Annotated in this window: 225 protein-coding genes and 1 tRNA gene (2 of these 226 cut by a window edge); 119 read left to right on the top strand and 107 right to left on the bottom strand. The window is 58.4% G+C overall.

Annotation, left to right across the window (positions count from 1 at the left end):
* From GOW98_RS01375 to GOW98_RS01365, 3 genes are all read left to right on the top strand, one after another.
* On the top strand, window positions 1–852 hold the 3' end of the coding sequence (locus GOW98_RS01375) for an ABCB family ABC transporter ATP-binding protein/permease (RefSeq protein WP_254437867.1). 939 nt of this gene lie to the left of the window's left edge; the window shows 852 of its 1791 coding nt (coding positions 940–1791); its start codon lies beyond the left edge, outside the window; its stop codon occupies window positions 850–852.
* 54 nt (window positions 853–906) lie between these two features.
* On the top strand, window positions 907–1311 hold the full coding sequence (locus tag GOW98_RS01370; RefSeq protein WP_170329264.1) for a DUF2147 domain-containing protein: 405 nt from the start codon (window positions 907–909) through the stop codon (window positions 1309–1311).
* A 144-nt stretch (window positions 1312–1455) separates the two neighbouring features.
* Entirely contained in the window at window positions 1456–1779 is a 324-nt protein-coding gene (locus tag GOW98_RS01365; RefSeq protein ID WP_170329263.1) for a hypothetical protein, read from the top strand.
* 45 nt (window positions 1780–1824) lie between these two features.
* On the opposite strand, the gene GOW98_RS01360 is transcribed toward GOW98_RS01365, so the two are convergent.
* Both GOW98_RS01360 and GOW98_RS01355 read right to left on the bottom strand, forming a co-directional pair.
* Window positions 1825–5610, bottom strand: coding sequence for an efflux RND transporter permease subunit (locus GOW98_RS01360; protein ID WP_170329262.1), 3786 nt, complete (start codon window positions 5608–5610; stop codon window positions 1825–1827).
* Complete coding sequence (locus GOW98_RS01355; RefSeq protein ID WP_170329261.1) at window positions 5607–6839, bottom strand: efflux RND transporter periplasmic adaptor subunit; 1233 nt, start codon at window positions 6837–6839, stop codon at window positions 5607–5609. Before GOW98_RS01355 ends, GOW98_RS01360 begins: the two co-directional genes overlap by 4 nt.
* 224 nt (window positions 6840–7063) lie before the next feature.
* Between GOW98_RS01355 and GOW98_RS01350 the strand changes: the two genes are divergently transcribed.
* The 5 genes from GOW98_RS01350 (at window position 7064) to GOW98_RS01330 (ending at window position 12573) form a co-directional block, all read left to right on the top strand.
* Entirely contained in the window at window positions 7064–7735 is a 672-nt protein-coding gene (locus GOW98_RS01350) for a hypothetical protein (protein ID WP_170329260.1), read from the top strand.
* Between the two features lie 39 nt (window positions 7736–7774).
* The gene (locus GOW98_RS01345) at window positions 7775–9097 is read left to right on the top strand and encodes an outer membrane protein assembly factor BamB family protein (RefSeq protein WP_170329259.1); all 1323 of its coding nucleotides are present in this window, start codon (window positions 7775–7777) and stop codon (window positions 9095–9097) included.
* Between the two features lie 48 nt (window positions 9098–9145).
* Complete coding sequence (gene der / locus GOW98_RS01340; protein WP_170329258.1) at window positions 9146–10609, top strand: ribosome biogenesis GTPase Der; 1464 nt, start codon at window positions 9146–9148, stop codon at window positions 10607–10609.
* A gap of 165 nt (window positions 10610–10774) precedes the next feature.
* Window positions 10775–11761 (top strand): fatty acid desaturase, encoded by a 987-nt coding sequence (locus GOW98_RS01335; protein ID WP_170329257.1) that lies wholly within the window; start codon window positions 10775–10777, stop codon window positions 11759–11761.
* A 92-nt stretch (window positions 11762–11853) separates the two neighbouring features.
* A complete protein-coding gene (locus tag GOW98_RS01330) occupies window positions 11854–12573 on the top strand; it encodes a helix-hairpin-helix domain-containing protein (protein ID WP_170329256.1) in 720 nt (239 codons plus the stop codon).
* A gap of 56 nt (window positions 12574–12629) precedes the next feature.
* Here the strand turns inward: GOW98_RS01330 and serS are convergent, their stop codons facing one another.
* On the bottom strand, window positions 12630–13922 hold the full coding sequence (gene serS / locus GOW98_RS01325) for a serine--tRNA ligase (RefSeq protein ID WP_170329255.1): 1293 nt from the start codon (window positions 13920–13922) through the stop codon (window positions 12630–12632).
* Between the two features lie 72 nt (window positions 13923–13994).
* Window positions 13995–15656 carry a mechanosensitive ion channel family protein gene (locus tag GOW98_RS01320; RefSeq protein WP_170329254.1) on the bottom strand — a complete coding sequence of 554 codons (1662 nt, stop codon included), beginning with the start codon at window positions 15654–15656 and terminating at the stop codon, window positions 13995–13997.
* Between the two features lie 223 nt (window positions 15657–15879).
* Between GOW98_RS01320 and yajC the strand changes: the two genes are divergently transcribed.
* The 10 genes from yajC (at window position 15880) to GOW98_RS01270 (ending at window position 22787) form a co-directional block, all read left to right on the top strand.
* A complete protein-coding gene (yajC, locus tag GOW98_RS01315) occupies window positions 15880–16167 on the top strand; it encodes a preprotein translocase subunit YajC (RefSeq protein ID WP_170329253.1) in 288 nt (95 codons plus the stop codon).
* Between the two features lie 33 nt (window positions 16168–16200).
* Window positions 16201–17862 carry a protein translocase subunit SecD gene (secD, locus tag GOW98_RS01310; protein WP_170329252.1) on the top strand — a complete coding sequence of 554 codons (1662 nt, stop codon included), beginning with the start codon at window positions 16201–16203 and terminating at the stop codon, window positions 17860–17862.
* A gap of 1 nt (window position 17863) precedes the next feature.
* The gene (secF, locus tag GOW98_RS01305; protein ID WP_170329251.1) at window positions 17864–18832 is read left to right on the top strand and encodes a protein translocase subunit SecF; all 969 of its coding nucleotides are present in this window, start codon (window positions 17864–17866) and stop codon (window positions 18830–18832) included.
* Window positions 18813–19571: a sulfite exporter TauE/SafE family protein gene (locus GOW98_RS01300; RefSeq protein ID WP_217359242.1), complete on the top strand. Its 759-nt coding sequence runs from the start codon at window positions 18813–18815 to the stop codon at window positions 19569–19571. The genes secF and GOW98_RS01300 overlap by 20 nt, the downstream gene beginning before the upstream one ends.
* Window positions 19572–19580: 9 nt before the next feature.
* A complete protein-coding gene (locus GOW98_RS01295; RefSeq protein WP_170329250.1) occupies window positions 19581–19934 on the top strand; it encodes an Mth938-like domain-containing protein in 354 nt (117 codons plus the stop codon).
* A 66-nt stretch (window positions 19935–20000) separates the two neighbouring features.
* Entirely contained in the window at window positions 20001–20615 is a 615-nt protein-coding gene (gene ccmA, locus GOW98_RS01290; RefSeq protein ID WP_170329249.1) for a heme ABC exporter ATP-binding protein CcmA, read from the top strand.
* Window positions 20612–21268, top strand: a complete 657-nt coding sequence (ccmB, locus tag GOW98_RS01285) for a heme exporter protein CcmB (RefSeq protein ID WP_170329248.1) — start codon at window positions 20612–20614, stop codon at window positions 21266–21268. Before ccmA ends, ccmB begins: the two co-directional genes overlap by 4 nt.
* 61 nt (window positions 21269–21329) lie before the next feature.
* A complete protein-coding gene (locus GOW98_RS01280; protein WP_170329247.1) occupies window positions 21330–22103 on the top strand; it encodes a heme ABC transporter permease in 774 nt (257 codons plus the stop codon).
* Window positions 22100–22258 (top strand): heme exporter protein CcmD, encoded by a 159-nt coding sequence (gene ccmD / locus GOW98_RS01275; RefSeq protein ID WP_170329246.1) that lies wholly within the window; start codon window positions 22100–22102, stop codon window positions 22256–22258. Before GOW98_RS01280 ends, ccmD begins: the two co-directional genes overlap by 4 nt.
* On the top strand, window positions 22251–22787 hold the full coding sequence (locus tag GOW98_RS01270; protein WP_170329245.1) for a DsbE family thiol:disulfide interchange protein: 537 nt from the start codon (window positions 22251–22253) through the stop codon (window positions 22785–22787). The genes ccmD and GOW98_RS01270 overlap by 8 nt, the downstream gene beginning before the upstream one ends.
* A gap of 115 nt (window positions 22788–22902) precedes the next feature.
* Here GOW98_RS01270 and acnA read toward each other — a convergent pair whose 3' ends face one another.
* Window positions 22903–25593, bottom strand: coding sequence for an aconitate hydratase AcnA (acnA, locus tag GOW98_RS01265; RefSeq protein WP_170329244.1), 2691 nt, complete (start codon window positions 25591–25593; stop codon window positions 22903–22905).
* A gap of 239 nt (window positions 25594–25832) precedes the next feature.
* Between acnA and GOW98_RS01260 the strand changes: the two genes are divergently transcribed.
* Complete coding sequence (locus tag GOW98_RS01260; RefSeq protein WP_170329243.1) at window positions 25833–26534, top strand: DUF1223 domain-containing protein; 702 nt, start codon at window positions 25833–25835, stop codon at window positions 26532–26534.
* Here GOW98_RS01260 and GOW98_RS01255 read toward each other — a convergent pair whose 3' ends face one another.
* The 4 genes from GOW98_RS01255 to purB form a co-directional block, all read right to left on the bottom strand.
* Window positions 26535–27458 carry a lysophospholipid acyltransferase family protein gene (locus GOW98_RS01255; protein ID WP_170329242.1) on the bottom strand — a complete coding sequence of 308 codons (924 nt, stop codon included), beginning with the start codon at window positions 27456–27458 and terminating at the stop codon, window positions 26535–26537.
* A 92-nt stretch (window positions 27459–27550) separates the two neighbouring features.
* The gene (locus GOW98_RS01250) at window positions 27551–28639 is read right to left on the bottom strand and encodes a flagellar motor switch protein FliG (protein ID WP_170329241.1); all 1089 of its coding nucleotides are present in this window, start codon (window positions 28637–28639) and stop codon (window positions 27551–27553) included.
* Between the two features lie 68 nt (window positions 28640–28707).
* Window positions 28708–29253, bottom strand: a complete 546-nt coding sequence (locus GOW98_RS01245) for a tetratricopeptide repeat protein (protein ID WP_170329240.1) — start codon at window positions 29251–29253, stop codon at window positions 28708–28710.
* A gap of 378 nt (window positions 29254–29631) precedes the next feature.
* Complete coding sequence (gene purB, locus GOW98_RS01240) at window positions 29632–30936, bottom strand: adenylosuccinate lyase (protein WP_170329239.1); 1305 nt, start codon at window positions 30934–30936, stop codon at window positions 29632–29634.
* Window positions 30937–31171: 235 nt separating this feature from the next.
* Here purB and GOW98_RS01235 point away from each other — a divergent pair, with 235 nt between their 5' ends.
* The 3 genes from GOW98_RS01235 (at window position 31172) to GOW98_RS01225 (ending at window position 32959) form a co-directional block, all read left to right on the top strand.
* The gene (locus GOW98_RS01235; RefSeq protein ID WP_170329238.1) at window positions 31172–31594 is read left to right on the top strand and encodes a DUF6314 family protein; all 423 of its coding nucleotides are present in this window, start codon (window positions 31172–31174) and stop codon (window positions 31592–31594) included.
* Between the two features lie 76 nt (window positions 31595–31670).
* Window positions 31671–32258, top strand: coding sequence for a biotin transporter BioY (locus GOW98_RS01230; RefSeq protein WP_437436844.1), 588 nt, complete (start codon window positions 31671–31673; stop codon window positions 32256–32258).
* 140 nt (window positions 32259–32398) lie between these two features.
* Window positions 32399–32959, top strand: a complete 561-nt coding sequence (locus tag GOW98_RS01225) for a hypothetical protein (protein ID WP_170329236.1) — start codon at window positions 32399–32401, stop codon at window positions 32957–32959.
* A gap of 413 nt (window positions 32960–33372) precedes the next feature.
* Here GOW98_RS01225 and GOW98_RS01220 read toward each other — a convergent pair whose 3' ends face one another.
* Window positions 33373–34182 (bottom strand): glycosyl transferase, encoded by an 810-nt coding sequence (locus tag GOW98_RS01220; RefSeq protein ID WP_170329235.1) that lies wholly within the window; start codon window positions 34180–34182, stop codon window positions 33373–33375.
* Window positions 34183–34232: 50 nt separating this feature from the next.
* Window positions 34233–35450, bottom strand: coding sequence for a bifunctional alpha/beta hydrolase/OsmC family protein (locus GOW98_RS01215; protein WP_170329234.1), 1218 nt, complete (start codon window positions 35448–35450; stop codon window positions 34233–34235).
* A 235-nt stretch (window positions 35451–35685) separates the two neighbouring features.
* On the opposite strand from GOW98_RS01215, the gene GOW98_RS01210 reads away from it, so the two are divergent.
* The gene (locus GOW98_RS01210) at window positions 35686–35874 is read left to right on the top strand and encodes a hypothetical protein (protein WP_170329233.1); all 189 of its coding nucleotides are present in this window, start codon (window positions 35686–35688) and stop codon (window positions 35872–35874) included.
* Window positions 35875–35878: 4 nt separating this feature from the next.
* Here the strand turns inward: GOW98_RS01210 and dddP are convergent, their stop codons facing one another.
* Window positions 35879–37222: a dimethylsulfonioproprionate lyase DddP gene (gene dddP, locus GOW98_RS01205; protein ID WP_170329232.1), complete on the bottom strand. Its 1344-nt coding sequence runs from the start codon at window positions 37220–37222 to the stop codon at window positions 35879–35881.
* Between the two features lie 123 nt (window positions 37223–37345).
* On the opposite strand from dddP, the gene GOW98_RS01200 reads away from it, so the two are divergent.
* On the top strand, window positions 37346–38086 hold the full coding sequence (locus tag GOW98_RS01200) for a heme-dependent oxidative N-demethylase family protein (protein ID WP_170329231.1): 741 nt from the start codon (window positions 37346–37348) through the stop codon (window positions 38084–38086).
* Between the two features lie 36 nt (window positions 38087–38122).
* Here the strand turns inward: GOW98_RS01200 and GOW98_RS01195 are convergent, their stop codons facing one another.
* From GOW98_RS01195 to GOW98_RS01175, 5 genes are all read right to left on the bottom strand, one after another.
* Window positions 38123–39037, bottom strand: a complete 915-nt coding sequence (locus GOW98_RS01195; protein ID WP_367646782.1) for a hypothetical protein — start codon at window positions 39035–39037, stop codon at window positions 38123–38125.
* Between the two features lie 199 nt (window positions 39038–39236).
* The gene (locus tag GOW98_RS01190; protein ID WP_170329229.1) at window positions 39237–40025 is read right to left on the bottom strand and encodes a lytic murein transglycosylase; all 789 of its coding nucleotides are present in this window, start codon (window positions 40023–40025) and stop codon (window positions 39237–39239) included.
* A gap of 64 nt (window positions 40026–40089) precedes the next feature.
* Window positions 40090–40734 carry an MSMEG_1061 family FMN-dependent PPOX-type flavoprotein gene (locus GOW98_RS01185; protein WP_170329228.1) on the bottom strand — a complete coding sequence of 215 codons (645 nt, stop codon included), beginning with the start codon at window positions 40732–40734 and terminating at the stop codon, window positions 40090–40092.
* A 102-nt stretch (window positions 40735–40836) separates the two neighbouring features.
* Complete coding sequence (glnA, locus tag GOW98_RS01180) at window positions 40837–42243, bottom strand: type I glutamate--ammonia ligase (protein ID WP_170329227.1); 1407 nt, start codon at window positions 42241–42243, stop codon at window positions 40837–40839.
* 30 nt (window positions 42244–42273) lie between these two features.
* The gene (locus tag GOW98_RS01175) at window positions 42274–42612 is read right to left on the bottom strand and encodes a P-II family nitrogen regulator (RefSeq protein ID WP_170325301.1); all 339 of its coding nucleotides are present in this window, start codon (window positions 42610–42612) and stop codon (window positions 42274–42276) included.
* Between the two features lie 169 nt (window positions 42613–42781).
* Here GOW98_RS01175 and GOW98_RS01170 point away from each other — a divergent pair, with 169 nt between their 5' ends.
* From GOW98_RS01170 to tig, 3 genes are all read left to right on the top strand, one after another.
* Window positions 42782–44326: an NAD(P)H-hydrate dehydratase gene (locus GOW98_RS01170; RefSeq protein WP_170329226.1), complete on the top strand. Its 1545-nt coding sequence runs from the start codon at window positions 42782–42784 to the stop codon at window positions 44324–44326.
* Between the two features lie 303 nt (window positions 44327–44629).
* The gene (locus GOW98_RS01165; RefSeq protein WP_170329225.1) at window positions 44630–45754 is read left to right on the top strand and encodes a porin; all 1125 of its coding nucleotides are present in this window, start codon (window positions 44630–44632) and stop codon (window positions 45752–45754) included.
* A 182-nt stretch (window positions 45755–45936) separates the two neighbouring features.
* Window positions 45937–47268: a trigger factor gene (gene tig, locus GOW98_RS01160; RefSeq protein ID WP_170329446.1), complete on the top strand. Its 1332-nt coding sequence runs from the start codon at window positions 45937–45939 to the stop codon at window positions 47266–47268.
* 97 nt (window positions 47269–47365) lie between these two features.
* On the opposite strand, the gene GOW98_RS01155 is transcribed toward tig, so the two are convergent.
* The 6 genes from GOW98_RS01155 to rpsF all read right to left on the bottom strand — a co-directional run bounded on the left by GOW98_RS01155 (window position 47366) and on the right by rpsF (window position 51121).
* Complete coding sequence (locus tag GOW98_RS01155) at window positions 47366–48214, bottom strand: acyl-homoserine-lactone synthase (RefSeq protein ID WP_170329224.1); 849 nt, start codon at window positions 48212–48214, stop codon at window positions 47366–47368.
* 97 nt (window positions 48215–48311) lie between these two features.
* Window positions 48312–49013: a helix-turn-helix transcriptional regulator gene (locus GOW98_RS01150; RefSeq protein ID WP_170329223.1), complete on the bottom strand. Its 702-nt coding sequence runs from the start codon at window positions 49011–49013 to the stop codon at window positions 48312–48314.
* A gap of 237 nt (window positions 49014–49250) precedes the next feature.
* Window positions 49251–49727 carry a lytic transglycosylase domain-containing protein gene (locus tag GOW98_RS01145; RefSeq protein ID WP_170329222.1) on the bottom strand — a complete coding sequence of 159 codons (477 nt, stop codon included), beginning with the start codon at window positions 49725–49727 and terminating at the stop codon, window positions 49251–49253.
* A 152-nt stretch (window positions 49728–49879) separates the two neighbouring features.
* The gene (rplI, locus tag GOW98_RS01140) at window positions 49880–50500 is read right to left on the bottom strand and encodes a 50S ribosomal protein L9 (protein WP_170329221.1); all 621 of its coding nucleotides are present in this window, start codon (window positions 50498–50500) and stop codon (window positions 49880–49882) included.
* A 12-nt stretch (window positions 50501–50512) separates the two neighbouring features.
* Complete coding sequence (gene rpsR, locus GOW98_RS01135; protein WP_005608650.1) at window positions 50513–50740, bottom strand: 30S ribosomal protein S18; 228 nt, start codon at window positions 50738–50740, stop codon at window positions 50513–50515.
* A gap of 27 nt (window positions 50741–50767) precedes the next feature.
* Window positions 50768–51121 carry a 30S ribosomal protein S6 gene (gene rpsF / locus GOW98_RS01130; RefSeq protein WP_170325294.1) on the bottom strand — a complete coding sequence of 118 codons (354 nt, stop codon included), beginning with the start codon at window positions 51119–51121 and terminating at the stop codon, window positions 50768–50770.
* Between the two features lie 283 nt (window positions 51122–51404).
* Here rpsF and GOW98_RS01125 point away from each other — a divergent pair, with 283 nt between their 5' ends.
* Both GOW98_RS01125 and GOW98_RS01120 read left to right on the top strand, forming a co-directional pair.
* Window positions 51405–51923, top strand: a complete 519-nt coding sequence (locus tag GOW98_RS01125) for a hypothetical protein (protein ID WP_170329220.1) — start codon at window positions 51405–51407, stop codon at window positions 51921–51923.
* 126 nt (window positions 51924–52049) lie between these two features.
* On the top strand, window positions 52050–52622 hold the full coding sequence (locus GOW98_RS01120) for a YceI family protein (protein ID WP_170329219.1): 573 nt from the start codon (window positions 52050–52052) through the stop codon (window positions 52620–52622).
* A 54-nt stretch (window positions 52623–52676) separates the two neighbouring features.
* Here the strand turns inward: GOW98_RS01120 and GOW98_RS01115 are convergent, their stop codons facing one another.
* A complete protein-coding gene (locus tag GOW98_RS01115; RefSeq protein WP_170329218.1) occupies window positions 52677–53903 on the bottom strand; it encodes a cytochrome b/b6 domain-containing protein in 1227 nt (408 codons plus the stop codon).
* Between the two features lie 170 nt (window positions 53904–54073).
* Here GOW98_RS01115 and fabD point away from each other — a divergent pair, with 170 nt between their 5' ends.
* From fabD to mltG, 7 genes are all read left to right on the top strand, one after another.
* Window positions 54074–55012 carry an ACP S-malonyltransferase gene (gene fabD, locus GOW98_RS01110; RefSeq protein ID WP_170329217.1) on the top strand — a complete coding sequence of 313 codons (939 nt, stop codon included), beginning with the start codon at window positions 54074–54076 and terminating at the stop codon, window positions 55010–55012.
* 41 nt (window positions 55013–55053) lie between these two features.
* Window positions 55054–55791, top strand: coding sequence for a 3-oxoacyl-[acyl-carrier-protein] reductase (gene fabG / locus GOW98_RS01105; RefSeq protein WP_170329216.1), 738 nt, complete (start codon window positions 55054–55056; stop codon window positions 55789–55791).
* 209 nt (window positions 55792–56000) lie between these two features.
* Window positions 56001–56234, top strand: a complete 234-nt coding sequence (locus tag GOW98_RS01095) for an acyl carrier protein (protein ID WP_008756330.1) — start codon at window positions 56001–56003, stop codon at window positions 56232–56234.
* Window positions 56235–56376: 142 nt separating this feature from the next.
* The gene (locus GOW98_RS01090; protein WP_170329214.1) at window positions 56377–56916 is read left to right on the top strand and encodes a GNAT family N-acetyltransferase; all 540 of its coding nucleotides are present in this window, start codon (window positions 56377–56379) and stop codon (window positions 56914–56916) included.
* 120 nt (window positions 56917–57036) lie between these two features.
* Window positions 57037–57780, top strand: coding sequence for a HisA/HisF-related TIM barrel protein (locus tag GOW98_RS01085; protein WP_170329213.1), 744 nt, complete (start codon window positions 57037–57039; stop codon window positions 57778–57780).
* Window positions 57781–57985: 205 nt separating this feature from the next.
* Entirely contained in the window at window positions 57986–59251 is a 1266-nt protein-coding gene (fabF, locus tag GOW98_RS01080; RefSeq protein ID WP_170329212.1) for a beta-ketoacyl-ACP synthase II, read from the top strand.
* The gene (mltG, locus tag GOW98_RS01075) at window positions 59252–60412 is read left to right on the top strand and encodes an endolytic transglycosylase MltG (protein ID WP_170329211.1); all 1161 of its coding nucleotides are present in this window, start codon (window positions 59252–59254) and stop codon (window positions 60410–60412) included.
* 37 nt (window positions 60413–60449) lie between these two features.
* Here mltG and GOW98_RS01070 read toward each other — a convergent pair whose 3' ends face one another.
* The gene (locus GOW98_RS01070) at window positions 60450–61706 is read right to left on the bottom strand and encodes a DEAD/DEAH box helicase (RefSeq protein WP_170329210.1); all 1257 of its coding nucleotides are present in this window, start codon (window positions 61704–61706) and stop codon (window positions 60450–60452) included.
* Between the two features lie 995 nt (window positions 61707–62701).
* Between GOW98_RS01070 and GOW98_RS01065 the strand changes: the two genes are divergently transcribed.
* Both GOW98_RS01065 and GOW98_RS01060 read left to right on the top strand, forming a co-directional pair.
* Window positions 62702–65164 carry a baseplate megatron protein TIM-barrel domain-containing protein gene (locus GOW98_RS01065; protein WP_170329445.1) on the top strand — a complete coding sequence of 821 codons (2463 nt, stop codon included), beginning with the start codon at window positions 62702–62704 and terminating at the stop codon, window positions 65162–65164.
* 8 nt (window positions 65165–65172) lie between these two features.
* Window positions 65173–65469: a DUF7742 family protein gene (locus GOW98_RS01060; protein WP_170329209.1), complete on the top strand. Its 297-nt coding sequence runs from the start codon at window positions 65173–65175 to the stop codon at window positions 65467–65469.
* On the opposite strand, the gene GOW98_RS01055 is transcribed toward GOW98_RS01060, so the two are convergent.
* Window positions 65450–65788, bottom strand: a complete 339-nt coding sequence (locus GOW98_RS01055; RefSeq protein WP_170329208.1) for a TraR/DksA family transcriptional regulator — start codon at window positions 65786–65788, stop codon at window positions 65450–65452. The genes GOW98_RS01060 and GOW98_RS01055 overlap by 20 nt on opposite strands.
* A gap of 84 nt (window positions 65789–65872) precedes the next feature.
* Here GOW98_RS01055 and cysE point away from each other — a divergent pair, with 84 nt between their 5' ends.
* Window positions 65873–66682: a serine O-acetyltransferase gene (gene cysE / locus GOW98_RS01050; RefSeq protein WP_170329207.1), complete on the top strand. Its 810-nt coding sequence runs from the start codon at window positions 65873–65875 to the stop codon at window positions 66680–66682.
* 65 nt (window positions 66683–66747) lie between these two features.
* On the opposite strand, the gene GOW98_RS01045 is transcribed toward cysE, so the two are convergent.
* The 7 genes from GOW98_RS01045 to GOW98_RS01015 all read right to left on the bottom strand — a co-directional run bounded on the left by GOW98_RS01045 (window position 66748) and on the right by GOW98_RS01015 (window position 73131).
* Window positions 66748–68046 carry a pyruvate dehydrogenase complex dihydrolipoamide acetyltransferase gene (locus GOW98_RS01045; RefSeq protein ID WP_170329206.1) on the bottom strand — a complete coding sequence of 433 codons (1299 nt, stop codon included), beginning with the start codon at window positions 68044–68046 and terminating at the stop codon, window positions 66748–66750.
* Window positions 68047–68060: 14 nt separating this feature from the next.
* Complete coding sequence (locus GOW98_RS01040) at window positions 68061–68546, bottom strand: hypothetical protein (RefSeq protein ID WP_170329205.1); 486 nt, start codon at window positions 68544–68546, stop codon at window positions 68061–68063.
* A 3-nt stretch (window positions 68547–68549) separates the two neighbouring features.
* The gene (locus tag GOW98_RS01035; protein WP_170329204.1) at window positions 68550–69920 is read right to left on the bottom strand and encodes a pyruvate dehydrogenase complex E1 component subunit beta; all 1371 of its coding nucleotides are present in this window, start codon (window positions 69918–69920) and stop codon (window positions 68550–68552) included.
* Between the two features lie 15 nt (window positions 69921–69935).
* Window positions 69936–70925: a pyruvate dehydrogenase (acetyl-transferring) E1 component subunit alpha gene (pdhA, locus tag GOW98_RS01030; RefSeq protein ID WP_170325277.1), complete on the bottom strand. Its 990-nt coding sequence runs from the start codon at window positions 70923–70925 to the stop codon at window positions 69936–69938.
* 173 nt (window positions 70926–71098) lie between these two features.
* Window positions 71099–71398 (bottom strand): FtsB family cell division protein, encoded by a 300-nt coding sequence (locus tag GOW98_RS01025; RefSeq protein WP_170329203.1) that lies wholly within the window; start codon window positions 71396–71398, stop codon window positions 71099–71101.
* Between the two features lie 131 nt (window positions 71399–71529).
* Window positions 71530–71874 carry a lysozyme inhibitor LprI family protein gene (locus tag GOW98_RS01020; protein ID WP_170329202.1) on the bottom strand — a complete coding sequence of 115 codons (345 nt, stop codon included), beginning with the start codon at window positions 71872–71874 and terminating at the stop codon, window positions 71530–71532.
* 66 nt (window positions 71875–71940) lie between these two features.
* Entirely contained in the window at window positions 71941–73131 is a 1191-nt protein-coding gene (locus GOW98_RS01015) for a phosphoglycerate kinase (RefSeq protein WP_170329444.1), read from the bottom strand.
* Between the two features lie 134 nt (window positions 73132–73265).
* Between GOW98_RS01015 and GOW98_RS01010 the strand changes: the two genes are divergently transcribed.
* Both GOW98_RS01010 and GOW98_RS01005 read left to right on the top strand, forming a co-directional pair.
* The gene (locus GOW98_RS01010; protein ID WP_170329201.1) at window positions 73266–73772 is read left to right on the top strand and encodes a peptidylprolyl isomerase; all 507 of its coding nucleotides are present in this window, start codon (window positions 73266–73268) and stop codon (window positions 73770–73772) included.
* Window positions 73765–74313, top strand: a complete 549-nt coding sequence (locus GOW98_RS01005; protein ID WP_170329200.1) for a peptidylprolyl isomerase — start codon at window positions 73765–73767, stop codon at window positions 74311–74313. Before GOW98_RS01010 ends, GOW98_RS01005 begins: the two co-directional genes overlap by 8 nt.
* Window positions 74314–74357: 44 nt before the next feature.
* On the opposite strand, the gene aqpZ is transcribed toward GOW98_RS01005, so the two are convergent.
* From aqpZ to GOW98_RS00975, 6 genes are all read right to left on the bottom strand, one after another.
* The gene (aqpZ, locus tag GOW98_RS01000; RefSeq protein WP_170329199.1) at window positions 74358–75044 is read right to left on the bottom strand and encodes an aquaporin Z; all 687 of its coding nucleotides are present in this window, start codon (window positions 75042–75044) and stop codon (window positions 74358–74360) included.
* Window positions 75045–75166: 122 nt separating this feature from the next.
* Window positions 75167–75976 carry a zinc-dependent peptidase gene (locus GOW98_RS00995; RefSeq protein ID WP_170329198.1) on the bottom strand — a complete coding sequence of 270 codons (810 nt, stop codon included), beginning with the start codon at window positions 75974–75976 and terminating at the stop codon, window positions 75167–75169.
* Between the two features lie 97 nt (window positions 75977–76073).
* Window positions 76074–76574, bottom strand: a complete 501-nt coding sequence (locus GOW98_RS00990) for a bactofilin family protein (RefSeq protein ID WP_170329197.1) — start codon at window positions 76572–76574, stop codon at window positions 76074–76076.
* Window positions 76564–77889: a DUF5930 domain-containing protein gene (locus GOW98_RS00985; RefSeq protein ID WP_170329196.1), complete on the bottom strand. Its 1326-nt coding sequence runs from the start codon at window positions 77887–77889 to the stop codon at window positions 76564–76566. Before GOW98_RS00985 ends, GOW98_RS00990 begins: the two co-directional genes overlap by 11 nt.
* Window positions 77890–78068: 179 nt before the next feature.
* Window positions 78069–78884, bottom strand: coding sequence for a ferritin-like domain-containing protein (locus GOW98_RS00980; RefSeq protein ID WP_170329443.1), 816 nt, complete (start codon window positions 78882–78884; stop codon window positions 78069–78071).
* An 85-nt stretch (window positions 78885–78969) separates the two neighbouring features.
* A complete protein-coding gene (locus GOW98_RS00975) occupies window positions 78970–79431 on the bottom strand; it encodes a peroxiredoxin (RefSeq protein WP_170329194.1) in 462 nt (153 codons plus the stop codon).
* A gap of 68 nt (window positions 79432–79499) precedes the next feature.
* Between GOW98_RS00975 and GOW98_RS00970 the strand changes: the two genes are divergently transcribed.
* From GOW98_RS00970 to GOW98_RS00955, 4 genes are all read left to right on the top strand, one after another.
* Window positions 79500–82883, top strand: coding sequence for a YhdP family protein (locus GOW98_RS00970; protein ID WP_367646780.1), 3384 nt, complete (start codon window positions 79500–79502; stop codon window positions 82881–82883).
* Between the two features lie 31 nt (window positions 82884–82914).
* On the top strand, window positions 82915–83961 hold the full coding sequence (gene queA, locus GOW98_RS00965; protein WP_170329190.1) for a tRNA preQ1(34) S-adenosylmethionine ribosyltransferase-isomerase QueA: 1047 nt from the start codon (window positions 82915–82917) through the stop codon (window positions 83959–83961).
* A gap of 114 nt (window positions 83962–84075) precedes the next feature.
* Window positions 84076–85362, top strand: coding sequence for an MFS transporter (locus tag GOW98_RS00960; protein WP_170329188.1), 1287 nt, complete (start codon window positions 84076–84078; stop codon window positions 85360–85362).
* 94 nt (window positions 85363–85456) lie between these two features.
* Window positions 85457–86035, top strand: coding sequence for a DUF924 family protein (locus GOW98_RS00955; protein WP_170329186.1), 579 nt, complete (start codon window positions 85457–85459; stop codon window positions 86033–86035).
* Here the strand turns inward: GOW98_RS00955 and GOW98_RS00950 are convergent.
* Complete coding sequence (locus GOW98_RS00950) at window positions 86032–86466, bottom strand: hypothetical protein (protein WP_170329184.1); 435 nt, start codon at window positions 86464–86466, stop codon at window positions 86032–86034. The genes GOW98_RS00955 and GOW98_RS00950 overlap by 4 nt on opposite strands.
* A 215-nt stretch (window positions 86467–86681) precedes the next feature.
* On the opposite strand from GOW98_RS00950, the gene lpdA reads away from it, so the two are divergent.
* Window positions 86682–88076 (top strand): dihydrolipoyl dehydrogenase, encoded by a 1395-nt coding sequence (gene lpdA, locus GOW98_RS00945; RefSeq protein ID WP_170329182.1) that lies wholly within the window; start codon window positions 86682–86684, stop codon window positions 88074–88076.
* 56 nt (window positions 88077–88132) lie between these two features.
* Here lpdA and GOW98_RS00940 read toward each other — a convergent pair whose 3' ends face one another.
* Window positions 88133–89518, bottom strand: a complete 1386-nt coding sequence (locus GOW98_RS00940) for a M20/M25/M40 family metallo-hydrolase (RefSeq protein WP_170329179.1) — start codon at window positions 89516–89518, stop codon at window positions 88133–88135.
* A gap of 321 nt (window positions 89519–89839) precedes the next feature.
* Between GOW98_RS00940 and hemA the strand changes: the two genes are divergently transcribed.
* From hemA to ispG, 3 genes are all read left to right on the top strand, one after another.
* Window positions 89840–91063 (top strand): 5-aminolevulinate synthase, encoded by a 1224-nt coding sequence (gene hemA, locus GOW98_RS00935; protein ID WP_170329177.1) that lies wholly within the window; start codon window positions 89840–89842, stop codon window positions 91061–91063.
* A gap of 128 nt (window positions 91064–91191) precedes the next feature.
* Entirely contained in the window at window positions 91192–92403 is a 1212-nt protein-coding gene (locus GOW98_RS00930) for a helix-turn-helix domain-containing protein (RefSeq protein ID WP_170329175.1), read from the top strand.
* A gap of 71 nt (window positions 92404–92474) precedes the next feature.
* Window positions 92475–93596, top strand: coding sequence for a flavodoxin-dependent (E)-4-hydroxy-3-methylbut-2-enyl-diphosphate synthase (ispG, locus tag GOW98_RS00925; protein WP_170329170.1), 1122 nt, complete (start codon window positions 92475–92477; stop codon window positions 93594–93596).
* A gap of 14 nt (window positions 93597–93610) precedes the next feature.
* Here ispG and GOW98_RS00920 read toward each other — a convergent pair whose 3' ends face one another.
* The 3 genes from GOW98_RS00920 to GOW98_RS00910 form a co-directional block, all read right to left on the bottom strand.
* Window positions 93611–94186: a ubiquinol cytochrome C oxidoreductase gene (locus tag GOW98_RS00920; RefSeq protein ID WP_170329167.1), complete on the bottom strand. Its 576-nt coding sequence runs from the start codon at window positions 94184–94186 to the stop codon at window positions 93611–93613.
* Between the two features lie 218 nt (window positions 94187–94404).
* Window positions 94405–95163, bottom strand: coding sequence for a DsbA family protein (locus GOW98_RS00915; RefSeq protein ID WP_170329163.1), 759 nt, complete (start codon window positions 95161–95163; stop codon window positions 94405–94407).
* Window positions 95160–96542, bottom strand: coding sequence for a M48 family metalloprotease (locus tag GOW98_RS00910; RefSeq protein ID WP_170329159.1), 1383 nt, complete (start codon window positions 96540–96542; stop codon window positions 95160–95162). The genes GOW98_RS00915 and GOW98_RS00910 overlap by 4 nt, the downstream gene beginning before the upstream one ends.
* Here GOW98_RS00910 and GOW98_RS00905 point away from each other — a divergent pair.
* From GOW98_RS00905 to GOW98_RS00895, 3 genes are all read left to right on the top strand, one after another.
* Window positions 96541–97704, top strand: a complete 1164-nt coding sequence (locus GOW98_RS00905; protein ID WP_170329154.1) for a pyridoxal phosphate-dependent aminotransferase — start codon at window positions 96541–96543, stop codon at window positions 97702–97704. The two genes, GOW98_RS00910 and GOW98_RS00905, sit on opposite strands and share 2 nt — an antisense overlap.
* Window positions 97705–97770: 66 nt before the next feature.
* Window positions 97771–98991 carry an N-acetylmuramoyl-L-alanine amidase gene (locus tag GOW98_RS00900; protein ID WP_170329150.1) on the top strand — a complete coding sequence of 407 codons (1221 nt, stop codon included), beginning with the start codon at window positions 97771–97773 and terminating at the stop codon, window positions 98989–98991.
* Window positions 98992–99086: 95 nt separating this feature from the next.
* Complete coding sequence (locus GOW98_RS00895; RefSeq protein WP_170329147.1) at window positions 99087–101573, top strand: penicillin-binding protein 1A; 2487 nt, start codon at window positions 99087–99089, stop codon at window positions 101571–101573.
* On the opposite strand, the gene GOW98_RS00890 is transcribed toward GOW98_RS00895, so the two are convergent.
* Window positions 101567–102400, bottom strand: coding sequence for an aminoglycoside phosphotransferase family protein (locus tag GOW98_RS00890; RefSeq protein ID WP_170329142.1), 834 nt, complete (start codon window positions 102398–102400; stop codon window positions 101567–101569). The genes GOW98_RS00895 and GOW98_RS00890 overlap by 7 nt on opposite strands.
* Before the next feature lie 77 nt (window positions 102401–102477).
* On the opposite strand from GOW98_RS00890, the gene prfB reads away from it, so the two are divergent.
* The 3 genes from prfB to GOW98_RS00875 all read left to right on the top strand — a co-directional run bounded on the left by prfB (window position 102478) and on the right by GOW98_RS00875 (window position 105984).
* A complete protein-coding gene (prfB, locus tag GOW98_RS00885; RefSeq protein WP_170329138.1) occupies window positions 102478–103602 on the top strand; it encodes a peptide chain release factor 2 in 1125 nt (374 codons plus the stop codon).
* A gap of 173 nt (window positions 103603–103775) precedes the next feature.
* Complete coding sequence (locus GOW98_RS00880; protein ID WP_170329136.1) at window positions 103776–105170, top strand: amidase; 1395 nt, start codon at window positions 103776–103778, stop codon at window positions 105168–105170.
* Window positions 105171–105201: 31 nt separating this feature from the next.
* Window positions 105202–105984 (top strand): DUF2189 domain-containing protein, encoded by a 783-nt coding sequence (locus GOW98_RS00875; protein WP_170329134.1) that lies wholly within the window; start codon window positions 105202–105204, stop codon window positions 105982–105984.
* Window position 105985: 1 nt separating this feature from the next.
* On the opposite strand, the gene GOW98_RS00870 is transcribed toward GOW98_RS00875, so the two are convergent.
* The 4 genes from GOW98_RS00870 to GOW98_RS00855 all read right to left on the bottom strand — a co-directional run bounded on the left by GOW98_RS00870 (window position 105986) and on the right by GOW98_RS00855 (window position 110659).
* Complete coding sequence (locus tag GOW98_RS00870) at window positions 105986–106738, bottom strand: helix-turn-helix domain-containing protein (protein ID WP_254437866.1); 753 nt, start codon at window positions 106736–106738, stop codon at window positions 105986–105988.
* A gap of 291 nt (window positions 106739–107029) precedes the next feature.
* Window positions 107030–107590, bottom strand: coding sequence for an acetolactate synthase small subunit (ilvN, locus tag GOW98_RS00865; protein ID WP_170329132.1), 561 nt, complete (start codon window positions 107588–107590; stop codon window positions 107030–107032).
* Window positions 107590–108849, bottom strand: coding sequence for a glycosyltransferase family 87 protein (locus GOW98_RS00860; protein ID WP_170329129.1), 1260 nt, complete (start codon window positions 108847–108849; stop codon window positions 107590–107592). The genes ilvN and GOW98_RS00860 overlap by 1 nt, the downstream gene beginning before the upstream one ends.
* A 58-nt stretch (window positions 108850–108907) precedes the next feature.
* On the bottom strand, window positions 108908–110659 hold the full coding sequence (locus GOW98_RS00855) for an acetolactate synthase 3 large subunit (protein WP_170329127.1): 1752 nt from the start codon (window positions 110657–110659) through the stop codon (window positions 108908–108910).
* A gap of 423 nt (window positions 110660–111082) precedes the next feature.
* On the opposite strand from GOW98_RS00855, the gene GOW98_RS00850 reads away from it, so the two are divergent.
* Together GOW98_RS00850 and GOW98_RS00845 are read left to right on the top strand one after the other, a co-directional pair.
* Window positions 111083–111928 (top strand): HalD/BesD family halogenase, encoded by an 846-nt coding sequence (locus tag GOW98_RS00850; RefSeq protein ID WP_170329124.1) that lies wholly within the window; start codon window positions 111083–111085, stop codon window positions 111926–111928.
* Window positions 111929–111973: 45 nt separating this feature from the next.
* Window positions 111974–112357 carry a bleomycin resistance protein gene (locus GOW98_RS00845; protein ID WP_170329122.1) on the top strand — a complete coding sequence of 128 codons (384 nt, stop codon included), beginning with the start codon at window positions 111974–111976 and terminating at the stop codon, window positions 112355–112357.
* Between the two features lie 81 nt (window positions 112358–112438).
* Here the strand turns inward: GOW98_RS00845 and GOW98_RS00840 are convergent, their stop codons facing one another.
* Complete coding sequence (locus GOW98_RS00840) at window positions 112439–113077, bottom strand: response regulator transcription factor (protein WP_170329119.1); 639 nt, start codon at window positions 113075–113077, stop codon at window positions 112439–112441.
* Complete coding sequence (locus GOW98_RS00835) at window positions 113074–114507, bottom strand: cache domain-containing protein (protein ID WP_170329117.1); 1434 nt, start codon at window positions 114505–114507, stop codon at window positions 113074–113076. Before GOW98_RS00835 ends, GOW98_RS00840 begins: the two co-directional genes overlap by 4 nt.
* Before the next feature lie 248 nt (window positions 114508–114755).
* Between GOW98_RS00835 and GOW98_RS00830 the strand changes: the two genes are divergently transcribed.
* The 3 genes from GOW98_RS00830 (at window position 114756) to GOW98_RS00820 (ending at window position 119258) form a co-directional block, all read left to right on the top strand.
* Window positions 114756–115838, top strand: a complete 1083-nt coding sequence (locus tag GOW98_RS00830; RefSeq protein WP_170329115.1) for a TRAP transporter substrate-binding protein — start codon at window positions 114756–114758, stop codon at window positions 115836–115838.
* Between the two features lie 121 nt (window positions 115839–115959).
* Entirely contained in the window at window positions 115960–116886 is a 927-nt protein-coding gene (locus GOW98_RS00825; protein WP_170329113.1) for a TRAP transporter small permease subunit, read from the top strand.
* Between the two features lie 17 nt (window positions 116887–116903).
* Window positions 116904–119258, top strand: a complete 2355-nt coding sequence (locus GOW98_RS00820) for a TRAP transporter large permease (RefSeq protein WP_170329110.1) — start codon at window positions 116904–116906, stop codon at window positions 119256–119258.
* 133 nt (window positions 119259–119391) lie between these two features.
* On the opposite strand, the gene GOW98_RS00815 is transcribed toward GOW98_RS00820, so the two are convergent.
* The 4 genes from GOW98_RS00815 to GOW98_RS00800 form a co-directional block, all read right to left on the bottom strand.
* On the bottom strand, window positions 119392–119781 hold the full coding sequence (locus tag GOW98_RS00815; RefSeq protein WP_170329108.1) for a VOC family protein: 390 nt from the start codon (window positions 119779–119781) through the stop codon (window positions 119392–119394).
* Between the two features lie 5 nt (window positions 119782–119786).
* A complete protein-coding gene (locus GOW98_RS00810; protein WP_170329105.1) occupies window positions 119787–120611 on the bottom strand; it encodes an arginyltransferase in 825 nt (274 codons plus the stop codon).
* Window positions 120612–120686: 75 nt separating this feature from the next.
* Window positions 120687–121118: an RDD family protein gene (locus GOW98_RS00805; RefSeq protein ID WP_170329102.1), complete on the bottom strand. Its 432-nt coding sequence runs from the start codon at window positions 121116–121118 to the stop codon at window positions 120687–120689.
* A gap of 66 nt (window positions 121119–121184) precedes the next feature.
* On the bottom strand, window positions 121185–121607 hold the full coding sequence (locus GOW98_RS00800) for a DUF2852 domain-containing protein (RefSeq protein WP_170329100.1): 423 nt from the start codon (window positions 121605–121607) through the stop codon (window positions 121185–121187).
* 761 nt (window positions 121608–122368) lie between these two features.
* On the opposite strand from GOW98_RS00800, the gene GOW98_RS00795 reads away from it, so the two are divergent.
* From GOW98_RS00795 to GOW98_RS00770, 6 genes are all read left to right on the top strand, one after another.
* A complete protein-coding gene (locus GOW98_RS00795; RefSeq protein WP_217359239.1) occupies window positions 122369–123493 on the top strand; it encodes a hypothetical protein in 1125 nt (374 codons plus the stop codon).
* Window positions 123494–124630: 1137 nt separating this feature from the next.
* Window positions 124631–125020: a nuclear transport factor 2 family protein gene (locus tag GOW98_RS00790; protein ID WP_170329095.1), complete on the top strand. Its 390-nt coding sequence runs from the start codon at window positions 124631–124633 to the stop codon at window positions 125018–125020.
* Window positions 125017–127806 (top strand): glutamine-synthetase adenylyltransferase, encoded by a 2790-nt coding sequence (locus tag GOW98_RS00785; protein ID WP_170329092.1) that lies wholly within the window; start codon window positions 125017–125019, stop codon window positions 127804–127806. Before GOW98_RS00790 ends, GOW98_RS00785 begins: the two co-directional genes overlap by 4 nt.
* On the top strand, window positions 127793–128065 hold the full coding sequence (locus tag GOW98_RS00780; RefSeq protein WP_170329090.1) for a hypothetical protein: 273 nt from the start codon (window positions 127793–127795) through the stop codon (window positions 128063–128065). The genes GOW98_RS00785 and GOW98_RS00780 overlap by 14 nt, the downstream gene beginning before the upstream one ends.
* A 38-nt stretch (window positions 128066–128103) precedes the next feature.
* Window positions 128104–129306: an RSP_2647 family RNA methyltransferase gene (locus tag GOW98_RS00775; protein WP_170329088.1), complete on the top strand. Its 1203-nt coding sequence runs from the start codon at window positions 128104–128106 to the stop codon at window positions 129304–129306.
* Window positions 129303–129845, top strand: coding sequence for an RSP_2648 family PIN domain-containing protein (locus GOW98_RS00770; protein ID WP_170329086.1), 543 nt, complete (start codon window positions 129303–129305; stop codon window positions 129843–129845). The genes GOW98_RS00775 and GOW98_RS00770 overlap by 4 nt, the downstream gene beginning before the upstream one ends.
* A gap of 67 nt (window positions 129846–129912) precedes the next feature.
* On the opposite strand, the gene GOW98_RS00765 is transcribed toward GOW98_RS00770, so the two are convergent.
* The 7 genes from GOW98_RS00765 to GOW98_RS00735 form a co-directional block, all read right to left on the bottom strand.
* Window positions 129913–130602, bottom strand: a complete 690-nt coding sequence (locus GOW98_RS00765) for a M48 family metallopeptidase (RefSeq protein ID WP_170329084.1) — start codon at window positions 130600–130602, stop codon at window positions 129913–129915.
* A gap of 93 nt (window positions 130603–130695) precedes the next feature.
* Window positions 130696–132543: a hypothetical protein gene (locus GOW98_RS00760; protein ID WP_170329081.1), complete on the bottom strand. Its 1848-nt coding sequence runs from the start codon at window positions 132541–132543 to the stop codon at window positions 130696–130698.
* A 175-nt stretch (window positions 132544–132718) separates the two neighbouring features.
* Window positions 132719–133903 (bottom strand): vWA domain-containing protein, encoded by a 1185-nt coding sequence (locus tag GOW98_RS00755; protein WP_170329079.1) that lies wholly within the window; start codon window positions 133901–133903, stop codon window positions 132719–132721.
* A gap of 3 nt (window positions 133904–133906) precedes the next feature.
* A complete protein-coding gene (locus GOW98_RS00750) occupies window positions 133907–134077 on the bottom strand; it encodes a hypothetical protein (RefSeq protein WP_170329078.1) in 171 nt (56 codons plus the stop codon).
* 3 nt (window positions 134078–134080) lie between these two features.
* Entirely contained in the window at window positions 134081–135448 is a 1368-nt protein-coding gene (locus GOW98_RS00745; RefSeq protein ID WP_170329076.1) for a DUF2927 domain-containing protein, read from the bottom strand.
* Entirely contained in the window at window positions 135445–135894 is a 450-nt protein-coding gene (locus GOW98_RS00740; RefSeq protein ID WP_367646778.1) for a GNAT family N-acetyltransferase, read from the bottom strand. The genes GOW98_RS00745 and GOW98_RS00740 overlap by 4 nt, the downstream gene beginning before the upstream one ends.
* A 116-nt stretch (window positions 135895–136010) precedes the next feature.
* The gene (locus GOW98_RS00735; protein WP_170329074.1) at window positions 136011–136856 is read right to left on the bottom strand and encodes an AAA family ATPase; all 846 of its coding nucleotides are present in this window, start codon (window positions 136854–136856) and stop codon (window positions 136011–136013) included.
* A 370-nt stretch (window positions 136857–137226) separates the two neighbouring features.
* Between GOW98_RS00735 and dksA the strand changes: the two genes are divergently transcribed.
* Together dksA and GOW98_RS00725 are read left to right on the top strand one after the other, a co-directional pair.
* Window positions 137227–137649 (top strand): RNA polymerase-binding protein DksA, encoded by a 423-nt coding sequence (dksA, locus tag GOW98_RS00730; protein WP_170329440.1) that lies wholly within the window; start codon window positions 137227–137229, stop codon window positions 137647–137649.
* A 71-nt stretch (window positions 137650–137720) separates the two neighbouring features.
* Complete coding sequence (locus tag GOW98_RS00725; protein ID WP_170329071.1) at window positions 137721–138872, top strand: FAD-dependent oxidoreductase; 1152 nt, start codon at window positions 137721–137723, stop codon at window positions 138870–138872.
* Between the two features lie 4 nt (window positions 138873–138876).
* Here GOW98_RS00725 and xth read toward each other — a convergent pair whose 3' ends face one another.
* Both xth and GOW98_RS00715 read right to left on the bottom strand, forming a co-directional pair.
* Window positions 138877–139656, bottom strand: a complete 780-nt coding sequence (xth, locus tag GOW98_RS00720; protein ID WP_170329069.1) for an exodeoxyribonuclease III — start codon at window positions 139654–139656, stop codon at window positions 138877–138879.
* Between the two features lie 281 nt (window positions 139657–139937).
* Window positions 139938–140261, bottom strand: a complete 324-nt coding sequence (locus GOW98_RS00715) for a HesB/IscA family protein (protein ID WP_170325221.1) — start codon at window positions 140259–140261, stop codon at window positions 139938–139940.
* A gap of 76 nt (window positions 140262–140337) precedes the next feature.
* Here GOW98_RS00715 and GOW98_RS00710 point away from each other — a divergent pair, with 76 nt between their 5' ends.
* Window positions 140338–141480 (top strand): deoxyguanosinetriphosphate triphosphohydrolase, encoded by a 1143-nt coding sequence (locus tag GOW98_RS00710; RefSeq protein WP_170329067.1) that lies wholly within the window; start codon window positions 140338–140340, stop codon window positions 141478–141480.
* On the opposite strand, the gene GOW98_RS00705 is transcribed toward GOW98_RS00710, so the two are convergent.
* Window positions 141481–142032 carry a hypothetical protein gene (locus GOW98_RS00705; protein ID WP_170329065.1) on the bottom strand — a complete coding sequence of 184 codons (552 nt, stop codon included), beginning with the start codon at window positions 142030–142032 and terminating at the stop codon, window positions 141481–141483.
* Between the two features lie 133 nt (window positions 142033–142165).
* On the opposite strand from GOW98_RS00705, the gene argS reads away from it, so the two are divergent.
* The 6 genes from argS to GOW98_RS00675 all read left to right on the top strand — a co-directional run bounded on the left by argS (window position 142166) and on the right by GOW98_RS00675 (window position 147786).
* Entirely contained in the window at window positions 142166–143911 is a 1746-nt protein-coding gene (argS, locus tag GOW98_RS00700; protein WP_170329063.1) for an arginine--tRNA ligase, read from the top strand.
* 39 nt (window positions 143912–143950) lie between these two features.
* Entirely contained in the window at window positions 143951–145063 is a 1113-nt protein-coding gene (locus tag GOW98_RS00695; protein WP_254437865.1) for an SPOR domain-containing protein, read from the top strand.
* The gene (gene nagZ, locus GOW98_RS00690; protein WP_170329060.1) at window positions 145060–146067 is read left to right on the top strand and encodes a beta-N-acetylhexosaminidase; all 1008 of its coding nucleotides are present in this window, start codon (window positions 145060–145062) and stop codon (window positions 146065–146067) included. The genes GOW98_RS00695 and nagZ overlap by 4 nt, the downstream gene beginning before the upstream one ends.
* Window positions 146057–146851: a segregation and condensation protein A gene (locus GOW98_RS00685; RefSeq protein ID WP_170325216.1), complete on the top strand. Its 795-nt coding sequence runs from the start codon at window positions 146057–146059 to the stop codon at window positions 146849–146851. Before nagZ ends, GOW98_RS00685 begins: the two co-directional genes overlap by 11 nt.
* Window positions 146852–146915: 64 nt before the next feature.
* Entirely contained in the window at window positions 146916–147500 is a 585-nt protein-coding gene (scpB, locus tag GOW98_RS00680; RefSeq protein WP_437436847.1) for an SMC-Scp complex subunit ScpB, read from the top strand.
* A 64-nt stretch (window positions 147501–147564) separates the two neighbouring features.
* Window positions 147565–147786 carry a hypothetical protein gene (locus GOW98_RS00675; protein WP_170329056.1) on the top strand — a complete coding sequence of 74 codons (222 nt, stop codon included), beginning with the start codon at window positions 147565–147567 and terminating at the stop codon, window positions 147784–147786.
* Here GOW98_RS00675 and GOW98_RS00670 read toward each other — a convergent pair.
* From GOW98_RS00670 to GOW98_RS00635, 8 genes are all read right to left on the bottom strand, one after another.
* Complete coding sequence (locus GOW98_RS00670; protein WP_170329054.1) at window positions 147783–148862, bottom strand: 2'-deoxycytidine 5'-triphosphate deaminase; 1080 nt, start codon at window positions 148860–148862, stop codon at window positions 147783–147785. The two genes, GOW98_RS00675 and GOW98_RS00670, sit on opposite strands and share 4 nt — an antisense overlap.
* Before the next feature lie 61 nt (window positions 148863–148923).
* Window positions 148924–149000 (bottom strand) — tRNA-Pro (locus GOW98_RS00665).
* 62 nt (window positions 149001–149062) lie between these two features.
* Entirely contained in the window at window positions 149063–149671 is a 609-nt protein-coding gene (locus tag GOW98_RS00660; protein WP_170329050.1) for a MerR family transcriptional regulator, read from the bottom strand.
* An 18-nt stretch (window positions 149672–149689) separates the two neighbouring features.
* Window positions 149690–149992 carry an integration host factor subunit alpha gene (gene ihfA / locus GOW98_RS00655; RefSeq protein ID WP_008755922.1) on the bottom strand — a complete coding sequence of 101 codons (303 nt, stop codon included), beginning with the start codon at window positions 149990–149992 and terminating at the stop codon, window positions 149690–149692.
* A 96-nt stretch (window positions 149993–150088) separates the two neighbouring features.
* Entirely contained in the window at window positions 150089–151060 is a 972-nt protein-coding gene (locus tag GOW98_RS00650; RefSeq protein WP_170329048.1) for a beta-ketoacyl-ACP synthase III, read from the bottom strand.
* Window positions 151061–151081: 21 nt separating this feature from the next.
* On the bottom strand, window positions 151082–152170 hold the full coding sequence (plsX, locus tag GOW98_RS00645) for a phosphate acyltransferase PlsX (RefSeq protein WP_170329046.1): 1089 nt from the start codon (window positions 152168–152170) through the stop codon (window positions 151082–151084).
* Between the two features lie 23 nt (window positions 152171–152193).
* Complete coding sequence (rpmF, locus tag GOW98_RS00640) at window positions 152194–152400, bottom strand: 50S ribosomal protein L32 (protein ID WP_008756996.1); 207 nt, start codon at window positions 152398–152400, stop codon at window positions 152194–152196.
* Window positions 152401–152606: 206 nt separating this feature from the next.
* On the bottom strand, window positions 152607–153143 hold the full coding sequence (locus tag GOW98_RS00635; RefSeq protein WP_170329044.1) for a YceD family protein: 537 nt from the start codon (window positions 153141–153143) through the stop codon (window positions 152607–152609).
* Between the two features lie 85 nt (window positions 153144–153228).
* On the opposite strand from GOW98_RS00635, the gene GOW98_RS00630 reads away from it, so the two are divergent.
* The 3 genes from GOW98_RS00630 to GOW98_RS00620 all read left to right on the top strand — a co-directional run bounded on the left by GOW98_RS00630 (window position 153229) and on the right by GOW98_RS00620 (window position 156387).
* Window positions 153229–153708: an outer membrane protein assembly factor BamE gene (locus tag GOW98_RS00630; RefSeq protein WP_170329041.1), complete on the top strand. Its 480-nt coding sequence runs from the start codon at window positions 153229–153231 to the stop codon at window positions 153706–153708.
* Window positions 153709–153802: 94 nt separating this feature from the next.
* Window positions 153803–154537, top strand: coding sequence for a GNAT family N-acetyltransferase (locus tag GOW98_RS00625; RefSeq protein ID WP_170329039.1), 735 nt, complete (start codon window positions 153803–153805; stop codon window positions 154535–154537).
* Window positions 154538–154578: 41 nt separating this feature from the next.
* Window positions 154579–156387, top strand: a complete 1809-nt coding sequence (locus tag GOW98_RS00620; RefSeq protein ID WP_254437864.1) for an ABC-F family ATP-binding cassette domain-containing protein — start codon at window positions 154579–154581, stop codon at window positions 156385–156387.
* On the opposite strand, the gene GOW98_RS00615 is transcribed toward GOW98_RS00620, so the two are convergent.
* Together GOW98_RS00615 and GOW98_RS00610 are read right to left on the bottom strand one after the other, a co-directional pair.
* Window positions 156384–156929: a sugar O-acetyltransferase gene (locus GOW98_RS00615; protein ID WP_170329037.1), complete on the bottom strand. Its 546-nt coding sequence runs from the start codon at window positions 156927–156929 to the stop codon at window positions 156384–156386. The two genes, GOW98_RS00620 and GOW98_RS00615, sit on opposite strands and share 4 nt — an antisense overlap.
* A 9-nt stretch (window positions 156930–156938) precedes the next feature.
* Window positions 156939–157694 carry a 3-hydroxyacyl-CoA dehydrogenase gene (locus GOW98_RS00610; RefSeq protein WP_170329034.1) on the bottom strand — a complete coding sequence of 252 codons (756 nt, stop codon included), beginning with the start codon at window positions 157692–157694 and terminating at the stop codon, window positions 156939–156941.
* A gap of 470 nt (window positions 157695–158164) precedes the next feature.
* Here GOW98_RS00610 and GOW98_RS00605 point away from each other — a divergent pair, with 470 nt between their 5' ends.
* A complete protein-coding gene (locus GOW98_RS00605; RefSeq protein WP_170329032.1) occupies window positions 158165–158635 on the top strand; it encodes a hypothetical protein in 471 nt (156 codons plus the stop codon).
* Window positions 158636–158721: 86 nt separating this feature from the next.
* Here the strand turns inward: GOW98_RS00605 and tyrS are convergent, their stop codons facing one another.
* Together tyrS and GOW98_RS00595 are read right to left on the bottom strand one after the other, a co-directional pair.
* Window positions 158722–159975, bottom strand: coding sequence for a tyrosine--tRNA ligase (gene tyrS / locus GOW98_RS00600; protein WP_170329030.1), 1254 nt, complete (start codon window positions 159973–159975; stop codon window positions 158722–158724).
* 91 nt (window positions 159976–160066) lie between these two features.
* Window positions 160067–161332 carry an MFS transporter gene (locus tag GOW98_RS00595; RefSeq protein WP_170329027.1) on the bottom strand — a complete coding sequence of 422 codons (1266 nt, stop codon included), beginning with the start codon at window positions 161330–161332 and terminating at the stop codon, window positions 160067–160069.
* A gap of 259 nt (window positions 161333–161591) precedes the next feature.
* Here GOW98_RS00595 and GOW98_RS00590 point away from each other — a divergent pair, with 259 nt between their 5' ends.
* On the top strand, window positions 161592–162668 hold the full coding sequence (locus GOW98_RS00590) for an anhydro-N-acetylmuramic acid kinase (protein WP_217359267.1): 1077 nt from the start codon (window positions 161592–161594) through the stop codon (window positions 162666–162668).
* Here the strand turns inward: GOW98_RS00590 and GOW98_RS00585 are convergent.
* Both GOW98_RS00585 and GOW98_RS00580 read right to left on the bottom strand, forming a co-directional pair.
* Complete coding sequence (locus GOW98_RS00585) at window positions 162634–163524, bottom strand: fatty acid desaturase (RefSeq protein WP_170329023.1); 891 nt, start codon at window positions 163522–163524, stop codon at window positions 162634–162636. The genes GOW98_RS00590 and GOW98_RS00585 overlap by 35 nt on opposite strands.
* A 3-nt stretch (window positions 163525–163527) precedes the next feature.
* Window positions 163528–163947, bottom strand: coding sequence for a cupin domain-containing protein (locus tag GOW98_RS00580; RefSeq protein ID WP_170329021.1), 420 nt, complete (start codon window positions 163945–163947; stop codon window positions 163528–163530).
* An 87-nt stretch (window positions 163948–164034) separates the two neighbouring features.
* On the opposite strand from GOW98_RS00580, the gene GOW98_RS00575 reads away from it, so the two are divergent.
* The 8 genes from GOW98_RS00575 (at window position 164035) to GOW98_RS00540 (ending at window position 171350) form a co-directional block, all read left to right on the top strand.
* The gene (locus tag GOW98_RS00575; RefSeq protein WP_170329019.1) at window positions 164035–165453 is read left to right on the top strand and encodes a protein adenylyltransferase SelO; all 1419 of its coding nucleotides are present in this window, start codon (window positions 164035–164037) and stop codon (window positions 165451–165453) included.
* Between the two features lie 79 nt (window positions 165454–165532).
* Window positions 165533–166372, top strand: a complete 840-nt coding sequence (locus tag GOW98_RS00570; protein ID WP_254437863.1) for an isocitrate lyase/PEP mutase family protein — start codon at window positions 165533–165535, stop codon at window positions 166370–166372.
* 196 nt (window positions 166373–166568) lie between these two features.
* Window positions 166569–166931: a cupin domain-containing protein gene (locus GOW98_RS00565; protein WP_170329015.1), complete on the top strand. Its 363-nt coding sequence runs from the start codon at window positions 166569–166571 to the stop codon at window positions 166929–166931.
* A gap of 48 nt (window positions 166932–166979) precedes the next feature.
* The gene (locus GOW98_RS00560; protein ID WP_170329012.1) at window positions 166980–167702 is read left to right on the top strand and encodes an endonuclease/exonuclease/phosphatase family protein; all 723 of its coding nucleotides are present in this window, start codon (window positions 166980–166982) and stop codon (window positions 167700–167702) included.
* Window positions 167703–167757: 55 nt separating this feature from the next.
* Window positions 167758–168171, top strand: a complete 414-nt coding sequence (locus GOW98_RS00555; RefSeq protein ID WP_170325197.1) for a Fur family transcriptional regulator — start codon at window positions 167758–167760, stop codon at window positions 168169–168171.
* Between the two features lie 137 nt (window positions 168172–168308).
* Window positions 168309–169190: a DMT family transporter gene (locus tag GOW98_RS00550; RefSeq protein ID WP_170329011.1), complete on the top strand. Its 882-nt coding sequence runs from the start codon at window positions 168309–168311 to the stop codon at window positions 169188–169190.
* 145 nt (window positions 169191–169335) lie between these two features.
* Window positions 169336–170613: a phosphopyruvate hydratase gene (eno, locus tag GOW98_RS00545; RefSeq protein ID WP_170329009.1), complete on the top strand. Its 1278-nt coding sequence runs from the start codon at window positions 169336–169338 to the stop codon at window positions 170611–170613.
* Between the two features lie 59 nt (window positions 170614–170672).
* Window positions 170673–171350 (top strand): haloacid dehalogenase type II, encoded by a 678-nt coding sequence (locus GOW98_RS00540; RefSeq protein WP_170329007.1) that lies wholly within the window; start codon window positions 170673–170675, stop codon window positions 171348–171350.
* A gap of 389 nt (window positions 171351–171739) precedes the next feature.
* Here the strand turns inward: GOW98_RS00540 and GOW98_RS00535 are convergent, their stop codons facing one another.
* The 3 genes from GOW98_RS00535 to mazG all read right to left on the bottom strand — a co-directional run bounded on the left by GOW98_RS00535 (window position 171740) and on the right by mazG (window position 174048).
* A complete protein-coding gene (locus tag GOW98_RS00535) occupies window positions 171740–172189 on the bottom strand; it encodes a GNAT family N-acetyltransferase (protein ID WP_170329004.1) in 450 nt (149 codons plus the stop codon).
* A complete protein-coding gene (locus tag GOW98_RS00530) occupies window positions 172186–173127 on the bottom strand; it encodes a nucleoside hydrolase (RefSeq protein WP_170329002.1) in 942 nt (313 codons plus the stop codon). The genes GOW98_RS00535 and GOW98_RS00530 overlap by 4 nt, the downstream gene beginning before the upstream one ends.
* 63 nt (window positions 173128–173190) lie before the next feature.
* Window positions 173191–174048: a nucleoside triphosphate pyrophosphohydrolase gene (gene mazG, locus GOW98_RS00525; RefSeq protein WP_170329437.1), complete on the bottom strand. Its 858-nt coding sequence runs from the start codon at window positions 174046–174048 to the stop codon at window positions 173191–173193.
* A gap of 66 nt (window positions 174049–174114) precedes the next feature.
* Here mazG and GOW98_RS00520 point away from each other — a divergent pair, with 66 nt between their 5' ends.
* The 4 genes from GOW98_RS00520 (at window position 174115) to GOW98_RS00505 (ending at window position 177739) form a co-directional block, all read left to right on the top strand.
* Window positions 174115–175278, top strand: a complete 1164-nt coding sequence (locus tag GOW98_RS00520; protein ID WP_170328999.1) for a M20 aminoacylase family protein — start codon at window positions 174115–174117, stop codon at window positions 175276–175278.
* Between the two features lie 12 nt (window positions 175279–175290).
* Window positions 175291–176256 carry an agmatinase gene (speB, locus tag GOW98_RS00515; protein WP_170328996.1) on the top strand — a complete coding sequence of 322 codons (966 nt, stop codon included), beginning with the start codon at window positions 175291–175293 and terminating at the stop codon, window positions 176254–176256.
* Window positions 176257–176320: 64 nt separating this feature from the next.
* Entirely contained in the window at window positions 176321–177268 is a 948-nt protein-coding gene (speB, locus tag GOW98_RS00510; RefSeq protein WP_170328994.1) for an agmatinase, read from the top strand.
* A 63-nt stretch (window positions 177269–177331) separates the two neighbouring features.
* Window positions 177332–177739, top strand: a complete 408-nt coding sequence (locus GOW98_RS00505) for a DUF1499 domain-containing protein (RefSeq protein ID WP_170328992.1) — start codon at window positions 177332–177334, stop codon at window positions 177737–177739.
* Here the strand turns inward: GOW98_RS00505 and GOW98_RS00500 are convergent.
* Window positions 177680–177967, bottom strand: a complete 288-nt coding sequence (locus GOW98_RS00500) for a hypothetical protein (RefSeq protein WP_170328990.1) — start codon at window positions 177965–177967, stop codon at window positions 177680–177682. The two genes, GOW98_RS00505 and GOW98_RS00500, sit on opposite strands and share 60 nt — an antisense overlap.
* 63 nt (window positions 177968–178030) lie before the next feature.
* Between GOW98_RS00500 and prfA the strand changes: the two genes are divergently transcribed.
* The 3 genes from prfA (at window position 178031) to GOW98_RS00485 (ending at window position 180747) form a co-directional block, all read left to right on the top strand.
* Window positions 178031–179086: a peptide chain release factor 1 gene (prfA, locus tag GOW98_RS00495; RefSeq protein ID WP_170328988.1), complete on the top strand. Its 1056-nt coding sequence runs from the start codon at window positions 178031–178033 to the stop codon at window positions 179084–179086.
* Window positions 179083–179925 (top strand): peptide chain release factor N(5)-glutamine methyltransferase, encoded by an 843-nt coding sequence (prmC, locus tag GOW98_RS00490; protein WP_170328986.1) that lies wholly within the window; start codon window positions 179083–179085, stop codon window positions 179923–179925. The genes prfA and prmC overlap by 4 nt, the downstream gene beginning before the upstream one ends.
* A gap of 243 nt (window positions 179926–180168) precedes the next feature.
* On the top strand, window positions 180169–180747 hold the full coding sequence (locus GOW98_RS00485) for a DUF4167 domain-containing protein (RefSeq protein WP_170328984.1): 579 nt from the start codon (window positions 180169–180171) through the stop codon (window positions 180745–180747).
* A gap of 52 nt (window positions 180748–180799) precedes the next feature.
* Here GOW98_RS00485 and rsmA read toward each other — a convergent pair whose 3' ends face one another.
* The 5 genes from rsmA to lptG all read right to left on the bottom strand — a co-directional run bounded on the left by rsmA (window position 180800) and on the right by lptG (window position 187195).
* Complete coding sequence (rsmA, locus tag GOW98_RS00480) at window positions 180800–181642, bottom strand: 16S rRNA (adenine(1518)-N(6)/adenine(1519)-N(6))-dimethyltransferase RsmA (protein WP_170328981.1); 843 nt, start codon at window positions 181640–181642, stop codon at window positions 180800–180802.
* A gap of 84 nt (window positions 181643–181726) precedes the next feature.
* Window positions 181727–182692, bottom strand: coding sequence for a 4-hydroxythreonine-4-phosphate dehydrogenase PdxA (gene pdxA, locus GOW98_RS00475; RefSeq protein ID WP_170328979.1), 966 nt, complete (start codon window positions 182690–182692; stop codon window positions 181727–181729).
* The gene (locus GOW98_RS00470) at window positions 182689–183942 is read right to left on the bottom strand and encodes a peptidylprolyl isomerase (RefSeq protein ID WP_170328977.1); all 1254 of its coding nucleotides are present in this window, start codon (window positions 183940–183942) and stop codon (window positions 182689–182691) included. The genes pdxA and GOW98_RS00470 overlap by 4 nt, the downstream gene beginning before the upstream one ends.
* Window positions 183933–186095 (bottom strand): LPS-assembly protein LptD, encoded by a 2163-nt coding sequence (locus GOW98_RS00465; RefSeq protein WP_170328975.1) that lies wholly within the window; start codon window positions 186093–186095, stop codon window positions 183933–183935. Before GOW98_RS00465 ends, GOW98_RS00470 begins: the two co-directional genes overlap by 10 nt.
* Window positions 186095–187195: an LPS export ABC transporter permease LptG gene (gene lptG, locus GOW98_RS00460; RefSeq protein ID WP_170328973.1), complete on the bottom strand. Its 1101-nt coding sequence runs from the start codon at window positions 187193–187195 to the stop codon at window positions 186095–186097. The genes GOW98_RS00465 and lptG overlap by 1 nt, the downstream gene beginning before the upstream one ends.
* Before the next feature lie 240 nt (window positions 187196–187435).
* Between lptG and GOW98_RS00455 the strand changes: the two genes are divergently transcribed.
* From GOW98_RS00455 to GOW98_RS00445, 3 genes are read left to right on the top strand one after another with little or no spacing between them, the layout of a single operon-like run.
* A complete protein-coding gene (locus GOW98_RS00455) occupies window positions 187436–188902 on the top strand; it encodes a leucyl aminopeptidase (protein ID WP_170328970.1) in 1467 nt (488 codons plus the stop codon).
* A gap of 4 nt (window positions 188903–188906) precedes the next feature.
* Window positions 188907–189365 (top strand): DNA polymerase III subunit chi, encoded by a 459-nt coding sequence (locus GOW98_RS00450; RefSeq protein ID WP_170328967.1) that lies wholly within the window; start codon window positions 188907–188909, stop codon window positions 189363–189365.
* A gap of 37 nt (window positions 189366–189402) precedes the next feature.
* Window positions 189403–190449: an aldo/keto reductase gene (locus GOW98_RS00445; protein ID WP_170328965.1), complete on the top strand. Its 1047-nt coding sequence runs from the start codon at window positions 189403–189405 to the stop codon at window positions 190447–190449.
* 69 nt (window positions 190450–190518) lie between these two features.
* Here GOW98_RS00445 and GOW98_RS00440 read toward each other — a convergent pair whose 3' ends face one another.
* Entirely contained in the window at window positions 190519–191505 is a 987-nt protein-coding gene (locus GOW98_RS00440) for a GlxA family transcriptional regulator (RefSeq protein WP_170328963.1), read from the bottom strand.
* A 131-nt stretch (window positions 191506–191636) separates the two neighbouring features.
* Between GOW98_RS00440 and GOW98_RS00435 the strand changes: the two genes are divergently transcribed.
* The 3 genes from GOW98_RS00435 (at window position 191637) to GOW98_RS00425 (ending at window position 194891) form a co-directional block, all read left to right on the top strand.
* Complete coding sequence (locus GOW98_RS00435) at window positions 191637–192554, top strand: 3-keto-5-aminohexanoate cleavage protein (RefSeq protein ID WP_170328961.1); 918 nt, start codon at window positions 191637–191639, stop codon at window positions 192552–192554.
* 115 nt (window positions 192555–192669) lie between these two features.
* A complete protein-coding gene (locus GOW98_RS00430) occupies window positions 192670–194133 on the top strand; it encodes a carnitine 3-dehydrogenase (RefSeq protein ID WP_170328959.1) in 1464 nt (487 codons plus the stop codon).
* On the top strand, window positions 194130–194891 hold the full coding sequence (locus GOW98_RS00425; protein WP_170328957.1) for an SDR family oxidoreductase: 762 nt from the start codon (window positions 194130–194132) through the stop codon (window positions 194889–194891). The genes GOW98_RS00430 and GOW98_RS00425 overlap by 4 nt, the downstream gene beginning before the upstream one ends.
* A 6-nt stretch (window positions 194892–194897) precedes the next feature.
* Here GOW98_RS00425 and GOW98_RS00420 read toward each other — a convergent pair whose 3' ends face one another.
* Window positions 194898–195080 carry a hypothetical protein gene (locus GOW98_RS00420; protein WP_170325170.1) on the bottom strand — a complete coding sequence of 61 codons (183 nt, stop codon included), beginning with the start codon at window positions 195078–195080 and terminating at the stop codon, window positions 194898–194900.
* Window positions 195081–195163: 83 nt separating this feature from the next.
* Window positions 195164–196039: a helix-turn-helix domain-containing protein gene (locus GOW98_RS00415; RefSeq protein ID WP_170328954.1), complete on the bottom strand. Its 876-nt coding sequence runs from the start codon at window positions 196037–196039 to the stop codon at window positions 195164–195166.
* Between the two features lie 107 nt (window positions 196040–196146).
* Between GOW98_RS00415 and GOW98_RS00410 the strand changes: the two genes are divergently transcribed.
* Genes GOW98_RS00410 through GOW98_RS00400 form a run of 3 tightly spaced genes read left to right on the top strand, consistent with a single transcriptional unit; the run spans window position 196147 to window position 198139 of the window.
* Window positions 196147–196350 carry a DUF2061 domain-containing protein gene (locus GOW98_RS00410; protein WP_170328952.1) on the top strand — a complete coding sequence of 68 codons (204 nt, stop codon included), beginning with the start codon at window positions 196147–196149 and terminating at the stop codon, window positions 196348–196350.
* Window positions 196343–197215, top strand: a complete 873-nt coding sequence (locus tag GOW98_RS00405; RefSeq protein ID WP_170328950.1) for a fatty acid desaturase — start codon at window positions 196343–196345, stop codon at window positions 197213–197215. Before GOW98_RS00410 ends, GOW98_RS00405 begins: the two co-directional genes overlap by 8 nt.
* Window positions 197216–197236: 21 nt before the next feature.
* Complete coding sequence (locus GOW98_RS00400) at window positions 197237–198139, top strand: EamA family transporter (protein ID WP_170328948.1); 903 nt, start codon at window positions 197237–197239, stop codon at window positions 198137–198139.
* A 97-nt stretch (window positions 198140–198236) separates the two neighbouring features.
* On the opposite strand, the gene GOW98_RS00395 is transcribed toward GOW98_RS00400, so the two are convergent.
* The 3 genes from GOW98_RS00395 to GOW98_RS00385 form a co-directional block, all read right to left on the bottom strand.
* Window positions 198237–199595 (bottom strand): DEAD/DEAH box helicase, encoded by a 1359-nt coding sequence (locus GOW98_RS00395; RefSeq protein ID WP_170328946.1) that lies wholly within the window; start codon window positions 199593–199595, stop codon window positions 198237–198239.
* A gap of 186 nt (window positions 199596–199781) precedes the next feature.
* Window positions 199782–200720 (bottom strand): glycosyltransferase family 2 protein, encoded by a 939-nt coding sequence (locus GOW98_RS00390; RefSeq protein WP_170328944.1) that lies wholly within the window; start codon window positions 200718–200720, stop codon window positions 199782–199784.
* An 18-nt stretch (window positions 200721–200738) separates the two neighbouring features.
* Window positions 200739–202343 (bottom strand): peptide chain release factor 3, encoded by a 1605-nt coding sequence (locus tag GOW98_RS00385; RefSeq protein ID WP_170328942.1) that lies wholly within the window; start codon window positions 202341–202343, stop codon window positions 200739–200741.
* Window positions 202344–202452: 109 nt separating this feature from the next.
* Between GOW98_RS00385 and GOW98_RS00380 the strand changes: the two genes are divergently transcribed.
* The 8 genes from GOW98_RS00380 to GOW98_RS00345 all read left to right on the top strand — a co-directional run bounded on the left by GOW98_RS00380 (window position 202453) and on the right by GOW98_RS00345 (window position 209880).
* Entirely contained in the window at window positions 202453–202815 is a 363-nt protein-coding gene (locus tag GOW98_RS00380) for a nuclear transport factor 2 family protein (protein ID WP_170328940.1), read from the top strand.
* Between the two features lie 74 nt (window positions 202816–202889).
* Complete coding sequence (locus GOW98_RS00375; protein WP_170328938.1) at window positions 202890–203669, top strand: SDR family oxidoreductase; 780 nt, start codon at window positions 202890–202892, stop codon at window positions 203667–203669.
* Between the two features lie 2 nt (window positions 203670–203671).
* Window positions 203672–204784: a hypothetical protein gene (locus GOW98_RS00370; RefSeq protein WP_170328936.1), complete on the top strand. Its 1113-nt coding sequence runs from the start codon at window positions 203672–203674 to the stop codon at window positions 204782–204784.
* A gap of 103 nt (window positions 204785–204887) precedes the next feature.
* Window positions 204888–205934 carry a methyltransferase domain-containing protein gene (locus tag GOW98_RS00365; RefSeq protein ID WP_170328934.1) on the top strand — a complete coding sequence of 349 codons (1047 nt, stop codon included), beginning with the start codon at window positions 204888–204890 and terminating at the stop codon, window positions 205932–205934.
* Between the two features lie 46 nt (window positions 205935–205980).
* The gene (locus GOW98_RS00360) at window positions 205981–207102 is read left to right on the top strand and encodes an ABC transporter ATP-binding protein (RefSeq protein ID WP_170328932.1); all 1122 of its coding nucleotides are present in this window, start codon (window positions 205981–205983) and stop codon (window positions 207100–207102) included.
* Window positions 207103–207223: 121 nt separating this feature from the next.
* Window positions 207224–208006 carry a 5'/3'-nucleotidase SurE gene (gene surE / locus GOW98_RS00355; RefSeq protein ID WP_170328930.1) on the top strand — a complete coding sequence of 261 codons (783 nt, stop codon included), beginning with the start codon at window positions 207224–207226 and terminating at the stop codon, window positions 208004–208006.
* Complete coding sequence (locus GOW98_RS00350) at window positions 208003–208653, top strand: protein-L-isoaspartate(D-aspartate) O-methyltransferase (protein ID WP_170328928.1); 651 nt, start codon at window positions 208003–208005, stop codon at window positions 208651–208653. Before surE ends, GOW98_RS00350 begins: the two co-directional genes overlap by 4 nt.
* A gap of 63 nt (window positions 208654–208716) precedes the next feature.
* The gene (locus GOW98_RS00345; protein ID WP_170328926.1) at window positions 208717–209880 is read left to right on the top strand and encodes a peptidoglycan DD-metalloendopeptidase family protein; all 1164 of its coding nucleotides are present in this window, start codon (window positions 208717–208719) and stop codon (window positions 209878–209880) included.
* Between the two features lie 61 nt (window positions 209881–209941).
* On the opposite strand, the gene GOW98_RS00340 is transcribed toward GOW98_RS00345, so the two are convergent.
* Window positions 209942–210613 carry a helix-turn-helix transcriptional regulator gene (locus GOW98_RS00340; protein WP_170328923.1) on the bottom strand — a complete coding sequence of 224 codons (672 nt, stop codon included), beginning with the start codon at window positions 210611–210613 and terminating at the stop codon, window positions 209942–209944.
* A 21-nt stretch (window positions 210614–210634) separates the two neighbouring features.
* A complete protein-coding gene (locus GOW98_RS00335) occupies window positions 210635–210940 on the bottom strand; it encodes a hypothetical protein (protein ID WP_170328921.1) in 306 nt (101 codons plus the stop codon).
* Between the two features lie 219 nt (window positions 210941–211159).
* Here GOW98_RS00335 and GOW98_RS00330 point away from each other — a divergent pair, with 219 nt between their 5' ends.
* From GOW98_RS00330 to GOW98_RS00315, 4 genes are all read left to right on the top strand, one after another.
* Window positions 211160–211375 carry a twin-arginine translocase TatA/TatE family subunit gene (locus tag GOW98_RS00330; RefSeq protein ID WP_170328918.1) on the top strand — a complete coding sequence of 72 codons (216 nt, stop codon included), beginning with the start codon at window positions 211160–211162 and terminating at the stop codon, window positions 211373–211375.
* Window positions 211376–211381: 6 nt separating this feature from the next.
* The gene (gene tatB, locus GOW98_RS00325; RefSeq protein WP_170328916.1) at window positions 211382–211840 is read left to right on the top strand and encodes a Sec-independent protein translocase protein TatB; all 459 of its coding nucleotides are present in this window, start codon (window positions 211382–211384) and stop codon (window positions 211838–211840) included.
* A complete protein-coding gene (tatC, locus tag GOW98_RS00320) occupies window positions 211837–212712 on the top strand; it encodes a twin-arginine translocase subunit TatC (protein WP_170328913.1) in 876 nt (291 codons plus the stop codon). Before tatB ends, tatC begins: the two co-directional genes overlap by 4 nt.
* A gap of 118 nt (window positions 212713–212830) precedes the next feature.
* Window positions 212831–213673, top strand: coding sequence for an ATP-binding protein (locus tag GOW98_RS00315; protein ID WP_170328911.1), 843 nt, complete (start codon window positions 212831–212833; stop codon window positions 213671–213673).
* 58 nt (window positions 213674–213731) lie between these two features.
* Here GOW98_RS00315 and GOW98_RS00310 read toward each other — a convergent pair whose 3' ends face one another.
* From GOW98_RS00310 to GOW98_RS00280, 7 genes are all read right to left on the bottom strand, one after another.
* A complete protein-coding gene (locus tag GOW98_RS00310) occupies window positions 213732–214376 on the bottom strand; it encodes an SDR family NAD(P)-dependent oxidoreductase (RefSeq protein WP_170328908.1) in 645 nt (214 codons plus the stop codon).
* 41 nt (window positions 214377–214417) lie between these two features.
* Entirely contained in the window at window positions 214418–214666 is a 249-nt protein-coding gene (locus GOW98_RS00305) for a hypothetical protein (protein WP_170328905.1), read from the bottom strand.
* 267 nt (window positions 214667–214933) lie between these two features.
* Window positions 214934–216457 (bottom strand): amidophosphoribosyltransferase, encoded by a 1524-nt coding sequence (purF, locus tag GOW98_RS00300; RefSeq protein WP_170328902.1) that lies wholly within the window; start codon window positions 216455–216457, stop codon window positions 214934–214936.
* Between the two features lie 625 nt (window positions 216458–217082).
* A complete protein-coding gene (locus tag GOW98_RS00295; RefSeq protein ID WP_170328900.1) occupies window positions 217083–217703 on the bottom strand; it encodes a CvpA family protein in 621 nt (206 codons plus the stop codon).
* Window positions 217704–217744: 41 nt separating this feature from the next.
* Window positions 217745–219106: a DNA repair protein RadA gene (gene radA / locus GOW98_RS00290; RefSeq protein ID WP_170328897.1), complete on the bottom strand. Its 1362-nt coding sequence runs from the start codon at window positions 219104–219106 to the stop codon at window positions 217745–217747.
* A 122-nt stretch (window positions 219107–219228) separates the two neighbouring features.
* Window positions 219229–219876 carry a DNA repair protein gene (locus tag GOW98_RS00285; RefSeq protein WP_254437862.1) on the bottom strand — a complete coding sequence of 216 codons (648 nt, stop codon included), beginning with the start codon at window positions 219874–219876 and terminating at the stop codon, window positions 219229–219231.
* 286 nt (window positions 219877–220162) lie between these two features.
* Complete coding sequence (locus GOW98_RS00280; protein ID WP_170328893.1) at window positions 220163–220615, bottom strand: paraquat-inducible protein A; 453 nt, start codon at window positions 220613–220615, stop codon at window positions 220163–220165.
* Window positions 220616–220720: 105 nt separating this feature from the next.
* On the opposite strand from GOW98_RS00280, the gene GOW98_RS00275 reads away from it, so the two are divergent.
* Together GOW98_RS00275 and GOW98_RS26160 are read left to right on the top strand one after the other, a co-directional pair.
* Window positions 220721–220990, top strand: a complete 270-nt coding sequence (locus GOW98_RS00275; RefSeq protein WP_170328795.1) for a thioesterase family protein — start codon at window positions 220721–220723, stop codon at window positions 220988–220990.
* Window positions 220897–221142 carry an acyl-CoA thioesterase gene (locus GOW98_RS26160; RefSeq protein WP_170328891.1) on the top strand — a complete coding sequence of 82 codons (246 nt, stop codon included), beginning with the start codon at window positions 220897–220899 and terminating at the stop codon, window positions 221140–221142. Before GOW98_RS00275 ends, GOW98_RS26160 begins: the two co-directional genes overlap by 94 nt.
* Window positions 221143–221144: 2 nt before the next feature.
* Here the strand turns inward: GOW98_RS26160 and GOW98_RS00265 are convergent, their stop codons facing one another.
* The 3 genes from GOW98_RS00265 to alr are packed head-to-tail and all read right to left on the bottom strand — an operon-like array spanning window position 221145 to window position 223701.
* Window positions 221145–221891 carry an ABC transporter ATP-binding protein gene (locus tag GOW98_RS00265; RefSeq protein ID WP_170328889.1) on the bottom strand — a complete coding sequence of 249 codons (747 nt, stop codon included), beginning with the start codon at window positions 221889–221891 and terminating at the stop codon, window positions 221145–221147.
* On the bottom strand, window positions 221888–222670 hold the full coding sequence (locus GOW98_RS00260; RefSeq protein WP_170328887.1) for an MlaE family ABC transporter permease: 783 nt from the start codon (window positions 222668–222670) through the stop codon (window positions 221888–221890). Before GOW98_RS00260 ends, GOW98_RS00265 begins: the two co-directional genes overlap by 4 nt.
* Window positions 222667–223701 carry an alanine racemase gene (gene alr, locus GOW98_RS00255; protein WP_170328885.1) on the bottom strand — a complete coding sequence of 345 codons (1035 nt, stop codon included), beginning with the start codon at window positions 223699–223701 and terminating at the stop codon, window positions 222667–222669. Before alr ends, GOW98_RS00260 begins: the two co-directional genes overlap by 4 nt.
* 217 nt (window positions 223702–223918) lie before the next feature.
* Between alr and GOW98_RS00250 the strand changes: the two genes are divergently transcribed.
* Window positions 223919–224458: a GNAT family N-acetyltransferase gene (locus GOW98_RS00250; RefSeq protein WP_170328883.1), complete on the top strand. Its 540-nt coding sequence runs from the start codon at window positions 223919–223921 to the stop codon at window positions 224456–224458.
* 1 nt (window position 224459) lies between these two features.
* Here the strand turns inward: GOW98_RS00250 and GOW98_RS00245 are convergent, their stop codons facing one another.
* Window positions 224460–225578 carry the 3' portion of a replicative DNA helicase gene (locus GOW98_RS00245; RefSeq protein WP_170328881.1) on the bottom strand. Its footprint extends 372 nt past the window's final position, so the window shows 1119 of its 1491 coding nt (coding positions 373–1491); the start codon falls outside the window, past its right edge; its stop codon occupies window positions 224460–224462.

The following is a 225578-nucleotide window of genomic DNA, read 5'->3' as shown; positions in this document are numbered from 1 at the left end:
GTGTACCGGGAAATCCGCCAGTCACTGGTCGATATGGGGCAGATGTTCGATCTGCTGGAGCAACCCGCCGAGGTCACCGACAAACCCGATGCGCCGGACCTTGTCGTCAATGGCGGAGAGGTCACGCTGGAGAATGTCCAATTCGGCTATGACGCGGATCGGGAAATCCTGAAAGGCGTGTCGCTGACCGTGCCGGCGGGTCAGACCGTGGCAATTGTCGGTGCGACAGGCTCGGGCAAGTCCACTATCGGGCGGCTGCTGTTCCGGTTTTATGACGTGACCGGTGGCGCGCTGAAAATCGACGGGCAGGACGTGCGCGACGTGTCGCAGACCAGCCTGCATTCAGCCATCGGAGTGGTGCCGCAGGACACGGTGCTGTTCAACGACACAATCCGCTATAACATCGCCTATGGCCGCGACGGCGCCTCTCAACAAGAGGTTGAGGCCGCCGCCAAAGCCGCCCAGATCCACGACTTCATCGTCACGCTGCCCGAAGGCTATGACACCAAGGTAGGTGAGCGGGGGCTGAAACTGTCCGGCGGTGAAAAGCAGCGGGTCGGAATCGCCCGCACGCTGCTCAAGAATCCTCCGATCCTGTTGCTGGACGAGGCGACCTCGGCTCTGGATACCGACACCGAGCAGGACATCAAGGACGCGCTGGCGCGGGCCGGGGAAGGGCGCACCGTGCTGACCATCGCGCACCGGCTCAGCACCATTGCCGAGGCCGACCGCATCGTCGTGCTGGAACAGGGAGAAATCCTTGAGCAGGGCACCCATGACGAGCTTCTGCAACGAGAAGGCCGCTATGCGCAGTTGTGGAGCCGCCAACAATCGGACGCGCAGGCCGCCTGACTTACGTTGCGCGGGAATGTGCTATGATAGCCGGGTATAGGAGGAGGTGGCGTGATGCGAAAACTCATTCGACTTGCAATTGTTGCAGCCGCGCTCGCCCTGTTGACCCCAGCCTTTGCGGCCGCTGATCCCATTGTCGGCGTTTGGAAAACCGAACCGGACCGAAAAAACCTGATCTCGCATATCAAGATATCGGCCTGCGGAGACAAGTTCTGCGGCCAGATCCAGTCGGCCTATGATGAGTCAGGAAAAGAGGTGCAGACCCCGAATATCGGCAAAAAGCTGTTCTGGGACGTGGCGAGCGAAGGGGGTGGCAAATACGGCGGCGGGGATTTCTGGATACCCATGGTCAATGTGGACGTCGCGCCACAGATCACGCTGAACGGAGATACCCTGAGTGTAAGCGGCTGTGACCACGCGATATGCGGGCACCAGACTTGGACTCGTTTGTCCAAGTAAAAGTAAGGAAGCGGTTGCCGGATTGTGAATTCCGTCAGTGACCAGCCTGATCGTGGACGATTTTCGTTTGCCCAACGGCATCTTCCGGCTATCACAAGTGGCACCAACCGTTTCGTGTTGGAAAACACATCAGGGAAACACCAAATGAAGAAATTGTTTGCTGCGCCGCTCGTTCTGGCGTCGCTTTTCGCGTCGACCGCATCTGCCGAGGATCTTGTATTTCTGCTGGCCAATGAAAGTAGCGTCGATCTGGTCGAATTCAATGTCTCCCCAAGCGCGTCGGACAATTGGGAATCGAACTTGCTCGGCGGTGATTATATTGCACCGGGATACGAGGCGGATGTTTTGATCGCTGACGGTTTGGACACCTGTGTTTATGATATTCGTGGCGGATTTTCTGATGGATCCTCTGCCGAAGAATTTGGCTTGGATCTATGCGATCTGGGCGAGTACGTTTTCACCGACTAAGTCGGTTTTAAGCGGAAAATGGCGAGCCTTCGGGCTCGCCATTCTTTATTCAGCGGCTTTCAGCGGTGCCCCCGGCGGATGTTTCGGCTTTTTGGCATTCGCGGATGCAGCTTCAGTTTCGTCGTCCCAGACAACCTCGGTCGCCTGTGCCTGACGTGCCGCCTTGCCGATTGCCATGTCCTTCGCAATCTGGCTGGAACGGCCTGCAGTGGCGCGCGCCAGAACCTTGCCCAGCCACACCGCGTATGTTGAGACCCACACGCGCAGAGCCAGGAGCGAAGGTGTCACGATCAGTGTCAGGACCGTCGCAATACCCAGCCCGAACACAACAGCCGTGGCCAGTTGCTTCCACCACAGAGCCGTCGGGCTGTTGATCGAGTAGCCGCCATTGATGAAGTCCAGCGAAAGCCCAAACATCATCGGTGTCAGACCGGCCATTGTCGTCAGGGTGGTTAGCAGAACCGGGCGAATACGCGCTTCGGCGGTGCGAACGATCGCTTCGATCCGGGGCATGTAGCGGCTGTATTCCTGATAGGTGTCGATCAGAACGATGTTGTTGTTCACCACGATTCCTGCCAGCGCCACGATGCCCGTCCCGGTCATGATGATCGAGAAGGGCTGCTGCATGACGATCATTCCGATCAAAACCCCGGTGGTCGACAAAACCACCGCCAGCAGCACCAGAACTGAGTTATACAGCGAGTTGAACTGCGCCAGCAGGATCACAAACATCAGCCCCAGTGCGCCCATGAACGCGTTCATCAGGAAGGCCCCGGATTCCTCCTGATCTTCCTGATCACCGGTCCATTCCCAGCTGATTGCGTTCGAAAACGGCCCGGTATCCAACCATTCGGTTAGCACTGCAATTCGCTCATTTGGATTGACCAACGCAAACCGCGCGTCGCCGCTGTCGATAGCAGTGCGCAGGTCATCGATGCCGTCAGACCCGGTCAGTTGGAACAATTCGTAAGCCCTGCCGTCCGGGCTGGTGACAGTTGCTCCGCTGGGTTCGGCGTCTTCTTCTATAGTACGCACGACAGCCAGACGTTGTTCAGTTCCGTCCGTACCATCGACAACGACCTTGGACAGGCCCGGTTCGACATCCGCCTTCACGTCGTAATACCGCTGTTGGTCGATACGGTTGATCTCGGCCAGTTTGGCAACCGGCTGGCGAGTGACGAAGTTAGACAGGGGTACGAGGCCGTCGGGAGTTCGTACTTTCAAAGAGTCCAGCGTTGACAGCACCCTGTCTTCCTCGGGCAGGCGGACGCGGATTTCGACCTCTTCATCGGTGTTGTCCGGTCGCATCTCACCCAAAAGAATACCGCGCGTGACCAATTGCACCATCGCGCCGACGGTCGCAACGTCAGCTCCAAAGCGACCTGCTTTGGCGACATCCACGTCGATCTGCCAGTCAATACCGGGCAGGGGCATGGTGTCTTCGATCTTGATCAGACCGGGGGTCTCGTCGAACACAGCCCGCGCGGATTCGGCGGCGGCGGTCAATTCTTCCCAACCGTCACCCTTGATACGCAAGTGTACAGGCTTGGCCGATGCCGGCCCCTGTTCCAATGGCAGGATTTCCACGATGAAACCGGGGAGCTTGGCAAGTTCTGCGTTCAATTCATCCAGAACGAAGTCACCATCATACTCGGGATTGATTATCTGCCGTTCGAACAGGCCAAAGAAAATGGGCTCAGAAACGTTCGGTCGGTCTTCCCAAGGGGTAATTTCGAATTGCACACGTCCCACAGTGTCGGCTGGTGCCTCGGCACCACCGTTATTTTGGTTCAGCCCCCCTTCTCCGGCAAAGGCAAACACATTGGTAACAGCCGGATGCGCGCTGATCACCTCTTCGGCGGCCAAAACCATCGCGTCTTTTTCCTGCAGCGACAGGTTGCCCCGTGCCCGGACATAGGCCGTGGCCTGCTCCGGTTCGGTTTCGACGAAAAATTCGACGCCACGGTTGTTGTTCATGAAATATGTCATGACACTCATGACACACAGTGCAACGACAGCAATCGAAACCACAGGCATAATCGGATTGCCAACCAGGAACTTGACCAAGTAGCCGAATGGAGTGTGCTCGCGCGCGGTATGGACGCGTTCTTCGCGGTGGCGTTCGATCTTGGCTGCGCTCAGGGTCACCGATCCGGAAAAGCCGCCGAAAACGAACAGCGCAGCCCCTAGGGCGACCGACCAAAAGCCCCCACCCGAAGTCAGATATGTCGGGTTGATCAGCTGCATCGCGCCCAGAAAGATCATGTACAGTGACGGCGGAACCAGCACGGCACGCACCCACCAAGGGGCGACGCTCCGCAACCAGTTTGAGGCATGATCGAAGGTTCGGCTGAGGCGACCCGAAACGCCACCCACGACGGGCAAGTAGATCAGGGCCACGATTAGTGACGAAGACAGTACGAAGATAAGCGTGATCGGCAGCATCTTCATGAACTCGCCCGGCACACCGGGCCAGAACAGCATCGGGAGGAAGGCGCACAACGTTGTCGCGGTGGACGAGACGATAGGCCAGAACATCCGCTGCGCTGCCTCGACATAGGCGTGCATCGGACCGATGCCCTCTTTGATGCGCTTGTCGGCGTATTCCACCACGACGATTGCACCATCAACCAGCATCCCCACTGCCAGAATCAACCCGAACATCACCATGTTTGAGATGCTGACCCCCATGATCGCCAGGAACGCAAAGCTCAGAAGGAATGAGGTCGGGATGGCAAAGCCCACCAGCAGCGCCGCACGCGTTCCCAGCGCCGCCAGAACCACGATCATCACCAGCGCAATGGCGGTCAGGACCGAGCCCTCAAGCTGGCGTACCATCGAATCGACGATGCGGCTCTGATCGTTTGAGGTGCCGACATCGACGGCCGCCTGCAGTTCGGCGGGCCATTTTTCCTGAGCGGAGGCGAGAGTTTCCTTCACTTGCGCCACGGTGTCGATCAGGTTGAAACCTTTGCGCTTGACCACCTGCAAGGCCACTGTGGATTCGTTGTCGAACCGGGCGGTGCCTTCGCGATCCTCGAAAGTATAGTTAATCTGGGCCAGCTCACCCATGGTCACGACGCGGTCGCCGTTAACCTTGACCGGCAGGCTGTAGACATCCTCGGCGGTTTTGAATGAGGACGGGATTTTGACCGAGAATGCACCCTGTGCGGTTTCAACCTCACCCGCTGCGATCAACTGGTTATTGTTTTGTACAACGTTGATCAGTTCATCGGCCGAGACATTGTAGGCCTCAAGCCGGAGAGGATCGATGATGACCTCAAGCAACTCGTCGCGATTGCCTGCGATTCCGGCCTCAAGCACCGAATCCAGCGCTTCCAGGTCATCCTGCAAGTCTTTGGCAATGCGCGCCATTGTGCGTTCGGGAACAGCACCGGTCAGGTTGACAATGACAATAGGGAACTCGGAAAAATTGATTTCGTACAGCGAATACTGCTCAGCGTCTTCTGGGAAATCGGCCTGCGCGCTGTTCATTGCGTCGCGCACATCCGCCATGACCGCTGTCTTGTCCCAGCCGAACTCAAACTCTAGCGCGATGCCGGCATAACCTTCGGCGGCAGTGGCGGTCATTTCCTTTAGGCCGTCCAGATCCGCCAGTTCGGTTTCCATCGGCTTGATCAGCAGATTCTCGGAGTCTTCGGCGGAAATGCCCGGGAATTGAACCGAAACGAAGAGAGCCGGGATTTCAATATCTGGCTCACCTTCTTTTGGCAGGCCGACATAAGCAAACCCACCGGCAATTAGCGAGATCGCGATGAAGGCCAAAACCATTCGGGCCCTGTCGGCGGCCCATCCTACCAATCCCGTCATTGCGCAGCTTCCCGATATGTGGGCTTGACCATGACGCCCTGAGTCACAAATTCCTGCCCCACAACGATGACGTCTGTCGTTTCAGGTAGCCCGTCGATCCAGACGCCCTCGGCGGTGTCACGCAACAATCGAATGGGCATGAAGTCGACAATGTTACCAGCGCCAACGGTGCGGACGCCAACCTGACCTTCGTTGTTTAGCGTCAGGGCTGATTGCGGCAACAGATGTGCCTTTGCGCCTTCTGCTGCGATGCGAATATCGGCGGTTTGACCGTCGCGAATAGTCAGATCTTGGTTCGGAACAGTGATCTCGACTTCAAAGGTACGTGTCGTCTCATCAGCTGATCGGCTCAGGAACGTGACGCGGCCGGCAACCTCAAGGCCTGTAACAAGCCGCGCTGAAGCTTCCGAGCCAACAATGACTTTGTTCACATCGACCTCTGGAACGAAACCGACCAGCTTGATCGGATCCAGTTGAATGACAGTGGCACACAGCGAGCCGGGCTGCATCAGGCTGCCTAGTTCCGCGGTATCGCTTTCCAGAAGCCCTTTGAACGGGGCTTCGATGGTCTGGCGGTCGATCTCTCGCTGGGCGGCCTTAACTTCGGCAATGGCAGCCTCAATCCCCGCTCGCGTGGCTTCCAGACCCGCTTCGGCGGTTTTCACACCGGCCTCGGCCGAGCGCATTGCGGCCTCGCTGGAAATCCGGCGCGTTTCCGATCCGAACCCGGTTTCTGACAGTTTCTGCGCGGCCGTCAGATTGATCTGCGCCTCGGCAACCAGGGCATGAGCCTCCTCCAGGCGGGCTTCGGCCTCGGGGATACGGCTTTCTGCTTCAAGTCGCGCAGCTTCGGCCTCGGCTAGGCTGGCGGGGCGGGTGCCGGGGTCCAATTCGCACAGCAGGTCGCCTGCTTCGACAAATGTGCCCTTGCGCTTGGGTTCCGAAACGACGGTTGAGGTCGTCTCGGCCAAAACCTCGACCTGACGATTGGCCTTGGTTTGCCCGCGCAACAACACGGCACTGTCGATTTCCCGGGCGGTTGACCTTAGGGCAACCACGCCGATGGCTTTCTGATCTAACGTCGAGCCATCTGTGGTTTCCGTATTTGCCGCCGAGTCCTCTTCAGAGTTGCCGCGCCCGGCGAAAGCAAATAGCGCGTCCCGTTCAAAGACCAGAAAGAACAGTGCAGCAATCACCAAAAGCGCATTCGCGAATGAAATCAAACGCATAAAGAGACTCTCCTAGAATTCCTCGCCGATTGTCCTTCGGCGTGTATGTCTGAAAATGGGGTCAGACACATATCATTTCTACACTAAACTGGATAGTTCGGATCACTTTTTTGCGCAAGGACAGCGTGTCGCGGTGAAAATGCGCGAAATCCGGCCCTTGGCTTGGCAAAGAGGGCGGGGTATGACATGGCGCCATACAACAGGTTACAGCCCGGGGAGCAGGGATGAGCGACACCGACAGTTTCATTGATGAGGTGACCGAAGAGGTCCGCCGCGACCGTCTGTTCCTGCTGCTGCGCCGCTGGGGCTGGGTAGGGGTTCTGGCCGTGATCCTGATCGTAGGCGGTGCCGCCTTTAATGAGATCCGCAAGGCTCGTACCACCAGCGCTGCGGAAAAACTGGGCGATGAGATTCTGAGCGCGCTGACACAAAATGACTCGGCTGAACGCGCGGCCAGCTTGGCAAGCATCGACGCGGCCACGCCCGGTGGCGATGCCGTTCTGAACATGCTGCTGTCCTCGTCGCAGATTGAGGCCGGATCCCGCGAAGACGCCGTGAACAGCCTGAACGCCGTTGCAGTGCAGGGCGAGCTGCCAGAGATTTATCGCGCCATTGCCGCCTTCAAGGCGCTGCTGCTGCAAAGCGACACCCTGCCGGTCGCCGACCGCCGTCAGCAATTCGAAGCACTGGCTGCACCGGGCGCACCCCTGCGGTTGTTGGCCGAAGAACAGCTGGCTCTGATCGACATTTCCGAGGGCAACACCGACGCAGCGATCGAGCGGCTGCAGGCGATGCGTCAGGACGCAGAGATCGGCGTGGATCTTCAGCAGCGTGCTGCACAGTTGATTGTCGCGCTTGGCGGCGAACCGGAACCGTTGGTGGCCCGGCAGGGCTGACCCGGCGGCGGATAAAATGACAGGCGAGTTCGGAGTAGTATGGTGACAAGTCTTTTCTCCCGCGTTGGATTGTCGGTTGCGGCGCTATCGCTGACAGCGCTTGCCGCCTGTGAAGAGCCCGAAGTTATCCTGCCCGGTCCCCGCGAGGATATCCGTCCGACCGCCAACAACGAAGCCATTGAAACCCGTGGCTCGAAACCCATTAGCGTGCCAGCACAGAAGGCGAACGCCAACTGGTCTCAGAGCGCCGGAACGCCAGCCTATCGCACTAACAACGCTGCGCTGCGCGCAACGCCACAGCGCATCTGGTCCACCTCTATCGGTGACGGAGATTCGCGGAAGCGGCGCATTACCGCCGAACCCGTTGTTGCTGGTGGTCTGATCTACACGCTTGATGCCGGTGCAACCGTTTCCGCAGTTACACCGCAGGGGCAGGTGGCCTGGAGTACGAACCTTATCCCGCCCAGTGACGGTGACTCGGACGCGACTGGGGGAGGGTTGGCCTATGCCAATGGTGTTCTCTATGTTTCGTCGGGCTTTGGCCGCCTGACGGCGCTGGATGCCAAGTCAGGTGGGATCAAATGGCAAAAACGCCTGAATGCTACGGGCAGCGGGGCGCCTCTGGTCAATGACGGCATCCTGTATCTGGTCGCGGGTGACGAGACCGGTTGGGCTGTGAACACCAAGGATGGCCGTATCGCCTGGCAAATTCAGGGTACTCCCAGTGTAGGGAACGTACTCGGCGCGCCGGCTCCGGTCATCGCGTCTGATTTTTCGGTTTTCGCCTTTGGTTCGGGTGACATTGCCGCGACTTTCCGCAAGGGCGGAATCAGGCGCTGGAACGCGTCGGTCGCGGGTGGACGCCGTGGGCGTGCCGCAGCGCAAATCGTAGACGTGACCGGCGGACCCATGGTTGTTGGTGACGCGATTTATATCGGCAACCACTCGGGGCGAACTGTGGCGTTTGACTCTGGTTCGGGTGAGCGGATCTGGACTGCAAACGAAGGTGCGGTTGATACGGTCTGGCCTGCGGGCAACAGCCTGTTTCTGATCAGCGACCGCAGTCAACTGGTCCGGTTGGACCGTGCCGATGGATCGATCGTCTGGGCGCAAGACCTGCCGGGTTTCGTCAAGGATAAGCCAAGACGTCGCGGCCCGATCATTGCCCATTACGGTCCGATCCTTGCTGGCGGGCGCATTGTTGTCGCGTCAAATGACGGTTACCTGCGGTTCTTCAACCCCGTGGACGGTACGTTGCTAAACAGGGTCGAGGTGCCCGGTGGTGCCACAACGGCCCCCGTCGTGGCGGGTCAGACGCTGTACGTCGTATCGTCCAAAGGTGATCTACACGCTTTCCGTTGACGACAAGATGCGTTAAAGGGCGCGTCTGAGTCTTGAAAGTTGAGTATCATGTCGCTGACCCTCGCCATCGTGGGGCGCCCGAATGTGGGCAAATCCACCCTGTTCAACCGCCTTGTGGGCAAACGTCTGGCTCTGGTCGACGACCAGCCCGGCGTAACGCGTGACCTGCGCGAAGGCGAAGGGCGTCTGGGCGATCTGCGTTTTACCGTCATCGACACGGCAGGTCTTGAGGATGCGACCGATGACAGCCTGCAGGGCCGGATGCGCCGTCTGACCGAGCGCGCGGTGGACATGGCTGACGTCTGCCTTTTCATGATCGACGCGCGTGTGGGTCTGACCCCCACCGATGAGATGTTCGCTGAGATTCTGCGTAAACGCTCAAAGCATGTGATCCTCGCGGCCAACAAAGCCGAGGGCAACGCGGCGGATGCCGGTGTGCTTGAGGCCTATAACCTAGGCCTTGGCGAACCCGTGCGTCTGTCGGGCGAGCACGGCGAGGGGATGACCGACCTCTACACGCAGCTGATGCCTCTGGCGGACGCTGCGGAGGAAAAGGCCGAGGAAAACGCACCTGAAACCGATATCGAACTGGATGAGGATGGCGAGGGTGAAACCCCTCTGATCACTGCAGCCAAACCGTTACAGGTGGCTGTCGTTGGGCGTCCGAATGCCGGAAAATCCACTCTGATTAATAAGATCATCGGTGAAGATCGCTTGCTGACCGGCCCCGAGGCCGGAATCACCCGTGATGCCATCAGCCTGCGGATCGACTGGGCTGATCCGGATGGCGACAGCACGCCGATGCGGATTTTCGACACGGCGGGGATGCGCAAGAAAGCCAAAGTGCAGGAGAAGCTGGAAAAGCTCTCGGTCTCTGATGGCTTGCGAGCGGTGAAATTCGCCGAGGTTGTGGTGGTTCTGTTGGACGCCGCGATTCCGTTCGAGCAGCAGGACCTGCGTATTGCCGATCTGGCCGAACGCGAAGGCCGTGCCGTTGTCGTGGCCGTGAATAAGTGGGACATCGAAGAGGATAAGCAGGAAAAGCTGCGCGATCTGAAAGAGTCGTTCGAGCGTCTGCTACCGCAACTGCGTGGTGCGCCTCTGATTACCGTGTCTGCCAAAACCGGTCGCGGGCTGGAGCGTCTGCGTGCGGCTATCCTGCGTGCCCACGACGTCTGGAACCGCCGCATCCCCACCGCAGCGCTGAACCGCTGGCTGACCGCGATGCTGGAACAGCACCCGCCGCCAGCCCCGCAGGGCCGTCGGATCAAGCTGCGTTATATGACACAGGCCAAGACCCGTCCGCCGGGATTCGTTGTCATGTGCTCGCATCCCGACAAGATGCCGGACAGCTATACGCGCTATCTGGTCAACGGATTGCGCGAAGATTTCGACATGCCAGGAACGCCAATCCGCCTGACATTGCGAGGGCAGGGCGACAAGAACCCCTATAAGGGGCGGCGTAAGAAAAACGCGGGCGCGTTGGCCAAGCATCTCAAAGGTCGCGCGTAACCGCGCCAATTTTCAGCATTTTTAGCAGAAGGGCGTGACAGCCCGGTTGCCGCAGGCTAGCATTCGCCTGTGCGCATACGTTTTTTGTGTGCACTGCTTGAATACGAGGAAGATACAGATAGTTTCGATGTGATATTAACTTGGCCAATCGTGGGGACAGGCTGAATGAATTTGCGGGAATACACGCGGCAATATGCGGTTCAGGACAATCGCCTTGCTGCGCTGAGCTATTTTGGAACGTTTGCCGTTTATTTCGCATCGCTGACACTTGCGATTATCTACGTTGACCGCTGGTATATAATGATCCCTGCGGGGATCGTTTTCGCCTTTTCCGCCGTGCGCCTTTACGTGCTGCAACACGACTGCGGCCATCATTCTCTGTTTGAAACGCGAGAGCAGAATGAATGGGCCGGGCATGGTCTCTCACCGTTCACGTTTGCCCCATTTGAGGTGATGAAGCAAAACCACAACCTGCACCACGCGGGAATCGGGAATTTGGAACACCGTGAAACCGGTGAGATTCACACGATGACCCTGCGGGAGTGGAACGCCGCGGATTGGAAAACCCGCCTGTTCTACCGCCTTTACCGCAACCCGTTCATCCTGGTTCCGGTTGGTGCTTTGTTTACATACTTCATCCGCTACCGCTGGCCTAAGAATACAGTTCGGTTCGGCGTCAAGGGTGTGCTGCTGCACAACCTGTCCATTGTAGTGTTCCTGGGCCTGCTTTACCTGATCGCGTGCACGACGGGCATTCTGGTCTGGCTGGTTTTCTCTCTGCTGGGCGGGATGCTGGGCGTGTTCCTCGTCTACCTGCAACACAACTTCGAGGACACCTATTGGGACCGCCGCCCCGACCTGGATCCGCAAATGGCGGCGCTGCAGGGTTCGTCAGCATTGGACTTCGGATGGTGGTTCGACAACGCGGTGGCCTGCATTACTCTGCACGACATTCACCATTTCAACGCGCGCATTCCGTCTTATCGGTTGCGGGCGTGTCATTATAACCTGCCGCCCGAATACACGCCGCGCCGGATCAATTTCCCCGAGGCCGTGGCGGCGCTGAATCTGAAACTTTGGGACGAGGATGCCAAGCGCCTTGTGCCATTTCCGAAAAAGGACACAACCGGTACGCTGGCGCACAGCAGTTGACAGCTTGAGGCGGCTTTGGCCGTTCATTGGCTTGCTGATTTGTATATACAGTGTATATAAGGTTGCACGCAGGGAGAAAGAAAGGACAAAGAATGACCGCAGTGACAGCAGTTAAGGGTGTGGGTGAGGCGATGGCGCAAGCGCTCAGCGCCAATGGTTTCAAGACCGCCGAAGCCATAGCCAAGGCCAGCCCCGCTGACCTTACTAAAGTGCCCCGAATTGGGACGGCGCGGGCCCCGCTTCTGATTGCTGCTGCGAAAGAAGCGATCGCTGCCAAACCAGCTGCCGCCAAAACTCCGGCCAGAAAGCCAGCAGCGACCAAACCAGCTGTTGCCAAAACTGCAGCCAGAAAACCTGCGGCTGCCAAAACTACCGCCAGAAAACCCGCGACGGCAAAGCAAGCCACTGCGAAAACAACTACCCGCTCTCCAGCGCGCAAACCGGCCACGCGCCGTGCTGCGCCGCGCAAAACTGTAGCAGCTGCAGCCGCTGAAAAACGTGCAGAAGAGGCCGCGCGCAAAGCTGCAGAAGAAGCTGCACGTAAGGCCGCCGCAGAGAAAGCTGCTGCCGAGGCCGCCGAAGCGAAAGCCCGCAAGAAGGCCAAGGCAAAAGCCAAAGCTGAAAAGGCAGCCAAAAAGCTGCAAGAGATGGAGGCCGTGTTCTCGAAGGCCAAGGACAAGGTGAAAGCCAAGTCCAAAAAGGACAAAAAGTCCAAGAAGGACGACAAGAAAAAAGATCAGAAGAAAAAAGACGACAAGAAGAAAGACAAAAGCAAGGACAAGAAGAAGCATAAGAAAAAGGCGAAGAAGTAAGCCCTCTCCGCCTTTTGGATTGTCGAACCGGTGCCGTTTGCGGCGCCGGTTTTTTTTTAGGCCAGCGTGCCGTCCAACTGCAGGTTCAGCTTGCCGCCCAGATAGGGAGCGAGCACCTCGGGCAGTGTGACGGTACCGTCGGCGTTCTGGCCATTTTCCAGCACGGCAATCAGGCAACGCCCGACGGCCAGACCCGACCCGTTCAGAGTGTGAACGTATTCCGGCTTGCCGCCACCTTCGGGCCGGAACCGCGCGTTCATGCGACGCGCCTGGAAGTCGCCACAGGTCGAAACCGAGCTGATCTCGCGATAGGTGTCCTGACCGGGCAACCACGCCTCAATGTCGTAAGTCCGGCGTGCGCCAAAGCCCATATCGCCGGTGCATAGGATCACAGTGCGATAGGGGATACCCAGCTTTTCCAGAATGCCTTCGGCACAGCGCAACATACGCTTCTGTTCATCGTCCGATTTGTCCGGATGCGTGACGGATACCATCTCGACCTTTTCGAACTGGTGCTGGCGCAACATCCCGCGGGTGTCTTTGCCCGCGCTTCCAGCCTCGGACCGGAAGCAGAGCGAATGCGCAGTATAGCGACGGGGCAGATAGCTTTCCTCGATCATCGTGTCGTTGACGATATTGGTCAGCGAAACCTCGGAGGTCGGGATCAGCCACCAGCCTTCGCGGGTCTGGTAGCTGTCTTCGCCGAATTTCGGCAGCTGCCCGGTGCCCTGCATCATCTCGGACAGAACCAGAACCGGGCCGTTGACCTCGGTCAGTTCGTTCTCGTTGATATGCGTGTCCAGCATGAACTGAGCGAGCGCGCGGTGAATACGCGCGACGCCGCCGGATAGCAGAACAAAACGCGAGCCCGAGAGTTTTGCGGCAGTCTCAAAATCCATGCCGTTTTGAACGGCTTCGATCTCGAAATGCTCTTTGGGTGCGAAGTCCAATTCCCGCGGGGTGCCCCAACGGTTGACCTCGACATTGTCTTTTTCATCCGTACCTGCGGGAACATCCTCGGCGGGCAAGTTGGCGATGCGGATCAACTGATCTGCCAGCAGAGCGTCCAGATCCTTGGCTTCGGTCTGCATCCGGGCGACCTCGGCCTTTTTCTCGGCCACCAGCGCGCGCAGACGCTCGAACTCGGTCTCATCGCCGCGCGCTTTGGCGGCGCCGACTTCTTTGCTGGCTTTGTTCTGTTCGGCCTGCGCGGTCTCGGCGGCAAGAATTTTGGCCCGGCGGCTTTCGTCTAGCCTCAGCACATCTGACGACACCGGCGCGTCCCCGCGGCGCGCAAGGGCGGCGTCGAAGGCGGCTGGGTTTTCGCGAATGGCGCGGATGTCGTGCATGGTTCAGATCCTTAAATGCGTGAATCACTGAAAGCGCTTATGCACCATCTGAAAGGCAGGGTGTAGCACCGGTTACGCTTTATCAGCGTCCTCGTGTGTTTCATGCGCCAGATGACCATCCCATTCTTCGACCGGGATTTTCGGCTCGGGCGGATCGGCCATGTAAGAGGGCGTCATGATCTGCACGCCGTTCTCGTTGAATACGGCCACGATGTTGCGATGCAGGTCCGACCGAATTTTCGGGATGATACTGCCCCGCGTGGTGTACCCGTTGATCTGATAGCTGATCGCGTAGTCCGCCAAGGCGGTCCACAGAACAAAGGGTTCCGGCTTGTTCTTGATCCCCTTGGTCCGATGAGCAGCCTCGATCAGCATGGCTTCGACCTTTTCCGGGGGCTCCTCATAGCCGATGCCAACGGTGGTGTGCAGCAGCAGCCCGCTGCCATCCGTTTTCTTCGAGAAATTAACCACATCCGAGTTCATAAGCTGGGCATTCGGAATCGAAATCAGTTCGTTCTTGATGGATTTCAGGTGCGTTTCCATCAGTTTGATCTGAACCACATCGCCAATGTGATCGCCGATCTGAATACGGTCCCCGATCGAGGTTGAGCGGCGGTAGATCACGAACAGACCGGCTAACATGTTCGATACGACCGAGTTCGCGCCAAGCGAGAGCATGGCGCCAACCAGAATGGTCAGTCCCTGAAACGCTGCAGAATCCGAGCCGGGAATGTAGGGCACTGCAAAGACCAGTGCGATCAGGATGACAAACACGCGCGCGATGTTGAACGTTGGATTGACCCAGTGTTTTTCGAAGTCGCCCATATCGAACGAGCCTGCCTCGACCGCATCAAAAAACACCCGCATGCCCCTGATGATATACAGGGTGACCCACGAGATCAGGCCCAGCATGATGAGATTAGGGATATAGCTGAGGATGCCCTTGAAAATCAGCAGGACTGGTTCCGTCAGGTAGGTCAGCAGAAGTTGTGCGAAATAGCGGGTTTCAGCGAACGCCAGAAGGACGAAGGACAGGTAGTAGTAGAAGCCTAGAAAGAAGATAACCAACAGGGCAAAGTTCAGGCCATACCGAACCAGCGCGGCAATCGCCTCGGCCTGTACGCTTTTGGCAGTGGCGGTTTCCACATCCCTTAGGTGGCGTTTGACGAACTTTAGCGTGCGTCGTCTGATTCTTCGGTGCAGCCATAGGATGACGACGACGAATGCGACAAAACCAAGTGTCCAGGCCGATGCTTCGATGGCGCCTGAGACCCGCGCCTGTTCGGTTCGGTTGGATCGGTAAGCAATGATCGCTTCCTCAATGGCCTGGCCATGAAGAAAGCTGAGAACATCCAGCTCAATCTGTTCAAGTTCGGCATCGGCGACTGTCACGACCGATACCCAGACCCCATCGACCAGAATGCGCGTGCCGAGGTCAATATCCTCGTATGTGATGGAAACTTCCAGGCTGTCAGAAGCCTCGGCCACCTCGATTATCGCTTCCTGAACCGTTTCAGCGCGTTCAGAGGCAGGCAGGGCGCTGGAACCCCTTAAGAAAAACAACGAGTCGCCGTCGACAATAACCGGCGCTTTGAACGTTTCGGACTGTTCTTCATCAGCTGTGTCGACGGGTGGAGTTTCCTGAGCCGAAGCAGCAACAGGTGAAAGAACGATCACCAAGGTCGCGATCAGCATACGTGTAAGCATGCCAACGGTTTGTATTAGTTGAGTCATTCGCCCTCCCGTTGTTCAACTATATCCGAGAAGGACGATGTTCCTAGAGGGAACTATGTTGGTGAGATAATTCTCGGACAAATTGTTGCGTTGCGCGGTAAAAACGGGTTTTCCAAAGAAAAACTTCTTGCGCCACCTGTCCTTGCAAACAGGCATTTCAAAGAATAGGTTCTCGCCAAATTTGCGGAGCCCTTCCGCAAGCCCAAACCAAAAGGAATATCCCATGGAAGGTGGCGCAATCGCCCAGTTTCTCCCGCTGATCCTGATCTTCGCGATCATGTATTTCCTGCTGATCCGTCCGCAGCAGAAAAAGATGAAGGAACATCAGGCTATGGTCGAGGCCGTGCGCCGGGGCGATCAGGTGGTCACTCAGGGTGGTCTGATTGGCAAGGTGTCAAAGGTCAAGGAAGGCGACAACGAGATCGAAGTCGAGATCGCCGAGAACGTCAAGGTTCGTGTGGTCAAGTCGACCATCGCTCAGGTTCTGAACAAGACCGAACCGGCGAAGTAACTTCGCGCGACAATCCCTTGAAAAGGCAGGGTAATGCTGCAAATTAATACCTGGAAGCGGGTTCTGATCTGGCTGGTTTGTGTGACCGGCTTGCTCATGGCCCTGCCGAATGCGTTTTACACGCGCGTTGAGCAATCTAACGATGCCAAGACTGCGATTGAGCTTGGCATCGACACCCCCGAAATGCAGGCGCAGGCGGCGCAGTGGCCCAACTGGCTGCCGTCGTCGCTGGTCAATCTTGGCCTCGACCTGCGTGGTGGGGCGCATCTGCTGGCCGAAGTGAAGGTCGAAGATGTGTACGAATCCCGGATGGAGGCGATGTGGCCCGAGATCCGCGACGCCTTGCGGGATGAACGCGCAACCGTGGGCACGATCCGTAAACAGGAATCGGCCCCGGATGAGATTCGCGTTCGCATCAGCCAGCCCGAGGGTATGCCTCGCGCGTTGGAGGTTGTGCGCGGTCTGGCCCGTCAGGTTCAGACGCTGACCGGCGTTGGCGCCACTGATATCGAAGCCCGCGCCGAGGGCGATACTATCGTCGTGCAGCTGTCAGAGGCCGAGAAGCTGGCCTCGGATGACCGAACAGTGCGCCAAGCGCTGGAGATCATCCGCCGCCGGATCGACGAGGTCGGTACCCGTGAACCCACCATTCAGCGGCAGGGCGCGGACCGTATCCTTATTCAAGTGCCGGGTATCGGCAGTGCAGGTGAGTTGAAAGATATCATCGGAACCACGGCGCAATTGACCTTTAACCCCGTGGTCGGGCGCGGCAGCGACCCGGATGCGGTGCCGGGTATCGGTCAAGAGGTCGTCCCTTCCATTGATGAGGATGGCGTCTACTACATAATCGAGTCCGCTCCGGTTGTGACTGGAGAGGAACTGGTAGACGCGCAACCTTCATTCGATCAGAACGGCCGACCAGCGGTCAGTTTCCGGTTCAACACGTCTGGTGCACGCAAGTTCGGTGACTACACCCGAGACAATATCGGCGCACCCTTTGCTATTGTGCTGGATGACGAGGTGATCTCGGCCCCCGTGATCCAAAGCCATATTCCGGGTGGGTCGGGTATCATCACCGGCAACTTCACCGTTGAGGAAAGCACCAATCTGGCCGTGCTGTTACGCGCCGGCGCTCTGCCCGCCGGGTTGGAGTTCTTGGAAGAACGCACTATTGGCCCCGAACTGGGGCAGGACAGCATCGACGCAGGTAAAACCGCCACTATTGTGGCTTTTGTCGCGGTGCTGAGCTTCATGGCACTCAGCTATGGTTTGTTCGGAATTTTCGCCAATATCGCGCTGATCATCAACGTCGGGCTGATCTTTGGCCTGCTGTCGTTGATTGGGGCCACGCTGACCCTGCCGGGTATTGCGGGCATCGTTCTGACTGTGGGTATGGCGGTCGACGCCAACGTGCTGATCTTTGAACGTATCCGTGAAGAACTGAAATCCGCCAGAGGCCCGGCGCGTGCCATCGAATTGGGTTATGAAAAGGCGCTGTCGGCCATTGTCGACGCCAACGTGACCACCTTCATCACCGCCGTGATCCTGTTTGCTATGGGCAGCGGCCCGGTGCGCGGTTTTGCGATTACCCTGGGTCTTGGTATCCTGACCTCGGCCTTCACCGCGATCTTCGTCACGCGCCTGTTTGTCGTGATGTGGTTCGAACGCCGCCGTCCGAAAACGATCGAGGTTTGACATGAGACTGAAACTCGTACCCCAGAACACCTCGTTTGATTTTTTCAGCCGTTGGAAGGTCTGGCTGGGCATCTCGGCCCTGATGATGGTTGTGGCCTTCACGTCCTTCATGCTGCAGGGGTTGAACTTTGGCATCGACTTCCGCGGCGGCACCACGATCCGGACACAGTCCACACAAGAGATCGACATCGGCGCCTATCGGGACGCCATCGCGCCGTTGGAACTTGGCGATGTGACGATCACCGAGATTTTCGATCCGACCTTTGGCGAGGACGAAAACGTCGCCATGATCCGCATTCAGGCGCAGGCCGATGCAGAGGCGGTTTCCGCCGCCACTGTCACCGCGGTGGAAGATGCTTTGAAGGTTTCCGTGCCGGATATCGAATTTGTCTCGGTCGAATCCGTTGGTCCCAAGGTCTCGGGCGAGTTGATTCAAACCGCCGTGATCGCGGTGATGCTCGCCATCGGCGCAGTGCTGGTCTACATCTGGCTGCGCTTTGAATGGCAGTTCGCGCTGGGGGCCGTGGCCGCATTGGTGCATGATGTGATCCTGACCATCGGTATCTTCTCGGAACTGCAGATCCGGTTCGATCTGGCCATCATTGCGGCGCTTCTGACTATCGTAGGTTATTCGCTTAACGACACAGTTGTTGTGTTCGACCGGGTGCGTGAGAATCTGCGGAAGTATAAGAAGAAGGATTTAAAAGAGGTTCTGAACATCTCGATCAACGAAACGCTCAGCCGGACTGTGATGACCTCGGTGACCACATTGCTGGCACTGATCTCGCTGTATGTGCTGGGCGGCGACGTGATCCGCGGCTTTGTCTTTGCGATGATCTGGGGGGTGATCGTGGGGACCTATTCGTCGGTCTTCGTGGCCTCGACCATCCTGTTGTGGCTGGGGGTCAAGCGCGATTGGTCCAAGCCGTCCAATACGGCGGGCAATCAGTTTGCCAACATCGACGCCTGAGATATTCGGCCAGTCCCCAACGGGGCTGGCCGTTATCCTTTTTGCCGCCTTTCTTGGCGGTATTGTGCGCGGGTTTTCCGGGTTTGGAACTGCGCTGATCTTCCTCCCTATCGCCACGCCATTTCTTGGCCCATTCGGAGCCATTATTGGCCTGACCATCATGGACATCTTCGGGCCGCTGCCGAACCTGCGGCGGGCCTGGCGTGTTGTGGACCGGGGTGACCTGGCCCGACTGGCGACTGGATGCGCATTGTTATTGCCGGTGGGACTATGGCTGCTGACGCGGGTCGAGCCAGAGGTTTTCCGTTATGCAGTTAGTCTGTTGGCGATCTTCATGCTGGCCGTGCTGATTCTCGGGCTGCGGTATCACGGGCGCGTGGGGCGCACGATGGTCGCCGGGATCGGTGGCGCTGCCGGGTTTCTGGGCGGCGTGGCAGGCTTGCCCGGCCCGGCGGTGATCCTGTTCTACATGTCGCGGCCTTTGCCGGTTGAGGTGATCCGGGCCACGATCCTGCTGTTCCTGTTTGTCTTCGATTTCCTGATCCTCGGTTTTCTGACCGGCATGGGGCGGGTCACCTGGCCCACCGTGGCGCTGGGATTGGTGTTGTCGGTGCCGAACCTACTGGGCAACTGGCTGGGGGGCTGGCTGTTCCGGCCCGAATACGAACGGCTTTACCGCGCCGCTGCCTATCTGGCGATTGCGGTTGCAGCCTTGTCGGGCCTGCCGCTTTGGGGCTAGAAGGTGCCCATGCGCCTGAATGAGATCACCTACAACAACGCAGTTCCGGTCGATGGCTATGGCCCCGGCTTTTTCCGCATTGGCGGGCAGGTTTACCATGGGGCCGTTCTGACGGGCCCAACCGGCACCGCAGATTGGGACGGATACTCCGATGACGCATCGCTGTTGGCGCTGTCAGAGGTGGTGGATGTTCTGTTCATCGGCACCGGAGAGGCTCTGACCCATATCCCATCTGACCTGCGCACGGCGCTTGAGGATGCGGGAATTGGGGTTGAGATCATGAATTCTCCGGCCGCTTGCCGCACTTACAACGTGCTGCTGTCTGAAGGTCGCCGTGTTGCACTGGCGCTATTGCCGGTCTGAGCTGGGCACAGGGCCTGCGGCAAATCTCGCCTTTTGCCTCTGTCAGCAATCAGATAAGCGGAACTCATGACACTGACTGTGACCGATCTGGCCATCGCCCGCGGTGGCGTTCCCGTCCTTGAGGGGCTGAGCTTTGCACTGCACCCCGGCAAGGCGCTGATCCTGCGCGGGCCGAACGGCATCGGTAAGACGACGCTGCTGCGTACGTTGGCGGGGCTGCAGCCACCTCTAACCGGACAGATCGAAGGGGCAGAGGATCAAATCGCCTATGCCTCACATTCCGATGGGTTGAAGCCAACTTTGACCGTCGTAGAGAACCTGACCTTCTGGGCGTCGGTTTTTGGCACGAATGGCATCCAAACCGCACTGGACGCCTTCGCGCTGAACGAGTTGTCGGATCGTCACGCGGGTAACCTGTCGGCGGGGCAGAAACGGCGATTGGGGCTGGCGCGGATGCTGGTGACCGGGCGACCGATTTGGATGCTGGATGAACCGACCGTGTCGTTGGACAAAAACGCCGTGCAGATGTTCGCCGATGCCGTACGTGCCCATCTGGGGCAGGGCGGCTCGGCCCTGATTGCCACCCATATCGACCTTGGCCTGGATGGCGAGGTTCTGGATGTCGGTCCCAACAAGGCGAAACCAAAACCCATCGACGATTTCGACGGAGGCTTCCTGTGATCGCCCTGTTGCTGCGTGACCTGAAACTGGCCTTCCGCGCCGGAGGGGGCTTTGGCCTTGGTCTGGCGTTTTTTCTGATCGTCACTGTTCTGGTGCCGTTTTCGGTGGGGCCGCAATCGTCGCTGTTGTCGACTATTGCACCGGGTGTTCTGTGGCTAGGCGCGCTGCTTGCGTGCCTTCTGTCGCTGGACCGCCTGTTGGCGCTGGATTGGGAGGACGGCTCGCTGGACCTGTTGGCCACCGCGCCGCTACCACTGGAATCGGTGGTCTCGATCAAGGCGCTGGCCCATTGGCTGACCACCGGCCTGCCGCTGGTTCTGGCCGCGCCGTTTCTGGGCGTGTTGCTGAACCTGCCCGCGCCGGGATTCTTCTGGCTGGTGATTTCGCTGCTGATTGGCACTCCGGCCATGAGCGTTATCGGCACTTTCGGTGCGGCTCTGACCGTGGGGCTGAAGCGTGGTGGTTTGCTGCTGTCGCTTCTGGTCTTGCCGCTGTATGTGCCGACCCTGATCTTCGGCGCCGAGGTCGCGCGCCGTGGCGCCACGGGGATGGAAACGCAAACTCCGTTGTTGATGCTGGCGGGGATCACAGCGGCTACCATCGCTCTGCTACCTTTTGCCAGCGCAGCCGTTCTGCGCATCAACCTTCGGTGACGCGTTCAAACTTTGACCGATGTCAATTGAGAACACCCCCGACTCGGACTAGATAAGGCCCATGTCTATCGCAGCCAAAGCCAACGCCCTCTGGGAATACGCCAACCCGCGCAAGTTCCTTGCCACCAGTGAACGGGTGATGCCGTTTTTCTGGGTGACCTCGCTTGCGTGCATTGTGGTCGGACTGGTCTGGGGGTTCTTCTTCACACCGGACGATTACAAGCAGGGCTCGACCGTCAAGATCATATACCTGCATGTGCCTGCGGCGCTGATGGCAATCAATTGCTGGCTGATGATGCTGGCAACCTCGCTCGTCTGGCTGGTGCGGCGTCACCACGTCAGCGCGCTGGCTGCCCGTGCCGCGGCCCCCATTGGCATTGTGATGACGCTGATCGCGCTGGCGACCGGAGCGATCTGGGGGCAACCGATGTGGGGCACATGGTGGGCCTGGGATCCGCGCCTGACCTCGTTCCTGATCCTGTTCCTGTTCTATCTGGGCTATGTTGCCCTGTGGGAAGCGATTGAAGACCCGGATACGGCGGCCGATCTGACCTCGGTCCTGTGTCTGGTGGGCTCGGTCTTCGCGCTGCTCAGCCGTTATGCGGTGAACTTCTGGAACCAGGGCTTGCATCAGGGCGCGTCGGTGATGCGCGCGGCGGCCGTGACCGGGGCGGATACCGAAGAGAAAGTCAGCAACATCTATTTCTACCCGCTGCTGCTGTGCATCATCGGATTCGTGCTGCTGTTTATCGCGCTGGTCCTGTATCGCACTGGCACGGAAATCCGGGCGCGGCGGATCAAGGCGCTGCTGGCGCGGGAAAGGGTAAACGGATGATCCCTGATCTTGGAAAATATGCCGATACGGTGCTGTGGTCCTATGCGGCCTCGATCGCGCTGCTGGTGTTGCTGATCGTGTTCAGCATTGCACGCGGGCGCAAGGTTCGGACCGAGATGGAGAAGGTCGAACAAAGGATGACGCGCAATGGCTAAGATCTCGCCCCTGATGCTGGCACCGCCACTGATCTTTGGCGCGTTTGCCGTCGCGGCCTTGGTGCAACTGCAGGATGGTTCGGATGACACGCTGCCGTCGGCCCGCCAGGGCCAGCCCGCGCCGCCGGTTGTTCTGACCGAGTTTCCGGGCAAGACGATGTTCGACGATGAGACACTGCGCGACGGCGAGGTCAAGCTGGTCAACTACTGGGCCAGCTGGTGCGCCCCCTGCCGCGCTGAACATCCGAACCTTGAAGCTCTGGCCAAGGAAGGTATCCCGGTCTACGGCATTAACTATAAAGACAAACTGGACAACGCCGAATCGTTCCTGACTGATCTGGGCGACCCGTACAAGTCCATCGGACGGGATGAACAGGGACGGATGGCGCTGGACTGGGGCTTGTATGGTGTGCCTGAGACTTATGTGATCGACGGCGAAGGCACGATCCTCCTGCGGTTTGCCGGGCCGATTACCCAACGCGTGATCGAAAGCACCATCCGTCCTGCGCTGGAGAAAGCCAGTCAGTAAATTCAGTCTTTGCCAAGCGGAGCGTGCCTGCGGCACACGCTCTATTATTGATGGGCTACACCGATTGACGTAAAAAAGAACAAAGCCCCGGTACGTTGTCCGGGGCTTTGGTGTTTCAGCCTGCTTTCGCCAAGTTTCTCAGCACGTATTGCAGCACGCCACCGTTCTCGATGTATTCGATCTCGGGTGCAGTATCGATGCGGCACTTGAGAGGGATGGTTGTCTCGGCGCCGTCGGAATAAGTGATAGTACAGGACACCTCTTGCAGCGGCTCAACCGCGTCCAACCCGTGGATCGAGACGGTCTCATCCCCCGTCAATCCCAGCGACTTGCGGTTATCGTTGCCCGTGAATTCGAACGGGATCACGCCCATGCCAACAAGGTTCGAGCGGTGGATGCGCTCAAAACTCTCGGCGATCACAGCCTTGATGCCCAGCAGCGCGGTGCCTTTGGCCGCCCAGTCTCGTGACGAGCCGGCGCCGTATTGCTCGCCGCCGAACACCACAAGCGGGACCCCCTGCGCCTGGTAGGCCATCGACGCGTCATAGATCGAAGTCTGCTGGCCGTCCGGTCCCTTGGTATAGCCACCCTCGACGCCCTCCAGCATTTCGTTCTTGATGCGGATATTGGCGAAAGTGCCACGCATCATGACCTCGTGGTTGCCCCGGCGCGAGCCGTAAGAGTTGAACTCGCGCGGCTGCACTTGACGGTCCATCAGGTACTTGCCCGCAGGCGTGGTGGTTGCAAAGGAGCCGGCCGGTGAGATGTGGTCGGTGGTGACCATGTCGCCCAGAATGGCCAGAACCTTGGCGCCTTCGATATTTGAGATCGTGCCCGGCTCAGGCCCCATCCCTTGGAAATAGGGTGGATTTTGGATGTAAGTCGAGGTGGGTGGCCAGTCATAGGTTTCCTGTTGCGGAACCTCGACCTCGCGCCATTTTTCGTCTCCTTTGAAAACATCGGCATATTTCGACTGGAACGCATCGCGGGTGACAGTCTGCTGCACCAGATCGGCGATTTCGCTTTGGGTTGGCCAGATGTCTTTCATGAAGACGTCATTACCGTACTTGTCCTTCCCAATCGGTTCCGAGGTCAGGTCGATATCCATGGTGCCCGCCAGCGCGTAGACGACCACCAGCGGCGGTGAGGCCAGATAGTTAGCGCGTACGTCCGGGGAAATCCGGCCCTCGAAGTTTCGGTTGCCCGACAAGACCGATGTAGCGACCAGATCGCCCTCGGCGATTGCTTCACTAATCTCTCTCTGGATTGGACCCGAGTTGCCGATACAAGTGGTGCAGCCATAACCGACAAGATTAAACCCGATGGCGTCCAGATGTTCTTGCAGACCAGCGGCCTCGAGATATTCCGACACGACCTGCGATCCGGGAGCCAGTGAGGTCTTCACCCAAGGCTGACGGTTCAGGCCCAGCTCATGCGCCTTTTTCGCCACCAGACCGGCGCCGATCATCACGTAAGGGTTGGACGTATTGGTGCAGGAGGTGATTGAGGCAATCACGACCTTGCCTGACTCCATCGCGTAGTTTTCACCTTTGACCAAGACCTCTTTGCCCATCGGGCGTTTAAAAGTCTTCTCCATCTCATTCAGGAAAGCGGCCTTGGCATCAGTCAGTGCCACATAATCCTGCGGACGTTTCGGGCCCGAGATCGCGGGAACGATGGTGCCCATATCCAGCGACAGGGTGTCGGTGTAGATTGGCGCATAGTTCTCATCCCGCCAGAAACCGTTTTCCTTGGCATAGGCCTCGACCAGCGCCAAACGGTCCTCGTCACGGCCGGTATTGCGCATGTAGCGCAGGGTTTCGCCGTCAATAGGGAAGAAACCACAGGTCGCGCCGTATTCGGGGGCCATGTTGGCAATGGTCGCGCGGTCTGCCAGCGGCAGGCGATCCAGACCTTCGCCGTAGAATTCGACGAATTTCCCAACCACGCCCTTTTCACGGAGCATTTCCACGACTTTCAAAACAAGGTCCGTGCCGGTGGTGCCTTCAACCATCGCACCGGTCAGCTCAAATCCCACAACCTCGGGGATCAGCATCGAGATCGGCTGCCCCAGCATCGCCGCCTCGGCCTCAATCCCGCCAACGCCCCAGCCCAGAACGGCCATGCCGTTGACCATGGTGGTATGGCTGTCGGTGCCGACCAGCGTATCGGGATAGGCGACCTCTTCCCCGTTCTGATCGGTGTCGGTCCAGACGGTCTGGGCCAGATATTCCAGGTTCACTTGGTGACAAATGCCGGTGCCGGGGGGCACAACACGGAAGTTGTTGAAGGCCGACTGGCCCCATTTCAGGAACTGGTAGCGTTCCATGTTCCGCTCATATTCGCGATCCACGTTCATCTGGAACGCGCGCGGGTTGCCAAACTCGTCGATCATCACTGAGTGGTCGATGACCAGATCAACCGGGTTCAGCGGGTTTATCTTTTGCGCGTCACCACCCAACCCTTTGATCCCGTCCCGCATTGCGGCCAGATCGACCACGGCAGGAACGCCGGTGAAATCCTGCATCAGCACGCGGGCAGGGCGATAAGCAATCTCACGCGGGTTCTTGCCGCCATTGGCGCCCCATTCGCCAAAGGCCTTGATGTCATCGACTGAGACGGAAAAGCCGTTATCCTCGAACCGCAGCATGTTTTCCAACACCACTTTCAACGCGGCGGGCAGTTTCGAAAAATCGCCCAGACCGGCCTCTTGCGCAGCGGGAATCGAGTAATAGGAAATGGATTTTCCGTTCACGTTCAGGCTGCGGCGTGTTTTGGCGGTGTCCTGTCCGACTTTAATGGGCATGAGTTGGCTCCCTCTCAAATGGCTTGGAAAACGGGGTTCGCTGACACTTATGTTTATCACGTTTTGGTGCGGTTCAAGGGCCAAGACGTGCAAAGACGGTCTTGTCTTGCTGCCGTGCACTTCATCGGAGAGCCAGTTGGTTTCAAGAAACCTTGATTGGAGGGTGATCTCCAAAGGGTTTAAACAATTCAGGCATCTTATCGGTCCCAGACAGAAAAGTTATCAGCCCGAGGTCAAATATGCTCAGATCCGCCATCGCAACTACCGCACTTTCTCTTGTTCTAGCGGCTCCGCTTGCGGCCGAAAGCGATCCGGTGGTCGTCGAGTTGTTTACGTCGCAGGGCTGTTCGTCCTGTCCACCTGCTGACCGAATGATGCATGATCTTGCCAAACGCGATGATGTAATCGGGCTGGCTCTGCATGTGGATTATTGGGACTATATCGGGTGGGAGGATGAATACGCCGACCCAAATCACACCCAACGTCAGCGCGCCTATGCGCGTCAGGGCGGTCGGTCGATGATTTACACGCCGCAGATGGTTATAAATGGTCAGCATGATGTGGTCGGTGCGCAGTCGCGCGAATTGGAGCGTTTGATCGACGCGCATCTGACAGCCGCACCCGAGGCTGAAGTTGTGGCGACACGATCCGGGAATGATGTGACCGTAGATGTGACCCCAGTCGAGCTGCCAGAGGGTGAGACGTTTGACGTGCGGGTGGTGCAATATTCACCGATGCGCCACGCGTCGATCCGCCGGGGTGAACTGGCGGGGCATGAATTGGACTACGCGAATGTTGTAGAGTCCTGGCAGGTGGCCGGGCAGTGGGATGGGGTTGCACCGCAACAGTTTTCAGCCGAATTGACCTCGGATCTTCCCGCGGTTGTTCTGGTGCAGCGGGCCGGGCACGGCCCAATCGTTGCAGCAACCAAGGTCAAGTGATCAGGGCATGTCCTCGGGTTGCACGCCCAGTCTTTTCCAGGCCTTCCAACGCCGGTGAATCCAGAACCATTGCCCCATATGCTGTCGAACTACGGCCTCAAGATCATCATTGGTGAACTGGGTCATGGTCTTTGGGTCAGTATGCGGAACCGGATCATGCAATACGATCTCAAAGTCCAGGCCGTTCGGTTGGCGAATGGCATAACAAGGGATCAATTCGGCTTTGTATTTCATCGCCAGTTCCGCGTTCAGAACTGATGTGACGGCAGGTTTGCCGAAGAAGGTCAACTCTTCCCCGCCATGGGCGTGAAGGTCCGAAACAATGGCGATGATGCCGCCCTTCTTGAGTGAGCGCACCATCTCAACCATCCCACGGCGACCCTGTTCGAACATGGGTGCACCGGTTTTGTAGAATGCCTCGACATAGGCGTCGTTGAAATACGGGTTTGCCATGCGGCGATACAGGCACCCGATGGGCTGGCCACTGCGTGTCTGAAGGGCAATCCGGGCTGCCAGATAATGGCCGAAATGGGCGGTGATCATCATCACCGGGCGCCCCTCGGCCACGGCTTTGTCAAAGGCCGCGACGCCCGGACCGGAAATCTTGGCCTTGCTCTGACGTGCAGTGAAGTCTTCGGGCGAGAAATGCTCCATGATCGCGCGCCCGGCATTGTCGGGAACATCACGACAGATGCGTTTCACCTCGGCGTCGGACAATTCGGGGCAGGTCAGTTTCAGATTTCTGCGCACGCGCTCGGCATACCCGACCAGTGGGGCAAGACTACGTACGATGAACCCCATCGTTGCGATACGTCGCCCATAAGGCAGCAGGCGCATTGCACCGATCACGCCCTTCAGAAACAGGCCGGTGACATAGTACTTTCGAAGCGCCCCGCGGCTTAGTTCCGACTTTTCGACGGGCATAATCTGGTCTCACCGGCTGTTGTAATTTGCCGGGCCAGACATACAAGGCACGTTCTCTGATCACAAGCGTTCCAAAGGCTTGGGCTGCTCACCTAGTCTTCACTTTCTTCTTCGATGAGCGTTATCGCGCCTTCACTCGCAAGAGTGCGGATAGCACTCACGATCTGAGTCATCGCGTCTTCAGCGTCTGATTGTTTGACCTTACCGCGTTCTGCAATCTCTTCACGCAGGTTGTCCGCCATGCGTGTAGACATGTTGGACAATAGGAAATCTGCCGCTGTTTTGTCGTCTTGCGCAACCACGCCCGCCAATGCGTTGAGCAGATCGGCCTGATCTACATCCCGTAGAATCGTCGGAACGTCGCGGGGCAGTACTCGGGTCGGAATATGCGCAAAAATAAAGATCGAGCGCCGCACGACGCTTGCGAAATCCGAATCCTCTTCGTCCAAGGCGGTCAACAGACCATCGCGGGTGGAGGCCGTGGACTGGTTTAAAATCGCACCAACCCGGGTGCCCGGACCATCGACAAAAGCCTGAGAAGGCTTCTGATCCAGTTGTGCCGCCAGCGACCAGCCGATGCGTTCAACCGCTTCGGGGGTAACATTTGCAGTTTTCGAGATCGCATAGGTAATTCTGCGGGCTACAGGGCCGGGCAGGTGGCCCAATAGCTGTGCGGCCTTTGCGGTCTCCAGCTTTGAAAGCATCACGGCGGCAATCTCGGTGCTTTCCGCCTGCACCATCGCGGCCAAGTCCTCGGTTGGGATTTCGCGCAAGCGCTGCCACGGGTCACCGATCTGACGCACTCCGGCGACCTTGCGCAGCCGGGCTGCCGTCGCCGAACCAATCTTGCCATCCACCGCGTCCAGAGCACCCGCCAAACCATGCGGGAAGGACAGACCGACGCTGTCCAGTGCCTCGGCAAATTCCTGCGCCACGACATCCAACGTAACGCGATCGACAAGACCCATTTCGCCCAATTGGTGGGTCAATTTCTCCTGCAGATCATCGGGAAGTTCTTCCAGCGGGATGTCAGCGCCTTCGTTCAGCAATAACCGCACAACGACGGCGGCCTTCTGTCGGTTGCTGAGAGCGCGGGGAACGACACGGGGTGCATCGTCTTTCTGTTCGGACACCGGAGCCGCGCCCGGTGCCACCTGTACCAATGTATTTGTGTCCTGCATCTGCCTGCGGTGCCTAAGGTGTGTTCCAAAGGCAGAGTACGAAGAGTCGGGTAAAGAAAGACTGAAGCTTAGTAGTTATAGGTCAGCCCGGTTCGGATCGCCTCACGCAGCGACGCCTCGGCCCAGGTGCCTTCACCGCCACGCGCCTTTATCTCGCGCCATTGTTCGATGGCCAGATCGGTTTTGCCTTCGGTCACAAAACCCTGACCCATATAGCTGCGGGCAAGGATGTTATCGGGGTTCGCTTCGATGGCGTTGGTGTAGAAGAGGTTGGCCAGTTCAAGCTCGCCCAACTTGCGGTAGGTAAAGCCCCAATAGGTCAGCACGCGATCATCGTCCTGATCCATGATGCGCAGGATGTTCTGCGCATTTTCGAACTGCCCATCATAGGCCAGTTCGCGCACGGCGTCGTACAGTTCATCTTGGGAGAAGTTTGTCTTGTTCGGTTTGACACAACGCCCCGCGTCCTTGTCGTAGACACGACCGAACAGGCATTTCTTAGTTGTATTCGTCGGTTTCGGCGGGGTGGTAGCACCTCCACCGCCGGCCGCATAAAGGGCCGGTGCAAAAGCAAAGGCCTGAAGGGCAATAGCTGAAACTAATACGAGGCGCATTTTCCTACTCCGTTCTTTGGGCTGCTCTGATCAAGCATAGCGCGATCTGATAAAAAGCTAACAATCGGCTGCTCGCTTTTATTCACAGGTAGGAAAGAATTTCTCAGCTGTTGACGATTTTTGCGCAGGTTTGGCTCTCGGTATCCCAATAAGTACCCGGTGCACAGGATTGGGTTTGTTTGGAATGCCCGCTGCAGGCCAGAGCCACGGATGCTGAGCAAGTTAGTGCCAATGCGCAGATAACAGTGCGGATCATGCTGTTTCTCCCGTTCGGAAATACTCCCGACCATAGCCGATTTTGCCCATTTTGGCAAAAGAACAAGGCCCGGATCGCGTTTCGCGACCCGGGCCTTATTGAATCGTTTGATCGGTCAGGATTTATTCGCCGAAGACACGGGCGAAGATCGTGTCGACATGCTTGGTGTGATAGCCGAGGTCGAATTTCTCTTCGATTTCTCTAGGGCTCAGCGCGGCAGTGACATCTGGGTCGGCCAGCAGTTCCTCTTTGAAATCGGTGCGGTGTTCCCAAACCTTCAGCGCATTGCGCTGAACCATGGCATAGGCATCTTCGCGGCTGACCCCTGCTTGGGTCAGCGCCAAGAGAACCCGCTGACTCATCACCAGACCGGGGAACTTGTTCATATTCTCGATCATGTTCTCGGGGAAGATCAGCATTTTATCAATCACGCCTGTCAGTCGCGCCAGTGCGAAGTCCAGCGTTATCGTGGCGTCCGGCCCGATCATGCGTTCAACCGACGAATGCGAGATATCGCGCTCGTGCCACAGCGCCACGTTCTCCATCGCCGGGATCACAGCCGCGCGCACCATGCGCGTCAGACCAGTCAGGTTCTCGGTCAGAACCGGGTTTTTCTTGTGCGGCATCGCCGACGAGCCTTTTTGACCCATCGAGAAGAACTCGGCCCCTTCCAGCACCTCGGTCCGCTGCATGTGGCGGATTTCGATGGCGATGTTTTCGATGCTGCTGGCGATGACGCCCAACGTGGCGAAGAATGCGGCATGGCGGTCACGGGGGATGACCTGCGTGCTGATCGGCTCAGGCACCAGACCCAGTTGGTCGCAAACATGCTCTTCAACACGCGGGTCGATATTGGCGAAGGTGCCGACTGCGCCGCTGATCGCGCCGGTGGCAATCTCGGCGCGCGCATCACGCATCCGGGACAGGTTGCGGTCCATCTCGGCGTAGAAACGGGCAAAGGTCAGGCCCATGGTGGTGGGCTCGGCGTGGATGCCGTGGCTGCGGCCGATGCGGATGGTGTTCTTGTGTTCAATCGCACGACGCTTGAGGGCAGCAAGCAGACCCTCCAGATCGGCGATGAGCAGGTCGGCGGCGCGGGTCAGCTGCACGTTGAGGCAGGTGTCCAGCACATCCGAAGACGTCATGCCCTGATGGACAAAACGGGCCTCTTCACTGCCGACATGTTCGGCCAGGTGCGTCAGGAAAGCGATGACATCGTGCTTGGTGACGGCCTCAATCTCATCAATGCGGGCAACGTCGAATTCTACGTCTTTGGCCTTCCACACAGCCTCGGCGTTTTCACGTGGGATCACGCCCAGATCGGCCATGGCGTCGCAGGCATGGGCTTCGATCTCGTACCAGATGCGGAACTTGGTCTCGGACGACCAGATGGCGACCATGTCGGGGCGGGAATAACGTGGAATCATTGGCAGCTGCACCTTATTGTGATTTGGCAGGAGGCGATGCCGCGGGGTTTAAACCCGACCCGCCACAGGAACAAGGTGCGAGTGTGCAGATGAGACGGTTTGCCCTGATTTTGACCCTCTGCCCGGGTGTTTTGACCAGCATCCGAAACGTTAGCCTGCAAAGTTGTTCTTGTGGCATCACTCTGAACAGCTGCGTTATCCGCAGTGGCGGTATCACCAACGGGGCTACGGCCGCATGACCTTACCGAGCAATTTGTCTGACTTCGAAGGCCGCTGGAGTCTGAGCCGCACCATTCACGACGCGCGGGCGGGGCAGGTGGTGCATGCGGAAGGCGAGGCAATTCTTCGGCCCGCCGAGGATGGTCTGATCTATGACGAAGAGGTCACGCTGCGCATTCCGGGGCAGGCCGAGATGAAGGGCACGCGGTGTTATCTATGGCGGAATGCTAGGGACCGGATTGCGGTTCATTTCGACGATGAACGGTATTTTCACGCATTGAAGCTGGGGCATTCCCAGTCTAGGGATCACCATGATTGTCCGCCAGACAGCTATGATGCGGTTTATGATTTCACAGGCTGGCCGAACTGGTCCGTGCACTGGACGGTGTCCGGGCCCCGCAAGGCCTATGAAATGAAAACCGAGTACCGCCCTCGATAGCGCAATCATCTTGAAGTATCGATGTGAAATTGGCATTCATGTGTCTGAATTTCCATCCGAACGTGGAGAAATGAAAATGACTGCAAATGTTCTGGCCGAAGCATTCGGCCCGCGCGAGGGGACCGCTCTGCGTGTCAAACAGGTGGCACTTGTGGCGCTGGGTATCGTGGCGCTTGCAATTGCCGCGAAGATCAAAATTCCTATGTGGCCTGTTCCGATCACAATGGGCACCTTTGCCGTTCTGACCATCGGCACTGCCTATGGTGCACGTCTAGGTCTGGTGACCATGCTGGGCTATCTGCTGGTTGGTGCGCTGGGTTTTGACGTTTTTGCCGGCTCGTCGGCCGAGAAATTCGGTCTGACCTACATGATGGGCGGCACCGGCGGTTATCTGGTTGGCTACCTGATGGCGACTGTTCTTCTGGGCGCACTGGCGGCGCGTGGCTGGGATCGTTCGGTTGGCAAAATGGCTCTGGCGCTGGTGCTGGCTAACGTGCTTATCTACGTGCCCGGCCTGCTGTGGCTGGGTCAGCTGTATGGTTGGGATAAGCCGATCATGGAATGGGGTCTGACACCGTTCCTGCTGGGCGATGCGATCAAACTGGCGCTGGCTGCGCTGCTGATCCCGGGCCTGTGGAAACTGGTTGGCGACGCTCGCACCTGATTTCTGAGAGTTCTCGTGAACAAACCCGCGTCCGGAGCGATCCCGGCGCGGTTTTTTTGTTGCCCTGATTACGAGATGCTGGACAAGTTGTGTTGGTCAGGGGCAATCTGATGTCAAAGAAATCATCAGGTTATTGAAAAATGCGTATTCTATCTGGTTCAGCCTTGGCTGCATGCGCCGCCCTGTGGCTTGGGGCTGCGGCACCATCTTTGGCGGACACCCCAATTACATATTCCGATGCAGGGCGTTCGCTTTTCAGCTTTGCCGTGCCCGACTTCTGGGCCGTACGCACGGGTGGCCCGCGCGAGATTGAGGACACCGAGCTGGGGGACCTGCGCGCTGTCGCGCGTGTCATGGCTATACGGCCTGTGACGGATGACAACGTCTGGATGGGGTTTGTCTCGCCCGCAGGTGTCGCATCGATTGAGGGCGGGCTTCGGTATCTTGAGGATATCGACAAATTTCTCGTTGAAGATCCTTCAATCTCCGGTACTTCCGACACTCGTATCGGCGGTTTGCCTGCACGGGTCATCCGAGGCACCGGTACTCGCGACGGACGTGTCATCAATTTCACTGCCACGGTGATCGACCTGCCGAATGGGCGCGTGGCCGTCGTCGTTGCGATCCTACGCAACGGAGCCGACCCGGCCTATGTGGATGACCTGAACGCCGTTTTCGCGTCGTTCCGGGCTTTGCAGTAAGGAGAGGTGCAGATGATTACCAAAAGTATCAAACGTGCACTCCTTGCCTTGGGGCTCGGCGCGGCAAGTTTCACTCTGTCGGCTTGTGATGGCGTGTCAGTCGGGGTCGGCTACGGGTATGGTTATGACCCGTTCTATGACTCGATGCTGTGGAACGACTACTACCGGCGAGATGTCGATGTGGATATTGACATAGACCGGCCCAATCGTCCCAGGCCGCCTAACGGTAAACCTCCGGCGAGGCCAAAGCCGCCGGTTGCTAAACCGCCAGCCAGGCCACGGCCGCCCGCGGCGCGCCCACCTACGGCCAGACCGCCCATTCATCGCCCGGCACCTCGGCGTCGATGAGTCCAAAGGGTTCCCGTTCCAAACCGGGCCGACGGGTTTCGTGACATTGAAGGTAAGGGCGTGGTTTAGCCGCGCTCTGCCATATCCCAGAGTTGCTCTACCCAGTTTGCGGGCCTAAAGAACTGGCGAACAGATCGGAGTTTGTTTTTTGATTTCAGTGCACGCCTGATGTGCTGGCCCGGCGGCAGGTGTGGGACTCGCGCGTTATACTGCCCTTTGATTGCGTCCGGCGGGTTGAGTGCCCCAGCAAAGATAACAACGCGCGTGTTTTTGGGGGGGCGCGTATCCAGAAAATAGTTCAACGGAAATTTGGGTATACATTCGATCCGGAAATGACGGACCCAGCCCGAAGGCCAGAATTTCACTCCTTCCGGCGCATTTTTAGTGACGAAATGCTGTTCGAACCGATACTTGTCAGCGACACCCTGCGGGTCCATCGCAAAAAGTTTTTGAAGAGGTGCAAGAGCGCCGACTGGCATACGGTAGATTGATGTTTGTCCCAGCTTGCTAAGTGGTTTAGCCGCGTTGCGCGCAAGGATGACATCGTCCGGGTTGCCGAACTCAAAAAACGAATCCAACGATCCGGCAATGGCAACATCCAAGTCTAGAAAAAGGAACGGCCCTTTCAGATCGGCGAGTTCCGAAGCCCACAACCTTGATTTGGGCCATTGGCCTATCGTACGGGCAGGCATGAACCCCGGCATCTCAGGTAGGTCGAAACACTCGACGCCGGGATCTATGCCTTCAAAACTGTCAGTGAATGCCAAAAACCTGAACGGCGGCGTCGTGTTGGCGCATACCATCCTATAAAGGCAGTTGATATAGGGAGCGCCGTAGCGCGTGCCCCAGTTTATGCAAACGATCTGTTTGTCCATACCGGCATGGCTACCAACCACGCGCAACAATTCTATGACGGGTATTCAGATCAAGGGTCGATAAGTATGGTCGAAATAACGGATGACCCTTCCAGCGTTCTGTGAACGGGGCATTTGTCTGCGATTTCAAGCAACCGGGCCCGCTGCTCCTGATCCAACGGCCCTTCCAGACGGATCTTGCGGCGGAACTCGTCGATCTTGCCGTCTCCGGCCAGTCCGGCATCTTGTGCGTGTACCTTGTTGTGGCAGACATCGACGGTGATACCTGTCAAGGGCCACCGCTTGCGCCGCGCATACATGCGGATCGTCATCGACGTGCAGGCCCCAAGGCCCGAGGACACAAACCCGTAAGGCGACATGCCCTTGTCGGAACCGCCATAGGATTCGGGCTCATCCGCCACAGCGTGATGCCGGGGGCCAGACTGGATGTCCTGCAGGAACCCCGAGGGGTCAACTTCGGTCACGCGCACAACGCCTTCGGGTGCGCCGGGCGGCGGTGCGGGCGGGCGGAGTGGGATATAACGCGTAACCCATGCCGCAATCACATCGGCCGCGTATTCGGCATCCGAGGCGCGGGTGATCAGGTGATCGGCGTCGTCCAGTGTAACAAAGCTCTTGGGGTGTTTGGCGGCCAAAAAGATAGTGCTGGCATTGTCGATACTGACAGTTTCATCACGCGGTGCGTGCAGGATCAGCAGCGCCGCTTTGAGGTCGGCAATCGCCGGGGTCAGTGCGGATTCTGAAATGTCATCGACAAAGGCCTTGCCGATGCGGAAGGGGCGACCACCCAGCATAACCTCGGCTGAACCGTCCTGTTCGATCTGGGGCAGGGCACCCTCGAAATGGTGGGCGACATGGCCGGGATCGGCGGGCGCGCCCAGCGTGACCACCGCCTTGACGCTGGGGATACCAGCCCGGGCACGCAATACAGCAGCCCCGCCCAGGGAATGACCGATCAGCAAGGACGGCGCCATGTTGCGGCCTGCGAGATAGTGCGCCGCGGCGATCAGGTCCTCGACATTCGAGGTGAAGGTAGTGTTGGCGAACTCTCCACCCGAATGGCCCAGCCCGGTGAAATCAAAGCGTAAAACAGCGACGCCCATAGCGGCCAAACGGGCGGCGATGCGTCGGGCGGCAGGGATGTCCTTGGAGCAGGTAAAACAATGCGCAAACAACGCGGTCGCCAGGACCGGCCCATCCGGCAGATCAAAGCGTGCAGCCAACTGGTTGCCGTCGTGACCGGCAAAGGTAATGCGTTCGGTGGGCATGGCAGTTCCTAACGTGTCGGGATGGACCCAATACTGTGTACTTAGGGCTGGTGCCTCAACCCCATTGTAAGAAGCGTCACGGGAAGGTGAGAAGAGTGAGCGCTTGCGGGTAAGGCAGACGGGCTTCTACACAGTTCAGAGTTTGTGATGTGACAGTTGTTAAATATTCGTTTTAATAATTGCCGAAAAACCCCCATTTTGCAGCTATCAAACACAGCAAGCCAAGGAGGCTCACATGTCCCATACCGCATCCGCTCCGCGTGGCGTTGTTTTCCGCCCCGATCTTCTGATCGTCATCGCCCTGACCGGAGTGCTGGGATTCACGCTGGGTCAGACCTGGCCAGCGGCATCGACCACAGCCGAAACCGTCATCCCGTCCGAGGATTGGCACGGCAACGTCCGGCGTTCGACCTGGCCGGATTGAGGCTTTAAACCTGTCCCATCAACTGCGGGTCAAATGGATAAGTGGTCAGGTTCTCATACCCGTCCTCGGTGATCAGAACCTGATCTTCGAGCTTGATCGAGAAGTCGCCGCCAACTTCTCCGACGGCGGCTTCGACACACAGAACCATTCCGGGCTCAAGCGGATAGTCGTAAGAGCCCGCCACGGCCTTGTCCGGATAGGCGACCAGGGGCCATTCATCACAAAGGCCAACGCCATGCATCAGGCAGCCGTACTTCTGCGCCTGAAACTTGTCGTCCAGCTTATGTGAATTGGCGGTTAGTTCGGGGATCATCACGCCGGGTTTCAGCATCTCCATATTGGTCATGATGTGCTCATGCGCGTGCTGCATGGCATAGACCATGTCAGGGCGGGGCTTCTGATCCCCGATCCACCACGTGCGCGAGATGTCGATGCAGATGCCATACGACCCGATCAGATCAGTATCGAAGGCGATGATCTCGTTTTGCTGCGTAATCCGTGGCCCGCATTCCTGAAACCACGGGTTGGTGCGCTGACCCGAGGCCAGCAGGCGGGTCTCGATCCATTCACCGCCGCGCCGGATGTTCTCGGCGTGTAGAATGGCCCAGATGTCATCTTCCGAGGTTTTGCCATCGCCCACTTTGGCGCGGGCAAATTTCTCCATCTTGACCACGGCGGTTTCGCAGGCATGGCTGGCGCAGCGCATGGCCAGAATCTCATCCGGACCCTTGATAGCGCGGGTCTTCTCGGTGACCTCTTCACCCTCCATGATCTCGAACCCCTGCGCCTCCAACGCGCGCAGCCCGTGCAGCATGATCTTGTCAACGGCCAGACGTTTGTTGCCGCCGCCATGTTCTTCGGTCAGCAGACGTACCTCGTTCGAGAACACATCCGCCGCCACATCCACCTTGTCGCCACGGTCGAAGTAGAAAAGATCGGCGCCGGATCGTTGTTCGCGCACCAGCGGGTTGAATTTCGACAGGAAGGGTGAGTTCTTATAGTCCCAGATCACCATGTATCCATCGGCGCACAGCAATACCGCGCGGAACGGGTTATGGGTGTTCCACAGCTGCATGTTGGTGCTGTCGGTGGCGTAACGGATGTTGAGCGGATCAAACATCAAAAGCCCGCCATAGCCCCGGTCAACGATCGCTTTGGTCAGGCGTTTCCACCGGAATTCCCGCATCCGCGCCAGATCGGGCAGGGCAAGGCCGGCAGCCTCCCATTCCGCAAAAGCCAGTTGCGTCGGGCCGATCTCGATCCGATCAAGATCGTTTGGCGTGCCATCACCCAAGGCTGCACCCTTGCTCGGGTCGATCTTGCGGCTGTCGCGGTAATGCTGGTTCATGGTGGGCCTCCCTGCCTGATTATTGAGCATGAGGAAACATCTCTGCGACGTCTTGGAGATTTGCGACCGCATACCTGTCGCTTTTTGACCGACAACCCGAGGCACAGATGATAGGTCGATGTCATGACGATCCTACAGACCTCAATCCCTTATGACCCGCTAACCCCACGCCCTTTGCCGGGAATCCAACCGGCAAGCATGGATGACTGGCTGCATTGCGATGATGCGTTTGCCGGTCAGATGCAGCGGCGCGAGGCGCTTTTGCAGGAGCGGCGATCGGACGTTCTGGCAATGGACCCCGAGGCTGAACCTGCAGCGCAGGAACTTTTGGATCTTGTCCTGAAACACGTCTATCCGGACGGTTCCGATCAGGTCACCCGTCTGGACGGGCAGGTCGTTGAAATCGATCGTACACGTCCGCTGGATACGCTGTGCCGCCTTGTGCAGGAAGACTTCTGCATCCTGCAAAAGCACGGGGACGAACACGTCCTGACTGGTGCCATTCTGTGTTTTCCCGCCAGTTGGTGCCTGTCGGAAAAGTTCATGCGACCTTTGATAGACATTCACATCCCGGTGTCCGGTTATGACGCCAATGTCGCCCGCCGGGTGCAACGCCTGTTCGATGGGATACAGCCGGGGCGGCCACTCTGGCGGTTCAACGCATTGTGGTACGAGGACGCCGAACTGCACCAACCTCGCAGCGCCAATGACAGACGCGAGGTTAGCACCCCGGGGGCTGAACGGTTTTTGCGCAGCGAACGCCAAACACTGTTGCGCCTGCCGCAAACACGAGCGGTGGTCTTTTCGATCCATACCTATGTGCTGGAGGCTCAGTACCTGCAAAAAATGGAAAACCCCGCCTGACGGCGGGGCCTCCATGGAGGGTATTTAGTTTATTTTCTACATGCCCAACGCATTGGCTACACCAGCGAATGCACCGCTTGTGCTGAGAGCGGAGATTGCCAAAGTGTAAGCCAAAACCTGAGTGTTCAGGCGAAAGTCTTCGCCCTTGATCAGGTTTACTGCGGCCACAGAGGCCGCGATGGGTACCGACACACTGGCCACAGCCCCGGTCAATCCCCAACTTGTCAGTCGAAGGATGTCACTGGGCTTTTCGTGGTCGAGGGGGGGCGTGTCCTTGTTCCCATCATTAGACTGCTCGATGGTTTCCGTCCGAAAAGCGATGCTAAGCAACTGTTCATCAGACAGCTGGATTGGCCGGGCTGCTTGTGCCAGCGCCTCTTTTTGCGGCTTATCCAGAACTTCTTCGCCAGATACGTTCAGCCCTGCGAACGGGCCTGTCACTGCCTCGAAAATTTGTTTTCTGTTTCGTGATTTGGAGGGCGCCAACGTGTCAAACGCGCTCATGAATTGTTCCATTGTCAGAACGGTATTGGGTGAAAGCCACTCGACACGTTGTGTCGCGCAGATATCGACCATCCGGTATAGGATGACCACCAGCATGAGTTCAGAGATCTCGCTGTCATCCAATAAGGGAGACACCGGTGAAACGGTGATCGTCAACCTGTTCTTCGGTAGAGTCACGATCGGTCTGCGTGCCGTTTTCAGCCCTGCTGCGCGATCCAGTCGTTCGAACCGGTCATCAACGCCGACAATTTGAGTGTCGAGGGTAAGGCGAACCAGATACTGGCTGGATACGATGCTGGCATCAGTTTCACCCAGTATGCTTTTACGCTCAACCAAGTGTCCGTAATCTTCTAGGGTCGTAGCCACGATGCTTCCAAAGCGTTCAAGCGCGCCGCCGGTGTCACCGTCGAATTGAAGGCCGCCGTGATAGTTGTGCTTCGCAGTCACCACTTTTTCCTTTGTCGTACCCTTTGTTGGGAAACAGGTTAACAACGGAGTTTGGGCAGATTTGGGCGAAAATGGAAAAAAAACTAAAATCGGAAGGATTGATTACTCTTTGGAAACCTAGGCATTTTAGGGGCCGATAAACGTCTGTGGCAACAATGTGGCCGTTTTGAGGTGGGTAATCGTTGAAAAGTGGCGTGTATTAGCCATCGATTCGGGCGGCCATGATCGCGATGGATTGCTGATAGACCGTGGCCGCATTCCATTCCTGAATCACCCTGAAATTGGGTTGCCCCGGTTGATAGCCGCGCCCCGGTTTCCACCCTTTCTGACGCAGGAAATTGGCAGTTGAGGCAAGCGCGTCGGTCATATTGTAGAAATCCACCCGACCGTCGCCGGTGGCATCTACGCCATAGGCCAACGCATTGCCGGGAAGGAACTGAGTGTGCCCCAATTCGCCGTGCTTCGCGCCTTTGGTGCCGGTCGTAATGCTGCCTTGATCGACCAGTTTCAGCGCACCTATGGCATGGGGGATGAAGAACTCTGATCGGCGACAATCATACGCCAGTGTTGTGATTGCGGAAACAACCTGACTGTCGCCCATGAAATTCCCAAATCCGGTTTCCATTCCATGGATGGCAATCAGCACACCGCTGGGAACACCATATTGGCGTTCCAGCGCGGCGTAGAATTGCGGGTTGCGCGCCTTTCTTTTGCGCCCTTGTGCCACGATGGTGTCGGCGCCGCGAACCCGCATGAATTTGTCCAGCGAGTATTTAAAGCTCTTCTGATTGCGGTCTGCGGCAATGGTGCGCGTCGCGTACTGGGTTTGTGCCAGAGCCTGCAGGCCCCTCTTTTTCACACCTGCGCGCTTGGCTTGTTTCGCAAAATCTTGTTTCCAGGCCTCAAAGCCGCTGCTGGTGTTACCGCAGGGGGCGGCCGTGGCAAACGTCGGTAGTGACAGGGCAAAAATCAAAGTTAATCGAAGCATCAGTGAAATCCGGTCAAGAAAGCTGAGATTAAGCGTAAGCGGCAATTCGCAATACTCAAAGGGTTTAATACAAGTCCAACTCGCCGGTGCTTTTTAGGGTTTCGAACCATTCGTCAGGAGTTTTGTTGATTTTTGCGTGTTTGACCATCATCGCGTTCATGTTCGGCAGGTTCGACGAGTCCGGCCATTTTTCCGGCTGCCACAGGTTCGAACGGATGACGCATTTGGGGCAATGGGCAAACACGGTTTCTACATGGATCAGCAGAGCCAGCTTGGGCGCGTGGTCATTCGCCACCATTCCGTTCAGCAACTCAGGATCGGCGCAGATTCGGGCAGCGCCGCGAATGCGCAGTGTTTCCATTTTGCCGGGGACGAAGAAGATCAGGCTGACGCGCGGGTCTAGAAGAACATTATGAAACGTGTCCACCCGCTTGTTGCCGGGGCGGTCAGGAATTGCCATCAGCGTATCCGAAATCACCTGAACAAAACCTGCGGGGTCGCCCCGCGGGGAAATATCCAAATGCCCGCCCGGATTCGCAGATGCAATCAGGCAAAACGGCGAGGCCGCGATGAAGTCTCGGCACATCTGGTCCAGCCCAGTCAGTTCCTTGGCGATGATCTGGGGGAGGGGGGCACCGGTGATGCCCTCTAACTCCTCAGCCGAAGTCACAATGTCCGAGTATTGCGAGAAAGGATCTTCGTTTGACATGTGTTCTCTCCTGACCGGGGTAACCGCAAGTTTGAAAGAACGAGGCAAACGAAACAAGGGCGCCCGATTGGACGCCCTTGCAGATGTAAACCCAAATCCGGATTAGCAGCTGTAGTACATGCCGTATTCTACCGGGTGCGGGGTGTGCTCGTAGGTTTCTACCTCTTCCATCTTCAGTGCGATGTAGCCATCGATCTGGTCTTTGGTGAACACGTCGCCCTGCAGCAGGAAGTCGTGATCGGATGCCAAAGCTTCCAGAGCTTCACGCAGGCTGCCACAGACAGTCGGGATGTCGGCCAGTTCTTCGGCAGGCAGATCGTACAGGTTCTTGTCCATGGCTTCGCCCGGATCGATCTTGTTCTTGATGCCGTCCAGGCCGGCCATCAGCAGGGCTGCAAACGCCAGGTATGGGTTAGCGGCCGGATCGGGGAAGCGAGCTTCGACGCGCTTGGCTTTGGGGCTTTCGGTCCACGGAATACGGACACAACCCGAACGGTTGCGGGCCGAATAGGCGCGCAGAACAGGTGCTTCGAAGCCCGGGATCAGACGCTTGTAGCTGTTGGTCGACGGGTTGGTGAAGGCGTTCAGGGTCTTGGCGTGCTTCAGGATACCACCGATGAAGTACAGCGCTTCGTCCGAAAGATCGGCGTATTTGTCGCCAGCGAACAGAGGCTTGCCGTCTTTCCAGATCGACATGTTCACGTGCATACCGGTGCCGTTGTCACCTGCGATCGGCTTCGGCATGAAGGTGGCCGATTTGCCGTAGGCGTGCGCGACGTTGTGGATGACGTACTTGTACTTCTGCAGCTCATCGGCCTGTTTGGTCAGGCTGTCGAAGATCAGGCCCAGCTCGTGCTGACAGGACGCAACCTCGTGGTGGTGCTTGTCCACTTTCATGCCCAGACGCTTCATAGTCGACAGCATTTCCGAACGCAGGTCTTGCGCTTCGTCGATCGGGTTGACTGGGAAGTAGCCGCCCTTGACGCCCGGACGGTGGCCCATGTTGCCCATCTCGTATTCGGTGTCGGTGTTCCACGACGCATCGGTTGCATCAACTTCGTAGGATACTTTGTTGATGCTGTTCGAGAAACGGACGTCGTCGAACAGGAAAAATTCGGCCTCGGGGCCCATGTAGGCAACGTCGCCAATACCCGATGCTTTCAGATAAGCTTCGGCTTTCTGAGCGGTGCCGCGCGGGTCACGCTCATAGGCTTCGCCGGTGTCGGGCTCAACAACCGAGCAGTGCACACAGATGGTTTTCTCTGCGTAGAACGGGTCGACATATGCGCTTTCGGTGTCGACGACCAGCTTCATGTCGGATGCTTCGATCGACTTCCAGCCCGCGATGGACGAACCGTCGAACATGAAGCCTTCTTCCAGGAAGTCTTCGTCAACTTGGTCGGCCATCAAGGTGACGTGCTGCAGCTTGCCGCGCGGGTCGGTGAAACGAACATCGACGTATTCGGCGCCTTCGTCCTTGATCAGCTGAAGAACTGCGTCCTTGCTCATACTCTCTATTCCTCTACTTGGAGTGTTCGATTACAGCGCTTCCGAGCCGGTTTCACCGGTTCGGATGCGAATGGCTTGCTCAACAGGCGAGACAAAGATTTTGCCGTCGCCAATCTTGTCGGTCTTTGCGGCCGAGACGATTGCTTCGATAGCGGCGTCAACCTGATCGTCGTCCAGTACGACCTCGACCTTTACCTTGGGCAGAAAGTCGACCACGTATTCCGCACCGCGATAGAGTTCGGTGTGACCCTTCTGGCGGCCAAAACCCTTGACCTCGATCACGCTGAGACCCTGGACACCCACGTCCTGCAGTGCCTCTTTCACTTCGTCCAGTTTGAACGGTTTGATGATCGCTTCGATCTTCTTCATCCCGGGCTCCCTATAACACTTGTCAGGTTGGCACTGATCACGTCTATGATCAGTCGGCAATCTGATTGCGAAAATGGCTGCGCCCTTGTGGTGAGAAATTAAGCGGCGGGTGAAATTTTGGTCAACTTGCACAAAAAGTAATCAGAATTGAATCGCCGAGGGATTGATGATGACTGAATTACTGACAGCCGCGCAAATGCGGGCCATCGAACAGGCCGCGATTGAGTCTGGTGAAGTAACCGGACTGGAGTTGATGGAGCGGGCTGGACGAGGTGTTGTCGAGGCGATTTTTGAAGAGTGGCCGGAACTGGTAAAATACTCTGGTCGGGCAGTGGTTTTGTGCGGGCCGGGGAACAATGGCGGCGACGGATTTGTTGTCGCGCGGCTGTTGCGCGAGCAGGGCTGGGTGGTGGAAGTTCTTCTGTATGGCGACCCCGAGAAGCTGCCGGTCGATGCGCGTACGAACTATGAGCGCTGGTGCGAGTTGGGTGCAGTCGACGATCTTCGAAGCGAAGGTTCGCTTTCAAAAACTGTAGAACCGGACCTATTCATTGACGCTATTTTTGGAACCGGGCTGGCCCGCCGCATTGAAGGAGAGCTTGCGCAAGCTTTGCAGTGGTTTGATGCCCTAATTGAAGCAAAGGGGATCAAAGTTGCCGCCATCGATGCTCCGTCTGGGCTTTGTTCAGATAGTGGCAAGTCGCTTGGTGTGTTCGCGGTCGCTGACCTGACGGTTGCGTTTCACCGGGCTAAGCGGGGTCATTATTTAGACCGCGGACCAAATCAATCGGGTCGGCTGGTCGTCAAGTCAATTGGAATAAACGAAGTTTGGAATGAGAAGGCAGACGGCGCGATCTTAGGTTTGGTTGAGGGCGTGCCAAAACGATTCCGAAAACTACCTCAGACTCACAAGTATTCACACGGCCACGCCCTGATCTTTTCCGGCGGCCCGGCCAAAACCGGGGCCGCGAGGCTGGCGGCGCGCGGGGCTTTGCGCATAGGGGCGGGATTGGTGACTTTGGCGGTGCCTCCGGCGGCTCAGATGGAGGTTACGGCGCAGGTGACCGCGATCATGTTGCAGCGGGTTGAGGGGGCAGAAGGCCTGACCGACGTGCTGAAGGATGAGCGGTTGAATGCTCTGTGTCTCGGTCCAGGGTTGGGCATAGAGCGTGCGCAGGAGTTGGTGCCGGCTGCCTTAAAGGCCAAACGTGCGACGGTTCTGGACGCCGACGCGCTGACAGCGTTTGCGGATGATCCGGCAGCTTTATTCTCTCAACTCCACGAAAACTGCGTTCTGACGCCTCATGGCGGAGAGTTCTCGCGACTGTTCCCGGATATTGCCGAGAAGCTGGCGGAAACACCAACCAAAGGCCCGGCCTATTCCAAGGTGGATGCGACCCGTGAGGCCGCAAAACGGGCAGGGTGCGTGGTGCTGTTCAAAGGGCCGGACACTGTGATCGCCGCGCCGAATGGGCGTTGTTCAATCAGCGCGGCGTTTTATGAACGCGCAGCTCCGTGGTTGGCGACTGCAGGTTCTGGCGATGTGCTGGCGGGGTTCATCACCGGTCTACTGGCGCGCGGGTTCGACCCGAAGCAGGCGGCGGAAACGGGGGCCTGGCTGCATGTGGAATGCGCGCGTACATTTGGTCCGGGGTTAATCGCGGAAGACCTGCCCGAGCAGCTGCCTAAGGTTTTTAAAGAACTGAATATTTGATTTCGTGAGCGATATTTAGCCGATGCACCCTGCCTTCGGCGGCAATTGGCCGATGGGGTTGCGGCATGGTCAAAGCGAGTGTTTGCCAGACGCATGGTCGAACGTCAAAATTCTCTTGGAGAGGGTCTCCGGCTGCGGCGTTGTCGCAGTTAACATTTTGAATGTAATGGGAATTAAATCCGGATTTCGTTATCTGAGTGGCAGGCGTGCAATACTGTAAAAGTATCGCTGCTGGCCGCTGGTACGTAAGTAAAAACTGCGCGATGAAGGGCATCGGGAGCCGGAATTTTCAAGGTGAATGAAATGACGCAGAAACTAAAACTGTCCTCAATAGCTGCCGTGCTGGCTGCGACAACGGCAATTCCTGCCGCGGCTGAATTGAAATACGAAAACAACAGTGGTGGATATGTGCTGCTGTACGGCCAACTCGATCCGGTGGTCGTGTCGGTTGACGACGGCGAAGAAACAGAGACCCGTTTGCTGGACAACGACCTGTCTAACAGCCGCGTCGGCTTGCGGTTGATGCAGCCCTATGGAAGCAACGAGTTCATGTTCCGATTTGAAACCGGGTTGGGTCTGCCGAGCACCGGAACGGCCAACCAGGATGGCACCAATACCAACGGTTGGAGCCGTGAAGACATCCGGCACGTCGATTTCTCGCTGAAGGGTGGATACGGTAAATTCTCGGCCGGTCAGGGTAGCATGGCCTCGGACGGGGCCGCCGAGGTAGATTTGTCCTACGTTGGAACAGCTCTGTACTCTTTCACTAACGATGAAAACGGTGCTTTCTTTTATCGCGGGGCTGATGGTGTCCTGAGCGACATCACCGTGGGCGACTCGTCCAGCAACTTCGACGGCGCACGTCGCGGGCGCGTCCGCTATGACACCCCCGATTTCAACGGGTTCTCGGCTGCCATTGCCTATGGTCAGAACATCCTGTCCAGCAGCGACGACGATGATTACTACGATATCGCTCTCAACTACGGCAACACATTCGCCAATGGGGTAGAGTTCGCGGCAAGCGTTGCATATGCAGTGCGCGATTTCGACGACACCTCAGGAGAGCGCAAGGACACGATCGGCTCCGCGTCGGTTCTGCTGCCCAGCGGTTTCAGTTTTACAGCTGCCTTGGGTACGCGTGACGACACGTCCACAGGGGCCAGCGATCCGGATTACTGGTACACCAAGCTGGCCTACGAAGGTGACTGGGTGTCCTGGGGTAAAACCGGCGTCGGTATCGATTACTTTGACGGCTCGGATTTCGAAAACCAAGGGTCTAGCACTAAATCCTGGGGTATTGCAGTGGTTCAGCGGATCGACAGCATCAACACCGATGCTTACCTGAAATACCGCAACCACGATTTCGACGACACGGTCAATTTCGACAAAAACGAAGCGTGGGTTTTGGGCGCTCTCTGGAAGTTCTGATCCGGCCCACCTGATGAATAAGCGCCCCGGTTCTTTCCGGGGCGTTTTTTGTTCAAATCAGCGGCAAAACAAGACCGATCCGGGCTTTGCCCCCTTGCGCGTGGGCTGCTGGGCAAATAGAAGGCGTCAAATTTGCCCGGCGCGCCGTTTTGCGCGCCCCGAATCCTATGGGGACTACCATAATGCAGGTTACCGAGACGCTGAACGAAGGTCTGAAACGCGGCTACAACATCGTTGTGACCGCAGCCGAGCTGGACGACAAGGTCAATGAAAAACTGACCGAAGCGCAGCCCGAAGTCGAGATGAAGGGCTTCCGCAAAGGCAAGGTGCCGATGGCACTGCTGAAAAAGCAGTTTGGCCAACGCCTGCTGGGCGAAGCGATGCAGGAGAGCATCGACGGCGCCATGAACCAGCACTTCGAAGACAGCGGTGACCGTCCAGCGTTGCAGCCGCAGGTCAAAATGACCAACGAAGACTGGAAAGAAGGCGACGACGTCCACGTCGAGATGTCCTACGAGGCGCTGCCCGCAATTCCGGAAGTTGATCTGAAGTCGATCGAGCTGGAAAAGCTGGTTGTCAAAGCGGATGACGCGGCCGTTGAAGAAGCACTGAACAACCTGGCCGAAACGGCGCAGGACTTTAAAGCTCGCCGCAAGGGTTCCAAAGCGAAAGATGGCGATCAGGTTGTGATCGACTTCGTCGGTAAAGTGGATGGCGAAGAGTTCGAAGGTGGTTCCGCCGAAGACTACCCGCTGGTACTAGGCTCCAACAGCTTCATCCCCGGCTTCGAAGAGCAGCTGGTTGGCGTGAAAGCCGAGGAAGAAAAAGACGTCAACGTCAAGTTCCCCGAGGAATACGGCGCAGAGCATCTGGCCGGTAAAGACGCCGTCTTCACTTGCACCGTGAAAGAGGTGAAAGAGCCCGTCGCTGCCGAGATCAACGATGAGCTGGCAACTAAATTCGGTGCCGAGGATCTGGCTGGCCTTAAGGCCCAGATCGCCGAGCGTCTGGAAGCCGAATATGCCGGTGCCTCCCGCGCAGTAATGAAGCGTGGTCTGTTGGACGTGTTGGACGAGAAAACTTCGTTCGACCTGCCGCCGTCGCTGGTTGAAGCCGAAGCCAAGCAGATTGCACACCAACTTTGGCACGAGGAGAACCCGGAAGTGGAAGGCCACGACCACGCCGAGATCGAACCCACCGACGAGCACAACAAGCTGGCTGAACGTCGCGTGCGTCTGGGCCTGCTGCTGGCCGAGTTGGGGCAGAAGGCCGAGGTTGAAGTCTCTGATGCCGAGATGACCCAGGCGATCATGAACCAGGCGCGTCAGTACCCGGGTCAAGAGCGTCAGTTCTTTGAGTTTGTGCAGCAGAACGCTCAGATGCAACAGCAGCTGCGTGCGCCGATCTTCGAAGACAAGGTCATCGACTACATCGTCGAACTGGCGCAGGTTGCCGACAAAGAAGTCAGCAAAGACGACCTGCAGAAAGCCGTTGAGGCACTGGAAGAGGAGTAATCCTCTTCCGCCCATCCCCAAATGGGCAAAAAAAAGCGGAGCCGTCTGTTAATCAGACGGCTCCGATGGGTGGCTTTTGTACTATGAGGTGAGGGGGTCAGGCCTCATGAGCAAAAGCACGGGGGGTACTTAGCAGAGCTGTCTTCTGCTCTGGCGTGAAGCGGTCCGATAGCGCCTCGATCAATTTCAGGATAGCGTCGACTTCTTCTTGCGTTCTCGCCGAATGCATCTGTTCGACAAAGTACTTCTCAAGCTCGGTCAGCGGCTGATGATCGACATTCGCCGGGGGTAGGGTTTTGCTGTGAGCAAACAGCTCCAGCGCTTGTTCCTCGGTCAGAAAGACATCATGTTCGATGCCCGCATAGTCACGGATCCCCGTGATACGCTCATCCGAGCAATCCATCATCGCGGCCATCGCGACCACCTTACCCATAGGTTTGGCGTTTCCGAGATAGTCATAGGGTGCGTTACCCGAACGCTGGAGAACGCGGTTCATAACCGGATCGATCACAGCGATTGAGTCAAGTACACCAGCGGTCTTTGCGTATTCGAACGAGCCGATCATGACTTCGCTGGTGACATAAGAAACTGAGTTTTTGCCACGCCCGCGACCAAGTTTCTTGGTGTCGACACAGAACCGTGTCGCTTCCCAAACCTGCGAGCTGCGCAGAGGCGGTTCACCGTCCAGAATCGAATGGAACACGTCCGCCAACATGTGCGGTCCTGTGGTCTGCAACAGGCGCATACATCCAACAACGTCCCCCTCGTCGTTGATGCTGACCACGTGTGCAGGATTAAGGTCATCGAACATGTCGCGTTCGCGACCGTCTACGATGTTGACCTCCCAGCCCAAGCGGTCCCCGAATACGCGGGCCCGCAATTTGAACATTTCGTCCAAGACGTCTTTGAATTTGTGTTGGTTGATACCATCAATGACGATGATCATTTCCATCCCCCTACAGTCTGGTTACCGTGTTTCAACAGTTAACCAATTTGTGACCAGAAACTATTGGGGATTTCCCGTATTTTTTTGATTTTTTTGCCTAGCCAGGGGCAATTAGGCCCAAACCAATGGCTCGGCCAATGGCCTGCGGGGTGGTCAATGCGCCCAGTTTTTCGCGACCCGAACGCATGTGAACTTCTACGGTCCGATGAGAAATGGACAGGATGTCGCCGATATCCTGTTGGGACTTACCTTCGGCCACCCATTGCAGGATTTCTTTTTCTCGCGTGGAAAGGGCTGGAAGGTACAGGGCTTTGGCAAGGACGCCGGATTGCATGACTGTGTCATGCGCCTGAACGGCTGCCATCTGCAGATCGCCCATCACACGTTTCTTCAGGTTTTCCCACTCATGGTCCGAGCAGTCGCGCGTCACGCTGAGTATCCCGCATTCTCCGTAGGGGCCGCGAACGGGCACCGTCAAACCTCGTGGGGTTATCCCAAAGTCATGGGCGTCGCGGAAAACGGCGTTGAATTTCTCATCGTGATTAAAGCGGCTCCAATCGACCGGTGCGATGCTAAGAACGGACTGATAGATCGTCGGATCAAAGTGGTGATAGCCGTGGCTGCCGTAGTGAATCTTCCACTCGTCCGGGTAATTTGCATACCCTTGGACGTCACCTTTCACAGGATTCATGGTGGCATAAGACGCATAGTCAAAGCCAAGTTCCTCGCAGACCGAGTTAATAATGTCAGCGGTCGACTTCTCTTGATGGTCGAGCGCAGCCAAGTCTATGAGTTTCACCTGTCCAACCTTTGTTCGGCACTCCTCATCCCCTAAAGTGCCAAGTCCGTCTTTACTCCAGTATACGTTGCGTCAAATGGCGCGTCGGGCGCAAGGGAATAGTTCATATCGAACAAACATAATGCGTGCTTCGCGCAACAGAATATTACGAATCCGCCCCAAAAGGGCGAACTACGATCCATTTTGACGCTATTTCGCGTCGGATGTCCATATTTTTAACTGAAGTTGCGCGGAGGGTCACTGGGGCACAAGTCCTGTTTCAACCAACATACCTCTCGCTTTAGCCTCTGGGTAATACCCCTTGGCATACAGAAAAATCGCCCGTTTCTGATCGCCGTCCGAAAGCAACCACGCACCGCGCAGGTACTTGCCGGCATATTCAAGATTGGTATCCGCATCCAGCAAACCCTGTGCATTTCCAGAATAGCCCATTGAGCGCGCTGTCGCCGGCAGGATCTGCAGCAAGCCGTAGTAGGGTCGGTTTACCGCCCAGGGACGATGTGTGCTTTCGCGGATTGCAAGCTTGTGCACCAATTCTCGCGGGACCTCATAGTGGTCCGCCCAGTGGTTGATTGATGCGCGCAGCTCGGGTGTTTCGTTGGGGTAGAGCGGGGGATCGAACGTGTTCTGCGTCGGCGTGTCTGGCCCGCCACAGGCGGCGAAAGGGGCAGTTAGCAATACGGCTAAGACGCTGCGGCGCAAGAAAGATGTCATCTGTGTACTCCGAAATTCAGGGCACGATGATATGAAACGGGACGTGCTGCGCAAGAGTAGGTATTTCATCTGGCTGAATTTTGCCCGATGGGCGTGTGCAAAAAAAAGGCCGCGCAAAACGCGCAGCCCTTCCAATTCTTATTTCAGCCGTGTCAGGCTTTGGCTTCGTCTTCTTCAGCCGGAGCTTCTTCAGCAACCAGGTCTTCGTCGTCGGAAGCGGCGGAACCGATGTCGTCGAACAGTTCGGCGATCTCGAATTCAGCAGCAGCTTCTTCTTCCGCGGCCAGTTCCTGGATCGATTTGCCCGACGCCTGCAGTTCGGCTTCTTCTTCCGAACGGGCGACGTTCATCTTGATCTCAACTTCGACCTCGGGGTGCAGCTTGACTGCCAGCGAGTGCAGACCCAGTTCCTTGATCGGAGCGATCAGGGCGATCTGTTTCTTGTCGACAGTGAAACCAGCTTCGGTTGCAGCGTCTGCGGCGTCACGCGGGGTGACCGAGCCGTACAGAGCACCGGCATCCGATGCCGAGCGAATCACGATGAACTGCTGACCGTCCAGCTTTTCAGCCAGTGCTTCAGCTTCTTTCTTGGTTTCCAGGTTGCGGGCCTCAAGCTGCGCTTTCTGGGCTTCGAACGACGCGATGTTGGCGTCCGATGCACTCAGGGCTTTGCCTTGGGGCAGCAGGAAGTTGCGGGCGTAGCCGGGCTTGACGTCAACGACGTCGCCCATCTGACCCAGTTTCGCAACGCGTTCCAGCAGGATAACTTGCATGTCAGTCTCTCCTTACTTCACGGCGTAGGGCAGCAGGGCGAGGAAGCGGGCGCGTTTGATAGCACGGGCCAGTTCACGCTGCTTTTTCGCCGAAACGGCGGTGATGCGCGAGGGTACGATCTTGCCGCGCTCAGAGATGTAGCGCTGCAGCAGACGGGTGTCTTTATAGTCGATTTTCGGCGCGTTCTCACCCGAGAACGGGCAGACCTTGCGGCGGCGGAAAAATGGTTTTGCGGCCATGGTTTATGTCCTTTCGTCAGGCGTTGATCAGCGGCGCTCGCGGCGGCCTTCGCGCTCATCGCGCTTCTGCATCTGGACCGAGGGGCCCTCGGCATGCTCGTCGACCTTGATGGTCAGAACGCGCATGACGTCTTCGTGCAGGCGCATCAGGCGCTCCATTTCCTGAACGGCGCCAGCAGGGGCGTCTGTCTTCAGGAAGGCATAGTGGCCTTTGCGGTTTTTGTTGATCTTGTAGGCCATCGTCTTGACGCCCCAGTACTCGCTTTCGACGACGTTGCCGCCGTTGTCAGCTAGAACGGTGCCGAAATGTTCGACGAGGCTTTCTGCCTGCGCGTTGGACAGGTCCTGACGCGCGATCATTACATGCTCATACAGTGGCATGTGCACTCCTGTTTCTATCAAGGCGCATTTCATAGGCGGGGCCATCTGGTCCTTCGCGACCCTGCCACGAGAGGCTGCGCGATTCATGTGATTAGCGAAGGATGGCCCGATATACACGTTTGAGCGTGAGGGGCAAGCCCCGCCGCACATGCCTTTGTGAAGTCGTGCTAATTCCATTGCGCCGCCTAATTCCTGACGCTTTTCGGCTCGAAGTTGTTTTCCATACCAAGGGTTATCCGGAAAGACGGAACCCATGACTAACCTGAAGAACAGGGTGATAGATATGAGTGCGATCAATACGAATTCAGTTGAACAGGCCCCAAGCGCCGCGATCTATGAGAAATCTGTACCCGTTCTGATTACTTTCGCGCCGAACTGGAAGGTTCGAATGGTTCTTGCCCGCCTCGTGGGTGCCTTTCTGGTCGTAATGGCGTTTTCTATGTGGTTGATGCCCGGTTCCGCGCTGGCTGCCGAGGTCTGGCCAATCAAGCTGGCTGCGTCGCTGTTGTTCCTGTTGGTTGGCGTCAGCCTTCTAACGATCCAGGCCCTTGATGCCCGTCCTGATGCCTATTTCGATCCAATCCGTCGCGAGGTTCGGGTGCTTCAAAAGAATGAAAACGGACGGCCGCAAACTGTTCTTCGTCGCAGCTATGACACACTGGGTGGCGCGCGCTTTGCGGACGACCAGGTTGAGCTGTTCGATGTCGATGGCAGCCTGCTGATGAAGCTGCCGTTGCAATCGGCGGATGTCAGCCGGGCGCTCAAAGGCCAATTGAGCGGAAGTGTAACAATCTTCGCCTGATTTTTATTCTGTTCATCTAGGAACAGAAACTGTGAGAGAATATAACTTGTGTGCTGCCCTTGGGCAGCACATTTTCGTTACCGAGCAACCCAAATGGTTTGCATCCACAAAATTGCGGAGATTGTTATGAAATCCACCCTTCTTGCTGCTGCACTGGCCGTTTCGGCGACCTCGGCGTTTGCAAGCGCCGAGAAATACACTCTGGACCCCAGCCACAGCCAGGTGGTCTTCAGCTATAACCACCTTGGTTTCTCGACCACAACCGGTATGTTCTCGGGCTTTGAAGGCGAAATTATGTTCGACCAGGAAGACCCCGCCGCATCCAGCGTTTCCGTTTCGATGCCCGTCATCGAGATGTTCACCGGCTGGAAGCCGCGCGAAGATCACTTCATGACCGAGGATTTCTTTGGTGTGGCCGAAGGCGACATGATCACGTTTACTTCGACCGGTATCGAGGTCACCGGCGAGGGCACCGCCAACATCACCGGCGATCTAACCATGAACGGTGTGACGAAATCAGTGGTTCTGGACGCCAAGCTCAATCAAGTTGCGGACCACCCGATGGCGAATAAACCCTGGGCGGGTTTCGATGCGACCACCACCTTGGTACGCAGCGAATTCAACCTAGGCCAATTCGCACCATTCGTCAGTGACGAAGTCGAAGTCCGGATTTCGGTCGAGGCGCAGAAAGCTGAATAAGTCAGCTTCGATCCTTTGGAAAGAAGCCGCCGGGGTGTTGCCCCGGCGGTTTTTTTAGCTCTGTCGCTCGGCCGTCAAATTGACTGAGACAACGACCCCAAATCCTAGTGATTCCTCAGTCGGCTGAGAGGTGCCAACGCTGAAATCCAGTCGGTTCAGTTCCAGTTCGCCGGTCATTGCGGCGGTGTTCTCCTGCAGGTCGAGGGTAAACGGCAGCACGACGTCCACCGATTTGTCGCGGATAGTCAGTGGGCCTCGCGCTTCATACCCGGTGTCTGTCTTGAAGATGTCGGCTTTGAACTGGGCGGTTGGGAACTGGGCGCTGTCAAAGAAATCGGCGGCCATGGCTTGATCCGTTACGGTGCCCAGACTTAGTGATGCGATGGCAATCGTCACGTCTACCGTTCCAGCCAGCCCCGGCTCTGCCGGGTCTTCAAAGGCGATTGCGGCGGTCCAGTCTGCGAATTGGCCGGTCACCGGGCTGCCCAACTGGGTGATTGTGATGGACAAGTCACCTTCCTGCACCTGCCAGTCCGACTGCACATCAGTCAGTTCGGCGGTGTCGGTCGCCGCGGCGGAGTGGTCTGAGAAGATGCCGATAGACCAGCCGCCAATCAATACCGCCCCCCAAACCGCCAGTGCCGCGACAGCAGGGATCAGTGAATGATGCTGAGCAGGGGGCTCGGGCGCGTCCGAATGGCCGGGCAACATGCGGCGCAGGGTGCTGTCCTTGTCGACCACATGGTGCTTGAGCGCCCCGGCAATGTGCAGGATCAGGGACCCGGCCAGAACCCAGATAAACAGCCAGTGCAGGCCGGCAGTCACCTCAGAGACAAAGGGTGACTTGGGCACGAAGGGCAGGTTTTGCCCAAATGGCCACAGGATCGGCGCGAACCCTTCCGAGGCAGCGTGATGCAACCAGCCGCTCAGCGGCACCAGAACCAGCGAGGCATAGAGCATCCAGTGAACGGTTTCGGCGGCGAAGGCTTCGGGTTTGTTCTCAGCGTTCAGTAACCCCGGCTTGGTCTGCGTCACCGCCCACAGAATGCGGGCAAGGGCGACAAAGAATACAGTGATACCCACGGTCTTGTGCAGCGAGAACAGGCGGGTCGCCCGGGCGATATCGTCCTCGGTGGTCGGGATCGAGGGGTCATAGATCGCGTGGGCCAGATCATTGGCGATCCATCCCAGCGGCAGCGCCGTGAAGATCAGCAGGGCGGTCAGCCAGTGGAACGTCTTTGTCACGCTGCCGTAGCTGGAAAATGTGTTGGTCGAGGGCATTGGTTGCTCCGGGGTGAGATGACTGGGCTCAACCTAAAGCCATGGGATCAGGACTCAATAGCGGGATGCGCACATCAAAAGTGCCACAGTGCAGAGGTCAGGCAATGCTTGTGCCGCGTTCGCACTCGGTTTACACCCGCCCGCAACCTAACGTCATCCAAGAGGTCGCAATGACACGCGCATTCGTTTTTCCGGGGCAGGGTGCCCAAACCATCGGGATGGGCAAGGCTCTGGCCGAGGCTTACCCGGCTGCTCAGGCTGTATTCGATGAGGTCGACGAGGCGCTGGGCGAAAAGCTGAGCAGCCTGATCTGGGAAGGTGACATCGCGGACCTGACGCTGACACAGAACGCGCAGCCGGCGCTGATGGCAACCTCGATCGCTGCGATGCGCGCACTGGAGGCCGAGGGCGTTTCGGTGACAGATGCTGCCTTCGTCGCTGGTCACTCGCTGGGCGAATGTTCGGCTTTGGCCGCTGCTGGTGCTTTGTCGGTTGCAGATACGGCTCGTCTGCTGCGCACCCGCGGTCAGGCGATGCAAAGCGCCGTTCCGGTGGGTGAAGGCGCAATGGCTGCAATTCTCGGCCTTGATCTGGATGCTGTCCGCGCTGTGGCCGAAGAGGCTGCGCAAGGTGAGGTTTGTCAGGCCGCAAATGACAATGACCCGACGCAGGTTGTGGTTTCGGGTGCCAAGGCCGCCGTTGAACGCGCGGCTGAAATCGCCAAGGAAAAAGGCGCAAAGCGCGCGGTGATGCTGCCGGTGAGTGCCCCGTTCCATTGTGCGCTGATGCAGCCTGCAGCCGATGTGATGGCCGAAGCGCTGGCCGTGGTCGAAATCAAGGCACCTGCCGTACCGCTGGTGGCCAATGTCCGCGCCGAAGCGGTTACCGACCCGGACCTGATCCGTCAGTTGCTGGTTGAGCAGGTCACCGGATCGGTCCGCTGGCGTGAAAGCGTTCAGTACATGGCAGCGCAGGGCGTGACCGAGACATGGGAGATCGGCGCCGGCAAGGCGCTGTCGGGTATGATCCGCAAGATCAACCGTGACATCGCAGGCAAGGCCGTTGGGACGCCGGACGACGTGCAAAAGGTCACTCAGGCCGAATCATAAGTTGAAAACGTCCTGTTAGGACGCACCAAGAGGGAAACCGAATGTTTGATTTGACAGGTAAGAATGCGCTGATCACCGGCGCTTCGGGTGGTATCGGGGGCGATATCGCGCGTGCTCTGCACGCAGCGGGGGCCACTGTCGGGCTGTCTGGTACACGGGTCGAGCCTCTGCAGGCGCTGGCGGAAGAGCTGGGTGAGCGTGCCCATGTTCTTCCCTGCAACCTGAGTGATCCCGAAGCCGTTGCGGCGCTGCCGAAACAGGCGGCGGATGCGATGGGATCGGTCGACATTCTGGTCAACAACGCGGGCATCACGCGGGACAACCTGTTCATGCGCATGTCGGATGATGAATGGCAGAGCGTGATCGACGTGAACCTGACCGCCACTGCCAAGCTGTGCAAAGGCGTTCTGCGTGGCATGATGAAGGCGCGCTGGGGCCGGATCATCAACATCTCTTCCGTGGTAGGCGCGACCGGTAACCCCGGTCAGGTCAACTATGCCGCGTCTAAGGCGGGTATGGTTGGTATGACCAAGTCGCTGGCCTACGAGGTTGCAAGCCGCGGAATCACTGCTAACGCGGTGGCTCCGGGGTTCATCACCACTGCGATGACCGACAAGCTGACTGACGATCAGAAATCCGGTATCTTGACGCAGGTCCCAGCCGGTCGTATGGGCGAGCCGTCGGAAATTGCTGCGGCAGTTCTGTACCTTGCCAGCCCCGAAGCGGGTTATGTCACAGGAACGACCTTGCATGTGAACGGTGGCATGGCCATGTTGTGATCGCAGGCGAGGCGGGCGCGAAAGCGTTTGCCTCGGGCGTTGTCTGTGCTATAGGCGGCGCATGTATGCAGGGGTCGACCAAACGGTCGGCCTTCTACTTTCCCGGTAATTCGGGGACCCAAACCGCCCGAACCGGGCAAATCAAAGCCAGCCTGAGCGGGCAAGGGCTGAACCGGGCTTTACGCCCTGAAATGGAATGAGGAATAGACATGAGCGACGTCGCAGATCGCGTTAAAAAGATCGTTGTTGAGCACCTGGGTGTTGAAGAAGACAAAGTAGCCGAGAACGCTTCGTTCATCGACGATCTGGGCGCAGACAGCTTGGATACCGTTGAACTGGTTATGGCCTTCGAAGAAGAGTTCGGCATCGAGATCCCGGATGACGCAGCCGAAACCATCCAGACTTTTGGCGACGCCGTCAAATTCATCTCCGAAGCATCCTGATCGCTTCGAAATCCTTAAAAAACGGCGCTTCCGGGCAACGGAGGCGCCGTTTTTTTGTGCGTTGTGGATTTCGGGCTTGTCAGGATATGGCTTCGTTCGCAACGATCGCCTTTGAGGCACAATAATCCAGAGCGGGCAGGGCATGATGCGATCCACCCCGACAATAAACACATCGCGCCTGATGCTTTGCGGCATGCGGCCGGAGGATTTCAACCGGTTCGCCGAGATTTGGCGTAACCCCTGTATCGTGCGCCATATCGGTGGCAAGCCACGATCGCGCGGTGAGGCGTGGGACTCGTTTCTGCGCAACGCCGGGCATTGGCAGATGGCCGGATTTGGGCAATGGGCCGTACTGCAGCAATCGAATCGGGCAATGATCGGTCAGGCCGGGTTTTTCTATGGCAATCGAGCGCTGGGCGAAGATTTTGACAGCTTCCCTGAAGCGGGATGGATTTTGGTGCCAGAGGCTCAGGGGCAGGGGCTGGGTTTTGAGGCCGCTCAGGCGGCCCACGACTGGTTTGATCGCATCATGCCGGGGCCGTTGGTTGCAATGGTAAATTCGGCGAATTCAGTCTCGCAGAAACTAGCCGAAAAGCTGGGTTATTCCGTGATGCGAGAATGCGAATACAATGGCACTCCGGTCGTATTGCTGCGGCGGAACGGGCCACCTGCACGCAGGTAGTCTCAATTTGGGTGTGATGCCGCAAAATGTCCTCAGTTTGCCGAAACTGGTAATATTCGCGTTTGTTCCGGTCTGTATGATACTGTGAATTGCAATGCGATTGAGCGGAGGAGCGTGCTCATGAGGATTTATCCCACTATGGAACTGCAGAACGGCCGGTGTGTGACACTGGAAAAAGGCCGTCTGGATGAAGCTATGATTTGGCATGTGGACCCCGTTGAAACAGCGCGCGGCTGGTCGGCCGCTGGTGCGGAGTGGATGCAACTGACCGACTTCGACGCGATCGAAGGACGAGATACCAACGTCAAACTGGTTGAAGAGATCATTCGCTCGTCTGAAATGTCGGTGCAATTGGCTGGTGGTATGCGTACTCGCGAACAAGTCGAGCACTGGATCGACAAAGGCGCAGGGCGTATTGTCATCGGTACGTTGGCTGCATGGGATCCGATCTTGGTCAAGGAACTCGCTAAGCTTTATCCGGATCAGATCGTTCTGGCTGTGGATGTCTGGCAAGGGCAGGTGATGACCGAAGGTTGGCGCAGCCAAAGCGCTTTCACCCCGGAAGCTTATATCGAGGCGTTCGCCGATACACCGTTTGCCGCCATTTTGGTGACGGATATCGACAGCGACATGGAAGATGTTGAGGCGCAGTTGGGCCTGATTTCCGGTTTGGCAGAAAAGTCCCGTACGCCGGTCATCGCCAGTGGTGTGGTGCGGACTTCGGATGATATTTCGCGTTTGGCATATATCCCGAATATTTCGGGCGCGATTGTTGGCCGCGCGCTGTTCCGTAAGTCGATCGATCTGGCCGACGCGCTGGAAGTGGCGCAAGCCGCACATGAACCGGTCGCGCAGTTCCAGTAACTGACGGACAAATCGTAAGCCGTCTGTTGCCCTTCTGGGCAACGGGCGGTTTTTTCAATTCTGAGCCGTTCTTGTGATCGCAAGCAGAGTATCTTTTCGGTTTTGGCAGGATGCTGCCGGAAAGGAATATGCCGTTGCTCTTGCCCCCGGCCCCCGGGCCGGGGTATGAGCGGTTCTCAAACAGGAAGCAGGCAAGAGGCATTTCATGCGCAGAGTCGTTGTAACCGGTCTGGGATTGGTCACTCCTTTGGCCAGCGGGGTCGAGGAAACTTGGTCACGGCTGCTGGACGGAGAATCCGGTGCGGGTCCGATCACTCAGTTCGACGCTGAGGCAAGCGGGGTCACCACGACCTATGCCTGCGAAGTGCCGCGCGGAGACGGGACAAACGGAACGTTCAACCCCGACGACTGGATGCCGCCGAAAGAGCAGCGCAAGATCGAAGACTTTATTCTGTTTTCGATCGCCGCAGCTGAGATGGCCTGCAAGGACGCCGATTGGTTGCCCGAGGACGAAGAGGCGCGCCTGCGCACGGGCGTTCTAATCGGGTCCGGTATTGGTGGGCTTGGGTCCATCGCGAACACGGCCAACCTGATCCGCGACAAGGGCCCGCGCCGCGTGTCGCCGTTCTTTATTCCCGGAGCACTGATCAACCTGGCCTCTGGTCAGGTGTCGATCCGCCATGGGTTTAAAGGGCCGAACCACTCGGTCGTGACGGCTTGTTCGACCGGTGCGCATGCGATTGGTGACGCCAGCCGCATCATCCGCGCAGGTGATGCGGACGTGATGGTTGCAGGCGGCGGTGAGGGCTGTATCTGCGAAATCGGCATTGCGGGCTTTAACGCGTGCAAGGCGCTGTCGACCAAGTATGCCGACGATCCCAAGAAGGCGAGCCGCCCCTATGATGTCGACCGCGACGGGTTCGTCATGGGCGAAGGCGCGGGCATCGTCGTTCTGGAAGAATACGAGCACGCCAAGGCGCGCGGCGCGGAGATTTATGCCGAGGTTTTGGGCTATGGCATGTCCGGCGACGCTTATCACATCACCGCGCCGTCCGAGGATGGCGATGGGGCCGAACGTTCGATGAAAGCCGCGCTGCGCAGCGCCGGGCTGGAGCCGAAGGATCTGGACTACATCAACGCGCATGGCACTTCGACCATGGCGGACACGATCGAACTGGGTGCTGTGGAACGTCTTCTGGGCGACCACGCAGCAAACGCGACTATGACCTCAACCAAGTCGGCCACCGGTCACCTGCTGGGTGCGGCTGGCGCAATTGAGGCAATCTTCTCGATCCTGGCGATCCGCGATCAGGTTGCTCCGCCAACGATTAACCTGGACAACCCGGCGGTTGAAACGCCGATTGATCTGGCACCCAACGCCAAACGCGAGCGTGAGATCAACGTGGCCCTGTCGAATTCGTTCGGCTTTGGCGGCACCAACGCGAGCGTGATCTTCGGAAAGGTCAGCTAAATGTGGCGGGCTTTGGCATCGAACGCGCTGACCATCCTGGTGGTCAGCCTGTTCCTGATCGGCGGTTTGATCCTTTGGGGGCAGTCGCAATACAAGTCCGAGGGCCCGCTGCAAACCGCTATGTGCCTGCAGGTCAAAAGCGGATCTAACATGACTCGCGTTAGCCAGCAGCTTGAGGATGAGGGCGCTATAAGCAGCGCCATGATCTTCCGGATGGGTGCGGATTACACCGACAAGGCCCAGCAACTGAAAGCAGGCAGCTTTCTGGTGCGTGAAGGTGCGTCGATGGAGCAGATCATCGACGAGATCACAAGCAGCGGCGCCAGCACCTGCGGGTCTGAGATCGAATATCGCATCGGCGTCACGCGGGTTCAGACCCGAGTACGCGAACTGGACCCGGCCACGTTGGACTTTGTCGAAATCGCCAGTTTCGAGGCTGGTGAGGAAGAAGCCCCTGCCGCATACACTGAAAAGCGTCAGGATTCCGACACCCGCTATCGCGTTTCGGTTGCTGAGGGTGTGACCTCATGGCAGGTGGTTGAGGCGCTGAAGGGTATCGACGCGCTGACTGGTGAGGTGTCCGAGATACCGGCCGAGGGTTTGCTAGCCCCCGACAGTTATGAGCTAGCCTCGGGCGATGACCGGGCTGCTTTGCTGCAGGACATGCAAGCGAAGCAACAGTTGCGGATCAACGCGGTCTGGGAAAACCGGCAGGATGATTTGCCGATCAGCAGCCCCGAAGAGATGTTGATCCTCGCCTCAATCATCGAGAAAGAAACCGGTGTTCCGCATGAGCGTGGCCAGGTGGCCAGCGTCTTTGTGAACCGGCTTGAAAAGGGCATGAAGCTGCAGACGGACCCGACGGTGATTTATGGTGTCACCAAAGGTCAGGGCGTGCTGGGTCGTGGCTTGCGGCGGAGTGAGCTTCGTCGGGCAACGCCATGGAATACTTACGTAATCGATGGTCTGCCGCCGACGCCGATTGCCAATCCGGGGCTTGCAAGCCTCGAGGCTGCTGTGGCGCCGGAAGAGACTGACTATGTCTTCTTTGTTGCGGATGGTACAGGCGGGCACGCCTTTGCCGAAACTCTGGACGAGCACAACCGCAACGTTGCTAAATGGCGAGAGATCGAAGCCGAGCGAAACAGCTCGAGCAACTAAGAAAAAGGCCGCGTTGACAAACGCGGCCTTTTCTTTGTTATGCGGCAGGGCGTCGGCGTGGACGGCGACGTTTGGACGGCGCGGGTTTTGACGCCTCATTTGCCCCGTGCGGTCTACGGCCCCGGAAGCCGCCACGCTTGCGCGGTTTCTTGGGTTCGGCGAACTCGGGCATGGTGCCGCTGGCGACCGGAATTTCGATCTTCATCAGCTTTTGAATCTGGCGCAACTGGTCCAGTTCATCCGGTGCGCAAAAAGCGATGCCTTCGCCCTCGCGTCCGGCGCGGGCGGTGCGACCGATGCGGTGGACGTAGTTGTCAGGCACCTCGGGCAGGTCATAGTTGATCACGTAAGCGACGCCGGGAATATCAATCCCACGCGCGGCAACGTCGGTGGCGACCAGAACGTTGATCTCTCCGGCGCGGAACGCCTTGATCGCGCGGTCGCGCTGACCTTGGCTTTTGTTGCCATGGATCGAGGCGGCGTTGAACCCATCCGCCACAAGGCCTTTCATCAGTTTCTCAGCCCCGTGCTTGGTGCGGGCAAAGACCAGCGTCAGAGCATCCATGTCTTCTGACAGAACTTGGCGAAGCTTCCGCGGTTTTTCAGTCCGGTCGAGGAAGTGAACCGACTGTGTGATCTTGTCTGCGGCCTTGCCCGGGGGTGAAACCTGCACCCTCTGAGGGTTGGTCAGATAGGACTGGCTTAGTTCTTCCATCAGTTTCGGCATCGTCGCCGAAAACAGCATGGTCTGGCGCGGTGTGCCCAATGCCGGTTCGATTTTGCGCAGGGCGTGGATAAAGCCCATGTCTAGCATCTGGTCGGCCTCGTCCAGCACCAGATGGCGGACCGTGCTAAGGTCAACGGCGCCACGTTCCATCAGGTCGATCAGGCGACCGGGCGTGGCGACCAGAATGTCGGTGCCGCGCGACAAGAACGAGATCTGTTTGCCGATGGATTGCCCGCCGACCACGGTGGCCACGCGCAGCTTCGTCTTTTTGGTCAGGTTGCGCAGGCTTTCGGCGATCTGGTTCACCAACTCGCGGGTGGGCGCAAGGATTAGGGCCTTAACCGATTTGGGGGTAGGTTTGCCGGGTTGCGCTAAAAGATGGTCAATCAGCGGCAGGCCGAATGCCAGCGTTTTGCCCGTGCCGGTCTGGGCCAAACCAAGGATGTCGTGGCCCTGCAGGGCCAGCGGGATCGCCTGGTTCTGGATCGGCGTGGGTTGGGTAAAGTTCGCGCGTTGCAGCGCGTCATTCAGGGCCGGGGCAAGGCCCAGCATGTCGAAGTCGAACAAGTATCATTCCTTTTTGATCCGAAACGGTTTTCCGCACCGGACAAGAGCAAAAGGCCACGCTAACAGCGTAACCGGCAGGGTTTCCGCGAAGCCTCGGGGCATACAGGCGAGTCCTGTACGTCCGGCCATCGCATCAAGAACCCTGCGTGAAGGGGAACTAGGAGATGTGTCGTGCGCTGTGGGGGCCGTTACGGCCAGATGCTCACGCGTCAGCGCTTGGTCTGCGGCACATGCGGCCTGCGCGCAGATTTGTCAAGCTTTGATGTGGGCCTCCGATGCGGTCGAGACGGGATAAGATCGCATCCCCGACTTTACCTGATCCCAGGGCAATTGTGTTCAATGCGTTAAAAGTTCCTGCAGCGGTGCATTCAACTTTGACGGCGAAGACACGCACATTCTCCATTCGAAAGGGAGGCTCACCGCCTCATCGTCAGCCTTTCCCGATACGCTAATCCCATCAAAGGAACGCAATGAATAGGGCGTGCCCCCCGGTTTTCGTACCTAGAACAGCGGCCTTACGGGCTGGCAATCCAAACGGTTTGCGTGGGGGCGTTCAAGCTTTCTTAACCCGGTGCGTTCTTTGGGTGTTGCGCCCCTGTTGCGCAAATCATTGACTTTGCGCGCTCATTCTCGTATAAGTTGTGTCATGCTAGAAGAAGTGGGCAACGGCCCCGGGGAAACCCGGTGGCCGTTTTTCGTTTCTCTCGTGCGGAAAAACTCACGCATGAGGTCACAGGCAAACATGACTTTGATTACCCCGGAAGAGCGGATGTTGCAGACGGCAGAACTTTTGCAGTCGCTTGAGACGTCCATTCGCGGTTTGCGCCAGGCAGCGGAAGAACTGCGCAGGCAAATCGGAACCGGGGAGGATGCAGACCTGGCTGGAACAGCCAAGCAACTCGGTCAGTTAGAGGGGCTGATCCGAAGTTGTCAGAAAGTGGAGACAAGCTTTGTCGAACAACATCACAGACAAGCCGGAATTGCCCAAGGGGGATATGCGCTCGACCTTGAGCGCGCTCGATTTGAAATCGGGTGCAGGTTGGCTCGCCTCCGCCGATGCTGCGGTTCGGGACAGATTTCTGAGTGAGATCGGGGAGGGGGGGCTATGCGCCCTCCCTTTCCTGTTCGAGTTCTGGGCGCTGCCGCATCAATTGCCGCCTGAGGGCGACTGGCGGTCCTGGGTGATCATGGGCGGGCGCGGTGCCGGTAAGACGCGCGCGGGGGCCGAATGGGTGCGGTCGATGGTCGAAGGGTCGAAACCGTTGGATCGCGGAGAGGCCAGTCGGGTGGCGCTGGTCGGTGAGACTTTCGATCAGGTGCGCGATGTGATGATCTTTGGCGACAGCGGGATATTGCACTGTTCGCCACCGGACCGGCGGCCTCAGTGGAAGGCTTCGGAACGCAAGCTGATCTGGCCCAACGGGGCCGAGGCGCAGGCGTTCTCGGCGCATGATCCCGAGGGGTTGAGGGGGCCTCAGTTCGATGCCGCTTGGATGGACGAACTGGGTTGTGCGGCCATCGATAAAGGGACTAACCAGCCGAACAAGTTCTTGGATCCCAAATCCTCGGAATCCCGCCTGCCAAAGTACTCAAACGGGCTGCGTGACGATTTCATGCAGGCGCAATACCTAAAGGCGATGCTGGGCTATTGGTCCGATCCGAAGACAAACCCGATATCGGAAGAGTATGGTGGTCGAATGGTGGACATGGCAAACGCCTATGTCTGGGCCTGGGATGCACGCCCGTTTCCCACTTTTCCAAACCTGCGCAGCCAATGGAGCGATGGCGTCAATTACCCTCGTGGCCATTGGCTAAATGGGCGGTCAGGGTCGCGCACTCTAGCCTCGGTTGTTACGGAAATCTGCCACGGGTCAGGGGTAACGCATATCGATGTGTCGCGCCTCTATGGCGTTGTGCGGGGATACGCGATTGAGGATGTGACCACTGCCCGCGCCGCGTTGCAGCCGCTGATGCTGCGCTATGGTTTCGACGCAATTGAACGCGACGGTGTTTTGCTGTTCCAGATGCGCGATGGCCGCAGAGCGATTGAGTTGGATAGTGATCTGCTGGCCGATAGCTCTGACATCGAAGGTCGGGTCGAGCACCGAAGAGAGGCCGAGGCCGAGTTGACTGGCCGCGTACGGTTGAGGTTTGTGCAGTCGGATGCTGACCATGATTTTGTGTCAGAAGAGGCCGTCCTGCCGGATACCCGGACGCATTCGGTTTCGGTGAATGAGGTACCTCTGTCGATGACACGGGCCGAGGGTCGCCAGACCGCTGAACGCTGGTTAAGCGAAGCGCGCGTATCGCGTGAGACGGCCCGATTTGCGCTGCCGCCGTCGATGCTGCAAATCGGTGCGGGGGACGTTGTCACTTTGGCCAAAGACGGGCAGGGTGCGCGGTATCGTATCGACCGCTTAGAACAGGCAGATCTGCAACTGGCCGAAGCGGTGCGGATCGAACCCGGTGTATACGCTCCTTCCGATTTGCCTGATGATGAGGTGACTGCGAAGCCCTTAATCGCGCCGGTTCCTGTCCTGCCCTTGTTCATGGATTTGCCGCTGATCACCGGGTCGGAAGCACCACATGCCCCCTATCTGGCCGCCTCGGCAAATCCCTGGCCCGGCAGCGTTGCCTTGTATTCGGCGGCGAGTGACGAGGACTATGCGCTGCAGGAGGTTACTTCGGGGCAGGCAGTTATCGGTTTCACTGAAACGCCACTCTGGCGGGCAAGTGCCGGTATCTGGGACGAAGGTGCGCCGTTACGGGTAAACTTGGTCGACGGGCTGTTGGAATCCCGCCCGCGTGAGGCGCTGTTGAACGGTGCCAACCTCGCGGCTATTGGTGACGGGACACCGGGAAACTGGGAGGTATTCCAGTTCGCCGACGCCACGCTGCAGGAAACCGGGATTTATACCTTGTCCGAGCGTTTGCGTGGCCAATTGGGGACAGACGCAGCGATGCCGGATGTTTGGCCCGATGGGTCAATGTTCGTCCTGCTGGATCAACGGGTTTACCAAACAAGCCTGCTGCGGTCCGAGCGGCGAGTGTCCAAACATTATCGCATCGGCCCGGCGACACGAGGTTATGACGATCCGTCCTTCGTCCACCTTGTTGAGGCCTTCGACGGCAACGGATTGCGCCCCTACGCGCCCGTGCATCTCAGGGCTGTTTCAGATGGCACAGGCGACCAGGTGACATGGATACGCCGCACCCGGCTGGATGGGGATGATTGGGCTGGTCTGGACGTGCCGCTGGCGGAGGAAAGCGAATCCTACCTTGTTCAAATTCGCGTCAACGGCACGTTGGTCCGGGAACAGGTTGTGAGCGAGCCGAACTGGTTCTATTCGACCGCGGCGCAAGCGGCGGATGGGGTAAGCGGTGCCTATGAAGTCAGGGTGGCTCAGGTCTCAGCCAGCTATGGGCCGGGCCTGCCTACCAGCCTGAAAGTTGGGTAAGTCGCGACATGCGTCCTGTCTTGCATGGAGATGTCAGCGCTGCGGCACGAGCCTTGCTGGCCGCGTCGCCGGTGGACCGCAATCGCCTCTGCACCCGTATGATCCACGAAGCGGAACTGGCCGACAAACATGTTGGCCAGACCGGGCGGCTTCATCCATTGTTCGGCAACGGCTCGTTGATGGCAGCGGCCCGCAACAGACAGCTGGCGGATGAGCCGGGGTTTGACGACCCGCAATATTGTCAGTGTTTTGAGATGGTTCTGCGTCATCTGGTTCGGTTTCAGATCAACCGGACGCACAGCTGACACATTTGGTGGCGGCGAGGTCGAGGTTCAGCCGACCTTTGGGGATCTCGTCGCCGCAATCCTCGCAATATCCGAATTCCCCGTCCTGAATGCGGATCAGCGCGGCCTGCAAGCGCCGTGTCTCGGTATCGCGATTGGCCTGCTGTGCCTTGGCCATAGCCTGATTCTGCAACGCGTCCATCCTGCTGAGACGACCAACGGCCTGCTGGTCCAACTCGACAACGGCCTGCGCATCTTTTTCCGAGGCCGAATGTTCTGCAATCTCGGCCAATCGCGCCTGAATCCTTGCGGCAAAGCCTGCCATTTCGGTTTCATTCATTTTCGTTACCCTGCAGATCACGGGTTTGCGTTTGGTGTTTTTACAACTAAATGGCATTCTAGGCGCAGCAAAGGATCAAAAGCCATGTTGGAAAAGCGCAGTCACGTGACACCGGTTGACCCGGTCTGGACCCGTATCACCACCGAAGCTCAGGCGGCCGTCGAGAATGAGCCACTGATGGGTGGTCTGGTGCACGCCTGTATCCTGCACCACCGCAGCCTCGAGCGCGCCCTGTCTTACCGGGTGTCGGCCAAGTTGTGCTCGAACGAGATGTCGATGATGGTGCTGCGTGAAATCGTTGACGAAGCCTATGCGGATGACCTGTCGCTGATCGAAGCAGCGCGCGCGGACCTGATGGCTGTTTATGAACGTGACCCGGCGTGCCACCGTCTGTTGCAGCCGATCCTGTACTTCAAAGGGTATCAGGCGATGCAGGCCTATCGTGTGGCACATTGGCTGTGGCGCAAAGGCCGCCATGATTTGGCGTATTTCTTCCAGATGCGTTCGTCAGAGATTTTCGGGATCGACATTCACCCCGCTGCGCGTATCGGCAAGGGCATCATGATTGACCATGCCCATTCCATCGTGATCGGTGAAACGGCCGTGGTGGGCGACAACGTCTCTATGCTGCATTCGGTGACTCTCGGCGGAACCGGTAAGGAAGAAGAACAGCGTCACCCCACCATCGGTGATGGTGTGCTCATCGGCGCCGGGGCCAAGGTTCTGGGCAATATCGAGGTGGGCCATTGCAGCCGGATCGCCGCAGGGTCGGTGGTGCTGCAAGAGGTTCCAGCCTGCACGACCGTTGCCGGTATCCCCGCCAAGATTGTGGGTGAGGCCGGGTGTGATCAGCCGTCGATTTCGATGGATCACATGTTAGGCAAAGACAAGTAAGTCGAACCCTATAAACGAAGAAAGCCGCCTCGGGTCTGAGGCGGCTTTTTTGTTTTTGGGGTGGATCAGGCCAGCATAACCATCGGGTTTTCCAGATTGTCGACGATGGCCTGCAGCAGTTCGGCGCCCAGTGCGCCGTCAATCACCCGGTGATCGACAGACATGGTGACCGACATGACGGTGGCCACGGTCAGCTCTCCGTCATCGCCAACGACCGGTTTCTTGACGCCGGAGCCCACGGCCAGAATGCCGGCATGGGGCGGGTTCACGATGGCGTCGAAATTGTCGATGCCGAACATGCCGAGGTTCGAGATTGCAAACGTACCGCCCTGATACTCATGCGGCGCCAGCTTGCGTTCGCGGGCGCGGGAGGCGAGGTCTTTCATCTCGGTCGACAGCGCGGACAGTGACTTCATGTCAGCATCCTGCAGGACCGGCGTGAACAGGCCACCTTCAATCGCGACGGCGACCGCCACGTCCGAGGGCTTCAGCTGCAGAACCCGATCACCTGCCCAAACCGCGTTGCAGGCGGGAACTTGTTGCAGCGCGTTGGCAACGGCCTTGATGATGAAATCGTTGACGCTGAGCTTAACGCCCCGGCCTTCCAACTGCTTGTTCAACTGGCCGCGGAATTTCAGCAGCGCGTCCAGCTTGATGTCGCGGCGCAGATAGAAATGCGGAATGGTCTGCTTGGCTTCGCTGAGGCGTGCGGCGATGGTTTTGCGCATACCGTCGAGCTTGATTTCCTCGTATTCGCGACCTTCGTACATGCGAGCCACGGCATCTGCCGAAGGACCGGCCGGAGCAGCAGCGGGTGCTGCTGCTGTCGGGGCTGGCGCGGCCGCAGCCGGAGCTGCTGAGGCGCTTTCGACATCCGCCTTGACGATGCGGCCATGCGGGCCAGTGCCCGTGATCTGCGTCAGGTCCAGGCCTTTCTGCGCGGCAATCCTTCGGGCCAGAGGTGAAGCAAAGATACGACCGCCATCAGCTTTGGCCGGAGCTGCTGGTGCAGGGGCGGGCGCCTCGGACGCCGCTTGCGCGGCGGCCTCGTTGCCCGCGGCGGCTGCGGGGGCAGCCGCAGGGGCTGCGGCAGGCGCGGCAGAGATATCATCGGCGCTTTCGCCATCTTCCAGCAGAACCGCGATGGCAGTGTTGACCTTGACCCCTTCGGTGCCTTCAGGGATCAGGATCTTGCCGATGGTGCCTTCGTCGACGGCCTCGAACTCCATCGTGGCCTTGTCGGTTTCGATTTCGGCCAAAAGGTCGCCGGACGAGACGGTGTCGCCTTCCTTGACCAGCCATTTGGCGAGCGTGCCTTCCTCCATGGTCGGTGACAGGGCGGGCATCAGAATTTCGGTGGGCATGTTTTCATGTCCTCTTACTTCGAGAATGAGTAGATCAGCGATGCGATATCGATTAGGAGAATGGTCGCGCAGAAGGTCACGAAAACCCCCACGACCAACGAGCGCGCCTGTGAAACACGCGGATGGTTTTTTTCAAGCCATTCTGTGAACTGACCAAGTGCAGCTGCGTCGCTGTGTTGGATGGCCGCCAGATACTCCATACCCAATTGCAGGCGTTGCTGCTCGAGCACGATGTAAATGACCGAGGCATAGGATACGATGCAGGCGACGCACAACATTGTTCGGATGGGCCAAGCGCTTGTCAGGTTGCCTTCGACTGAAAGTAGATCGAATTGAATCTGGTCGAAGGCATCCAGGTTAAACGCAATGCTGACAAAGGAAACCAACAGGAACGCCGCACAGACATAAAGCAAGTTGCGGTTATTGTCCTTGCGTGCCGAGACAAGGCTTTCGAAAAGCCAGTCCACGCCAGCAGGATTATGTACGCTCCCGGTGGCCATTGCCTATCGATAGGTCACTTGCTTGACGGCGGCGATCACCTCATCGGTAGTGATCAGGGCCAGCTTTTCAAGGTTCGCTGCGTAGGGCATCGGAACATCCTTGCCGGTGCAGTTGATGACCGGGGCGTCGAGGTAGTCGAACGCCTCTTGCATCACGACGGACGAGATGTAGCTGCCGACCGAGCCTTGCGGCCAGCCCTCTTCGACGGTCACCAGACGGTTGGTCTTCATCACCGAGTTGATGATCGCGCCGGTGTCCATCGGGCGGATGGTGCGCAGGTCGATCACTTCAGCGCTGATGCCTTCCTCGGCCAGCTTGTCGGCGGCTTCCAGAGCGAACTGCATACCGATGCCAAAGCTGACGATGGTCACGTCCGAGCCTTCGCGCCAGATGCGCGCCTTGCCCAACGGGATGGTAAGGTCATCCACCTGCGGCACATCGAACGAGCGACCGTAGAGGATTTCGTTTTCCAGAAAGACCACCGGGTTGGGGTCGCGGATGGCTGATTTCAGCAGGCCTTTGGCATCAGCTGCCGAATACGGCATTACAACTTTCAAACCGGGCACCTGCATGTACCATGCGGCGTAGTCTTGGCTGTGCTGAGCGGCCACGCGGGCAGCGGCGCCGTTGGGGCCGCGGAACACGATCGGACAACCCATCTGACCGCCGGACATATAGAGTGTCTTTGCAGCCGAGTTGATGATCTGATCAATCGCCTGCATGGCGAAGTTGAAGGTCATGAACTCGACAATCGGTTTAAGGCCACCAAAGGCCGAACCAACCGCGATGCCGGCAAAACCGTGTTCGGTGATCGGGGTGTCGATCACGCGCTTGCCGCCGAATTCATCCAGCAGGCCTTGGGAGACCTTATATGCGCCCTGATATTCGGCGACTTCTTCACCCATCAGGAAGACGTCTTCGTCGCCGCGCATTTCTTCGGCCATAGCGTCGCGCAACGCTTCGCGGACGGTCTGCTGTGCCATCGGTGCGTCTGCGGGCCAGTCGGGCGACAGGTCTACGACCGGAGCGGCCGGGGCTGCGGCGGGAGCGGGGGCCTCAACCGCCACCGGGGCGGCCTCGGCCACCGCTGCAGCTGCAGGGGCAGCCGCGGGCAGGGCGGAGGCGTCTTCGCCTTCTTCGACCAGTACCGCGATGGGGGTGTTGACCTTGACCCCTTCGGTGCCCTCGGCGATCAGGATCTTGCCGACGATGCCTTCATCGACTGCTTCGAACTCCATCGTCGCCTTGTCGGTTTCGATCTCGGCCAGGATGTCGCCCGAGGATACAGTGTCGCCTTCCTTGACCAGCCATTTGGCCAGCGTGCCCTCTTCCATCGTGGGCGAAAGGGCGGGCATGAGAATTTCGGTTGCCATGTCTTAATCGTCCTCTCAGGCGTAAATGTCGGTCCAGAGCTCTTCGACGGAAGGCTCGGGGCTTTCTTTCGAGAATTCGGCGGCCTGGTTGACGATCTCTTTGATCTCTTTGTCGATCGCTTTCAGGTCATCCTCGGTTGCGTGCTTGCCGGCCAGCAGCAGCTCGCGCACATGTTCGATCGGGTCGCTTTGCTCGCGGACTTTCTGAACTTCTTCGCGGGTGCGGTACTTGGCCGGGTCGGACATCGAGTGGCCGCGATAGCGGTAGGTCTTGATTTCCAGGATGTAAGGGCCTTTGCCCGCGCGGCAGTGGGCGACGGCTTTCTCGCCAGCTTCCTTAACCGCCAGCACGTCCATACCGTTGACGATCTCGCCGGGGATGCCGAAGGCTTCGCCACGGTGGTAGATGTCCTTGGTCGAGGTCGAGCGCGCCTGCGCAGTGCCCATGGCGTATTGGTTGTTCTCAATCACGAAAACCACAGGCAGATCCCAGAGGGCGGCCATGTTGAAGGTTTCGTAGACCTGACCCTGGTTTGCCGCACCGTCACCGAAATAAGTGAAGGTCACGCCGCCGTTTTCCTTGTACTTATCGGCAAAGGCCAGACCCGCGCCCAGCGGAACCTGCGCGCCGACGATGCCGTGGCCGCCGTAGAAATGCTTCTCTTTCGAGAACATGTGCATCGAGCCGCCCTTACCTTTGGAGAGGCCTCCGATGCGCCCGGTCAATTCGGCCATCACGCCGCCCGGCTCCATCCCGCAAGCCAGCATGTGGCCGTGGTCACGGTATGAGGTGATGCGTTTGTCGCCTTCCTTGGCTGCGGCCTCAAGGCCCACAACAACGGCTTCCTGTCCGATGTAAAGGTGGCAGAACCCACCGATCAGACCCATGCCATAAAGCTGGCCCGCCTTTTCCTCGAATCGGCGGATCAGAAGCATTTCGCGGTAATAGGTTTTAAGCTCTTCCGCAGAAACATTTGGTTTCTTTGTGGTTTTTCGCGCAGCCATCGTGGCGATCTCCCCCTTTCGGACAGATAGTTTAGCGTTAAACTATCTCATAAAGCATTTCCGGCTTTCTGGCGAGGGGAAATGTGACGCAGCGTCCGGTCCTGCGGAAACAGGCCGCTTTTCGACGGTCAAGGTATTGGTGCGGTATGATTTTTTGAAGAAACTTGGCCGGATCAGCGAATGACAATCTCGTCCGAGCGGATCATACCCAGAACTGAGCGCGCCTGCTGATCCAGCAGATCGAGGTCCAGATAGGTATCTGACAGTCGGCGGGTCAGGTTTTCCATCTCGACGATCTCAGCCTCGAGCTTGTCCAGATCGCGTGACAGGGCGTCCCGTTCCGCCGCAATCTCGACCCGTCGGAACAGGCCATAGTCGCCCTGCACGGCAGCAAAGGTGAAATACACACCAAGCATAAACGCCACCATGAAGAAAACGACTGAGCCCAAGCCGGGCCGATGGGAACGGGACACTCTGTTTACCGCCGTATGAAGTCTGCCTCAATAACGTGCCCTTTTCGAGCATCTGACCGCACTATGTCACAGGTGATTCGGGTTGTGAATCCCCTGATTCGCAAATTTACAAATTTGTTAGCGGCGCGTTTTCATCGCCATGCGTTTAGCGCCTGATTGCGGGTCAGGGTCTGCTGTTCCATACAGGCCCAGTAGAACATCGGCGCAGCACTGCCGTCGCTTTTCAACTCAGGCTCACATGCGGCATCGCGGGCTCTTAGCCACGCGCGTTGCTCGGTCAGCAGGGTTTGCCCGTCTCCACGCGCATCTGCCAGAGGTTTGACCTCTTTCCAGATCCGGTTCAGTTCACGGTCGGCGATTTCCCATTTCTCCTTGGCGCAGAAATTCGCATCCAGCTGAGTCTGCCCGCCGCAGCTGGATTGGGCAACAGCGGGCAGGGGAAACAGGGCAATGATCAGGCAGGCAAAAACTCTCATGGCAAATTCTCCACCTTAAAGGGGAGAGTTTACCACGAGTTTTAACAAGCGCCCAATTCGCGTGGCTCAGCCTTCCAGCGCGGCAACGCCGGGCAGGGTTTTGCCTTCCATCCACTCAAGGAACGCGCCACCGGCTGTCGAGATGTACGAAAAGTCCTTGGCCGCGCCTGAGGCGTTCAGCGCGGCGACTGTGTCCCCGCCACCGGCGACCGACACCAACTGGCCCGAGCGGGTCATGGCGGCGGCTTTCAGCGCCGCGGCATTGGTGGCTGTGTCGAAAGGCTCGATCTCGAACGCACCCAGCGGGCCGTTCCAGATCAGGGTCTGGCTTTTGGCGAAGACCTCGGTGATTGCGGCAACGCTTTCGGGTCCGGCGTCCAGGATCATGCCGTCCTCGGGGCATCGGTCAGCGGGCAGTACCTGATGCGGGGCGCCTGCTTCGAACTTGTCCGCAACGACAATGTCGGTGGGCAGAACGATGGTGCAGCCCGCGCCTTCGGCTTTGGCCAGAATTTCAGCGGCGGTGTCTTTCATGATCCGCTCGGCCAGCGATTTCCCCACGTGCAGACCTTTGGCAACGAGGAAAGTGTTCGCCATGCCGCCGCCGATTACCAGATAATCCACCTTGGCGATCAGGTTGCCCAGCAGCTCGAGTTTGGTCGAAACCTTTGCACCGCCCACCACGGCGGTCACCGGGCGCTTGGGTGCACCCAGAGCACCTTCCAGCGCCTCAAGTTCGGCCTGCATCAGGCGGCCTGCACAAGCTGGCAGCAGGCGGGCTATGGCCTCGGTCGAACTGTGTGCACGGTGGGCGGCAGAGAACGCGTCATTGCAGTAAACGTCACCCAGTTTGGCCATGCCTGCGGCTAGATCCGCATCGTTTTTGGATTCGGCTGCGTGGAAGCGAGTGTTCTCAAGCAGCAACACCTGACCCGGTTGCAGTGCCTCGGCGGCCAGTTCGGCCTCGGTACCGACGCAATCGGCGGCAAACAGGACCGTGGCACCGAAGGCATCCTGTAGTGTGGGGACGAGTTGTTTCAGCGACAGGTTCTCGCGGCGCTCACCACCCGGACGCCCGAAATGCGCCAGCAGGATAGGTTTGCCGCCGGCTGCAATGATATCACGAACCGTCGGCACGATGCGCTGAATGCGGGTGGCGTCGGTCACGACCCCATCCACCACCGGAACGTTGATATCGACGCGCACCAGCACGCGTTTGCCGTTCAGGTCCATGTCGTCGAGAGTTTTCCAGCCCATCGTGCAATCCTCGGAAATGTGAAACAGATTTAGGCGGTTCTTTTCCTGCATTTTGCCCTCAGGTCAATGCGTCACTTGGCATTCGCGCGCCCGCATCATAGGTATTTGCGCAAGTTAAACGACAGGAGGGCCTCATGGCCGAGATCAAGGATCCCGAAAACACCATCATCATCGAGCTGAAAGACGGCAATGTCGTCATCGAATTGCTTCCGGACGTGGCCCCTCAACACAGCGCCCGGATGAAAGAGCTGGCCCGTGGTGGTGAGTATGACAATGTGGCCTTCCACCGTGTGATCGACGGTTTCATGGCGCAGACCGGCGACGTGCAGCATGGCGACATGGAAGACGGGTTCAATATTCGTATGGCGGGTACCGGTGGATCGTCGCTGCCGAACGTTCCGGCGGAGTTCTCGAAACTGCCGCATGATCGCGGCACGTTGGGCGCGGCGCGTTCGCAGAATCCAGACTCGGCCAACTCGCAGTTTTTCATCAACTTCAAGGACAACCACTTCCTGAACGGCCAGTACACCGTTTACGGTCGCGTCATCGACGGGATGGAGCATGTGGACGCCATCGTACGCGGAGAGCCGCCTGCGAGCCCGGATCGCATGATCAGCGTCAAGGTGGCGGCCGATGTATAAGCTGGCCGCTGCTTTCGTCCTTTTGGCCAGCCCCGCGCTGGCCACCGGGCTTCAGATCGAGATCGAAGGTGAGGGCGCCAACGGCACCGTCACTGTCGACCTGTTCGAAGACATTGCTCCTAAGCATGTTGAGCAGATCAGTGCTTTGGCTGCTGAAGGTAAATACGATGGCGTGGTGTTTCACCGCGTGATCGACGGCTTCATGGCGCAGACTGGCGATGTTGAATTTGGTCGTATCGGCGGCGATATGCGCCGCGCAGGTACAGGCGGGTCCGACCGCCCTGATCTACCTGCCGAGTTCTCAGACTATAACTATGACCGTGGTGTCGTGGGCATGGCGCGGGCACAGGACCCCGACAGTGCGAACTCGCAGTTCTTCATCATGTTCGAACCGGGTCCGTTCCTGAACGGTCAATACACGGTAGTTGGTCAGGTGACCGACGGCATGGATGTGGTCGATACGATCAAGCGGGGCGATGGCCCCAACGGTGCTGTCATCGGTCAGCCAGACGTGATGAAAAAAGTCACCGTCACCGAATAAACAAAAAAAGCCCCGACGCAGTCCGCTTCGGGGCTTTTTTAGGCTTAGTCGTCGCCCATTGCCTGCCAGATCAGCGCCCCGATGGCGGCACCAATCAGCGGAGCAACCCAGAACAGCCAAAGCTGACCAAGGGCCGGTGCATCAGCGAACAAAGCCACACCTGTGGACCGCGCTGGGTTGACCGACGTGTTCGTCACCGGGATCGAGATCAGGTGGATCAGCGTCAGGCAGAGGCCGATAGCGATCGGGGCGAACCCGTCGGGTGCAAAGTTGGACGTTGCGCCAAGAATGACGATGATAAAGAACGCGGTCATCACTATCTCGATCACCAAAGCGGACATCATCGAATAGCCTTCGGGTGATGCTTCGCCATACCCGTTCGAGGCAAATCCCCCGACGCCTTCAAACCCCGGGGCACCGCTGACGATCAGATACAGGACCGCTGCGGCGGCAATCGCGCCGATCACCTGTGCGATCCAGTAAGAGATCAGGTCCTTAGCCGGAAACCTGCCGCCGATCATCAGTCCAAGGCTGACCGCCGGGTTGAAATGCCCGCCCGAAATGTGACCGACCGCATACGCCATGGTCAGAACCGTAAGGCCGAAGGCAAAGGAAACACCCAGCCAGCCGATGCCCACATCGGCAACACCTGCTGCCAGAACAGCGCTGCCGCAACCGCCCAGCACCAACCAGAACGTGCCGAAAAACTCGGCCATTAGTTTTGATGGCATGAAAAATCCTCCTGAAAACACTGATTTAAGGTTAATTCAAAAATCGCTTTTTGTGAAACAGTGGAAATGGGGAAATTTCAAACACAGCTTTCAGAAATAAACCACCGTGTTTGACCGGACAGCTAGTCCCAAGTCGCGGGATCTAGCCGAAACAGTTTTGACAACTGTTCGTATACCTCCGGAACAGCCGCTTTCAGCTGCCGCGGCTGTTCAAAAAAGACCTCTACCGAGACAGCAAAAAACTCCTCGTGGCCGGTCGCTCCATAAGGATCAATGACGGTGTGTTGGCCGTGTTCAACCGCGCGCACATGGGCATCATAGGCGGTCAGAAAGACACGTTCCCATTCGGCAAAGCTCTGCCCGTCGCTGAGGATCGGAACGCCGTTGGTGCCCCCCGAGAGGTCGTCGACCTGATGCGCAAATTCGTGCAGCACGACGTTCTGTCCGTCATGGTCATTGATCGCTCCCGCCTTGCTGTGCCGCCACGACAGGATCACCGGTCCGCGATCCCAGCTTTCGCCGGTGCGCACGATTTCCTTCTCGCTGACGACATACCCTTCCTGCCGGCGCTGGCGCGACTTAAAGGCGTTGGGATAGATCAGGATCGTCGTCAGATGGTCATACCAGAGGTCGCTGTTCACCAACAGCAGGCTGGCTTGCGCGGCGATAGCCAGCTCCATCTCTTCGGTGACCTCCAGTCCGTCGCAGCCGTGGAATTGCACCTGATCCAGAAACAGGTTCACCTTGCCGTCCAGCTTGGCCCGCAGATCAGCGGGCAGGCGGCAGATCAGCGGCACCTGCTGTTCGATCACGCTGCGTTGGTGGTTGGTCAGGGGGGTGGCCAGCAACTCTTGTCGCGCCTGCGACCTAGACCAGTGGCGGTACAGGAAAAAGCCCGCGATCAGCAGCAAGATTGAGAAAAAGATCAACATGTCAGAACCCTATACCGACTACGCCGGTCAGCAAGGGCAAAAGAAAAACGCCGCAGGGTATCCAGCGGCGTTTGTTCATTCGGACATCGGAGCAGTGTTACTGCTTGACCTCTGCCGCCGGGTTGGCGCCGGGCTTGGCGCTGCGGCCCGGGTTCAGCGGGTCGTCCTGACGCTGCACCGAACCTTCGAAATGCGCGCCGCTTTCGATAGCGATGGTCTTGTGGATGATGTCGCCTTCGACACGCGCGGTCGAGGTCAGACGCACTTTCAGGCCACGTACGCGGCCCACGATGCGACCATTGATCACGACGTCATCGGCGGTGACTTCGCCTTTGATGGTGGCGGTTTCGCCGATGGTCAGCAGATGCGCACGGATATCGCCTTCGACCGTGCCTTCGACCTGAATGTCACCGGTGGTTTTCATGTTGCCGGTGATGTGCAGATCCGAGGACAGAACCGATGCCGGAGGCTTGGGCTTGGGCGCAGTGCTGGCCTTGGTTTCCGCCGGTGCAGGGGTCGCCGGTGTGGCCGGAGCGGCAGGTTTCGCCGCCTCGGGTGCATTTGATCCGGGCTCGTTGATTTTGCTCTTAGAAAACATTTCTCGCAGCCTTGATGTAAGTCATTGGGTTTACAGGTTTTCCGTTTACGCGCACCTCATAGTGCAGATGCGTTCCGGTAGACCGTCCGGTGCTACCCATATCAGCAATATGTTCCCCGCGCGAGACCCTTTGACCAACCTTGACGCGGATCTTGGTGTTATGAGCATAAAGTGTCTCAATTCCAAAGGCGTGACGGATCTTTACCATTCGCCCGAAACCGGATTGCCAGCCTGCATGTGTGACGACACCATCTGCGGTGGCGAAGATATCCGTGCCCTGAGGACCGGCGAAGTCGACGCCATTATGCATGCGTCGACCGCCGGTTTTAGGGTCGCGGCGCGTACCGAAACCGCTCGTAAACCGCACCACGGAACTTACGGGATTGGCAAACGGAGCTTTTTCGGCAGCAATGCGGTACAGGTTCAGCTGATCCATCTGTTGCAGCAAAACATTTGCGCGGATTTCGTCGGGGGTCAGGTCCTCACCGCGCGTGCTGAAAGAGATGGGTGTCAGCGGTCCGCCCATACCGCTGTAACCGCGGCGGACCTCTTCAATAATACGGTCGGTAGGCATACCGGCCTGGCGGAACATCTTGTCCAGTGGTTCGACCGAGATCACCATCGCCTCTTCCAATTGGCGGAAGATCTCGTCGCTGCGTTCCTGCATCAGCTGGATTTCCAGTTCAAGCTCGTCGCGCTGATCCAGTGCGTCCTTGGCATCTGCCGCAATCTGATCGCGCTCTTGCGCGGTGCGGGTTAGTGCCTCGGTCATGAAATTCATTTGTTCGGGGGCGGCTAATGCGGTGACGTACATTTCGCCGTCATCGGCCTCGACCTGAACGCTGGCCAGTTCGGTGCGGGCCTCTTCGCGCTGCTTCATGGTGGCGCGTAGGGTGGTTTGGATCACCTCAATCCCGGTCTCAAGCTCTCGGCGACGGTTTTCCGAGGCCAGAAGTTCCGACTGCATCGCCGAGATCTGTTTCAGCGCCGCATTGAACCGGTCCTGCGCGGCCAGTGCTTCCTGGGCACGGGCATCACGTTCGGCAGACAGGATGTTCAGACGTTCCTGATAGGTTGCCTGGTCCCGCTTGGCCTGTTCGCGGAAGTTGCCCGATCCGATGCTGTCCATCAGCAGAATTGCCGTGGCCACTGCGGTCCAGCCAACAATTACCGCCACACCGGCGACGGCTGCGATTTGGGTTTCCGAACTCAGCCGAATGAACCGCGTGTCGTTGTCAGATTTCAGAAAAACCCGGCGTTCCGGGAAATGCCGCTCGAGCAGTGAGTGTAGTTTGATTGCCAGACGTGTTCGCACGCGTCTTCACCTCTCATCCCCAAGATCGGGACCGGTCGTGAGTGATAGCCGTCCCTTGGGCGAACTGCATAGAGGGCGCGTTTGCTTTGGGCAAGTTTGTTAACTAGTTCACACAACAATGCAGGGAATTCCCGCCAATTCTCGGCGGGAAATTGCCGATAACGTCAACTTGAGCAGGCTTACTGCGCGGCACCGGGCGGTGGCAGGTCTTCGGTCAGCGGCCAGTAGAAGTCAGGGGGCAACCCAGCCTCGGCTCGTTTTTCCTCGTTGAACGGAGGTTTCAACGCGCCGTGGAAGTACCGCCGCACCAGTTGGTGAAACACGTTCTTGGGGTCGGCGTTTTCACGCCCGCACAGGAAATGGAACCATTTCGAGCCATAGGCTACATGTCCGACTTCTTCTGCGTAGATGACTTCCAGCGCGGCGATGGCCTGCTCGTCCTTGGCCTTGCGAAAGATATCGATCATGCCGGGGGTCACGTCCAGACCGCGGGCTTCAAGCACCATTGGCACCACGGCCAGCCGTCCCATCAGGTCTTCAGTGGTGTCCTCGGCTGCACGCCACATTCCGGCATGGGCGGGCAGGGCGCCATAGTGGCTGCCCCTACTCTCAAGGCAATCGCACACCATCTCGAAATGGCGCGATTCCTCCTCGGCGCATTTGACCCAGTCGTCGTAGAATCCGATCGGCATCGGCACGTGACCAAAGCGGGCGATGATGTCCCAATGCAGGTCAACTGCGTTCAACTCGATATGCGCAACCGCGTGCAGCAGGGCAATCCGACCTGCTTCGGTTCCGGGTTTGCGTTTCGGGACCTCGCGCGGAGACAACAATTCCGGTCGATCCGGCCGTGCCGGTTGCAACGGGGGCGTCGAGGTGCCGATCTCAATCTCGGGCGCGTCCTCCTTGCGCGATGCAAACCACGCCGCGGCATATCGTTTGGACAGGGCGGTCTTTTCCCGCCCATCCGCTGTGGTCAGAACTTCGGTCGCCATCTGGGTCAGTGTTTTCGACACTGGTTTTCTCCGCTTGGTCAGGTGAGCGGGTCTTAGACCGGATGGCGACCGTGGTCGAGAGGGGTCACAGGGTGCGCACGGCCTCCAGCACCTCATCCACGTGGCCCGGCACTTTGACCTTGCGCCAGACGCGGGCAATCTTGCCTTCGGCGTCGATGATAAAGGTCGAACGCTCGATCCCCATCGACTTGCGCCCGTACATGTTCTTTTCCACCCACACGCCGTAGTCCTCGCATACCGAGGAGCCCTCATCCGACAAAAGCGGCGTGGTCAGGCTGTGCTTGGCGACAAACTTGTCGTGCTTGGCGACGCTATCGCGTGAGATGCCGAAAACTTGAGCGCCCGCATCGGCAAATGCTTGAAGTTGTTCCGAGAAACCGATGGATTCCTTGGTGCAGCCCGGCGTATCATCACGAGGATAGAAAAAAAGAACCACGGTGCTGCCGCGCAGGGCTGACAAGGTGACCTCGCCACCTCCGTCGCGGGGCAAAGTGAAATCAGGGGCGATGTCTGAAACGTCGGGCATTGGAAACTCCGCTAAAGTTTTTTAAGGGCTGCCCGTCATCATAGGGCGGCGTAAGCGGGTTGGAAGGCGTGGATAGAAAATTGGTGCAGCACGAGGAAAAAAGTGCGGCTCAGCCGGAGGAACCTCCGCGTCGTCGCCGATCGCGTCGCCGTAAAGCTGCGCATTTCTCTGGCTGGACGGTTTTGTCGCTGGGTTTGCTTGTGTTTGCTGGCTGGTTCTTTCTGTTCGGCCAAAATCTACACGCGCCGGAATGGGTGCGCCATAAGGTGGAGCAAAGGCTGGAGCAAAGTCTGGGTGGCCTGAAGTTCAGCTTTGGGGATGCCAGCTTTATCGTCAACGAAGAATGGCGTCCCCGTCTGCAATTGACAGATGTGACAATCAGTGATGCAGCGGGACAGCAGATCGCGCGGGTTTCAGAATTGCAGACCCGATTGTCCATGCGTGGTTTGCTTCGAGGGCAGATTCGCCCGCGCCGTATCACTGTTCGGGATGCGCAATTCGATCTGACCCGGGGGCTGGACGGGGCATTGTCGCTGACCGTTGGGTCAGGAAGCGCCCCGGTACAGGAAGCACCTGATCTGGCGCAACTGATTGAGCAATCGGACGAGGTGTTTCTTTCACCTATCCTATCGGGGCTTCGATCGGTCGATTTGGAATCCCTCACAATTGATTTCAAAGACCTTCGCTTAGGTCGCGCCTGGGTTTTTGACGGAGGTCACATTACGGCCACCCGAACAGGCGATGAAATGCATCTGGCCACCGGGTTTTCGGTTCTGACCGGGCGCGAATATGCCAGTTCTGTCGAAGCAAACTATACCAGTGTCCTGGGTACTCCTCAGGCGAGTTTTGGCGTTGCGATCACCGATCTGCCTGCCGAAGATATCGCCAGCCAGAGTCTTGCTTTGTCATGGCTGCAGGTCCTCAAGGCACCAATCTCGGGCGCGTTGCGTGGAAGTGTCGATAGTAACTCGGCGCTGGGACCGGTCTTCGCGACATTAAACCTTGGCGCAGGGGCGGTTCAGCCGACGCAGGAAACACGTCCGATCCCGTTCGAGTCAGCCAGAACTTACTTCACCTACACCCCCAACCGTAAAGAGTTGGATTTCAACGAAGTATCGGTGGTTTCGGCTTGGGGATCGTTTCAGGGTGAGGGTAAGGCCTTTCTAGACGGTATCGAGACCGGCACTCTGGAAAGCCTGACCTCACAATTGAGCTTCAGCAGCATCAACATCAACCCGGCCAACCTTTTCCCGGAACCGCTGAAACTGGCGCGTGCCGAGTTGGACATGCAAATGAAACTGGCCCCGTTCGAGCTGCGTTTAGGTCAAATCATGGTTGCAGATGCCAATTACCGATTGCTGGGCTCGGGTAAACTGACGGGCGAAAAAGATGGTTGGGCGGTACAGGTGGATGCGCATCTGGACAATATGAATGCAGATCAGTTGTTGAACTATTGGCCGGACCGTCTGGCGCCGAAGCCGCGGATTTGGGTTGCCGAGAATCTGTATGAGGGCCAATTTTCGGACGTGGATTTTGCCTTGCGGCTGCAACCAGCGCACAAGCCGGACATCTATCTGGACTTTGGGTTCGAGAAAGCAAAGATCCGCTTTGCCAAGACACTGCCGCCACTCGAGAACGCACAAGGGCAGGCCAGTCTGATCAATGACCGTTTCACGGCCACGGCGGAAAAAGGCGTTGTTGTTGCTGACAAGGGCGGAGCGGTTGATGCGACGGGCACCTCATTCATTATTCCTGATACGGGCATTAAAGGGGTGTCTCCGTCGATTACCCGTATCGCCGCCAAAGGGAGCGTTACGGCGGCAATGTCGCTACTTGACCGGCCGCCGCTTGAGTTGCTGACCAAGGCGAACCTGCCAGTCGATTTGGCCGAAGGTGAGGTGGACCTGACCGGAACGTTGGCTCTGCCGTTGAAAAAGGGTCTTAAATTCGAAGAGGCCGAGTTCCACTTTGCTGGCGAGATTGATGACGTACAAAGTGACAAGCTGGTGCCTGGGTTTTCAGTCAGTGCCGCTCGGCTTGAGTTGGTGGGCGATCAGACTGAGGTCGCTGTTTCGGGCAATGGTTTGTTTGGAGATGTTCCGCTTCGGGCTACATGGCGGCAGCCCATCGGCGGCACCGAACCACAGCGAAGCGAATTGACGGGGCAGATAGAACTGTCCCCCCGCCTTATGACCGAATTGAAAGCTGGACTGCCGAAGGGGATGCTGACAGGGCAGGGCACTGCGGATATCGCGCTGGGCATTGGTGCAGGAACGCCACCGAAACTGACGGCGTCCTCTGATTTGGCAGGCGTGACGTTGTCCATTCCTGAACTGGGCTGGCGTAAGGGGCCGGGCACAACCGGTACTATGACAGTTGCGGCGACGCTGGGAGAGAACCTGCGCGTGGACGAACTCAAGCTCAACGCCGCCGGGCTGCGTACAACCGCATCAATCTCGTTTCGCGATGGAGATTTTGACCGTGTGAGTTTCAGCTCATTTGATCTAGGCAATTGGTTAGCGGTTCCGGCCGAACTGGTCAGCAGGGGCTCTGCGTTGCCGGATATTCGTGTGTTGGGTGGTGTCATGAATCTGGGGCGGGCGACCTTTGGCAGTAGCGGTAGTGGCGGTGGTTCCGGCGCTGGTCCTCGGTTGGACGTAACATTGGATCGCCTGCAAATCACCGAAACCATAGCGCTGACTGGCTTCAAAGGCGATTTTCAGACAACTGGGGGCGTCAAAGGCTCCTTCACTGCTGGCGTCAACGGGGGAGCTTTAGTGCGGGGGCAGGTCGCACCTCGGGCAAGCCGTAGTGCGGTAACACTGACCTCGGGCGATGCAGGGGCAGTCTTGCGGTCAGCCGGGATGATCACACAAGCGCGGGGAGGGTCCCTTGATTTGCAACTTGAACCAATCGCGGGGCCCGGCAATTACGATGTTAATGTGAAGATCAAAAATACTCGCATCAAGGATGCACCAGCTATGGCGGCGCTGTTGAACGCCATCAGCCTTGTTGGTTTGCTGGATGAAATGGCCGGGCAGGGCATCTATTTTGCCACCATCGAAAGCCGCATGCGCATCACCCCGACTCAGGTAAAGGTACTCAGCGGCAGTGCCGTCGGGCCGTCGATGGGCCTGTCGTTTGACGGCACCATAGACACGGTTTCCGGGATGCTGAATTTGCGCGGTGCGATCTCTCCGATCTACCTGGTCAACGCGATTGGCAGTGTTTTTACCAAAAAAGGCGAGGGCGTCATTGGGTTCAACTACACTCTCACGGGGCCGTTGCGACAGCCGAAAGTAACCGTTAATCCGCTGTCCGGTCTGGCACCGCTGTTTCTGCGTAACCTGTTAAGAGCCCCCGCACCCACAGTGTCTGATGGACCAAACGCGCAGCCCGTGAAACCGGAAGAACCAAAACGAACTTTTGGATCAAGTGCAGAGGACCGTTGAAACGGGATAGGGGGCGCTGTATGGCGCGGCCATGAAACTCAGCGATTTTGATTTCCACCTGCCCGAAGACCTGATTGCCACGCGGCCTGCCAACCCGCGATCGTCGGCGCGTTTGCTGGTGGCCAATGGCGACGTGGTTTCGGACGCGCATGTGTTCGACCTGCCCGATTGGCTGCGACCCGGTGATCGGTTGGTGCTGAACGACACGCGCGTGATACCCGCACGTCTGAACGGTCGTCGTCACCGCGACAGCGCGCAGGGGCCGGTGTCTGCAGCGATCGAGGCGACTCTTCTGGACCCGCAGGCCGATGGCACATGGGCAGCGCTGATCAAGCCGCTTAAAAAGGTCAAACTGGGTGAAGAGATTCAGTTCTCTGCTGACCTGAGTGCCGCGCTGGAACGGGTAGATGACGGGCAGGCTTATTTGCGGTTCAACATGACGGGCGATGATTTCGATGCCGCGCTGGAACAAGCGGGTGCGATGCCGCTGCCGCCTTACATCGCAGCCAAACGTCCGGCGGATGAGCAGGACAAGACCGACTACCAAACGATCTGGGCGCGCAACTCGGGTGCGGTCGCGGCGCCCACTGCCTCGCTACATTTCGATGAGGCATTGATGCAGGCACTTCAGGCCCGCGGTGTAACGTTCAGCCATGTGACCCTGCATGTTGGCGCGGGGACTTTCCTGCCGGTCAAGGTCGAGGACGTCACAACCCATAAGATGCATGCCGAATGGGGCAGGGTCAGCGCCACCGCTACTGAGGAAATCCGAACCACCAAAGCCGCTGGTGGGCGGGTCATCCCGGTCGGCACCACGGCGCTGCGCCTGATCGAAAGCGCAGCGCGCTCGGGTCAGATCGAACCGTGGGAGGGTGAAACCGACATTTTCATCTATCCCGGCTTCCAATTCCACGTCACCGACGCACTGATGACCAATTTCCACCTGCCAAAATCTACATTGTTGATGCTAGTTTCGGCTTTGATGGGGCAAGATCGCATGCGCAACGTGTATGCCCATGCAATTGAACAGAAGTACCGGTTCTTCTCATACGGAGACGCGTCGCTTTTGATCCCATAAGGGACGCGATGTCGGGATCACGCCTTCGCAATGTCGTAGACAAGCGCGTTCAGAGCAGTTTTTCATATCAAAACGAATCCTTAAGTCCGGTCGGCAAATAATACGGAGACCCCAATGCTTCAGGTCCTTTCCAGCGCATGGGCGCTTCTTCTTGGTATGGGGCTTCTGATGGTCGGCAACGGCCTGCAGGGTACGATCCTGGGTGTCCGGGGCGAGATTGAGGGGTTCTCCACGCTTGAGATGTCCTTAGTCATGTCGGCCTATTTCATGGGATTTCTAGGCGGGTCGCGCCTTGCGCCCGAGATGATCCGCCGGGTCGGACATGTGCGGGTGTTTGCGGCGTTGGCCTCGTTTATCTCGGCGGTCATGATCCTTTACCCGCTGATGACCAATCCGATTGTCTGGGTTCTGGGCCGCTTCGTCATCGGGTTCTGCTTTTCCGGCGTGTATGTCACCGCCGAAAGCTGGCTGAACAACGCCGCCAGCAACGAGAACCGCGGTCAGGCGCTGTCGTTGTATATGATCTTTCAGATGACCGGTATCATCAGTGCCCAAGGGTTGGTGGTGCTGGGCGACCCGGCCGGGTTTGACACCTTTGTAATCGCGTCCATTCTGGTCTCGGTCTCCTTTGCCCCAATTCTATTGTCGATTTCGCCTACCCCGGCGTTTGACACAACCAAGCCGATGACCCTGCGAGAATTGTTCAAAAGCTCTCCGCTGGGCTGCGTTGGCATGTTCCTTCTGGGCGGAGTGTTCTCGGCTCAGTTCGGCATGGCATCGGTTTACGGAGCCCGGGCGGGGTTGTCTCTGGTCGAGATTTCGACCTTTGTCGCGGCCTTCTATATCGGCGCCCTGGTCCTGCAATATCCGTTGGGCTGGATGTCGGACCGCATGGATCGCCGGTTCCTGATCATGCTGGTTGCGGGGGTAGGGGCCTGCGCTGCTGTGGTGGGAATGCTGTTCGGGTTGACGTTCCCGATCCTGCTGGGGGCGGCGTTTGTGATCGGCGGCATGTCGAACCCGCTTTATTCGCTGCTGATCGCCCACGCGAACGACTTTCTCGACCACGAAGACATGGCCGCTGCATCGGGTGGTCTGTTGTTCATCAACGGTCTCGGAGCCATTGCCGGGCCGCTGATCACCGGTTGGCTCATGGGGGACGCCGTCTTTGGTCCTCCGGGCTTTTTCCTGTTCATTGCCGCGTTGCTCGTCATCATGGCGACCTACGCGCTTTATCGCACGACACAGCGTGCCGCGATCCCTGTTGATGAGACCGGAACCATGTCGCCGTTCTATCCAACGGCCTCGCCTGTCGCGCTTGAGGTGGCCCAAGAAGTGGCCATCGAGGCCGCCGAAGCCGAGCAGGAAACGCAAGATATTGCCCAAGACACAAGATTATGACGCAAGTGTTGCAATTTTTTACTGTTACAAATCTGTAAAACGGTCTTAAATGAACTTACGTCCCTGGGGAGGGCAACACGACGGAGTTAGGGCAATGGTTGGTCCTGAAATAGTATTGAGTTATTGGTTAGATGAGATTGGTCCCAAGGGTTGGTATCTACAAGACGATGCCTTGGACGCAGACATTCGCGAACGATTTTTGACCACCTGGGAAGCCGCGAATGAAGGCAAGTTTTCACTTTGGCTTACCTATCCCAGCGGAGCACTGGCTTACATCATCCTGATGGATCAGTTTCCGCGTAACATGTTCCGCGGTAGCGCAAAGGCGTTCTCGTCAGATCGTGCGGCACTATCGGCTGCAAAATGCGCCGTGGACAAGGGCTGGGACCTAAAGATTGATGAACCTGCGCGGCAGTTTTTCTACCTGCCTTTGATGCATTCGGAAAACCTGTGTGATCAGGAACGCTGTGTCCGTCTGATGTGTGAAAACATGACCGACGGCGACAAAAGCAATCTGTTGCACGCGCGGGCGCATCGCGAAGTCATCCGCAAGTTCGGACGGTTCCCCTATCGCAACGAGGCGCTGGAACGTCCGATGACCGTGCACGAAGCAGCCTATGTTGATATGGGCGGGTACGGTGCCACGGTGCGGGAACTGCAAGCCGCCGGCTAGGACGACGGCACACATCCCCGAACAGCAATAATTCGGTCGGCAATTACGTCGGCCGATTTTTCTATGGCGGTGTTGATCAGTGTGTCCGGGGATTCGGTGATCTCCGCGATGCGGGCTTGCGAGCTTTGCATCCTCTCTTCCAGATTATCCAGCTTTACCAACGCCGTGGAGATCCGAACTTTTTCGGCAATATCGGTTACGTCACCACTTGTTTGAATGTTGGTAAGATCGCTACGCAGGGCGGCAAGCTCGCCCCGTACGCCGCGAATTTCATCCTTGAGCGGCGCGACGACCTGGATTTTCTCTTCAAAGGCCTTGGTGATGTCTTCTACGGTCGATGCCAGTCTCCAGCCCAGAAACAGGCAGAGCGCCACCAGAATGAGGGTGGCGTTGAGCAGAGCAAGAAGCAGATCCTTTAGCGTTTTGGCCATGGTAACCCTTTCGAATGACTTGTGATAAGGAATGAATGGGCGGACCCGATCCCTATGTTCTAGCCATTGAGAGGTGCCCGGTATAGGCTGAAAACTGCAGAATCTTGTGCCGTTGACCCTGCGTCGCTTTTGTCGCGGGGAAGGTGTGTTGATGCGTTGCAAAAATTAGTTTAATGGTAAACTAATTTTCATTCGACCTGTGCCGAGAGGAAACCATGGCTGCACAATCTTTTGATCTGATCGTAATCGGCGCCGGTCCGGGCGGCTATGTGGCGGCTATCCGTGCCGCACAGCTGGGCCTGAAAACAGCCGTGGTTGAGCGTGAACATCTGGGCGGTATCTGCCTGAACTGGGGGTGTATCCCGACCAAGGCGCTGCTGCGGTCATCCGAAGTGTTCCACCTGATGGAACGCGCCAAGGATTTCGGCTTGAAGGCGGACAAGGTCGGCTATGATCTGGACGCTGTCGTCAAGCGCTCGCGCGGGGTTGCGGCGCAGCTTTCGGGCGGTATCGGCCACCTGCTGAAGAAAAACAAGGTCACCGTGGTGATGGGTGAGGCCACAATCCCCGCCAAGGGCAAGGTCTCGGTCAAGACCGACAAAGGGACCGAGGAACTGACCGCGAAGAACATCGTTCTGGCCACCGGCGCGCGAGCGCGCGAACTACCGGGTCTTGAGGCCGACGGCGATCTGGTATGGACCTACAAGCACGCGCTGCAGCCACCGCGGATGCCCAAGAAACTGCTGGTTATCGGTTCGGGCGCGATCGGGATCGAATTCGCCAGCTTCTACAACACGCTGGGCGCGGATACGACCGTGGTCGAAGTCATGGACCGTGTCCTGCCGGTTGAAGACGCCGAGATCAGCGGTCTGGCCAAAAAGGCGTTCACCAAACAGGGCATGACGATCATGGAAAAGGCGATGGTCAAGCAACTGGACCGCGCCAAGGGCAAGGTCACTGCGCACATCGAGGTCAAAGGCAAGGTAGAGAAGCACGACTTTGACACCGTCATCTCGGCCGTTGGTATTGTGGGCAATGTCGAGAATCTGGGGCTGGAAGCTCTGGGCGTAAAGATCGACCGCACTCATGTGATGACCGACGAGTTCTGCCGGACCGGAGTTGATGGCCTTTATGCGATTGGCGACATCGCGGGCGCGCCGTGGCTGGCCCACAAAGCGAGCCACGAAGGTGTCATGGTCGCCGAACTGATTGCAGGCAAACATGCGCATCCGGTGAAACCCGAAAGCATCGCGGGCTGCACCTATTGTCAGCCGCAGGTGGCCTCGGTCGGATACTCTGAGGCGAAAGCCAAAGAGCTGGGTTATGACATCAAAGTTGGTCGCTTCCCCTTCATCGGCAACGGCAAGGCCATCGCTCTGGGCGAGCCCGAAGGTCTGATCAAGACGGTTTTCGATGCCAAAACGGGCGAGTTGCTGGGCGCTCATATGATTGGCGCGGAAGTGACGGAATTGATTCAGGGGTACGTGGTCGGGCGTCAGTTGGAGACCACAGAAGAAGACCTGATGAACACGGTCTTCCCGCATCCAACGCTGTCAGAGATGATGCACGAAAGCGTTCTGGATGCTTACGGGAAGGTCATCCATATGTGATCTGGGGAAACATCCCAGCGTCAGAGGCACCGCCCATTCGGCGGTGCCTTTTTTGTTTAACGGGTCAGTGCATCCAGTATCCGAGCCCACGACCGGATGCCTTTGTGAAAGCTTTTAACGTCGTATTTCTCGTTCGGTGAATGGATGGCGTCGTCGTCATTGGCAAAGCCGACCAGCATCGAATCCAACCCGAGTTCGGTGTTGAAGTAGCCCACAACCGGGATTGAACCGCCCATACCGGTGAAAACGGCCTCACGTCCCCATTCGTCGGACAGCGCGCCTCGGGCGGCTTCGAATTCGGGGCGGTCGAGGTTCATGACCGAGGCGGGCGCACCGTCGAGGTCATTGTCCCACTCGACCTTGGTATCCGGCGACAGACGTTCTTCCACATGTTTGCGGATCTTGTTGCGCAGGGCGTCCGGCTCCATGTCGCCAACAAGGCGGCAGGTGATCTTACAATGCGCCTGCGATGGGATCACCGTTTTCGAGCCGGCGCCGTTATAGCCGCCCCACAGGCCGTTGACTTCAAGCGTTGGGCGGGACCATTGCTGTTCCAGCGTCGAATAGCCCTTTTCGCCGTGCGGCTGAGAATAGCCGACCGAGTTCAGGTACTCAGCCTCATCGAACCCGCAGTTTTCCCATTGGCGCAACTGGTCGGAAGGGACTTCGTGGACACCTTCATAGAAGCCCTCGACAGCCACACGCCCGGTTTCGTCGTCATAGAACGAGGCGACGATCTTCGACAGTTCGCGCAGCGGGTTCAGACCGGGGCCGCCGTAATGGCCCGAGTGCAGGTCGATGCGGGGACCAATGATTGTAAATTCGTCCTTGAGCATCCCGCGCAGCTGCGAGGCAATCGACGGCACGCCGCGCGACACCATCGAGGTGTCGCAGACCAGTGCCAGGTCGGCTTTCAACTCGGCTGCATTCTCGCGCAGGAACGGCACTAGAGATGGAGATCCTGATTCCTCTTCGCCTTCGAAGAAAAGGGTGATGCGGCAGGGCAGGGTGCCGTGCACCGCTTTCCACGCCCTGCAGGCTTCGACAAAGGTCATCAACTGGCCTTTATCATCGGATGAGCCACGACCGCGAATAACCGGGCCGTTGTCGGTGTCTTCAATGGCCGGGTCGAACGGGTCGCGGGTCCACAGCTCCAACGGGTCGACCGGCTGCACATCATAGTGCCCGTAGAACAGGACATGCGGCGCGTCGCTGTCCTCTCCGACATGACCAACAACCATCGGGTGGCCGGGTGTTTCGCGCTTTTCCGCGGCAACGCCAATGCTTTGCAGGTCGGCGACTAACCAGTCGGCGGCCTGATCCACCTGCGTGTCATAGGCCGGATCGGTGGAAATTGACGGAATGCGCAGCAGTTCCATCAGGCGGTCGATCGAGGTTTGCAGATCAGTGTCGATGCGGTTCAGAACAGCGTCCAGCGACATGGGTGTCTCCTGCTTTTTGAGATTTGCCGGAACCCTATCAGCGCCACCGGCGCCGTCCAGTGTGCTTTGAAGGGAATGTGGTATAATATCGGAAACAGCACTGGTGCCTGCGTCGTTTCCTCGCGTCCTATAGCCGTAACTTTACTTGTCGGAACGAGTGGGACGGGATATTTGATGCAAATCAAATATGTGATCCCAATGTCGTTTATACGTGATGGGCACAAGGGAACGCATCGGCGCAAATCCGGATTCGCCCGGCCCACGCGCCAGAAATAACGTCCGGCCGTTCAAAGCTCTGGTCGGGCACGTAAGGAGACACCGGTGGACTATACTGCTCAGCTCGATACAGCGATTGCCAGGCTGCATGATGAAGGACGCTACCGGACTTTCATCGATATCGAACGCCGGAACGGCCATTTCCCACATGCAGTGCGGACACGCCCGGACGGGTCGCAGCAGAACATCACCGTATGGTGTGGCAACGACTATCTGGGCATGGGGCAAAACCCCGTTGTTCTGAACGCGATGCATGATGCAGTTGACGCAGCCGGTGCGGGATCGGGCGGGACACGTAACATCTCGGGCACCACAGTCTATCACAAACAACTTGAGGCTGAACTGGCGGATCTGCACGGCAAAGAGGCCGCGCTGCTGTTCACCAGCGCCTATATCGCCAATGACGCGACGCTGAGCACGTTGCCGAAACTGTTCCCCGGCCTGATTATTTATTCCGACGCGCTGAACCATGCCTCGATGATCGAAGGCGTGCGCCGCAACGGCGGGGCCAAGCGTATTTTCCGCCACAACGACGTCGCGCACTTGCGTGAGCTGCTGGAGGCAGACGATCCCAAGGCGCCTAAGCTGATCGCGTTTGAATCCGTCTACTCGATGGATGGTGACTTCGGCCCGATCGAAGCGATTTGTGATCTGGCAGACGAATTTGGCGCTCTGACCTATATCGACGAGGTCCACGCCGTTGGCATGTACGGCCCGCGCGGAGGTGGTGTGACCGAGCGTGATCGTCTGGCGCATCGCATCGACATCATCAATGGGACACTTGCCAAGGCCTATGGCGTGATGGGCGGCTATATAGCGGCCAGTGAGAAAATGTGTGACGCCGTGCGCTCTTACGCGCCGGGCTTCATCTTTACCACCTCGCTGCCGCCTGCGGTTGCTGCGGGGGCGGCGGCGTCTGTTGCTCATCTCAAGACCGCGCCTGAGCTGCGCGAGCAGCACCAGACTCAGGCCAAAATCCTCAAGCTGCGGCTTAAGGGGTTGGGCCTGCCGCTGATCGATCATGGCAGCCATATTGTGCCGGTGATTGTCGGCAACCCGGTACACACCAAAATCCTCAGCGACCGGCTGCTGGATGATTTCGGTATTTACGTCCAGCCGATCAATTTCCCTACCGTTCCCCGCGGAACTGAGCGCCTGCGCTTTACCCCGTCACCCGTGCACGGACCGGACGAAATGAACCGTCTGGTGGTGGCTATGGACGAACTTTGGTCACATTGTGCGCTAAATCGCGCCGAACTTGCCGGATAACCTCACACCAAAGTGTGCAACGTGTTTGCTGCGTGTTAAGCTTAGGCTAACAAAATCAACGGACGAATCGTTAATGGGATGATTCGCCGTTAGCGCGAAACGCGCGCAGGCAGAATGGGGCAGCAGGGATGATTGGGCGCAGATCTCAGCGCGATTCCGAAGAAGATACCGACGTCAGGCCAAAGGGCTATGACGATTACGAGGTACGGCTTGGCGACATGATGCGCGGTGAACGCGCCACCATGGGCAAGTCTCTTCTGGATGTGCAGCGGGAATTGCGGATTAAGGCCAACTATATCGCTGCTATTGAAGACGCCAATCCCGAAGCGTTCGACACACCCGGCTTCATCGCCGGGTATGTGCGTTCTTATGCACGTTATCTTGGGATGAACCCGGACGAAACCTTTGCCGCCTTCTGCAAGGAAAGCGGGTTCGAGGTTGCGCATGGCATGTCGGCTGAGGCGTCAGTTGTCCGCAAGCCTGCCGGTGGCCTGCCTGCACGGGGGCCAATGGGCCGCGACCCCTTCATCTCGCCCAACACGCCTTTTACTCCCGGCAGGGAATCCATTGTCAGTCAGATTGAGCCGCGAGCGATTGGATCGTCACTGGTTCTGGTGGCCGTTATCTGCGGCATCGGCTATGGCGGTTGGTCGGTTCTGAACAAGATCCAGCAGGTGCAGGTCAGCCCGGTTGAGCAAGCCCCTGTGGTGCTGTCAGACCTTGATCCGCTGGATGCAGCTGGAACTGCCGCGACCGAAGATGTCGTTGCTGATACCCCCAGTGCCGAGGCGCTGGACCGTTTGTATCGCCCTCAGGCCTTGGATGTTCCGGTTCTGGTCGCTCGCGACGCACCGATTTCCACGCTTGATCCGCGTACGGTTGGCGCCTTCCAGCCGCAGGAATTGCCCAAGGTTGAAGTGGCCGAAGTTCACACCGTTGAACGCCCGGACACCCTGCCTCAGGTGGTCGAGCAGATTGACACAAGGCTCAAGATCGTTGCGGTCAATCCGGCCTGGATGCGGGTCACTGCTGCCGATGGCAGCGTGATTTTCGAGGGTACTTTGGGCACAGTCGAACAGGGCAGCGTGTTCGAGGTTCCCCTGACCGAAGAACCGCCGCTGCTGCGCGCGGGCGCGTCTGGATCCGTGTTCTTCTCGATGAATGGCGAACACTATGGGCCAGCCGGTGCTCCGGGGACTGTCGCCAAAGGCGTGGTCCTGTCCAAGGACGCGGTTTCCGAGAGCTATACCGTTGCAGATCTTCCGGCTGATCAGAACAGCACAATTACGCAGTTGGTGGCTGAGTTTCAGGCGCAGGGCACCGAAGACACCGCCGAGTGATCTAGCCATTGCGATGCCCCTTTAGGGGGACTATTTAAAGACCCAACTCAGGCTGTCTTGGACCCGTCCCCATGTCGCTCAATCACGTTCGTCCGTGGCGCAATATTTATCGCCGCAAATCCCGTCAGGTCATGGTCGGGAATGTTGCTGTCGGAGGTGATGCCCCGATTGCGGTCCAGACTATGACGAATACTCTGACAACCGATGTGGCAGCGACCGTGGCACAGGTGCAGGCGGCGGCTGAGGCGGGGGCAGATATCGTGCGGGTTTCTGTCCCGGATGAGGCATCGTCCAAAGCCTTGAAAGAGATCGTCCGCGAAAGCCCCGTGCCGATCGTGGCCGACATCCATTTTCACTACAAACGCGGGATCGAGGCCGCCGAGGCTGGCGCTGCCTGTCTACGGATCAACCCTGGCAATATCGGTGATGAAAAGCGCGTTAAAGAGGTGATCAGAGCCGCGCGCGACCACGATTGCTCGATCCGGATTGGGGTGAATGCGGGCAGTCTAGATAAGCACCTGCTTGAGAAATACGGCGAGCCGTGCCCCGAAGCGATGGTCGAAAGCGGGTTGGAGCATATCCGCATTCTGGAAGACAACGACTTTCACAACTTCAAGATCAGCGTGAAGGCCAGCGACGTGTTCCTGTCCGCTGCCGCCTATCAGGGCATTGCTGAAGCCACCGATGCACCCATCCATCTGGGTATTACCGAGGCCGGTGGGTTGGTGTCCGGCACCATCAAGTCGGCCATTGGTCTGGGTAACCTATTGTGGATGGGGATAGGTGACACGATCCGCGTCAGCCTGTCCGCCGACCCCGTTGAAGAGGTCAAAGTCGGCTATGAGATCCTGAAATCTCTGGGCCTGCGCCATCGCGGCGTGAACATCATCTCATGCCCGTCCTGCGCGCGGCAGGGGTTTGACGTGATCAAAACGGTCGAGGCACTGGAGCAACGGCTTGAGCACATCAAGACGCCGATGAGCCTTTCGATCATCGGCTGCGTCGTGAACGGACCGGGTGAGGCGCTGATGACCGATGTCGGCTTTACCGGCGGCGGGGCCGGGTCGGGCATGGTCTATCTGGCGGGCAAGGCCAGCCACAAAATGTCCAACGATCAGATGATTGATCACATCGTCGAAGAGGTTGAGAAGAAGGCTGCTGAACTGGATGCGGCGGCGGAAGCTGTTGAGTAGGGTGGGGGGCTCACCTATCTCGGCGATGGCAGTCTTGATACATCAATGACAATAATTTGCGCTTGTTCGTCAATCTTATAACGTGGCACCTTCAGGTTTTCGTTGGTTGGGCCTTTTCGGGAACGGCCCCACATATCGTAATGCGCGCCTCGGCACGGATCGAAGTATCCATCGAAGTCTCCGGCCTTTGTGAGCACAATGCACTCAAGCCCCGCAGTGCTTATCGGGCTGACGACGAACCACACAAGGCGCGCAAAGCGTTCAGGACCAAGTTCCTGCTCAAGCGCGCCGTTGCTCAACACCTCTGACCATTCTTCCAAAGCGATACTAGGGTCGAATTGATGCATGGCTGTCGCCATCTCTGCAAGGTTACGGCGCCAAATTAAAACCGGCCTACCTTTAATGTTGAGGAGTCGCGCATCGCCGGGGGCCCAGCTTTTAACTTGGACAGTGCCTGGACTGTTTTTGTAGTAAGCTACGACATCAGCTGTTGGTCTCGTGCTGGAAAACAGAAAATACAGTCCAGTTGCGGCCGTCAGTAAGGCCCATACTGCCGTCACGCGGTAAAGGAAAACACCCTTTTTCTTCATTTTATAGCTGCTTTAAATTGGTTCAGAAAATCGCGCTTTGGTAGAATTCTTAGCGAAATACACTGCTATTGAGAAGTTTGTTTATGGTCTGTCTGGATGGGGTTGTAAAAATGAATTCGAAGGATTTTACAGGCACAATGCCTTTGGGCAATTCGAATACGTTGGTTAAAGTTGAAAAGCAGATGTGAGGTGTGGGGCGGCTCGGCCGCCCCGAGTGCTCAGCCTTGCTCGGCGCGCACGCCATCCGCAATTTGCTGCATTTGTGCGGCGGGCAGGAAGCCGCGCAGCATTTCGGTACCCAGCACGAAAGACGGCGTGCCGGAGATTTTCATCCGTTGTGCCAATTCGCGGGTCTGAGCGATCTCGGCGGTCACTTCATCGCTGTCCATCGCAGTGATGATCGCGTCGCTGTCCAAGCCCAGACCATCCGAGATGCGGCGCAGGGTGACTTCGGTCGGTTCTCCGCTAAATTCCAGCAGCGCGTCATGGACTTGCTTATAGGCGTCGTCACCGGCGACCTGTTTGGTGGCGACAGCAAAGCGCGCGGACATAACCGAGGCTTCGCCCAGAATCGGAAGCTCTTTGATCACCAGTCGGATATTTCCGTCCGACGCCAACAGGCTGGCCACTTCGGGCACGGCACGGCGGCAGTAGCCACAGCGATAGTCCATGAACTCGACCAAAGTGATGTCACCTTCCGGATTGCCGCCGACCCAGCTGTAACCGTCATTGAACAACTCATCAGCGTTGGCCTGAACCAAACCCTTGTCTGCTGCGGCTTCGACAGCAGCGTTGCGTTGCTCGAGTATATCGATGGCCTCGATGATAACCTCGGGGTTTTCCAGAAGGTATTCGCGCACTTGTGCGCCGAATTCTGCCTTCTCGGCATTGCTGAGCGCATTCAGATCCAGCGCCTGAGCCGGGCCAGTGATCATGGAAAGCCCCAGAAGGGCTGGGGCTGCATGTCTGAGGATCATTTCCGTTTCCTTTTTGCTTTTTTGGCGCGCTCTGAGGCAATCAGCACATCCTGTGCCCGTTGCCAACCCGGTGACCCTTCGGGCAGTTGCCTGACAGCGCGTTTTGCGTGGATGCCTGCATCGGCCAACCGACCCTGCAAGGCATATCGTTCTGCGGTCACGGCCGAGGCCATGCCATTGTTCCCGACTTTCGCGTATGCGACCCCGAGGTCTTGCATCAGGCGGGCGTTTCGGTAGTCTCTCTGTCTTGCTTTTTCAAGCACTTGCAGGGCGTTCTTCGTCTGTCCCTGAACGAGAAGGGACCGACCGTAGCCAGCAAGAACTAGGGCGTCATTCGGTGCCATATCGACTGCTTGACGATAGGCTAAAACCGCCTCAGGCACTTGTCGATTTTCCAGCAAAATCTGGCCTTTGAGTTCATAGTAGAACGGATCGTCGGGACGAATGGCCAGCGCAGCGTCTATCGCAGCGCGGGCCTTGGCCAGATCGCGGTTTTGGTGATGGGCTGCAGCTTCGCGCATCAGGCGGATATCCTGCGCGCTTTCTTCTTTGGCCCGGCGCAGTGTCCAGCCCGGTGACCGCAGGAAAGCCGATAACTTCCCTTTCACCCTAGCAAACCAATAATCTGCTTCCGGGTTCGGTTTCGCCTTGTCTCCGAATTGTTCCAAAAACGCCTCAGCGGCGCGCAAGCGGTCTCGGCTGGTTGGGTGAGACCGCATGTAAGGGTCTTGATTAACGGTGCTCAACAATTCCTGCCCTGCGAATTTTCGGTGCAGTGCGACCATGCCACTGGGCGAGATACCGGCCCATCTAAGATAGCTGGCAGCGCTTCGGTCGGCCGAGGATTCCTCGGCCCGTGTATGCCCCAGAAAACTGCGCAGTGCGGAACTTTGGGTGCCTGCCGCAATGCCCGCCGCAGCCTCGCCACCGCCTGCGGCCGCTACGATTAGGGCGAGTGCCGTGCCAAACCCCGCATTTCGCTGTGCCGCGCGGAGGTTTTCCACCCTCCGCGCCAGATGGCCGTTGGCGATATGGGCGGCTTCGTGGGCGATGACGGCCTGCAGCATCTCGGGGCTCTCAACCGTCAGAATCAGCCCGTAGTTCACATAGATCGCACCGTAGTCGATCACAAAGGCATTAAACGTGCTGTCATTGACTACCAATATCCGGACCCGGTTGGTGTTCAATCCGGCGGCGCGAAGAACGGGAAAGGCCAGTTCACGCAGCCCGTGTTCGATATCGGGGTCCCGGATCAGGCTTTGCGCGGTCGATGGCACAGCACTTGCCATCCATGTCGCCGCAACCAGCAACAGGGTCGGGATTGACGCCACCGTGGATAAGCGTTCAAAAGCCATGGCTGCAACATGGGAGATGGGCATGAGAAACTCAACCCGATCCGGGGTCGATCCCTTCATCGTGATGGATGTGATGGAGGCTGCGCGCAAGGCCGAAGAGGCCGGGCGCCACATCATCCATATGGAGGTCGGACAGCCCGGAACCGGTGCGCCCAAAGGGGCAACCGCTGCTCTGGCAAAAGCGATGGAGCAAGCCCCACTTGGCTACACGGTCGCTTTGGGTTTGCCCGCACTGCGGCAACGGATCGCACGATTGTATGGTGAGTGGTACAATGTCGACCTGAATCCGGACCAAGTGGTGATCACACCGGGCTCGTCCGGCGGGTTTCTGCTGACCTTCACAGCGTTGTTCGACAGCGGAGATCGGGTGGGCATCGGTGCGCCGGGCTATCCGTCGTATCGGCAGATACTTAAGGCGCTGGGTCTGGTGCCGGTCGACCTGCCCACCGCGCCGGGAAACCGCTTGCAGCCGGTGCCTGCGGATTTCGCCGGGCTGGACCTGCAGGGGCTGATGGTGGCATCCCCCGCCAACCCCACCGGAACGATGCTGGATCACGCAGCCATGGGGTCGTTGATCGAAGCTGCGCACGGGCAGGGCGCCTCGTTCATCAGCGATGAGATTTATCACGGGCTGGAATATGAGGCCAAAGCCGTCACCGCACTGGAACTGACGGATGAGTGCTATGTGATCAACTCGTTTTCGAAGTATTTCTCGATGACCGGCTGGCGCGTGGGCTGGATGGTTGTCCCCGAGGATCAGGTGCGCGTGGTCGAGCGCATCGCACAAAACATGTTCATCTGCGCCCCCCACGCCGGTCAGGTGGCTGCGCTGGCGGCAATGGATTGCGAGGAAGAGTTGCAGGGTAATCTGGACGTCTATCGCCGCAACCGCGCACTGATGCTGGACGGGCTGCCCAAAGCTGGGTTTACCGATATCGCGCCGCCGGATGGGGCCTTTTACGTTTATGCGGATGTGTCCGACCTGACTGATGACAGCCGCGCTTTTGCGGCTGAGATTCTGGACAAGGCTGGTGTCGCTGTCACGCCGGGGTTAGATTTTGACCCTGCACGCGGGCACCATACTCTGCGGTTCTCTTACGCGCGGTCGTCAGAGGATATCGAGGAAGGCCTGCTGCGGCTGCGCCGTTTCATGGCCGAACGCGGTGCGATCACCGAGCAGGCCTAGGGCGTTCACAAAACCAAGCGGGTCGGGTAGGCTGGCGGTCAAACGATCTCGGGAAAACTTGAGGCCATGAGCAGGATTTTCTACGCTATCGCGCTGATCTGGGCGCTGACTTGTGCTGCGTACGCGCAGGACTTCAACGCGCTTGCCCGCGTACTGCCAGAGGATAGCCTCATCGCCGATGACGGTCGCGCGGGTGTACGGGTTGAACTTGGCCTCAGCCAGGGGGTGCCGTACCGGGTTTTCACTCTGCGTGATCCTTACCGCATGGTGCTAGACTTTCAGGAGGTCGATTGGACCGGGTTGGAAACAGAGACCTTCCTGCAGACCGACCGGATCAGCGGCGTGCAATTCGGAGCCTATGTTCCGGGCTGGTCGCGCATGGTGCTGGAGCTTGGCGCGCCTCTGGCCGTCGATACCGCGGACCTGAGGGTGGATAAGAACACAGGGGCCGCGCATCTGGCGTTAAGCCTGCGCGGCACCGATTTTGACAGTTTCGCCGCTGGTGCCGGTGCGCCGCGCCAACCGGGCTGGGACCTGCCGGAACCGGCGGTAACGCCAGTCAAGCCCGGCCGCGATGGCACGCGCCCCTTGGTGGTGATGCTGGACCCCGGTCATGGCGGTATTGATCCGGGGGCCGAGGCTGGCGGCACGAACGAGAAAACCCTGATGTTGACCTTCGCACGCGAACTGCGAGAAACGCTATTGCGTGCAGAGGGTTATCACGTGGTGTTGACGCGTGTGGATGACCATTTTGTCAGCCTTGAACGTCGCATCGCGCTGGCGCATCGGGCAGGGGCAGATGTGTTTATTTCCCTGCACGCGGACATCCTGTTGGAAGGGCGCGCGCATGGGGCTGCGGTGTATACTTTGTCTGAAGAAGCCTCGGACGTGGCGAGCCAAAAGCTGGCCGAGCGCCATGATCGGGGCGACTTGATCTCGGGTGTTGATCTGAACGGCGCAGACGATCAGGTGACTGACATCTTGCTGGACATCGCAAGGCAAGAAACAAAACCGCGCACGGACGCGTTGGCGGTGTCGCTGGCAGATGGAATGGCACAACAGGGCGGACCCATGAACAGCCGCCCGATCCGCTCAGCTTCTTTTTCGGTTCTTAAGGCTGCGGATATTCCGTCTGTTCTGATCGAACTTGGATTTCTGTCCAGCCCCAGAGACCTGAAAAACATACAAAATCCTGAATGGCGCAAAGGTATGGCAGTCGGTATCCTGAACGGGCTGAAGCAATGGCGGCAGGATGATCTGGTCAAACGGTCTCTGATTGGCCAGTGACCCTGCGGCACAAACCGGCTAATATTGGCCATCGTGTTTTGACCCGGCGCCGGGCCATCCCTATATAGGCGGCAGCGCGAGTAAAAGGCAGCAATGTGATCCGTTTCATTCTTTCCGTTTTCGGGGCGATTTTCAGCCTCGTCACCTTGGGTATTTTTATGGCCGCGCTGGTCGTTGGCGCGATCTTCTGGATGTATGGCCGCGACCTGCCCAGCCATGAGTCTTTGGCGCAGTACAAGCCGCCGACGATCAGCCGAATTTACTCGGGCGAAGGCCAGCTCATCGACGAATTCGCACAGGAACGCCGCCTGTTCACGCCGTCTGAGGAGATTCCCGATCTGGTGAAACAGGCCTTTATCTCAGCGGAAGATAAGAACTTCTACACCCACCAGGGCTATGACCCGCGCGGTATCATCGCCGCCGGGGTCGAGGCGGTGAAATCCAAGGGTGAGAACGTGCGCGGTGCTTCGACCATCACGCAGCAGGTGATGAAGAACTTCCTGCTGTCCGGTGACCGCAGGGCTGAACGTAAGATCAAAGAGATCATCCTCGCCACTAGGCTTGAGGATACGCTGGACAAGGAACAGATCCTCGAGCTGTATATGAACGAGATCTTTCTGGGCCAGAACTCATACGGCGTGACCGCTGCCGCCCAGACCTATTTCAACAAAACGCTGCAGGAACTGGAACCGCATGAGGCCGCGACCTTGGCCGCGATGCCTAAGGCGCCGTCGGACTACCACCCGGTTCGGCAAAAAGAACGCCTGTTGAACCGTCGCAACTATGTACTGCGGGAGATGCGGCAGAACGGCTATATCGATCAGGCGACCTATGACGCCGAGGTGGAAATGCCGCTGCGCTCGGTCCAGAACGGTGACTTTGAGAGCTTCCGCACCGCGCTGCCGCCGCGTGATTACTTCACCGACGAAATTCGCCGCCAGCTGAGCGAAGACTTCGGTGAGGGTGAGTTCTTTACCGGCGGCTTCACTGTCCGTGCCTCGGTTGATGAGGAAATGCAGGTTGAGGCAGCCGAAGCTCTGCGCACGGCGCTGCAGAAATACGACCGGTCCCGCGGCAAATGGCGCGGTACGGGTGAGGTGATCCCTGAGGACAAACTGGCTGATGAGGCCCAGTGGCGCGACGCGTTGTCGATCATGGAAATCCCGCGCGACGTGGTGCTGCCGACGCAGTGGTACCCGGCGGTGGTTTTGAACGTGGCCGAACAGTCACTGACCGTGGGCATTGAAAACGGCCCAGCAGAGGGAATCGTTCCGCGTTCGGATATCAAATGGATGCAGGGCGATTTCGCCACCAACTTCAAACGCGGCGACGTCATTCTGGTCATGGAAGGCGAAGAGGGCCAGTGGTCTGCCCGTCAGGTGCCCGAGGTGCAGGGCGGTTTTGTAGCGATGGACGTAAACTCGGGCCGTGTTTTGGCGATGCAGGGCGGGTTCTCGTATCAGGATTCGGTGTTCAATCGGGCCACGCAGGCGCAGCGCCAGCCGGGGTCGAGCTTTAAGCCATTCGTTTACGCTGCTGCGTTAGACAGCGGGTATAGTCCAGCGACCATCGTTGTGGACGCACCGATTGAGGTGAACACGCCGCAGGGCTTGTGGCGTCCCAAAAACTCTACAAACAAATTCTATGGTCCGACGCCGCTGCGTACAGGGATCGAACAGTCGCGGAACCTGATGACCATCCGCCTTGCTCAAGAGGTCACGATGCCTGTTGTGGCGGGGTATGCTGAACGGTTCGGCGTTTACGACCGCATGGGCGCGTTCCTTGCGAACTCGCTAGGGTCCGAGGAGACGACGCTATACAAGATGGTTGCGGCCTATGCGATGTTCGCCAATGGCGGTGAGCGGGTTGAACCCACTCTGGTCGACCGTATCCAAGACCGCTTTGGTAAGACGATCTATCGACACGATGACCGTCAATGTCTGGACTGTAACTCGGCTTGGCTTGAGCCAGATGAATCCCCGACCATTGAGACCAATCGCTCGCAGGTCATGGACGCGATTACCGCTTATCAGCTGACGTCGATGATGAAGGGCGTTGTGGATCGTGGTACAGCGTCGCGGGTCGTGAACTTGCCGGTGCCGACCGCAGGTAAGACTGGCACAACCAACGAATCCAAGGACGCGTGGTTCATCGGCTTCACCTCGAACATCGTTGCCGGTTGCTATATCGGCTATGACCGCCCGCGTCCGATGGGGCGGGGGGCATATGGGGGCACCATGTGTGGTCCGGTTTTCCAGAGCTTCATGGAGAAAGCTGTTGAGAAGTATGGCGGCGGCCCGTTCGAAGTGCCGCCCGGGGGCCACTTCATAAAGATCGACCGTTTCAGCGGTGCGCGCCTGCCCGAGGATGCGACAGGTGACTATGTCGTAGCTGAATACTTCCGCGATGGTGTCGATGGCTTTATCGACCGCGTCTATGACGGTGGCTTTGCGATGGGGTCTGACCTGCCGCTGTTCGAAGAAGCCAGCTCGGGTCGTCAGGTCACTACGTCGACCGGGAACACGATCACTGTCGGCCCCAACGCCAGCCAGGGCGATCTTCAGGGCGGCGGTCTTTACTGATCAGCCGCTCTTAGAAACTGGTTGAGCAGGTTCGCCTCGGGGTCCTGCACTATTTCGCCATTAGACCGCCAAACGATGGACAGCGCACATTTCGCAGCGGCCCACTGCACAAGCCGTTTCGCCTGCACATCCATAGCCGCCGAATAAAGCGCGACGCAGCGATTCAATTGCTCAGGTTGTCGTACAAGGTGGGGTAGGCCTTTAGGGTGGCGAAGTGCATTGGCCAATTCGAAAGCCGGATCGCCGTAGTATCCTTTGGCGTCGATAACCCGCAGGCCATCCGAGGTTTGGATAACGTTGTCATGATGCAGATCACCGTGTAAGGGAACCGACCCGCTCTGTGTGTCCAGAAGAAACCGCGCGATACTGATCGCCCGGACCATGTCACGCTTAAGTGTTTCAGGACAATCCTGCGAAAATCCGCAATTGAACAAAGAGGCGAAAACAGCGCTAAGGTCCATTAGGCTCGTTGGTTCAACTTGCGGTTTGGCGTGCAGGCTTCGCGCGACCTCTGCCAGCAATTCACTAGCTTTGCCCGGGCTGCCGCCGCGCGCGATATCGCCCAGCGAAGGGCCATCAAGCCACTTCATCAGAACGGCCTTCCCTTGCTCAGCAATAATCCGCACGGCGCCATAGTTCTGCCAGCGGGCTAAAAGTCGCGCGCCCGGTGCTTCATTCCCACGATCCGTTTTGTGATACAGTTTTAGCGCAACCAGCGTTCCGTCGGGCATCTTAGCCTTCCACACCTTTGCCAAACCGGTGTCGGCGACCGGTTCGATGATGGTCAGCCGCCAACTTTCAGGAAACTCGAGCGGTACAAGGGTCATTCGCGCCTCAGCTGTCTTGTGGAGCCCCGAACCTCTTGCTATCACGCAGGCCTGATTGAGCAAGTTGGGACAAGACCATGCGCGCCGAAACCCAGAACACCGTGGCGGAAATTGAAAAGTCGCTGGAGCTGCTGGCGCAGCGTATGGACTATGAAACCGCCCCTCATCGCCTTGAGGAATTCAATGCGCGGGTTGAGGACCCCAACCTGTGGGACAATCCCGAAAACGCGCAGAAACTGATGCGCGAGCGTCAGTTGCTGGTAGACGCCATTGAAACCTACGAGTCCATCAAGACCGATCTGAACGACAATATCGAGCTGATCGAGCTGGGTGAGATGGAAGAGGACGAAGAGGTTGTTACCGAAGCCGAAGACGCAATCAAGAAACTGAAAGCCAAGGCCGCCAAGAAAGAGCTTGAGGCGTTGCTGGACGGTGAAGCGGACGGTAATGACACCTTCCTCGAGATCAACTCGGGTGCCGGTGGCACGGAAAGCTGCGACTGGGCCTCGATGCTGGCGCGGATGTATGTCCGCTGGGCCGAGAAGAAGGGTTACACGGTCGAGCTGCAGTCCGAGACCGCGGGGGAAGAGGCGGGGATCAAATCCGCCGCCTACAAAATTTCCGGCCATAACGCTTATGGCTGGCTGAAGTCGGAAAGCGGTGTGCACCGGCTGGTGCGGATTTCGCCGTATGACTCGGCGGCCAAGCGGCACACCTCGTTCAGCTCGGTCTGGGTCTATCCGGTGGTCGATGACAATATCGAGATTGAAGTGAACCCGTCTGATATTCGTATCGACACTTATCGATCCTCGGGGGCGGGTGGCCAGCACGTGAACACGACGGACTCGGCGGTGCGGATCACGCACATTCCGACCGGGATCGTGGTGACGAGTTCCGAGAAATCGCAGCACCAGAACCGGGATATTGCGATGAAGGCGCTGAAGTCGCGTCTGTATCAGCAAGAGCTAGACCGCCGGAACGCCGACATCAACGCTGCGCATGAGGCCAAGGGCGATGCGGGCTGGGGCAACCAGATCCGGTCCTATGTGTTGCAGCCCTATCAGATGGTCAAGGATTTGCGTACCAACCATGAGACCTCGGATACCAAAGGGGTTCTGGATGGTGACCTGGATGGGTTCATGGCAGCAACGCTGGCGTTGAACGTGGCGGGTAAAAGCCGGTCCGAGGCGCAGGGCGACTAAGTTGGGCAGGCGGCTCTGACGCCGTCTCCTCAGGGAGAACTCCCCTAGAGTAATTTGGGCCAGATGAAGCGGATTCCGGATTTATGCGGAACCGGAAAAGATACATTTAAACAGTGGGTTTAAATGAAGGGATGCCCCGGCTAGGCTGACCCCCGAGGAGGGATGAGCCAGGGATGGATCTGAGCCAAACAACTGCAATCGACCTGTTGAACACAATCGCCGCAGGGCGGTTGTCGGCAGTCGAGGTTATGCGGGCGACTTTGGATCGGATCGCTGCAGTCAACGGATCGGCAAACGCTATTGTTGCCTTGCGCGATCCGGATGAGCTATTGGCTGAGGCACGTGCGTTGGATGCCGGGCCGAACCAGGGACCGCTGCATGGGCTGCCGATTGCGGTCAAGGATCTGGTCAATGTTGCCGGGATCGTGTCCTCTCAGGGTTCACCGATTTTTCGGGATCATGTGCCCGAGCGGGACGATTTGATTGCCGCGCGGATGCGTGCAGCGGGGGCGATCCTGATTGGCAAGACCAATGTACCAGAATTCGGGCTGGGGTCTCATACCTACAATCCGGTCTATGGGGCCACGCGCAACCCGTATTACCCTACGCGGACAAGCGGCGGGTCGTCGGGTGGTGCGGCCGTGGCGTTGGCGACCGGGATGGTTGCCCTGGCGGACGGGTCCGACATGATGGGCAGTCTGCGCAACCCTGCCGCGTGGAACAATGTCTACGGGTTCCGGCCCAGCTGGGGGAGGGTGCCGTCCGAACCTTTGGGCGACGGGTATCTGCATCAGCTGTCTACGCTTGGCCCCATGGCGCGCAGCCCCGAGGATCTGGGTCTGTTGCTGGATGTGATCTCGGGGCCGGACCCACGGCAGCCTTATAGAGCGGCCAGCCCGACGGTGTCGCCGGTTCAGGCCGCTGATATGCGTGGCTTGCGGATAGGCTGGCTGGACGATTGGGGTGGGGCCTATCCGTTTCAGGACGGCATTCGCGAATTGTGTCGCGACGCGCTGGATGAGTTTACGCAACTTGGGGCCGAAGTTGTTCCGGTTGCAGCACCTTTTGCGGCCGACCGGATTTGGGACAGCTGGGTCACGTTGCGCGCGTGGAGCGTGGCCGCCGGTTTAGCGCCGCTGACGGGCCAGCGGACGGCTTTGAAGGATACAGCGCAATGGGAGCTGGACCGGGGGCTGGCCCTGACTGCCATGCAGGTGCATGAGGCCAGCGTTACGCGGTCAGAATGGTTCCGGTGCGCGGCCGCTCTGTTTCAGGACTATGACGCCCTGATCCTGCCGTCTGCTCAGGTCTGGCCGTTTGAGATCGAAACGCCGTACCCGACAGAGATCGCCGGGACAGCGATGGATACCTATCATCGGTGGATGGAGGTCATGGTGCCGGTCAGTCTGATCGGCCTGCCATGCCTGTCGGTTCCGGTCGGCTTCGGGACCGAGGGGTTGCCGATGGGGATGCAGGTCTTTGGCCCGATGGGATCGGACGCTCGTATTCTGTCAATCGGCGCAACTTATCATGCCGCTACCGGGTGGCCACAAAAACGACCGGCCTGATTTTCAGGGCTGGCAAGGGAGGAGAGACGCTATGGAAAAACCTTTCGGGGTACCAGACATGGGACCGGTGAACATGGAGATGCTGCGCGAAGCGCTGCGCAGGGCTTGGGTTGATTTTCGGCGCGCGCCTGTCTTCGGCTTGTTGTTCGCCGGATTCTATGTTGTGGCCGGATGGGCGATCGCTTGGGTTACGGTAACGACCGGAACCTCATATTGGTTAGTGCTCGCCGCCATCGGTTTTCCTCTGCTGGGGCCGTTCGCGGCGGTGGGAATGTATGAGGTGTCACACCGGCTGGAGCAGGGCGAACCTTTGGATTTCGGCTCGATCTTTGGTGTCGTCGTACAGCAGGGGCGGCGTCAGTTGCCTTCTATCTGCGCGATCATCGTGGTGATGTTTTTGTTCTGGTTCTTTCTAGGCCATATGATTTTTGCCCTGTTCATGGGGCTTTCGACCATGACCAATGTCTCGACCTCGATGGAGGTGTATTTTACGGCCAACGGGTTGACGATGCTGGCCGTGGGAACCGCCGTGGGCGCGGTGTTCGCGACGATCCTGTATATGATCACCGTACTTTCGATCCCAATGCTGCTGGACCGTGAGCTGGACTTCGTGACCGCTATGATCTCCAGCTTCGCCTATGTTCGTGATCATCTGGGCGTGATGCTGGTCTGGGGCGCGTTTATTGCGATCCTTACCTTCGTGGCTATGATCCCCTGGTTTCTGGGCTTGCTAATTGTGTTGCCACTGCTTGGGCATGCAAGCTGGCACCTGTACCGGCAGATCACTCAGGCATCGACCGAAAGCGCGGAGTAGTTCAACCCACGGCTTGCGGAACAGGGTGTTCCGAACGGCGTGCGGTGCGCGCTGCTGCGAGTATTGCCGAAGGGTTCTCGCCCAGATGGCGCAACAGGATCCGGCGCATCGTTGTTGCGCTGGCAGTGGTTTTCGACAGGCAGATCGCAACCCCGCGCCAGCGGTCCGAGTTTTCGTCCGATCCGCGCGTTACCAGATAAATCCGGCTGTTTTGCGATGCCCGGCTGGACATCAGGATATAGATCTGCCGCCCGGCGCAGGCGGCAATCCCCTGAACTTCGCGATCAATTGGGGTGGCTCCGGGCATTCCGGGGCGCGGCTCGTATCCGCGCACCAGAGTGCACTGCGGCAAGCGGCGTGCGTGAAACAACCTATGCCGTGATGGCCGCGTGTCATCCAATTCGGTTTCGGTGGCATAATAGAACCCGGCGGGAAACAGACTCTTGGTCAGTGTCGTCGGACCAGAGCCTAGAAAGTCGGTCAGAGCCGAGGCCGCAGGGTGCGTAGGCAGGCGGTCGATCTCGTCCAGTGGACGCAGCAGAATACGCGCATCGACCTCAAAAAAGCGGCAGATTCGGTCCAACACGTCCGGCCGGGGAAAGCTCTCACCGCCCAGATATCGGTTGAACTGCGTGCGGTTGATGCCAAGTTGCCGGCAAAGCTCGGATATCGAAGTATATTGCCGCGCAAGACGCCTGAGATTGGCGCCAAACATTTTACGCAATTCGTCCGGGTTACGGATGTCTTCGGTCATAGGCGTCCCAGGTTCTCACGACTTGTTTTCTAATACGCAATGCATTCGACCTGCAGGCCGACACTACGTAAAAAATCGTACAGATAACTAAACGGGCGCATCCCATCGCCACGTTACACCCTGAGGCTAACGTTGATTGCCATAAACGCAATAGGCTTTATTTTATTTTGCGTGATCTTTTTAGGCTTTTTTGCAACGTGAACAGTCACAGTGAGGAATTCAAAAATGGCTGGGCTTGGTAAGCCAGATTTCCCCACCCTGTTTCGATTTGATGACAGGGCGGGGAAGAATTTACTCGCCGCGAAGCAGGGCCGCGACGCCGGTGCGGGCCACTTCGACCAGTCCCAACGGGCGCATGAGGTCGGCAAAAGCGTCGATCTTGTCCGGAGCGCCGGTGATTTCAAAGATAAACGAGTTTAGCGTGCTGTCGACAACGTTGGCGCGGAAGATATCGGCAAGACGCAGGGCTTCGACCCGCTTGTCGCCGGCACCGACAACCTTGATGATGGCTAATTCGCGTTCAACGGCGGGGCCTTCGACGGTCAGGTCGTGGACCTCATGGACCGGGACGATTCGACCCAGCTGAGCTTTGATTTGCTCGATGACCTGCGGGGTGCCTGCGGTGACGATGGTGATGCGGCTGAGGTGACCAGTGTGGTCCACCTCGGCCACGGTCAGGCTCTCGATGTTGTAGCCCCGGCCCGAAAACAACCCGATCACGCGGGCCAGTACACCCGGTTCGTTTTCGACCAGAACCGCAATTGTGTGACGTTCCTGCACGTCCGAGAAGGTAGGCCGTAGGTTATAGGCCGAATGGCGGGTGGAGCCCTTGGTGATTTTGAGCGGTGTCATCAGTGATCCTCGATTACATCTTGGGGAGGGGGCGTCGCGATCGCGCGTTTGAATACCGCAAACAGGCAAACCGCAAATCCAGCAACCATGACCGGGGTAACGATCAGGCGAATTGGGCCATTGTTCATAAGCTCTGGCGACAGCGTCGCCGGGCCAATACCCAGCCACATCAAAAACAACAGGCCCACACCCCAATGGCGCTTCGAAACAACCCCCGAGCGCATTAAAAACAAGGCGGCAGGTGCCAACAATGCTGTTTCGTAGAACCAGAAATAGGCGCTGGACATGCAAATCGCCATAACCAAGGTCGCGGCCCGCAGATCAAACCCCACATTTGGGCTGCGCCAAGCAATAAACACGGCCAGTGCTGACAGACCCGTCACCACCCATTGCACATTCATTGCAATGGGTTCCGGAATCCCCAACCCCATCAGCGCGCTGTAGGTGCTTGCCATCAGCCCCTTGTCTGCGATTGCAAGCCGAAGGTCTCCATAGTGAAGCTCGATATTGGCGGTCAGGGCGGACCAGTATTCCACGCCATAAATCAATGTCCCAATACCTGCGATAACAAGAGTTGTTGCTGTGGCGGCGATGATCGTACGCCAGGCACCGCAGGCCAGCAAAGCAAAGGGGATCATAATGCCAAGTTGTGGTTTCAGCGTCAGAATGCCAATCACGATGCCGGCCAGAATTGGTTGGTTCCGCTGATGTGCTGCCAGTGCCACCAAAAGTCCGGCGGCCCAGATCAAGCTGGTTTGGCCGGACAGCAGGGACGGCAGATAGGCTGGCGCGAGCCCAAAGCTAAGCCAGACCGGCGTTATCCCCGCTGCAAATGGCCGGATCGCAATAAGTATGGCCAGAACAGACAGGCAGTTAAAAACGATCCAGGCTGGGAAATACGACAGCGCCCCCAGCGGCGACAAAAGTGCCAGGAAGCTGGGCGGGTAGAGCCAGCGCATTCCTAATTCTTCTTCAAAGCCGTGAACCGCGATCAGATTGCGTTCGTCGAAGGCATCCAGTGGCGAACCCTCAAGTGCAAGCCGGGCGGCGGCCCAGAACACGCGAAAGTCGTTTTGGGCCACGAGTTCGCCAGCGGCCGTGACTTCGAGATAGTTGCGGATGATGAAGAGCGTGCAAAATATGAGCACAAGTGCAGGCACGAGGATCCCGGCCTGCCAACTGCGCCGACCGGAAAATGCCGCCAGCCGCCGACGCACATCATCGGAACTTCCGCGGTCTTGACTCTCTGCCTGTTTCATTTTTCTCAGTAAAGCCAATTGTTTGTGTTGCAAGGTAATACTGATGAGCCAGAGCTCATTATACTAACACTGAACCTTTGGAGTCGATCACGCCCTGCGTTTCGGCCTCGCCCAGCAGCATTTCGTTATGCGCCTTGCCCGATGGGATCATGGGGAAGCAATTCTCGTGCTTTTCAACCAGGCAGTCAAAGATCACCGGACCGTCATAGTTGATCATCTCCATGATGGCGTCATCCAGATCGGCGGGGTCGGAACACAGGATGCCTTTGGCGCCAAACGCCTCGGCGAGCTTGACGAAATCAGGCAGCGCCTCGGACCAGGAATGCGAATACCGCTCACCATGCAGCAGTTCTTGCCATTGGCGGACCATGCCCAGACGTTCATTGTTCAGGATGAGCTGTTTCACGGGCAGGCGGTACTGAACTGCTGTGCCCATTTCCTGCATGTTCATCAGCCACGAGGCCTCACCCGCCACGTTGATCACCAGCGCGTCCGGATGCGCCATCTGCACGCCGATCGAGGCCGGAGTACCGTATCCCATCGTTCCCAGACCGCCCGAGGTCATCCAGCGGTTGGGGTCTTCGAATCCGAGATACTGCGCGGCCCACATCTGGTGCTGGCCGACCTCGGTGGTGATGTAGCGGTCGTGGTTTTTGGTCAGCTCTTCAAGACGTTGCAGTGCATATTGCGGTTTGATGGTCTTCTCGCTGTTGGTGTAGGCGAGACAGTTGACCTTGCGCCAGTCGCTGATCTGCGCCTGCCACTGCTTGACGGCCGCGGCATCGGTCTTGCGACCGCGTGCTTTCCAGACCTTGAGGATATCTTCGAGCACGTGGCCCACGTCCCCTACAATCGGGATATCAACGCGGATGACCTTGTTGATCGACGAAGGATCAATGTCGATATGCGCCTTTTTCGAGTTCGGCGAGAACGCGTCGATCCGTCCGGTGATCCGGTCGTCGAACCGCGCACCAATGTTGATCATCAGGTCGCAGTCGTGCATCGCAAGGTTTGCTTCATAAAGACCGTGCATACCCAACATGCCCAACCAGTTCTCACCCGATGCCGGATAAGCACCCAGACCCATCAGAGTCGAAGTGATCGGGAACCCGGTCGCATCAACCAGTTCGCGCAGCAACTGGCTGGCCGCAGGGCCAGAGTTGATGACGCCGCCGCCGGTGTAGAAGACGGGCTTTTTCGCTGTCTCTATAGCTGCGACCAGTTCGGTGATCTCCTCCAGATCGCCTTTCAGAACCGGCTGGTAATGCGAGGTCGACGGTTTAGGTGCGTTGTAGTCGCCCGAGGCAAACTGAACGTCCTTGGGAATGTCGATCAGCACCGGACCGGGGCGGCCCGAGGTGGCGACATGGAACGCTTCGTGCAGCGTGTCAGCCAGCGAATCCGTATCCTTCACCAACCAGTTATGCTTGGTGCAGGGACGGGTGATGCCAACGGTGTCGGCCTCTTGGAACGCGTCCGAGCCGATCATGAAGGTTGGAACCTGTCCGGTCAGAACGACGATCGGGATCGAATCCAGCAACGCATCCGTCAGACCGGTCACCGCATTGGTGGCTCCGGGGCCAGATGTTACCAGCGCAACGCCGGGTTTGCCGGTCGAGCGCGCATAACCTTCGGCGGCGTGGATCGCGCCCTGTTCATGCCGCACCAGAATGTGACGGATGTCGTTTTGCAGAAAGATCTCATCATAGATGGGTAGCACGGCGCCACCGGGGTATCCGAATACCGTGTCCACGCCCTGATCTTTGAGGGCCTGAACCACCATCTTTGCGCCGGTCATCTCACGTGTCATCTGCTTTGCTCCGTTCGCGACATGTGTCTTGCGTTTTGCCAAAAAAAAGCCCCCGAGATTTTCGGAGGCGCATGGGTTCGATTATGGTTTACCGTTACCGGCCCATGCGCGTGGTTCCTACGATTACGACTAGCGTTTTCATCGCCAGAGGCTCCTTTTTTGCGTGGAGGGACATTATGAGCGGTGCGACGGGGCGTCAACAGGCAATCGTACCAATTTTGTGACCCGAAGGGCCGATTTTGCGACATTTTATTGCGCAGATTGCCGCAGGTCGGGAATTTCCGCCAATTGCGCCCGATCGAAGGGCTGAGAATCTGAATTTGAACTGGTCAGTTTGCGTCAGGGCGATGTCTTAAACTGACATGAGGGCCTCTGGCGGCTGAGGCACGCTGATCCCATAGGTTACGTTCACGGAGGTGGTTGATGTTGGCGGATTTGGTGGATCTTGGTCGGTACCCCATCGATTGCCCGGGATCGCGGGCGTATGACCAGATGATTACGGATTTGCGACGGGAACTGGATGAGGACGGGTGCGCAGTTCTGCCGGGGTTTGTCCATGAGGCCGGGATTGAGGTTTTGGTTAAGGAGGCCGACACCGTCGCGCCGCAGGCGCACCGGTCCTTCAACAGGACAAACGCTTATTTCACCAAGGACGACCCGAGTTTTGGGATCGGCCACCCGATACGCCGCTTCTACGACCGATCGAACGCATTTGTTCCGGCGGATAACTTTCCCCGAACCGGCCCGCTGCGTCGCATCTATGAGTTCGAGGGCTTTATGCCATTTATACGCGACGCCCTGAACGAAACCGAGGACCGGTTCTTTAGATATGACGATCCGCTGGCCGATGTGATCATCAACGTGGTGGAAGAGGGGCAGGGGTTTCCATGGCACTTCGACACGAACAACTACACCGTTACACTGGCCATTCAGAACGGTGAGACCGGGGGCACCTTTGAATATGTCCCGAACCTTAGAACCGCCGAGGACGAGAATTTCAGGGAAGTGGCGACCATTCTGGACGGAGACATGACGCGCGTTCGTGAACTGGAGTTGCAGCCGGGCGACCTGCAGATTTTCAAGGGACGCTATGCGCTACACAGGGTGGCTCCGGTGGAGGGTACGCGCAGCCGCTATGTCGGGATCTTCTCGTTTGTCGAGGCCGAAGGGATGTGCGGCAGTGTTGAACGCACGCAGCAACTCTATGGGCGGGTTTTGCCGCATCATCATAAACGGGAAGGGCTGAGAAAGGATCAGTTGCTGGATTAAGATGTGTTAGGCTGCGGCCATATTGTTTGAAAACCGGAGGTTCTGGTGCCAGAAATTTTGCAGCTTACGCCTTTTGTTCTATGTTCTTCCTTACAAAAGCAGATTGATTTCTATTGTGACCGTCTGGGGTTTTCCTGCGGGTTCCGGCAGGACAATTACGCATTCCTGTCTTTGGGCACTGTGGCCATCCGGTTGTTGGAATGCCCGCCCCGCGATGATGGTTTGCCGTTGGGGGATGATCAATCTTTTTACATCGATGTGGATGGGATCGACGAACTGTATGAAAGCCTGGGTCCAAGGTTGGCAGACCTGCCCGAAGGTCGTGTTCGTCCGCCGTTCGACCAGCCTTACCAACAGCGCGAGTTTCATGTCATCGATGAGGATGGAACACTGGTGTTTTTTGGTCAGGACATCCGCCCGAGAGGGTAGGCTCTCCCGCCTGTTGACAAAGCGCCTGCGGCGCATCTCCGCCGGTTGGGCCGGGCAGCGCGTGCCGCGCTGCGGGTGCGCCTAGAAGCCGGGGCTGGTGCCTTGCAGCACTCCGTGTTCAAGCGCATAGCGGGTCAGACCGGCGGTAGATGAAATTCCCAGTTTGCGTTTGATGTTCTTACGGTGGGTCTCAACCGTTCTTACGGAAATATCGAGCGCGATAGCGACTTCTTTGTTCGATTTGCCCTGCGCCAGTTCCAGCAGGATCGTTTGTTCGCGACCTGTCAGCGCTTCGCGTGCGCTGTCTTTCTTGGGTTCCAGCGACCCGCTTGCCCCGGTGCACAGGTATTGCTCGCCCCGCATCACCGCGTCGATGGCCTGTTTGATCTCATCGGTTGGGACGTCTTTCAGCACATAGCCTTTGGCACCATGGCTGAGCGCGGTCGAGATATATTCAGGGCTGTCATGCATCGACAGAATTAGGATTCTGGTGTCGGGCAGGCGTTCAAGGATCAATTCGGTCGCGCTGAGGCCACCCAAGCCGGGCATGTTCAGATCCATCAGGATGACATCGGGCGTCAGATTGGCGGCCTGATCGACAGCCTCCTGACCGGTACCGAGCGTGCCGACCACCTCAATTTCATCATAGCTTTCAAGGATCGATTGAATCCCTTCGGCCACCATAGGGTGATCGTCTACGATGAGAACTCGGATTGTCATGTACCGGCCTTTCGGTTCGGAGATGAATCTTCCTGCGGCGGAAGCAGGTGACTGAGCGGCAGGCTGGCCTCGATCACAGTACCACCATGCGGGCCGCGTGATGACAGAATGCGCAGAGAGCCGTCAAGCTGTTCGATGCGTTCCTGCATATTGCGCAACCCGATCCCGGTGCTGGCCTGATCCTGTCCGTTGGGCAGGCCCCGACCGTTGTCTGTGATGCGCATGGTTGCACCTTTTTTGTGGCCTCGCAGGTCGATATTAACATGGGTTGCGCCAGAGTGGCGCTCAATGTTTGTCAGGGCCTCTTGCGCGATGCGGTAGAGGGCGATCTTGCTGTCCTGATCCAGGCGGTTGCGGAACACCACCGTCGTGAATTCGGTTTCGATCCCGGTGCGTTCGCGGAAATCGTCGGTTAGCGTTTTCAAAGCGGGGCCAAGGCCCAAATCGTCCAGAACGCCGGGGCGGAGGTCACGGCTGATACGGCGGACCTCGGCGATGGCGGTGCCGAGGTGCTCGATGCCTTTGTCCAGTGGGGCGCGGGCACTGTCGTCGTCGCCGCGATCCAGCCGTCGCCGTGTGTTGTCCAGCGCGTAGCGCACGCCCACCAGGATCTGGCTGATCCCGTCATGCAACTCGCGCGCAACACGACCACGCTCTTCCTCTTGTGCGTCGAACACCCGCTGGGTCAGTTCCTTTAGCTTGGCATCCGCCAACCGCCGTTCGCGGACATTCAGCAGCATGCCCGAGGCAAAAACGATCAGCACGGCGGCCAGAACGATACCGCCAATATACATGAAAGTGCGCTGTACACGGGCTTCGACCTCGGCGCGGGCGTTAGCAACGGTAGCCACGATGTCGTCGATGAAGACGCCAGTGCCGACGGCCCATTGCCAGTCCTGCAAACCGACGACATAGGCGATCATCTGCGCCTCTTCCCCGGTCGAGGGCTTTTGCCACATGAAACTGTGCCACCCGGCGCCTTGCCGGGCGAGGCTGATGAACTCGTCCACGACCGGCGTGCCGTCGCTGTCCGTCAGGCCTTCCCAGTTGCGGTTGATGAACTGGGTCTGGCGCGGACTGACCAGATTGTTGCCGTCATAGTCATAGACGAAAAAGAACCCGTCTTTTCCGTAGATCATGGCTGACAGGATTTGCGTCACTAGGTTCTTTGCAATCGCGTCGTCCGGGGACGCACGCCCATAGATATAGGCAAACCCGTTCCGGGCCTGCGTGACGTAGTTCTTCAATTCCTCTTTCTTGGCCTCGATCAGGCGACGTTCCAACGCTTGAATCTCACGTTCAGCTGTGGCGCGGGATTCGTGGGTGACCAGCACTGCAATCGCCGCCACCGCCACGACCAGAGGAATGGCAGCAACCAGCGACAGTTTCTGGCCGTACGTCAGTGAAATCAGGTTCCGAAATCCCCTCATGGTCGAATCGATACGCAAGAGTGCGGAAAAATGCAAAAATTTTGGACATTCTGGCGCAGATGCAGCCTGAGACGCGCTGCGCTGACGAGATTTCCAACGGAAATGACCCATTACGCTTTCAAAAACCCGCCCCTCTACGCAGTTATTGGTATTCACATTCAAAATCCGCTCATTAAGCTGGCGCTCATTGACAACGACCGCGCCCGGACCCTGTCCGGGTTTTGAATATGTAGGGGAGGAACACTCATATGGATCGTCGTTCATTTCTGAAAACATCTGCTCTGGGCGGCTCGGCAGCTGCTGCCACCACGCTGGCGGCTCCGGCTTATGCGCAGGGCAAGCGCACGCTGACCATGGTGACCTCGTGGGGTCGTGGTCTGGCCGGTGTTTTCGACAGCGCGCAGCGTTGCGCCGACAGCATCACCGCAATGTCGGATGGCAACCTGACCGTTGACATCAAGGCCGCCGGCGAACTGGTTGGCGCGTTTGAGGTTTTTGACGCCGTATCGTCGGGTCAGGCCGACATGTATCACGCGGCCGACTACTACTTTGTCGGTCAGCACCCGGGTTATGCCTTCTTCACCGCTGTGCCGTTCGGCATGACCGCTCAGGAAATGGTCAACTGGTACTACCAAGATGGCGGCATGGAGCTGCATGACGAGCTGGGCCAGATCTTTGGCCTCAAGTCGTTCCTGGCCGGTAACACTGGCGCGCAGGCGGGCGGCTGGTACTCGAAAGAGATCAACAGCCCCGACGACTTCAACGGACTGAAGTTCCGTATGCCGGGTCTGGGCGGTAAAGCTCTGGGTAAACTGGGCGCTTCGGTACAGAACATTCCGGGCTCGGAAGTGTATCAGGCGCTGTCCTCGGGCGCGATCGACGGTACAGAGTGGATCGGTCCGTGGGCCGACGAAAAGGCCGGTTTCCAGGAAATCACCAAGGTTTACTACACCGCCGGTTTCCACGAGCCGAACGCGGGTCTGTCGCTGGCAACCAACCGCGACGTGTTCGACAGCCTGACACCTGCTCAGCAGAAAATCATCGAGATTGCAGCGGGCGAAGCGCACCAGTGGAATCTAGCGCAATTCCTGGCCAACAACGGTGCCGCGCTGCAACGCCTGCAGTCGGGTGGCGTCAAGGTCATGGAATTCCCGGACAGCGTCTGGGACGCCTTCGGTGCGGCCAGCCAGGAAGTTCTGGACGAGAACATGAGCGACGAGCTTTTCAAGAAGATCCACGACAGCGCAGTGGCATCCTCGACGTCGTCGGCTGGGTGGCAGGACCTGTCATCGGGTGTCTACACCACGCAGCGTAACCGCGTACGCGGCTAATCGCAGAAACTATGCTAGACTGGTTTCCCCGCAATAGTGGGGAAACCTTTCCCGTTGCACATGCGCGGTTCGGACAAAGCCGCAAATAACAGCAGTGCAACCGATACGACCTGGGGACAACATGCAGGACGAAAACGGTATCTCGTTCTTCGGCGGCCTGTGGAACGGACTTGTGTGGTTCGTTCAGAACATTGCCGAAGCCTTCTATAATTTCGGATACGCCATCACGCATCCGCAACTCTGGCTGAACTGGTCGGACAAAGAAGCCATCATGCGCTTTGTCTACTATGGTGGATCGGTCGAGTTCTTCTTTGTGGTTTTCACCCTGTTTCTGGTGCTAACCGCCATCGGGCTGTATTACCGCAGCTTCATGTGGGGGATGGTGCGTGTCCTTGAGGGGTTCGCCAACACGACCGGGCGCTTCTTTGCCTGGGCAGGCCTGCTGATGGTGATCCAGCAAATCGTTATCGTCTTCATGCAGCGGGTGTTTGCGCGGCCGGACATGTCTTTTGGTCTGGGCATTCCGTTCAGTCAGGACATCAGCTGGTACGCGGAAGAGCTGAAGCTGTATAACGCGATGGTTGTCTGCCTGTGCTGCACCTACACCTTCGTTCAGGGCGGCCACGTACGTGTTGATCTGGTCTATGCCGGGATCAGTCACCGGGCCAAGCGCGTCGTCGATATGCTGGGATCGTTGTTGTTCATGATGCCTATCGCCGTGCTGACATGGATGTATGGCTGGTATTTCATGTGGCGGCACCTCATCGTGCCGAAACCCTCGGCCAGTGACGCGCTGGATCGGTTGGTGATGAAATCGCGCGCCCTGCGCTGGAACGTGGAAACCATCGGGTTCAGCCCCAACGGGTTCAACGCCTACTTCCTGTTCAAAATCCTGCTGATCTGCTTTGCGGCCATGGTGTTCCTGCACGCGATTGCCTTCCTGTACCGGTCGTATCTGGAATATGTGGAAGGACCGGACAGCATTGGAAAATACCTCGACAAGGACACCCTTGGTGAGGGCGAAGAAGCCTACGAAGGCGCACATTAGGGACGGAGACCCAGACTATGTTATTCGGACTTGATGGCGTCGAGATAGGCCTCATTATCGTATTCTTCTGCCTTTTCGGAGGCATCCTTTCTGGCTTCCCGGTGGCCTTTGCCATCGGTGGCGCCGGTATCATTTCCTTTGGGATCATCGCCGCTTTAGATAGTGCCGGGCTGCTGATCCATCAGGCGATTGATACCGGATCACAAGCCTATCGGGATCTGGTCAATTCAGGGGTCAAACCTGACACAGTGTCCACGTTCCGATACCCGGATTTGCCCAGGATCGCCGAGCCGGTCTTTGTGCAGGGCTGGGAAACCGCGCTGGACCGCAACGTCTCGTTCATCGTGAACCGTATCAACGAACGTGTTCTGGCCGGCCAATCCATCGAAACCCTGCTGGCCGTGCTGATGTTCGTACTGATGGGCATCACGCTGGAACGCTCCAAAATCGCGAACGATCTTTTGACCACGATGGCGCGTGTCTTTGGCCCGTTGCCGGGTGGTCTGGCTGTGTCGATTGTGGTTGTGGGGGCGTTTCTGGCGGCCTCGACCGGGATTGTGGGCGCGACAGTGGTGACCATGGGCCTGCTGGCGCTGCCGACCATGCTGCGAAACAACTATTCGCCGGAACTGGCGACTGGTGTGATCGCCGCGTCGGGTACGTTGGGGCAGATCATTCCGCCCTCGATCGTGATCGTTCTGCTTGGGACGCTGGCTGGTGATCTGTATTCTACCGCACAGGAAACCCGGGCGGTTGAGGCCGGGTGTACCGACGCGCTGACCTATCTGGGTGAACCTGCGGTGGTCTCGGTCGGCACGCTGTTTCAGGCGGCGCTGCTGCCGGGGATTATGCTGGCATTGCTCTATGCGCTGTATGCCTTTGGCTATGCGTTGCTGAACCCCGAAAAAGCTCCGGCGGTCGAGATGTCAGGCGGCAGTGGTGAGCCGATCACCCGCGCCGAAGGTCTGACCTGGCTGCTGGGTGCGCCGGTTGCGCTGATCGTGGGTGCAGTCATGCTGGGCAGTGCGGGTGTGATTGGTAGCCAGAACATTAACGTGTCCGCCTTCTCGGATATTGGTGCCGGCGCCTCGTTGCGCACCAACGTGTCTGCAGAGTGCAAAGCGTCGATGATCGAACTGCATGGTCAGTCCGCGTGGGATCAGGCCGTAGCCGAGCAAGAAGCCATCGACGCTGCCGGTGGAACTGCCGCGTCCACGCGCCTGAGTGAGGAAGAGCTGGCCGCAGCACAAGAAGCCAAGATTGCGGCGGCTGCTCCGATCGGCAATGGTGTTGCGGTGGTCGTAGTGATGCTGGGTCTGACACTGCTCATGGGGCGTGGTATCGCACCGTCGAAATCGCCACAGCCACTTATCCTTGGGACAATTGGCCTGTTGCTGATGTTGCTGGTGGATTTGGTGTTGATCGCGCCGACAACTTCGTCAGGGGCCACGTTCCTGTTGCTGGCGCTGCCGTTTGCGTTGGCCATCTATGGGGCCAAAGAGGCTGCGATACGGTGTTCGAGCAACGATCTGATCCGGGTGGTCTTCCCACCGCTGGTCCTGATCATCGCAGTGCTTGGTTCGATCCTTGGTGGGGTTACCAACCCAACACCGGCGGCGGCGCTGGGCGCGGGCGGAGCGATCATGCTGGCGGCCTATCGTAAGCTGCAGGATCAGGAACGTTCGGGCAAGGTGATCATCTGGTCGACCTTTGCCGTCATCATCTGTCTGGTGCTGGGTGTGAACTTTGACCTGCGCGTCAATCAGGGCAACGTCTCGGTTGAGACCTGGATCGCCTTTATTCTGTCCTATGCGGCGTATCTGTATGCGTTGTTCGGCCTGATTTATGCCTGCTGGGTTCTGTTCTCCAGCGGGGTTCTGACCCCGGTGGTGCGCGAGACGGCCAAGGTGACCTCGATGGTGTTTACCATCCTGATCGGCTCGCAGCTGTTGAACCTAGTAGTGATCTCGTTCGGTGGGGAACACTATATCCAGCAGTTCCTCAAGAGCTTCGACAATGAGTTCACTGTCTTCCTGATCGTGATGCTGGTGCTGTTCATTCTTGGGTTCGTGCTGGACTTCCTCGAGATCATCTACATCGTGATCCCCATCGTAGGTCCGGTGATCTATGGCGGGTCGTTCGATCCAAAATGGGTGACGATCATGGTGGCGGTGAACCTGCAGACCTCGTTCCTGACACCTCCGTTCGGCTTTGCGCTGTTCTACTTGCGAGGGGTCGCACCAAAAGAGGTCACGACCGGTCATATCTACCGCGGCATCGTACCCTTTGTGATCATTCAGGTCGTGGGGATTGCGATCTTGTGGTTCTTCCCGTCGATTGTAACCATTGTGCCGGATCTGATCCCGAACTGATATGTTGCTGTGATCCAATGGAAAAGGGGGCCGTTTGGCCCCCTTTGCTTTGGTGCTTTGGGGAAGGGTCAAGCCCCTTCTTGACCTGCGGCCAATTCAACCCCGAGATAATTTTGGCCAGATGAAGGACGGATCAGGTGAACTGGATCAAATCCCAGCGATTTCCGAACGGGTCGCGCCAGACAGCGACCGTGCCGTAGGCTTCGTGTCTTGGGTCTTCTTCAAAGTGGACTCCTTTGGCCCGCATTGCGGCGTGGTCGCGGTCGAAGTCATCTGTTTGCAGGAAGAAACCCACGCGGCCTCCGGTCTGGTTGCCCACGGCAGCGATCTGGTTCTGGCCGTCAGCCCGGGCCAGCAACAGGGATCCACTAACCGCACCCGGGGGTGTCACAAGCACCCAGCGCTTACCGTCCCCCAGATCGATGTCTTGCGTCAGCGTGAAGTTCAGTGTCCGGGTGTAGAACGCGATGGCGGCGTCGTAGTCTGGCACCACAAGGGTGACGGCAAAGAGGCTCTGGCGCATGGGGCTCAGCCCTTGGTCGGGTGACGGTCGGGCAGTTGGATGCCCGCGACCTGCTCGGCGATCGGTGCTGTCGACAGGGGGTGATGGCTGGCCTCGGCCAATGCGGCCGGATTGTCGACACGGGTCCAGTTACCCTGCATGTAGGCCTCAAGGCCAGAAAACCGTGCTTTGTAACCCATCTTTGGGCTGCCGGGCACCCAGTAACCGAGATAGACGTAAGGCAAACCAGCCTCGCGCGCGATGTCGATGTGGTCGAGGATCATGTACGTGCCCAGAGAGTTCTGAGGCTGTTCCGGATCGTAGAATGAATAGACCATGCTCAGCCCGTCATCCAGTACGTCGGTCAGGCTGACAGCAATCAATTCTCCGGTCTTGGGGTCGGCATATTCGACAACGCGGCTGCGGATTGGTGTTTCCTCAATCATCGCAGCGAATTCGAAGACGTCCATGTCCGCCATACCGCCATCGGCGTGACGGGTATCAAGATAGCGGCGGAACAGCTCATACTGCTCATCTGTAGCCCAGGGCGAGTTCGCCCGGCGCTGCAGATAGGAATTCCGCTTCGCGGCGCGTTTTTGACTTTTGCTGGGACGAAAGGCCGAGACATCTATGCGTGCGGACAGACAGGCAGCGCAATCGGTGCAAGACGGGCGGTAGAGCACGTTCTGAGACCTGCGAAACCCTTGTTGCGACAGTGAGTTGTTCAGCTGATCGGCCCCTTCACCTTGCAGGGCCGTGAACAGCTTGCGTTCCATCCTGCCCTCAAGGTAAGGGCAAGGCTGGGGGGCCGTCACATAGAACTGCGGCGCAATTGGCAGCGTGTGTCGCATGAAGTTTCCGCGTCTCCTGAGAACCGATGATAGCAACGGTTCCCCATGCCGCCAAGTGATTCAATTGGTTGATTATTATGCCCGCTGGTTGATCATCACCGTACCAAGGAACGCATCGGTTAGACCCTGGCAACGCGCGCTGGTCAGCATCATGATGACCGAGATTATCTGGACCACAAAAAACGCCATGCTGACAAAATACCCAGCGGTGTGAACCACGGCCTTGCCCATGTCCATGCGGGCACCAAAGGCGTCGCGCAGTTCGATGCCCATGAAGCGCATCCCCAGCGTTGCCGATCCGTTGCTGATCGTGACGACGCGGTAGACGAAACTGATGACGCCATAGATCAGCGGCAGAAAGAACAGTCCCGCGCCAAATGTCAGAAATACCGGCACGATGCACAGCAGCGAGATAAAGGCGATGTCAAAGAGCCATGCGACAAAGCGTTTGGTTGCCACCGATTGGTAAAACTCGGGTTGGCTGTCTGGATCGGGCAGGTGGGTCATTCAGAATATTCCACGTCGTTGAATGGGTTTACCCTGTCCCGAAAGGCGGGACAGGGCAAGGTTGGATCAGGCGCGTTCGCCGTTTTCGGCCTCATCGCGGTTTTCGCGGGCGCGTTCATCCATGAACTGGTCGAACTCTGCCTTGTCCTTTGCTTCGCGCAGGCGACGCAGGAAGGCCTCGAAGTCTTGCTGCTCACGCTCCAGCCGTGCCAGCGTATCGGACTTATAGGCGTCAAACGCGCTGTTGCCCGAGGGCTTCATGGCGCTCATGTGGCTGTGCCAGGATTTGCGACGGCTGCAGGATTTGCTGAACATGCGTTTGCTCCAGATCATATAAGCCAGAAGGGCGAGGCCGACGGGCCAGAAGAAGATGAACCCAAGGACCATAACGGCGATCCAGGCGCCTTTGCCCTTGTCGTCAAGCCAGGCTTCGATACGGTGCAGCCATCCCGGATTTTCAGGGACGGCGGGGTCGGATAGTGCAGTCATTGTTGGTCTCCGGGGTTTATGTAAATCGTTTTCACATTGTTAAGATGGGGAGCGCGCAGCCCGTTGCAAGGGGGTGATGTGAAAAAGATTTACATTAGGTATTTTGGCGCGTTCTTCGGTTGACCTCACTCCGGATCAGGCGCAGGTTTTAGTGTGATAAGACTTTTGCAGAGTTTGACATAGATGTTTGTATCAACCGGTTTTTTGACCTGAAGGCCTAATATCTGAAACTGGTGAGCTCCGGCCGGGTCGATAGTTTTGAGGCCGCCGGGACACCGTAACTTTCCATCCATTCTTTGATCCGAATCCAACTGTCCTGCTATCCAGCCGTAAAACGAAAGCTGTCCAGCGTTGCTATCGCCCGTCTCAGATCCACATACCGCACCTTGAAGCGCAACTTGTGAGTCTTGGCCTAGGTGCGCACGGTGGATTCCCTATCCTCCGCATCGCGAGCCCGCATTTTGCACTGTAGGTCGAGAGGGATGTTATTGGGCCAGACCGGCATCTAGGCAGATTCCCCGATTGAGCGTATCCAGTGTTTATGTCGCGCCGCCTCGAGGCGTTTTAAACGATCGTTTTATGCGCGGGGCTCCCCTGGGATCGGACAGTTACGCCAGCACCAGCAGGACATAGGCGGCAATCTCCACGAGCATCATATTGGATTTGCCAATCGAGATCATTGCCACTAATGACTTGGCGGATCATTTCATTCGTCAACAGCAGACAATTCAGGATAGGTTGGGCGGTTGTCTTTCGGATTAATGGCTTTCGGATATGTGGCCGCCTTCATGACTTATCTGGCAGCTCAGAACTTTGTTGTGAGTGCAAGACTCATCCTGATTGTCCTCGCCGCACTCCTGGTCCAGTTGCTGGCGGCAGCTGGGGTTTTTATTGGTCCTGTGGCTGACACAATTGCCTATGTCGAAACAGCTAATTCGTGTCAATTCAGCCTATCGCTGTGTGGTGATCGTATTCACACATACGTTTTAGGCTCAATGAGCACAGTTTTGGGTCCGTTGTGGCCTGTCTTGTTCGGATGGCTTGCTTTTAAGTTACATAAGCAGTGCTTTGATATGGCTGGGATGTTTAGGAAGAACATCTTTTTCGTGATCGCGCTGACGTATACCGCTTATCAGACAGCCAGCGGGATGGGCGAGTGGACCTACTGCATTTTGGCGATCTATATTGCTTTCATTTCCATGAATCCGCCATCATTCCTGCGGTCGCCCGCAAAATCGGTTCGATCGTCTGTGCTTGCGGTCGCCGCGTTCTTTACGCTCGTGTTGGCGCACCCAGGCAACCTTTTTGTAGCCTCGATTTTTTTACGCAATCTCAAACTGGTTTTGATAGCGTTTCTTTCGGCGGCCTTGCTGTTCTTCGTGTATTGGGACTTGTTCGCTGCGTCAGTTTCCAAGGCCTACATTTTTTCTGGGCCTGACGCCGCATTGTCAGCTGTAGAATCAAAGCTCAGAATTGCCACGGAGAGGGGTGATACGTCCTACGCTGGATGGCTGTTCTATGTTGGTTTTCCATATCATCCGACAGGTGTGGCTCTGTCCATACTACAATTCACGTTCCCTTTCTTTGCGCCCAACACGGGAGCGATTTCGCTAGCCATAGGTGCGATCAGTGCTCTCTTCTCCGTGTTGTGCGTCTTTTTGTGCTGGAAGCTAAGGCTGGCGCCATTGTTTGTGGCGATCTCAGCTATTTTGATTTGCCATATTGTGTTTGGCATCTCATCTTATACACCCGGCGTCGGTTTACGCCACAAGGTGCCGCTGTTCGTTTATTTGTTAGCCGTGCGCTACTACGCACAACGCCCTATGCCAGACCGAAAAACCAGTCGCATCCTTCATCCAAATCACCTCGGTAAATTCGGTACTTAACCGCGCAGATGGCAGTGTGCGCTGACCCGTCTGAGTTATGGACGCTTAGTCGTATATACGTGGGCAATGCGCCCGTGTTTTTAGCTAAGACAATCGGCGAGAGGCAAAGCTCCGACCGTGTGGTTCTTAGGTCGCGCGAAGGTCACGACTTAAGTGATTTCATGTCCAACGGACGAATGAACCTATAGCGAATTGCAGAAGTTATGTCCGGGATCGTAGGTGCCAAGTAAGTCCCTAGTTTTTTGACTAATGTTGGTATGCAGAATTTCAATTTTCTGAGTGTACTTTCACTAGCCGTATTAACCGCATGCCAGAACCAACAGCAGGTTGCCTTTTCACCTTTTTACAAGCGCTTTTTTGTTTCTGACGGATATCAGGCTACATACGCACGAACCTGACAGACGATGAGAATCTGTCTTCGCCCTGGAACCGCCTATGTTGCGTCGCCCACCTCAGGAACAACGTTCGATGCGCAACTCTATACCGACCACGGATATGGTGAAATTTACCATGGGATATCCGGCGTCAGCCCAATTACCTTTGGTGTGGTCAAAAAAGAGCGGGCTGGTCCAAATACAAAAGTCTCAGTAAAGGCACCTTACCGCGCAAATTTCGCAAAAGACTTCTATCGATCCTGGCTCGAGTTTTGGGCGCTGGGTGGAACTGAGTGCAACAAGGGCGATCTTCAGAAACCTCCTCGTCCGGCTACAGTGTCATAAGACTAAAATCGCTTCCCAGTTCGTACCTCAAGTTTTTTGAGGACGCCAATCGACTATCTATATGTTTTAGAGCGAGTATTTCCTTTCTGGTAACTGCGAACCAAATTGGGAAGCACTCTTCCCTATTCCTGGGCCAGTTTTCCCCGTTGTTAGCAGCAAGAAACCCACCTTTGCAGCGGCCTAAGCCCTTTATGAAAAAGCGATCAGCGCGTTTACCGAGTTTGCAAATATATGTGTCGCAATTTCTCGGCAATTGGGCTTAAACGCCGTATACACGGTTTTTGAAAGACAACAGCCGATCAGGCAGGAAGGACCAATTAAATGGCCTCATACCCCTTGTTAGTTGGCGTTTCCGACTTCTTCGGGCCTCTTCCGGTCTTACTGCAGATTAGTGTGCCACCCTACACAGGTTTCGCTCATGCAAAATACAGACAACACGACCCCTCCCGCGCTGGACGATATTCTCACTTTGGCAAAGCAGGTCTGGGCTGCGTTGGTTGATGGCAATGCTTCGGCAGACCGGGCGCTTCTGAGCGCTGATTTTCTGGGAGTGTATCCCACCGGTTTTGCCAATCGGGATGACAATGTCGGGCAGTTTGCCGATGCGCCGACCATGGCACGCTATGAATTGAGCGAGACAAAGCTGCGTGTATTAACCCCGGACATCGTGTTGCTGACCTACCGTGCGGACTATCAGCGCCCCGAAGCCGAGTCGTGGGAGGCGATGTTGATCTCATCCTTGTGGGAGCGCCGCTTGGACGTCTGGGTCAACAGTTTCAGCCAAGACACCCCGTTGGAGGTGCAATGACCGGACCGCTGACCATTCACCGCGTCCCGCGCGCCTTTGATGGCTCTTTGGGCGATGAGGCGCTGAATGTGGTGCCCGACGTCACGCCCGAACAGGGCGAATTGATTGCGGGGGCGGCAGGGTCCAGCCCTTATCTGAAAGGCCTGATCGAACATGAACGTGATTGGTTGCCGCAGGCTCTGCAGCAGCCGGATCAGGCGCTGTCCGAGGTCATGGGCGCTGCCAAATCTCTGCCACCCGATCAGTTGAAGCCGGGCCTGCGACGGGCAAAGCGACAGATGGCGCTGCTGACCGCGCTGGCCGATCTGGCCGGTGCGTGGCCGCTAGAAAAGGTGACGGCGGCGCTGACGGACTTCGGCGCGCTGGCGGCGGACGTCGCGGCCAAGGCCGAGATCGCAACGCTGATCCGGCGTGGGAAGCTACCCGGAATGGGGCCGGATGATGTGGAAACCGCTGCCGGGATGATCATTCTGGCGATGGGCAAGATGGGCGCGCATGAGTTGAACTACAGCTCGGATATCGACCTGATCGTGCTGTTCGATGAAACACGTTTTGACCCGGATGATTTCTACGACGCACGGCATGGCATGGTGCGGGCAACGCGTAACTTCTGCGCCACCCTCAGCGATAAGACTGCGGATGGCTATGTGTTCCGCACCGACCTGCGCCTGCGCCCCGATCCTGCCGTGACGCCGGTCTGCATGGCGGCTGAGGCGGCTGAGCGTTACTACGAAAGCCTCGGCCGTACGTGGGAACGTGCAGCCTATATCAAGGCGCGCCCTTGCGCTGGTGATCTTGCTGCGGGGCAGTGCTTTCTGGATATACTGCGTCCCTTTGTCTGGCGACGGCATCTGGATTTTGCCGCCATTCAGGACGCCCACGACATGCGTCTGCGTATTCGAGAGAATAAGGGAACCGGCGGTACGCTGGCTATTCCGGGCCATGACATGAAGCTGGGGCAGGGTGGCATTCGCGAGATCGAGTTCTTTACCCAGACCCGCCAGTTGATTGCCGGGGGCCGCGACCCCGATCTGCGAGTGCGGGGCACCGTGCCGGGTCTGGCTGCGTTGGCCGAAAAAGGCTGGGTGCCGCAGGAGGTTGCCGACAAGCTGACCGACCATTACCGCGCCCATCGTGAGGTCGAGCACCGCATCCAGATGGTTCACGACTCGCAGACCCACAAAGTGCCGCAATCGCAGGACGGCATCGAGCGCGTGGCCTGTCTGATGGGTATCGACAGCGCCGATCTGACCGCCGACCTGACCCGCCGCCTGACCGAGGTGCATGAGCTGACCGAAGGGTTCTTTGCCCCCGGCTCCTCAACTTCAGCACCGGTCAAAGAGGCTGAGTTCGATCAAAGCGTTCTGGCGCGTTGGCCTACCTATCCGGCGCTGCGCTCGCAGCGGGGGGCGCGGATTTTCGAGCGGCTCAAGCCCGAACTGCTCTCACGCCTGTCAAAAACCGCAAAGCCGGATGAGGCGCTGCTGGCGTTGGACGGGTTCTTGTCTGGCCTGCCCGCCGGGGTGCAGCTGTTTTCCCTGTTCGAGGCCAACCCGCATTTGATCGACCTGCTGGTGGATATCGTGGGAACCTCGCACGCGTTGGCCGGGCATCTGTCACGCAATGCTGCCGTGTTTGACGCCGTGATCGGTGGTAGTTTCTTTGACGACTGGCCGGGGCAGGCGGTGTTGCAGGCCGAGCTGTCACAGGCGCTGGAGCAGGAGGCGGACTATGAAACGCAGCTTGATTACGCCCGCCGCTGGTGCAAGGAATGGCATTTCCGCATCGGTGTCCATCACCTGCGAGGGTTGATCGACGGGGCACAGGCCGGGCAGCAATATGCCGAAATGGCCAGCGCGGTGATCGCCGCGATCCTGCCTTGTGTAGTCGACCAATTTGCCAAGAAACACGGGCCCGCGCCGGGGCGCGGCGCGGCGGTGCTGGGCATGGGGTCGATCGGGGCAGGGCGGATCAACTCGCAGTCTGATCTGGATATGATCGTGATTTATGACCCGAAGGATCAGGATATGTCGGACGGTCCGCGCCCCCTGGCAACACGCACCTATTACGCCCGGTTCACGCAGGCGCTGATCACCGCGCTGTCAGCACCAATGTCACAAGGGCGGCTATACGAGGTCGATATGCGTCTGCGCCCCTCGGGCAATCAGGGGCCGGTGGCGACCAGTTGGGCCAGTTTCACCAACTATCAGCAGAACGAAGCCTGGGTGTGGGAGCACCTAGCCCTGACCCGCGCCCGCGTGGTGGCGGGCGACGAAGAGCTGGCGCAGGATATCGAAACCTTCCGCGCCGATTTCCTGAAACAGCCCGAAGACCGGGAAAAAGTCCTGCGCGAAGTAGCCGAGATGCGCGTTCGTCTGGCGGCGGCCAAATCCCCTGCGGGCATCTGGGACGCAAAGAACGGTGCCGGTCGGATGATGGACATCGAATTGGTTGCCGAAACCGGCGCGCTGCTGTCGGGCGTTGCGCAGCGCGACGTGCAGTCCGGGCTGGACGGCGCTGTCGCTGCCGAATTGCTGGACGTCGCTCAGGCGCAGACGCTCAAGGACTGCTACGATCTATGCTGGTCGGTGCAATGCGCGGCCCGGTTGCTGTCGGGCAAGGTGATAGAGGCCGACAAGATCGGCGAAGGCGGTGCGGCCTTTCTGTGCCGCGCCACCGGGTTCGAACAGGTCGAACAGCTTCAGGCCGCCTTGCAGGACAGTTATACCACCGCCGCCGAGATAATCGGCAGCCTGATCGAGGAGGGGAAAGATGCCGCGCAATGACGATCCGAATGATCACAAGGGCCTGATCCGCGAGGCCTATCGCATCGACGGCATCACGCTGCCCGAATGCCGTAGCATCTTTCTGGACTGGGCGCTGAGCCTGCCGGCAGAACGCGACCAAAAACAGGCCCTGACCGAGTTGCACGCCATCTACGCCGCGCAACAGGCCGATCACCCGATGACGCAGGTTCTGGCTGAAGGGCTGCAATCCGCACAGGCTCCGAAACGGCGCGGTGGCTGGCGATCGCGGCCCCGCTAGGGCTTTCCCCCCGGCGCGTTCGCCTCTAATAGGGCGTCATGACCCAAGCCACTGACCGCCCCCGTATCCGCCTGAAACCCAAAGCCAATGCGCGCGGCCTGCGCCATGGCTTCCCGTGGGTCTACGCCAATGACATCGTCACCGACCGCCGGACCCGCAAAATTTCGGCTGGAGCCCTGGCCGTGCTCGAGGACGAGAAGCGCGTGCCCATCGCTCTGGTCGCGGTGAATCCCGTGTCCAAGATCATGTGCCGTGTTCTGGATCGCGATCTGGACGCCGAACTGAACGCCGTGTGGTTCGAAACCCGCCTGCGCCGCGCGTTGAAGATGCGCGAACGCCTGTTCGACGCGCCGTATTACCGCCTGATCCACGCCGAAGCGGACGGATTTCCCGGCGTGATCATCGACCGTTTCGGAGATGCCTGCGTTATCCAACCCAACGCCGCTTGGGCCGAGGCGCATCTGGACACGCTGACCGATGCTCTGGTCCGTGTCACCGGGGTGACGACGGTGTTGAAAAACGCCTCGGGCCGCACACGTGGGTTGGAGGGGCTGGATGACGAGAACCAGGCCCTGCGCGGCACCGCACCTGATACACCGCTGTCGGTGCCGATGAACGGGGCCACCTATATGGCCGACCTGACCGGCGGCCAGAAAACCGGCCTGTTCTACGACCAACGGCCTAACCATGCCTTCGCCGCGCGACTGGTACAGGAGGGTGCTCAGGTGCTGGACGTATTCAGCCATGTGGGCGGGTTTGGTCTGGCGATGCTGGCCGGAGGAGCCGCTCAGGCGTTGTGCGTTGACGGATCAGCAGCAGCGCTTGAACTGGCCGCACAGGGCGCGAACGCCTCGGGCTGCGCCGACCGCTTCCAAACCCGGCAGGGCGATGCCTTTGACGTGCTGACGCAACTGGGCGAGGAAGGCGCGCAGTTTGATGTGGTCATTTGCGACCCGCCCGCCTTTGCGCCTTCGAAACAGGCTCTGGATGCGGGGCTTCGCGCCTATGAACGTATCGCACGGCTTGCGGCACCGTTGGTGAAACCCGGCGGTTACCTGGGTTTGTGTTCCTGCTCTCACGCCGCCGATCTGGGCCGTTTCCGTGATGCTTCATCGCGTGGCATTGGCCGGGCAGGGCGACAGGCACAACTGATCCACACCGGATTTGCCGGACCCGACCACCCGCAACTGCCGCAACTGGCTGAAAGCGGCTACCTCAAAGCCGTGTTCTACCGGCTGTGAAGGCGGTTCTGGATACCTGTGTCATCTACCCCACGGTGATGCGAGAGATGCTGCTGGGCGCGGCCAAGCGTGGCCACTTTCAACCCATATGGTCGGCCCGCATCCTCGAAGAATGGGCCCGCGCGGCCCGCAAACTTGGTTCGGACGGCGAGGTACAGGCCCGCGCCGAAATCGCCCTTACACAGACGTATTGGCCAGACGCAGAACGCGCGGCCCAGCCGGGTGTTGAACAGCGGCTCTGGTTGCCTGACAGCGCCGATATTCACGTTCTTGCCACGGCGGTCACAGCCTCGGCAGACGTCATAGTCACCGTCAACGCCAAGGACTTCCCAAGAAGTATCCTGTCGGAAGAAGGGCTTGAGCGCCGCGACCCTGACAGCCTGCTGCAAGGTTTCTGGCAAACTGACCCTGATGGTATGGCTGACACAGCCAACCGCGTTCTGGCCGAGGCCAATCGCCTGTCCGGCGACCAATGGACCCTTCGGGCGCTCATGAAAAAGGCTCGCCTGCCGCGTTTGGGCAAAGCCCTCACTGCCTAAAGCTGGCCCCTCTTCAACTGGTTAAGAACCTCGGGTTGCGCGTAGGGCTGGCCCTACGCGTCCGAATCTATTTGCCAGCGCTCCAACGCTGCTCAAGCGCTTCCAACGCTGCAATACGCTCATCCGTGTTGGGGTGACTCATCAGCCATGCGGGCACAACTCCGGCGCGTTGCTGGGTCAGGCCTTCCAGCTTGTGAAACAGGGACTTCTGCGGCCCGATCCCAATCCCGGCCTTGGTCAGCAAAGCGGCGGCGTATTCATCGGCCTCATACTCATCCCCGCGCGACAGGCGTGAGGCCAGCAGGTGCGTCAGCATATTGGCAATCCACGCGCCGATGAAGGGGATGAACCGGGCAAACAGCATCATCAACGCGGCCCGCAACGCGTTCTGACCGGAGAAATCGATCATCCGCCGCCGCGCGTGCCCCAGCGCCACATGCCCCAACTCATGCGCGATAACGCTGGCCATTTCCTCGGCCGAGACCTCTCCGTTCCGAAATTTGCGATAAAACCCGCGAGTGATGAATATCCGGCCATCAGGTGCGGCCAGCCCGTTCACCGGGTCGATCTCATAGATATAGACGGGCACCCGGTCGATCTCCAACGCTGCCGCCAGCCGGTCGGTCATACGTTTCAGCGCCGGATCGGCCAATTCGGTCGATTTCGCGTCCAGTTCCCTGTGCGTACGCCATACAGATATCCGGTACATGACAATGGCATAGGCAATGGCCAGAAGGATCGGGGTTAGGCGAAGCATAGCTTAGATATGGGCAACGCAGAGAGGTGAGGCAAGCCGTAAACCTAAAGGCTTGCCGATTTGCTGCCCGTGAAGGCGGGGTTTGGTCCGTTGCTATCGATCGGTTGTTGTCGGCAGATCCAAATTCCCGTGTAGTTCGGTAAGTGTATCCGGGGTCAACGTCGAGCCTTTTGACGCATCAAAAAAGGCGTGCGCAGCTTGTTTTTGCGCGACCGTCGTATCGACGCGTAAGTCTTTTACCTCAGAACGAAGATCATCACGGGTTTCTTCGTAGGCCTCCGCCACGCGTAGTTCCTTTTCCAACGTGTCGAGATTGTCATCATAATCTGGATCACCTGGATCGAGATCAGCGATGTCATCTGCAATTTCATCGCTGCTGCGACCGTCATAGCGGTTGTTCAGGTTCCGAAGTTCGCGCCGGGCATCGTACAGGTCCGAGCGCAAGTCATAATAGTCGGCCGCTGCCTGCCGATAAGTTGCGATTTTTCCTACATTGCTGTTGGGAGCAGCATTCCTGAAAGCCGGAGCAGCTGCGTTCGAAGCATTTAGATTGCGCAGTCTATCCGAGCCATAGGGATCGGTAATTGCCGTCGCTAGAGGATCGCGGTAGCGGTGTTTTTCCCGTTTATGATCGCCATAGTGGGCTTGATCGTAACCAAGTTGGTAGTCGGTTTCATCAGGCTGATACTCACGTTCTTTGGAATAGCGGGGATCGTCTATGCCATAGGGTTCGGGCTGGATTTCCGCGTCGTACCGGTAGCGATCTTTTGGTTGTGGCAAATTCAAGTTCGAGTGGAAGTCGCCAAGGGTACTGCGTGTCAAAGTGCGCCCTTTGGATGCATCAAAAAAAGCGGCTTCTGCGTCGTGCAAGGCATCACCGGTTTCAGCCCTTAGATCCTTGATATCTCCGCGTAGATGATCTCGGGTTTCTTCGTATCTTTCTGCATCCCGGAGTTCATTTTCCAGCGAGTCCAGATTGTCATCATAGTTTGGATCATTTGGATCGAGATCAGCGATATCGTCGGCAATCTCGTGACTGCTGCGTCCGTCGTAGCTTTTATTCAGGTCCCGCAAGTCGCGTCGGGTGTCATACAGCTCTGACTGTAGATCGTAATAATTGTCTGCGGCTGCCTGATATGTTGCGATTTTTCCAACATTACTGTTGGCCGAAGCATTCCTGAACGCCGGAGCGGCTGCGTTTGAGGCATTCAGATTGCGCAGTTTGTCCGACCCGTAGGGATCAGTGATAGCTTCTACAAGTGGGTCGCGGTAGTACCGCTTGCCCGGTTTCTTTCCGTCATAGGAAGAGTGGCGTTTGTCTCTGCGGGTAACTGGACGAAGGGATTCTTCGATCGGCGCGCTCGTAATTTTCCTGTAGGTCCTTTGAGTTGTCTTGACCGAATTTCGCTTTGACTTTGTTCCTGAACGCTTGGTCCCTGAACGTTTGCCAAACAATTCATCAACATCTCGTTTGAACTCGCGTCCAAAGTCGGCCAACGATGTTCTCTGAAGCTTTCCTTTATTGCCCTTGTTCGTTTTTGAGTTCCGTAACGTTTTGTTTTTTTGAGTGAACTTGTGCTCTTTGCGAGTTTTCCCAATTCGGGACTTGGATTTCCCGGCGTCGGCCCCTTTTCCAGCCTTGTCATTGCCGCCCTTGCCGTTCCCTTTGCCCTTTCCGTCCCCCTTTCCATGTCCGCCACCTTTGCCCTTTTCGCCATCTTTGCCTTTGCCGCCATCTTTGCCTTTGCCGCCACCTTTGCCTTTTCCACCACCTTTGCCTTTTCCGCCACCTTTGCCATTACCACCACCCTTGCCCTTGTCACCTTTAGCAAACGCAGAGTCAGGCGTCAGAACAATTGTGGCAACCGTTACGGAAGCAAAAAACAGCGATACCGATGCCAAAGTTGAAATAAGAAATGCGCGAAGTTTGAACCTGGTCATTTTAGCCCCCCAGCACTCAACCTTTGCCGAACATATCACAAAAATGGGATGTGGTTGAGAAATCTGGTCACTTGCTGCCGGATGACGGGTCAGCGAGGCGGAAATAAAAGGTTTTTAGTATTTTGGCTTTCGCACTGCACTGCAATTACCTGCTCATTGATCGAGCGATGGAAAACTAACGCGTCAGCTCCCGCATCCCCTGTTCAAGACCGGCCAACGTCATCGGGACCATGCGATCCTCAAAAATCTCCTGAATCATGCCGATTGAGTGGGTGTAGCCCCAGTATTTCTCGGGCACCGGGTTGATCCAAAGGTTTGAATGCCACTGATCTCGTGCGCGCTGTAACCAGACCTGACCGGCCTCTTGGTTCCAGTGTTCATTGGCACCGCCGGGGTAGGCGATCTCATAAGGGCTCATCGAGGCGTCGCCGACGAAGATGCATTTGTAATCCGAACCATAGGTCCGCAGCACCTCATGCGTGGGCGTTTGCTGGTCCCAACGGCGGCGGTTATCGCGCCAGACGCCTTCGTACAGGCAGTTGTGGAAGTAGTAGTATTCCAGGTGTTTGAATTCGGTCCGGGCGGCCGAAAACAGCTCTTCCACCACCTTGATATGCGGGTCCATCGAGCCACCCACGTCCAGAAACAACAGCACCTTGACCGCGTTGTGACGCTCGGGGCGCGTTTTGACATCCAGATAGCCATGCTCGGCGGTGGCGCGGATGGTGCCGTCCAGATCCAATTCCTCGGCAGCCCCCTCACGTGCCCAGCGGCGCAGGCGTTTCAGCGCAACCTTGATATTGCGGGTGCCTAGTTCAACTGTGTCGTCCAAGTTCTTGAATTCACGCTTGTCCCAGACCTTGACGGCGCGTTGGTGGCGGCTTTCCTTCTGACCGATCCGCACGCCCTCGGGATTATACCCATAAGCTCCGAACGGAGATGTCCCTGCAGTACCGATCCATTTGTTGCCGCCTTGATGGCGACCTTGCTGTTCTTTCAAACGCTCGCGCAGCGTTTCCATCAGCTTGTCAAAGCCGCCAAGGGCTTCGATTTCAGCCTTTTCTTCCTCGGACAAGTGCTTTTCGGCCATCTTGGCCAGCCAGTCGGCAGGAATGTCGACAGCCTCAAGAACCTGGTCGAAACTGATTTCGTTCAGCCCTTCGAAACTGGCGGCAAAAGCGCGGTCGAACTTGTCGATATTGCGTTCGTCTTTCACCATCGAGACACGGGCGAGGTAGTAGAACGCCTCGACATCATAGGTGGCCAGACCCTTTTTCATACCCTCCAGAAAGGTCAGGTATTCGCGCAAGGAAACGGGAATACCAGCTTTACGGAGGTTTTCAAAAAAGGGCAGGAACATTGCTTATACCACAAATCTTACAAGGATCAGGGACAGTATCAGTCCGACCAGCGCAAAGGCGATGCCGTACCCGGCGGCGTATTGTGCCATGTCGGCACCGCTGCCATTACGTTTGCGTGCCGCCAGCGCCCCTAGGATTGCCCCTAGTATCGCCATACCCAAAACCACGACCATGCGTTATCCGCCTCTGTTATTGTTGGATGGTCCTTCCGCAACGTCCTGCATCAGCGACCGGACCACCGTTTCCGAGCCGAAGCCGTAACGCGCCCATGCCAGACTGTCCAGCCTGACGGAACGTGCCTGCGCGGTCCGGCCTGCTTGATTAAGCGCTTCGGATTTGAGTAGCAGCAACGTGGCCAGTTGTGAGGCATTCTCGGCCCGCGTCATAACGTCGATGGCCTTGTTCAGTTCTGGCAGAACTTCGGGCCCCTTACCCTGAGCCAGCGCAAAGGCGGCGGTTTGCGTGGTGATATAGGCCTGATGAACCTCGGTGCCCGGGGTGGCGCGCAGGTACTGCAATGCGATTTGGTAGTTGCGGAAAGCTTCCTGCGGATTGTCAAACTGGCCCATCCGGCCCATCACGTAGTACGGATAGGCGCGGCGGTGATCAGTCCAGCCTTGTTCCTTTCCGATGCGCGCGGCCAGTTGGGCGTCTCTCTGACGTCTCTGCGTCCCACGAGATGGGCGCAAAGATCTTTGAATTGCGTTAATCCATTCACGAGGTGTTTCAGATACCTGTTGCGCGGGCAAGGTGTCTCCGCGCGGGTTCAGGAGGCTGAGAATGCCGGGCAGGGCGGCTTCGACCTGCTCACGGGTCATGCTGCTGCGCAGTTCGGGCGAATAGGCCGTGCGCAGGATAAGCATGTCGAAACCGGTCAGAACGGTGTGAATGTTGTCATCGTTGAACACCGAATCCGGTAGATGATAGAGGTCGTTCAACGGCCCAAGCGCTTGCGCGATCTCTTCGTGCAGGCAGTCGCGCTTTTCTTGCGGGCTGACATCGTAGGGGATAAAGATCCCAAGACGTTCGCGGCTCCTTAGCCGGGACCAACTGCTTTTCTGTTTGCGCCGGTCGCGGCGGTATTCTTCAAAACTGGAAGAATTGGGAACAACGAAACAGGCCGCCTGTGGCAGGACTTCGTGGATCTGTTCCTGGCTGACCGCTTCTATGGTGATGTTTGCCGAACCTTCCGAAATCTGGCTGATGTTGATCCCGGCCTCGTTGCGAAGGCGGTTCAGCAAACGGGTCAGGTCCCGCTGCATCGAAGGCGTGGGCGCGCCGGTCAGGCGCACAGTGATCGGAGTTTCGAACCGCGTGAACACCGGCAATTGCGCGCCACCTTCCAGCGCGAAATGCAAAGACACGAAATCATCCGCGATATTGGCATTCGACCGGCTGGCAGGTGTGGGGGAAGAACGAGAGAATGATTTGGTTGGTGGCAGCTTTTCTTCGATGACATGCACGCGGGTTGGGACTTCGCTTGTCTCAACGGTCGCGCAGCCTGTAAGCGCCAAGCCCGCAAGGATCACGGCCCATCGCATCATGGGCGCTGATACCGGATGAACGGCGTCTTCTTGCCGATGCGGTCGTACAGCTTGCGGGCGGTATGGTTAAAATCCTGCGTCAGCCAAAAGACAGATGGGGCACCTTGCCGGTCAGCTTCGTCATAAACGGCTTGAATCAGGGCGCGTCCGACTCCGGTGCCGCGCTCCTCAGGCCGGGCGAAAAGGTCCTGCAGGTAGCAAACGTTCTCAACCTTCCAAGCATGCCGGTGAAACAGGTAATGGGTCAACCCAATCAATTGCCCGTTTTTCCCGGCAACAAAGCAAGAGAAATCATGCGGATCATTGCCTAGAAGGCGGGCAAAGGTGGTGTCATAGACCTCATCCGGAACCGTCGTTTCATAGAAGGCCAGATAGTCTCGCCACATGTCGGACCATTCAGTACGGTCTTCGGGCCGCAATGCGCGGATGGTCAAAGTATCAGCCAATCAATTTTCCCCGTCTTTTCCGGCCTCAGATAGCCCGGATGCACCGGACCGCCACCTGCAATGCTGACAGCCCGGCCTGCCCAAGGCAAGCGGCGATCACCGGAGGTTCAACAGGATCAGCGTTTGGCCCGCGCCATGAACGCCAGACGTTCGAACAAATGCACATCCTGCTCGTTTTTCAGCAGTGCTCCGTGCAGTTTGGGCAGGGCATTGGCTCCATCCCGCTTCAGGTCCTCGGATGTCAGGTCCTCAGCCAGCAGAAGCTTCAGCCAGTCCAGCACTTCCGAGGTTGAAGGTTTCTTCTTCAACCCCTGGGTTTCGCGGATTTCATAGAACTGGGTCAGCGCAGTGGTCAGCAGTGCATCCTTGATGCCGGGATGGTGCACCTCGACGATCCGGCGCATGGTCGCCTCGTCCGGGAAACGGATATAGTGGAAGAAACAGCGGCGCAGGAAAGCGTCGGGCAGTTCCTTTTCGTTGTTTGATGTGATGATCACGATAGGGCGGTGTTTGGCGCGGATCGTTTCACCTGTCTCATAGACGTGAAACTCCATCTTATCGAGTTCCTGCAACAGGTCATTGGGAAACTCGATATCGGCCTTGTCGATTTCGTCGATCAGCAGAACGACTTTCTCGTCAGCATCAAATGCCTGCCAAAGCTTGCCCTTTCGAATGTAGTTCGAAACGTCATGCACACGCTCGTCGCCCAGTTGGCTATCGCGCAAGCGGCTGACGGCGTCATATTCATACAGGCCCTGTTGGGCACGGGTGGTGGATTTTACATTCCACTCGATCATTGTGAGCCCCAGCGCGCCGGCTACCTGCTTGGCCAGTTCGGTCTTGCCGGTGCCCGGTTCGCCTTTGACCAAAAGGGGTCGTTCCAGGGTCACGGCAGCGTTCACCGCAATGGTCAGGTCATCAGTGGCAACATACTCTGCGGTGCCTTGGAAACGTGCGGTCATGAGCCCCTCGTGTGGTTTCGCGCGATCTGTGCTGTTGGGGTTACAGAGAGGCGATGATTTTGACAAGCGGGCCGCGGCGTCCAGCACCGGGAATTTCCCAGCGACTCTGGTTCCTTTTGCTTGATTCGGCGGCTATCGGATGTCCTTCCGGTTGTTGTTTGCCGCAGAAATGCCCAACGAATTCCACAGTAAAACAAGGTTTTGTTGTTACATGTCTCATATTTAGACAAGCCGGAGACGTAACGTATCATTGCGACGTTTGTGTAGTGACATTCCAACGCGCGTCGGATACACGCTCCGCAGAAGGGAGAGCCAAATGTCAGGTGAAACAACCGCTACCGACGTTTATGGCCATACCGAGGGAGCAAAGATGAAGCAGGAAGTTTTTCTGCCGGAGGACTACCGTCCGGCCGAAGATGAGCCTTTCATGAATGACCGTCAGCTTGAGTATTTCCGCCGCAAGCTGCTGGATTGGAAGACAGAATTATTGGCAGGCAGCCGCGACACGATCGAAGGGTTGCAGGACAACACCCGTAACATTCCGGACGTTGCCGACCGCGCGAGCGAGGAAACCGACCGCGCGCTGGAACTGCGCACCCGCGACCGTCAGCGCAAGCTGGTGGCCAAGATCGACTCGGCGCTACGCCGCATCGACGAGGGTGAATATGGCTATTGCGAGATGACGGGCGATCCGATCTCGCTGAAGCGTTTGGATGCGCGTCCGATCGCGACCATGACGCTTGAGGCTCAGGAACGTCACGAGCGCCGTGAGAAGGTTCACCGCGACGATTGATCGCTGGGAAATTCGGAAAATCTAAAACGCCGGGGCCTGTCGCCTCGGCGTTTTTGCGTTAAGGCGGTGCCATGAATATCGACGGATTGAAATTCAGTGTCATCGGCGGCGGGATAGGGGGGCTGGCGGCCGCTCTGGCGCTGCGGCAGCGCGGGGCGCAGGTTACGGTTCTGGAACAGGCACCGGCCCTGACTGAGGTCGGCGCTGGGTTGCAGATCAGCGCCAACGGGATGGCGGTTCTGCGGGCGCTGGGTGTTGTTGGGAACGTACCTGAGAACGGGCAACTGTCGCACGGAACGATCTTGCGTCATTACCGTAAAGGCCGTTTGATCAGCCGGATTCCTGCGCCTGCCGCCGGTCCAACCTATTATTATCACCGCGCTGACCTACTGAACCTGTTGCACCGCGCGTCTGTAAAGGCCGGCGTTGACGTTCGGCTTGGCGCGCGTGTGTCCAATGTTGTTAAGCACCCAAGCGAGTCCGAGGTTGTGCTGGATAACGGCGAGAGGTTGCGTTCGGAATGTGTGATTGCCGCGGATGGCGGGCGTAGCACCATCCGGCCGATCCTGAACGGTATTGAGGACCCTCAGTTTACCCATCAAATCGCATGGCGTGCGACAATCCCATGGTCGCAGCGCGAAGAGATGCCGCGTGCATCGCTGACTATGGGCCCGGGTCGTCATGTGGTCACCTATCCGCTGCGAGATCAACGTATGATGAACGTGGTTGCAATCGAGGAGCGGTCGGACTGGCAGGAGGAAGGCTGGCGTCTGCAAGGCGAGCCCGATGACCTGCGCGCGCGTTTCGCCGATTTCGGCGGACCCGTGGGTGATATTCTGGCCGAAGTGACCGAGGCTCACCTCTGGGCCCTGTTTCTGCGACCCATCGCTAAAAGTTGGCAGAACGGTCGTCTGGCGCTTTTGGGCGATGCGGCCCATCCGACGCTACCTTTTATGGCTCAAGGGGCTTGTCTTGCACTGGAAGATGCGTGGATTTTGGCGCGGTCTTTCGAAAGCCAGTCAGGTGCGACACAAGCCCTTGCTGCCTACGAAAACCAACGCCAACCCAGGGCAAGGCAAGTGGTCGCCGCTGCAGGAGCAAACGCGCGCAACTTCCACCTGCGTGGCCCGATGCGACTGGCGGCGCAGATGGCGCTGATGGCTATTGGGGCTCAGTTGGCAAAGAAATACGAGTGGATCTACAGCTATGACGCCACCACGTGATCGGTCACAGGTCGAGATCAATCCAGACCGGCACGTGATCCGAGGGTTTTTCGTGACCGCGTACCGCTGAATCAATCTGGCAGTCGCGCATCAGGTCAGCTGCCTGGGGCGTCAGTAGAAAGTGGTCGATGCGGATGCCGTCATTTTTGTCCCAAGCGCCTGCCTGATAGTCCCAAAAAGAGTAATGACCGGGTCCTTGCGTGCGGGTACGGAAGGCCTCGGTGAACCCGAGGTTCAAAACCTTGCGAAACGCGGCGCGGCTTTCGGGCCGGAACAGCGCATCCTCACGCCAGGCATCGGGGCGGGCTGCGTCCTCGGCCTGAGGGATGATATTGTAGTCACCGGCCATCAGCGCCACTTCTTCACTGGCCATCAAATCACGGGCGCGCTGATAAAGACGTTCCATCCAGGCCAGCTTGTAATCGTATTTCGGACCCGGCGCGGGGTTGCCATTGGGTAGATACAGGCCGCAAATGCGCAGCGCCTTTTTGCCAACCACCGTGGCCTCAATCCAGCGTGTCTGCTCATCCTCGTCGTCACCGGGCAGGCCACGGGATACGTCTTCCAGGGGGAACTTCGACAGGATCGCGACGCCGTTGAAGCTTTTTTGCCCGTGCGTTTCGACGTTGTAGCCGCGTTCTTCGAACAATTCGCGTGGGAAGTTTTCATCCACCGATTTGATCTCTTGCAGCAGCACAACATCTGGCTGCGCATCATCAAGCCAACGGGGCAGGGCCTCGGCCCGCGCTTTGATGCCATTGATGTTGAATGTGGCGATTTTCATGCGCGATCCTCCGGTGACTTAACGCAACCTATCGCCCAGAACCGGCCCAACGGCAAGGCAGATGGCTGGGTTGCGAGGCTCTGCCTCGCGCTCCGGGATATTTTTAGACAGATGAAGAAACGGATCCTTAACCAATTTGCTCGAAGAATCGAGTGCGGTACAGGCGGGGACGCCGATGACCGCGACAGGTGAAGCTCTCCGATGAATGGTCGGAGAGCGGATCCCTGCTTCATCTGTCCAAAAATATCCTGGGGGTTTGGGGGCAAAGCCCCCACCGGCGATTACATCGAAAAAGACGTTCCGCAGCCGCAGGATGAGGTGGCGTTAGGATTCTCGATCACAAAGCGTGCGCCGATCAGTTCCTGCGTAAAATCGATTACCGCGTTTTCCAGAAACGGCAGAGAAATCGAGTCTACAATCACCTTTTGACCTTTGCCTTCCAGCACAAGATCATCCTCTTTCGGTTCATCCAACGCGATTTCGTATTGAAAACCAGAGCATCCGCCGCCTTCCACAGCAACGCGCAAAGCCTGCCCCTGATCCGCCGCGCCAATTTCGGCGAGTCGGTCAAAAGCGCGTTCAGTAACTGTCGGGGGCAGATTCATGCCAGACTCCAAAGGTTTATTTCCTAAGCACACTACAATATATGAAACCTAACGACAGGCGACAAGGACAAGACCTTTGGACAGAGCGGGTTTTGCCTCGGACCCAGGCCGTGCAAGAGGGCGGCTTGTGCCGGAGGAGGAGAGCAGCTTCCGGTCATGCTTTCAGCGTGATCGCGACCGTATCATTCATGCCAGCGCGTTTCGGCGACTTAAACACAAGACGCAGGTGTTTGTTGAGCATGAGGGCGACAGCTATCGCACCCGTCTGACCCATTCCATCGAAGTGGCGCAGGTGGCGCGGACCATTGCCGGGGCTTTGGGGTTGAACCCGGAACTGACCGAGGCGGTGGCGCTGGCGCACGACCTTGGACATACGCCGTTTGGTCATACTGGGGAAGATGCACTGCATGCGCTGATGGAGCCTTATGGCGGCTTCGACCACAACGCGCAGGCCATACGGATCGTCTCCAAACTGGAACGCCACTATGCCGAATTCGATGGCTGCAACCTGACTTGGGAGTGTCTTGAGGGCATCGCCAAGCATAACGGGCCGGTCGTAGGGGATTTGCCCTGGGCTCTGGCTGAGTGCAACGAAGGGTTCGATCTGGAACTGCACACTCATGCCAGTGCCGAGGCGCAGGTGGCCGCGCTGTCTGATGACATTGCTTATAATAACCACGATCTGCTGGATGGCCTGCGCGCCAACCTGTTCACAGACGACGAAATCCAGCAATTGCCGATCGTGGGTGACTGCTATGCCGAGGTGGATCGCAAGTATCCCGGTCTCGACCCGTATCGCCGCAGACACGAGGCGTTGCGGCGGGTGTTTGGCGTCATGGTTTCAGACGTGATCGACACTTCGCGCGGGCTGATCGCTGCTTCGGGGGCGCAGACAGTCGAAGACCTCCGGCATCTGGGCTATCCGGTTGTCCAGTTCTCAAACGGGCTATGGGCGCAGCTCAAAGAAATTCGCGCATTCCTGTTCACGCGGATGTACCGCGCCCCCAGTGTGATGGAAGTACGCGCCCAAGTCAGCGCGGTCGTACAGGAGCTGTTTCCGATATACCTTAACGACCCGAAACAGATGCCAACGCGCTGGCACGACAACATTGAGGCGGCGCCGGATGAAACCGCGCTAGCCCGGATCGTGTCGGACTATATTGCCGGAATGACAGACCGGTTCGCCCTTCAGGATCACAAAAGGCTGACAGGCGAGTAGTTACTCGACGCCGATATAGGCCAGTGCCCACACCTGTTGACCGGATTGTTTCTGCGCCAGTTCCGCATCATCGGTCGGCGGGAACACGATCATGGTGGGACCATAGCCACCGATCCCCATTGGAGACCCATTTGCATGGGTCGCGACGATGGGTTGATGAGCTGTGATGCTCTCCCATTCAATTTCCGACTGATAACCATCCAGTGCCATAGGTTTCGCGGTCTTTCCCGCAGCTCCGGCCATCGTCATCACGTCAGACAGCAAGGGGCCGGAAAAGGCGACCTCGCGCTGTTTGCCTTCGGGGCCGTAGGTGATTGTGATCTCGACCTGTTCCAGCCCATCCAGCATTGCCGCGTCAAAACCCGCAGCACCGTCGTGCTGAACTTCGAGGTAGCCCAGTAGGCCACCATCATCTTCCCCTCGGGCTGGCAGGTTGGTTTCGGTGACAACACCGCCCAACGTCAAGAGGACATGGCCGGTAGGCGCCGGGATGTCGGCAATGGCGGGAAACGAGGTTGTCAGCAACAGGGCAAGGGGCAAGGCAAGGCGCATCGGCGTGTCTCCGGCAATAAAAGTCTTGCCGACATTACCGGGGTTTGGCGTTAAACCAAGCTCAATCTTTAGGCGTCCATTGACCTTGCCGCATTGCGTGGTAAACCGCCGGACAAGCAAAAGGACATCCGAAATGAACCTGTTTTCCGAGATCCGCGGCCTCGTACTGGACGCGCTGGCGCAGATGCAGTCCGAAGGCGCGTTGCCCGAGGGGCTGAGTTTTGACAACGTGGCAGTTGAACCGCCGCGCGATGCCGCGCATGGCGACATGGCAACCAATGCTGCGATGGTACTGGCCAAACCGGCCAAGATGAAGCCGCGCGACATTGCCGATGTGCTGGCCGGGAAACTGGCGGCTGATGACCGTATCACCAGTGCCGAGGTGGCCGGTCCGGGTTTCCTAAACTTGCGTCTTGCGCCGTCGGTCTGGCAGGGCGTTCTGGCAGCGGTGCTGGAGAAGGGCACCGACTACGGCCGCTCGACCATGGGGCATGGCCAGAAGGTGAACGTTGAGTACGTGTCTGCGAACCCCACAGGCCCGCTGCATGTTGGTCATACTCGGGGCGCCGTGTTCGGTGATGCTCTGGCGAGCTTGCTGGCCTACTCGGGCCATGATGTAACCCGCGAATATTACATCAACGACGGCGGTGCGCAGGTTGATGTACTGGCGCGCTCGGCCTATGAACGCTATCGCGAGGCCAATGGCCTGAGCCCAGAGATCGCCGAGGGCCTGTATCCGGGCGACTACCTGATCCCGATCGGTGAAGCGCTGAAAGAGAAATACGGCGACAGCCTGATCGACAAGCCAGAAAGCGAGTGGCTGGAAGAGCTGCGCAACTTTGCCACCGATGCGATGATGGACCTGATCCGCGCCGACCTGAAGGCGCTGGGCGTCGAGATGGATGTGTTCTTCTCAGAGAAATCGCTCTACGGCACCGGCCGGATCGAAGCTGCGCTGCAGTCTCTGACCGACAAGGGCCTGATCTATGAAGGCGTGCTGGAGCCGCCGAAGGGCAAGAAGCCCGAGGATTGGGAGCCGCGCGAGCAGACCCTGTTCAAATCCACCGAGCATGGCGACGACGTCGACCGCCCGGTCAAGAAGTCGGACGGCAGCTGGACCTATTTCGCCCCGGATATCGCTTATCACTATGACAAGGTGACCCGTGGATTTGACGCGCTGATCGACGTGTTCGGAGCGGACCACGGTGGCTATGTCAAACGGATGAAGGCGGCTGTTTCGGCTCTGTCTGACGGCAAGGTGCCGCTGGATATCAAGCTGACCCAGCTGGTGAAGCTGTGGAAGAATGGCGAGCCCTTCAAGATGTCGAAACGGGCAGGGAACTTTGTCACCCTACGCGATGTGGTCGATCAGGTGGGCCCGGATGTGACCCGGTTCGTGATGCTGACCCGTAAAAACGACGCACCGCTGGACTTTGATTTCGACAAGGTGCTGGAGCAGAGCCGCGAGAACCCCGTGTTCTACGTGCAATACGCCCATGCCCGCGTAATGAGCGTGCTGCGCCGTGCTGCCGAGGCCGAGATTGCCGCGGACGATGCGACCCTGAAAGGCGCTGATCTGAGCAAGAACGACCATGCCTCGGAACTGACGGTTGCCAAAAAGCTGGCCGAATGGCCACGTCTGGTCGAGATCGCCGCGCGCACCAACGAACCACATCGCGTTGCCTTCTATCTGTATGAACTCGCAGGGGATTTCCACGCTCTGTGGAACAAGGGCAATGATGAAACGCAGCTGCGCTTCATTCAGGATGGCGATGTTGCCACAAGTCAGTCAAAAATCGCATTGGCCCGGGCTGTTTCTGTTGTGATTTCAGCGGGCTTGGGTATTCTTGGCGTCACTCCGGCGCAGGAGATGCGGTAACAAACACCGCCCGAACCGCCGGAACGAGGCAGACAAGAAATGACCCGCGCGCCACGTTTTAAGGCGCAATCGGGCGGTGAGGCGGATATGGCGAGTTACGATTACTCGGGGCAAGCGCGCCCCGAGCAGATGCATTACACGAATCAACCACATCCGCAGGATGAGTACGAGTGTTCCGACGACATGTACGGATATGACGAAGCACCGCGCGCAGCGGGGCTGAGCCGTATCGTCAATGCGATGGGAGCGGTTGCGTCCCTCGCTCTGGTCGCCGGGATCGGCGTCTGGGGCTACAAGCTGGTGATGCGCGATGTGTCCGGCGTGCCGGTTGTGCGGGCTATCGAAGGGCCGATGCGCATTCAGCCCGAAAACCCGGGCGGAACGCCTGCGGATCATCAGGGTCTGGCCGTTAATGCCGTGGCTGCGGTGGGAACGGCTGCACCGCCTGCTGATCGTCTGATCCTTGCCCCGCGCCCGGTGTCGCTGACTGATGAGGATACGCCGGTTGAACCTCTGAAACCCACTCCGGCTGTGCATGTAGTTCAGGAAGAGATTTCCAATCAGGAGGCCGCTGAGCTGCGTCAGGGTACGGTGGATGCGCTGGTCTCAGAATTGGCTGGAGATGCAGCGCGGATTGACGAACCGGCGGAAGAAGGCGTGCAATTGGCCGCCCTGTCCTTGCCTGAAGAAGAGCCTGCGATCGACCCCGCCGATCTGGCCGCGCAACTGCCCGATCCGGAACTGGCCGTGTTGCCGGGTGTCCGCCGGTCTTTGCGCCCGATCACGCGCCCGGCCCGGGCGACGCCCAGCCGCATCACGTCGGACAGCAGCACCGAGGATGCAATCAACGCTGCTGTCAAAGCCGCCGTCGGTGTGGATATTGACCCTGATGCGCTGTCCAAAGGCACACGCATGGCGCAGCTTGGGGCCTATGAAAGCTCGGACGTGGCGCGCGCGGAATGGGATCGGCTGAATAATCGGTTCGGGGATTATATGGATGGAAAACAGCGTGTTATCCAGAAAACCTCGCGCGGGGGGCGGACCTTCTACCGCTTGCGCGTTCTGGGGTTCGATGACCTGAGTGACTCGCGTCAGTTCTGTGCCGCGCTTGAGGCACGTGGCGCGGATTGTATTCCGGTGGCCGCTCGGTGAGTTTTGGCGCGGCGATCACTGACGCCGAAGGCCTGCGCCTGACGCCCAACGAAAAGAAACTGTTTCGCGAGATGAACCCTTTCGGGTTCATTTTGTTTGCCCGCAATATCGACACCGCTGATCAGGTTCGTGCCCTGTGCGATGATTTCCGTGAGGCAGTGGGCCGCAATTGCCCCATCACCATCGATCAGGAGGGCGGCCGGGTTCAGCGCCTGCGCGCACCTCTGGCCCGCGAATGGCTGCCGCCGCTGGATCACGCCGCGCGGTCTGGGGATCAGGCCGAACGGGCGATGTATCTGCGTTATCGTCTGATTGCGGACGAACTGTTCGGGCTGGGTATCGACAGCAACTGCGCGCCGATGGTTGATCTGGTGCGAGAAGATACGCACAAGTTTCTGAAAAATCGCTGCTATGGTTCTGACCCCAAACAGGTTTCCCGCTTAGGAAAGGCCGTTGCAAAAGGCCATCTGGATGGCGGCGTGCTGCCCGTCATCAAGCATATGCCGGGGCACGGTCTGTCCACGCTCGACAGCCATCACGACCTGCCGCATGTGGACCTAACGCAGGATGCGCTGGAACAGGCTGATTTCGCGCCATTTCGCGATCTGAACGACTTGCCGATGGGAATGACCGCGCATCTGGTCTATGACCGGATCGATCCGCAGCCAGCGACGATTTCGCCGACAATGATTGGCCTGATCCGCGACAAGATTGGGTTCGACGGGCTGATCATGACCGACGATATCTCGATGAAGGCTCTCAGTGGCGCACCCGAGGACATCGCCCGCCAGGCGCTGGACGCCGGGTGCGATGTGGTTCTGCACTGCAATGGCACGTTCGACGCCCGCGCGAAAGTGCTGGAGGCCGCAGGGGAAATGACCGAACAGGCCGGGAAGCGCGCGAAAAAGGCGCTGTCGATGCGGCAAAAGCCTGCGGAACTTGACATCCAGGCCGCCGAGGCGGAACTATCTGCCCTAATGGGCGGGCAGGTATATGAACGATAATCTTTTCAGCGAAGACCCGGTCTCGGTCGCCGATCGACTGGCCGCCGAAGCCCTGATCGTTGACGTCGACGGGTTCGAAGGCCCGCTGGACGTGCTGCTGACCCTGTCACGGACGCAAAAGGTCGACCTGCGGAAAATCTCGGTTCTGGCGTTGGCGCAGCAATATCTGGCCTTCGTTGAAAAAGCCCGCGCGCTGCGGATCGAGCTGGCCGCCGACTATCTGGTAATGGCCGCGTGGCTGGCCTTCCTGAAATCCCGTTTGCTGCTGCCGCCTGACCCGGACGACGAGGGCCCCTCGGGCGAGGAACTGGCAGCACACCTGGCGTTCCAACTGGAGCGTTTACAGGCCATGCGCGACTCTGCCGCCCGCCTTATGGCGCGCGACCAACTGGGCCGCGATTTCTTCAAACGCGGGCAGGGTGAGGATATCACCCGCATTCGCACCGTGACCTATTCCGCCACTCTTCTCGACCTGATGCAGGGCTATGCCCGCATTCGGACGCGCGACGAATTCCGGCCCTTTGTCATGGACCGCGATGCCGTGTTCACGATGGAGCAGGCGTTGGAACGGATGCGCCCTTTGATCGGGTTCGCGGGCACCTGGACGGATATGGAGACCTACCTGCCCGACGGCTGGGACGCCGATCCGGTGCGCCGCAGATCGGCCACAGCGGCGACCTTTGCCGCCTCTCTGGAGTTGGTGAAAGAAGGACATATGGAGATCAAGCAGAGCGAGACCTTTGCTCCGATCCATCTGCGCAAGAGGACTGACACACGTGACTGACGAACCGCAACAAGAAGGCACCGGCACCCTGTTCGAAGCGCCGCCCATTGCGGAACAGGAACGCATGGTCGAAGCGGTGCTGTTCGCCAGCGCCGAACCGGTGACGATTGGCGACCTTGAAGCGCGGATGCCCCATGGCAGCGACGCGGCGCAAGCGGTTGAAATACTTCAGAAACGCTATGAGGGCCGTGGGGTGCGCGTGGTCCGCGTGGGCGAGGCGTGGGCCATTCGGACGGCCCCTGATCTGGGTTTTCTGATGCAGAAAGAAACGGTTGAGACTCGCAAGCTCAGCCGGGCCGCGATCGAAACACTGGCTATCGTGGCCTATCACCAACCCTGCACACGGGCCGAAATCGAAGAGATCCGCGGTGTGTCGGTGTCTCGCGGAACTATCGATCAGTTGCTTGAGATGGAGTGGATTCGTCTGGGCCGTCGCCGCATGACACCGGGCCGTCCGGTAACCTTTGTGGTGACGCCACAATTCCTTGACCATTTCGGGCTTGAGAATGCGCGTGATTTGCCGGGGTTGAAGGAATTGCGCGCGGCTGGCTTGCTGGAAAACCGGCCTCCACCGGGCACGATCCCGCTGGGCGATGGGCGCGAGGACGAAGCAGACGAAGACCAGACCGAACTGTTCGAGGAAGAGTGATCAAGCGGCCCTTTTGTTGTCACTTGAGCCCCCTATGTTGAACGGCAGGAAACGGAGTTGAGCAATGAACGCCAATCGGATCATCGACATGATCGTGCGCCAGATCATGCGCCGCCTTGTCAGTAAAGGTGTGGACAAGGGCTTTGACGTGGCCAGTCGTATGGGAGGCAAACCGGATCAGCAATCCGGGGCTAACCGCAGGCAAACCAACGGTCTTCGCCCTTCGCAAAATCTGAGACAGGCGCAGCGGATGACCCGGCAGATGCGCCGGTTCATGAAGTTCTAACCAACTGCCTTGAAATGCTTGGACAGCTTCAGCCCCTGTCCCTGATAGTTTGACGCAATGCCGGCGCCGTATAGCTGCGTGGGCATCTCGGCCATCTTTTCATAAACCAGCCGTCCGACGACCTGGCCGTGTTCCAGCACAAAAGGTGCTTCGTGGCAGCGTACCTCAAGCACACCGCGCGATCCGGCGCCACCGGCTTCAGCGTGGCCAAAGCCCGGATCAAAGAAACCGGCATAGTGCACCCGGAATTCGCCCACCATCGCCAGATAGGGGGCCATTTCCGCGGCGCACATCGGCGGGATGTGGACGGCCTCGCGGCTGACCAGAATATAGAACGCGCCCGGGTCCAGTATGATGCGGCCATCGCTTGTGCGCACTTCTTCCCAGTATTCCTGCGGGTCGTATTCGCCGATACGGTCCAGATCGATCACGCCGGTATGCGGCTTGGCGCGGTACCCCACCAGATCGGTATCTGGCAGTTGCAGATCGACCGAAAAACCCAGCCCATCCTGTATCACCGCCGGACCATCGACCAGCGGCGAGTCGTTGTGCAGCGCCGTTAGTTCCGCGTCGCTGAGCACGGCCTGTCCTTGCCGGAACCGAATCTGGTTCAGCCGCATTCCCGGACGTACCAGAACCGAGAAGGAGCGGGGGCAGATCTCAGCATAAAGCGGTCCGGTATAACCAGCCGGAACCCGGTCGAACTCGGTGCCGCCATCGGTGATGGTACGGGTCAGCAGGTCGAGCCGCCCAGTCGAGCTTTTGGCATTGGCGACGGCAGTCACGTTCTCGGGCAGGGCCAGCGATTCCATCAGGGGCACCAGATAAACGCAGCCCTTTTCCAGCACAGCGCCGTCGGAAATGTCGATGCGGTGCATCTCAAACTCGGCCAGACGGTCGGCGACGGACCGCCCTTCGCCCGCCAAAAATGATGCGCGCACGCGGTAAGCCACTGTTCCCAGACGCAAATCAAGGCTGGCTGGTTGGACCTGAGCGGGAATAACCTCGGGGCTGGCGGTGATTTCACCACGCGCAATCATGCCTTCGATCTGTTGGTTTGGGCATACACCTGTCATTCCGATCCCCCCTGGTGCCAGAGCGGGATCTGGCCTGTCTGCCATAAACGTCGGTGTGATTTGGTCGGGCTAGCAGGACTCGAACCTGCGACCTTCCGTCCCCCAGACGGACGCGCTACCAGGCTGCGCCATAGCCCGACGTTGAGGTGTTCATAAAGACTTTCCCGGCAGGGGCAAGAGGAAATCATCGCCTTTTTTTCTTATCCCGCCGATCGGTTTTCAATGCGGTTTAGAACGGCGCGCAGGTCCTTTGCCACCGGTGCGATCTGTTTCAGCAACTGGTCGTCAAATTCGGTTCGATTCCATGCCTGCGTCGCGATTCCACCCAGCAGGGGCGCTTCATCCAGATACTCCGGCTCGGCCTTTGGTGCGATCTGTTCCGGTGTTTCGGGTTTGGCCAGCGACGCTTCTGCCGTTGGCTCGGGGACGGATTCGCCCAAGTCCAGAGTGATCTGTTCGCTGGCCGGGTCAGGCTTCGCGGTGAAGGGGACGACCACGCTGTCGTTCTTCGAAGTTTCCGGCTCTGCCACCTCGTCCAGCCCCTGCGACAGCGCCGCGACATGAGCCACGCCCTGTTCGCGCAGGATGCGTTGAACACCCTTGATGGTGATACCGTCCTCATGCAGCAGTTTTTTGATACCGCCCAGAAGGCGCATGTCGTTGGGTCGGTAGTAGCGTCGACCCCCGGCGCGTTTCACTGGTTTGACCTGACTGAAACGGCTTTCCCAGAATCGCAGGACATGAGCCTGAACGCCCAGCCAATCCGCAACTTCACTGATTGTGCGAAACGCGTCGGGGGACTTGCTCATGACCGTGCCGTCCTGATCTTACTTGCGGTTCCCTGCGGCGACGCGATCCTTCATCAGGTGCGACGGGCGAAAAGTCAGTACGCGACGGGGTTGAATCGGAACCTCTTCGCCGGTTTTGGGGTTGCGGCCGATACGCGCGGTCTTGTCCCGAACGCTGAAGGTGCCAAAAGACGAAATCTTGACCTGCTCGCCACGCACCAACGCGTCGGACATGTGGTTCAGAACGCTTTCTACCAGCTGCGCACTTTCGTTGCGTGACAAGCCAACCTCGCGAAAGACGGCTTCGCTCAGATCCATTCGGGTCAGTGTTTTATCGCCCATACCTTTTCCCCTGTTGATACCAAAGAATACGGCGTGGGGAAATTCGCTGTCAATATCAATGAATTGCGGGCGTGTGTGTAAGCCGATTTGCGCCGGTTACCAGCGTAAGACGACGGCTCCCCAAGCCAGACCGCCTCCGATGGCCTCAGTTACAATCAGATCACCTGACTTAATTTGGCCGCGCTGCTTGCCGACTGACAGCGCGAGGGGAATCGATGCAGCCGATGTGTTGCCGTGGTCCTGTACCGTGACGACCACTTTATCCATCGGCAGACCCATTTTTTTGGCGGTGCCCTGAATGATGCGAATATTGGCCTGATGCGGCACGATCCAGTCCACTTCCGCGCTGCCGAGGCCGGCAGTCCCTAGCGCGGTTTCCGCAGTTTTCGTCAATTTTTCAACGGCATGGCGGAAAACCTGATTACCTTGCATCCGCAAATGGCCGGTCGATTGGGTCGATACGCCGCCATCCACATAAAGCAGGTCCTTGTACCGACCGTCCGAATTCAGATCGGTCGCCAGAATGCCGCGGTCATCGGACGTGCCTGCACCCTCTTGCAGTTCAAGAACCAGAGCACCGGCGCCATCGCCGAATAGCACACAGGTCGATCGGTCGGTCCAGTCCATGATTCGCGAGAAGGTCTCGGCCCCGATCACCAGCACACGTTTTGCCTGACCCGACAGGATCAGGGCGTTGGCGTTGCTGAGTGCAAAGACGAATCCGGCACAAACGGCTTGAACGTCAAACGCAAAGCCCTTGGTCATGCCCAACCGGGCCTGAACCATGGTTGCGGCAGACGGAAAGGTCAGGTCGGCAGTCGAGGTCGCCACGATGATTGCATCGATATCGTCCGCTGCCAGGCCTGCATCGGCCAGCGCGGCCTCGGCCGCTTTGGTAGCCAGATCCGAGGTGGATTCATCATCGGCAGCAAAATGGCGGCGTTCGATACCCGAGCGGGTTCTGATCCACTCATCCGTTGTATCGAGCGTCTTTTCAAATTCGGAGTTCGGAACAACGCGCTCTGGCAAATAGTGTCCGACACCTACGACAACTGAACGGCCTGCCATGCTTGGGTACTGCCTTTTTTGTTATTCGCCGGCCTTTGGCGGCGTGTGGGCGGCATCTTGTGCAAGCTCGGCTGTCGATGCAACCCGTGCCGCCAATTTTTCGGCAAAGCCAGACTGGGCCAGAGTAAAGGCCAGTTTGACTGCCGCTGAGACTCCGGTGGCATCCGCGCCACCGTGCGACTTGACCACGGTTCCGTTGAGGCCAAGGAAAACTCCGCCATTCACACGGCGCGGGTCGATACGTTTTTTCAGACGATTTAGCGAAGTAATCGCCAACACAGAGGCCAACCGGGACAACGGAGAGTATTTGAAAGCTTGGCGCAGCAGGTCGCCAATCAGGCTGGCCGTGCCTTCACCCGTCTTTATCGCGACGTTGCCGGTAAACCCATCTGTGACAACCACATCTGCTTTATCACCGGGAATGTCGCTGCCTTCAACGAAGCCGACAAAATCGAAATTCGCCTGCTCTGCGAAATCCGCGATCATCGCGTGCGCTTCTTTCAGCTCAGAGCGGCCCTTGTGTTCTTCGGTGCCGACATTCAGCAGACCGATGCGTGGACGTTCCAGCGCCATGCCGTTGCGGGCATAAGACGCGCCCATCAGCGCATATTGCAGCAAATCCTTGGCGTCGGCGCGCACGTCGGCACCCACATCCAACATCACGTTGAACCCCTGCGGGTTGCGCGACGGCCACAGAATCGCAATCGCAGGACGGTTGACGCCCGGCAATTTGCGCAGCCGCATCATCGACAGCGCCATCAGCGCGCCGGTATTGCCGCAAGACACAGCACCATGTGCTTCGCCTGCGCGCACCGAATCCAGCGTTGACCACATCGAGGTCTGCTTGCCGTTGCGAACAACCTGGCTGGGCTTGTCCTCCATCGTGACCACATCAGGGCAATCACGAAAAACGACGCGCCCTTGCAGGACACGCCGTTTGGCGACAAGTTTGCGCAGAACCTGTTCAGGCCCGTGCAGGACGAACGCGATATCGGGGTTCTTGTCTGCCGATTTGGCAATGCCCGCAACCACGGTTGCGGGCCCCGAGTCCCCGCCCATAGCGTCAACCGAGATGGTAATCCGTCCGGCGTGCGAGGGCTGTTCAGTCATGCCTTGCCTGCGCTTTTAAAGGCTTAGGCCGCGTCTTCGTCCAGATCGATTTCGTCGGCTTGTGCGACGACTTCACGATCATCGTAGTGACCGCAGGATGCGCAGACGTGGTGCGGGCGCTTCAGCTCGCCACAGTTCGGGCATTCGTTCGGGTTTGCAGCAACCAGAGCGTCGTGTGCGCGGCGGTTGTTGCGACGCGACTTGGAAACTTTGTTCTGTTGGACGGCCATGGTCTCAACCTTTGTCTACTGAGGGTCAGCAGATTCGCCGCCGACCGGGTTTCATTCTTCGTTTTTCTCGTGGTTTGACGCGCGTTTAGGGTACGAGCCCTACGTTGTCCAACCCAAATTCCGATGAGCGCGCGAAAATACTGCGATTCTCGACATGTTCAAGCGATTTTTCTGAGCGCCTGCTATGACAGGAAAACAGACCTATGTCACTCGTCTTTTTTCAACGCATCGCGCAAACCTGCCAACCCGGCAAACGGCTTGACGTCTTCATCGGTCATCGCCTGTTTTCCCGGCTCGGTAAAGTCGGCCTGACCCAGCTCAGCGCCTTCTTTGCGCGGGTATTGGGGCAGGGCTAGCGAAAGGGCCTCGACCATAACAAGCGCCGGGTCGATCTCGGCGCCCAGCTGTTCGGTCTCGTCCCCTTCGGGGATTTCGAACTCGGGCTCTTCAGGATCGACCCATTCTGCAACAAAAATCCGTGTGACGGGAATGTCGATGCGGGTGGTCACCGGTTCCAGGGTCACGACGCAGGGCTGAATCACCGTGGCGCCCAATTTTCCGCTCAGCGCCCAGTCTCGTTTGCCCTGTGCCCTTACGTCACCCACAAAGCTGAGCTTGCGTAGGCCAAGCAGGCCCAGATCGTCCCGGATTGCCTCCAAAGCCTTGCTGTCCGGGCGCAAGTCAAAGGGGGTGGCTGCGTTCTGGGGCAGGTCGGCCACCCGCAGAGATGTCTGGTTGCTCATTCGTGACCCTTTCCTGTGTTGAACCGGGGCGGCGGTTTGATGTAAGCGGATAGGGCCCGCATAGGGTCAAGGCAAGAGGGTGTAAATGTTGAAGGTTGTGAACAGGTTGAATCCGGCGTCCAAAGCGCTTGCCTTTGCGGCCTGTCTGGCTGTGGTCACGGCTTGTACACCCATCTACAAGAATCACGGCTATATGCCGCCCCCTGAGGATCTTGCTGAGATCAAGGTGGGCGTCGACACCCGAGACACTGTTTTGGAATCCGTTGGCGCACCCAGCTCCTCCGGGGTGGTGCGCGATTCCGGATTTTATTACGTACGGTCGCGCATCCGTCATTATGGTCCGAAAAAACCCGAAGTGGTTTCGCGCGAACTGCTGGCGATCAGCTTTGATGATCGTGGGGTCGTTCGCAACATCGAACGGTTCGGGCTTGAGGACGGCATCGTCGTTCCGCTGGATCGCCGCATTACCGAATCCACCATTCAGGGGCAGGGCCTGATACGTCAGTTGTTGGGTAACATCGGCAACTTCAACCCTGCCAACATCCCAGGAGCATCTCAGCAATAACAGCCACATCTTGATCTGTTCACACGACAGTCACACATACTGTGGTACTGACGCAGCAAGACGTAACGGGTTGGCAACCGCGGAGGATGCAACCATGACACTATTGCTTGGCAAAGGCCGTTATCGCGCCCGTCTGGCGCAATCGTCGCAGGATGTGGCGTCTGCACAGCAGTTGCGGACATTGGCTTTTGGCACGGACCAGATCGATCAGGACGATTTTGACCCGGTCTGCGCGCATATTCTGGTGGAAGACACACGGGAAGGCGGGCAATTGGTCTGCTGTTTTCGTATGCTGACCATGGAGAATGGCTTCGAGGTCACTCGCAGTTATTCGGCGCAATTCTACGACCTTTCTGCTCTGGAAGGGTTCGAGGGGCGGATGGTCGAGATGGGGCGGTTTTGCATTCATCCCGATTGGACCGACCCTGACATCCTGCGCGTCGCATGGGGGGCGATGACGGCTTATGTCGATCAGAACGAGGTTGAGATGCTGTTTGGCTGTTCCTCTTTTGCCGGAACCGAGACCGAGGAGTACCTGGACGCGTTTGCCATGTTGAAACACCGGCATCTGGCTCCGAAACGTTGGCTGCCACGGGTGAAGGCTCCGAACGTGTTCCAGTTTGCCGCGCGTTTACGTCTTAAGCCGGATGCGAAAAAGGCGATGCTAAGGATGCCGCCTTTGCTGCGCACCTATCTGATGATGGGCGGTTGGGTCAGCGATCATGCGGTGGTGGACCGCCACATGAATACGCTGCATGTCTTCACCGGGCTTGAAATCGGCGCGATTCCCCCGGCGCGCAAGCGTCTGCTTCGGGCTGTGGCAGGGTAATCGCCGTTGACGACTGGGACTTGCCGGTTTAGCTGGCGGGCATGGCGAGAATTCCTTTGTTGCAGATGTCCGGCATTTCCCTGACCTTCGGGGGCGATCCGGTGTTTTCCGAGCTTGATCTGGTGGTTCAACCGGGTGACCGCGTGGCGCTGGTCGGGCGGAACGGGTCCGGTAAATCGACGCTGATGAAAGTGATGGCCGGTCTGGTTGAACCGGATCACGGCGACATCGTGATACCTCCGGGCAAATCCGTCGGCTACATGGAACAAGACCCCGGCATGGAGGGGTATGCCACGCTGGGTGATTATGCCTCTAGCGGGTTGGAACCAGGTGAGCTGTACAAGGTCGAGCGCGCCGGTGAGGGGCTGAAGTTCGATCCCTCGCGTGCAGTTGAAACTGCTTCGGGCGGGGAACGGCGGCGGGCGGCGTTGGCCAAGCTGATGGCCGAGGCGCCGGACTTGATGCTGCTGGACGAGCCGACCAACCATCTCGATATCGAGGCTATCGCGTGGTTGGAGCGCGAGCTGGGTTCGACTCGGGCGGCCTTCGTGCTGATTTCGCACGACCGGGCCTTTCTGCGCGCGTTGACACGTGCGACTTTGTGGATAGACCGCGGCGCGGTGCGGCGGCAAGAGCAGGGGTTCGATTCCTTTGAGGCTTGGCGCGATAAGGTCTGGGACGAAGAGGATCAGCAGCGCCACAAGCTGAACCGCCTGATCAAGTCCGAGGCCAAATGGGCCGTCGAAGGCATCAGCGCCCGCCGCAAACGCAATCAGGGCCGGGTTCGCGCATTGCAGGCGTTGCGGGCCGAGAAGGCAGCGCAGATTAAGCGGCAGGGTTCAGCGGCGATGACGCTGGAGGCCGGACCGAAATCCGGGCGAAAGGTGATCGAAGCCAAGGGTTTGGCCAAGTCTTTTGGCGGGCAACAGATCGTTCGGAACTTTGACCTGTTGGTGCAACGCGGCGACCGCGTGGCCTTTGTGGGCCCCAACGGTGTGGGCAAAACGACGCTGTTGAAGATGCTGCTGGGGCAGGAACAACCGGATGAGGGCTCGGTCACACTGGGCACCAATCTTGAGGTTGCGGTGTTTGACCAGACCCGCGCTCAATTAGACCCAGAGATGAGTCTTTGGGACAGTCTAACCGGCGACCCCGAGATGCGGGTGTCGGGCAAGGCCGATCAGGTGATGGTTGGCGGTCAGCCCAAGCATGTGGTCGGCTACCTCAAGGAATTTCTGTTTGACGAGCGGCAAGCAAGAGCGGCTGTTAAGTCCTTGTCCGGCGGTGAAAAAGCGCGGTTGCTGCTGGCCAAGCTGATGGCCAAATCCTCGAACCTCTTGGTGTTGGACGAGCCGACCAATGATCTGGATGTGGAAACGCTGGACCTGCTGCAGGAATTGCTGGACGACTATGACGGCACCGTCCTGCTAGTCAGCCACGACCGTGATTTTCTGGACCGGGTTGCCACCACGACCATAGCGATGGAGGGCAATGGCCGTGCCACCGTTTATGCCGGAGGGTGGTCGGACTACATAGCGCAGCGCGGTGATCTTCTGCCGAAGAAAGACGAAAAAACAAAATCTTCCAAGCCAAAGATAAAGCAAGAGGCTCAGCAGAAATCCGGTCTGTCCTTCTCGGAAAAGCACCGGCTTGAGAAACTGCCAGCCGAGATCGAACGTCTAGAGGCCGAGATCGGCAAGCTGGAAGAACTCATGTCCGATCCCGAACTCTTTACCCGCGAGCCGGTCAAGTTCCAGAAAGCGACCGAGGCACTGGTTGAGCGGCAGGAAAAGCTGGCCGCTTCTGAGGAAGAGTGGCTGATGTTGGAAGAAAAATCCGAGGGCGCTTAGGGTCGCGGACGGGCAGGGTTGCCCACCACAGTTTCTTCGGCTGCGATGTCTTTTGTCACGACGCTGCCCGCGCCGATGGTGGCGTTGTCACCGATGGTGATGCCAGGCATCAGGATAGCACCGCCGCCGACCCAGACATTTCGGCCAATAGTAACGGGTAGACCGATTTCCAGACCCTGGGCCCGCTCAGCCGGGTCTTTGGCGTGCTGGGCGCAATAGATCTGCACGTGCGGTCCGAACATCGTGTCGTCTCCGATCCGCACAGGTGCCGTGTCCAGAACCACGCAACCGGCGTTGAAATAGACCCGTGCGCCGAGGTGGATGTTCATGCCGTAAGCGCAATGGAACGGGGCTTCGAGAAAACAATCGGTCCCGGCATCGGCAAACAGGTCCCGCAATTCCGGTGCCATCGCACCGCGGTTATCGGGCAGGCAGGTGTTATGCGCGTGAACCGCGCGCCGGGCCTGCGCGCGCAGGGCTTCCAGTTCCGGGTCCAGACAGCAATACCACTGCCCGGCCTGCATCTTCTCCCTCTCGGTCATGGGCCAGACTTACCGCATCCGCAGGGCGCCGTCGATGCGGATGACCTCTCCGTTCAGGTAACCCATCTCGACGATGAACCCAGCCAGCCGCCCGTATTCACCCGGGTCGCCCAAACGGGCCGGGTTGGGGACGTCGGCGGCCAGTTGCTGTTGCACCTCTTCGGGCAGGCCAGCCAGCATGGGCGTCATGAAAATGCCAGGCGCGATGGTCATCACCCGGACACCGGTCGAGGCCAGATCGCGCGCCATCGGCAGGGTCATGCCCACCACGCCGCCTTTCGAGGCCGCATAGGCCGCCTGTCCCTTTTGCCCGTCAAATGCCGCGATCGAGGCGGTATTGATGATAACGCCCCGCCCACCGTCTGCTTCTGGTTCGTTCTTTGCCATCTCGGCCGCAGCAAGGCGCGAGACATTGAATGTGCCGACAAGGTTTATGTCGATAGTACGTTGGAAAGCGTCCAGAGGGTGCGGGCCATCTTTGCCGACCGTCTTGATGCCATAGGCAATGCCTGCACAGTTTACGGCGGCTGTGATCCGGCCCATCTTGTCCATTGCATGCGTGATCGCAGTCGCGACAGATGCCTCATCGGTTACGTCCGTTTTGGCGAAATGCCCGCCGATTTCCGCTGCAACCTGAGTTCCGCGCTCAGCGTCTCGGTCCAGAATGGTGACCTGCGCGCCCTGATCCGCGAAATGGCGGGCGGTGGCCTCACCCAAGCCCGACGCGCCGCCCGTGATGATCGCGGCTGTGGTGGACAGATGCATGACGGTCTCCTCCGGTTTTATGAACATATGTTCAATAACCTTATCAGCAGAGAGATGTCTACAGATTTGCGACCAAGGCACGTTTCCCCAAGAGCGCTGCGTTTTCTGAAGGTTTCTTCAGGCAGCGTTTAACAACTCTTCACGGGCAGTCGCCATCTCGTGAATGAACAAACAGTTACGATCGTGTGTTAAGAGTTCAGGAGGTGCCAAATATGGTAAAAAGTAAGAAAAAAGTAGTTGGTGTTTTGGTCTCTGCACCGTTTGTCGGACTTTTGACGGTTAGTGGAGCGGCTGCAGCGCCTGAAACCTGCAATTGGCAAACTGCCAGAGACTATGCAAATGCAGGGGACTATGCAGCGTTGTGCGATTGCGCACAGGTTACGCCGAGTTTCTTGGATCGTTTGCAACGACGGGCGGATTTCGAAACAACTTTGAATGTGACCGGGGCGCAGTGTCCTGGTTTAGCTGCTTTGTTGACTGACTTGCCGACAGGCTCAACCGGCGTGCCTGGCAATCCTGGCGAAAACCGCAGCAGTGATCAGTTTGCGCAGTTTGACTCGGACAATGGGAACGACTCGGGTTCAAGCACGGGGGGTGGCAACCCGGGCAACGGCGGCAACACTGGCGATGGGAACAGCGGCAACACTGGCGGTAAGAATAATAGCGGTGGCGGCAACGGCGGCGACGATGGCGGTAGTCCGGGCGACGGCAAGGGCGGCGACGGTAAAGGTGGCGGCAAAGGCGGCGACGGTAAAGGTGGCGGCAAAGGCGGCGACGGTAAAGGTGGCGGCAAGGGCGGCGACGGTAAAGGTGGCGGCAAGGGCGGCGACGGTAAAGGTGGCGGCAAGGGCGGCGACGGTAAAGGTGGCGGCAAGGGTGGCGACGGTAAAGGCGGCGACGGTAAAGGTGGCGGCAAAGGTAAAGGTGGCGGTAAAAAGTAACCGCACAGATGTGCGCCCTGAGGTGAGTGCAAAACAAAACGGCCACCCAACTGGGTGGCCGTTTTCAATGTTGTCTTAGGCTCTGATCAGCCCAATTGCACCAACGCATGGCGTTTTTTGCCCGCGCTCAGCTTGATCGGTGAGGACAACGCGCCCGCATCGATCATCAGCCCGGCATCGGTCAACGGCGCGTCGTCCAGTTTGGCGCCGTTTTCGGCGATCAGGCGCTTGGCCTCTTTCCCGGACTTCGCCAGCCCCGATTTAACGATCACCTGCACGATGGACATACCGTCGCCCAACTCCTCCGGGCTGAGCGTCAGGGTGGGCAAATCGCCCCCTACGCCGCCTTTTTCGAAGACTTCGCGCGCGGTGGCTTCGGCGGTTGCGGCAGCAGCGGCACCGTGGGCGAGAGTAGTCACTTCGTTGGCTAGACGGATCTTGGCCTCGTTGATCTCGGACCCTTGCAGGGCACCCAAACGGTCGCATTCATCCACCGGCATTTCGGTGTAGAGCTTCAGGAACCGCCCGACATCGGCGTCGGTGGTGTTGCGCCAGAACTGCCAGAACTCATAGGGCGAGCGCATGTCGGCGTTCAGCCAGACCGCTCCGTCCTGAGATTTACCCATCTTCTTGCCGTCGCTGGTGGTCAGCAGCGGCGAGGTCAGGCCGTAAATCTCGTGATCCAGCACGCGGCGGGTCAGGTCGATACCGTTGACGATGTTGCCCCACTGGTCCGAACCGCCCATCTGCAGAACGCAGCCGTAACGGCGGTTCAGCTCAAGGAAGTCATAGGCCTGCAGGATCATGTAGTTGAACTCGAGAAAGCTCAGCGACTGCTCGCGATCAAGCCGTGATTTCACCGACTCAAATGAAAGCATCCGGTTGACCGAGAAATGCCGCCCGATATCGCGCAGGAAATCAAGGTAGTTCAGGCCGTCCAGCCACTCGGCATTGTTCAGCATCAACGCTTTGTTTTCGGCGTCGCTGTCAAAGTCTATAAAGGCTGAGAACACCTTTTTGATGCCAGCGATGTTCTCGTCGATCTGTTCGGGGCCCAGAAGGGGGCGTTCATCGGCGCGGAAGGACGGATCGCCCACCTTTGTGGTGCCGCCGCCCATCAGGGTGATCGGCTGGTGGCCGGTTTTCTGGAACCAGCGCAGCATCATGATCTGGATCAGGCTGCCCACATGCAACGACTTGGCCGTTGCATCAAAGCCGATATAGGCCGACTTGCATCCACTCATCAGCGCTTCGTCAAGGCCCTGATAATCGGTGCAGTCGGCGAGAAAGCCGCGCTCGATCATCGTGGCGATGAAATCCGATTTGGGATGGTAGGTCATAGCGTGCCCTTTGGGTTGAAGTTGCGGGGCACTGTATAGGCGGCGCTTTAGGCAAGGAAAAGGCACCTTTTCACGGAAAAGCGCGCTGACGTCAGCTTTTGGTAGGGGGCAGGCGGAAGGCATAGACCATCGCGATCACGTTCAGCACCGCCAGCGCCAATATCGGCGTCACTGGGTCGTGCAGATGCGCCACCGCACCGAGGATCGCGGCAAAGACCATCCCGATCAACCCGGCGCTCACATCGCCGAGGGCGACCAGATAGGGCCGCTCTTTTTCCGAGGTCATTTCGATGATGTAGAGGTAGCGCCCGTAGATCACGCCATTCCCGCCCAACGACAGCAGCAGAATGACCAGTGCATAGATCCAGACATTCTGCGCATAACCCATGAAGGTGAAGACCAGAGCCATAATAGCCGAAACGGCCGAGATCAGGCATCCCAACCACATCACTGGCTTGACCGAGATGCGACCACTGAGCCAGCCCCAAATGATAGAGCCGAGCACCATCCCAAGACTGGCGGCCATAACGAAGTAGCTCAGAGAGTGTTTGGTTCCGACATGAAACGTTGCCGCATGGATCGTGTAGAATGGCATCGCCAGTTCCACCGAGACAAAGATCAGCCGCGCCGTCAGGAACTTGCGATACCACTCATAGGCCATGCCGGTTTTGAACCCGGTCACCAATTCGGCCAGCGGTTTGGGCTTCTGTGTCTTTTCGGGCGCGCGGGCCTGTTCCTCTTCCAGCAGGCGAACGCCAGCAAAGCTGACGCCAGCGGCGAACATGGCAATGACCCCGCACCACAGCACAACGATGTGGCGCTGCATGGGTTCTTCCGAGGCCAACAGGTCGCGGGTAATCCAGACAACAAGGATGGCCAGAATGCCCGAGATCGTGGCCTGCGCAAACACCATCCGGTTGCGTTTTTCATTGGGGACAGAAATACCGTAGATCTGACTGGTGCCCAGGCTGGTGATACCCTGACACAGCCCCATGATCAAAGCGGTCGTCAGAAACAGCAGCACGATCATCACATTAGGCAGATCGGTTGCAAACAATGCAACAATGGCCAGAATCGCTGCGGTCAGGATGTTGGGGACGTAAACCGCAAGCTTGGCGCGGGTCACCCGGTTGATAAACGGAGACATGAATATCTCGGCGATCAGCCGCGACCCGGTCACGAAGGGCAGCAGCAGTCCGGCGAAAAACGTTGGCGCCCCCAAGGCCAGATACAGGAACGGCAGCACCAGATTGGGGTTCACCAATTGCCCGCCAATTGTCGCCAGCGACCCGGACCAGAAGATCAGCTGGTAATTGCGCCCCTCGGCGGGTTGTTTGGGTGTCTCAGTGTCCGTCATGGCTGTCCGTTTGGCATGCAGATGTCGACAATGGTTACTCAGCCCGGGCTTTCGCGCAACTCTCTCGACGGATTGGTTGTGGTTGCAGGCGCGCACATGGCGACAAAAATACACGCGGAAGGTGCGTTCTGTCTTGCTTTTGAACGCGCAAAACGTGCAGGTTTAGCGCGCCGCGTCGCACAGCCGACGCCAATAAACACAAGAGGTGAGCGTGAACCGGGCCATCAGGAATAGCGGGCCGATCAGAGCCCTGGGTGCGATGTCTGGCACGTCGTTGGACGGGGTGGATACGGCAGTGGTCGAAACAGACGGTCACCGGATCATCAGCTTTGGCCCCAGCGGCTATCGCGCCTATTCCGACGCTGAGCGCGCCGATCTGCGTGCCGCCCTTGGCCAATGGCACGGACCGACTGTGGACAAGGCGGCCGAGCTGGTGACCTTTGCCCATGCCGAGGCGCTGTCCGAGTTCGAAGAGGTCGACCTGATCGGGTTTCACGGCCAGACTCTTGCGCATGAACCCAGCGGGCGCGGCACGTTGCAAGTGGGCGACGGCAAGGGGCTGGCGCAGGCGCTGGGCGTGCCGGTCGTCTGGGATTTCCGCACCGATGACGTGGCGATGGGAGGCGAGGGTGCTCCGCTGGCGCCGTTCTTCCATTTTGCTTGCGCCAAATGGATCGGTGCGACCGAGCCGCTGTGTTTCCTGAACCTCGGTGGGGTCGGGAACCTGACCTATGTGGACCCCGGCTTTGACGGGCCGGAAATCCCTGGCGCGCTGCTGGCCTTCGACACCGGCCCCGCAAATGCACCTGTGGACGACTTGATGCAGGCCCGGCTTGGATTGCCGATGGACCGCGACGGCGCTGTCGCGCGGGGCGGGACGGTCGAAACCGGCGCGCTGGAGCTGTTTCTGGCCGAGCCGTTCTTTACTCGGATGCCGCCCAAATCGCTGGACCGCAACGACTTTGCCGAGATGATCGGGCTGGTGCAGGAACTCTCAGATTCCGATGCCGTTGCCACTCTGACCGGTATGTGCGCGGCAGGCGTGGTGCAGGGGATGGAGCACTGCCCGAAACCGCCCTCGCGCGTGTTGGTGACTGGGGGTGGACGCCACAACCCGGTGCTGATGGAGATGCTGCGCGTGTCGCTCGATTGCCCGGTCGAACCGGTCGAGGCCGTGGGGTTAGACGGAGACATGCTCGAGGCACAGGCCTTCGCCTATCTGGCCGTGCGGGTCGCAAGAGGATTGCCAACCTCATGCCCGGGTACGACCGGGGTCAAGGCGCTGGTTGGGGGTGGAGTGCTTAGCGCTGTAGGGAATTCAGGTAATCTACGGTGAACTCGGAATAGCCTTCCGAAGTCGATTTCAGATGTGACTGGGTCCACTCATGCAAGGCCGGTAACTGATGGAACGGCACGTTCGGGTAGGCGTGGTGCTCGGCATGGTAGGGCATATTCCAGGCTAGAAAGCGAATGATACGGTTTGTGAAAGTCGTGCGGGAATTTTCGAGCATGTTGGCAACGGGCGGGCAAAGCCCGTGTTCGGCCAGAAGGTAAAGGCGAAGGAATGGCTTACCGAGCAGAACAGGGAAAACCCAAAGCCAGAACATAAGCGACGAATACAGCAGGCTGATACCAGCGAGGGCGTAAAGCCCCAGCAATAGGCGCGCTTCAATGCGCATGGCGCGGTGTTGGCGGGCTGGCAGGTAGGGCGCGAAGATCCTGCCCACAGCGTTTGTCGCCAGAACTTTTGCCATTCCGGTCCAGTACGGCCAGCCACTGAGGTAGACCAGCAGATCAACCCTATTCTCTGGTCGCGGTTTTCCCGCAAGTTCCGGGTCTTTTTCAGGATGATTGGTCCACTTGTGATGCGCCAGATGAAAATACCGAAACCACGTAAAGGGCAGGGCGATTGGGATGGAAACCAAATGCCCGATCACTTCGTTCAAACAGCCAGTGCGAAAAGGCGTCTTGTGCGTGCACTCATGGCTGAGGGTGAACAGGAAAACCAACAGGACGCCCTGAGGCAGGATGAGCAGGGGCCAAAATGGGGCCTTGGTCGCGATGCAAACCGACGTGCCTGTCAGCACAACACCATAAAGCGCAAGATGCCTGAGTCCGGCATAGTTCGACCGCCTTTGCAGGCTGTCTTTGGCATCTGGCGGGATAGACGCTATCAATTCGCGGTGATCCATTCTTCATTCTCGTGCGATATCAAACCCCGGCTCGGCCAGTACGAAACCGTCGAACTCGAACCCCGGTGAGACGGTGCAACTGACCAGAGTATAATCTCCGTTCGTCTGCGCCGATTGCCAGTGTTTTTCGGGCACGATGATCTGCGGTGCGCCCGTTGTCAGGTCGGGGGTCAGCAGGTGGTCGGTCGCGGGGCCGTCATCTGTGGGGCTTAGCGACAGGGTCAGCGGTGCACCAGCGTGGTACAGCCAAATCTCGGTGGCATCAACGCGGTGCCAGTGGCTGCGTTCACCCGCCTGCAGCAGGAAATAGATGCAGGTGCCGGTGGCGCGGCCTTCGTTATCTGCCCGCCATGTTTCGCGGAACCAGCCACCCTCGGGGTGTTGGGTCAGGTTCAAGTGGTCGATGATCTCTTGCGCGGTCATGGGGGCCTCGGTGCTGTTCGGCGCGATTATGCACGCCGGGGCGCGATCCGCTATGGTATTCGTGTATTTCAGCAATATGTTTGCGGCATGACCCTGACGATCCCGTTTGACAACAGCTACGCCCGGCTTCCCAACAGCTTCTATGCGCGGCAAGCGCCAATACCGGTGCGCTCGCCGCATCTGGTCGCGTTCAACGAGGAATTGGCGCAGATCCTGCGTGTCACGCCCGGTGACGTGCATGAGATGGCCGAGGCATTTGCCGGTAACACTCTGCCCGAAGGGGCCGAGCCGATAGCGCAGCTGTATTCAGGACATCAGTTCGGCAGCTATAACCCGCAGCTCGGCGATGGGCGCGCGGTTCTGCTGGGGGAAACAGTCGGCACCGATGGCATTCGTCGGGATATTCAATTGAAGGGCTCAGGCCCTACGCCGTTCAGTCGCAGGGGTGACGGCCGGGCCTGGCTGGGACCTGTCCTGCGCGAATACGTGGTGTCCGAGGCGATGCAAGCGATGGGCATCCCAACCACCCGCGCGCTGGCAGCGGTTGAGACCGGTGAGGTAGTTTTGCGCGAAGGACCAATGCCCGGCGCGGTGTTGACCCGCGTGGCGCAAAGCCATCTGCGTGTGGGAACATTTCAGGTGTTTGCCAGCCGCGGGCAGACCGACAACCTGCGTAAACTGACCGACTACGCCCTTGCTCGCCACTATCCGAGTGCCGAGGGGCCGATGGGCCTGCTGCGCGCGGTGCGGGATACGCAGGCGCGGTTGATCGCACAGTGGATGAGCGTTGGGTTCATCCACGGGGTGATGAATACTGACAATTGCTCGATTGCCGGGGAAACCATCGACTATGGGCCGTGCGCCTTCATGGACAGCTATCACCCGAACACGGTATTCAGCTCGATCGATCGGATGGGACGCTATGCCTATTCCAACCAGCCCGACATTGCGGTCTGGAATTTGGCGCAATTGGCGACGGCATTGATTCAGCAGGTCGATGACCCCGAAGCCGCGGTCGAAGAAGCGACCGAAATCGTACACGCCATGCCCAGTCTGATCCATCAGGAATGGCTGGCGCGCTTTCGTGCCAAGATCGGTCTGACTATCGAAAAGGACGGCGACGAGGCCCTGATCACCGACCTTCTCACCCGCATGGCCGAGAACCGCTCTGATTTCACCAACACCTTCCGGGCGCTGGGCGACGATAATGCCCGCGATCAGTTCCTTTCGCCGGAGGCCTACGACACATGGGCCGAAGGCTGGCAGGCGCGAATGGTCCGGGAAGAATGCCCAAAGGCGGTGATGAATGCCGCTAGCCCTGCCTTTATCCCGCGCAACCACCGGGTCGAGCAGATGATACAGGCGGCGGTTAACGGGGATTACGCCCCGTTCCATCGTCTGAACAAGGTTCTGGCGCGACCATATGTTGATCAACCCGATGCGGCTGATCTGAGAAATCCCCCGACTGATGAAGAGGTGGTCCACGCGACTTTCTGCGGAACATAAGGTGGGTTTCAGGCAGCCGAGAAACCGATGCCCTATTTGGTCCTGATTGTTATACTTCCCAGAAATCGGAGGTAGCGTGTTGAATCAGGAAACAAAATTTGAGCTTTTCAAAGCGCTTCATGACGGGGACGAAGCTTTCGTTATTCCGAACCCGTGGGATGCTGGCTCTGCGCGGTTACTGGCCTGCATGGGGTTTGAAGCCCTGGCAACTACAAGTGCTGGGTACGCCTTTTCCAAAGGTAAACTGGATTCATTCGCCAGCCTCAGTAGGGAGGAAATTTTGGCGAATGCAGCCGAAATTGTTCAGGCTACGGATTTGCCGGTGGCTGCTGATCTGGAAGACGGATTTGGTGCCGATCCCAAAATCTGCGCAGAAACGGTAAGACAGGCAATTGAAGTTGGGCTGGTCGGTGGATCCATCGAAGATGCAACGGGTGACGAGAGCAACCCGATCTACCCGTTGCCTATGGCCGTTGATCGCATTCGTGCGGCGGCAGATGCTGTTCAGGGTAAGCCGTTCCTGTTGACGGCCCGGGCTGAGAGTTATCTCTGGGGTCGAAAAGACCTTTTAGACACAATCAGACGCCTGCAGGCGTTTTCAGATGCAGGGGCGGATGTCCTGTACGCCCCAGGCCTGCCGGATCTCGAGGCGATCCGAACCGTGTGTCGCGCTTTGGATAAGCCCGTGAATGTCGTGATGGGCCTGCAAGCCCCGACTTATACCGTTGCACAACTGGCAGAGGCAGGTGTGAAACGGATCAGTGTGGGTGGGTCATTTGCCCGGGCTGCGTTTGGTGCATTGCAACGCGCAGCGGTTGAGGTGCGAGAGACGGGAACATTTACCTATGCCAGTGACGCGATGCCAGGAGCTGAGATCAGTAAGGTGATGTCGAACAAGAAACTCTCGGATCGCGAATGAACCTCAATCCAACAATTCACTCCCCGCGTCATTGAGCAATTGCAGGTGAACGAGCGTTCCAAAAGAACAAAGCGATATCAGGGCGGCTACAGGGAATATTCGGAAGATCACATCGCCCTGCGGCTTACCATCAACGCGGAATACTGCATAATGAGTACACTAGGGGAATAATCATATTTGATTTAGGGGGCAGATAATGCGCTATTCCATTTTGCTCGAAGATTCAGAGGGCGTTTCATATTTTGAGGACAGAGACGTTGACCTCGAACTCAAGACCTTTGCCCCGCCCGCCGCGCCTTTCCATGTATCTGACGTTTATGATGCCGCGCGCTTTGTCTTCCTTACCTTGCCTGCAGGGTGGAAGGGCGAACCACACCGTTCGCCCAAGCGACAGCTTGCAACGGTCCTGTCGGGAACGTTTCGTGTTCAGGCCGGATCGGGTGAGATTCGCGACTTTACCGCCGGTGATCTGTTCTGGGCGGAAGATGTCACCGGAACGGGTCATGCCTCCTCCGCTGAAGGAGGGGAGCCTGTCAATTTGATGGTTACGCAGTTTTGAGAGAAACCGGGTTGCCGCGCACCGTTACATGCCAATCACAGGACATCCATGACCCAATCCTCAACCCTGCGCATCGCCAGCTATAATATCCAGAAATGCGTAGGTCTCGATTTCCGGCGACAGCCGCAACGCATCATGCAGGTCATCGACAGCATGAAAGCTGATATTGTGGTACTTCAAGAGGCTGACAAACGCTTGCCACCGCGCCCCGCGGCGTTACCGCATTTCATGCTGGATGAGGCCGGTTGGCAGATCGTCGATCTGGGCGGGGCGGGCAGTCTGGGGTGGCACGGCAACGCAGTCATTTGGCGCGGCGACGCGATCCGGGTGCGGCAGACCCATCATCACGACCTGCCGGGGTTGGAGCCTCGTGGGGCGGTGCGGGTAGAGTTCGATACGCATATCGGACCGTTGCGGGTGATGGGGATGCATCTGGGCCTGTTGCCCGCATCCCGGCGCCAGCAAATCACTCATATCCGCCGTTTCGACGATGACCTGGACCAGATGCCCACTGTCTGGGCTGGGGATTTTAATGAATGGTCGCGCCAGCCGGTGCTGGACCATCTGGCGCCGGACATGCGCTTCCTCCCGCCCGTTCCCAGCTTTCCAGCAGCGCAGCCTTTGGGCGCGTTGGATCGGATCGCGCTGGGCGTGGGGCTTGAGGCAGTTTTGCACGGGGTGCATGACACTCGGCCTGCACATATCGCCTCGGACCATCTGCCGATTTGGGCCGATCTGCGGGTGACGCGGGAAACCGCAATTCCGCGGTAGCGCCGGCCGCTCAGACGTATTAAGACAGAAACCCGAACTACTCTGGGGATCACTCATGTCCGACACGATCATCGCCCGTTGCGAAGCGAAAGGCCTGCGTATGACCGGCCAGCGCCGTACGATCGCGCAGGTTTTGCAACAAAGCGAAGATCACCCGGATGTAGAGGAGCTTTACTCCCGCGCCTCCGAGGTGGATTCGGGGATTTCTATCGCCACAGTCTATCGCACCGTGAAGCTGTTCGAAGAGGCCGGGATTCTCGAGCGTCTGGAATTCGGCGACGGGCGGGCGCGCTATGAAGATGCCGAGCGTGACCACCACGATCACCTGATCGACATGCAATCGGGTGAGGTGATTGAATTCGTCGATCCCGAGATTGAAGCGCTGCAGGAAAAAATCGCGGCCAAGCTGGGCTATAAGCTGAAAGGTCACCGGCTGGAACTGTACGGCGTTCCGCTGGATCAGGACTGACCCATCACAAAACGCGAACTGCACGCTCACGGGAAATCATGTATTCCGGCCTGATAATACTTGCCTGAGCGGGTGTCTTGCGTATTGGGTGACGTAAGGGGCGGCGAATAGGGCCGCGAGATTTTACGGAAATGACCATGAACAACGTAAACGGCATTTTGCTGGTCGTCGGCGCGATGGCGGCCTTTGCACTTGAGGACATGTTCATCAAGCTGCTGTCGGTCACTGTGCCAACTGGTCAGATCATGGTTGTTCTGGGTGTGGTCTGTGGTCTTCTGTTTGCAGCACTGGCTGTGGCCACCCGCAAGCGCATCCTTGATCCCCTGGCCTGGCAGCCTTTGCCTCTGGCCCGTGCCGCGACCGAGATGGTCGGGGCGCTGACCTTCGTGACCGCCCTGTCACTGGTGGACCTGTCCACCGTGGCCGCGGTGTTCCAGGCGATGCCACTGGCCGTCACCATGGGCGCGGCGCTGTTTCTGGGTGAAAAGGTCGGCTGGCGGCGGTGGAGCGCCGTTGGGCTTGGCTTCATCGGCGTCCTGATGATCATTCGGCCGGGTTTCGAAGGGTTTCAGCCCGACTCTCTGTATGTTGTGGCAACCGTGATTGCCATTGCCGCGCGGGACTTGATCACCCGTAAGCTTGATCCGCGGGTTGCGTCTTCGGTGGTGGCTCTGCAGGCTTATTTCGCGGTGGCTGTGTCGGGTGTGGCGCTGATGGTGTTTACCGCCCAACACGTCATTCCGCTGCAATCGGCGCAGATCGGCCCATATCTCGGTGCCGTCGGATTTGGTGTGCTTGGTTATTATGGCATCGTCACCGCCATGCGGATCGGCGAGGCGTCGGCGTTGATGCCTTTCCGCTATACGCGGCTGATCTTTTCGATCATGGCTGGAATGCTGATGTTTGGGGAACGTCCTGATTTCCTGACCTTTGCTGGGGCGGCGTTGATCATGGGGTCGGGCATGTACACCTTTATTCGCGAACGCAAGCTGGCCCGCCAGATGGCGCTTGCGGCCTGACGGATCGTCGCACGTTGGCGCAAACAGGAACCTGTTAGCCCTAAAGCTCCGATTATATGCGTGTTAGCGATAACATAACCGGTTTACTTTTTACCCTGTGATGCTATGAGGCGTGCAACTTATTTCAGCCACAGGGACGGGCCTCATGAGCACCATCATCGACATTCACGCACGCGAAATTCTGGATAGCCGGGGTAACCCGACGGTCGAAGTGGACGTTATCCTGGAAGACGGCACCATGGGCCGCGCCGCCGTGCCTTCGGGCGCCTCGACCGGTGCCTACGAAGCAGTGGAAAAGCGCGACGGTGACAAAAGCCGCTACATGGGCAAGGGCGTGCTGGAAGCAGTCGCCGCCGTGAACGGTGAGATCGCCGAAGAACTGGTGGGCTTTGACGCGACCGAGCAGGTTGCAATCGACCAGGCGATGATCGAACTGGACGGGACCGAGAACAAGGGCCTTCTGGGCGCAAACGCCATTCTGGGTGTCTCGCTGGCGGCTGCGAAGGCGGCTGCAGATTTCACTACGCAGCCTTTGTACCGTTATGTCGGCGGCACCTCGGCCCGCGTTCTGCCGGTGCCGATGATGAACATCATCAACGGTGGTGAGCATGCCGATAACCCGATCGACATTCAGGAATTCATGATCATGCCGACCTCGGCCGCGAATATCCGCGAGGCGGTCCGCATGGGGTCTGAGGTCTTCCACACTCTGAAAAAGGAACTCTCGGCGGCGGGTCTGGCCACCGGAGTTGGTGACGAGGGCGGCTTTGCTCCGAACATCGCCTCGACCCGCGAGGCGCTGGATTTCATCCTGAAGTCCATTGAAAAGGCAGGCTACAAACCGGGTGAGGAAATCCATCTGGCGCTCGATTGTGCCGCAACTGAATACTACAAGGACGGCAAATACGTCCTGTCCGGTGAGGGCAAGACCCTGACCTCGGACGAAAACGCGGCCTATCTGGCGGCGCTGGTCAATGACTATCCGATCATCTCGATCGAAGACGGCATGTCCGAGGATGACTGGGACGGCTGGCGCGCCCTGACCGATATGCTGGGTGACCGGGTGCAGCTGGTGGGTGACGACCTGTTCGTGACCAACCCTGAACGTCTGGCTCAGGGGATCGAAAACGGCTGTGCGAACTCGATGCTGGTCAAGGTGAACCAGATTGGTTCGCTGACCGAAACTCTACGTGCCGTGGATATGGCGCACCGGGCGCGCTATACCAACGTCATGTCGCACCGCTCGGGCGAGACCGAGGACGCCACGATCGCCGACCTGGCCGTGGCGACCAACTGTGGTCAGATCAAGACCGGCTCGCTGGCGCGGTCGGATCGGTTGGCCAAGTACAACCAACTGATCCGCATCGAGGAATCGCTGGGCGAGGTCGCGGAATATGCCGGGGCTTCGATCCTGAAGCGCTGATCCGGTAAGAAAAGTCCTGCCCGACCCTGGGCTGGGCTTGTCAGGATGAGGGCCAGATCATGGTAGAAGCGCTAATCTTTGATGTGTTCGGCACCTGCGTTGACTGGCGCAGTTCCATCGCGCGCGAAGTGGCGGCGGTCCTGCCGGATCTGGACGCCCTGGAATTTGCCGATGCGTGGCGGGCAGAGTATGACCCATCGATGGCCGCCATCCGTGAAGGGGGCAGGGGCTATCTGCCCCTGGACGATCTGCACCGCGAAAACCTTGAGGTCGTCGCCACCCGCTTGGGTGTCACTGTCCCAAACCCCACAGATTTAACGGCAGCATGGGAACGCTTGGATCCTTGGCCGGACGTGGTGCCGGGGCTGCAGGCGCTGAAACGCAAGCGGATCATAGCGCCATGTTCCAACGGCTCGATCGCGTTGATGACGCGGCTTGCCAAGTTTGGAGGGCTACCTTGGGACTGCATTCTTGGTGCCGAGATTGCCAAGGACTATAAACCCAAGCCACAAGTTTACCTGGCCAGTTGTGCCGCGTTACGTCTTAACCCCGATCAGGTCATGATGGTTGCGGCACACAATGACGACCTTTATGCGGCACGGCAGGCGGGATTGAAAACCGCGTTTGTTGCTCGTCCGACAGAGTATGGGCCGTCTCAATCCCACGATCTGAATGCAGAGGGCAACTGGGATATTGTGGCAGAAGATTTTACAGAATTGGCCAAGAAACTCGGTTAACGCGGGTCGCGCTCAAAAAAAATCTGAAAAAATTACTTCTGTAACCGCCAGAAAAGACGGTTCTTTTTCAAAACACGGAGTTCGGGCAAGCATAATTTCCATTATGTGTGAACTTTTTCCTATTTGTGTCAATTTGAGCTGTCGTATTCTGGCTGCATTACAGAAAGGAGCATACCATGTCTGGTTCGAAATTCCTTCTCGTAGCTTCAGTGATCAGCACTGTATTTTTGGCGGCCTGTTCAGGGCCGGGCACTTACCCAATCACCGGTGATCCGGTGTCTGCGAGTGATCCTGTTCATGATATGGACATGCCAACCTACGTCTTCCGTGGGGAATCCCGCTAAGAACTGAGCCGACCATGTGTCGGCTCCGATGGGGGCGGCCGAAAGTCAGAGCTTTCTGCTCATCAATACGTAACGATCACGTGGTCTGAAGCCTGTGCGTAAATATAACTTTTGCGTGGCTTCGTTGGCGCGGTCGACCTCAAGATGCAGGGCGGTCAGGCCAGCGCCAGCAAGGGCTTTGGGCAAGTCCAATAGAACCTCAGTCGCGATGCCGCGGCCCCGGACGGCGGGGCGTATGTAAATCTCGTCTACGAAACCATCCATACCGCCAAATTCGACCGACCATCCGAAGGTCAAAACGATATAGCCCAACGGCGCGCGGCCCGGCCCGATAAGATAGATGCAACCGTGGGGGATGCCTTCTAGCAAGGGGGCCAGCGCGTTGCGTGTCTGATCGATGTCCTGTTCGATACCTGCTTCGGCGTGAAAGGCGGTGACCAGCCCCATCAGGCGATCCAGATCTTCGGGGCGGGCAAGTTTCAGTGCGGCGCTCATAGGCGGGCCAGCCTTTCTGTTAGCAGGTCAAAGAATCCGTCAGCATCGATTTCACCCATGAACATTGCATTGGGTGCGTGGTCCGTGACGCGCCACCAGTCGGCGACAGTCATGCCCATGGTCAGTTCCGACTGAGTTTCGATCTGGACGTTGATGTGACGGCCCGAGAACAACTCAGGCCGGATCAGGTAGGCGGTCACGCAAGGGTCATGCAGCGGCGCACCCTCGGACCCGTATTTTTCCTTGTCGAACCGTTCGAAGAAATCCGTCATCTCGGCGACGGCATGGCCGACTTTCGAATCCAGCGCGCGGAAGGCGTTGTTGCGGTGTTTGGTGACCAGCGCGTCATGGGTCACATCCAGCGGCATCACCACGATGTGAATTCCGGATTTAAACACAATTTCAGCGGCTTCAGGATCAACGTAAATGTTGAATTCCGCCGCCGGGGTGATGTTGCCAACCTCGAAATACGCCCCGCCCATCAGGACGATTTCCTGAACCCGGTCGATGATGTCGGGGGCTTTCTGAAAAGCCGTGGCGAGATTGGTCAGCGGTCCCAAAGGGCACAGCGTCACGGTTCCGGGTTCATTCGCGCGCAGGGTGTCGATGATGAAATCAACCGCGTGGCCCTCAGCCAGGGGCATCTTGGGGTCAGGTAGCACTGGGCCATCCAGCCCGGTTTTGCCGTGCACATGTTCCGCCGTGACCAGAGGGCGGTTTAGCGGGCGATCGCACCCGGCATAGACCGGTACGTCTGTGCGTCCAGCGAGTTCACAGACGATCCGTGCGTTCTTGGCAGTCAACTCTAAGGGCACGTTCCCGGCGACGGCAGTGATCCCCAGAACATCAATCTCTTCCGGGCTGGCCAGCGCGAGCAGAATGGCGACGGCGTCGTCCTGTCCGGGGTCGGTGTCGATGATGATTTTGCGGGGTGCCATGCTCTGCCTCCGGGGTCTTGAAGCGCGGACACTCGCAAGTGTCACCGCGCTTGTCCAGCGGTTTCAAGCCCCGGTCGCAGCATCCACAGGCAGGAGTTTGCCGTTGGCGCGATGTTCCTCGGTTTTCACCTCGTCCCACAGCGCGTCCATCTCGGCCAAGTCACTTTGAGACGGGGTTTTTCCAAGGGCGGCAAGCCGCGCCTCGACCTGTTCGAACCGGCGGGTGAACTTGGCATTGGTGCGGCGCAGGGCGGCCTCGGGCTCGATCCCCAGATGGCGGCCCAGATTGACCATCACGAACAGCAGATCGCCGAATTCATCCTCCAGCGCGTCGGCGTCCATGCTGTTGCGCGCCTCTTCCAATTCGGCGGCTTCTTCGGTGATCTTGGCCAGCACATGGCTGGCGTCGGGCCAGTCGAACCCCACACGGGCGGCACGCTTCTGTAGCTTGTGGGCGCGGAGCAGGGCGGGCAGGTTCGCCGCCACACCGTCCAACGCGCCTTTTTGTTCTTTGCCAGCACGTTCGGCGGCCTTGATGGTTTCCCAATCCACCGTCTGCTGATCGGCCGACTTGTCCCGAGATTCGTCACCAAAAACATGCGGATGCCGTGCGACCATCTTGTCCGACATGGTGCGCACCACGTCCTGAAAGGTGAAATGCCCGGCTTCCTCGGCCATCTGTGCGTGAAAGACGGATTGGAACAGCAGGTCGCCTAGCTCGCCCTTCAACTCATCATACGCTTCACGCTCGATGGCGTCGGCGACCTCATAGGCCTCTTCGATCGTATAGGGGGCGATGGTGGCGAAATCCTGTTCGATATCCCACGGGCAGCCGGTTTTCGGGTCGCGCAGACGGCGCATGATTTCCAGCAAACGTTCGATACCCGCATCGCTGTCGTGGATCAGAGGATTTTCGGCCATTGCGAACCCTTTCGTTCCGGTGTCAGATGCATCCATTCCGCAGTCAGGATCAGGAGTCCACCCCAGATGCCCGTCGTCAACCGAATTGCCGATTTCTCTGCCGATATGGCCGCATGGCGCCAGCACCTGCATTCGATCCCTGAATTGGAGTTCGAATGCCATGAGACTGCCGCCTTTGTCGTCGAGCGCCTGCGCGAGGTCGGTGTGGACGAGCTGCACGAAGGTATCGCAAAAACCGGAATCGTCGCCATCATCAACGGGCAGGGCGACGGGCCAACGATTGGTCTGCGCGCCGACATGGATGCGCTGCCGATCCCAGAGGAGACGGGGGTTGAGTATGCCTCGAAGACGCCAGGCAAGATGCACGCCTGCGGGCATGACGGACATACCTCGATGCTGCTGGGGGCCGCGCGATATCTGGCTGAAACGCGGAATTTCGCAGGCCGCGTGGCGTTGATCTTTCAACCCGCCGAGGAGGCTGGCGGTGGGGCCGGTGTGATGGTCGAAGAAGGGATCATGGACCGGTTCGACATCTCTCAGGTTTATGCGTTGCACAACGCGCCCAACGTCCCGGTGGGGGATTTTCACACGACGTCCGGGGCGATCATGGCGGCGGTGGACACGTTCCATGTTTATATTCAGGGCATTGGCGGCCACGGCGCCATGCCGCATGAAGCCCGTGACCCGGTGATGGCAGCCTGCGGGATTGCGCAAGCACTGCAGACCATTGTCAGCCGCAATCACCATGCGCTGGACGATCTGGTGGTTTCAGTCACGCAAATCCACACCGGCACCGTGGACAACGTGATTCCGGATACCGCCTATATCAACGGCACGGTGCGTACTTTTGATCCAGCCGTGCAAAAGATGGTGATGGAGCGGATGGAGCAGATCGTACAGGGGCAGGCGGCCTCGTACGGGGTTGAGGCGCGGCTTGACTACGAAGTGCATTATCCTGCTACGATCAATAGCCCCGAAAAAACGAATTTCGCGGCAGATGTCGCGCGGGAAATCTCGGGGTCTGACAGGGTCGTCGATGACGTTCCGCGAAACATGGGGGCCGAGGATTTCGCCTATATGTTGAACGCCCGCCCGGGGGCCTATCTGTTCCTGGGGCAGGGCGAAGGGGCCGGGTGGCACCATCCGAAATACAACTTCAACGACGAGATCGCGCCGGTCGGGGCCTCATTCTTTGCGCGGATCGTGGAAAAGGCGCAGCCGCTGGGCTGACGGGGGAAAATCATGGCACTGGAAGACGCAAAAAATCAGGTGGATGAGGCATTCACCAACCCGGACCTCAAAGGGCTGTCGTTCGAGAACACCTTTGGCGGTGCCACCTCATTCCTGCGGCGGCTTTATACCAAGGACTTGAAGGGCGTGGATATTGCCGTGACCGGTGTGCCGTTTGATCAGGCGGTAACCAACCGCCCCGGCACCCGGCTGGGACCGCGAGCCATCCGCGAGGCCAGCGCGCTGCAATCGCCCGACGCGCCCTATGGCTGGCCTTTCGATGCGCTCAGCGAGTTGGCTATCGTGGACTATGGCGACGTGGCCTATGACTATGCCAATATCCCGGCCTTTCCCGACACCTTGACCGACCATATCCGTACCATTCTGGCGGCTGACGTGGCCTCGGTCTCGCTGGGCGGGGATCACTACATCAGCTTTCCAATCCTGAAAGCCTATGCCGAGAAATATGGCCCCATGTCCCTGCTGCAATTCGATGCGCACACGGACACATGGGCCGATGATGACATGACCCGCGTGGATCACGGGACCATGTTCTACAAGGCGGTGAAGTCGGGGATCGTGGACCCGAAACGCTCGGTCCAAGTCGGTATCCGCACCACCAACGAGGATACGCTGGGCGTCAACATCATCGACGCACGCGAGGTCTACGAATCCGGTCCCGCCGTCGTGGCGCAAAAGATCAAAGGTATTCTGGGCGACAGTCCCGTTTACTTGAGCTTCGACATCGACGGTCTGGACCCGGCCTTTGCCCCCGGAACCGGCACACCCGTTTGGGGAGGCCTGACGTCGATTCAGGCGCAGATCATCCTGCGCGACATCGCCGGGATCAACATCAAGGGGGGCGACGTGGTTGAAGTTTCTCCGCCCTACGATACATCCGGCGCGACGGCGATTGCCGGGGCCCATGTAGCGACGCAGATCATTTGCCTTTTGGGGTGGAACAAACTGGTGCCTTAACCATTGGTTAGCCATCTTTCCGATATCACGTTAACCAAAAAGGCCAGACGGGAGACATACGGGCATGACAGAGTTTAACCAACCCATCAGCGGCAATGATCTGGCGCGGTTTTCCGGGCCGAACACGTTCATGCGCCTGCCGCAGGCGGATACGTTGGCCGGGCTGGACGTGGCCATGTTGGGTATTCCGATGGACATCGGCACCTCGTGGCGGTCGGGCACCCGGTTCGGGCCAAAGCAGATCCGCAGCGAAAGCGCGATGATCCGACCCTACAACATGGCCAATTCCGCGGCTCCGTTCGACAGTCTGCAGATCGCGGATATCGGCGATCTGGCGATCAATACCTTCTCGCTGGCTGATAGTCTGACGATCATCAAGGAAAGCTATGACGCGATTTTGGCGCAAGGCGTGATACCGGTTGCCATGGGCGGCGATCACTCGATCACCTTGCCGATTCTGCGGGCGATTGCGGCCAAACGGGGGCCGGTCGCATTGGTCCATGTGGATGCCCATGCGGACGTGAATGACGAGATGTTCGGTGAAAAGGAAACCCACGGCACTGTCTTCCGCCGCGCCTACGAAGAGGGGCTGATCGTTCCCGACAAGACCTTCCAGATCGGTATTCGCGGCTCGGGCTATGCGGCGTCGGATTTCACCGAGGCCAAAGGTTGGGGCTTCCGTCAATTTCCGGCGTGGGAGCTGTGGCAGCAGAACTTAACCGAGATCGGCGCACAAATCCGAAAGACCGTCGGGGATCACCCGACCTACATCTCTTATGACATAGACAGCCTCGATCCTTCCTTCGCGCCCGGCACTGGAACACCCGAGATCGGCGGTCTGACGACACCGCAGGCTCTGCAACTGATCCACGCGCTGGCTGGGATGAATGTTGTGGGTTGCGATCTGGTCGAGGTCTCTCCGCCCTATGACCCCACAGGCAACACAGCGCTGACGGCGGCAAACCTGTTGTTCGAGCTTTTGTGCATATTGCCCGGGGTGACGTCACGGTAAGCAGTTCGGCACCTTGCCGAGTGTTTTGTTCCGAATATTGTCTGCAATCAGAATGGGTTCGGGATGAAAAGAATGTTGTTTTGGTTGATTGTTGGAGCCGTGGTGGTGCTGGGCGCCTATATCCGTTTGGCGCCGTCCGACCCGGGCATATGGCATGTGACACCGTTGGGTGAAACGAACCACGATAGTCAGGGCAGTGTCACTCGCGTGGTGGAAACCGGGCCGGTTGGTCTTGCGCGGCTAGACGCTATCGCCAGAGCGACACCGCGAACCTCGGTTTTGGCCGGCTCGGTGGAAGAAGGGATGGTCACCTACATCACCCGCACCAAAATGATAGGCTTTCCCGACTATACTACCGCGCAGCAGGACGGAGACACTTTGCGCATCCATGCTCGCCTGCGCTTTGGGCGTTCAGATTTTGGGGTAAACCGAAACCGGGTTGATGGGTGGCTCGCTGCTTTGCAACCCTGACGACAAACACCCTTCTTGCACCTCGCGCCACATCGGTACGTTCAGCGACATCTGGCACTGCGCCGTGAACATGCGGCCATCGACCTGAAGGCAGATCATCTCACCCAGTTCCACGCGCGTGCCGGATTTGTCGGTGCAATAACAGTCCTGAACCTTGCCTCCGGGGCCGATCACATCGGCCATGGCAGGGGCCGCGCACAGTAGGAAAACAAGCACCAAACGTCTCATGCGCGTCAGCTTAGCACAGCGACGGCCCTTGACCAAAGCCTCGGATTGATAGACACCGCGCGGATGATCCCCGAAGAACGCCTTGAGCAGATAACCCAGCGATTCCAGTACCTCGAAGCCGCTATGGCAGATGGCGCCTCGGGCGGCGACATTGCGGCTTTGGCCAAGGAGTATTCAGACCTCAAGCCGGTGGTCGATCAGATCTTGGCGTGGCGACAGCTGGTCGCCGATCTGGCCGAGGCCGAGGTTATGCTGGCCGACCCCGACATGAAAGAGCTGGCCGAGGAGGAAATCCCCGACCTTCAGGCCCGCATTCCACAGGCCGAGCAAGCACTGCAATTGGCATTGTTGCCCCGTGATAAGGCCGACGCACGGCCTGCGATGCTGGAAATCCGTCCTGGCACTGGCGGGGACGAGGCCGCGCTGTTCGCGGGGGATCTGCTGCGGATGTACCAGCGCTATGCCGAAGGGCGCGGCTGGCAGTTCGAGATTATTGAGGAACAGGCCTCGGATTTAGGCGGGATCAAAGAAGTCGTTGCCCATATCAAGGGTGATAATGTCTTTGCCCGGATGAAATACGAATCAGGTGTGCATCGGGTGCAGCGCGTGCCGGAAACCGAAAGCGGCGGACGTATCCATACTTCGGCAGCCACTGTGGCGGTTCTGCCCGAGGCCGAGGATGTGGATATCCAGATCGACGCCAACGACATTCGCATCGACACCATGCGCAGCTCGGGTGCAGGTGGGCAGCACGTGAACACTACGGATTCGGCGGTTCGGATCACGCACCTGCCAACAGGATTGGTGGTTACGAGTTCCGAGAAATCCCAGCACCGCAACCGTGAGATCGCGATGCAGGTTCTGAAAACGCGCCTTTACGATCTGGAACGCCAACGGATCGACAGTGAACGTTCCGCCGATCGCGCTAGCCAGGTGGGCTCGGGCGACCGGTCCGAGCGGATCAGGACCTATAATTTTCCGCAGGGTCGCATGACCGATCACCGCATCAATCTGACGCTGTACAAGCTGGATCAGGTGATGCAGGGCGATCTGGACGAGGTGATCGACGCGCTGACCGCCGACGATCAGGCGCGCTTGCTGGCGGAGATGGCGCTATGATCGCAGCGTTGACAGCGGCGCAGGCGATGGTCGCCGCCACCGCACGTCTGCGGGCCGCAGGGGTGGCCGATCCGGCGCGGGATGCACGGGTGTTGCTGGCTCACGCTGCTCGAATCGAAGCCAGCCGGGTCACGCTGATCGCGCCCGAGGAACTGTCGCCCGAAATTGCCGAACGCTATGATCAGTTGATCTCGTTACGGGCCATTCGGGTGCCCGTGTCCCATCTGCTGGGTGAGCGTGAATTCTACGGTCGTCATTTTCGAGTCAGCCGAGATGTGCTGGACCCACGGCCCGAAACTGAGACACTGGTCGAGGCGGCGCTGAGCGAACCGTTCGATCATGTGCTGGATTTGGGCACCGGCTCAGGCTGCATCCTGATCACACTGTTGGCCGAGCGTACCAGTGCCTCGGGCGTAGGTGCGGATCTGAGCGAATCCGCCTGCCTGCAGGCCAGTGCCAACGCGGTGCAGCATCAGGTGCAGGAGCGGGTTGAGATTCTGCGCTCGGACTGGTTCGAGAGCATTGAGGGTGAATTCGACCTGATTGTTTCAAATCCGCCATATATATCCCTGTCCGAAATGGAAGAATTGTCCCCGGAAGTGCGCGAGCATGAGCCGCGCATGGCTCTGACAGATGAGGGCGACGGGCTTGGCGCGTATCGCCATATCGCGGCTTCGGCACCGGATTTCCTGATGCCGGGGGGACGGATTTTGGTCGAAATCGGCCCGACACAGGGTCAAAGCGTCGCATCCCTGTTTCAGGTGGCGGGTCTGGTTAAAACGCGGATCATTCACGATCTGGATGGCCGTGATCGCGTTGTCCTTGCAAAAATGCCGTAGTTAGACCTGTGGGTGAGGCCAAAAAACGCCGATCAATGTAAAAAAGCTGCGAATTTTTTGACAAACCTCTTGTCTGCGCGCGCTGGACATGCTTACTCAGAGATAGTCGGAGAGGTTGACGCTGTTTCAGCGGGCCCCTGACGCCAAGCCCAAAAAAGTCGACATCGCGTGACGGCTAAAGCCATTGAGCAGTGCAGGACGCGACTACATCGGCACCGAATGACAAGGCTGACGTAAAGTAAGATGAGATCTTCCAAATCCCGCTCGCGGGCCAAGAATAACCGCAATCGTCCTTCCGGCGGCAACGTTGTTAACCGGGTTTTTGACAGCTCGGGTCCCGAAGGCAAGGTGCGCGGTACGCCCCAGCAGATCATTGACAAGTATAATCAGTTGGCGCGCGACGCCCAGCTTTCCAACGACCGCGTGGCAGCCGAAAACTTTCAGCAGCACGCCGAGCATTACCTGCGCCTTCTGAGCGAAGCGCAGCGCGAGATGGAAGCACGCCGCGAAGAGCAAGAGCGCCAGAACCGCGAACGCCAAGCCGAACGGGACCGCGAACGCGCCGAGCGTCAGGAACGCGAAGCCGCGCGTCAGGCAGACCCGGCTGAGGCTCCGCAGCCCGACGTGATGGATTTCGGCACGCCCGAGGCCGCACCCGAAAGCGGTTTGGTCGAGACGCCGGAAAGCAAAGGGTCCGAGCCCGCCCCGGCGCCGGAGAAAAAGGAAAAACCTGCGCGTAAGCCGCGGGCACGTAAACCCAAGGCAGCGCCTGCCGAGGATGCCCCCAAAACCGATGGGGATGCGCCAGAAGCGGCCGAATAAGCGCTGGTAGAGAATTTGCAAAAGCCCCGGAGTTTCCGGGGCTTTTTTGCTGTCAGCCTTTTTTGACTTCGCGGGCCAGCGCGCAAAACGCCTCTAAAGGCACTTGCTCGGCCCGTTCCGTGGGCTGGATGCCAGCCGCAAGCAGACGATCTTCAATATCGGGGGCAACGCCTTTCAACGAGGCGCGCAGCATCTTGCGGCGCTGGTTGAAGGCAGCCGCCACGACGCGTGACAGGGTTGCCGCCTCGGCCGGATAGCGTGGCTCGGGCAGGGCGGTCAGGTGGACCACCGCGCTGGACACTTTGGGCGGCGGCGTGAATGCGCCGGGGGGCAGGGACATCGCGATACGTGCTTCAGCCCGCCATTGGGCGAGGATCGCCAGGCGGCCATAGGCCTTGCTGCCGGGCTGGGCGACGATACGCTCGGCCACTTCGCGCTGGAACATCAGGGTGAGGCTCTGCCAGAATGGCGGCCATTCGGGTGGCGTCAGCCAGCGAACCAGCAATTCGGTTCCCACGTTATAGGGTAGGTTGGCCGCAATGCGAATCGGCGGCGTCAGATGCGCCAGCGGGTCGATTTCCAGTGCGTCGCCGTTTATCACCTCAAGTCTGCCGGGGTAAGCGGCGGCGATGTCGTTCAGGGCGGCTATACAGCGGGTGTCTTTTTCCACCGCCACGACCTTGCGTGCGCCTTCGGATAGCAACCCGCGGGTCAGACCTCCGGGGCCGGGGCCGATTTCCAGAACGTCGCAGTCCGTCAGGTCTCCGGCCTGGCGCGCGATCTTGGCGGTCAGGTTCAGATCTAGCAGGAAGTTCTGGCCCAACGATTTGCGGGCTGAGAGCTGGTGTGTCGCGATGACCTCGCGCAGAGGGGGGAGATTGTCGATTGCGCTCATGATCCGGTTACCGTGGCGCGGGGTTGGGGGGATGCGCCAGAGATTTTTTGCCTCCGGCGGAGATATTTGGGGTCAGGTGAAGGATCAAGAGCTTTGTGCCATGCGTTGGGCCAGTTTCAGGGCCTCAATCAGGCTTGTAGGGGTGGCGACGCCTTTTCCCGCGATATCCAGCGCCGTGCCGTGGTCGGGAGAGGTGCGGATGAAGGGCAGGCCCAACGTCACGTTTACACCGCGGTCGAAATCCAGCGTCTTGATCGGGATCAGCGCCTGATCGTGATACATCGCAATCGCCGCGTCATAGCGCGCGCGGGCGGCGGCATGGAACATTGTGTCCGCTGGGTGCGGACCGGTGATTGTGAAACTGTCAGTGGGCAGGTCTTCGATCAGCGGGGCGATCCAGTCCAGTTCTTCCCGGCCCATCTTGCCGCCTTCGCCCGCATGAGGGTTCAGGCCTGCGATGGCGATGCGAGGATGTACGATGCCGAATTGATTTCGCAAACCCTCGGCGGTGATGGCGATGGTCTCGCGCAGCAAATCCGGTGTCAGGGCGGAGGGCACCTGCGACAGGGGGATGTGGATGGTTGCGGGCACCACGCGCAATTGATCGGAGGCCAGCATCATCACGACCCGCTTGCAATCCGCGAGGGCGGCCAGAAACTCGGTATGTCCGGGATAGGCAAATCCGGCCCCGTCGATTAGGGCCTTCTTGTGGATGGGCGCAGTGCACAGTGCCGATGCGGCACCGGATTGTACCAGCGACACACCTTGTTCAATTGCGTCGATGACATAGGGCGCGTTGGCCGGGTCCGGCTGACCCGGAATGTTGGGGGCCGGGAAATTCATGTGCAGAACCGGCAGGGCGGTGGCGCAGGCTTTAGCGGCTTCGGATGAGTGCGCAATACGCGCAATCGGTGTGTCAGGCGGTAGAAGACCTGCGTCACCGATATAGAAGAACGGACAAGTGTCGCGCAGGTTCGACCACGCCTTGGCTGCGATTTCCGGGCCTATACCGGCCGGGTCTCCGCAGCTGAGCGCAATCGGTGACGTCATTGCTCGACGATTGTCGCTTCGGCGCGCAACTGTGCCAGAAGACTATCCGCAAAAGCCTCAAGCCGTTGTTGGGTAAGCGCGTTGGCAACATCTGTACGGCTTGTCTCTTCACCCAGATCGCGGGTGCGAGTGCAAAGCATCAGGAACAAAAGTGTCTGGCCGTTGTTTCGGGTCAGTGCCGTGGACACCTCGTTGAGGTCCAGCTTGGCAAGCTCCAGCGCGACGTCGCGGGGGATCTCGTTCGGGCTGGCCTGAGTCCGTTGCAACACTTCGGCTGGTTGATCTTGGGCGATGCCGTAGAGGTCGTCGCAGGTGTCGATTTCTTCTTTCAACCGGGCCGCTTTGGCCAGAGTGTCGGCGCTGCGTCCGCCGGGCATGTTGTAGATCGCGTAATCGATTTCGGAGTAGCTGGTGGTCCCGGTTGCGACCTCGCGCAGACCGCGCATCTGGAACAGAGCGATGGCGTTGGGCAGAGAAAGTGGTTGGGTGATATCCCCGTTCTTAAGTCCAATGATGACCGGTTGCAGGGCTGGTGGCAGGCTGGAGAGATTCAGCCAGTCCAGGCGCCCGCCATTGTCGCGTGTGGTGGCCGCTGAGTATTGCGTCGCAGCCGCTGAAAAAGAATCAAAGCCTTCCAACTGAGAAATTTCTTCTGCCAGAAGTTCGGCTTGTGCCACGGTTTGCTGGTTCACAGGGATGATGATTTCAGACAAGAGTACCTGAAGACCGCCGCCGTCGGTTTGTCCCATCGCACGGTTAATCTCATCATCGCTCGGGCGGGCCTGCGACAGGAAACGAGAACTGACGTAATCCCGCCACGTGATCTGGTCGGCGACAAAATCCCGAACGGTTTCGCGATCAACACCCTGATCGGCCAGCAACTGCAGGAATTCGTCCGACGACAATTGCCCACGCGCGGCAAATTGGTCGATTCCGCCCTGAATGTCTTCGGGCGCGGCCTGAATTCCGGCATCGCGCATTACTTGTCGACGCAGCCGCTCGTCTATCAGAGCCTTGCGCACTTCGTCTTCAGAAGCGCCGGGCGCACCCAGAGCGGTGAGAAACTGTTGCCGCTGGCTCAGTTCGTACCAGGTGATGATATCCTGATTGACCTTGATTGCCGGTGAAAACAAGCTTTGGGCATCGACCTGAGGTGATGTCATCGACAGCATTGCCCCGACAAGCACGGGGGCGACCGGTTTGAGCCAACCGGAGCGAAGGAAACTGGTGAAACCTGAAATCAACTGCATCTTCTCTTGAACTGTTGGCCGCCACCGTCAACGGAGTATCCCGTCAGGGCTACGGTAAAGCCGAATTCTGTCGTAGGCTCAATACTGGATGACACAGTAAAGCGCCTGCTGACGTTCATGTTAACTTGCACACATTCATTCCGATACGTGACCCCCAGCCCATAGCGGATCGGTTCGGATTCTTTAAGGTCATAGCGCGCCGAGGCCGTTGTGTTCCAGTTCTGATTTACACGGTAACGTCCGGTCAACCTGACTTCGGAAATCTCTTCATCCAGGTTTTCGGCCGGGTCTTGCTCTTGCCAGATGTAACTGCCAGTCACGCCTACTATCTCTTGCAGCCAAGCGGCGCGGAGTTCTGCCTTGGTAAAGCTGAAATTCCCGTTTAGCAGGCCGCGCCCTGCCAACGACCAGCCGTTGGCGGTTTGAATCTGACCAGCCAACAGCAGGTCCGAGGACGTACCCTGCAGGCCGGACGTCAGGTTGAAATTGGGATTCGCATCGGTACGAAAGACCTGGCCGATCGTGGCCAGGGCTCGCCAATTGTTGGCAGCATAGCGAGACCAATTGACACCGATGACACCTGTCACACCATCTTCGCGCTGATCCGGCGCCGGAAATCGCGACAGGGCCAGCAAGTTACCCTGATCAAACTCCTGAAAGGTGCTTTCGTCGTTTGGCACATCATCATCGGTCACATGGGTCCAGCCAATCTGGGCAATCGGCTCAAGTACCTGAGTCGCTCCGGTCTGTTCCCGCCGTTGCATCGGATAGCGCAGTGTCAGTGCCGCACGCGGGGTGGCACGCGTCACATTCTGGGGAAACTCGCTGTCGTGGCGAATGTTGAATGCGTCGACTGAGGTGCCCACACGGGCCTCAGCCCGCAGACCGGAAGCAAGTGTCCAGTTACGCATCCATACCGCATCAAACGTGGCGCGCGCGATGTCGCGGCCTACAATGTCCTCGTTGCTGGTGCGTTCATGCGCATGAGTGATGAAACTGAGCCGTACTTCGCCTCCCAAGGAAGTTGGGAATAAGCGTTTCTGATAGTACAGGTCGAATACGCGTGACGGGATTTCATCCTGATCTTCACTGTCGCGCAGTGTTTTGTAGTGGATTAAGCTGGTGCGGAACGCTGTGTCGCGTTTGATCCTTTCAAGGGCCACCTCGCTGCGCAGACGGTCAAGATCTGGCAGGCCGTAATCGGCCAGGTAGGCGTCGTCGGATGTGGTTCTGATGTTGAACGTAAAACGAAATCCGTCATTCAGGTTAAACCAGCCATTGGCAAACAGATATCCCCGGTCCTCGTTCGGTTGCAGGTCGTCGCGGGTTAACGCGCCGGTGAGTTGGATGCGACCATTCTTGAATGCCTGCCGATAGCGCAATCCCAAGGTTTTGGTCTTGGGTGAGATATAAGGTGTTAGCGTCAGGTCCTTATGATCGCCCAATTTTATGAAATAGGGTGTCCTGACACCGGTTCCCAGTTGCGACGTGGTTCGAATCGACGGCACCAGAAATCCGGTTGCGCGCTCCAGTGTCGGGTCTGGTAACCTCAGATAAGGAAAGTAGAAGACAGGCACGTCGAGGACCCGCAGTTGCGCCCCCTCAAAGTAAAGCTGGCGTTCCACCTGATCATGGGTGACTTTTCGGGCGCGAATTTGCCAGATCGGGGGTTTCCCGTTGGCGCAGACATGGCACGACGTAGCTGAAACTTTGCTGAATTGAGTGTACCTGCCCCCTGCACGAGTGGCCTGAACCGAGGCGATCTGCACCTGTTGGTCGAAGACCATCCGAGCACCGATCAGAAGCCCGTTCTGAATGGTATCGTCCAACTCGGCCGAATTCGCAAGCAGCGTCGTCTCGCCGCCCTGATCGATACGGATTGGGCCGTCCAACGTTAGCATGCCAGTCTCGCGATCATAGGTGACGCGGTCGGCGGTTATTTTGACGTCGCCCTGATAGGCTTCGACATTGCCTTCTGCGACCAGTACGCGGTCGGCTGTGATGAAAATCTCGTCCGCCACCAGTAATGCGGGCTGGTCTTGTTGTTGAGCATTCTGCGCCGGATCGGACTCGGGCTGGGTCTGGGCCAAAGCACCAGTCGGCAGGGTCAGGGCAACGGTGCCTGACAGCAGAAGGCGGGATAACATCCGCATCAGCCGTCCTCCGCATGAAGCAGTAAGCCGAGGGACAAAAGAATGGCGGCAAAGGGCGGCGCCCAAGCCGCGACGATGATAGGCAATTGACCGTTTTCCCCGAGTATCTGGGCAAAATTGCGAACGAAATAAATGGCAAAACCCAGCAATACGGCCGACAGAACTGCGATGCCAGTGCCGCCAAAGCGAACGTGGCGCATTGTGAATGCGGCGCCGATCATCACCATCGACATCAGAAACAACGGCCTTGCAAGCTGAACCTGCAGCCAGACTTCATACTGTTTTGTGGAAAACCCTGCTTCTCGGAGGTCTCGGATCAGTTGGGGCAGATCGTAAACCGAAACCGAATCCTGCTTGCCCAAGGTGTCGAGAATACGTTGCCGCGTCAGGGTAGTCGGAACCTCGACCTGCGGGAACACCTCGGCCGTGGACTCGGGGTTTAGGTCATCGTCCAGCGACCAGATCTTTGCGTTCGATAGAATCCAGGACCCATTGGACAACTGGGCCATGTCCGCGATGATCTGCTGCGTCGGTTTTCCGTCTGATGAAAACGTGATGATCGTCACGCCCGTTAGCTCCAGAGTTTCGGCATTCGTGGTTCCGCGCGCGTGGATGACCGATTGTCCATTCGCCGATCCTTGCCGCAACCACAGCCCCTCGCTGGTGATCGACAGAGCGGAATCACCATTATTCCTATAAGTGTCGGAAAGGCGCTGGAATTCCTCGGACGTAGCGGCGCTGATTGGGTTCAGAAGAGCCACGGCAAGGGCCCCAATCACTAGGGCCAGCGTCACAGGCGCCAAGAGCGCGCGGATGCCTGAGCGTCCAATGGCACGGGTCACCACCAGCTCGGAACTGCGCGCCATCCCGACGAAGAGGGCGATGGTGGACAGGATCACCAGAAGTGGAAGCATTTCGCTGATCGCCGCCGGTGTGTTCAGCAAAGTTAGGTGCAGCAGGGTGCCGAAGGACAGGTTTTCCGAGTCGAACCGGCGGGCCTGTTCGACCAGATCAATGAGAATCAGCAGTGTCAGAAATATGCCGCCGATGACCAGAAAGCTTTGAATGAACCGGCGGGCGAAATAACGGTCGAGGATCACGAATGTGCCTCCGCCCAGACGGCATCCTTGGGGAAATGGGCGAACATCGGGCCGAATTCACCGTCGCCTGCGCGGATGCGCACCGGCTTATGCCTGCCCTGTCTCGCCAACTCGTTCTCCCCCGATCCTGCCGGAATTTTTCGGGGACTGTAATGCAATTGGCGCGCGGGGAAAACTGCTATCTGGTCAAGCCGTCCGGCGCGGGCTAGGTCTTGGGGAACAGATTTTGAGGAGTTTGCAATGAGCAGTCTTGTACCAATCCGGTTTCAGCCCTTTGACGTGGATGTAATGGCCCAGGCCGAAGGGCGCGTGGCTGTGATCGTTCCGCCCGATGGCAAGATGAGCCCCGCAGTGCGTCGCGCCAACCGTCTGACCCGCGGTGCGGTTGCCCGGCTGGTCGAAAGCGCCAAATTTGAAAAGGTGAAAACGGGTGATGTGATCTCTCTGGCCTGGCCCGGCGGTATGGCGGCCGAGGCGCTGGATATCGTCGTTCTGCCGCGCCGTCCTGATGCCGCTGAGGCACGCAAGGCCGGAGCCGCTCTGGCCAAGCTGTCCGGCGGCAAAGACTTGCTGGTGATGGCGGGCAATCAACTCCGAGCCGAAGATCTGGCCATGGGGGTCGCGCTGCGCTTGTATGATTTCGACGCGCACAAGACCAAGGAATCGGACGAGGCTGGGACCGTCACCGTCAGCCATCAGAAAGCCGATGAGGTCGAGGCTGCGTTTGCCCCGCAATACGCGGTGGCCGATGGCGTACGGATGACCCGCGATCTGACCAACGAACCGGCCAACGTCCTGACCACCACCGAATTCGCCGACCGTCTGGTCGAGATGAAGGAATTGGGCCTAGAGGTAGAGGTTCTGGACGAAGACAAGCTGGAAGAACTTGGCATGCGCACGCTGCTGAGCGTAGGGCAGGGCTCGGTCAGCCCCTCGAAGGTTGTAGTGATGCAGTGGAACGGCGGCGACAAGGACGATGCGCCGCTGGCATTGGTCGGTAAAGGCGTGGTGTTCGACACTGGCGGTATCTCACTGAAGCCTGCAGGTGGCATGGAAGACATGACCATGGACATGGGCGGTGCAGGCGTTGTCGCGGGCACCATGCGCGCGCTGGCCAAGCGCAAGGCCGAGGCCAACGTGGTCGGGCTGGTTGGTCTGGTCGAGAATATGCCCTCGGGCAACGCGACCCGTCCGGGTGACGTGGTCAAGTCCATGAAGGGCGACACGGTCGAAATTATCAATACCGATGCCGAGGGCCGTTTGGTTCTGTGCGATGTGATGTGGTACGCGCAGGAGCGGTTCCAACCGGTGGGCATGATCGATCTGGCCACGCTAACCGGCGCGATCATCATCGGCCTGGGGCATGAGAATGCCGGTGTCTTCTCAAACAACGACACATTCTGCGACGCCTTCCTGAAATCGGCCAAGGCCGAGGATGAAGGCGCATGGCGGATGCCGCTGGGTGAGGCCTATGACAAGCAGCTTAAATCGCGCGTCGCGGATATGAAGAATGTTGGCGGCCGTCCTGCAGGCTCGATCACCGCAGCGCAGTTCCTGCAGCGGTTCGTGAAAGAGGACACGCCGTGGATTCATCTGGACATCGCTGGTGTGGCTTCTGTCTCGTCCGAAACGTCCTACGCTCCCAAGGGTGCAACCGGTTGGGGTGTTCGCGCCCTCAGCCGCTTTGTACAGGACAACTTCGAGTAAGCTGATGGGCGCCGTCTATTTCTACCACCTGACCCGTCAGCCTCTGGAGTACACATTGCCGGTGCTGCTGGACAAGGCACGGCAGGCCGGGTGGAAGATCGCCGTGCGGGGCACTGATCCCGCGCGGATGGATTGGTTGGATGAAAAACTGTGGTTGGGATCCGACGATGGGTTTCTGCCACATGGCCGCGAAGGTGGCCCGCATGACGCGGCGCAGCCGATTTTGCTGACGACCGGGCCACAGGCCGCCAACGAGCCGGCCTGCGTCATGGCCGTGGACGGGGCGGCTGTTGATCCGGACGAGGTCGTGGCACTGGAACGGGTGTGCATCCTGTTCGATGGCAATGATGGCGAAGCCGTTCAGCGCGCGCGGGGCCAGTGGAAAGCTCTGACTGGCGCGGGATGTTCGGCGCAATACTGGTCCGAGGAATCGGGTCGGTGGGAGAAAAAGGCCGAGGCGTAAGGCTTTGGCTTCAAAGTAAATCTCGGGAGAGTGACAGATGGAAATGAAGCCTTTGGGCCGCACTGGTATCATGGTGACCGACCTATGCCTTGGCACCATGACCTTTGGTACACAGACATCCGAGGCGGATGGCCATACGCAGATTGACATGGCGCTGGAGGCCGGGATTAACTTCGTTGACACCGCCGAAATGTATCCGGTGAACCCGATCTCGAAAGAGACCGTGGGCCGAACCGAAGAGATAGTGGGTAACTGGAACGCCGCCAATCTGTCGCGGCGGGGCGACTATGTTCTGGCCACCAAGCATTCGGGCGCGGGCTTTGCCCATGCCCGTGACGGTGCGTGGATTACGGGTGAAACCATTCCCGAGGCGATCGAAGGCTCGCTGCGGCGGTTGCAGACGGATTGTATTGACCTTTACCAGTTTCACTGGCCGAACCGGGGCAGCTACATGTTCCGGCAGAACTGGAACTATTCGCCCTCGGGGCACAATACCAACGAAGTTCTGGACAACATGCAGGGCTGCCTTGCGGCGCTACAGGCGCAAGTGGACAAGGGCAACATCCGCGCTTTCGGCCTGTCGAACGAAAGCGCTTGGGGCACCGCGCAATGGCTGCGAATTGCCGAGCAGATGGGAACGCCACGGGTGGCGTCGGTGCAGAACGAATACTCGCTGCTCTGCCGTCATTTCGATACGGACATGGCCGAGCTGAGCGTGCATGAGGATGTTGGTTTGATGGCCTTTTCGCCACTTGGGGCAGGGTTCCTGACTGGAAAGTATCAAGGCGGTGCCGTCCCGGATGCGTCACGTATGTCGTTAAACCCTGACATGGGGGGACGGAAATCAAATCGAGTTCTGGGCGCAGTTGCGGCCTATCTTGAAATCGCTGAGCGGCATGGGTTGGATCCGGTGCACATGGCGCTGGCCTGGTGTCGGACGCGACCGTTCATGATGTCCGCCATTTTTGGAGCGACCACCGTGACGCAGTTGGAACGTATTCTGGCTGGCAGGGAACTAAGGTTGTCGGATGAGGTCGTGGCCGAGATCGGTCAGGCCCATCGCGCTCATCCGATGCCGTATTAGAGGGCTCTGCCTCCGCCGCGCTGCGCGCGACTCCCCCGGGATATTTTTGGCCAGATGAAGGGGAACCCGTCAGTGATGGGTGGGCTGCGTGCGCTCTTGCCTTAGGTCGCGGGCTGACAGGCCGTGGGCGGTGCGGAAGGCGCGGGCGAAACTGGATTGTGAGGCGAACCCGGTGGCAAGCGCCACGTCCATCAGTGGCATATCGGTGTCTGAAACAAGACGGCGAGCTTCGGCCAGGCGCAGTTGCAGATAGTGGTCCTGCGGCGTGGTGTTCAGGCGCAGGCGGAACTGCTGCTGCAGCGTGCGGGGGCTGGTGCCGAGGGTTTCAGCGATTTCGGCCAGCGGCAGGGGTTCGTCCAGGGACGATTCCATCAGTGTATTTGCCTTGGCCGTCAAAGCTGTATGTCGATGCGGGATGCCGGTTCTGCTTTGCGGCTTCGTCGGCTCGGGCGCGCCATCGTACAGGAACAAACCAGAGACACGGGCGGCAAAACCCGATCCGTGGCGGGCGGCAATAATATGCAGCAGCATCTCGATCGCAGGCATCGCGCCGCCTGATGTCAGGCGGTTGCCGGAAACGGTATACCTGTCGGATCGCACGTCGATGTCCGGGAAACGGGCGGCAAAGTTTTCCTTGTCCTCCCAATGGGTCGTGGCGGCGTGACCGTCGAGCAGTCCGGCTTCGGCCAGCAGCCAGGGTCCGCCGTCTATGCCGGCCATCGTGGCACCGGTGCCTGCGATGCGGCGCAGGCCCGCCAGCAGGCTTGGTGTCGCGTGGCGCGCCAGTTGGAACCCGGCTACGACGATCATCAGGTCGCAACTTTCCAGACGGGCTAAAGGGATGCCGGGAACGTTCAGTGCACTGGTCAGCATCGCGGGTTCTGCCGTCGCGGTGACGTAGTCCCAATCGAATGCCGGACGATCCGCGAGGCGGTTGGCTGCGCGCATCGGATCGACGGCAGATGCGAAGCTAAGCGTGTTGCATTCATCCAGCACCAGCACTGCCGTTTTCAGGGCGCGATGTTCGGGTTGCAGTATGTTTTTTGCGGATTTCATCAAGTTCGATTCGCATTCTGACAAGTGTTTGCACAAGGCTGCGTCAAACTCGGGCCCGAACGCAAATCGGAATCCGTGGAGAAGCCTGGGGAAAACCCGGGCATATCAGGGTATAACTTGGGGAGAACGTCATGCCTTTGGAAATGAACCGCGAAGTCTTCATCACCTGTGCCGTCACAGGCTCGGGCGGAACGCAGGATCGCAGCCCGCATGTCCCGCGCTCGCCGCAGCAGATTGCGGACAGTGCGATTGCCGCAGCTAAAGCCGGGGCGGCCGTTGTGCATTGCCATGTGCGTGATCCCGAGACCGGCGCGCCCAGCCGCCGTCTGGACCTGTATCGCGAGGTGACGGACCGCATTCGCGATGCCGACGTGGACGTTGTGCTGAACCTGACCGCAGGGATGGGGGGAGACATCGTGTTCGGCGGCGTCGAAAGCCCGTTTCCGGTGAACGAGGCAGCCACCGACATGATCGGGGCCTCGGAACGTGTGTCTCATATCGCCCAGTGTCTGCCCGAGATCTGCACTTTGGACTGCGGCACCATGAACTTTGCCGAGGCCGATTACGTCATGACCAATACCCCCGGTGCGCTGCGCGCGATGGGACAGATGATGACGGACATGGGCGTTAAACCCGAAATTGAGGCGTTTGACACTGGCCATCTGTGGTTTGCCAAGCAGCTGGTGAAAGAAGGGATTCTGGAACCCAACGCGCTGGTCCAGCTGTGCATGGGGGTTCCGTGGGGTGCGCCGGATGATTTGAACACCTTTATGGCCATGGTGAACAACGTGCCCGACGATTGGACCTTCAGTGCCTTTGCGCTGGGGCGCAACCAGATGGCCTATGCCGCGGCTGCAGTATTGGCAGGCGGCAATGTGCGCGTCGGGCTCGAAGACAACCTATGGCTGGACAAAGGCGTACTGGCCGAGAACTGGCAATTGGTTGAGCGCGCCAACACCGTGGTGTCGAACATGGGCGCGCGGGTGATCGGGCCGCAGGAAGTGCGTGAAAAGCTGGGGCTGACCAAACGGGCGCCAGTGGCTGCCTAGGAGCATTTGTTTTGGGTGGATTGGGGGCCAGCCCCCAACCCCCGGAGTATTTGGGAAAAGAAGAAGACATGGTGCCTGTGTGAGCTTTGGAGGCTTTCAGGCCGGAGGAATGTTGATGAAAACAGCAGCAATTATTGGCGGTGGCGTGATCGGTGGCGGTTGGGCCGCTCGGTTCTTGCTGAATGGTTGGAACGTCCGGGTGTTCGATCCGGACCCCGAGGCCGAGCGCAAGATTGGTGAGGTTCTGGAAAACGCACGGCGGTCGCTGCCGGGGCTGAGCAACGTGCCTTTGCCCCCCGAAGGCGCACTGACTTTCCACGATGACCTAGCCGAGACGGTGCAGGGTGCCGCGTGGATTCAGGAAAGCGTGCCAGAGCGGTTGGACCTGAAGCTCAAGGTCTACAAGGGCCTGCAAGAGGCGTGTGATCCGGACGCGATCATCGGGTCTTCGACCAGCGGGTTCAAACCGTCCGAATTGCAGGACGGTGCATTGCGCCCCGAACAGATCGTGGTGACGCACCCGTTCAACCCGGTATACCTGTTGCCGCTGATCGAAGTGGTGCCGACAGACAAGAACGCGCCTGAGATGGTCGAGCGCGCGCAAGAGTTGTTGAAATCGGTCGGTTTCTTCCCGCTGCATGTCAAAAAAGAAATCGACGCGCATATCGCCGACCGCTTTCTTGAGGCCGTCTGGCGCGAGGCGCTGTGGCTGGTCAAGGACGGTGTCGCCACAACCGAAGAGATCGACGAGGCGATCCGCATGGGCTTTGGCATTCGTTGGGCCCAGATGGGTCTGTTCGAAACCTACCGAGTGGCGGGCGGCGAGGCCGGGATGCGGCATTTCATGGCGCAGTTTGGGCCAGCGTTGAAATGGCCCTGGACCAAGCTGATGGATGTGCCCGAGTTCACCGATGAACTGGTCGACATGATCGCCGATCAGTCGGATGCGCAATCGGGGATGCATTCGATCCGCGAATTGGAGCGTATCCGCGACAACAACCTTGTCGGCATGATGCGGGCTTTGAAGGCACAGAATTGGGGCGCGGGTGCGGTGCTGAACCAGCATGACGCGGCGCTGAAACCCGTTGCTCTGCCCACGATGGAGCAGGCGGATCTGAGCCAGCCGATTCTGACCGTCGCGCGCGCAGTGCCGCTGGATTGGACCGACTATAACGGTCACATGAACGAGGCACGGTACCTTGAGGCGTTTGCCGACGCGACGGACCGTTTCATGGAGATCATTGGCTGTGACGCGGACTATATCGCTTCGGGCGGCAGCTATTTCACCGCCGAGAACCACATCCGTTACATCGATGAGGTTCACGCGGGCGCAAAAATCCAAATCCGAACGCAGATGCTGCTGGGACAGGGCAAGAAACTGCATGTCTTCCACAACATGTATGAGGGCGACAAGCTGATCGCCACCGGCGAAAGCTTCCTGCTGCATGTCAGTCTGGAAACCCGCCGCCCCAGCGCGCCATCGGCTGAGATTGAGGGCGCAATGGCCCGCATTGCCGAAGCGCAGGCCGGATTGCCTTATCCGGATGGCGCCGGTGCCGCGATCCGGAAACCGGCATGAGCGGGCGCGTTCTGATTACGGCCGGTGCTTCGGGCGTTGGCCGGGCCATGGCGGACGCCTTCGATGCGTCTGGCGCGCAGGTGTGGGTGGCCGATGTCGATACAGCTGCCTTGGACGGATGCCCGACGCACTGGAAACGGTCCGAAGTAAACGTGGCGGACGAAACTGCCGTGGCCGCGTTGTTCGCTGAAATCGAGGCCGCGTGGGGCGGGTTGGACACGCTCTGCGCCAATGCAGGGGTCGCCGGACCGACAGCGCAAGTCGAGGATGTGGCGCTGGAGGATTGGCGGTTCTGTCTGTCGGTCAACCTTGAGGGGGCATTCCTGTGCGCGAAATACGCGGCACCGATCCTCAAACGGCAACGCAGTGGAGCAATGGTGATCACATCCTCCACCGCCGGGCAGTACGGCTATCCTAACCGCGCGCCTTATGCAGCAGCGAAATGGGGCGTGATCGGGCTAGGCAAGACGCTGGCAATGGAGCTTGGATCACACGGTGTGCGGTGCAATGTCATCTGCCCCGGCGCCGTTGAAGGCCCCCGGATGGAGGGTGTTCTGGCCCGCGAAGCGGCCGCCAAGGGCATGACCCGCGATCAGGTCTATGACGGCTATGCAGCCGGTACCTCGATGGGGCGGTTTGTCGAAGGGCAGGATATCGCCAATATGGCCGTGTTCCTCGCCTCGGATGCGGCGCGGTTGGTGTCGGGTCAGGTGATTGCCGTGGACGGCCATACGGTGAATCCTGACCCGAAGATTTAGGTCGTATCAGCCCTGATTTGGCCCACGGATCTGGCGGATGGTCTGACGGACCGCCTGCCAGTCTTGTGCTTGCTGCATATTCCCTGCAGCTTCGCATTCGCGCATCTTCTTGGCGGCTTCCGCCTCGGCCTGATCACCATGAGCGGTATAGAGCGCCCGTGCGTATTGAGCAGTTTGAATAGCGTCCATTCCTATCGTCCTCCCGTATTTGATCGGAATACCCGAAGGTTCGCGCCGAACGACGATAGCACAAGAAAGCCGCCGGTGCATCCTCAACCCTGGGGTGGGCCAGAAATCGCCGCGCGCAACTGTCTGAGGTGGTCGGGAAAGTCGCGCGCGGTCAGGTCGGCCTCGCGCACCAGGCGGTCGAAATGGCGCGTGAATGTCTCAATCCGGTCGCGGTCGCGGAAGGCCATGTAGTGGCTGCCTGCATAAAATACACAGAGCAGGGGTCCGAAAATGGTTACCGGTGCGGAATAAAGCCGTTTTGCGTCAAACAGATAGATGCGTAGGCGGGGGTAGAGTTGTTCGCAGATCTCCAGCAGGTGGTCGATCTGTTCCAGCCGGATTTTGGGGCAAAGCCCTTCGTAATAGCCTGAGGCCTGGGCAAAACTGTCGATCTCATACAGCGGCATGGCAATTTCATAGTCCGACTGGGCGCTGCGCATCCATGTCAGCCGGTCCGCCGAGGCACCGATGGCCTGATCTGCCGTGCGGCCCAGATGCGGCGCGTATTCCCATTCCAGCACGGCGCGGGTCTTTAACATGTCGGGCAAAGTCGCTGGGACATAACGGATTTTATAACCAGCAGCTTCTTGGTGCCATTCAAATATCCGCTCGTCCACCAGCGCACGTGGGGCCTCGGTCATAGTCAGAGAACTAGCCAGCAGTTCTGCTGCGCTTTCCGGCCGGTTTGAAAGGCTCAGCAACCAATCCGCTGAAACCCCAAGGGCAGAGGCGCAACTCCCGACGACATGCGCGTTCGGAAGCCGCGCACCCTCATCAGTCAAAAGCTGCGATACGGTTGAGCGATCCACGCCGATACGTCGCGACAGCGCGCTTTGGCTGACGTGACGCTCTTCCATGGCGCGGGAAAGTCGTTGGCGGAATTGCGCCGCGCGGTCTCGTTTGTCGATTTTATCCTGCATGTGTTTTTAAATATCACAGATGATGAGTTTTGTTAATCATATTCAGAATTTTCAACGGAGTCTTTGACCCTTAATTTTAACGACATAACAATAATAAGGGTGACGGAATGGAGACACGGCGAAGATCGGTCGTGAAGGCTGTGCTGTGGAATGTGATGGGCTTGATCGTGATGACTCTGGTGGGTTTGATTGCCACCGGGTCGGCTGCGATTGGCGGCACACTGGCGATTGTAAATACGGCCATCGGCCTGACCATGTACGTGATTTACGAGCGTATCTGGGCTGGCATCTCGTGGGGCCGCAATGTCTAGGCCCGCGACACCCGAATGGGGCACGTTGGCCCTGATCACTGCGTGTTATGGCGCGTGGTTGGCCGTGGTGTTCCTTCTGCCGTTGTGGCTGGCGATCCCGGCGATGGCAGTCGTGGCTGCGTTACATTCTTCCCTCACACATGAGGCGCTGCACGGTCATCCTTTCCGAGCAAAGTGGCTGAACGAGGCACTGATGGCTCTGCCGTTGACCCTGTTCATTCCGTATCAGAGGTTCCGTGACTTGCATCTGGCGCATCACCGGGACGAAACACTGACCGATCCTTATGACGACCCCGAATCCAACTATCTGGACCCGATGGTCTGGGGCACCTTGAGCAGTTGGCTACGGTGGTTGCTGAGTGTGAACAACACTCTGCTAGGGCGGATCGTTTTGGGGCCGGCCATCGGGCAGGTCATGTTCCTGCGCAACGAGTTGCGCGGCGGGCGAGATGTTCTACAAGCTTGGGCGCTGCATCTGCCTGGAGTCGCGGTAGTTCTGTGGGTTGTGGCGCAGTCTAACATGCCGATCTGGGCCTATGTGTTCTCGGCCTATCTCGGATTGGGGTTGGTCAAAATCCGAACCTTTCTGGAACACCGCGCGCATAAAACTGCCGGTGCCCGTACGGTAATCATCGAAGATCGAGGTCCGTTGGCTTTTCTGTTTTTGAACAACAACCTGCACGTCGTTCATCATATGAATCCGGGTGCGCCGTGGTATCTGTTACCCGCCATTTACCGTTCGGAGAAAGACCGGTATCAGGCCCGAAATGAGGCCTATGTCTACCGCTCATATGCGCAGATTTTCCGGTCATACCTCCTGCGGGCAAAGGACCCGGTGGCCCATCCTCTCTGGCCAAAGGGTTGATTTCACGACACAAGGGAAACCATGAGTTTATGGATTCCCGTTACCATCGCCGCGGCCTCGTTCCAGACCGTGCGGTTCATGCTGCAAAAGTCGCTCAGCACGGTAAAGCTGACAGCGGCTGGCGCGACCTTTGCCCGGTTTGCCTATTCGCTGCCGCTGGCGCTGCTGGGGCTGTTTGTGGCGCTGCAGGTGACCGGTTTCAGTCTGCCGCCTTTGACAGCTAAGTTCTTTCTGTTCGCCGTCATCGGCGGAACGGCGCAGATTCTGGCTACCATCTGCGTCGTAGCCCTGTTCAAGCAACGCAACTTTGCCGTTGGAATTACCTTCAAGAAAACCGAGGTGATCCAGACCGCCATTGTCGGATTTCTCGTGCTGGGCGATCAGGTTTCGGCTGGGGCATTGGTGGCGATTTTACTGGGTCTGCTGGCGGTGCTGCTGCTGTCGAAATCCCCCGGAGGCGATGGAGTGTGGTGGAAGCACTTGACCAACCGCGCCTCGCGTCTGGGGCTGGGGTCGGGGGTGCTGTTCGCCTTTTCCTCAGTCACTTATCGCGGTGCCTCGCTGGAGCTGGGCGATATCGATGCGTGGTTTCGCGCGCTGGTGACGCTGGCTGTTGTGGTGACATTCCAGTTTCTCAGCATGGGGATCTGGCTTCTGTGGCGTGACCGGGCCGAACTGCTTGCAGTGTGGCAGACCCGCCAGACCAGCGTGTTTGTCGGCCTGACCAGCCTGTGCGGCTCGTTCTGCTGGTTTCTGGCCTTCACGCTGCAGAATGCGGCCTATGTCAAAGCGCTGGGGCAGGTCGAGCTGCTGCTCAGCTTGTTCGCCTCGCTTCTGTTTTTTCGGGAAAGCATCACCCGGCGTGAGATCGCCGGGATGACGTTGCTTGGTGTGTCTATTCTTGCGCTAGTGCTGGCAATTTAGGTCGTGTTTGATTTCACGGTCGCAGAAGCTCTGGTTTTCTGCGTTCGAGCCGTCAGGCGAGAGGCAGCGAAAACCGGTTCAATGCAATCAAACCCGACTAGCCAGCGCGGCGCTCATCAAAGCTCAGCGCGATGAAGTTGGGCATGTGATCGCCCATACCCACAACCGCGGGGCCGTTGTCATCACGACGGCCGCGGCCTTTGGGCTCTTTGTCCTTCTTGCGGTCGCCTCTTTTGCTTTCAGCTTTTTTGCCGTCCTCAGGCTTCGCTTTTTTCTCAGGCTTCGGCTTTTCGGCCTTCGGCTCTTCCTTGACCGGATTGTCCAGTCGCGGGATATCCTTCTGGATCAGTTTCTCAATTGCATCCAGGGCTTTTTCATCGCGGCCAGAGCAGATGGTGATCGCCTTGCCCTCACGTCCGGCGCGTCCGGTGCGGCCGATGCGGTGGACGTAATCCTCGGCATGGCCTGGGACGTCGAAGTTGAAAACATGGCTGACCGACGGAATATCCAACCCGCGCGCGGCCACGTCCGAGGCAACCAGCAGTCGCAGAGATCCATCGCGGAAACCATCCAGCGTTTTCATCCGTTGCGACTGGTCCAGATCGCCATGGATCGCGGCAGCGTTGTAGCCGTACTTCTTCAGCGACTTCGCGCAAATATCCACGTCCGTCTTGCGGTTGCAGAAGATGATCGCGTTGGTGCACTTTTCACCCTCACCGTCGATCAGAGCGCGCAGAACCTTGCGCTTGGCGCTGGCTTCACGATCACGGCGGCCGCCTTTGAACATGACCACGCCCTGTTCGATGGTCTCGGAGGCGGTGGCCTGACGGGCAACCTCGATCCGGGCAGGGGCGGACAGGAAGGTATCGGTGATCCGTTCAATCTCAGATGCCATGGTGGCCGAGAAGAACAGGGTCTGGCGCGTGAACGGGGTCAGCGAGAAGATGCGTTCGATATCTGGGATAAAGCCCATATCCAACATCCGATCGGCCTCATCCACCACCATGATCTGAACGCCGGTCAGCAGCAGCTTGCCGCGTTCAAAATGGTCCAGCAGACGGCCCGGAGTGGCGATCAGCACGTCGACACCACGGTCGATCAGTGCCTCTTGCTCCTTAAAGCTGACGCCGCCGATCAACAGCGCTTTGGTCAGTTTGAGGTGCTTGGTGTAGGTGTCGAAGTTTTCAGCCACCTGTGCGGCCAGTTCCCGCGTCGGGCACAGCACCAGCGAGCGCGGCATGCGCGCACGGGCACGGCCACGGGCCAGCAGGGTAATCATCGGCAGCGTAAAGCTGGCAGTCTTGCCGGTGCCGGTCTGGGCGATCCCCAGAACATCCTTGCCCTCAAGCGCAGGTGGAATCGCACCTTCCTGGATCGGGGTGGGGGTTTCGTATCCGGCTTCCTCAATGGCTTTGAGGACCTTCGGGTTCAGGTTCAGTTCGTTAAACTTTGTCATGTATGTCCGGTTCATGCGGACACTAGACCTGGCCCGCGCGTCAAAGGTTTGCCGGGCCCGGATGGCCATACGCGTCATTGCGCAATTTCGGCTTGGTGGGGGACATAACAAAATCGTTGGTCAGGGTCAAATGAAGACCTTTTTAGGATTTTCCACGCTCTAATGGTGCGGATTATGCGCAACAATTCAAATACTTCCAGGGAAGTGTTTCGTGAGTTTGCCATCCAGATCCAGCGGTCGGTGCCGGATTAGGTCATATTGCGTAAGACGCGCACGCACGTCTGGGGCAGCTCCGCTGAGTTCATCGAAAAAGGCGCGCAGCCCGTCCTCGCCCTCCTCGGCCTCTATCCAATTGAGTAGCTCGTTCATGTTCATACCACCACGCTCACGTGGAACGTTGGGGGACATGCCGGGTTTGTACGAGCCGCGCTCCAACCTGAACCGGTAGTGGGCCTGCCAATGCTGCCAATCGGGTGCGTGCCGATGGCAAAGCTCGACCCCGGGCAGTTCGACCTTGCAGGGCAGGACTTCTCCATTCTGAAACAGGTTGTGGATGCGGTAATTGATTTTTTGCAGCCCAGTGCGGGCAAATAGCTTGCCCTGAACATGGCTTAGAAACCCGCAAAGAACGAAAGCCCCGTAATTTGGATACAGCTCTTGCACTACCGCGTCGCGGTTTGGACCTTTGGGGATATAGGCTTTGTAAAGATCATCACCTCCGGCCATGGCCTCGATCGGTCGAACGCGCACGCCGGGGATGTGGTCCGGAACATCCGCCAGCAGTGCGACGATGGGATGGGGCGACCAGAGGAACTCATCTATGTCCAGATGAGCCAACCAGTCTTCACTGGCCTTGCGATAGGTAAACGTGGCGTTTGCAGTCTGGCGAGTCTGGTGTTTTTCCGGACGTTCGCGCTGCCGGTAGGTCCAGAATCTGGCGTCGCAAGTTCGGACTTGGATCTGTGGATGCCGGTTCAGTTTGTCGAAGGCTTCGGGGTTGGGTTCGTCCAAATAGATGTAAAGCCGATCGGCCCCAAGATCGAGGTGATAGGCCGCGAAGCGCAGGATGTCCGGAGCAGAGCCCCGGACCGTTGAGACGATGCCCCAGGTCGGGTTACCGACCATATGCGGCCTTTGGCTGGGTCACGTCATCATTTCCTTGGTCGCCGTCAGGTTCAACGCCGGGTAGTCGCGTACGACCCGATCAATATCCCATTGCAAGCGGGTCAGGTAAACGATGTCACCGTCATGATCGTTGGCAATGTGTTGCTTGTTGGCGTTGACGAATTTGTCAACCTCAGCCTTTTCACCGCTGACCCAACGAGCCGAGGTGAACTGAGACGCCTCAAACCGGACGGGCAGGCCGTACTCCATCTCGATCCGGCTGGCGAGCACTTCAAACTGCAGTGCACCGACAACACCGACGATAAAGCCCGAGCCAATCGAGGGTTTGAACACCTTGGCCGCGCCTTCCTCAGCAAACTGCATAAGGGCCTTTTCCAGGTGCTTGGCTTTCAACGGATCCGCCGCGCGAACTGTTTGCAGCAGTTCCGGCGCAAACGATGGGATACCAGTCACGCGCAACGCTTCGCCTTCGGTCAGCGTGTCACCGATGCGCAGCTGCCCGTGGTTCGGGATGCCGATGATGTCACCGGCCCAAGCCTCTTCGGCAAGTTCGCGGTCGGAGGCCAGGAACAGCACCGGGTTCGAGATCGCCATCGGCTTTTTCGACCGCACATGGGTCAGCTTCATGCCGCGCTTGAAATGGCCCGAGGCCATGCGGACAAAAGCCACCCGGTCGCGGTGCTTGGGGTCCATGTTGGCCTGCACCTTGAACACAAAGCCGGCGACTTTCTTTTCATCCGGAGCAATTTGACGCGGTTCGGCGGACTGAACCTGTGGCTGTGGGCCATAGTCGCCGATGCCTTCCATCAGTTCTTTCACACCAAACGAGTTGATCGCCGAGCCGAACCAGATCGGGGTCATATGCCCTTCAAGTACTGCTTGAGGGTCCAGCGCGGGCAGCAGCTCGCGTGCCATCTCAACCTCTTCCAACAGCTTTTCAAGAAGGTGCTCAGGTACGTGTTCAGCCAGTTTCGGATCGTCCAAACCATCGATCTTGATGCTTTCGGCCACCTTGTTGCGGTCGGCGCGGTCCATCAGTTCCAGCCGGTCGCGCAACATGTCATAGCAGCCGATGAAATCGCGCCCAACGCCAATTGGCCACGCGGCGGGCGTGACGTCGATCGCCAGCATTTCCTGAATTTCGTCGATGATCTCGAACGTATCGCGGCTTTCGCGGTCCATCTTGTTACAGAAGGTCAGGATCGGCAGATCGCGAAGGCGGCAGACCTCGAACAGTTTCTGCGTCTGGCTTTCCACACCTTTCGCCCCGTCGATCACCATGACAGCGGCGTCCACGGCGGTCAGCGTGCGATAGGTGTCTTCCGAGAAGTCCGAGTGGCCGGGTGTGTCCACAAGGTTGAACCGGAAATTGCCATAGTCGAACGACATTGCCGAAGCCGAAACCGAAATGCCCCGATCCTTTTCCATCTGCATGAAATCCGAACGGGTCCGACGTGCCTCACCTTTTGCGCGCACCTGACCAGCCATCTGAATCGCACCGCCATACAGCAAGAACTTTTCAGTCAGCGTCGTCTTGCCCGCATCAGGATGCGAGATGATGGCGAATGTCCGGCGCCGAGCGATCTCGGGCGGCAATACGGGTTGGTTCGAGGTATCTAGCATGACCGCGCGTATAGGCGGGGAAACCCGCCGAAGCAAGACAAAGGGGGTGGTTCGAATCGTACACCTATGGCAATAAGAACATATAGTGAACAAACGATGGAGAAGACCAATGAATTTGAAAGAGATTGCTGACGAACTGGTCGCTGGCTGCCGCGAGGATCGCGCCAAGGAAAATCTGGAAAAGCTCTATGCTGAAGATGCCGTTTCGGTCGAAGCACAGGATTTTATGGATATGGGTCGCGAAACGCATGGGCGCGACGCCATTCGCGGCAAGCATGAATGGTGGGAAGGTGCGCACGAAGTTTCTGGCGCATCGGTCAGCGATCCGTTCCCGCATGGGGATGACCGCTTTGCCGTGATCTTCGAAGTGCAGGGCAAAGTGAAAGAATCCGGCGAGGCGTTCGATATGCGCGAAATAGGCGTTTATCACGTGGCCAACGGCAAAATTGTGCGGGAAGAGTTCTTTTACTGAGCATAGAACAGTTTCTGGTTTTCCCTGTCTGAGCGATGCTAGACATGCGGGCAACAAAAGATGGGGAGGACCTTATGGATCTGGGAATTCAAGGAAAACGCGCTCTGGTTTGCGCCAGCAGTAAAGGCTTGGGTCTGGGCTGCGCCGAGGCTTTGGCTCAGGCGGGTGCTGACTTGGTGATGAACGCGCGGGGGGCCGAGGCGTTGGAAGCCGAAGCCGCGCGTTTACGATCTGCATACGGCGTGGATATCCAGACAGTGGCCTGCGACGTAACCTCGACCGAAGGTCAGTCCCGCGTGATCGAGGCAGCGCAGGGTGTTGATATCCTTGTGACAAACGCTGGTGGCCCGCCACCGGGTATGTGGTCGGATTGGGAGCGCGAAGACTTCATCAAGGCGTTGGACGCCAACATGCTGACGCCGATCGCCTTCATGAAGGCATTGCTGCCGGGGATGATGGACAAGGGCTGGGGTCGGGTGGTGAATATCACATCGCAATCCGTACGCGCACCGATTGCAGCGTTGGGTCTGTCGAATGCGGCTCGCACCGGGTTGACCGGTTATGTGGCCGGGACATCGCGGCAAGTGGCACCGCATGGTGTCACGATCAACAATCTGCTGCCGGGCATCCACGCCACCGACCGCGCGGATGCGCTGGATGGCGGTGTGGCAGCCCAACAAGGGGTTTCCATTGACGAAGCACGTGCGCAGCGTGCAGCGACGATCCCGGCGCGGCGCTATGGGTCGCGGCAGGAATTCGGCGCGACCTGTGCGTTCCTGTGCTCGCAACATGCTGGCTTCATCGTTGGGCAGAACATCCTGCTGGACGGTGGTGCAACCAATTTGACGATGTAGAAATGGCTCAGAATTTTTCGCTCAAGGACCAGTTATTCAATGCCGAAAAGACCCGCTATCTGGCAGGGCTTTTTGCCGGAGCGGATCCGTCCTTTGACGCTGAGGCGTTCGAGGCGCAGGTTATGTCCCGCTTGTTGGGGCTTGAGCTGAAGGAGCGTATGGCTTGGATCGCCGAATGCCTGCAACAGGCGGTGCCCGGAGATTTGCCAGACGTGGCGTCGACCCTGCTGCGCGCGCTGCCTCCGCCGCTGGACCCGACCAAGACGGATGATGATTTCGGCGATTTCATCTTTGCGCCTCTGGGGGATTGGGTGGTCAACGTTGGTTTGGACCATCCCGATCTGGCTCTGGACTTACTTGAGGAGTTGACGCAACGGTTCTCGATGGAATGGGCTATCCGCCCGTTCCTCAATCAACACCCGGACTTAGTGCTGGCGCGGATGGAGCTCTGGTGTGGGCATGTCAGTTACCATGTGCGCCGTTTGGTCAGTGAAGGCACACGTCCACGCCTGCCGTGGGGGCAGGCGGTTGGGCTGGATATAGCTGACCCTCTGCCGATGCTGGACCGGTTGCATGGCGACCCGACACGCTATGTCACACGGTCGGTGGCGAACCACCTGAACGACATTACCAAGAAAGACCCCGAACTGGTGCTGGATCGGCTTCAGGTCTGGGCTTCGGCCAAGCAGCAGGAGCAGGATGAGCTGCGCTGGATGACCTCTCATACCCTGAGAGGGCTGGTGAAATCTGGTCATCCGGGGGCCATGAAGATGCTGGGCTATGACCCGGATGCCAAGGTTGCGGCGGATGTTCAGGTGAATGGCGACGCCCGGATTGGTGAAGCGCTGGAGTTCGAAGTGACCTTGAACGGAGCCGGAGATCAAGCCGTTCTTGTGGATTATATTATTCACTTTCAAAGGCCTGGCGGAAAAACCTCAGCCAAGGTGCATAAGCTGAAGCAGGCCGCACTGCAGGACGGCTCGCTGAAGCTGAGTAAGAAGCACAAGCTGAAGGGCAACGCGACCACGTTCCAACTGGTCCCCGGCGCACATCGACTTGAGATTCAGGTGAACGGGCAGGTGCGCGCAGGCGTCGATTTCAACCTGCTGGAGTAACCCGGCACTCTCACGCTTTCGTCAAATCTGACAGGCCCGGATTGCACCCGGACCAGCACTGCATTAGCTGCGATGCAGCCAGTGAGGAAAAGGGATAGCTGCGATGAAGCATGAATCGGTGCAGAACTACTATGGCGAGGTCCTGCAGGGCAGCGCTGATTTGCAAACCAACGCGTGCTGCACGCCCGATGACATGCCGGATCATGTCAAAAAGATCCTTTCGAAAATTCATGACGACGTGCTGACTCGTTACTATGGCTGCGGCCTGATCGCGCCGCTGGATCTTGAGGGGATGAGCATCCTTGATCTGGGATGTGGCGCGGGCCGCGATGTTTACGCCCTGTCCGCGATGGTGGGCGAAAAGGGTCGCGTCGTCGGCGTCGATATGACGCCCGAGCAGTTGGACGTCGCCCGCGCGCATCAGGATTACCACGCGCAGGCGTTTGGTCACGCGGCCAGCAACGTGGAATTCCACCACGGCTATATCGAAAAACTGGATGAACTGGATCTTGAACCCGGTTCCTTCGACATCATCGTCTCAAATTGCGTGATCAATCTTGCCACCGACAAAGAGGCCGTTCTGCGCGGCGCGCACCGCTTGTTGAAAGAGGGTGGCGAGATGTATTTCTCGGACGTCTACGCCGACCGCCGTATTCCGCAGGAAATGGCCGAGGATGAGGTTCTGTACGGCGAATGCTTGTCCGGTGCGCTGTATTGGAACGACTTTCTGTCGATCTCGCGCAAGGCGGGTTTCGGCGATCCGCGCCGTGTGACACACCGCCCGCTGACCATCGAAAACCCGGTGCTGGAAGAACGTGTGGAGCCGCTGAAGTTCCTCTCGGCAACGTATCGTCTGTTCAAGCTGCCCGAACTGGAACCAGCCTGTGAGGATTACGGTCAGGCGGTAATTTACAAAGGCACCATCCCCAACGCGCCGCATCTGTTCGAACTGGATGACCACCATGCGATCGAAACCGGCAAGGTTTTCCCGGTCTGCGGCAACACCTGGATGATGCTGAAAGACACCCGGTTTGCCCGGCATTTCGACTTCATCGGCGATTTCTCGACCCATTATGGAATCTTTGAAGGTTGCGGCGGCGAAAGCCCGTTCGAAGCGAACGGCGAAACCCCCTCGGGCGGGTGCTGCTGATCCCTTGCGCCTGACGGGCGGGGTTGCTATCCCCGCCTAAAGCCCGATGAAATTGATCGGGAAAAGGCAATGGGGTCCATCGGTGACAGTTGACGCAACTCCTCCTCGTCTGGAAATCCGCAATATGATCGCCCGGTACGAGGGGCGCATCGTTGTGGACGACGTCTCTCTGACTGTTGAGGCGGGGAAGGTGACCTGTCTGCTGGGTCCGTCGGGCTGCGGTAAGTCGACTACTCTGCGCATGATTGCCGGGGTCGAGATGCAGGAGTCTGGGGAGATCTATGTCGACGGCAAGCTGATTTGCGACACAGTGTTTCGTGTGCCGCCCGAGCGGCGCGAGATCGGGTTGATGTTTCAGGATTTTGCCCTGTTCCCGCATTTGAATGTCGCCGACAACGTGGCCTTTGGTTTGACTGGTCGCAAAGAGGAAAAACGCACCCGCGTCGAAGAACTGCTGCGCAAGGTCGATCTGATCCATTTCATCGACAAGTTCCCGCATCATCTGTCGGGGGGTGAACAGCAACGTGTGGCTCTGGCGCGAGCGCTGGCGCCGCGCCCGCGCATCATGCTTATGGACGAGCCGTTCTCGGGTCTCGACAACCGCCTGCGCGACGGTATTCGCGATGAAACGCTGGCGATCCTCAAAGAAGAAGATGCGGCTGTCGTGCTGGTGACGCATGAGCCGGAAGAGGCAATGCGCATGGCCGATGAGATCGCCCTGATGCGGCGCGGCAAGATCGTGCAGCAGGGTGCACCGTACAACGTCTATACTCGCCCGGTTGACAAGGCTGCGGTGGCATTCTTCAGTGATGTTAACGTGTTGCGAGGCAGAGTTGAAGGTGCGTTGACGAAAACTCCGTTCGGCCAGTTTCTGGCCCCGGGCGTCCCGGATGGAACGGATGTTGAGATTGTATTTCGGCCTCAGCACGTCCGGCTAGACTTTGACCGCAATGGCAAAGGGCCACTGCCCACGGCAACCGACGGGGTCGCCGCCCGCGGCGTGGTCGAGAGGGCACGGTTTCTGGGCAATGAAAGCCTGGTGGAGTTTCGGATGGACCATGACGGCTCGGTCCTGAAGGCCACCGTGCCAAATGTCTTTGTGCCCAATCCGGGGCGGGTCATGTGGCTGACTGTGCGCCGGGATCGGTGCTTTGTTTTCCCGGTTTAGGGTCTGAAACCACAGTTTAGGCCAAAGTGGTGCGCGAAAGCCGCAGATTGCGGGTTCGCGTTGCTTGCCGCCGCGCGGGGGCGGGTCTATCAAGGTCAAAACGCTGCGGTGGATGGGGCATATGCGTATTCTTTTAACCAATGATGACGGCATAAACGCGCCGGGCCTGATCGCCTTGGAAGCGATTGCAGCTGATCTGGCCGGCCCGGATGGTGAAGTGTGGGTTGTCGCCCCCGCATTCGAACAATCAGGCGTCGGCCACTGTATCAGCTACACCCACCCGATGATGGTCGCCAAGCTGGGCGAGCGCCGCTTTGCCGCCGAAGGCTCTCCGGCCGATTGCGTGCTGGCCGGGCTGCATGACGTGATGAAAGACGCGCGGCCTGATCTGGTGTTGTCGGGGGTGAACCGGGGCAACAACTCGGCCGAGAATACGCTTTATTCCGGCACGGTTGGAGGTGCGATGGAGGCGGCGTTGCAGGGCATCCCGGCGATTGCGCTGTCGCAATATTTCGGCCCGCGCAATCTGGGGCTGGACGACCCGTTCGAGGCCGCAACCCGTTTCGGCGCTGTTCTGGTGCGGAAAATCCTGGACGCGACTCCGGCAGCGCAGGGTGACTACCGCCTGTTTTACAACGTGAATTTCCCGCCCGTGCCTGCCGACGAAGTGCTGGGCACGCGTGTGGCCCCACAGGGCTATCGCCGCGACACCCATTTCTCGGTCGAGCCGCACAGCTCGCCTTCGGGGCGGCGGTTCCTGTGGATCAAGGGCGGATATCAGCACAATCCGACCGCGCCGGGTACGGATGCGGCGGTCAATCTGGCGGGCTATATCTCGGTCACGCCGATGCGGGCCGATCTGACGGCGCACGATGCGCTTGAGGCACTGAAGACAATCGAATGACCGGACTGGACCCCGAAACAAAAATGCAGTTCCTGTTCGCCCTGCGGTCGCGGGGCGTCACGGATGCGCGTGTACTGGCCGCGATGGAGCAGGTTGATCGCGGGCAGTTCGTTAAAGGATTGTTTGCCGAGCGGGCATACGAGGACACGCCACTGCCGATTGCCTGCGGGCAGACGATCAGCCAGCCCTCGGTCGTGGGGCTTATGACGCAGGCGCTTGAGGTCAGCCCGCGGGATACGGTGCTCGAGGTCGGTACCGGCTCGGGTTATCAGGCGGCGATCCTGTCCAAGCTGGCGCGTCGGGTCTACACAGTCGAACGCCACAAGCGGCTGGTGCGTGAAACCGGGCAGTTGTTTCGCGAGTTGGGGCTGACTAATGTCACCGCGATGCTGTCGGATGGATCCTTCGGTTTGTCCGAGCAGGCCCCGTTTGATCGAATCATTGTGACGGCTGCGGCAGAAGACCCACCAGGGCCGCTCTTGGCGCAGCTTAAAATCGGCGGTATCATGGTATTGCCGGTGGGACAGTCGGACGCGGTTCAGACCCTGATCCGGGTCCGGCGTACCGAAACCGGTCTGGACTATGACGAATTGTTGCCCGTTCGTTTCGTGCCCTTGCTAGAGGGTCTTGGCAGGGACGGGGCGTAAAACAGTATTCTACAATATGCACCGGAACCCCGGAGAACAGGGGCAGGTGTTGAGGACAGTAAAATGAGAGCAGTTTCCAAATCAGCGATGATCCGCTGCGCGACCGGGGTGGCAGCCGTAGTGATTCTGGCCGGGTGCGAAGGCCCGTTCGATTATGACCTGCGTGGGGAGGTCGGGGGATTCTCGACCGCCGATGCCGCGCGGGGCGTGACCGCTAATCGCCCAACACCTGACGCGCGCGGAGTGATCACCTATCCAAACTATCAGGTCGCTGTTGCACGCCGGGGCGATACCGTCAACGACGTGGCAGCCCGTGTCGGATTGCCAGTGGCTGAGTTAGCCCGTTTCAACGGATTGCAACCCACCGACCAGCTACGCGACGGCGAAATCATCGCCCTACCGCGCACGGTTGCCGCAGCCAGCACGGTGGATATCGCCACCATTGCCGGAACCGCAATTGATGAGGCTCCGGCGGGCGGCTCGGTCCGGACATCGACGTTGGAACCTGCGCAACCTGCGGCGTCCGCGCCGACACCTTCTGCCGCATCGGGCCCCGAGCCGATCCGTCACAAAGTTAAACGGGGCGAAACGGCCTTTACCATCTCGCGGCTGTATGATGTCCCGGTTAATTCGCTGGCCGAATGGAACGGGCTGGATTCGGACTTTACCGTCCGCGAGGACCAGTTCCTGCTAATTCCGATCAAGAACCAGCCTGCGCCACAGCAAGCGGCTGTACCTGCCACCAATGTGACGCAGCCGGGGCAGGGGTCGCCCACACCGACACCTCCGAGCGCCACGCAACCTTTGCCTGACGAAGTGATCGCTCCGGCCACGCCAGCACCCGATGTGACGGCTGAGCCGCCGACCAGCCAGAGCAACTCGGCTCTTGGTTTGCCGGTGGCGGGGACGATCATCCGGACGTATGACAAAGGCAAGAACGAAGGCATCGACATCGCTGCCGGACCGGGCGCGCCGGTCAAAGCTGCTGAGGCTGGAACCGTTGCAGCGATCACCGCGGATGCCGATCAGGTGCCAATCATCGTGATCAAGCACAATAGTGACCTTCTCACTGTCTACGCGAATGTCGACAAGGCCACGGTCAAGAAGGGCGACCGGGTGCGCCGCGGGCAACAGATCGCGTCGTTGCGTGGTGGGGAAAACTCCTATGTCCATTTTGAAGTGCGCAAGGGGTTTGAGTCGGTTGATCCCGAGCCTTACTTGAAGTGACGGAAATGGCCCGTTCTGGGCCACGCCCCCGGCGGAAGTATTTGGGAAAAGATGAAGTCGGTCAGGCGTGAGGATCGAAGTCGCTCAAACGCTTGCCGGGTTCGTCGGCGAAAATCTCCGGCAGCGGCTCGACGGCTTCGATCAGGTCGATGCGGAAGACGCGAAAGCCTTCTCGTAACTCGCACCAGGCCGTCAGAGTCCAGACGCGCCCCCAGTATTCCATGTGCAGGGGGCGGATGGCGCGCTTGGTCAGAACACCATCAATCCGACGGTAGGAAAGATGTAGTTTCTGACGGGACTTGATAGCGGTCCGGATTGGGGCCATGTGCGCCAATCCGCGTGCGGCATCAGCGAAAGGATAGACGGCGAATTTCCACGTATCCGCTTCGGCCACCACCTGAGTAGGCAAGACTGCATCTATCTTATCGGCGAGCGACTCGGCTGCTGCTTTCAGATCAGGGTCGGCAGCTTCGGCCACGATGGCCATGCCGAGATTCAGCGCCTCAAGCTCTGCAGGTGTCAGGTTCAGCGGGGGCAGGGTGATCTGCTCGCGGACCAAATAGCCGACGCCGCGTTCTCCCTCGACCGGAACCCCTGAGGCAACCAGCGTATCCATGTCGCGATAGATCGTTCGGACCGACACTTCGAGCCGGTTCGCGATGTCCTGCGCGCGATGCAGTTTGCCGTCGCGCAGGATCTGGATGATATCGAACAGGCGATCCGTGCGGCGCATGTCACGCCATCCGGGCCGCGCTTAGGCGGTCATATTCCATAGCACATTCTCATGGCGCATCTGGATGCTTTCAGGGTCGATGGCGGCCATCAAACCCGCACAGAAGTCTTGCTGCGGGAACTGTGCGGCAGCGTCCTTAGCGGCTTTCATATCGGTCCAGACAACATAGTCGGTCCAGCGGCCATCTTCGCCCTGGCTCAGCTGCCGATGGGTAAAGCCCGGCGCCGAGCGGACGAACGCCTCGGAAGCCTGGCTAAGTTTTACAAACTCTTCCGCCGAGGTGCCATTGGCGAGGGTGAAGGTGACGATTTCTGCAACATGGGTCATTTGAATCTCCGTTGACCAGGTTTCGATGCCCTCTACCTAGCCACCTACAACTGACATAAACCTGTCAGTTGAGGAAGGCCAACCCGTAAAAAACGTTCGATCCGTTCACAATTCGGCGCGGAATTGACTTGCCTCACTTTTGCCCACGGGTTTGGAAGCGTAGACCTGTGCCAGACAACATTCCCGGCGCGTGGCGCCGACGTACTAAGGAGAAGAGACATGCTCAACAATATCGGCCTTCCCGGTCTTCTGCTGATCGCCGTTGTGGTGCTGGTGCTGTTTGGCCGCGGCAAAATCAGCTCGTTGATGGGCGAAGTGGGTAAGGGCATCACCTCGTTCAAGCGCGGCGTAAAAGAAGGCGCGGATGAGCTGGAGCAGGACGCTGCCGAAGTGGCCAAGGACGTCACCCCCGAGACTGACAAAGATAAGGTCTAAGTTCAGATGTTTGATCTGGGCTGGACCGAGCTTCTGGTCATCGGCGTTGTTGCCCTGATCGTTGTGGGGCCAAAGGACCTGCCGGTGCTGTTCCGCAATGTCGGTCGCTTTGTCGGCAAGGCCCGTGGCATGGCGCGCGAGTTTTCCAGCGCCATGAACGAAGCAGCCGATCAGGCAGGCGTGAATGAGATCAAGAAAGGTCTCAACGCGGCCACCAACCCTGTGGGCAGCGCCATGGACGGTGTGAAAGAGGCCGCGCAGGATCTGGCGAAAAGCATCGACCCGACCAAGTTCGACCCCGACAGCGAGACCGGCAAACTGGCCGCTGAACGGGCCGAGCAGGCCAAAAAGATTCAGGCTTCGACCGCACGCGCTGCTGCCGAGCGCAAGGCCAAGGAAGCTGCTGACGCTCTGGCCAAGGCCGAAGAGGCGGAAGCCGCGCTGAAAACCGAAAGCAAGACATGACCAAAACCGACGAGATCGAGGACAGCTCGGCCCCATTGATCGAGCACCTGGCGGAGTTGCGCACGCGGTTGATTCACTGCGTCGTGGCGTTTCTGGTTGGGATGATCATCTGCTTCACGGTGGCCACGCCCCTCTTTAACTTCCTGACGAACCCCTTGTGCAGTGTTCTGGCTGAACGGGGACAGGATTGCGGGTTGATCTTCATCTCGCCGCAAGAGGGCTTCTTTGTCGCCATCAAAGTCTCGCTGCTGGGCGGCTTCATTCTGGCCTTTCCCTATATCGGGATGCAGATGTGGCGGTTCGTGGCACCGGGATTGTACAAATCAGAAAAGAACGCGTTCCTGCCGTTCATGCTGGCCTCGCCTTTCATGTTTCTGCTGGGCGCAAGCTTTGCTTTCTACGTGGTCACGCCGCTGGCCTATGACTTCTTCCTTGGCTTCCAGCAATTCGGGGCCGAAGGTGAGGCCGTAACCGAAGGCGCAACCTCTGCACCGCTGAGCGTCGTGTTTCAGGGCTCGGCGCAGGAATATCTGAACCTGACGATCAAATTCATCGTGGCCTTCGGCCTGTGCTTCCAGCTGCCGGTTCTGCTGACCCTGATGGGCAAGGCCGGACTGGTCACCGCCGAAGGGCTGGGCTCGGTGCGAAAATACGCCGTGGTCGCTATTCTGGTGCTGGCTGCGCTGGTCACCCCGCCGGACGTGATCACGCAGATCATCCTCTTTGTGGTGGTCTATGGGCTTTACGAGGTGTCGATCTTCCTCGTCGCTCGGGTCGAGAAAAAGCGCGAGGAACAACTACGCGCAGACGGCTACTATGACGACGAAGAAGAGGCTGACGAAGAGATCGTAATGGAAGAAGACGGCAAGTAAGCTGGCCGGACTCTAAAGGATCAGGCGTGCCCGACACGGCGCGCCTTTTTCATTTGCGGCTCTTGTTGCGGGGGGCGGAACATGGTTTGAACCCTGCAAAACACGACCGGAGGCCCCAATGGACGACCAAGCCCTGAACCGCATCGCTGACGCGCTGGAGCGTATCGCGCCAGCCCCTCTGGCCGCACCGGAATTTGCCGCAGCCCCGGCCTTTGTCTGGCATGTAGAGCCGGATCGGCTGGAACCGGTGACGCAGGTAAACCGCGTCGATCTGGAGCTGCTGGTCGGCATCAATCGCTCCCGCGATACGTTGCTGGACAACACACGGCGCTTTGCGGCCGGTTTTAAAGCCAATAACGCCTTGCTCTGGGGCGCGCGGGGGATGGGCAAATCCAGCCTCGTCAAAGCGGTTCATGGCACGTTGCAGGCGGATTTCCCGGACCTGAAACTGGTGGAACTTCAGCGCGAAGACATGGGCTCGGTCGCGCGCCTACTGAACCATCTGCGCGCCGCGCCGCACCGCTTCATCCTGTTCTGCGATGACCTGTCCTTCAGCCATGACGACCAGCATTATAAATCGCTCAAGGCGGTGCTGGACGGTGGCATCGAAGGCCGCCCTGAAAACGTCGTTTTCTATGCCACCTCGAACCGACGCCACCTGATGCCGCGGGACATGATCGAGAACGAACGCTCTAGCGCCATAAACCCGTCCGAAGCGGTTGAGGAAAAGGTCTCACTGTCCGACCGGTTTGGTTTGTGGCTGGGTTTCCACCCCTGTGATCAGGATGAATACCTGGCGATGATCGACCGCTATTGCGCGGCCTATGGAGTCTCAGTTGCCCCCGAGCCTCTGCGCGCCGAAGCCATCGAATGGCAGGCTACACGGGGCGCACGTTCGGGCCGCGTGGCATGGCAGTTTTTCGTCGATCTTGCCGGGCGCAACGGCGTGCATATCGCGTAACCCGCCCGCTTTATCTTTTCCCAAATACTGCCGGAGGCATGGCCCAAAAGGCCATTCCTTACAGAAGCGCCAGAATCCGCGCAGCCTCATCCGCAGTGCTGGTCAACACATCCCGATCTTCACCGGGATGGAACCGGGCGCGCACAGCCGTTGGCATCGGCTTGGGCTCGACAATTGTCACTCGTGGACCAGTGCGTTCGGTTTCCAGCGCCCAGCTGCGCGCCAGCGCCATTTGTGCGGCCTTGGTTGCACCGTAGATACCATAGAATTTCTCGCCCGCTTTGGGGTCATCGAAGAACACCGCATGACCCGCCTCACCCAAAAGGGGGGCGATGTAGGGGATCAGAACCGACGTGGCCGTGGCGTTAGTGTTGACGGCCTTAGTCCATTCCTTCGGGTCGATGAAATGCGTGGGCGTCAAGGCCGAGGTGTGGACCGCCGTGTGCAGCCACAGATCAACTTTGCCCCAACGGTCATGAATACCCCGGCACAGGGTCGCCATGGCATTCGGATCGGCGATGTCCATGGGGGCAAGCGTGGCCGCACCGCCTTTTGCCTGAATACGGTCATCCAACTCTTCCAACCCGCCGGTGGTGCGGGCGACAGCGACAATGTGGTATTCAGGTGCCAGTGCTTCGGCCAGGGCAGCGCCCAGCCCGCGAGAGGCCCCGGTGACGAGGGCAATTTTATTCTGATCGGTCATAACAGCGGTTTGAACCCCTGCACGCAGGGCGTCAAGCCAGTTTAGCTGCCGGGAATGGTGATCCGTTTGGTCTGGCCGCTTTGTCGCAGCATCACGCCTTCGGCATCAATAGCAATAACGGTGCCAGTCGATACCCTGCTTCCAGGCTTGATTTCTTTCACGCGTCCCGAAGACATGCGAACCAGCGCGCGCATGTCCGATTTTGGGCCAAATACGCCCAGAACGGACACAGAGCTTTTGTTCAGTGCGCCCCTTTGGGTGGCCGCACTTTTGACGGTTGAGTTTGACATTAGTTCTGGCCCCAATCGCAGCGACTGGATCCCTATTGTGAGTGGATGGTTGCGGGTGGCCTAGCAAACCGGAACCACGACTAAAACCCCAGTCGAAGGACGAGAAAACGGCCGGTTTCACATCTCCACCGAAGCCATTGCGATTGCAATTTCTTCATCGAAGGGTTGTGCGCGAAATCCCACTCATCGGTCGTAAAACCCGAAAGAAAATGGCCCGCTTCACTCAAGCGAAGCGGGCCATCAATGAAATTGATTCGGGTTGTGAACCTATCCGGATGCCAATTTCGCACCGTTCCATGAGCCGCCGGGTACCTGCATGTCTTCGCGCTTTTTGCTGACGCGGCTGCTGTTTTCCAGGCTGTCCAGATAATCGTCGCTGACACTGCCGGTGATGTAGTTGCCATCAAAGCAGGAACAATCGAAGGCCTTAATCTCGGGGTTGCCTTCCTGTGCAGCCCAGATCAGGTCGTCGAGCTCCTGATAGAACAAGGCGTCAGCACCCAGTTCCTGCCGGATTTCCTCGATATCTTTGCCATTGGCGATCAGCTCATGCTTTGTGGGCATGTCGATGCCGTAGACATTCGGGAACTTAACAGGCGGTGAGGCGCTGGCGATATAGACTTTCTTGGCACCGGCCTCGCGGCACATCTGCACGATCTTCTTGATCGTGTTGCCACGCACGATCGAGTCGTCGATCAGCAGCACGTTGTGATCCTTGAACTCCAGTGGTACCGCGTTCAGCTTTCGGCGCACGGACTTCTGACGCTCTTCCTGACCGGGCATGATGAAGGTTCGACCGACATAGCGATTCTTGACCAGCCCCTCGCGGTAAGGAATGCCAATCGCCTTCGCAACCTCAAGCGCGACTGGGCGGGCGCTGTCGGGCACGGGAATAATACGGTCGATATCAAGGCCAGCGGCCTCAATCTGGCAGGCCAAGGTCTGCCCCATACGCATCTGGGTTTTGTAGACAGAAACACCATCCAGCAACGAATCCGGGCGGGCGAGGTAGACATATTCAAAGATGCACGGCGTCAGCTGCCCTTCAACCGCCTGGAACGTGTGCATGTTACCGTCCAGATCGATCAGGATCGCCTCACCGGGTTTGACGTCGCGCAGCTTGTCAAAGCCGTTGATGCCAAAGGCCACGTCTTCCGAGGCAAAAGCATAGTCATCACCTTCGCCATCGACATCGCGCTTGGCGACGGACAGCGGGCGAATGCCATAGGGGTCGCGGAAGGCCAGCATTCCGACACCGGCGACCAGACAGATCACCGAATAGGCACCCTGAACCCGTTCCATTGTCATCTTCACACCGGCAAAGAGATTGCGGATCGGCTCGGCATTCCCATTGACCTTAATCGCATCGGCCACTTTGTCGGCGAGTACGTTCAGCAGGATTTCCGAATCCGACGTGGTGCGCAGATGGCGGCTGTACTTCGCGGTCACCTTCACGCGCTGTTCAGCGGTGTTGGTGATGTTGCCGTTGTGGACCAGATAGATGCCATAAGGCGCGTTTACGAAGAATGGCTGTGCTTCGGACGCACTGAGTGACCCTGCGGTGGGGTAGCGAACATGTCCCATTCCGACTTTGCCCAACAAGGTTTCGGCGTCTTGGGCGTTGAACACATCCTTGACCAGACCGTTGGCTTTCTTCTCACGGAAGAATTCATCGTTATAGGTGACGATGCCCGAGGCATCCTGACCCCGGTGCTGCAGCATCAGCAGCCCGTCATAGATTTCCGCAAAGACATCATGCGTCCTGCTTGCGATCCCCAAAATCCCACACATGTACGGGCTCCAACTTCTACGACGTTTTGACTAGCGATGATGATCTGAACATCTGCATGGGTGTACCTGTACGCCTTGCCACCATCCCGGCTGTTGGTGCAGACGCGCTATCGTCACGAGGGCGAGCGCGAAAGTAAACAGGGTCAGCAAGATCGGTGGCTCCGATTCCATGTCAGTTCGGCCTCCACATAATGCCTTATGTGGCCTGTGTCATCAAAGGATCACAATTGACGTTTCTCTAAGGTGGATTTTAACCGACACGGTAACAAAAGGTGACATGTTTGCAGGCTTGTGCTGTCATTGCGCTCGAAAAAAGTTTTTTCGCAAAGCGGGATCGATTGGGGCTTAGCTATGTGGGAACACAAGCAAGGGAAAAAAAAGGAAGAACCTGTAAAGCGCCGGTGTCACCGTTGCCGGGGGATGGGCCGCGCACCCTGTCCAATCTGCAACGGAGCCGGAGAGGTGTTTAAAAGCAGAGATGTTCTCGGAAAGCCGATCTTTGACCGTTGCAACGGTTGTTTCGGGCTGAAAACTATCAGATGCACTGTCTGCGCGGGCGAGGGGTTTGTCAGTTAATACCCGTCGCGCAACAGGAAAAAAGCCCGGTCAAAACCGGGCTTTCTCGTTATTCGGTGGTTGAAGGAGCCGTTTCCTCGGTGGTCGGCGCGGCGGGCTCTTGCCTGGCATCGGTACCAGCGCTGCAGCTTGCGACCAATTCTTCATATTGCTGCGTGACCCAGCCCAGGGCCTGTTCAGGGTTCTGTTCTTCGATCCGGTCGCTGAACTGCTCGAACACTTTGGCTGAACGGCTTTCATCAACGATTGTGTAGGACTGACCGGTCATCACGGTGTCGTACACAAAGAAGGCGATGGCAACCAGAAGGATACCGCGCGCGATTCCGAAGAAGAAGCCAAGCGCTTGGTCCAATCCACCAAGGGCCGAACGTTGAACGATCGACGAGAACAGCGGCGTAAAAATGCTGACTACGATCAGTGCGATGGCAAAAACAGCTGCGAAGCCAGTGATCACCGAAAGTTCACAGCTGTCGCGCAGGAAATCTCCGACCACTGGGATCTCTTTCACCAGCGGTACCGCTTGGGGCGCAAAGATGAAGGCAAGAACTGCAGCTGCAACCCAGCCCGCGATGGCCAAAACTTCGCGCAAAAAACCGCGTGAATAGGCCAGAAGGCCCGATACGACGATGATCAGGGCAACCACCCCGTCGATTATTGTAAAACCTTCCATGGCCCTCGCCCGTAGTTTTTTCTGCCCCTCAAGGCGTTATCCTAACCTGCTCCGAAGGTTTCTCCAACAAACCCCACCAAATCAGAGTGTCGGGTAAGTGTCAGACCTGCCACAGTGCCGGTTTTACCGCCGGCCGGAGCGATTGCCGACGTGAAACCAAGTTTTTGGGCTTCTTTCAACCTGTTTTCGGTCTGAGGGGCAGGTCTAAGTGCTCCGGATAACGAGATTTCTCCAAAAACAACTGTATCTGCGGGCAGGGCTGTGTCTTCTCGGGCACTCAGCAGCGCCGCGGCCACCGCAAGATCAGCGGCAGGTTCACTGACCTTCAACCCTCCGGCAACGTTCAAATAGACATCGAGCCCGGCAAAAGGGATGCCACAGCGGGCCTCTAGCACGGCGAGGATCATGGCCAACCGTCCGCTGTCCCAGCCCACGACGGTGCGGCGGGGTTGGGAATGGGGTGACGGTGCGACCAGTGCTTGCAATTCAACCAGAACAGGGCGTGTACCTTCGATGCCGGCGAAAACGGCAGATCCGGGGCTGGGTGTACCGCGTTCTGAAAGGAACAGAGCCGAGGGGTTGGTGACCTGTGCCAACCCTTTGCCGGTCATCTCAAAGACGCCGATCTCGTCAGCGGGGCCAAAGCGATTTTTCACGGCGCGCAAAATGCGGAATTGGTGGCCACGCTCGCCTTCGAAGTAAAGGACGGTGTCGACCATATGCTCGACCACGCGGGGACCAGCGATTTGACCTTCCTTAGTGACGTGGCCAACCATGATGATCGACACGCCGTGTCGTTTCGCAAACGTGGTCAATTCATGCGCAGCGGCCCGGACTTGTGACACCGAGCCGGGGGCACTATCCACGTTGTCAGCCCACATCGTCTGAATCGAGTCGATGATGGCAAGGCCGGGCTTTTCCGCCTCGAGCGTTGTCAGGATGTTGCGCAGGTTGGTTTCGGCGGCCAGCTGGACCGGCGCGTCCTCAAGCCCCAGACGACGCGCACGCATCCGGACCTGAGCGCTGGCTTCCTCGCCTGAGACATAGATGGTTTTAACACCTGCGCGGGAAAACCTAGCTGCGGCCTGCAGCAGTAGGGTGGATTTGCCGATGCCGGGGTCTCCGCCCACCAGCAGTGCCGAGGCGGGGACGAGGCCGCCGCCCAACACGCGGTCCAGTTCCTCGACCCCGCAGAGGGTGCGGGGTGGAGGTGTTTCCTCGGTGGAAAGGTCCGTGAGTGCGATGGACTGGCCGCGTTTGCCACCGAGGGATTTTTTAGCGGGGCCAGCGGAAAAGGGGACGTCCTGGGTGATCGTGTTCCATTCACCGCATGCGTCACAACGCCCGGACCAACGCGAATGGGACGCGCCACAAGCCGAGCAAGAGAAAGTCGTCTTTGCCATGCGGCCTTGGTGCCCGAGGTCGTGCGGTTCTTCAAGCCCTTGCAGGGCTTTCATCTCGGCCGGTGGGTTGCCGTGTCCTCAGGCCCCGAGGGGGCCATCGTCCGCGGCGGGCGCTTGCGCGCCTACTCTGCAGCGCGGGGCGGGCGTGACATGGCAATAACGCTGGAGGCCTTGGACGTGTTGTCTTTTGGAGGGGTCTGCAATTGAGCCGACAATTCGGGCAGCAGTTCGAACAGTTCATCACGCAAACGGGACAGTTGGGATTTGGCGATGGATTCCTCTAACTCGACATCCCGTGTCCATTGGCGCAATTCGCTCTGGATTACCTGCGCTTCTTGCAACCGCTTCTGGAACAACTCAATCTCCTCCTGACGCTGTTGCAGGAAAGTCCGGGCGCGGCTGACCCGCGCGTCGCCGTAGGTTTCAGCCAGATCCTGGCTGATCTGGCTCATCTGCGCGGCCAATTCCAGAATCTCAGGTTCAAGCGATTGCAGGTCGGGGTGCTGGCGGAGAAAACCCATGCGCTCTTTGACCGCGTCGAATTCGGACGACATCATGAACAAACCTTCGCGGTCTGCGGCATGGGCCATCTGATAGGCGGACGAAATGTCGTGCATGTTCAGCGCGAACTTACGATGATTGTTTTCCAGCGCCATCATCCGCGCATTGGCAGGCAGGTAAAATGCCAGCATGAGAATCAGCGCAGTCAAGCCGATCTGAATGAACATCCCGGCGTCGGTGACTTGGCCGTCGCCGAAACCGGCCTGCATCGATAGCCAGGGCAATATACCAAAGGCCGAGAGAAGTGTGGCTGAAACGGAAACCAATGCTGCTACGCATATCAGTAAAAAAGTCAGTCTTAAAAAGGCACTCTGAAATTGCAATGTTATGTTATGGAGGGCAGTCATGATCGACGAACTCCTTCTGGAACCGGTTAACACCAAGCCCAAGCGGAGACACCTAAAACACGCAGAATGATCCGCTGCGGGCCCGTAAACTACAAATTTTCACTGCTCTAAATAATAAGATGATACTCAGATAAACGTTTTCAATCAATTAGCTCTGAGAATTTCGTGAACTGCGTGTCATTTCGGTAATGTGGCCCAGTGCGATCGACGCCAGAATGCAGGCCGTGAACAGGTAAAGACCCCATGCGGTCTCAATGGTCGCGTAGGAGATGCCCTTGGCCAAAGTGATGTAAAGCGCGATCAGGAAGATGTCGGCCATGGCCAGCTTGCCGAGAATGTTCAGCGCAGGTTGGACGCGGGCATCCAGCAGGTCCCATTGGATCAGGGCGGTGCCAATGGTTTTGATGTAGGGCGCAAAGAGGGCGAAGACGGTGACGATGAGTGCCAGAAAGACGTCCGACTTCCACAGGGATTGCAGGCCGGTGATAACGCTGATTTCCGACAGGCCGAAGATTGGGAGAAGCCCTGCGCGCATTAGCGGTGCGAACCAAGCGATGGGGTAGAGGATTAGGAGGGAAAGAGTGGCGAGGCGGAGGGTCATATACGTCTATTGGTCGAACCGGTTCGTAAGGGTCGTTAGGAACAAGTATGTGTTAACTTAAACAAAAAAAGACATGTCACAGTATTCGACAAGGAGATTCACTCTATGGCAGCTTATTTAGCTTTTAAATCAGTCGTCGATCCCTCTGATTGCGATTTTTTGGGTCATATGAACGTATCAAAGTACTTTGCGGCTAGTTCGGATGCGGTGTTCGCTTTGCAAGCAGAAATGGGACTTACCGCAGATGATATGCGCAGCGGTAGAAACTATCGTTCGCTGTTGTGCATGCAACAAGCAACTTCCAATCAGAACTCGGCGCCGGCGAAGCAATCCAAATGGAGACTGAAATTCTTGAGATTGGCACTAAATCAGTGACATTCCGCCACACGCTTAGAAAAGTTGCCGATGGTGAAACGGCTTTCATCACGGTATTTAAGTGTGTTTTGTTGAACCTAGTGTCACGCCGCGCTGAGGAATTACCTGATCAAGTCTTGGAAAAGGCGAAGCTTTGGATGGTTGGGGCGTGAACTTAACGCACCGCCTCAATCGGCCCCTCTGCACTTCCGCTGATAAACTGCTCAACATACGGATCACCCGAGGCGTCCATCTGGCCGACCGGGCCGGTCCATTGGATGACGCCTCCGTGCAGCATCGCCACGTTGTCGGCAATCGCGCGGACCGAGCTCATGTCGTGGGTGATGGTCATCGCGGTGGCGCCCATTTCGGTCACGATCTCGCGGATCAGGTCGTTGATGACGCCGGACATGATTGGGTCCAGCCCCGTAGTGGGCTCGTCGAAGAATATGATCTCGGGCTCGGCGGCGATAGCGCGGGCGAGGCCGACGCGTTTCTGCATGCCACCGGACAGTTCTGAAGGGAACCGATCGGCCACGTCGGATTTCAGGCCCACGCGGCGCAGTTTCTCGATGGCGATCTCTCGGGCGTATTCAGGCGGGCGTTTCAGCGGGCCACGCAGCAGGCGGAAGCTGACGTTCTGCCAGACGGGCAGGGAGTCAAACAGCGCTGCACCTTGAAACAGCATCCCGAACCGCGCCAGAAACCTATCGCGATCACCCTTGGTGGCGTCTTTGCCATCAACGTAGATCATGCCACTGTCGGGTTTGATCAGACCCAGAATACATTTCAGCGCCACGGATTTGCCCGTACCCGAACCGCCGATGATGACCATCGAGGTACCCTTGGGGATCTCAAGGCTCATGCCTTGCAACACGTGGTTGTCACCAAAGGCCTTATATACGTTCTCCATCCGGATCATAGCGAGAAGAACACCCCTGTCAGAATGAAGTTGGCGGCCAGAATCATGATCGCGGCGGATTCAACCGAGGATTTAGTGGCCCGACCCACGCCCTGCGCGCCTCGGCCGGAATCCATGCCGTAGTAACAGCCCATGATCGCTGCGATCAGGCCGAAAGCAGCCCCTTTGACGAGCGACGATACGATGTCGCGCATTTCAAGGAAGTTAACTGTGTTTGAAAGGTAGTTTGCCGGGTTAAAGCCCAGATTCTGGGTCGCAACCACATAGCCACCTGCGATGCCGATGATGTCGCCGATACCCACCAGCAGGGGAACGGTGATCAGCGCGGCCAGAACGCGCGGGGCGGTCAGGTATTTCATCGGATGCGTCGACAGGGTGACCAGCGCGTCGATCTGCTCGGTCACTTTCATGGTGGCGATCTCAGCGGCGATGGATGAGGTCACGCGCGCGGCAATCATCAGGCCGACCAGCACGGGGCCTAGTTCGCGCACCATACCGATGGCAACGATCTGCGGTACCACGGCCTCGGCATTGAAACGGGCGCCACCGGCATAGATCTGCAGAGCCAGTGCGCCGCCGGTGAAGATGGCGGTCATGCCAACGACTGGCAGTGACAGCCAGCCGATATTCATCAGCGCGACCAGAAATTCACGCGGGTAGTAGGGCGGGCGAAAGATGTGCGAGATCGCATCCACCGAAAACAGCGCAACTTTGCCGAATGTGGCGAACAGCGCCAGGACCGCCCGGCCCAGACCGCCCAGCAGGTTGAGAGGATTCATTCCACGTAGCCCCGGGAATAGCGCGCGCCAAGCGAGGTGAGGATTTCGTAGCCGATGGTGCCCGCAGCCTCGGCCAGATCATCGACGGTCTGGTGGCCGTTCAGGATGCGTAGGCGTTCGGGGTCTTCGGGCAAGTCGGTGACGTCGACGGTGATTAGGTCCATTGAGATGCGGCCAACAACGGGGCAGGGCTTGCCACCAGCAAAAGTATCGATGCCACCGCCGATAGCGCGGTGCAGGCCGTCAGCATAACCTGCGGCCACGGTGGCGATACGTGACGGGCGCCTCGCGACCCAGCTGTTGCCGTAGCCAACGGATTCTCCGACCTCGACCGCGCGTACCTGAACGACGGGCAGGTCGACCGTCACCACGGGTTTGGCGTCGGCAAAGGGCATACCGCCGTAAAGGCCAACGCCGGGACGGCAGAAGTCGAAGTGGAATTCGGGACCCAGCAATGTGCCTCCGGTGGCCGCCAGCGACCGAGGTGCGCTGACGCCGTCTGTCATCTCGCGGAAGGTCTTCAGTTGTTGGCGGTTCATCGGGTGTTTGGGTTCGTCCGAGCAGGCCAGGTGCGACATGACAACAACCGGGTTCAGCGGCTCGGCCTTGGGGCGCAGTTCGGCCCAGTCGGAGGGTTCCAGACCCAGACGGTTCATGCCGCTGTCCAGTTGAATGCCAAAGGGGTGGTCCGGCAATGCCTGCTGGTGGCGTAGGAACTGTTCAGGTGAATTGATCAGCGGCGTCAGGTCATGATCGCGCAGCAGATTGGTGTCACCTTCCATATGGCCTGAGAACACGCCGATCATCGGGCCGGGACCAATGGCCTTTCGCACAGCGACGCCTTCTTCGGCAACGGCGACGAAAAACTTACGAACGCCTTCCTCGGCCAGGGTTGCGGATACCGGCTCGGAACCCAGGCCGTAGGCATCAGCTTTCACCACGGCGCCGGTCTCGACATCCGTTTTTGCGTTGAGCGCCCGCCAGTTGCTGGCCAGCGCCTGAAGATTGATCGTCAAACGTGCGGTACTCATGGTGCTGTTCATGACATTGGATTGCGGCAGGTCAAGGGGGAATACGGCAATTCTTGTGCTTATCGTTGCGATACCGCGCAGCTTTTAGCCGGTGTCGCAAAGCCTTGGCAGAAAAAGGCCTTTGCCAGGTGGCCCTGTGTCTCGCCATTGTGTCCTCTGTGTGATCAACTACGTCTGTTGAAACGGGATCGTTGATCCAGCAGGAGCGAGGCCGAACATGCTGAACCTGAACGCCGATTTCAAAGCCCGAGCCGTCGAGTTGCCAGAGCTGTTCCGAGAGGTCTTTACCGCGTCCGAGAGCGAGGACGAGGGGCGCGCGGTCAGCGCGTTGGCGGCTGACCTTTTGAACACGACCCCCGATGATGATCTGCTGGGCGTATTGGCCATGGACCGCGACGTGTTGGTCGGGTGCATTCTGTTTTCACGGCTTCACTACGATCAGGACCCGCGTCAGGTGTTCCTGATGTCTCCGGTGGCGGTGAGGACCGACCGGCAGAAATCGGGCATCGGTCAGAAGCTGATCGGTTTCGGGCTGGAGCAATTGCGTCTGCACGGGGTGGATTTTGTCGTGAGCTACGGTGATCCTGCCTATTACGGCAAAACCGGGTTCCAAACGATCACCGAAGAGGTTGCCCAACCACCCATGCCGCTGAGTATGCCGCAGGGATGGATCGGGCAAACTTTGAGTGGCGATCAGAAACCAATTGAGGGCCCGTCGCGCTGTGTCAGCGCATTCAACAGGCCTGAGTTGTGGTAGATCAGTAGCTCTCGATCTGGCCGTCCTGCTGCCAAGGTTTGACCAGGTTTCCAAAGCGGGTGAACTGCGCCTCAAAGGACAGTTCCACCGTTCCGATGGGGCCGTGGCGCTGCTTGCCAACGATAACTTCGGCTTTGGCGTGCAGGCGCTCCATCGCCTGCTTCCACTCTTCCATCTTGTCCAGCTCGTGATCGCCGGGCTTTTCGCGTTCCTTGTAGTATTCCTCTCGGAACACGAACATCACCACGTCGGCGTCTTGTTCGATCGAGCCCGATTCCCGCAGGTCAGACAGCTGCGGCCGCTTGTCGTCGCGGCTTTCGACCTGACGGGATAGCTGGGACAGCGCGATCACTGGGATGTTCAATTCCTTGGCAATCGCCTTCATACCCATCGAAATTTCGGCGATTTCGTTGACGCGGTTGTCAGCCATGCCACGGCAGAGCTGCAGATAGTCGATCACCAGCAGATCCAGCCCGTGCGTCCGCTTCAACCGACGCGCGCGGGCGGCGAGTTGCGAGATCGGCAGGGCCGGGGTGTCGTCGATGAACAGGGGGCAGGCTTCTAGTTCTTTGGCAGCGTCCACGAAGCGGCGGAACTCGGCCTCGGTCATGTCACCCTGACGGATCTTGTGCGACGAAATCTCGGAGGCCTCGGCCAGAACACGGCCCGCCAACTGCTCGGCGCTCATTTCGAGCGAGAAGAAACCCACGACACCGCCGTCAATCGCGCCCTCGGACCCGTCCGGCTTTGTGCCGCGCTTATAGGCCTTGGCCACGTTGAACGCCACGTTGGTCGCCAACGAGGTTTTCCCCATCGACGGACGACCGGCCAGGATGATTAGGTCCGAAGGGTGCAGACCACCCAATTGTTTGTCCAAGTCGGCCAGACCGGTGGAAATCCCTGCCATGCCACCACCGCGCTGGTACGCTTCGTTGGTGACGTTGACGGCTTCTGTGACCGCCTTAAGGAAGGATTGGAAACCCTGTTCGGTCTGGCCCTGCTCGGAAAGCTGATAGAGCTGTTGCTCGGCCTCGACGATTTGTTCTTTTGGTTCGCTGCTGACATCGACCCGCGCTGCCTTGTCGGAGATATCCCGGCCCAGCCGGATCAGTTCACGCCG

The organism is Ruegeria arenilitoris (assembly GCF_013032445.1).
GTDB lineage: Bacteria > Pseudomonadota > Alphaproteobacteria > Rhodobacterales > Rhodobacteraceae > Ruegeria > Ruegeria arenilitoris_F.
This window is presented reverse-complemented; position numbering and strand designations above follow the sequence as displayed.

Bases quoted from the DNA above. Each gene is read 5' to 3' on its own strand.
- GOW98_RS00950 (WP_170329184.1), bottom strand. From the start codon at position 86,466: ATGGCCAAAACGCTAAAGGATCTGCTTCTTGCTCTGCTCAACGCCACC.
- GOW98_RS01005 (WP_170329200.1), top strand. From the start codon at position 73,765: ATGTATAAGCTGGCCGCTGCTTTCGTCCTTTTGGCCAGCCCCGCGCTG.
- GOW98_RS00280 (WP_170328893.1), bottom strand. From the start codon at position 220,615: ATGACCCTCCGCCTCGCCACTCTTTCCCTCCTAATCCTCTACCCCATC.
- GOW98_RS01245 (WP_170329240.1), bottom strand. From the start codon at position 29,253: ATGCGCCTCGTATTAGTTTCAGCTATTGCCCTTCAGGCCTTTGCTTTT.
- GOW98_RS00295 (WP_170328900.1), bottom strand. From the start codon at position 217,703: ATGGAAGGTTTTACAATAATCGACGGGGTGGTTGCCCTGATCATCGTC.
- cysE (WP_170329207.1), top strand. From the start codon at position 65,873: ATGTTGGAAAAGCGCAGTCACGTGACACCGGTTGACCCGGTCTGGACC.
- GOW98_RS00725 (WP_170329071.1), top strand. From the start codon at position 137,721: ATGAATATCGACGGATTGAAATTCAGTGTCATCGGCGGCGGGATAGGG.
- glnA (WP_170329227.1), bottom strand. From the start codon at position 42,243: ATGAGCAAGGACGCAGTTCTTCAGCTGATCAAGGACGAAGGCGCCGAA.
- GOW98_RS00405 (WP_170328950.1), top strand. From the start codon at position 196,343: ATGTCTAGGCCCGCGACACCCGAATGGGGCACGTTGGCCCTGATCACT.
- secF (WP_170329251.1), top strand. From the start codon at position 17,864: ATGAGACTGAAACTCGTACCCCAGAACACCTCGTTTGATTTTTTCAGC.
- GOW98_RS01200 (WP_170329231.1), top strand. From the start codon at position 37,346: ATGACGATCCTACAGACCTCAATCCCTTATGACCCGCTAACCCCACGC.
- GOW98_RS00555 (WP_170325197.1), top strand. From the start codon at position 167,758: ATGTCCGACACGATCATCGCCCGTTGCGAAGCGAAAGGCCTGCGTATG.
- prmC (WP_170328986.1), top strand. From the start codon at position 179,083: ATGATCGCAGCGTTGACAGCGGCGCAGGCGATGGTCGCCGCCACCGCA.
- GOW98_RS01190 (WP_170329229.1), bottom strand. From the start codon at position 40,025: ATGCTTCGATTAACTTTGATTTTTGCCCTGTCACTACCGACGTTTGCC.
- GOW98_RS00425 (WP_170328957.1), top strand. From the start codon at position 194,130: ATGAGCGGGCGCGTTCTGATTACGGCCGGTGCTTCGGGCGTTGGCCGG.
- GOW98_RS00365 (WP_170328934.1), top strand. From the start codon at position 204,888: ATGAAGCATGAATCGGTGCAGAACTACTATGGCGAGGTCCTGCAGGGC.
- GOW98_RS00840 (WP_170329119.1), bottom strand. From the start codon at position 113,077: ATGACAATCCGAGTTCTCATCGTAGACGATCACCCTATGGTGGCCGAA.
- GOW98_RS00590 (WP_217359267.1), top strand. From the start codon at position 161,592: ATGTCTGGCACGTCGTTGGACGGGGTGGATACGGCAGTGGTCGAAACA.
- GOW98_RS00835 (WP_170329117.1), bottom strand. From the start codon at position 114,507: ATGAGGGGATTTCGGAACCTGATTTCACTGACGTACGGCCAGAAACTG.
- tatC (WP_170328913.1), top strand. From the start codon at position 211,837: ATGACCAAAACCGACGAGATCGAGGACAGCTCGGCCCCATTGATCGAG.
- GOW98_RS01335 (WP_170329257.1), top strand. From the start codon at position 10,775: ATGAATTTGCGGGAATACACGCGGCAATATGCGGTTCAGGACAATCGC.
- queA (WP_170329190.1), top strand. From the start codon at position 82,915: ATGAAACTCAGCGATTTTGATTTCCACCTGCCCGAAGACCTGATTGCC.
- serS (WP_170329255.1), bottom strand. From the start codon at position 13,922: ATGCACGACATCCGCGCCATTCGCGAAAACCCAGCCGCCTTCGACGCC.
- secD (WP_170329252.1), top strand. From the start codon at position 16,201: ATGCTGCAAATTAATACCTGGAAGCGGGTTCTGATCTGGCTGGTTTGT.
- dksA (WP_170329440.1), top strand. From the start codon at position 137,227: ATGAAGCAGGAAGTTTTTCTGCCGGAGGACTACCGTCCGGCCGAAGAT.
- GOW98_RS00385 (WP_170328942.1), bottom strand. From the start codon at position 202,343: ATGCTAGATACCTCGAACCAACCCGTATTGCCGCCCGAGATCGCTCGG.
- GOW98_RS00380 (WP_170328940.1), top strand. From the start codon at position 202,453: ATGAATTTGAAAGAGATTGCTGACGAACTGGTCGCTGGCTGCCGCGAG.
- GOW98_RS00440 (WP_170328963.1), bottom strand. From the start codon at position 191,505: ATGAAATCCGCAAAAAACATACTGCAACCCGAACATCGCGCCCTGAAA.
- tatB (WP_170328916.1), top strand. From the start codon at position 211,382: ATGTTTGATCTGGGCTGGACCGAGCTTCTGGTCATCGGCGTTGTTGCC.
- GOW98_RS00650 (WP_170329048.1), bottom strand. From the start codon at position 151,060: ATGGCAGGCCGTTCAGTTGTCGTAGGTGTCGGACACTATTTGCCAGAG.
- GOW98_RS00930 (WP_170329175.1), top strand. From the start codon at position 91,192: ATGATTGGGCGCAGATCTCAGCGCGATTCCGAAGAAGATACCGACGTC.
- ccmA (WP_170329249.1), top strand. From the start codon at position 20,001: ATGACACTGACTGTGACCGATCTGGCCATCGCCCGCGGTGGCGTTCCC.
- GOW98_RS01065 (WP_170329445.1), top strand. From the start codon at position 62,702: ATGCGCTCGACCTTGAGCGCGCTCGATTTGAAATCGGGTGCAGGTTGG.
- GOW98_RS00565 (WP_170329015.1), top strand. From the start codon at position 166,569: ATGCGCTATTCCATTTTGCTCGAAGATTCAGAGGGCGTTTCATATTTT.
- GOW98_RS01235 (WP_170329238.1), top strand. From the start codon at position 31,172: ATGACCTTACCGAGCAATTTGTCTGACTTCGAAGGCCGCTGGAGTCTG.
- GOW98_RS00750 (WP_170329078.1), bottom strand. From the start codon at position 134,077: ATGGTCGTGGTTTTGGGTATGGCGATACTAGGGGCAATCCTAGGGGCG.
- GOW98_RS00685 (WP_170325216.1), top strand. From the start codon at position 146,057: ATGAACGATAATCTTTTCAGCGAAGACCCGGTCTCGGTCGCCGATCGA.
- GOW98_RS00735 (WP_170329074.1), bottom strand. From the start codon at position 136,856: ATGACCGCACGTTTCCAAGGCACCGCAGAGTATGTTGCCACTGATGAC.
- GOW98_RS00810 (WP_170329105.1), bottom strand. From the start codon at position 120,611: ATGCGACACACGCTGCCAATTGCGCCGCAGTTCTATGTGACGGCCCCC.
- GOW98_RS00575 (WP_170329019.1), top strand. From the start codon at position 164,035: ATGACCCTGACGATCCCGTTTGACAACAGCTACGCCCGGCTTCCCAAC.
- GOW98_RS00450 (WP_170328967.1), top strand. From the start codon at position 188,907: ATGGGCGCCGTCTATTTCTACCACCTGACCCGTCAGCCTCTGGAGTAC.
- purB (WP_170329239.1), bottom strand. From the start codon at position 30,936: ATGATTCCACGTTATTCCCGCCCCGACATGGTCGCCATCTGGTCGTCC.
- GOW98_RS00780 (WP_170329090.1), top strand. From the start codon at position 127,793: ATGCCGCGCAATGACGATCCGAATGATCACAAGGGCCTGATCCGCGAG.
- GOW98_RS01250 (WP_170329241.1), bottom strand. From the start codon at position 28,639: ATGCAGGACACAAATACATTGGTACAGGTGGCACCGGGCGCGGCTCCG.
- GOW98_RS00915 (WP_170329163.1), bottom strand. From the start codon at position 95,163: ATGATCCTCAGACATGCAGCCCCAGCCCTTCTGGGGCTTTCCATGATC.
- GOW98_RS01010 (WP_170329201.1), top strand. From the start codon at position 73,266: ATGGCCGAGATCAAGGATCCCGAAAACACCATCATCATCGAGCTGAAA.
- GOW98_RS00795 (WP_217359239.1), top strand. From the start codon at position 122,369: ATGGCTTTCGGATATGTGGCCGCCTTCATGACTTATCTGGCAGCTCAG.
- GOW98_RS01370 (WP_170329264.1), top strand. From the start codon at position 907: ATGCGAAAACTCATTCGACTTGCAATTGTTGCAGCCGCGCTCGCCCTG.
- rpsF (WP_170325294.1), bottom strand. From the start codon at position 51,121: ATGCCACTGTATGAGCATGTAATGATCGCGCGTCAGGACCTGTCCAAC.
- GOW98_RS00465 (WP_170328975.1), bottom strand. From the start codon at position 186,095: ATGCGGATGTTATCCCGCCTTCTGCTGTCAGGCACCGTTGCCCTGACC.
- GOW98_RS00400 (WP_170328948.1), top strand. From the start codon at position 197,237: ATGAGTTTATGGATTCCCGTTACCATCGCCGCGGCCTCGTTCCAGACC.
- GOW98_RS00880 (WP_170329136.1), top strand. From the start codon at position 103,776: ATGGATCTGAGCCAAACAACTGCAATCGACCTGTTGAACACAATCGCC.
- argS (WP_170329063.1), top strand. From the start codon at position 142,166: ATGAACCTGTTTTCCGAGATCCGCGGCCTCGTACTGGACGCGCTGGCG.
- ispG (WP_170329170.1), top strand. From the start codon at position 92,475: ATGTCGCTCAATCACGTTCGTCCGTGGCGCAATATTTATCGCCGCAAA.
- GOW98_RS01230 (WP_437436844.1), top strand. From the start codon at position 31,671: ATGACTGCAAATGTTCTGGCCGAAGCATTCGGCCCGCGCGAGGGGACC.
- GOW98_RS00395 (WP_170328946.1), bottom strand. From the start codon at position 199,595: ATGACAAAGTTTAACGAACTGAACCTGAACCCGAAGGTCCTCAAAGCC.
- GOW98_RS00995 (WP_170329198.1), bottom strand. From the start codon at position 75,976: ATGTTGATCTTTTTCTCAATCTTGCTGCTGATCGCGGGCTTTTTCCTG.
- lpdA (WP_170329182.1), top strand. From the start codon at position 86,682: ATGGCTGCACAATCTTTTGATCTGATCGTAATCGGCGCCGGTCCGGGC.
- GOW98_RS00470 (WP_170328977.1), bottom strand. From the start codon at position 183,942: ATGCAGTTGATTTCAGGTTTCACCAGTTTCCTTCGCTCCGGTTGGCTC.
- GOW98_RS00715 (WP_170325221.1), bottom strand. From the start codon at position 140,261: ATGAATCTGCCCCCGACAGTTACTGAACGCGCTTTTGACCGACTCGCC.
- GOW98_RS01225 (WP_170329236.1), top strand. From the start codon at position 32,399: ATGCGTATTCTATCTGGTTCAGCCTTGGCTGCATGCGCCGCCCTGTGG.
- surE (WP_170328930.1), top strand. From the start codon at position 207,224: ATGCGTATTCTTTTAACCAATGATGACGGCATAAACGCGCCGGGCCTG.
- speB (WP_170328994.1), top strand. From the start codon at position 176,321: ATGACAGAGTTTAACCAACCCATCAGCGGCAATGATCTGGCGCGGTTT.
- aqpZ (WP_170329199.1), bottom strand. From the start codon at position 75,044: ATGCCATCAAAACTAATGGCCGAGTTTTTCGGCACGTTCTGGTTGGTG.
- GOW98_RS00250 (WP_170328883.1), top strand. From the start codon at position 223,919: ATGCTGAACCTGAACGCCGATTTCAAAGCCCGAGCCGTCGAGTTGCCA.
- prfA (WP_170328988.1), top strand. From the start codon at position 178,031: ATGATCCCCGAAGAACGCCTTGAGCAGATAACCCAGCGATTCCAGTAC.
- GOW98_RS01220 (WP_170329235.1), bottom strand. From the start codon at position 34,182: ATGGACAAACAGATCGTTTGCATAAACTGGGGCACGCGCTACGGCGCT.
- GOW98_RS00540 (WP_170329007.1), top strand. From the start codon at position 170,673: ATGGTAGAAGCGCTAATCTTTGATGTGTTCGGCACCTGCGTTGACTGG.
- GOW98_RS01185 (WP_170329228.1), bottom strand. From the start codon at position 40,734: ATGTCAAACGAAGATCCTTTCTCGCAATACTCGGACATTGTGACTTCG.
- acnA (WP_170329244.1), bottom strand. From the start codon at position 25,593: ATGCCCATTAAAGTCGGACAGGACACCGCCAAAACACGCCGCAGCCTG.
- GOW98_RS00610 (WP_170329034.1), bottom strand. From the start codon at position 157,694: ATGCATCTGTCCACCACAGCCGCGATCATCACGGGCGGCGCGTCGGGC.
- rplI (WP_170329221.1), bottom strand. From the start codon at position 50,500: ATGCAAGTTATCCTGCTGGAACGCGTTGCGAAACTGGGTCAGATGGGC.
- GOW98_RS00745 (WP_170329076.1), bottom strand. From the start codon at position 135,448: ATGATGCGATGGGCCGTGATCCTTGCGGGCTTGGCGCTTACAGGCTGC.
- GOW98_RS00755 (WP_170329079.1), bottom strand. From the start codon at position 133,903: ATGTTCCTGCCCTTTTTTGAAAACCTCCGTAAAGCTGGTATTCCCGTT.
- GOW98_RS00670 (WP_170329054.1), bottom strand. From the start codon at position 148,862: ATGACAGGTGTATGCCCAAACCAACAGATCGAAGGCATGATTGCGCGT.
- prfB (WP_170329138.1), top strand. From the start codon at position 102,478: ATGCGCGCCGAAACCCAGAACACCGTGGCGGAAATTGAAAAGTCGCTG.
- GOW98_RS01115 (WP_170329218.1), bottom strand. From the start codon at position 53,903: ATGCCCTCGACCAACACATTTTCCAGCTACGGCAGCGTGACAAAGACG.
- rsmA (WP_170328981.1), bottom strand. From the start codon at position 181,642: ATGAGCGCAATCGACAATCTCCCCCCTCTGCGCGAGGTCATCGCGACA.
- GOW98_RS01035 (WP_170329204.1), bottom strand. From the start codon at position 69,920: ATGGCAACCGAAATTCTCATGCCCGCCCTTTCGCCCACGATGGAAGAG.
- GOW98_RS00660 (WP_170329050.1), bottom strand. From the start codon at position 149,671: ATGAGCAAGTCCCCCGACGCGTTTCGCACAATCAGTGAAGTTGCGGAT.
- GOW98_RS01170 (WP_170329226.1), top strand. From the start codon at position 42,782: ATGACTGAATTACTGACAGCCGCGCAAATGCGGGCCATCGAACAGGCC.
- GOW98_RS00805 (WP_170329102.1), bottom strand. From the start codon at position 121,118: ATGACCCACCTGCCCGATCCAGACAGCCAACCCGAGTTTTACCAATCG.
- GOW98_RS01045 (WP_170329206.1), bottom strand. From the start codon at position 68,046: ATGCCCACCGAAATTCTGATGCCCGCCCTGTCACCGACCATGGAGGAA.
- GOW98_RS01270 (WP_170329245.1), top strand. From the start codon at position 22,251: ATGGCTAAGATCTCGCCCCTGATGCTGGCACCGCCACTGATCTTTGGC.
- GOW98_RS00960 (WP_170329188.1), top strand. From the start codon at position 84,076: ATGCTTCAGGTCCTTTCCAGCGCATGGGCGCTTCTTCTTGGTATGGGG.
- GOW98_RS01350 (WP_170329260.1), top strand. From the start codon at position 7,064: ATGAGCGACACCGACAGTTTCATTGATGAGGTGACCGAAGAGGTCCGC.
- GOW98_RS00580 (WP_170329021.1), bottom strand. From the start codon at position 163,947: ATGACCGCGCAAGAGATCATCGACCACTTGAACCTGACCCAACACCCC.
- GOW98_RS00265 (WP_170328889.1), bottom strand. From the start codon at position 221,891: ATGATCCGGATGGAGAACGTATATAAGGCCTTTGGTGACAACCACGTG.
- GOW98_RS00905 (WP_170329154.1), top strand. From the start codon at position 96,541: ATGAGAAACTCAACCCGATCCGGGGTCGATCCCTTCATCGTGATGGAT.
- GOW98_RS00260 (WP_170328887.1), bottom strand. From the start codon at position 222,670: ATGAATCCTCTCAACCTGCTGGGCGGTCTGGGCCGGGCGGTCCTGGCG.
- GOW98_RS01055 (WP_170329208.1), bottom strand. From the start codon at position 65,788: ATGAATGAAACCGAAATGGCAGGCTTTGCCGCAAGGATTCAGGCGCGA.
- GOW98_RS00350 (WP_170328928.1), top strand. From the start codon at position 208,003: ATGACCGGACTGGACCCCGAAACAAAAATGCAGTTCCTGTTCGCCCTG.
- GOW98_RS01095 (WP_008756330.1), top strand. From the start codon at position 56,001: ATGAGCGACGTCGCAGATCGCGTTAAAAAGATCGTTGTTGAGCACCTG.
- GOW98_RS00800 (WP_170329100.1), bottom strand. From the start codon at position 121,607: ATGACTGCACTATCCGACCCCGCCGTCCCTGAAAATCCGGGATGGCTG.
- GOW98_RS00615 (WP_170329037.1), bottom strand. From the start codon at position 156,929: ATGACCGAGAGGGAGAAGATGCAGGCCGGGCAGTGGTATTGCTGTCTG.
- GOW98_RS00455 (WP_170328970.1), top strand. From the start codon at position 187,436: ATGAGCAGTCTTGTACCAATCCGGTTTCAGCCCTTTGACGTGGATGTA.
- GOW98_RS00370 (WP_170328936.1), top strand. From the start codon at position 203,672: ATGGCTCAGAATTTTTCGCTCAAGGACCAGTTATTCAATGCCGAAAAG.
- GOW98_RS00625 (WP_170329039.1), top strand. From the start codon at position 153,803: ATGACACTATTGCTTGGCAAAGGCCGTTATCGCGCCCGTCTGGCGCAA.
- GOW98_RS00825 (WP_170329113.1), top strand. From the start codon at position 115,960: ATGCAGGACGAAAACGGTATCTCGTTCTTCGGCGGCCTGTGGAACGGA.
- GOW98_RS01085 (WP_170329213.1), top strand. From the start codon at position 57,037: ATGAGGATTTATCCCACTATGGAACTGCAGAACGGCCGGTGTGTGACA.
- GOW98_RS01345 (WP_170329259.1), top strand. From the start codon at position 7,775: ATGGTGACAAGTCTTTTCTCCCGCGTTGGATTGTCGGTTGCGGCGCTA.
- GOW98_RS01120 (WP_170329219.1), top strand. From the start codon at position 52,050: ATGAAATCCACCCTTCTTGCTGCTGCACTGGCCGTTTCGGCGACCTCG.
- mazG (WP_170329437.1), bottom strand. From the start codon at position 174,048: ATGGCCGAAAATCCTCTGATCCACGACAGCGATGCGGGTATCGAACGT.
- GOW98_RS01330 (WP_170329256.1), top strand. From the start codon at position 11,854: ATGACCGCAGTGACAGCAGTTAAGGGTGTGGGTGAGGCGATGGCGCAA.
- GOW98_RS00875 (WP_170329134.1), top strand. From the start codon at position 105,202: ATGGAAAAACCTTTCGGGGTACCAGACATGGGACCGGTGAACATGGAG.
- GOW98_RS00820 (WP_170329110.1), top strand. From the start codon at position 116,904: ATGTTATTCGGACTTGATGGCGTCGAGATAGGCCTCATTATCGTATTC.
- dddP (WP_170329232.1), bottom strand. From the start codon at position 37,222: ATGAACCAGCATTACCGCGACAGCCGCAAGATCGACCCGAGCAAGGGT.
- GOW98_RS00285 (WP_254437862.1), bottom strand. From the start codon at position 219,876: ATGCAGGCCGGTTTCGGCGACGGCCAAGTCACCGACGCCGGGATGTTC.
- ccmD (WP_170329246.1), top strand. From the start codon at position 22,100: ATGATCCCTGATCTTGGAAAATATGCCGATACGGTGCTGTGGTCCTAT.
- xth (WP_170329069.1), bottom strand. From the start codon at position 139,656: ATGAAAATCGCCACATTCAACATCAATGGCATCAAAGCGCGGGCCGAG.
- GOW98_RS00870 (WP_254437866.1), bottom strand. From the start codon at position 106,738: ATGACCGAAGACATCCGTAACCCGGACGAATTGCGTAAAATGTTTGGC.
- GOW98_RS00535 (WP_170329004.1), bottom strand. From the start codon at position 172,189: ATGAGCGCCGCACTGAAACTTGCCCGCCCCGAAGATCTGGATCGCCTG.
- GOW98_RS00620 (WP_254437864.1), top strand. From the start codon at position 154,579: ATGGCGAGAATTCCTTTGTTGCAGATGTCCGGCATTTCCCTGACCTTC.
- GOW98_RS01040 (WP_170329205.1), bottom strand. From the start codon at position 68,546: ATGGCCACCGGGAGCGTACATAATCCTGCTGGCGTGGACTGGCTTTTC.
- GOW98_RS00415 (WP_170328954.1), bottom strand. From the start codon at position 196,039: ATGCAGGATAAAATCGACAAACGAGACCGCGCGGCGCAATTCCGCCAA.
- GOW98_RS01145 (WP_170329222.1), bottom strand. From the start codon at position 49,727: ATGACATCTTTCTTGCGCCGCAGCGTCTTAGCCGTATTGCTAACTGCC.
- GOW98_RS01015 (WP_170329444.1), bottom strand. From the start codon at position 73,131: ATGGGCTGGAAAACTCTCGACGACATGGACCTGAACGGCAAACGCGTG.
- GOW98_RS00920 (WP_170329167.1), bottom strand. From the start codon at position 94,186: ATGAAGAAAAAGGGTGTTTTCCTTTACCGCGTGACGGCAGTATGGGCC.
- mltG (WP_170329211.1), top strand. From the start codon at position 59,252: ATGTGGCGGGCTTTGGCATCGAACGCGCTGACCATCCTGGTGGTCAGC.
- alr (WP_170328885.1), bottom strand. From the start codon at position 223,701: ATGAGTACCGCACGTTTGACGATCAATCTTCAGGCGCTGGCCAGCAAC.
- GOW98_RS00900 (WP_170329150.1), top strand. From the start codon at position 97,771: ATGAGCAGGATTTTCTACGCTATCGCGCTGATCTGGGCGCTGACTTGT.
- GOW98_RS01125 (WP_170329220.1), top strand. From the start codon at position 51,405: ATGAGTGCGATCAATACGAATTCAGTTGAACAGGCCCCAAGCGCCGCG.
- GOW98_RS00560 (WP_170329012.1), top strand. From the start codon at position 166,980: ATGACCCAATCCTCAACCCTGCGCATCGCCAGCTATAATATCCAGAAA.
- GOW98_RS01280 (WP_170329247.1), top strand. From the start codon at position 21,330: ATGTCTATCGCAGCCAAAGCCAACGCCCTCTGGGAATACGCCAACCCG.
- GOW98_RS00310 (WP_170328908.1), bottom strand. From the start codon at position 214,376: ATGACCGATCAGAATAAAATTGCCCTCGTCACCGGGGCCTCTCGCGGG.
- GOW98_RS00765 (WP_170329084.1), bottom strand. From the start codon at position 130,602: ATGCTTCGCCTAACCCCGATCCTTCTGGCCATTGCCTATGCCATTGTC.
- pdxA (WP_170328979.1), bottom strand. From the start codon at position 182,692: ATGACGTCACCGATTGCGCTCAGCTGCGGAGACCCGGCCGGTATAGGC.
- GOW98_RS00315 (WP_170328911.1), top strand. From the start codon at position 212,831: ATGGACGACCAAGCCCTGAACCGCATCGCTGACGCGCTGGAGCGTATC.
- plsX (WP_170329046.1), bottom strand. From the start codon at position 152,170: ATGACTGAACAGCCCTCGCACGCCGGACGGATTACCATCTCGGTTGAC.
- fabD (WP_170329217.1), top strand. From the start codon at position 54,074: ATGACACGCGCATTCGTTTTTCCGGGGCAGGGTGCCCAAACCATCGGG.
- GOW98_RS00335 (WP_170328921.1), bottom strand. From the start codon at position 210,940: ATGACCCATGTTGCAGAAATCGTCACCTTCACCCTCGCCAATGGCACC.
- GOW98_RS00435 (WP_170328961.1), top strand. From the start codon at position 191,637: ATGCCTTTGGAAATGAACCGCGAAGTCTTCATCACCTGTGCCGTCACA.
- fabF (WP_170329212.1), top strand. From the start codon at position 57,986: ATGCGCAGAGTCGTTGTAACCGGTCTGGGATTGGTCACTCCTTTGGCC.
- tyrS (WP_170329030.1), bottom strand. From the start codon at position 159,975: ATGACCTACCATCCCAAATCGGATTTCATCGCCACGATGATCGAGCGC.
- GOW98_RS01155 (WP_170329224.1), bottom strand. From the start codon at position 48,214: ATGATCATCGTCATTGATGGTATCAACCAACACAAATTCAAAGACGTC.
- GOW98_RS01165 (WP_170329225.1), top strand. From the start codon at position 44,630: ATGACGCAGAAACTAAAACTGTCCTCAATAGCTGCCGTGCTGGCTGCG.
- rpsR (WP_005608650.1), bottom strand. From the start codon at position 50,740: ATGGCCGCAAAACCATTTTTCCGCCGCCGCAAGGTCTGCCCGTTCTCG.
- speB (WP_170328996.1), top strand. From the start codon at position 175,291: ATGGCACTGGAAGACGCAAAAAATCAGGTGGATGAGGCATTCACCAAC.
- scpB (WP_437436847.1), top strand. From the start codon at position 146,916: ATGGTCGAAGCGGTGCTGTTCGCCAGCGCCGAACCGGTGACGATTGGC.
- GOW98_RS00340 (WP_170328923.1), bottom strand. From the start codon at position 210,613: ATGCGCCGCACGGATCGCCTGTTCGATATCATCCAGATCCTGCGCGAC.
- GOW98_RS00815 (WP_170329108.1), bottom strand. From the start codon at position 119,781: ATGCGCCAGAGCCTCTTTGCCGTCACCCTTGTGGTGCCAGACTACGAC.
- GOW98_RS00830 (WP_170329115.1), top strand. From the start codon at position 114,756: ATGGATCGTCGTTCATTTCTGAAAACATCTGCTCTGGGCGGCTCGGCA.
- GOW98_RS01255 (WP_170329242.1), bottom strand. From the start codon at position 27,458: ATGCCCGTCGAAAAGTCGGAACTAAGCCGCGGGGCGCTTCGAAAGTAC.
- tig (WP_170329446.1), top strand. From the start codon at position 45,937: ATGCAGGTTACCGAGACGCTGAACGAAGGTCTGAAACGCGGCTACAAC.
- GOW98_RS00855 (WP_170329127.1), bottom strand. From the start codon at position 110,659: ATGACACGTGAGATGACCGGCGCAAAGATGGTGGTTCAGGCCCTCAAA.
- GOW98_RS01090 (WP_170329214.1), top strand. From the start codon at position 56,377: ATGATGCGATCCACCCCGACAATAAACACATCGCGCCTGATGCTTTGC.
- GOW98_RS00305 (WP_170328905.1), bottom strand. From the start codon at position 214,666: ATGTCAAACTCAACCGTCAAAAGTGCGGCCACCCAAAGGGGCGCACTG.
- GOW98_RS00505 (WP_170328992.1), top strand. From the start codon at position 177,332: ATGAAAAGAATGTTGTTTTGGTTGATTGTTGGAGCCGTGGTGGTGCTG.
- GOW98_RS00760 (WP_170329081.1), bottom strand. From the start codon at position 132,543: ATGACCAGGTTCAAACTTCGCGCATTTCTTATTTCAACTTTGGCATCG.
- GOW98_RS00595 (WP_170329027.1), bottom strand. From the start codon at position 161,332: ATGACGGACACTGAGACACCCAAACAACCCGCCGAGGGGCGCAATTAC.
- GOW98_RS01260 (WP_170329243.1), top strand. From the start codon at position 25,833: ATGCTCAGATCCGCCATCGCAACTACCGCACTTTCTCTTGTTCTAGCG.
- GOW98_RS01060 (WP_170329209.1), top strand. From the start codon at position 65,173: ATGCGTCCTGTCTTGCATGGAGATGTCAGCGCTGCGGCACGAGCCTTG.
- GOW98_RS01355 (WP_170329261.1), bottom strand. From the start codon at position 6,839: ATGCGTTTGATTTCATTCGCGAATGCGCTTTTGGTGATTGCTGCACTG.
- ilvN (WP_170329132.1), bottom strand. From the start codon at position 107,590: ATGACACCGCTCAAAATCACCAAGGGCTCCACCCGCCATTCGGCCTAT.
- GOW98_RS00330 (WP_170328918.1), top strand. From the start codon at position 211,160: ATGCTCAACAATATCGGCCTTCCCGGTCTTCTGCTGATCGCCGTTGTG.
- GOW98_RS01365 (WP_170329263.1), top strand. From the start codon at position 1,456: ATGAAGAAATTGTTTGCTGCGCCGCTCGTTCTGGCGTCGCTTTTCGCG.
- GOW98_RS01295 (WP_170329250.1), top strand. From the start codon at position 19,581: ATGCGCCTGAATGAGATCACCTACAACAACGCAGTTCCGGTCGATGGC.
- GOW98_RS00890 (WP_170329142.1), bottom strand. From the start codon at position 102,400: ATGACCCTTGTACCGCTCGAGTTTCCTGAAAGTTGGCGGCTGACCATC.
- radA (WP_170328897.1), bottom strand. From the start codon at position 219,106: ATGGCAAAGACGACTTTCTCTTGCTCGGCTTGTGGCGCGTCCCATTCG.
- GOW98_RS01175 (WP_170325301.1), bottom strand. From the start codon at position 42,612: ATGAAGAAGATCGAAGCGATCATCAAACCGTTCAAACTGGACGAAGTG.
- GOW98_RS01210 (WP_170329233.1), top strand. From the start codon at position 35,686: ATGTCCCATACCGCATCCGCTCCGCGTGGCGTTGTTTTCCGCCCCGAT.
- GOW98_RS00275 (WP_170328795.1), top strand. From the start codon at position 220,721: ATGGCAGCTTATTTAGCTTTTAAATCAGTCGTCGATCCCTCTGATTGC.
- GOW98_RS00390 (WP_170328944.1), bottom strand. From the start codon at position 200,720: ATGGTCGGTAACCCGACCTGGGGCATCGTCTCAACGGTCCGGGGCTCT.
- GOW98_RS00980 (WP_170329443.1), bottom strand. From the start codon at position 78,884: ATGGCGACCGAAGTTCTGACCACAGCGGATGGGCGGGAAAAGACCGCC.
- GOW98_RS00445 (WP_170328965.1), top strand. From the start codon at position 189,403: ATGGAAATGAAGCCTTTGGGCCGCACTGGTATCATGGTGACCGACCTA.
- GOW98_RS00430 (WP_170328959.1), top strand. From the start codon at position 192,670: ATGAAAACAGCAGCAATTATTGGCGGTGGCGTGATCGGTGGCGGTTGG.
- fabG (WP_170329216.1), top strand. From the start codon at position 55,054: ATGTTTGATTTGACAGGTAAGAATGCGCTGATCACCGGCGCTTCGGGT.
- GOW98_RS00420 (WP_170325170.1), bottom strand. From the start codon at position 195,080: ATGGACGCTATTCAAACTGCTCAATACGCACGGGCGCTCTATACCGCT.
- GOW98_RS00345 (WP_170328926.1), top strand. From the start codon at position 208,717: ATGAGAGCAGTTTCCAAATCAGCGATGATCCGCTGCGCGACCGGGGTG.
- GOW98_RS00500 (WP_170328990.1), bottom strand. From the start codon at position 177,967: ATGAGACGTTTGGTGCTTGTTTTCCTACTGTGCGCGGCCCCTGCCATG.
- GOW98_RS00860 (WP_170329129.1), bottom strand. From the start codon at position 108,849: ATGAAACAGGCAGAGAGTCAAGACCGCGGAAGTTCCGATGATGTGCGT.
- GOW98_RS00530 (WP_170329002.1), bottom strand. From the start codon at position 173,127: ATGGCACCCCGCAAAATCATCATCGACACCGACCCCGGACAGGACGAC.
- der (WP_170329258.1), top strand. From the start codon at position 9,146: ATGTCGCTGACCCTCGCCATCGTGGGGCGCCCGAATGTGGGCAAATCC.
- GOW98_RS00360 (WP_170328932.1), top strand. From the start codon at position 205,981: ATGAAATTGATCGGGAAAAGGCAATGGGGTCCATCGGTGACAGTTGAC.
- purF (WP_170328902.1), bottom strand. From the start codon at position 216,457: ATGTGTGGGATTTTGGGGATCGCAAGCAGGACGCATGATGTCTTTGCG.
- GOW98_RS00410 (WP_170328952.1), top strand. From the start codon at position 196,147: ATGGAGACACGGCGAAGATCGGTCGTGAAGGCTGTGCTGTGGAATGTG.
- GOW98_RS01360 (WP_170329262.1), bottom strand. From the start codon at position 5,610: ATGACGGGATTGGTAGGATGGGCCGCCGACAGGGCCCGAATGGTTTTG.
- GOW98_RS00375 (WP_170328938.1), top strand. From the start codon at position 202,890: ATGGATCTGGGAATTCAAGGAAAACGCGCTCTGGTTTGCGCCAGCAGT.
- GOW98_RS00850 (WP_170329124.1), top strand. From the start codon at position 111,083: ATGTTGGCGGATTTGGTGGATCTTGGTCGGTACCCCATCGATTGCCCG.
- GOW98_RS01320 (WP_170329254.1), bottom strand. From the start codon at position 15,656: ATGACTCAACTAATACAAACCGTTGGCATGCTTACACGTATGCTGATC.
- GOW98_RS00675 (WP_170329056.1), top strand. From the start codon at position 147,565: ATGAACGCCAATCGGATCATCGACATGATCGTGCGCCAGATCATGCGC.
- GOW98_RS00485 (WP_170328984.1), top strand. From the start codon at position 180,169: ATGAGATCTTCCAAATCCCGCTCGCGGGCCAAGAATAACCGCAATCGT.
- ihfA (WP_008755922.1), bottom strand. From the start codon at position 149,992: ATGGGCGATAAAACACTGACCCGAATGGATCTGAGCGAAGCCGTCTTT.
- GOW98_RS00705 (WP_170329065.1), bottom strand. From the start codon at position 142,032: ATGCGCCTTGCCTTGCCCCTTGCCCTGTTGCTGACAACCTCGTTTCCC.
- GOW98_RS00990 (WP_170329197.1), bottom strand. From the start codon at position 76,574: ATGTTTTCTAAGAGCAAAATCAACGAGCCCGGATCAAATGCACCCGAG.
- GOW98_RS01020 (WP_170329202.1), bottom strand. From the start codon at position 71,874: ATGAGAGTTTTTGCCTGCCTGATCATTGCCCTGTTTCCCCTGCCCGCT.
- GOW98_RS00775 (WP_170329088.1), top strand. From the start codon at position 128,104: ATGACCCAAGCCACTGACCGCCCCCGTATCCGCCTGAAACCCAAAGCC.
- GOW98_RS00635 (WP_170329044.1), bottom strand. From the start codon at position 153,143: ATGAGCAACCAGACATCTCTGCGGGTGGCCGACCTGCCCCAGAACGCA.
- GOW98_RS00550 (WP_170329011.1), top strand. From the start codon at position 168,309: ATGAACAACGTAAACGGCATTTTGCTGGTCGTCGGCGCGATGGCGGCC.
- GOW98_RS00585 (WP_170329023.1), bottom strand. From the start codon at position 163,524: ATGGATCACCGCGAATTGATAGCGTCTATCCCGCCAGATGCCAAAGAC.
- GOW98_RS00790 (WP_170329095.1), top strand. From the start codon at position 124,631: ATGCAAAATACAGACAACACGACCCCTCCCGCGCTGGACGATATTCTC.
- GOW98_RS01215 (WP_170329234.1), bottom strand. From the start codon at position 35,450: ATGCCCACCGAACGCATTACCTTTGCCGGTCACGACGGCAACCAGTTG.
- pdhA (WP_170325277.1), bottom strand. From the start codon at position 70,925: ATGGCTGCGCGAAAAACCACAAAGAAACCAAATGTTTCTGCGGAAGAG.
- GOW98_RS00975 (WP_170329194.1), bottom strand. From the start codon at position 79,431: ATGCCCGACGTTTCAGACATCGCCCCTGATTTCACTTTGCCCCGCGAC.
- GOW98_RS00785 (WP_170329092.1), top strand. From the start codon at position 125,017: ATGACCGGACCGCTGACCATTCACCGCGTCCCGCGCGCCTTTGATGGC.
- GOW98_RS00955 (WP_170329186.1), top strand. From the start codon at position 85,457: ATGGTTGGTCCTGAAATAGTATTGAGTTATTGGTTAGATGAGATTGGT.
- yajC (WP_170329253.1), top strand. From the start codon at position 15,880: ATGGAAGGTGGCGCAATCGCCCAGTTTCTCCCGCTGATCCTGATCTTC.
- GOW98_RS00630 (WP_170329041.1), top strand. From the start codon at position 153,229: ATGTTGAAGGTTGTGAACAGGTTGAATCCGGCGTCCAAAGCGCTTGCC.
- GOW98_RS00910 (WP_170329159.1), bottom strand. From the start codon at position 96,542: ATGCCCATCTCCCATGTTGCAGCCATGGCTTTTGAACGCTTATCCACG.
- GOW98_RS00520 (WP_170328999.1), top strand. From the start codon at position 174,115: ATGCCCGTCGTCAACCGAATTGCCGATTTCTCTGCCGATATGGCCGCA.
- GOW98_RS00695 (WP_254437865.1), top strand. From the start codon at position 143,951: ATGACCCGCGCGCCACGTTTTAAGGCGCAATCGGGCGGTGAGGCGGAT.
- GOW98_RS00940 (WP_170329179.1), bottom strand. From the start codon at position 89,518: ATGTCGCTGGACGCTGTTCTGAACCGCATCGACACTGATCTGCAAACC.
- rpmF (WP_008756996.1), bottom strand. From the start codon at position 152,400: ATGGCCGTCCAACAGAACAAAGTTTCCAAGTCGCGTCGCAACAACCGC.
- eno (WP_170329009.1), top strand. From the start codon at position 169,336: ATGAGCACCATCATCGACATTCACGCACGCGAAATTCTGGATAGCCGG.